The organism is Thalassomonas sp. M1454 (assembly GCF_007097525.1).
Classification (GTDB): domain Bacteria; phylum Pseudomonadota; class Gammaproteobacteria; order Enterobacterales; family Alteromonadaceae; genus Thalassotalea_A.
On the sequence record NZ_VKDD01000002.1, the window covers coordinates 1038087 to 1268772 of the forward strand.

At 37.5% G+C, this 230686-nt stretch carries 195 protein-coding genes, 4 tRNA genes, 1 other RNA gene and 1 pseudogene (2 of these 201 only partly in view); 50 read left to right on the forward strand and 151 right to left on the reverse strand.

The annotated features are described in order from the left end of the window. From FNN08_RS06635 to FNN08_RS06645, 3 genes are all read right to left on the reverse strand, one after another. Positions 1–640, reverse strand: the start of a protein-coding gene (locus FNN08_RS06635) for a UvrD-helicase domain-containing protein (RefSeq protein ID WP_143583926.1). The gene continues 2342 nt to the left of window position 1, outside the view; 640 of the gene's 2982 nt are visible here — the first part of the coding sequence; its start codon is at positions 638–640; the stop codon falls past the left edge of the window. Between the two features lie 108 nt (positions 641–748). Further along, positions 749–1387: a hypothetical protein gene (locus FNN08_RS06640; protein WP_143583927.1), complete on the reverse strand. Its 639-nt coding sequence runs from the start codon at positions 1385–1387 to the stop codon at positions 749–751. 8 nt (positions 1388–1395) lie between these two features. Then, positions 1396–2178, reverse strand: coding sequence for a hypothetical protein (locus FNN08_RS06645; RefSeq protein ID WP_143583928.1), 783 nt, complete (start codon positions 2176–2178; stop codon positions 1396–1398). 843 nt (positions 2179–3021) lie between these two features. Between FNN08_RS06645 and FNN08_RS06650 the strand changes: the two genes are divergently transcribed. From FNN08_RS06650 to FNN08_RS06670, 5 genes are read left to right on the forward strand one after another with little or no spacing between them, the layout of a single operon-like run. Continuing rightward, positions 3022–3585 carry a hypothetical protein gene (locus FNN08_RS06650; RefSeq protein WP_143583929.1) on the forward strand — a complete coding sequence of 188 codons (564 nt, stop codon included), beginning with the start codon at positions 3022–3024 and terminating at the stop codon, positions 3583–3585. Between the two features lie 14 nt (positions 3586–3599). After that, the gene (locus FNN08_RS06655; RefSeq protein WP_143583930.1) at positions 3600–5708 is read left to right on the forward strand and encodes a hypothetical protein; all 2109 of its coding nucleotides are present in this window, start codon (positions 3600–3602) and stop codon (positions 5706–5708) included. Then, positions 5677–5928 (forward strand): hypothetical protein, encoded by a 252-nt coding sequence (locus FNN08_RS06660; RefSeq protein ID WP_143583931.1) that lies wholly within the window; start codon positions 5677–5679, stop codon positions 5926–5928. The genes FNN08_RS06655 and FNN08_RS06660 overlap by 32 nt, the downstream gene beginning before the upstream one ends. A 3-nt stretch (positions 5929–5931) precedes the next feature. Beyond that, positions 5932–8916, forward strand: coding sequence for a tyrosine-type recombinase/integrase (locus FNN08_RS06665; RefSeq protein ID WP_143583932.1), 2985 nt, complete (start codon positions 5932–5934; stop codon positions 8914–8916). Further along, on the forward strand, positions 8906–10192 hold the full coding sequence (locus tag FNN08_RS06670) for a hypothetical protein (RefSeq protein ID WP_143583933.1): 1287 nt from the start codon (positions 8906–8908) through the stop codon (positions 10190–10192). Before FNN08_RS06665 ends, FNN08_RS06670 begins: the two co-directional genes overlap by 11 nt. Positions 10193–10430: 238 nt before the next feature. Here FNN08_RS06670 and FNN08_RS06675 read toward each other — a convergent pair whose 3' ends face one another. Next, positions 10431–12575, reverse strand: coding sequence for an NERD domain-containing protein (locus FNN08_RS06675; RefSeq protein ID WP_185962575.1), 2145 nt, complete (start codon positions 12573–12575; stop codon positions 10431–10433). Positions 12576–12826: 251 nt separating this feature from the next. Here FNN08_RS06675 and FNN08_RS06680 point away from each other — a divergent pair, with 251 nt between their 5' ends. Beyond that, positions 12827–13105, forward strand: coding sequence for a hypothetical protein (locus FNN08_RS06680; protein ID WP_143583935.1), 279 nt, complete (start codon positions 12827–12829; stop codon positions 13103–13105). Between the two features lie 267 nt (positions 13106–13372). Here the strand turns inward: FNN08_RS06680 and FNN08_RS06685 are convergent, their stop codons facing one another. Continuing rightward, positions 13373–13573 (reverse strand): hypothetical protein, encoded by a 201-nt coding sequence (locus FNN08_RS06685; protein WP_143583936.1) that lies wholly within the window; start codon positions 13571–13573, stop codon positions 13373–13375. A gap of 1027 nt (positions 13574–14600) precedes the next feature. Here FNN08_RS06685 and FNN08_RS06690 point away from each other — a divergent pair. The 3 genes from FNN08_RS06690 to FNN08_RS06700 are packed head-to-tail and all read left to right on the forward strand — an operon-like array spanning position 14601 to position 16584. Then, complete coding sequence (locus FNN08_RS06690) at positions 14601–15836, forward strand: site-specific integrase (protein WP_143583937.1); 1236 nt, start codon at positions 14601–14603, stop codon at positions 15834–15836. 3 nt (positions 15837–15839) lie between these two features. Then, complete coding sequence (locus tag FNN08_RS06695) at positions 15840–16148, forward strand: hypothetical protein (protein ID WP_143583938.1); 309 nt, start codon at positions 15840–15842, stop codon at positions 16146–16148. Positions 16149–16152: 4 nt separating this feature from the next. Then, complete coding sequence (locus tag FNN08_RS06700) at positions 16153–16584, forward strand: hypothetical protein (RefSeq protein ID WP_143583939.1); 432 nt, start codon at positions 16153–16155, stop codon at positions 16582–16584. Between the two features lie 298 nt (positions 16585–16882). Here FNN08_RS06700 and FNN08_RS06705 read toward each other — a convergent pair. The 52 genes and pseudogenes from FNN08_RS06705 to FNN08_RS06955 all read right to left on the reverse strand — a co-directional run. Further along, positions 16883–17011: pseudogene (locus FNN08_RS06705) on the reverse strand (transposase); the annotation flags it as partial. A 176-nt stretch (positions 17012–17187) separates the two neighbouring features. Then, positions 17188–17484, reverse strand: coding sequence for an IS66 family insertion sequence element accessory protein TnpA (gene tnpA / locus FNN08_RS06710; protein WP_143583941.1), 297 nt, complete (start codon positions 17482–17484; stop codon positions 17188–17190). Between the two features lie 146 nt (positions 17485–17630). Continuing rightward, complete coding sequence (gene rfbB / locus FNN08_RS06715; RefSeq protein ID WP_143583942.1) at positions 17631–18743, reverse strand: dTDP-glucose 4,6-dehydratase; 1113 nt, start codon at positions 18741–18743, stop codon at positions 17631–17633. A 15-nt stretch (positions 18744–18758) separates the two neighbouring features. Next, positions 18759–19628, reverse strand: a complete 870-nt coding sequence (gene rfbD / locus FNN08_RS06720) for a dTDP-4-dehydrorhamnose reductase (RefSeq protein WP_143583943.1) — start codon at positions 19626–19628, stop codon at positions 18759–18761. Positions 19629–19637: 9 nt separating this feature from the next. Then, on the reverse strand, positions 19638–20186 hold the full coding sequence (gene rfbC / locus FNN08_RS06725) for a dTDP-4-dehydrorhamnose 3,5-epimerase (RefSeq protein WP_143583944.1): 549 nt from the start codon (positions 20184–20186) through the stop codon (positions 19638–19640). 13 nt (positions 20187–20199) lie between these two features. Further along, positions 20200–21075, reverse strand: a complete 876-nt coding sequence (rfbA, locus tag FNN08_RS06730) for a glucose-1-phosphate thymidylyltransferase RfbA (protein WP_143583945.1) — start codon at positions 21073–21075, stop codon at positions 20200–20202. A 101-nt stretch (positions 21076–21176) separates the two neighbouring features. Then, the gene (locus tag FNN08_RS06735) at positions 21177–22238 is read right to left on the reverse strand and encodes an MraY family glycosyltransferase (RefSeq protein WP_143583946.1); all 1062 of its coding nucleotides are present in this window, start codon (positions 22236–22238) and stop codon (positions 21177–21179) included. Beyond that, positions 22225–23151, reverse strand: coding sequence for a glycosyltransferase (locus FNN08_RS06740; RefSeq protein WP_143583947.1), 927 nt, complete (start codon positions 23149–23151; stop codon positions 22225–22227). The genes FNN08_RS06735 and FNN08_RS06740 overlap by 14 nt, the downstream gene beginning before the upstream one ends. Positions 23152–23278: 127 nt before the next feature. Continuing rightward, entirely contained in the window at positions 23279–24202 is a 924-nt protein-coding gene (locus FNN08_RS06745) for an SIS domain-containing protein (RefSeq protein ID WP_143583948.1), read from the reverse strand. Beyond that, on the reverse strand, positions 24195–24536 hold the full coding sequence (locus FNN08_RS16630) for a hypothetical protein (RefSeq protein WP_143583949.1): 342 nt from the start codon (positions 24534–24536) through the stop codon (positions 24195–24197). The genes FNN08_RS06745 and FNN08_RS16630 overlap by 8 nt, the downstream gene beginning before the upstream one ends. A gap of 802 nt (positions 24537–25338) precedes the next feature. Then, a complete protein-coding gene (locus FNN08_RS06755) occupies positions 25339–26283 on the reverse strand; it encodes a glycosyltransferase family 4 protein (protein ID WP_143583950.1) in 945 nt (314 codons plus the stop codon). Then, positions 26261–27025, reverse strand: a complete 765-nt coding sequence (locus FNN08_RS06760) for a 6-hydroxymethylpterin diphosphokinase MptE-like protein (protein ID WP_185962577.1) — start codon at positions 27023–27025, stop codon at positions 26261–26263. Before FNN08_RS06760 ends, FNN08_RS06755 begins: the two co-directional genes overlap by 23 nt. Beyond that, a complete protein-coding gene (locus FNN08_RS06765) occupies positions 27006–28046 on the reverse strand; it encodes a glycosyltransferase (RefSeq protein ID WP_143583952.1) in 1041 nt (346 codons plus the stop codon). Before FNN08_RS06765 ends, FNN08_RS06760 begins: the two co-directional genes overlap by 20 nt. Beyond that, the gene (locus tag FNN08_RS06770) at positions 28043–28678 is read right to left on the reverse strand and encodes a cytidylyltransferase domain-containing protein (protein ID WP_143583953.1); all 636 of its coding nucleotides are present in this window, start codon (positions 28676–28678) and stop codon (positions 28043–28045) included. The genes FNN08_RS06765 and FNN08_RS06770 overlap by 4 nt, the downstream gene beginning before the upstream one ends. 69 nt (positions 28679–28747) lie before the next feature. Continuing rightward, a complete protein-coding gene (kdsA, locus tag FNN08_RS06775; RefSeq protein WP_143583954.1) occupies positions 28748–29542 on the reverse strand; it encodes a 3-deoxy-8-phosphooctulonate synthase in 795 nt (264 codons plus the stop codon). Positions 29543–29693: 151 nt separating this feature from the next. Continuing rightward, positions 29694–30359, reverse strand: coding sequence for a sulfotransferase family 2 domain-containing protein (locus FNN08_RS06780; RefSeq protein WP_185962578.1), 666 nt, complete (start codon positions 30357–30359; stop codon positions 29694–29696). Positions 30360–30385: 26 nt separating this feature from the next. Beyond that, the gene (locus FNN08_RS06785; protein WP_143583956.1) at positions 30386–31663 is read right to left on the reverse strand and encodes a polysaccharide biosynthesis C-terminal domain-containing protein; all 1278 of its coding nucleotides are present in this window, start codon (positions 31661–31663) and stop codon (positions 30386–30388) included. A 488-nt stretch (positions 31664–32151) separates the two neighbouring features. Beyond that, the gene (locus FNN08_RS06790; RefSeq protein ID WP_143583957.1) at positions 32152–34416 is read right to left on the reverse strand and encodes a polysaccharide biosynthesis tyrosine autokinase; all 2265 of its coding nucleotides are present in this window, start codon (positions 34414–34416) and stop codon (positions 32152–32154) included. Positions 34417–34549: 133 nt separating this feature from the next. Continuing rightward, positions 34550–35677: a polysaccharide export protein gene (locus tag FNN08_RS06795; RefSeq protein ID WP_185962579.1), complete on the reverse strand. Its 1128-nt coding sequence runs from the start codon at positions 35675–35677 to the stop codon at positions 34550–34552. Positions 35678–35754: 77 nt separating this feature from the next. Continuing rightward, positions 35755–36186, reverse strand: coding sequence for a low molecular weight protein-tyrosine-phosphatase (locus tag FNN08_RS06800; protein WP_143583959.1), 432 nt, complete (start codon positions 36184–36186; stop codon positions 35755–35757). 340 nt (positions 36187–36526) lie between these two features. Further along, positions 36527–37060: a transcription/translation regulatory transformer protein RfaH gene (gene rfaH, locus FNN08_RS06805; RefSeq protein ID WP_143583960.1), complete on the reverse strand. Its 534-nt coding sequence runs from the start codon at positions 37058–37060 to the stop codon at positions 36527–36529. 473 nt (positions 37061–37533) lie between these two features. Then, positions 37534–38739 carry a nucleotidyltransferase family protein gene (locus tag FNN08_RS06810; RefSeq protein ID WP_143583961.1) on the reverse strand — a complete coding sequence of 402 codons (1206 nt, stop codon included), beginning with the start codon at positions 38737–38739 and terminating at the stop codon, positions 37534–37536. Between the two features lie 142 nt (positions 38740–38881). After that, positions 38882–40075 carry a hypothetical protein gene (locus tag FNN08_RS06815; RefSeq protein ID WP_143583962.1) on the reverse strand — a complete coding sequence of 398 codons (1194 nt, stop codon included), beginning with the start codon at positions 40073–40075 and terminating at the stop codon, positions 38882–38884. A gap of 159 nt (positions 40076–40234) precedes the next feature. After that, positions 40235–40426: a hypothetical protein gene (locus FNN08_RS06820; protein WP_143583963.1), complete on the reverse strand. Its 192-nt coding sequence runs from the start codon at positions 40424–40426 to the stop codon at positions 40235–40237. Positions 40427–40439: 13 nt separating this feature from the next. Further along, positions 40440–40946: a hypothetical protein gene (locus tag FNN08_RS06825; RefSeq protein WP_143583964.1), complete on the reverse strand. Its 507-nt coding sequence runs from the start codon at positions 40944–40946 to the stop codon at positions 40440–40442. Positions 40947–40964: 18 nt separating this feature from the next. Then, entirely contained in the window at positions 40965–41960 is a 996-nt protein-coding gene (locus FNN08_RS06830; RefSeq protein ID WP_143583965.1) for a hypothetical protein, read from the reverse strand. Positions 41961–41970: 10 nt separating this feature from the next. Further along, the gene (locus FNN08_RS06835) at positions 41971–43377 is read right to left on the reverse strand and encodes a hypothetical protein (protein ID WP_143583966.1); all 1407 of its coding nucleotides are present in this window, start codon (positions 43375–43377) and stop codon (positions 41971–41973) included. 289 nt (positions 43378–43666) lie between these two features. Next, positions 43667–44179 carry a hypothetical protein gene (locus tag FNN08_RS06840; RefSeq protein WP_143583967.1) on the reverse strand — a complete coding sequence of 171 codons (513 nt, stop codon included), beginning with the start codon at positions 44177–44179 and terminating at the stop codon, positions 43667–43669. Between the two features lie 343 nt (positions 44180–44522). Continuing rightward, on the reverse strand, positions 44523–45674 hold the full coding sequence (locus FNN08_RS06845; protein ID WP_143583968.1) for a hypothetical protein: 1152 nt from the start codon (positions 45672–45674) through the stop codon (positions 44523–44525). Positions 45675–45686: 12 nt separating this feature from the next. Beyond that, positions 45687–50990 (reverse strand): sulfatase-like hydrolase/transferase, encoded by a 5304-nt coding sequence (locus FNN08_RS06850; protein ID WP_185962580.1) that lies wholly within the window; start codon positions 50988–50990, stop codon positions 45687–45689. Positions 50991–51121: 131 nt separating this feature from the next. Then, positions 51122–51796, reverse strand: a complete 675-nt coding sequence (locus FNN08_RS06855; RefSeq protein ID WP_143583970.1) for a T6SS phospholipase effector Tle1-like catalytic domain-containing protein — start codon at positions 51794–51796, stop codon at positions 51122–51124. A 132-nt stretch (positions 51797–51928) separates the two neighbouring features. Then, entirely contained in the window at positions 51929–52564 is a 636-nt protein-coding gene (locus FNN08_RS06860) for an acetyltransferase (RefSeq protein WP_185962582.1), read from the reverse strand. A gap of 151 nt (positions 52565–52715) precedes the next feature. Further along, positions 52716–53351, reverse strand: coding sequence for a hypothetical protein (locus FNN08_RS06865; protein WP_143583972.1), 636 nt, complete (start codon positions 53349–53351; stop codon positions 52716–52718). A gap of 76 nt (positions 53352–53427) precedes the next feature. Then, on the reverse strand, positions 53428–55626 hold the full coding sequence (locus FNN08_RS06870) for a GumC family protein (RefSeq protein ID WP_143583973.1): 2199 nt from the start codon (positions 55624–55626) through the stop codon (positions 53428–53430). A gap of 8 nt (positions 55627–55634) precedes the next feature. Next, positions 55635–56132 (reverse strand): polysaccharide biosynthesis/export family protein, encoded by a 498-nt coding sequence (locus FNN08_RS06875; protein WP_143584642.1) that lies wholly within the window; start codon positions 56130–56132, stop codon positions 55635–55637. Between the two features lie 83 nt (positions 56133–56215). Next, positions 56216–57451 carry an outer membrane beta-barrel protein gene (locus FNN08_RS06880; RefSeq protein ID WP_143583974.1) on the reverse strand — a complete coding sequence of 412 codons (1236 nt, stop codon included), beginning with the start codon at positions 57449–57451 and terminating at the stop codon, positions 56216–56218. A 284-nt stretch (positions 57452–57735) separates the two neighbouring features. Further along, on the reverse strand, positions 57736–59160 hold the full coding sequence (locus FNN08_RS06885) for an O-antigen ligase family protein (RefSeq protein ID WP_143583975.1): 1425 nt from the start codon (positions 59158–59160) through the stop codon (positions 57736–57738). A gap of 44 nt (positions 59161–59204) precedes the next feature. Then, a complete protein-coding gene (locus FNN08_RS06890) occupies positions 59205–59828 on the reverse strand; it encodes a hypothetical protein (RefSeq protein ID WP_143583976.1) in 624 nt (207 codons plus the stop codon). Positions 59829–59909: 81 nt separating this feature from the next. Next, positions 59910–60146, reverse strand: coding sequence for a hypothetical protein (locus FNN08_RS06895; protein ID WP_143583977.1), 237 nt, complete (start codon positions 60144–60146; stop codon positions 59910–59912). Positions 60147–60362: 216 nt separating this feature from the next. Further along, positions 60363–60536: a hypothetical protein gene (locus FNN08_RS16320; RefSeq protein ID WP_185962583.1), complete on the reverse strand. Its 174-nt coding sequence runs from the start codon at positions 60534–60536 to the stop codon at positions 60363–60365. 11 nt (positions 60537–60547) lie between these two features. Beyond that, positions 60548–65329 carry an RHS repeat domain-containing protein gene (locus FNN08_RS06900; RefSeq protein ID WP_143583978.1) on the reverse strand — a complete coding sequence of 1594 codons (4782 nt, stop codon included), beginning with the start codon at positions 65327–65329 and terminating at the stop codon, positions 60548–60550. A 263-nt stretch (positions 65330–65592) separates the two neighbouring features. Beyond that, a complete protein-coding gene (locus FNN08_RS06905; protein ID WP_143583979.1) occupies positions 65593–67662 on the reverse strand; it encodes a M13 family metallopeptidase in 2070 nt (689 codons plus the stop codon). A 231-nt stretch (positions 67663–67893) separates the two neighbouring features. Continuing rightward, complete coding sequence (cysC, locus tag FNN08_RS06910; RefSeq protein WP_143583980.1) at positions 67894–68499, reverse strand: adenylyl-sulfate kinase; 606 nt, start codon at positions 68497–68499, stop codon at positions 67894–67896. An 81-nt stretch (positions 68500–68580) separates the two neighbouring features. Next, positions 68581–70311, reverse strand: coding sequence for an SLC13 family permease (locus tag FNN08_RS06915; RefSeq protein WP_143583981.1), 1731 nt, complete (start codon positions 70309–70311; stop codon positions 68581–68583). 227 nt (positions 70312–70538) lie between these two features. Continuing rightward, entirely contained in the window at positions 70539–71948 is a 1410-nt protein-coding gene (gene cysN / locus FNN08_RS06920) for a sulfate adenylyltransferase subunit CysN (protein ID WP_143583982.1), read from the reverse strand. Between the two features lie 69 nt (positions 71949–72017). Continuing rightward, positions 72018–72917 (reverse strand): sulfate adenylyltransferase subunit CysD, encoded by a 900-nt coding sequence (cysD, locus tag FNN08_RS06925; RefSeq protein WP_143583983.1) that lies wholly within the window; start codon positions 72915–72917, stop codon positions 72018–72020. A gap of 367 nt (positions 72918–73284) precedes the next feature. Then, a complete protein-coding gene (locus FNN08_RS06930; RefSeq protein WP_143583984.1) occupies positions 73285–74550 on the reverse strand; it encodes a tetratricopeptide repeat protein in 1266 nt (421 codons plus the stop codon). After that, positions 74550–75176, reverse strand: coding sequence for an energy transducer TonB (locus FNN08_RS06935; protein WP_143583985.1), 627 nt, complete (start codon positions 75174–75176; stop codon positions 74550–74552). Before FNN08_RS06935 ends, FNN08_RS06930 begins: the two co-directional genes overlap by 1 nt. Positions 75177–75178: 2 nt before the next feature. After that, on the reverse strand, positions 75179–75583 hold the full coding sequence (locus tag FNN08_RS06940) for an ExbD/TolR family protein (RefSeq protein WP_143583986.1): 405 nt from the start codon (positions 75581–75583) through the stop codon (positions 75179–75181). A 12-nt stretch (positions 75584–75595) separates the two neighbouring features. Further along, a complete protein-coding gene (locus FNN08_RS06945; protein WP_143583987.1) occupies positions 75596–76120 on the reverse strand; it encodes a MotA/TolQ/ExbB proton channel family protein in 525 nt (174 codons plus the stop codon). Continuing rightward, complete coding sequence (locus FNN08_RS06950) at positions 76120–77475, reverse strand: MotA/TolQ/ExbB proton channel family protein (RefSeq protein ID WP_143583988.1); 1356 nt, start codon at positions 77473–77475, stop codon at positions 76120–76122. Before FNN08_RS06950 ends, FNN08_RS06945 begins: the two co-directional genes overlap by 1 nt. Next, complete coding sequence (locus FNN08_RS06955) at positions 77475–78248, reverse strand: DUF3450 domain-containing protein (protein WP_185962605.1); 774 nt, start codon at positions 78246–78248, stop codon at positions 77475–77477. Before FNN08_RS06955 ends, FNN08_RS06950 begins: the two co-directional genes overlap by 1 nt. A gap of 504 nt (positions 78249–78752) precedes the next feature. Here FNN08_RS06955 and FNN08_RS06960 point away from each other — a divergent pair. Next, entirely contained in the window at positions 78753–80594 is a 1842-nt protein-coding gene (locus tag FNN08_RS06960) for a tetratricopeptide repeat protein (protein ID WP_143583990.1), read from the forward strand. 160 nt (positions 80595–80754) lie between these two features. Next, the gene (locus tag FNN08_RS06965) at positions 80755–81006 is read left to right on the forward strand and encodes a hypothetical protein (protein ID WP_143583991.1); all 252 of its coding nucleotides are present in this window, start codon (positions 80755–80757) and stop codon (positions 81004–81006) included. Between the two features lie 66 nt (positions 81007–81072). On the opposite strand, the gene FNN08_RS06970 is transcribed toward FNN08_RS06965, so the two are convergent. Together FNN08_RS06970 and FNN08_RS06975 are read right to left on the reverse strand one after the other, a co-directional pair. Next, a complete protein-coding gene (locus FNN08_RS06970; protein ID WP_143583992.1) occupies positions 81073–82743 on the reverse strand; it encodes a tetratricopeptide repeat-containing sulfotransferase family protein in 1671 nt (556 codons plus the stop codon). 248 nt (positions 82744–82991) lie between these two features. Beyond that, the gene (locus FNN08_RS06975) at positions 82992–85877 is read right to left on the reverse strand and encodes a TonB-dependent receptor domain-containing protein (protein WP_143583993.1); all 2886 of its coding nucleotides are present in this window, start codon (positions 85875–85877) and stop codon (positions 82992–82994) included. Positions 85878–86415: 538 nt separating this feature from the next. On the opposite strand from FNN08_RS06975, the gene FNN08_RS06980 reads away from it, so the two are divergent. Both FNN08_RS06980 and priC read left to right on the forward strand, forming a co-directional pair. Further along, the gene (locus FNN08_RS06980; RefSeq protein WP_143583994.1) at positions 86416–87192 is read left to right on the forward strand and encodes a TSUP family transporter; all 777 of its coding nucleotides are present in this window, start codon (positions 86416–86418) and stop codon (positions 87190–87192) included. A gap of 108 nt (positions 87193–87300) precedes the next feature. After that, on the forward strand, positions 87301–87930 hold the full coding sequence (priC, locus tag FNN08_RS06985) for a primosomal replication protein PriC (protein ID WP_143583995.1): 630 nt from the start codon (positions 87301–87303) through the stop codon (positions 87928–87930). A 111-nt stretch (positions 87931–88041) separates the two neighbouring features. Here priC and ffs read toward each other — a convergent pair. The 12 genes from ffs to pspA all read right to left on the reverse strand — a co-directional run bounded on the left by ffs (position 88042) and on the right by pspA (position 97693). Beyond that, positions 88042–88139: signal recognition particle sRNA small type (gene ffs / locus FNN08_RS06990), an RNA gene on the reverse strand. Between the two features lie 123 nt (positions 88140–88262). Further along, complete coding sequence (locus tag FNN08_RS06995) at positions 88263–88853, reverse strand: lysophospholipid acyltransferase family protein (RefSeq protein WP_260679280.1); 591 nt, start codon at positions 88851–88853, stop codon at positions 88263–88265. A gap of 23 nt (positions 88854–88876) precedes the next feature. Then, the gene (locus FNN08_RS07000) at positions 88877–89740 is read right to left on the reverse strand and encodes a DUF3014 domain-containing protein (RefSeq protein WP_143583997.1); all 864 of its coding nucleotides are present in this window, start codon (positions 89738–89740) and stop codon (positions 88877–88879) included. A gap of 94 nt (positions 89741–89834) precedes the next feature. After that, positions 89835–90473, reverse strand: a complete 639-nt coding sequence (maiA, locus tag FNN08_RS07005) for a maleylacetoacetate isomerase (protein WP_143584646.1) — start codon at positions 90471–90473, stop codon at positions 89835–89837. Between the two features lie 45 nt (positions 90474–90518). Beyond that, positions 90519–92069 (reverse strand): transcriptional regulator TyrR, encoded by a 1551-nt coding sequence (gene tyrR / locus FNN08_RS07010; protein WP_143583998.1) that lies wholly within the window; start codon positions 92067–92069, stop codon positions 90519–90521. A 129-nt stretch (positions 92070–92198) separates the two neighbouring features. Further along, the gene (locus tag FNN08_RS07015) at positions 92199–92537 is read right to left on the reverse strand and encodes a 4a-hydroxytetrahydrobiopterin dehydratase (RefSeq protein WP_143583999.1); all 339 of its coding nucleotides are present in this window, start codon (positions 92535–92537) and stop codon (positions 92199–92201) included. A gap of 17 nt (positions 92538–92554) precedes the next feature. Next, complete coding sequence (gene phhA / locus FNN08_RS07020; protein WP_143584000.1) at positions 92555–93349, reverse strand: phenylalanine 4-monooxygenase; 795 nt, start codon at positions 93347–93349, stop codon at positions 92555–92557. Between the two features lie 237 nt (positions 93350–93586). Continuing rightward, complete coding sequence (locus tag FNN08_RS07025) at positions 93587–94645, reverse strand: YcjF family protein (protein WP_143584001.1); 1059 nt, start codon at positions 94643–94645, stop codon at positions 93587–93589. After that, positions 94642–96039, reverse strand: a complete 1398-nt coding sequence (locus tag FNN08_RS07030; protein ID WP_260679281.1) for a YcjX family protein — start codon at positions 96037–96039, stop codon at positions 94642–94644. The genes FNN08_RS07025 and FNN08_RS07030 overlap by 4 nt, the downstream gene beginning before the upstream one ends. Before the next feature lie 264 nt (positions 96040–96303). Then, a complete protein-coding gene (pspC, locus tag FNN08_RS07035) occupies positions 96304–96735 on the reverse strand; it encodes an envelope stress response membrane protein PspC (protein WP_143584003.1) in 432 nt (143 codons plus the stop codon). Continuing rightward, complete coding sequence (gene pspB / locus FNN08_RS07040; RefSeq protein ID WP_143584004.1) at positions 96732–96962, reverse strand: envelope stress response membrane protein PspB; 231 nt, start codon at positions 96960–96962, stop codon at positions 96732–96734. The genes pspC and pspB overlap by 4 nt, the downstream gene beginning before the upstream one ends. 38 nt (positions 96963–97000) lie before the next feature. Beyond that, a complete protein-coding gene (gene pspA / locus FNN08_RS07045; RefSeq protein WP_143584005.1) occupies positions 97001–97693 on the reverse strand; it encodes a phage shock protein PspA in 693 nt (230 codons plus the stop codon). Between the two features lie 193 nt (positions 97694–97886). Between pspA and pspF the strand changes: the two genes are divergently transcribed. The 6 genes from pspF to FNN08_RS07075 are packed head-to-tail and all read left to right on the forward strand — an operon-like array spanning position 97887 to position 104285. Continuing rightward, positions 97887–98972, forward strand: a complete 1086-nt coding sequence (gene pspF, locus FNN08_RS07050) for a phage shock protein operon transcriptional activator (protein WP_143584006.1) — start codon at positions 97887–97889, stop codon at positions 98970–98972. Then, a complete protein-coding gene (locus FNN08_RS07055) occupies positions 98962–100602 on the forward strand; it encodes an ABC transporter substrate-binding protein (protein WP_143584007.1) in 1641 nt (546 codons plus the stop codon). Before pspF ends, FNN08_RS07055 begins: the two co-directional genes overlap by 11 nt. Further along, the gene (locus FNN08_RS07060; protein ID WP_143584008.1) at positions 100603–101631 is read left to right on the forward strand and encodes an ABC transporter permease; all 1029 of its coding nucleotides are present in this window, start codon (positions 100603–100605) and stop codon (positions 101629–101631) included. It begins immediately after the preceding gene. Continuing rightward, entirely contained in the window at positions 101621–102511 is an 891-nt protein-coding gene (locus FNN08_RS07065; protein WP_143584009.1) for an ABC transporter permease subunit, read from the forward strand. The genes FNN08_RS07060 and FNN08_RS07065 overlap by 11 nt, the downstream gene beginning before the upstream one ends. Continuing rightward, positions 102511–103500: an oligopeptide/dipeptide ABC transporter ATP-binding protein gene (locus FNN08_RS07070; protein ID WP_143584010.1), complete on the forward strand. Its 990-nt coding sequence runs from the start codon at positions 102511–102513 to the stop codon at positions 103498–103500. The genes FNN08_RS07065 and FNN08_RS07070 overlap by 1 nt, the downstream gene beginning before the upstream one ends. A 2-nt stretch (positions 103501–103502) precedes the next feature. Then, positions 103503–104285: an ATP-binding cassette domain-containing protein gene (locus FNN08_RS07075; RefSeq protein ID WP_143584011.1), complete on the forward strand. Its 783-nt coding sequence runs from the start codon at positions 103503–103505 to the stop codon at positions 104283–104285. A 110-nt stretch (positions 104286–104395) separates the two neighbouring features. Here FNN08_RS07075 and FNN08_RS07080 read toward each other — a convergent pair whose 3' ends face one another. From FNN08_RS07080 to lon, 3 genes are all read right to left on the reverse strand, one after another. Beyond that, positions 104396–106285, reverse strand: a complete 1890-nt coding sequence (locus tag FNN08_RS07080; RefSeq protein ID WP_143584012.1) for a SurA N-terminal domain-containing protein — start codon at positions 106283–106285, stop codon at positions 104396–104398. Positions 106286–106612: 327 nt separating this feature from the next. Next, on the reverse strand, positions 106613–106885 hold the full coding sequence (hupB, locus tag FNN08_RS07085; protein WP_143584013.1) for a nucleoid-associated protein HU-beta: 273 nt from the start codon (positions 106883–106885) through the stop codon (positions 106613–106615). A 335-nt stretch (positions 106886–107220) separates the two neighbouring features. Next, a complete protein-coding gene (gene lon, locus FNN08_RS07090) occupies positions 107221–109569 on the reverse strand; it encodes an endopeptidase La (RefSeq protein ID WP_143584014.1) in 2349 nt (782 codons plus the stop codon). Between the two features lie 229 nt (positions 109570–109798). On the opposite strand from lon, the gene FNN08_RS16490 reads away from it, so the two are divergent. Beyond that, entirely contained in the window at positions 109799–109933 is a 135-nt protein-coding gene (locus FNN08_RS16490; protein ID WP_260679282.1) for a hypothetical protein, read from the forward strand. A 16-nt stretch (positions 109934–109949) separates the two neighbouring features. Here FNN08_RS16490 and clpX read toward each other — a convergent pair whose 3' ends face one another. The 7 genes from clpX to FNN08_RS07125 form a co-directional block, all read right to left on the reverse strand. Further along, positions 109950–111227, reverse strand: coding sequence for an ATP-dependent protease ATP-binding subunit ClpX (gene clpX, locus FNN08_RS07095; protein ID WP_143584015.1), 1278 nt, complete (start codon positions 111225–111227; stop codon positions 109950–109952). A 147-nt stretch (positions 111228–111374) separates the two neighbouring features. Continuing rightward, a complete protein-coding gene (gene clpP / locus FNN08_RS07100; protein ID WP_143584016.1) occupies positions 111375–111998 on the reverse strand; it encodes an ATP-dependent Clp endopeptidase proteolytic subunit ClpP in 624 nt (207 codons plus the stop codon). A 149-nt stretch (positions 111999–112147) separates the two neighbouring features. After that, complete coding sequence (tig, locus tag FNN08_RS07105; RefSeq protein ID WP_143584017.1) at positions 112148–113452, reverse strand: trigger factor; 1305 nt, start codon at positions 113450–113452, stop codon at positions 112148–112150. A 577-nt stretch (positions 113453–114029) separates the two neighbouring features. Continuing rightward, positions 114030–114106, reverse strand: a tRNA-Pro gene (locus FNN08_RS07110). 33 nt (positions 114107–114139) lie between these two features. Next, positions 114140–114215 (reverse strand) — tRNA-His (locus tag FNN08_RS07115). Between the two features lie 30 nt (positions 114216–114245). After that, positions 114246–114322 (reverse strand) — tRNA-Arg (locus tag FNN08_RS07120). Between the two features lie 99 nt (positions 114323–114421). Beyond that, positions 114422–114498 (reverse strand) — tRNA-Pro (locus FNN08_RS07125). Between the two features lie 284 nt (positions 114499–114782). Between FNN08_RS07125 and folD the strand changes: the two genes are divergently transcribed. Then, on the forward strand, positions 114783–115640 hold the full coding sequence (folD, locus tag FNN08_RS07130) for a bifunctional methylenetetrahydrofolate dehydrogenase/methenyltetrahydrofolate cyclohydrolase FolD (protein WP_143584018.1): 858 nt from the start codon (positions 114783–114785) through the stop codon (positions 115638–115640). A 139-nt stretch (positions 115641–115779) separates the two neighbouring features. Here folD and cysS read toward each other — a convergent pair whose 3' ends face one another. Beyond that, positions 115780–117156, reverse strand: coding sequence for a cysteine--tRNA ligase (gene cysS / locus FNN08_RS07135; RefSeq protein ID WP_143584019.1), 1377 nt, complete (start codon positions 117154–117156; stop codon positions 115780–115782). Between the two features lie 239 nt (positions 117157–117395). Here cysS and FNN08_RS07140 point away from each other — a divergent pair, with 239 nt between their 5' ends. Together FNN08_RS07140 and FNN08_RS07145 are read left to right on the forward strand one after the other, a co-directional pair. Beyond that, complete coding sequence (locus FNN08_RS07140; RefSeq protein ID WP_143584020.1) at positions 117396–117896, forward strand: peptidylprolyl isomerase; 501 nt, start codon at positions 117396–117398, stop codon at positions 117894–117896. Next, entirely contained in the window at positions 117897–118628 is a 732-nt protein-coding gene (locus tag FNN08_RS07145; protein ID WP_143584021.1) for a UDP-2,3-diacylglucosamine diphosphatase, read from the forward strand. It begins immediately after the preceding gene. 135 nt (positions 118629–118763) lie between these two features. Here FNN08_RS07145 and FNN08_RS07150 read toward each other — a convergent pair whose 3' ends face one another. Next, on the reverse strand, positions 118764–120626 hold the full coding sequence (locus FNN08_RS07150; RefSeq protein WP_143584022.1) for a DUF885 domain-containing protein: 1863 nt from the start codon (positions 120624–120626) through the stop codon (positions 118764–118766). Between the two features lie 364 nt (positions 120627–120990). Between FNN08_RS07150 and FNN08_RS07155 the strand changes: the two genes are divergently transcribed. Continuing rightward, positions 120991–121233, forward strand: coding sequence for a DUF904 domain-containing protein (locus tag FNN08_RS07155; RefSeq protein ID WP_143584023.1), 243 nt, complete (start codon positions 120991–120993; stop codon positions 121231–121233). Then, positions 121233–121511, forward strand: a complete 279-nt coding sequence (locus tag FNN08_RS07160) for a cell division protein ZapA (RefSeq protein ID WP_143584024.1) — start codon at positions 121233–121235, stop codon at positions 121509–121511. Before FNN08_RS07155 ends, FNN08_RS07160 begins: the two co-directional genes overlap by 1 nt. 92 nt (positions 121512–121603) lie before the next feature. Here the strand turns inward: FNN08_RS07160 and miaE are convergent, their stop codons facing one another. Beyond that, positions 121604–122371 carry a tRNA isopentenyl-2-thiomethyl-A-37 hydroxylase MiaE gene (gene miaE / locus FNN08_RS07165; protein WP_143584025.1) on the reverse strand — a complete coding sequence of 256 codons (768 nt, stop codon included), beginning with the start codon at positions 122369–122371 and terminating at the stop codon, positions 121604–121606. A gap of 427 nt (positions 122372–122798) precedes the next feature. Between miaE and FNN08_RS07170 the strand changes: the two genes are divergently transcribed. The 4 genes from FNN08_RS07170 (at position 122799) to FNN08_RS07185 (ending at position 126164) form a co-directional block, all read left to right on the forward strand. Then, entirely contained in the window at positions 122799–123458 is a 660-nt protein-coding gene (locus FNN08_RS07170; protein ID WP_143584026.1) for a TetR/AcrR family transcriptional regulator, read from the forward strand. Positions 123459–123550: 92 nt separating this feature from the next. Continuing rightward, positions 123551–124918 (forward strand): aldehyde dehydrogenase family protein, encoded by a 1368-nt coding sequence (locus FNN08_RS07175; protein WP_143584027.1) that lies wholly within the window; start codon positions 123551–123553, stop codon positions 124916–124918. Positions 124919–125014: 96 nt separating this feature from the next. Then, positions 125015–125290 carry a hypothetical protein gene (locus FNN08_RS07180; RefSeq protein ID WP_143584028.1) on the forward strand — a complete coding sequence of 92 codons (276 nt, stop codon included), beginning with the start codon at positions 125015–125017 and terminating at the stop codon, positions 125288–125290. Positions 125291–125564: 274 nt separating this feature from the next. Further along, positions 125565–126164, forward strand: coding sequence for a Yip1 family protein (locus FNN08_RS07185; protein ID WP_143584029.1), 600 nt, complete (start codon positions 125565–125567; stop codon positions 126162–126164). Between the two features lie 591 nt (positions 126165–126755). Here FNN08_RS07185 and purF read toward each other — a convergent pair. From purF to fabB, 10 genes are all read right to left on the reverse strand, one after another. Further along, positions 126756–128273: an amidophosphoribosyltransferase gene (purF, locus tag FNN08_RS07190; protein WP_143584030.1), complete on the reverse strand. Its 1518-nt coding sequence runs from the start codon at positions 128271–128273 to the stop codon at positions 126756–126758. 25 nt (positions 128274–128298) lie between these two features. Beyond that, complete coding sequence (locus FNN08_RS07195) at positions 128299–128781, reverse strand: CvpA family protein (RefSeq protein ID WP_143584031.1); 483 nt, start codon at positions 128779–128781, stop codon at positions 128299–128301. Positions 128782–128916: 135 nt separating this feature from the next. Then, positions 128917–129549: an SPOR domain-containing protein gene (locus FNN08_RS07200; protein WP_143584032.1), complete on the reverse strand. Its 633-nt coding sequence runs from the start codon at positions 129547–129549 to the stop codon at positions 128917–128919. A gap of 9 nt (positions 129550–129558) precedes the next feature. Beyond that, the gene (gene folC / locus FNN08_RS07205; RefSeq protein WP_143584033.1) at positions 129559–130818 is read right to left on the reverse strand and encodes a bifunctional tetrahydrofolate synthase/dihydrofolate synthase; all 1260 of its coding nucleotides are present in this window, start codon (positions 130816–130818) and stop codon (positions 129559–129561) included. 37 nt (positions 130819–130855) lie between these two features. Further along, positions 130856–131719, reverse strand: a complete 864-nt coding sequence (gene accD / locus FNN08_RS07210) for an acetyl-CoA carboxylase, carboxyltransferase subunit beta (RefSeq protein WP_143584034.1) — start codon at positions 131717–131719, stop codon at positions 130856–130858. Between the two features lie 282 nt (positions 131720–132001). After that, positions 132002–132781, reverse strand: a complete 780-nt coding sequence (gene truA, locus FNN08_RS07215) for a tRNA pseudouridine(38-40) synthase TruA (RefSeq protein WP_143584649.1) — start codon at positions 132779–132781, stop codon at positions 132002–132004. 189 nt (positions 132782–132970) lie between these two features. Next, positions 132971–134977, reverse strand: a complete 2007-nt coding sequence (locus FNN08_RS07220) for a FimV/HubP family polar landmark protein (RefSeq protein ID WP_143584035.1) — start codon at positions 134975–134977, stop codon at positions 132971–132973. 257 nt (positions 134978–135234) lie between these two features. Continuing rightward, complete coding sequence (locus FNN08_RS07225; protein ID WP_143584036.1) at positions 135235–136251, reverse strand: aspartate-semialdehyde dehydrogenase; 1017 nt, start codon at positions 136249–136251, stop codon at positions 135235–135237. Positions 136252–136263: 12 nt separating this feature from the next. Then, on the reverse strand, positions 136264–137385 hold the full coding sequence (locus FNN08_RS07230; protein ID WP_143584037.1) for a 4-phosphoerythronate dehydrogenase: 1122 nt from the start codon (positions 137383–137385) through the stop codon (positions 136264–136266). Positions 137386–137542: 157 nt separating this feature from the next. Continuing rightward, positions 137543–138754: a beta-ketoacyl-ACP synthase I gene (fabB, locus tag FNN08_RS07235; protein ID WP_143584038.1), complete on the reverse strand. Its 1212-nt coding sequence runs from the start codon at positions 138752–138754 to the stop codon at positions 137543–137545. Between the two features lie 174 nt (positions 138755–138928). On the opposite strand from fabB, the gene mnmC reads away from it, so the two are divergent. Then, entirely contained in the window at positions 138929–140998 is a 2070-nt protein-coding gene (mnmC, locus tag FNN08_RS07240) for a bifunctional tRNA (5-methylaminomethyl-2-thiouridine)(34)-methyltransferase MnmD/FAD-dependent 5-carboxymethylaminomethyl-2-thiouridine(34) oxidoreductase MnmC (protein WP_143584039.1), read from the forward strand. Positions 140999–141001: 3 nt separating this feature from the next. Here the strand turns inward: mnmC and FNN08_RS07245 are convergent, their stop codons facing one another. The 3 genes from FNN08_RS07245 to FNN08_RS07255 are packed head-to-tail and all read right to left on the reverse strand — an operon-like array spanning position 141002 to position 143032. Next, positions 141002–141274, reverse strand: coding sequence for a YfcL family protein (locus tag FNN08_RS07245; protein ID WP_143584040.1), 273 nt, complete (start codon positions 141272–141274; stop codon positions 141002–141004). 26 nt (positions 141275–141300) lie between these two features. Next, positions 141301–142434: an ATP-NAD kinase family protein gene (locus FNN08_RS07250; RefSeq protein ID WP_143584041.1), complete on the reverse strand. Its 1134-nt coding sequence runs from the start codon at positions 142432–142434 to the stop codon at positions 141301–141303. After that, entirely contained in the window at positions 142421–143032 is a 612-nt protein-coding gene (locus tag FNN08_RS07255) for an elongation factor P hydroxylase (protein ID WP_143584042.1), read from the reverse strand. The genes FNN08_RS07250 and FNN08_RS07255 overlap by 14 nt, the downstream gene beginning before the upstream one ends. A gap of 122 nt (positions 143033–143154) precedes the next feature. Between FNN08_RS07255 and FNN08_RS07260 the strand changes: the two genes are divergently transcribed. Further along, a complete protein-coding gene (locus tag FNN08_RS07260; RefSeq protein WP_143584043.1) occupies positions 143155–143619 on the forward strand; it encodes an Lrp/AsnC family transcriptional regulator in 465 nt (154 codons plus the stop codon). A gap of 74 nt (positions 143620–143693) precedes the next feature. Here FNN08_RS07260 and FNN08_RS07265 read toward each other — a convergent pair whose 3' ends face one another. The 5 genes from FNN08_RS07265 to FNN08_RS07285 all read right to left on the reverse strand — a co-directional run bounded on the left by FNN08_RS07265 (position 143694) and on the right by FNN08_RS07285 (position 154492). Beyond that, positions 143694–144422 (reverse strand): tetratricopeptide repeat protein, encoded by a 729-nt coding sequence (locus FNN08_RS07265; protein ID WP_143584044.1) that lies wholly within the window; start codon positions 144420–144422, stop codon positions 143694–143696. A gap of 248 nt (positions 144423–144670) precedes the next feature. Next, on the reverse strand, positions 144671–145810 hold the full coding sequence (gene dnaJ / locus FNN08_RS07270; protein ID WP_143584045.1) for a molecular chaperone DnaJ: 1140 nt from the start codon (positions 145808–145810) through the stop codon (positions 144671–144673). A 138-nt stretch (positions 145811–145948) separates the two neighbouring features. Further along, positions 145949–147874: a molecular chaperone DnaK gene (gene dnaK / locus FNN08_RS07275; RefSeq protein ID WP_143584046.1), complete on the reverse strand. Its 1926-nt coding sequence runs from the start codon at positions 147872–147874 to the stop codon at positions 145949–145951. Between the two features lie 203 nt (positions 147875–148077). Beyond that, a complete protein-coding gene (locus FNN08_RS07280; protein ID WP_143584047.1) occupies positions 148078–149133 on the reverse strand; it encodes a two-component system response regulator in 1056 nt (351 codons plus the stop codon). Positions 149134–149419: 286 nt separating this feature from the next. Next, entirely contained in the window at positions 149420–154492 is a 5073-nt protein-coding gene (locus FNN08_RS07285) for a response regulator (RefSeq protein WP_143584048.1), read from the reverse strand. Positions 154493–154576: 84 nt separating this feature from the next. Between FNN08_RS07285 and FNN08_RS07290 the strand changes: the two genes are divergently transcribed. Further along, complete coding sequence (locus FNN08_RS07290; RefSeq protein ID WP_143584049.1) at positions 154577–155476, forward strand: response regulator; 900 nt, start codon at positions 154577–154579, stop codon at positions 155474–155476. Between the two features lie 124 nt (positions 155477–155600). Here FNN08_RS07290 and grpE read toward each other — a convergent pair whose 3' ends face one another. Beyond that, the gene (grpE, locus tag FNN08_RS07295) at positions 155601–156233 is read right to left on the reverse strand and encodes a nucleotide exchange factor GrpE (protein WP_143584050.1); all 633 of its coding nucleotides are present in this window, start codon (positions 156231–156233) and stop codon (positions 155601–155603) included. 154 nt (positions 156234–156387) lie between these two features. Here grpE and nadK point away from each other — a divergent pair, with 154 nt between their 5' ends. The 3 genes from nadK (at position 156388) to FNN08_RS07310 (ending at position 159572) form a co-directional block, all read left to right on the forward strand. Beyond that, positions 156388–157266: an NAD(+) kinase gene (nadK, locus tag FNN08_RS07300; RefSeq protein WP_409574597.1), complete on the forward strand. Its 879-nt coding sequence runs from the start codon at positions 156388–156390 to the stop codon at positions 157264–157266. A 183-nt stretch (positions 157267–157449) separates the two neighbouring features. Then, positions 157450–159114 carry a DNA repair protein RecN gene (gene recN / locus FNN08_RS07305; protein ID WP_143584052.1) on the forward strand — a complete coding sequence of 555 codons (1665 nt, stop codon included), beginning with the start codon at positions 157450–157452 and terminating at the stop codon, positions 159112–159114. Between the two features lie 116 nt (positions 159115–159230). Then, entirely contained in the window at positions 159231–159572 is a 342-nt protein-coding gene (locus FNN08_RS07310; RefSeq protein WP_143584053.1) for an outer membrane protein assembly factor BamE, read from the forward strand. Between the two features lie 79 nt (positions 159573–159651). Here the strand turns inward: FNN08_RS07310 and FNN08_RS07315 are convergent, their stop codons facing one another. The 14 genes from FNN08_RS07315 to FNN08_RS07380 all read right to left on the reverse strand — a co-directional run bounded on the left by FNN08_RS07315 (position 159652) and on the right by FNN08_RS07380 (position 175560). Next, complete coding sequence (locus FNN08_RS07315; protein ID WP_143584054.1) at positions 159652–160593, reverse strand: hypothetical protein; 942 nt, start codon at positions 160591–160593, stop codon at positions 159652–159654. Between the two features lies 1 nt (position 160594). After that, positions 160595–161302, reverse strand: a complete 708-nt coding sequence (locus FNN08_RS07320; protein WP_143584055.1) for a hypothetical protein — start codon at positions 161300–161302, stop codon at positions 160595–160597. Further along, positions 161295–161843, reverse strand: a complete 549-nt coding sequence (locus FNN08_RS07325; protein ID WP_143584056.1) for an RNA polymerase sigma factor — start codon at positions 161841–161843, stop codon at positions 161295–161297. The genes FNN08_RS07320 and FNN08_RS07325 overlap by 8 nt, the downstream gene beginning before the upstream one ends. Positions 161844–161951: 108 nt before the next feature. After that, positions 161952–162869 (reverse strand): hydrogen peroxide-inducible genes activator, encoded by a 918-nt coding sequence (locus FNN08_RS07330; RefSeq protein ID WP_143584057.1) that lies wholly within the window; start codon positions 162867–162869, stop codon positions 161952–161954. Positions 162870–163014: 145 nt separating this feature from the next. Further along, positions 163015–163260: a DUF1161 domain-containing protein gene (locus FNN08_RS07335; protein ID WP_143584058.1), complete on the reverse strand. Its 246-nt coding sequence runs from the start codon at positions 163258–163260 to the stop codon at positions 163015–163017. Between the two features lie 566 nt (positions 163261–163826). Further along, a complete protein-coding gene (locus FNN08_RS07340) occupies positions 163827–164420 on the reverse strand; it encodes a hypothetical protein (protein ID WP_143584059.1) in 594 nt (197 codons plus the stop codon). An 82-nt stretch (positions 164421–164502) separates the two neighbouring features. Further along, a complete protein-coding gene (locus FNN08_RS07345) occupies positions 164503–166932 on the reverse strand; it encodes an exonuclease domain-containing protein (RefSeq protein WP_143584060.1) in 2430 nt (809 codons plus the stop codon). A 248-nt stretch (positions 166933–167180) separates the two neighbouring features. Then, the gene (locus FNN08_RS07350; RefSeq protein WP_143584061.1) at positions 167181–168446 is read right to left on the reverse strand and encodes an inorganic phosphate transporter; all 1266 of its coding nucleotides are present in this window, start codon (positions 168444–168446) and stop codon (positions 167181–167183) included. 10 nt (positions 168447–168456) lie between these two features. Next, positions 168457–169134 (reverse strand): TIGR00153 family protein, encoded by a 678-nt coding sequence (locus tag FNN08_RS07355; protein WP_143584062.1) that lies wholly within the window; start codon positions 169132–169134, stop codon positions 168457–168459. A gap of 186 nt (positions 169135–169320) precedes the next feature. After that, on the reverse strand, positions 169321–170037 hold the full coding sequence (phoU, locus tag FNN08_RS07360; protein ID WP_143584063.1) for a phosphate signaling complex protein PhoU: 717 nt from the start codon (positions 170035–170037) through the stop codon (positions 169321–169323). A 14-nt stretch (positions 170038–170051) separates the two neighbouring features. Next, complete coding sequence (pstB, locus tag FNN08_RS07365) at positions 170052–170876, reverse strand: phosphate ABC transporter ATP-binding protein PstB (RefSeq protein ID WP_143584064.1); 825 nt, start codon at positions 170874–170876, stop codon at positions 170052–170054. Between the two features lie 55 nt (positions 170877–170931). Continuing rightward, a complete protein-coding gene (gene pstA, locus FNN08_RS07370) occupies positions 170932–172575 on the reverse strand; it encodes a phosphate ABC transporter permease PstA (protein WP_143584066.1) in 1644 nt (547 codons plus the stop codon). Between the two features lie 10 nt (positions 172576–172585). Beyond that, entirely contained in the window at positions 172586–174814 is a 2229-nt protein-coding gene (locus FNN08_RS07375) for an ABC transporter permease subunit (RefSeq protein WP_185962585.1), read from the reverse strand. An 83-nt stretch (positions 174815–174897) separates the two neighbouring features. Continuing rightward, positions 174898–175560, reverse strand: coding sequence for a cupin domain-containing protein (locus FNN08_RS07380; protein WP_143584070.1), 663 nt, complete (start codon positions 175558–175560; stop codon positions 174898–174900). 228 nt (positions 175561–175788) lie between these two features. On the opposite strand from FNN08_RS07380, the gene FNN08_RS07385 reads away from it, so the two are divergent. Next, on the forward strand, positions 175789–177942 hold the full coding sequence (locus tag FNN08_RS07385) for a M3 family metallopeptidase (protein ID WP_143584072.1): 2154 nt from the start codon (positions 175789–175791) through the stop codon (positions 177940–177942). A gap of 109 nt (positions 177943–178051) precedes the next feature. Here FNN08_RS07385 and FNN08_RS07390 read toward each other — a convergent pair whose 3' ends face one another. Further along, positions 178052–180325 (reverse strand): hypothetical protein, encoded by a 2274-nt coding sequence (locus FNN08_RS07390; RefSeq protein WP_143584074.1) that lies wholly within the window; start codon positions 180323–180325, stop codon positions 178052–178054. Between the two features lie 268 nt (positions 180326–180593). Continuing rightward, a complete protein-coding gene (locus FNN08_RS07395) occupies positions 180594–183407 on the reverse strand; it encodes an ATP-binding protein (RefSeq protein ID WP_143584076.1) in 2814 nt (937 codons plus the stop codon). 225 nt (positions 183408–183632) lie between these two features. Between FNN08_RS07395 and ettA the strand changes: the two genes are divergently transcribed. From ettA to arsJ, 5 genes are all read left to right on the forward strand, one after another. Further along, complete coding sequence (ettA, locus tag FNN08_RS07400) at positions 183633–185309, forward strand: energy-dependent translational throttle protein EttA (RefSeq protein ID WP_143584078.1); 1677 nt, start codon at positions 183633–183635, stop codon at positions 185307–185309. 543 nt (positions 185310–185852) lie between these two features. Further along, positions 185853–187886, forward strand: coding sequence for a M13 family metallopeptidase (locus FNN08_RS07405; protein ID WP_143584080.1), 2034 nt, complete (start codon positions 185853–185855; stop codon positions 187884–187886). Positions 187887–188050: 164 nt separating this feature from the next. Further along, a complete protein-coding gene (locus FNN08_RS07410; RefSeq protein ID WP_143584082.1) occupies positions 188051–188398 on the forward strand; it encodes a metalloregulator ArsR/SmtB family transcription factor in 348 nt (115 codons plus the stop codon). Between the two features lie 23 nt (positions 188399–188421). Then, positions 188422–189432: an ArsJ-associated glyceraldehyde-3-phosphate dehydrogenase gene (locus FNN08_RS07415; RefSeq protein ID WP_143584084.1), complete on the forward strand. Its 1011-nt coding sequence runs from the start codon at positions 188422–188424 to the stop codon at positions 189430–189432. A gap of 27 nt (positions 189433–189459) precedes the next feature. After that, positions 189460–190671, forward strand: a complete 1212-nt coding sequence (arsJ, locus tag FNN08_RS07420) for an organoarsenical effux MFS transporter ArsJ (RefSeq protein ID WP_143584086.1) — start codon at positions 189460–189462, stop codon at positions 190669–190671. A 23-nt stretch (positions 190672–190694) separates the two neighbouring features. On the opposite strand, the gene FNN08_RS07425 is transcribed toward arsJ, so the two are convergent. The 5 genes from FNN08_RS07425 to rdgC all read right to left on the reverse strand — a co-directional run bounded on the left by FNN08_RS07425 (position 190695) and on the right by rdgC (position 194632). After that, positions 190695–191066: a ribosome recycling factor family protein gene (locus tag FNN08_RS07425; RefSeq protein ID WP_185962586.1), complete on the reverse strand. Its 372-nt coding sequence runs from the start codon at positions 191064–191066 to the stop codon at positions 190695–190697. A gap of 103 nt (positions 191067–191169) precedes the next feature. Next, the gene (locus tag FNN08_RS07430; protein WP_143584090.1) at positions 191170–191751 is read right to left on the reverse strand and encodes a TMEM165/GDT1 family protein; all 582 of its coding nucleotides are present in this window, start codon (positions 191749–191751) and stop codon (positions 191170–191172) included. Between the two features lie 60 nt (positions 191752–191811). Then, positions 191812–192066 (reverse strand): YfhL family 4Fe-4S dicluster ferredoxin, encoded by a 255-nt coding sequence (locus FNN08_RS07435; RefSeq protein ID WP_143584092.1) that lies wholly within the window; start codon positions 192064–192066, stop codon positions 191812–191814. A gap of 31 nt (positions 192067–192097) precedes the next feature. Further along, positions 192098–193501 (reverse strand): tRNA 5-hydroxyuridine modification protein YegQ, encoded by a 1404-nt coding sequence (yegQ, locus tag FNN08_RS07440; RefSeq protein ID WP_143584094.1) that lies wholly within the window; start codon positions 193499–193501, stop codon positions 192098–192100. Between the two features lie 213 nt (positions 193502–193714). Beyond that, on the reverse strand, positions 193715–194632 hold the full coding sequence (gene rdgC, locus FNN08_RS07445; protein ID WP_143584096.1) for a recombination-associated protein RdgC: 918 nt from the start codon (positions 194630–194632) through the stop codon (positions 193715–193717). A 72-nt stretch (positions 194633–194704) separates the two neighbouring features. On the opposite strand from rdgC, the gene FNN08_RS07450 reads away from it, so the two are divergent. Next, the gene (locus tag FNN08_RS07450; protein ID WP_143584098.1) at positions 194705–195034 is read left to right on the forward strand and encodes a phage holin family protein; all 330 of its coding nucleotides are present in this window, start codon (positions 194705–194707) and stop codon (positions 195032–195034) included. Positions 195035–195040: 6 nt separating this feature from the next. On the opposite strand, the gene phoR is transcribed toward FNN08_RS07450, so the two are convergent. The 3 genes from phoR to FNN08_RS07465 form a co-directional block, all read right to left on the reverse strand. Then, positions 195041–196348 carry a phosphate regulon sensor histidine kinase PhoR gene (gene phoR / locus FNN08_RS07455; protein ID WP_143584100.1) on the reverse strand — a complete coding sequence of 436 codons (1308 nt, stop codon included), beginning with the start codon at positions 196346–196348 and terminating at the stop codon, positions 195041–195043. A 48-nt stretch (positions 196349–196396) separates the two neighbouring features. Then, positions 196397–197089: a phosphate regulon transcriptional regulator PhoB gene (gene phoB, locus FNN08_RS07460; RefSeq protein ID WP_143584102.1), complete on the reverse strand. Its 693-nt coding sequence runs from the start codon at positions 197087–197089 to the stop codon at positions 196397–196399. 179 nt (positions 197090–197268) lie between these two features. Next, entirely contained in the window at positions 197269–198204 is a 936-nt protein-coding gene (locus FNN08_RS07465) for a porin (RefSeq protein WP_143584104.1), read from the reverse strand. 379 nt (positions 198205–198583) lie between these two features. Between FNN08_RS07465 and FNN08_RS07470 the strand changes: the two genes are divergently transcribed. Further along, on the forward strand, positions 198584–199555 hold the full coding sequence (locus FNN08_RS07470; RefSeq protein ID WP_143584105.1) for a PstS family phosphate ABC transporter substrate-binding protein: 972 nt from the start codon (positions 198584–198586) through the stop codon (positions 199553–199555). A gap of 78 nt (positions 199556–199633) precedes the next feature. On the opposite strand, the gene FNN08_RS07475 is transcribed toward FNN08_RS07470, so the two are convergent. Further along, a complete protein-coding gene (locus FNN08_RS07475; protein WP_143584107.1) occupies positions 199634–200131 on the reverse strand; it encodes a glycine cleavage system protein R in 498 nt (165 codons plus the stop codon). A gap of 187 nt (positions 200132–200318) precedes the next feature. Between FNN08_RS07475 and FNN08_RS07480 the strand changes: the two genes are divergently transcribed. Next, positions 200319–201983 (forward strand): dipeptidyl-peptidase 3 family protein, encoded by a 1665-nt coding sequence (locus tag FNN08_RS07480; RefSeq protein WP_143584109.1) that lies wholly within the window; start codon positions 200319–200321, stop codon positions 201981–201983. Between the two features lie 75 nt (positions 201984–202058). Here the strand turns inward: FNN08_RS07480 and FNN08_RS07485 are convergent, their stop codons facing one another. Next, positions 202059–203096 (reverse strand): DUF4382 domain-containing protein, encoded by a 1038-nt coding sequence (locus FNN08_RS07485; RefSeq protein WP_143584111.1) that lies wholly within the window; start codon positions 203094–203096, stop codon positions 202059–202061. Positions 203097–203240: 144 nt separating this feature from the next. Further along, entirely contained in the window at positions 203241–204704 is a 1464-nt protein-coding gene (thiI, locus tag FNN08_RS07490) for a tRNA uracil 4-sulfurtransferase ThiI (RefSeq protein WP_143584113.1), read from the reverse strand. A gap of 219 nt (positions 204705–204923) precedes the next feature. On the opposite strand from thiI, the gene xseB reads away from it, so the two are divergent. From xseB to FNN08_RS07510, 4 genes are all read left to right on the forward strand, one after another. Continuing rightward, positions 204924–205166: an exodeoxyribonuclease VII small subunit gene (xseB, locus tag FNN08_RS07495; protein WP_143584115.1), complete on the forward strand. Its 243-nt coding sequence runs from the start codon at positions 204924–204926 to the stop codon at positions 205164–205166. Between the two features lies 1 nt (position 205167). Then, positions 205168–206058, forward strand: a complete 891-nt coding sequence (gene ispA / locus FNN08_RS07500; RefSeq protein WP_260679285.1) for a (2E,6E)-farnesyl diphosphate synthase — start codon at positions 205168–205170, stop codon at positions 206056–206058. A gap of 15 nt (positions 206059–206073) precedes the next feature. Beyond that, positions 206074–207936: a 1-deoxy-D-xylulose-5-phosphate synthase gene (dxs, locus tag FNN08_RS07505; RefSeq protein WP_143584117.1), complete on the forward strand. Its 1863-nt coding sequence runs from the start codon at positions 206074–206076 to the stop codon at positions 207934–207936. A gap of 104 nt (positions 207937–208040) precedes the next feature. Further along, positions 208041–208973 (forward strand): DUF808 domain-containing protein, encoded by a 933-nt coding sequence (locus tag FNN08_RS07510; RefSeq protein ID WP_143584119.1) that lies wholly within the window; start codon positions 208041–208043, stop codon positions 208971–208973. Positions 208974–209064: 91 nt separating this feature from the next. On the opposite strand, the gene ribB is transcribed toward FNN08_RS07510, so the two are convergent. The 15 genes from ribB to trmJ form a co-directional block, all read right to left on the reverse strand. Continuing rightward, the gene (gene ribB, locus FNN08_RS07515) at positions 209065–210174 is read right to left on the reverse strand and encodes a 3,4-dihydroxy-2-butanone-4-phosphate synthase (protein WP_143584121.1); all 1110 of its coding nucleotides are present in this window, start codon (positions 210172–210174) and stop codon (positions 209065–209067) included. A 7-nt stretch (positions 210175–210181) separates the two neighbouring features. Continuing rightward, the gene (locus FNN08_RS07520; protein ID WP_143584123.1) at positions 210182–210847 is read right to left on the reverse strand and encodes a riboflavin synthase; all 666 of its coding nucleotides are present in this window, start codon (positions 210845–210847) and stop codon (positions 210182–210184) included. Between the two features lie 29 nt (positions 210848–210876). After that, complete coding sequence (gene ribD, locus FNN08_RS07525; protein WP_260679286.1) at positions 210877–211998, reverse strand: bifunctional diaminohydroxyphosphoribosylaminopyrimidine deaminase/5-amino-6-(5-phosphoribosylamino)uracil reductase RibD; 1122 nt, start codon at positions 211996–211998, stop codon at positions 210877–210879. 35 nt (positions 211999–212033) lie between these two features. Further along, entirely contained in the window at positions 212034–212483 is a 450-nt protein-coding gene (nrdR, locus tag FNN08_RS07530) for a transcriptional regulator NrdR (protein ID WP_143584125.1), read from the reverse strand. Positions 212484–212607: 124 nt separating this feature from the next. Then, positions 212608–213864: a serine hydroxymethyltransferase gene (gene glyA / locus FNN08_RS07535; RefSeq protein ID WP_143584126.1), complete on the reverse strand. Its 1257-nt coding sequence runs from the start codon at positions 213862–213864 to the stop codon at positions 212608–212610. Between the two features lie 213 nt (positions 213865–214077). Then, on the reverse strand, positions 214078–214350 hold the full coding sequence (locus FNN08_RS07540) for a hypothetical protein (protein ID WP_143584128.1): 273 nt from the start codon (positions 214348–214350) through the stop codon (positions 214078–214080). Between the two features lie 108 nt (positions 214351–214458). After that, a complete protein-coding gene (fdx, locus tag FNN08_RS07545; RefSeq protein WP_143584130.1) occupies positions 214459–214797 on the reverse strand; it encodes an ISC system 2Fe-2S type ferredoxin in 339 nt (112 codons plus the stop codon). Between the two features lie 2 nt (positions 214798–214799). Then, positions 214800–216665, reverse strand: a complete 1866-nt coding sequence (gene hscA / locus FNN08_RS07550) for a Fe-S protein assembly chaperone HscA (RefSeq protein WP_143584132.1) — start codon at positions 216663–216665, stop codon at positions 214800–214802. 52 nt (positions 216666–216717) lie between these two features. After that, entirely contained in the window at positions 216718–217245 is a 528-nt protein-coding gene (hscB, locus tag FNN08_RS07555; protein WP_143584134.1) for a co-chaperone HscB, read from the reverse strand. Between the two features lie 32 nt (positions 217246–217277). Continuing rightward, positions 217278–217601 carry an iron-sulfur cluster assembly protein IscA gene (gene iscA, locus FNN08_RS07560; RefSeq protein WP_143584136.1) on the reverse strand — a complete coding sequence of 108 codons (324 nt, stop codon included), beginning with the start codon at positions 217599–217601 and terminating at the stop codon, positions 217278–217280. 13 nt (positions 217602–217614) lie between these two features. Next, entirely contained in the window at positions 217615–217998 is a 384-nt protein-coding gene (gene iscU, locus FNN08_RS07565) for a Fe-S cluster assembly scaffold IscU (RefSeq protein WP_143584138.1), read from the reverse strand. A 27-nt stretch (positions 217999–218025) separates the two neighbouring features. Then, the gene (locus FNN08_RS07570; protein WP_143584140.1) at positions 218026–219240 is read right to left on the reverse strand and encodes an IscS subfamily cysteine desulfurase; all 1215 of its coding nucleotides are present in this window, start codon (positions 219238–219240) and stop codon (positions 218026–218028) included. 33 nt (positions 219241–219273) lie between these two features. Continuing rightward, the gene (gene iscR / locus FNN08_RS07575) at positions 219274–219780 is read right to left on the reverse strand and encodes a Fe-S cluster assembly transcriptional regulator IscR (RefSeq protein WP_143584142.1); all 507 of its coding nucleotides are present in this window, start codon (positions 219778–219780) and stop codon (positions 219274–219276) included. A 179-nt stretch (positions 219781–219959) separates the two neighbouring features. Further along, positions 219960–220766 (reverse strand): serine O-acetyltransferase, encoded by an 807-nt coding sequence (cysE, locus tag FNN08_RS07580; protein WP_143584144.1) that lies wholly within the window; start codon positions 220764–220766, stop codon positions 219960–219962. A 51-nt stretch (positions 220767–220817) separates the two neighbouring features. Beyond that, positions 220818–221594 (reverse strand): tRNA (cytosine(32)/uridine(32)-2'-O)-methyltransferase TrmJ, encoded by a 777-nt coding sequence (trmJ, locus tag FNN08_RS07585; protein ID WP_143584146.1) that lies wholly within the window; start codon positions 221592–221594, stop codon positions 220818–220820. Positions 221595–221961: 367 nt separating this feature from the next. Between trmJ and suhB the strand changes: the two genes are divergently transcribed. Continuing rightward, the gene (gene suhB / locus FNN08_RS07590; RefSeq protein WP_143584148.1) at positions 221962–222765 is read left to right on the forward strand and encodes an inositol-1-monophosphatase; all 804 of its coding nucleotides are present in this window, start codon (positions 221962–221964) and stop codon (positions 222763–222765) included. A 76-nt stretch (positions 222766–222841) separates the two neighbouring features. On the opposite strand, the gene FNN08_RS07595 is transcribed toward suhB, so the two are convergent. Further along, the gene (locus FNN08_RS07595; protein WP_260679297.1) at positions 222842–224179 is read right to left on the reverse strand and encodes a M28 family metallopeptidase; all 1338 of its coding nucleotides are present in this window, start codon (positions 224177–224179) and stop codon (positions 222842–222844) included. Between the two features lie 279 nt (positions 224180–224458). On the opposite strand from FNN08_RS07595, the gene cobA reads away from it, so the two are divergent. Further along, positions 224459–225313 carry a uroporphyrinogen-III C-methyltransferase gene (gene cobA / locus FNN08_RS07600; protein WP_143584151.1) on the forward strand — a complete coding sequence of 285 codons (855 nt, stop codon included), beginning with the start codon at positions 224459–224461 and terminating at the stop codon, positions 225311–225313. Between the two features lie 142 nt (positions 225314–225455). Here cobA and secF read toward each other — a convergent pair whose 3' ends face one another. The 5 genes from secF to queA form a co-directional block, all read right to left on the reverse strand. Beyond that, positions 225456–226403 (reverse strand): protein translocase subunit SecF, encoded by a 948-nt coding sequence (gene secF, locus FNN08_RS07605; protein ID WP_143584153.1) that lies wholly within the window; start codon positions 226401–226403, stop codon positions 225456–225458. 14 nt (positions 226404–226417) lie between these two features. Next, positions 226418–228268, reverse strand: a complete 1851-nt coding sequence (secD, locus tag FNN08_RS07610) for a protein translocase subunit SecD (protein ID WP_143584155.1) — start codon at positions 228266–228268, stop codon at positions 226418–226420. 10 nt (positions 228269–228278) lie between these two features. After that, positions 228279–228611 (reverse strand): preprotein translocase subunit YajC, encoded by a 333-nt coding sequence (yajC, locus tag FNN08_RS07615; protein ID WP_143584157.1) that lies wholly within the window; start codon positions 228609–228611, stop codon positions 228279–228281. A gap of 56 nt (positions 228612–228667) precedes the next feature. After that, positions 228668–229801 (reverse strand): tRNA guanosine(34) transglycosylase Tgt, encoded by a 1134-nt coding sequence (tgt, locus tag FNN08_RS07620; RefSeq protein WP_143584158.1) that lies wholly within the window; start codon positions 229799–229801, stop codon positions 228668–228670. Between the two features lie 81 nt (positions 229802–229882). Then, on the reverse strand, positions 229883–230686 hold the 3' portion of the coding sequence (gene queA / locus FNN08_RS07625) for a tRNA preQ1(34) S-adenosylmethionine ribosyltransferase-isomerase QueA (protein ID WP_143584159.1). The gene runs 246 nt beyond the window's last position; the window shows 804 of its 1050 coding nt (coding positions 247–1050); its start codon lies beyond the right edge, outside the window; it ends in the stop codon at positions 229883–229885.

Sequence of the window (230686 nt, forward strand, 5' to 3'; positions counted from 1 at the left end):
AAAGGATTTCACTTGCTTTTACTTTGCAATGCTTAATTAAGAAATACGTTCTATTTACCAGTGTTGCTGTTTTGCCACTGCCCGCACGAGCAATAACTTGCACATGTGTATTTACTGAACCTATGGCTAGCGCTTGCTCATCATCAATTTTTAAACTTGCTTGACCATTTACTGTTGAAGGGCTGTTATCATTAATCCATTTCTGAACAAATGATATTTTCTTTTGATTAAATGCTTCTAATGAAAGGTATTCTTTAGCCGTTTTATGATAATACTCATCAACATCTAAATAGGATGTATTAAATAAAGAGGATAATTTTTTTATTATGCTTTTACGAATCTCTTGCGCTTTAGCCCGTTCTTCTTTTGCGCGCAGCTTTTCTGCTGTTTTTCTATTGTTCTCTGCTATTTCAGCAGCGCTAATACTTCGTACTGTTGAGTCACGTTTTTTGTTTTTATGCTGAGCTCTGTTTTTGTTTTGCTGGAATTTTGATTTTAAATTTTGTGCGCTGACATATTCGCTACCGTTGCTAAACCTTACATCAACTAAACCATTACCTAGAGTACGAATAACTGTACCTTCACCATGCTTAAAATGCACAACCTTACTGCCAGAAGGAAAACTATTTTTTTTATTCATAATGATTTTACAGTTCCAAAAAAACTACCATTTAAGTGTAACCTTTAATGCAAATATTGCTCTTAAGTACAAAAATAGCCTGCACGATAATGAAAGAATTAAGTGTGATTAAACCTCAAATAATTTTCTTTGTTTCAATGATGTAATCACTCTTTGCACAATAGCATTTAGGTTATTTGGTTTTTCAATTCTAATAGTATAAACATTTTGTTCATCTTCTAATTTATCAGCTAACCCAGTTAAGTCATGGCCGGCATAACCTGTGATCACGATAAGTACATCTACATGTTGATACTTTTCTTTAAATACACTATACGGAGGGCATCCTGAATTTTTTTCACCATCTGTTTGCGGGTGTTTAATCTTAGCGCCTGATGACACTTCCTTAAATTTATCTTTAATTTTCTGAATATCTGTTTTGTGCCCCCCTACAATGCCTATTTTTCTATTTTCCAAAAGCCTTTTGTTCTCACTTTTTTCAGTATAAGTGTACAACTCTGAAGCAAGTGTCTCTGTTCCAACTTCACAACTACTTAGACTTTTCCTTACTATCTTTAGCTCTTCTTCTAACTCACCAATTTTCAAAGCAACTTCATTTGGTAATTCATTGCTTTCAATTTCCATCAAAGTATCAATAGCCTCAACAATTGTTGTTTCTTCTTCCTTAGCTGACGTAAAAAAGCCCATATCATTTAACTTATTCTTAAGTGACTCTAATCGTTCAGCTTTATCAAAGTAACTGTCCATTTGTCACCTCACATTCTTTTTTCAATCAATTTTAATAATTTACCTGATAGATGTTTTCTTTTATGGTAATTTTGAGTCATTAGCCTCAACACCCAAAACAAAAGAGTTAACGTAAAGAATATAAAAACACCAACATAAGTAGCTGTTTTATATGATATATGGCGAGAGGATAAAGCTTTCCCTTCAGCCAACTTTTTATAGAAAAGTTTCATATCTTCAGTAAATGAAATAAACGCTCCTCGGTACAAATGAACAAAACCAATAGTTTTTTGTGCGGATTCATTTATCGATGCATCCATTGAGTATGCATGCTCAAAAAACACCGGAGATTTAATTAAGGAGTCTTCATAAATAGGTATAGACAAACTTGGCACTTCAGCCTCTTGAAGATATGTACATCGTTTAGGGGCTGCACTATCAGCATTATCAGCCATTTCACTTTGCTTTTGGCACTGTTCATCATCACAAGAAGTAATTCTTATTCTAAACAAACAATAGTTTGAATTAACAATATCAGCTGCTTTAGGTTGATTTGCCTTTTGGATAACTTCTTTTACGCTACCATTTATTACATTGGCCAAAATATTCATATCAACAGTTTGAACACGGTAGATAGCTGTCCAATAGGATTCATAGGCACCTTTAAGACTGTAAGACAAAACGAAAAAAGAAATGGTTGAAGATATGACAAAAATTAGAGGGATAAAAAACCTTTTAGGTAAAACAAAAAACTTCATAACATACTGAATATTAACCTTAATAAAATATGGAGCAACATTACCTATAAACATTATTTAAATCAACATGAAATTGAACGTTAATGAGAATCAAATTTTTTGGTTCCAAAAAGAACTGGACGTCAAGATGCTATATAATATGTAGGTTTTATAAATGACAAATAAACTCCTTATATAAGGCTCTAAATATTGTTATCAATTGTTCGCGCCTTAAACATCGATAGTTCGTGAATAAAAATAACTGTACATCCATACACAACTGCACATCAATTTATATTTAATTCAATGTATCTAAATGCCAAAAACAGTTGTTTGTGTCATGAAAAAAACACCTCAGCAGACATTTATGCACTTCATAAATCACCAAAGAATCTAATACACCTCTTTAAAATCAAACTTATTCCATTAAGCTATATCATATAACACATAAATCCGACGATATTCATTAAAAATACACATATACATATAATTTGTTTTTTTAATCCACCGATAAATCATTACTCCCAATTTCAAGCTTATCCGCTCATCGATTTTAAAACGTATATTATTGCCTAGGTTTACAGTTAAAAAATAAATTTTTTTGAGTGAAGGAAGCTGATTTTTGATTATCTTTTTTCAAAAATATTCATCGCTAAAATTAGGAAACAACAAACATAGATAAATCTAAAAATACGATCTTTGCTTTTACAAAACTTTAGTAAAAAAACTCTGTAAAACTAAAATTTATTTAGTCACCCACCTCCCTCATAAACTAATTTAATTCATCATAAAACAGCACAAAGATCATCGATAAGTTTCCATAGATTTTTCTATCAAAAAAAATATTTTTTATTTTTGCCATTTTTTAAAATTAATACACATAAGTACATTAAGACACAAATAAAAAGGGTGAACTTGATGTCAACAAAGCAAGCAAAAGCTGTATTACAAAAGAAAAACAAAGCGCTGAAATGCAGCGACTTAAAAATACTTGGGCCTACGCAGTCCTTGGACGTGATCGTTAAAAAATATGAAATGATCGATAAAGTTGCACCATCTATATTCCAAAAACTTAAAAGCGCTATATTTCAAGCCCTACCAATTTTGAACTCTAAAGATAATTATTATCCTTATGAGCACCTTGGCTTTTTTAAATACTTAATTAGTGCCTACCCAGATTTAGCGGTGCCAAAATCGAAGATTAAAACGGCACAATCTATTGAGAAAATAGAACACCTGATCGCTCAAATGTCATTAGTTGAAAAGTTAAACTATAACGAGAACGAAACTATTGATGATTCAATCGAACTTATTAAATCAATGACAGGTGTTAATTTACAACTAACCCAACGCCAATTAGCTGAAATTGAAGGTTGCTCACCGTCAAAGTATTCAAAAGCGAAAGCGAGAAGTAATAGCAAAAACAAACAAGCTAAAAATAAAAGCAGCGTAACACCAAAACAGTTTGTATTAACTGAATAGTTGAAGGTTTTCTTATGAACTATCCATTAAATACAACCTCACCTATCGAACCACCAAAGGGTGGAATTTATGCTGATTTATCGCAAAATGAAGCGAGTGCCATTTGGGCGGCATTTCATTTGCCAGAACATCTTGAATATACCCAAGACGTTCATGAAATTTTGTCTCAGTTTCATCAGTGCTGTTGCCATTTAGCGAACGCTTCGAATAAAGATTTAGAACAACAAAAGGTATTGACTAATGCCATAGAGAAGCTTGCACAATATAAAAGCGATGAACATTCACCTCAAAGCGAAGTAACTCGCAAAGATCTATATAACGACCTTACGCATTATCCGCTAATAACAACGCTAATACTGATTGCACGCAACTCGCATAACGAGAAAGCCATTATTACTTGGTTATTGCTTACTGCACGTATCTATTTAAACGCCCCAACTAACCTTTACCAGTCTCTTTTAGAGTTAGATAAATCTCGACTAGACATAACAGATGACATTATTGAACAAGTAGAGATTAGTTATTTTTATCAATTTACTAATAACGAATTAGCCGACTACCTTACAACCTTACCTGAGAGCAATCATTTCAGCTCAATAGCAAAGCTTTTACGCCAGCAGAATATGCAAAGAAGTACGCGTATTTTTGCTCAAGGCACATTATTTAATGTCTCTGAGCATGAATCTGATTTAGAGGTTATAAATGAATGCGTTATCGTGGCTGATGAAGAGATACAACACGCCCATTTACTTGAGTGTATTGAAAAACCGAATCTAACAAGAAAACAACGAAAAAGCCTATATCAAAGACGCAAAGGTGGCAAAGCCAATGCGGTTGCTCGCGCAAATCAGAAATTAGCCTTTAGTCAGCAATCTATTACGCCATTGCAATTTGGTAATATTGCCAAAACGTTTACCCCAGAGGTATTCGATACAGTTATTGAAAAACTTGATTGTAAACTGATTGCGTTTTACATCATTTTTTATTTAGAAGTATTCTTTAATAAAACCTACGCTGCCCTAAAAAAAATCAGTGTATTTAACGACAACTCGAGATTAAGTAGAAAAACAAATACGGATGATTGTGAGGCTCTTGGCAACTCAGAAGTAGGCATCTATTATCAGTTATCTCATGGCGAAAGCTGTGAGGTTAATGCTGTACTGCCTAAATCGCTAGTAAAATCTCGGCAATATCAAGACACTGACGATACACAATTTTACCGAAAGAGTAATTGTTCAACCTCGCTCAGTATTGCCTTACCCTTCCCTATACCAACCTTATTTAACTGGTATTTACGCACCGGTAAGGCAAACAAACGCGGGAATGATATTTCGTTAGAAACGTTTCTTAAAGTCGAGACCGTTGAATATAAGCAATGGTTAAAAAGCCGAAAAGATAACTACAGTGAAAATTGCTCTCATCATTTAACTCCCTCGAGTATACGCAGTGCTTTCCATCATTTTCAATATGGTAATGAGCCAGATATTTACAGCCAAATTTGCCGCTCTACGCCGAGTACACAAGGCCATTATTCAAATTTAGGCATTGAAAAAACGGAAGATGTGATCACAAAAGCTTGGTTCGCATTTTTAGGTTCTGCAGATATTCCGTTACCGCATATTGCAACGAATGAAATAAATACTACCTCACTATTTAGCAATGACAATTTGTTGGGAACGTTTGGTTGTGATTACGTACTTGATGAATATGTGCTCGATAAAATCGTTGCTTACTTTGAAGAAGTATTTACTGAGGCTTCAAATCAAAGCCCGTCTCAATTAAAACAAGAGGCAATAAAAACCAGTCAAGATTTTGCCGTTTATTTAGGATTTCGAGTTGCTTACATCGCACTGTTAAGGCCTGAAAAAAAACCATTTCCTTCCTTCGACAATGTCTCGTTAGTAGATTGTTTGATTGCATTAAGTGATAAAAATTCCCATCAGAATAATGCCAAAAGATTAGCATTCCTTGATGAAAAGTTATGCCAAATCTGGTCTCGCTGGCGAATCTTTTATCGACCATCACCAAGTGTTCAGCAATATGCCATTGCCTACCTAAACGATAAAAATCAATGGTGCGAGGTGCAACGCGATGAACTCGAACAGTTACTGCTGCAATACTGAAGATACAGCAAATACCCAATGCTTAGATAACCGCAATATAAATCTTCAAATGAACCATCATAATTTTGGACAAACGCCATTAAGGCCTTATGCGCTGCATAGCATCAACCAATTAAATCCTCACCAACAAAAAGCTTTAGAACACATTGCTCATCAATTCAAATTAGCCGATGACGCGTTTGAAAAAGCGATCACAAAAATACTGAGTATCAGGGGTTAATTTATGACGACTACAAACGAAAATAACACTCATGATAAAGATATCAATACAGTTGAAGCAGTCCGTCTCAACAGTAAGTCATTAAAAACAAGGCTACAGCAGGCTTTACAAGACGAGACACCGGAGATTCGAAATCATTTCCAACACCTTTGGCAACATAAAAAGCTATCAAACTTTATACGCAGATGCTGTGAAGAAAAGCATATAAAAGACGATGAGTTAAATACGTTAAGCAAAAAATTTACTTATAAAGCAACCGAATTAGATGAACTTGAATGCATTAAAATCATTGTTTCTGAACTATGGCGCTGGGCAAGCGTTGCTTACCCAGATCTAAAACTACCTAATGTCACGATACCACTGCCAAAAGAAAAGGCATTAATCAACGATAACACCATACCTATTGGCCTAGTGGGAAGTCTACTCACGTGTATCTATGAAAACCCTATCAATCCTATCGAAAGTGAAAATGATGGCAAGTTAGCATGTGTAGGTCGTTGGCTTTTAATGACCGCGCATGAGTGCAATATTACAAACCTAACGCAATTAGATGAGCTACTTAGCTATACCTCAAACGACTGGCTGTTTATTGAAGGTGGTAATTTAATCACTGTATATCTAGAAAAATCTCAAAAACAAATTTTTCTTTCACCGCTCTCTGTACTTTATTACCAATACCTTTCAAAGCACGACACTTTTGATTGGGTTCAAGGTAAACCAATCAAAGCTCAAAAAGCCGTAAGTTCGTACCTGCAATACCAAAATAAATATCTTCCAGAAAAGCTAATTACGATGCCGCTCAAGCGCATCATCAAAGATATTTGCTTGTTTAATTTCCCAATTGGTTTAGCTCACGTTCAGGGTGTTGAGGCCCCGCTTGACCAGGCTCGATTAGTGAACCTATTTTCTTCCAAGACACAGGAAATCGAAAGTACCAACAAAAAGCGTAGACAGAAAACTAAGCAAGATATTCCGGAAGACATTTTGGCAAACCATCATGGTATTGAGGACGGGTTGGTAAAAACCAAATTACTTGGGTTACTATCAAATTTTGAAATAACTTGCCCTACCCAAAAACGAAATACAAAGGCGTATACAACCTGCCTAACTGACATGAAAGTGCTCGAAAGTGACAATGTATCACTTGGTTATTATTTGGCTATTCACTGGATAAATCACCTATTTGAAATAGGAACCGAATGGAAAGGTAATTTAGCAGCAGGTACGTTAAAGAATTATTTTTCAGATGCCACAAACTTTGCCAAGCTTGCTTTTGGCAAACGCAATATCGCTAATGATGACAGTGAATTTTTAACCGAGCAATGTCAAAAGGCGCTCGATTCTTTTAATCATGATCAACAATTAACTCTTTTACGCTTTTTAACCTATCTAAAAAGATTTCCAGCAATACCATTAATCGATTTAGAAGATTTACAGCTTTTAACAGTTGGAGGCTCTATTCGCACCAACTATTTGCCGCCTAGCGAATTTGATGCGATTTGCGAAAAATATGCAAGCGATGGTAATTACTTTAAACAGCAAACCGTACTAATTGCTCAACTTTGTTATTACGGCACGCTGCGTGAAGATGAAGCGGTCAGCCTATGCGTAAACGATATCGATATTGATTCAAACTTGCTTTACATCTCCAATGCCAAACGACGTAAATCAACTCAAAGCGTTCGAGACTATCCACTAAGCGCATTACCAGAGAAGGTGCTTGCAAAACTTATCAAGCAAGTAGACGAGAGAAAGTCTCAACAGAGTAAATCCTATCAGAATCAATCATTATTTGAATCTTGGTTATTTCACTCATTAGAAGACGATTTCATTTCATTTTTACGGGAAGAAACTAGCGACGATAGCTGGGTCACACATTTATTAAGACACTGTGGATGCAACAACTTACTCATAGAATTTTATTTATCTGGCGCTCAAGCCGATACCTTGGCATTACAAGCGTTAAAGCCAATATTAAACCACGAAATATTTTCCGCAAAACACCTAGAAAGATTTAGCAGAGATTTTTCAACGCTTGGCCGGCCTATCAATCCGCAATTTCCTGTGATGGAACAATTAGCCTTACTTGTTGGCCACGCTAGCCCTGCTACAACCTATACAACTTACTTGCACTTGGTAAGTTTGTTGCTGTCCAAAACGGCCAAAGCGTGTCGTTGCATTAATGCTACAGAGTTTTTCACCTGGCTACGAGAAGACTCTAGCTATGCCTATACCTTAAATAAAACGCATCAATTTTTAATTAAGGAAGTTAACCGTGAAGCGACATTAAATAACCATAATTTGGCTGCTTACTTAATAAACAGAGAAAAACGCACTAATCCAAATTTTTATCCCGCCAAGAAAGTAAGCCAACAGGCTGATATTAAAAAAGACGCTACCTTAACGTTTAGTCAGTTTGTACACCAAATATCTGTTATCCAAAATGGTAAAAGTAGCAGTTTAATGCATAAGTCGTTTAAAGATTTTTTACCTGAGGTTAGTAAGCTACCAACCATTCCTGACTTTGAAAACTCAAAACGTAACGCCTGGCTTCGCTTTAACCTGCATGTTGATAAGAACTTTGATTCATGGACAGCAACTGACTTTAACGCCATCGCATTCTTCGCGCAAAAACTCTCAATCAATGGACACATCGAGAGTTTACGAGAGTTGGCAAAATACATTAACGCCATCGAAACACTAAACCTGCCAAACGTTAAAAAGTTACGAGCAGAAGGCTTAATAAGAAAAAGCCAAGACCAACAAAAATGGATTAATAAAATTTCTAAAGCCAACTGGTCTGTGGTTCAAAAAGAAAGCGCTGGCAAATACCGAATACTTGTAAAGCCTTATCAATATTTCTGGGCACTATGGGACGACTTAAGTTGGCTCATCGAGCTCATTTTTGCGTTTAAACACTATAAGCAACGCGGCAAAACTTTAACTAAATCAACAAAAACTAAAGAGATAAAAATCAATGAACTTTGAAATCAAACAATATGTATTACAGTCTTTAACTAAATTAATGCACTTGCTAAGCAGTACATTACCGAACTTCGCTGACCTTCGCTTTCATTGCAAAATTGATGTAAAAGAGCAGCGATTCACAGCGACCACAGCAATCACTAATAGTGCAATGATACAAACGCAAATTGAAGCACCTATAGCCAAAGTTGAAAACGCACAGCCAAATCAAATAACAGATTTTTGTATTGACGGCGAGTTCTTGGTCGGCGTCATTAAAAACAATATCGACCAACTAAAAGAAAGCAGCAACGTCAATAACGTTGTTGTTCGACCTGAATATATGCTTAAATTTTCTCTTGGCTCTAATACTGATAATGGCCAAACATTGTCATTAGCTGCAACCGTTGAACTATCCGATCAAAAAACAATTACTGAGCCAAGTGAATTTACTCATGTTTCATCGATACTTCCGAACGCTAATCCAGAATTATATAACTTCCCAGTACCTTGCGATTTCCCTTGGGAAATAAATGTAAACGATTTAAAAGACACTTTAACCACGCTATTAAAGATAATAGATCTTAACGATAAAGGGAGCATTCAGGGGAATCAGTATGGCTTTTATCTACATTTAATGTCAGATGGCACCATTGCTGGACTGGCGTACATTAGTACAGCAGTAGCAGTTATTAAACATACCAATAGCAAGACTATCGAAGCCTCATTTTTTACAAAAATAGCATCAAAAACCTGTCATGCCTTGATTAAGGCGCTAACTTTCGATAATGAAAATGTGCACCTAGCCACGCTAAATAACCAAATTTACCTCAAGCAAGGTAAGGCTATATACAAACTAGGTACTATCGAACCTAATATCAATATTGCAACATTATACCGCCGTATAGATTCGGTAAAAGTTGCCCCTAGAAGCCTAGATACTTTAGAGCTACAAAAAACGTTAAAGAACTCGATAAACCCTAAGCACAATACAGCGGTAAAATTTGAAAAGGATGAACAATCAAATAAAACCAAACTAACCTTTCACTATACTGGCGCTCTGGATAACAATAAACCATTTAGTGAAGGAGAGTTATTAGCTGACACGCCATTTGATCATAATAAAATTTATCACTATAACTTGCGATTATTATCTATCGTGACAGAAAGTCTTGGAAATTTTGATAATAAAAATACTCAACCACTTTGGGAGGTAGGCAAAACTAATGAACTTATATTATCGCATGAAAATGATTCTATAACTGAATTTTACATGTTAAGCCATATTGAAATTATATGAGGTAAACCGTAGAGGTAATTGCTCCTAAAAGGTGAATTACCTTGAGTAAACTAATATTGGCTTATAGAATTTAAAAATTAACAAAGCACCTTAAAGTAAATATTATTTTACCTTAAAGTGCTCGTTAATTGTTGCTAATGGTATTTAACAGCAACTTGTTAAATGCCAACCTTCTGTGGGTTCTTTCACATTTATGACGAGTGATTTAACCAACAAGTTATTGTAATGCAATAAAAAATCATGAAAAAACTATTTCATTTTCAAGTATTTCAATTAACCTTTCTAATGAGAACCCACCGTTATACAAGCTGTATTCATCAATGCCCTGCTCAGGTATATCTTCTTCTCGCACGACTTTGTCAGCATCATCCCAAAGAGCAATTAGGATCTCTTCCAGAGAAACCTTTAAATAACCATCAAAGGTTTGATGATCGGCTACCATCGACGTATCGACTATCAAGCCAGTGACATTCACATCACCAAGTTGAGGCAAACCTAATTGCCTTCTAAACTCATTATCAGTACTCAACAACCTTTGTATTGCTGAAGTTTTCGCCTCAATTTGAGTGCCTGCTTTTCGAAGGCTTTTCGTTTTATGTAGCCAATGCTCTTGCCTACCGCCACGTATATAAGATGACTTTATCTCTATAACCAATACACAGCCCCCAAGCGCACAAATCAAGTCAATTTCACCTGCATCTTGGCCATCATACTTAGCAGGGTGAAAGCCAGATAATGTATGTACTCCTAACTCATTAAATGCTTTAGCTAAGTTATGCTCAATACGTTGGGTTTCAGACTTTACGTTCGCTCTTTTAGCGCCCACACGGCGTAAGTTATTTACCGCTGCAACCAAGTTATTTTGAAATGCGGTGATCCACGGCATCTGCAGCACCAAATTATTAAGTTGTAACATTGGTTGCTCATTAAACGTCGGCATTCCCCCATTAGGCTTAAGTTGTAATTGCTTTGCAGTTTCCATTAAATCATGACTCCAAAACTCAACAATCGCTTTTGCCGCGGCTCTATTCCCTTTAGGGTATTTGCTATTTACGGTCCAATTGATAATGCGATTAACCTTATCTTTTTTCTTAGCAAAAGTAAGCGGAAACCTATTTTCGCCAAGGTTAAGTAAACCATTAACAATAAAGTCCGCTAGCGCTGCAGACGAGTTGCCATATTGTTCAACAAGTGAAAGGTACTCATCCACAAAATGGTTTTGGTAAAAAGCACTCGTTAAATTCATCGACAGTAATGCTTCAAACACATTCACGCTAACTCTTTCACTTACCGCTATAGTATCTTTAATGCCATATACTTGATTTAATTGTAATTCGGCGGCAAAAGACAGAAATATAGCGAGTTGATTTGCCTCATGGTTTTCAGCACTGCCGATAAGTTCATTTGCATAACGCGACTGTGAAAATACATCGAGTGCGCGAAGTTGCCAATATGTGTTCAATTTTAACTGTTTATCTTCGATTCGAGCATCAAGTGTATTGTTACTTTTCCCGTCACCAATAAGATACGCACGGCCATCTCGACATTCGAAAAAGGCATCATCACAGTAACAAAATTCATCAACAATCGATCGCTTAAAATTAATCAGAGCCGATTGTGCTAAATAGGCGTTAACAAAACCTTGATAACGAGCATTTGTTACAGCTGATGGTTGCCCTATCAAATCAGACATGAAAATATTTTTGGCAAATTTAACTATATCTAATTCGGTTAAATTAAGGCGTTGCTTAGTATTAAGCAGTAAATTTTGTTTGAGTAATTCATTAATTACTAACCAACTATGCAAAAGGATATGTTGTTTATCGATAGATGACGGCAATATATACTCAAAGATGTAACGCGCACCAAACATTAAGACTTCAATACACGACAACGCCTTTAAATTAACATTGTATTGTTGTGCATCATCAAACAGATCAAGATATTCACGATTTATCGCTAAATACACCTCAAAAAAAGAATCATTTGTATTATCTTGTGCGATTTCATTAAACCAATGCCCAAAATGTTCTGAGTGTTTTTTAGTAATACAACCAGAATACTTAAGTGCGGTTTTTAATGAGGTGAGTGATGACGAAGTAACAGTACTAACTAATGTTTCATTAACTGACATATTACACTGAAAGCAGCGCGATAATGCTAAAACAAATGAAGAGTGTTCGATAATTAAAGTAGGTAAACTCTGTAAAAATGGGCTTTTCCAAAAGTCCTGGCAACGTTCGATAAAACTGTGTTTACCACCTTTGAATTTTCCATCAAGAAAACGTTCGATAACCAACAGCGCTGCTTTATCGTCATCCTCACCACCTACTGTACATAGGCTTTCATATAAACTCTGGTAATAAGGTAATTCTTGTTGCATTGCCCACATCCTTGTTGCATTAAATTCACTCCACAACATTACCCAAGTTAAAACTTCAAAGCTAGTGTAAAAACCAAAACCCAGTAAAAACAGTAGCTAGGCATAGCAAATGTTTGCCGCAAACTATTTTCAAACGAAATTTAAATAAATACACATAGATACAGTAATCAAAGAATTAATATCGATTCTTTTGATTTTAATCGACAGGAAATAATCCTGAACAATAACTTTGACTGTAATAGGAATAAACTATGAAAATTTTAAATGACTTTGATTTGCGTGTGCTAGAAACAGCTAAAACTTGGTATCTAGAGGGTACTGTTTATGATCCAGACGATAAAAAATGGCCTAAACACCCTTCCTTTGTATATCGTGTACGTGGTGAGTGGACATCCTGGGTTGATGAACTAGACCCTGAGCATATCGAATTAGAAAGCGATGAATATTTTAAATATGTTTATCAAGACTTAATTGAGGAGAAAGCTTGGAAAATTTACAATGTTTTGATTTGCATTGATGAAAATGCATAAATCATCAAATAAACTAAACCACTAAAAACAAGGCTACTTCATCATCAATTTGAAGTGGCCTTATATTTTGGGGTAATAAACTTACTTAAGAAGTTGACTTCGTATCCATCGAAACTTGTTCAGCTTTTGATGAAAGGACATGAATAAAAACGTAATAGCGTATTAAAAGTACAAGCCTAGGGTTTATTTTTATTGGAATTTATCCACTGAGAGTATGAATATGACAATAATTTTAAACCATCATACTCATACTAAACTAAGCACACTTTAGCTCCCCTCGTCAGGCCCATCACTCTCTGGAGGTTGCTTAATAGCTTCTTCCCAGGATTTCTTAATTAACTGGTCCATATCTTTGGTGACTTCAAGCTCAGATGCATTTTCCATATTGATTAATCCTTGGCTTATCGAGCTTTCTTCAATAGAGCTAAATAGTGTACGGAATCCTTCCATGCGAATAAATGCCTGCATATAATACCAACCTGCTTAGTCTTAATAGAGTCTAAAGCATTTGCCTTCCTCCACTTGGTCATTACATTCATTTAACAAAAATAAACACTCAAATGTCAGAAACAAAAAAGCTCGCTTGGAAGGCGAGCTTTGATGGTTTTCTATCTGTTTGAGTACACAAACCTTTAGACTCTTTAACTGTATGCCAAGAACTCGCTTTTATAAACCAGCAAAAGAACTCTTATTAACGCTTAAAAGATAAAAACCTGTGCTTAAAGCCAACGTATTTTCCCCGTGAATTACTAATATTTGCCGTAAAAAAACATTTCTCAAAAAATTTTTTCAAATTATTTTAATTTTTTTTGCGTAAAAAATTTAATTAATGCACATATATTAAGGTTAAGCTTTTTTTCTGTTGTTTTACTCAAACATAAATTCACATCGTTTTAATCAAATATTGTTATACCCAAACATCAAAAAGAGCGAATCCTATTAAATGATTCTGCAGTAAAATCACTTCAATTACACAAATAAAAGTCATAACCAATTGAGTCATAAAGTAATTTTATAAATACAAATTTATCTACCCTATTCCACGCAAATTTATGATGTTTGAGTCAAACAACCCAGTGTTTTACATGAACAATTCTTTGTTTCACCCAAACAAATTAATCACAATAAAAACAATAGGTTAAACAAACAAAAAGTTAAAAAAAGTACTTGACCAACGGCACTGCAATGGGCAATGTATAGGTGTTCACTTATTAACCAATTTAATTTTATTAAGCGATATACAGATAAGTTACGTAGTTACAAAAAGATGTTTTAGTAATGCTAAGCACTAAGCCAAATACGTACTTATAAGATGTTTGAATTAAGTTTAATGAAAGTTTATTAGTTAACAGGTAACAAAGAATTGCAGTTGAGCTGGGGAAGCTACCAACGACCCCAGCTCGTATCGACTGCTAACCCTTAAAGCACAGCAGCCGACGCTTAAAGTATACCTTGCTTTTGTCGGCCAAAGATAGACTCATTTAGGAGAATTATCATGGTCACTATCCGATTTTTAGATCACGGTTATATACAGTACGACATATCTTTACTTGGTAAACGCTTTAGAGAATCTTCAGGTTTACCTGAAACACCAGCGAACATTAAAAAAGTAAAAGCCAAAATAAAAACCATGAATGCTCAAATTGCGTTAGGCAAATTCGAGTATCGCGAGTTCTTCCCAGACAGTAAAAAATGCGCTAAGTTTGAGCAACTCAAACGTGAGAAGCATGCGAGTTCATGTTTACCATTTTTTGATAATTACGCCAAAGCATGGTTTGACCGTATGTCACATCAATGGAAGAACACATACCAAGAATCAGTTGAAGGTATTTTACGTTTATACCTACTACCATTTTTTGGCAATATTCTATTATCAGATATCACACTTGGCTTAGTACAAGAGTTTCGTACTAAGCTCTGTGAGTTAACTAACCCTGATGGCTCAAAACGTTTAACCAATAAACGCATCAACATTATTTGCGTACCGTTAATTTCAATTTTATATGCGGCAAGTGAAGAGTTTGATATGCCCTATCCGCTTGAACGCTTAAAGCCATTAAAAGAAGAGAAGTCTGATCCAAAACCATTAAACCAAGAAGAAGTATTTCGTTTTTTAGAAGTGGTACCAGATGAGTGGAGAGATTATTACATTGTGCGCTTTTACACAGGTATGCGCTCTTGTGAGGTACATGGCTTATTGCGTGAATGCGTCGATTTTGAACATGGCCGCATTATGATACGCCATAACTGGGTTAGAAAAGAGCTTACCGACGTTAAAACACCTAAGTCGCGCCGTGATATTAAAATGACGCCAACGGTACGTGCAGCGTTGGAGAGAGCCGTAAAGGCGATGCCAGAAGATGTTGACTTTGTTTTTACAAACGATAAAGGTAAGCCACTGTTAACGCACCAGGTAAGCAAAAAGATCTGGTACCCAACACTTAAAAAGGCTGGCCTTGAGCCTCGTCGACCATACCAAACTCGACATACTGCAGCAGTATTACATTTAGCGGCCCATGAAAACCCGTTATTTGTATCACGCTTACTTGGCCATTCAGGTACACGCATGCTTTACGACGTATATGCACCATTTATACATAATGCTTTAGATAACGATGGCAGTGCATTTGAAGCCATGATGCAAGCTCGTATGTCAAACAATGCAAGTAACCATAACAATACGCCAGCAGACGTATCAATTACTCAACCATCAAATAGCAATGAGGTATAAAACATGAACACATTACAAACTCAATATACATACTACTGCATTTATACAATTGCGCTTATTACTTTCTACCATCGACAAGATCAGGAATTGCTATCAAGAGTCACATTACAGCTTTGCCGTATTATGGTTATTTATAATGACCAAGCAATAGACTTAGAAAAGCTTTTAAAGCAATACAATGAATTACTACGCCTTTGTTATCTATTAGAAGAAATACACAAAGCACAAAAAGGTGGTTCGCACGTAACCATTCAATTAACCACAGTATTGAAAGCCATAAGCCAACATCAATCAACTCAATTAGGAGCATAACCTCATGGAAAATTTACACGTCCGTTTAAATGACACCAAAGACGTTATTACCAACATGAGTGATAGCGACAAACTTAAAACTCTAAATACCTGCATTGAAATATTTACTCTGTGGGATATAAGCAAGTTAGATCAAAGTATTTTACTCAGCTCCTTTAATACAAACCGCACGACATATTGGAAGTTAAACTGGATTGAAAGCCAAGATGACAATGCCGTATTACGTGCGCATTACATTATAAAAATCTATATTTTATTAAAGCTACTGTATCCAGAAAAACACCAACAATTAACCTGGTTGAAAACAGTTCAAAAAGAGCTTAATCACTTCTCGCCATCGCTATTAATGATGCAAGAAAACAATGCCTATTTTCTGTTGATTTTAGAAACGCTTAATCAACAATTAAAGCAACGTGTTAATGAGTTAACGCATTAATAGGTAGAAAAGCCCACTCATTAAACATGAGTGGGCTTTTAGTTTTTCTTAATAACTCTTTAAAATACTTGAATAAAATCATATAGTCCTTATTTAGTAGTTATTAATAAATGCAATAAATTATGGAGAAACAATGAAAACAAGGATAATACACCTTCAATTCGCATTTTTTTTAAAAGATATTGTTAGTAGGCCAGATCATGAATTCGGTAATTTAAACTCAAATTTAATGAATATCTTTGATGGAATGCCTCAAATACTTCCTATTCCTGTCTTTACTTTCTTAGCCAAATTATTTGATCCAGTTATGGATACTTTTTGTGGTAACACCTAGACGCTCGGCAACTTCTTTTGGCTTATAACCTCGATCTGTTACTTGTCTAACTGCTTCTATTTTGAATTCGTTTGGATAGCTTTTTGCTGCCATAATTTCCACCTGTAAATTTTCGTTCATTATAACTAAATTAGGTGTCTAGAAAACTGGGGACTTATCATCACGATTAAATTCACCTTCTACAATAGCGGTAAGGCCGTTAATTGATTTGCGAAAATCGACAAAGTCCCTATGCAGAAAAATATCAGATGGTTCAACAAACATTTTCATTAAGCAAACTCGCGCAGTAATTGGCTTAAATAGGTTGCAGATGTAGTGGCGGGCAAACTAACGTTTGCTTTGCCAACGGTTAACGTGATGCCAGGTTGCTCTTCAACAATTTCTACTTGCTGTGTGATTTTGGCGCGAACAAAGCTACAGGCAGATAAGCCAAGCTTCTTTCTCACCGCATAAAAGCTGGTCATTGATAATTGATGTTGGCGACAATAATCAATAATAGTTAAACCGCTTGATTGCTGCTCTTGGATGATGGTTTGCCATTGTTCTGGGGTGCGCATAACTTTCATAGTTATCTCCTTAAATTAATTTGGAGATAACATAGCTGAGATCAAAGGCTAGAGGCAGGTGTCGTTTGCTAGACGCTTACGAAAATTCAAATAAATTTCAATCATAAAAACGATAAACCCGCTTAATTAAGCGGGTTTATTATTTACTAAGAGTATTGTTTTTCTACCCAATCCTGATAAGAACCATCCATCACAGCCTGCCACCAGGACTCATTATTCAAATACCAAGCCACGGTTTTAGAAATACCTGTTTCAAATGACTCTTTAGGCTCATAGCCTAATTCATCGCGAGTTTTCGTTGCGTCAATTGCATAGCGACGGTCATGTCCAGGTCTGTCCTTCACGTAAGTGATCAAAGATTCAGTATCACTATTAATTGCTGCAAGTGCCTCAGGGAAGCGCGCAGATAATTCAGTTGAATTAGCAAACTCGTTTTCAACCAACTTACATACTTCTTTTACAATATTAATATTGGCCCATTCGTTATTACCGCCAATATTATAGTTTTCCCCTACTCTGCCTTTATTTAATACAAGGTCAATACCATAAGCATGGTCTTCAACATATAACCAATCTCTTATTTGCATACCGTTACCATATATAGGTAATGACTTATTATGCAAAATATTGGTAATAACTAATGGAATTAATTTTTCTGGGAAATGGTAAGGGCCGTAGTTGTTCGAACAATTGCTTGTGGTTACATTTAAACCGTATGTATGATGATATGCTCTCACTAAATGATCACTAGCGGCCTTACTGGCTGAATATGGTGAATTAGGCGCATAAGCAGTATCTTCTTTAAAAGCAGGATCTGTTGGTGATAATGTACCGTATACTTCATCAGTAGAAACATGATGAAAACGATGTTCAATTATATCGTCGCCGCGCTCTTTGGGTTCATCAATCCAACATTTTTTCACGGCCTTTATTAAAGAGTACGTACCTAATATGTTGGTTTCAATAAACGCGTCTGGTCCTGTAATAGATCTATCAACATGAGACTCTGCAGCAAAATGAACAACAGTATCAATGCCATGCTCTTGAATTAGCTTCTCAACTAACTCCTGATCACATATATCACCTTGAACAAACACAAAATTAGAGTTACCTTGTACAGGCTCTAGGTTTGCCAAATTACCTGCATAGGTTAATGCATCTAATACGATAACCTTATCGCTATCATATTTGTTCAACCAATAATGAACAAAATTAGCACCAATAAAACCGGCACCACCTGTAACTAATATATTTTTCATAATCTTACTTAATAATTATTTAGATTGCTTCGCTAGCTTATCAAGCATGCGACTTAATTGTTTACGCCAATGTACAAGAGGTAAATCTGTAAATACCTCTTTGGTTAATGTTTTATCTAACACACTATAACTAGGTCGTTTGGCTGGTGTTGGATAATCTTCTGTTCGAATAGCATTAATAGGAATAGCATTATCTAGCAATCCTTTTTCAATACCTAATTCTTGAATGGAAATTGCAAAGTCATACCAGCTAGCAATACCATCATCAGTCCAGTGATAAATACCCGACAACTTATTTTGCAAAGCAAATACACAAGCTTTTGCTAAATCACCAGCATATGTTGGACTACCGATTTGGTCACCAACCACTCCAAGTGCGGGCTTTTCAGCCATCAATCGCAGCATAGTTTTGACGAAGTTATTACCATGCGATGAATAAACCCATGAAGTACGAATAACACAACCATTATCATTTAATATACCAAAAAGTTCACTTTCACCTTCAGCTTTTGAAGCGCCATACACTCCAATAGGTGAAACGGCATCATCAACTAAATACGGATAACCTTTGTCACCATCAAAAACAAAATCAGTCGAAATATGAACCAGTGGAATACTTAGTGATTTACAAGCTAATGCAATATTTTTAACACCTGCAGAATTAACCTTAAAGACTTCCTCGCTTTCAGATTCCGCTAAATCAACGGCAGTATAAGCTGAAGCATTGATAACACCATCAGCAGTGCCAAACGCATCAAGCAGACCATCAATATCAAAAATATCAACGTTATCACGACCTAAGCAATTAATCTGGACATCAGAACAGTTAAGCTGAGACAATTCCCAAGCAACCTGCCCCGACTTACCTATAACAACAATATTCATCAAAATTACTTACTCAAAATATGGTGCATCGGCAAAAAGTAAACCATTCTTATCTTTATCTGATAACAAAGGAGCTTTACCATCAACCAATGGCCACTCGATACCAATAGCAGGATCATCCCAAGACAGAGATATTTCATGCTCAGGGGCATAATAATCCGTGCATTTATAAACAAATTCGGCCGATTCACTCATCACATAAAAACCGTGTGCAAATCCTTCAGGAACCCATAACTGGCGTTTATTTTCTGCCGACAATTCTACACCAACAGATTGACCAAAAGTTGGAGAGCTTTTTCTCATATCAACAGCAACATCAAAAACTTTACCAGATGTTACACGTACAAGCTTGCCCTGCGTATTTTCAGTTTGATAATGCAAACCACGTAAAATACCATGCCCTGATTTACTGTGGTTATCCTGAACAAATACACGTTCACAACATTCAGATAAAAACTCATCAACACGAAATGTTTCCATAAAGAAACCACGGTCATCACCAAACACTTGTGGCTCAAGTATCACGACATCAGGAATAGCCGTTTTAATATATTTCATTTATAAAAGCTCATTAAAAGATTTTCTCTTCAATAATATTAAGGAGATATTCGCCATAACCACTTTTACGAAGAGGCTCTGCGATCGCTCGTAGTTCATCAGCCGAAATCCAACCATTACGAAATGCAATTTCTTCAGGGCAGTTAACTTTTAAGCCTTGGCGTTTTTCAACAGTAGCGATAAATTGAGCTGCTGCAAGTAAATCATCATGAGTACCTGTATCTAACCAAGCAGTACCACGCCCCATTATTTCAACATTTAACTCACCAATTTGAAGGTACTGATCGATAACTTCGGTAATTTCCAACTCACCACGAGGGGATGGTTTTACATTTTTTGCAAACTCAACAACGCGTGAGTCAAAGAAATACAATCCTGGAACTGCATAGCTTGATTTAGGTTCAGCAGGTTTTTCTTCAATTGAAATGGCTTTACCAGCATCATCAAATTCTACAACACCGTATGATGTTGGATTAGCAACGTGATAACCAAAGACTGTCCCGCCAACCGAACGAGAACTAGCATTCAATAACGATTTACTCAAATCATGCCCATAAAACATGTTATCACCAAGTACTAGAGCAGCACCTGATCCAGCTAAAAACTCTTCAGCTATTATAAACGCTTGAGCTAATCCATCAGGACTCGGTTGTACCTGATAAGAAAGAGAAACACCAAACTGAGTACCATCACCCAGCAACCGCTCAAAACGATGAATTTCATCTGGAGTGGAAATCACCAATATTTCACGAATGCCAGCTTGCATTAAAGTTGCAAGTGGATAGTAAATCATTGGTTTGTCGTATACTGGCATAAGCTGTTTACTGACAACTTTGGTTAGCGGGTAAAGACGAGTGCCACTGCCGCCAGCTAAAATAATTCCTTTCATGTTTATTCTAATAACCTTATCGTTGTATATTGGGTTCTAATTTTATTATGAACAGCTTAATTTAATAAATAGAGCATAAAGTCAGCTAATTTAAACTAACTCTATTTAATTTCTTTAGCGCCAGCGTTAAACTTTAATGCAAGCCAAACTAAAGGGAAATAAGCAATACACACACCTAAAACACCATTTAATGATTCAGAAATAATGAGGTATGCTATTGGTGCGAGCCATAAAGTATTAATAACCAGTACCGATAATGTAACTTTTAAATGGCTTTTATATTTACGGGAAGCAAATTGATAAGCATGACTGCGATGCGCTTCATGAATTTTCTCTCCACATATTAAACGATGAATCAGCGTAAAAGTTGCATCAACTATAAATACGCCAAGTAATGTTAACCATACCCAAAGCATACTTTTTTCAACATGCGCGCTTGCAAGCATAAGCGACGCTAGTATAAAACCTAAAAATCCACTCCCTGCATCTCCCATAAAAATTTTAGCTGGAGGGAAGTTTAAAACTAAAAAACCACAAACAGATGCACTTAATAACCAAAGCAATGGAACTAGAGAAGAATCAGGAGAACTTATACTTAAAAATAACCCTGCAAATAAAGTTGCAGTAATAGCTTCAACGCTTGCTATACCATCAATGCCATCCATAAAATTAAATAAATTTAAGATCCAGATAATTGCTACTACTGAAAGAAAATAACCAAAATAATGAAGTTCTATTTCAAAGTTCCAAAGATCTATCGTGGGTAGCCCCCCTATAGCAAATACGACCCCGAAAGAGGCTAATGCATGAATTAAAAGTCTCCATTTTGCATCAATGTGGCTATGGTCATCGGCAAAACCTATAATTGCGACAAGTAAACCAGATACAAAAATCGAGCTGCCGACCATAAAATCGACTCTATTAAATATTATATATACGAGCAAGATAATCAAAAAAGATACTACTATTGAAATCCCTCCACCTCTAGGAGTTGGAGTTGAATGAGAACTTCGGTCATTTGGAATGTCTATAACGTTTTTTAACAAAGCATATCTTCGTAATAGCTTTGTTAAAATCAAGGAAGCTAAAAATACACACACATAAGAAAGAATTTCAATGTGAACATCACTTAATTCTAAGCTAAATAGTTCAACTATCTTCATAAGAATGACCGCCTTTTACAAAAAAGATTAAACACATGCATAAAAAGAGAAATTGATGGAACGGTTTACGCCTGCAAGATTTCGCATAGAAAGCAAGTTTAAAAAATGAAAACCGGCTATTATTTTTAATTAATTTAATCGGAGGTAAGTTATGTTGCCTAAGGAAATCAGCTTGAATTATTAGATTTTTAAACGCATCTCCCTTCGTAACCACTTTTAATCTTTGATAAAATGATTTCCAACCAGAGTTAGCACCAACTTCATTATTACCATGTTGCCTATAAAGCATGCTTGATCTACCATCAATAGCCCACTTGAATTTATTAAATCTCGCAAAAGAATAAAAAAACCAATCATGCATCCATAGTATGCCAACTTTGTCTTTTTTAATTATCAGTTCATCTTGAATTGCGATAGCAAGCTTTTTGGTAAAAATAAATGTACAGCCCGGACCAGGCGACTCAAACAAATAATCAAATTCCTTCTGTGGTTGATTTTTTCTCAACAGAGTTTTTCTTCCATTTTCCCAAAACGCGGTAACACTACTAGAATAGCCATCTGCATTTTCATATCTCAAATAGTTTATACCATCTATCAATTTTGAAGTATTCCATATGTCATCCTGGTCAGCTAATGCAACAAAATCATATTTAGAAAAGTCCACACTTTGCATCATATAAAAAAAGTTCGCCCCCGCCGAACCAAACCTTTGTCCATATGGCAAAATATTTATGGAATTATCTGATGCAAATTTTTCAAGTTTATTGAGACTGTTATCAGAGCTTAAGTCCAAGTTAACGACTAATGTGAGCTCTACTCGCTCTTGTGCATAAATAGTTTTAATTTGTTCTTCGATGTATTTCTCACCATTATAAGCGGCAAGCAAAACTACTATTGTGGGATTATTTTTCATATTTAAAGATCATATAGTTAACAATTAGGTTGCTTAGGATGTACGAGGAAATATTCAATGAAATGGTTTAGGTCAAAATAGCAGTTTAGATATTTTAACCTATCTATAAAATACGTTGTGTAACGTGCTATTTTGCAATTACCCCTGTAAATTCACCGTTTTCAGTAACAATAAGCATATTGATATTTAATTTTTCCATTTTATCGTAAGCTTCATAAGCCATATCATTAATATCTATTGTGATCGGTGAGTGTGTGTACAAATTTTTAGTAAATGTCGCATCAAGCTTTGGGTTTCTTATTAGTTCTCGCCTTATATCACCATCAGTTATGATACCTAATGTTTTACTTCCATCTTTTACAACACAAAAGTTATAACTAAATTTAGTTATTTCCTTAATTATATCGAGTAGAGTTGAGCCAACGCTAACTAGCGGCACACTGGTTCCTTTGATGTAAATATCTTCTACTGTTGACAATAATCTTTTACCAAGACTTCCACCAGGATGATATTTAGCAAAATCTATTTCGGAAAAAGATTTTCTTCGCATACATTTAATGGCAAGCAAATCCCCAATAACAAGCATTGTAGTAGATGATGTTGTAGGGGCTAACTCTAAAGGGCAAGCCTCTTTCACTCTACCGTAAGATAAACAAAAATCTACATTTCGACCGATGTAACTTTCTTTTCGTCCCGTAATTCCTATTGTTTTTAAACTATACTTCTTTAAAAGTTTAAAGATCATTTCAAACTCATGTGATTCCCCCGAGTTTGATAGTAATATAATTACATCTTCCGCTTGAACCATCCCCAAATCACCATGTGCAGCTTCTGTTGGATGGATAAAAAAAGAAGGTAAGCCAACACTGGAAAAAGTAGCTGTTAATTTTTTACCTATTAAGCCAGACTTACCAAGCCCCATAAAGATAATTTTTCCAGAACAGTTAGCAATTACATCGCAAACACATTCAAGCACCTCTTTATCAATATTCTCATAGCCAGCTTCAACACCTCTGAGAATAGTTTTTACTACATCTAAATCGTTAGTCATAAATTTTCCTATGCTTATGCATAATAATTAAAAACATTAATAAATATCCGAACGTAAAAGAAAATCCATTATTTAATATAAGCCAACAAAAAATAATGAAAAACAGAACTTTCGAATAATATGAAGCCCTTATGATTTGTTTGCGATAAAAGAAGAGGAATAAACTCAAAAAAACAACACCAACACCACCATAACGGGCAAAGAAATCAACTAATTCAGAATGATGACCTATTCCACTTTCATAAATCAAACTGAAATCCCCCTTAAAATCGATATAATCACCACCTACACCAAAAATAGGATTACTTAAGAATGTTTCTAGACTTAATAACATAAAGTCGAGCCTTGCAACTTCAATAGATAAAGAGCCTGACGTAAGTAACAAATTTATTGCTACCAATCTGTCAGCGACATAGATTGGAAATAAGTTATATAAGTCACTAGTACTAGAAAATACAAACAAAAATGCGATTAGAGTTATGGGAACCAAAACAAACAATGCAAAAACTCGATATACTTTAAAACACACCAAGAAGTTGAAAAAAAGAAATAAGAGCATTATTGTAACTTTAGTTGAGAGAAATACGTAAATGAATAGACTAATAAAAAGTATTATTTTTAAATATTTGTTTTCATCCGATAAAAAACAAATCGAGAGACCTGTAATAGTGAAAAACGCTACATAAACTGTATTTCCGATATTCGTATAATTACTATCTTGCTCTACATAATTCATGTGAAAAATTAATAATGGATCATTTAACAATGCTACAATCTGGTAAATCACGCAAATAATTAAACAGCCAGTAACCGTCCTTAATAATATCCGGTATTGATTATGAGATAAATCAACAGAATAGATTATTATAATATGAAAGAAAAAACCTACGATATCAAAGATTCTTCCGAATGCAGATTGGCTAATATCTAAGGAAAATAAGAGAAATAAATATAAAATCCACAGAACAAATGTAAGAGTAACTAGTAATAGTTGCCTATCATAAGAACAAACAGTCAAGTAAAGCGAAAATATTACTATAAATAACGATAGGATAAAAAGCCTACTAGTTATTGTAGATAATACGGGAAATATTATTACTATGCTGTAGATAACAAGGAATATAAAAAAAATTTTATTAAATAGTGGCTTGAACATTTTCTAATTTGTTATTTAACTTCATTATTAATTCTTCCATATTCGAATAAATATGTTCATCTGTTGCCAATTCTTGAGAGTAATCTGCTTTTCTAACAAAAAACTCCTTTTTAAAATATTGACACTCAAGTAGTCCTAAATTTAAAGATTCATGTCTTGATGGTATAATGCAACAACGAGCACTGTTTAAATATGACAGATAATCTAAATGCGAAAGTTGATTTAAGCAGCAAAAATTAAATGAGCCAAAACTATTAATTTTTTCTATAAATGCTTCTTCAAAAGTACCAATAAAGTAAATATTAAGAACCTTACCTTTTACATTAAGTTTTGCCATTTTTTCTAATAGAGGTTTAACTTCTTTATGTTTCTCGCTTCCCCCGATGATTAGAATATCAATTCCTTCGACACTACATAATGATTGTCCCACTTTACCTTCTAAAAATTCAAAATATAAATCTTTAGATAACACATTGATATTTCCTTTATAGAGTTTTTTCAATCTTCTCCTCATAAACTTTGTTTGTACATAAACCTCTTTAATATTGAAATATTTTAAGGCAAAACGAACATAAAAATATTTAAAATAAAATTTAAAAGGAATCACTTCACGACACTTAAACAACTCTTGTAGGGAGTATAAATAAAAAACATTGTGGAGTAGTAAAATGTTATGTTTATTTAATGATGGGACTGGCACATTGTTCAATGATACCCAGCTAATATCTTTTTTTATAAATGCAAATTTTGCAAATTGGAAATAATTTTTAAATTTAGAATAATCTCCGTCAATCAAATTTTCATTATTAGTACTTGTATATGACCTAGATATCTTAATTTGGTGATAATCTAAAAATAATTTACTATAGATAATGGTGCCTAAACTAGCTATAAAGCTCATATCACAAGCATATTTTGTTGCCATTAATATCATCCTTAAACTCTAAAAATGTAAGCGCACTGGATTTCGAAGCATTATAAATATTCAAGTGAGTTGAACAAGACTCTTGAAAGTTTTTGATTGAAAATATGATTCTCTCACCTGCTGAAGCATAAGTTTTGTCAACTTTATTAATATTTATTATATTCCTACTCTCAACGTTATGTGAATAGTTAGCGTCTACTCCTAGTAAAATAACATTTTTATACCCCATAAATTCTGCTAATTCCAAAGCAGTATAAACAACAGTATAGCCATCGTATATATACTTATTTTGAGCATGACTTTTCTTATATGTATAAGGTTTATATTGTTCAGTGAATGCATGAGTTAAGAAGTGATGGTTAAATAAATATTTGTAATTTTTTAAATTCTTATTTTTAATTGCTAAATAAGAACTAATAATTACTGATGACTTCAGTTTTGCAATGTAATGTGATATTTTCTCGGAAACCTCAAGATCTTGTACTAAATAAAAATCAGTTGTGGGCCAGCCTTTTTCAACAACCAATTTAGCATATCCATTAACTGATAAGGTATCCACACTATCAATTATGTTTTTATTAAGGCTATTTAAGCTTGGCCCGGTACCTAAAATCAACAAAGTATCTGATTTTTTTTCACTTTTAATTTCGTTAATATTTATATCATAGAATATATTAGGAGTTCCCAATTCAATTAATTTATTATACGTAACTCTTTTAACATTATTTATAAATTTTCTCAAAATTTTGTTCTTCAATATCATAATTTAATCTTCTTAAGTGTTTTATATTTCTTTCTGATGCTACTCCTCTTGAGTCATTACTTAACTCAGCGAAAAGTTTTTCTCGATCATGAATTGAAATTTCATCATTGTCTTCCAATATAATAATTCCTGGTAATAATTTTATTTCATCAGGAAAGGCTTCACTTATAATAATTTTGCACCCCGAAGCAAATGCTTCAACGATGATAATCCCCAACCCTTCAAAGAGTGACGGGGCAACCAGTATATCTATATCTTTTAATTTATTTACTATATTTGCCTGTGGAGGAGCTAGTTTAACTTTTTTAACTAAGTCATTTTCATCAATAAAATTAACTAACTTTTTTAAATATGATCCGGACCCGATCATTATGAGTTTATGCGTATCGATAAAGTATTTCTCAAATATTTTCACTGCTTTTATTGGCTGCTTTTGCTTTTCTAATCTGCCAATAAAACCAACCTGATTCCCATATTCATTTTTTGAAGTTCGATATTCCTCGATAGCGAAAGCATTTTTAACAACAGAAAATTTAGATTTTCCAAACAACCACTTACCTGCTTCTAGGGAACAGGCAAGGTTTAAGGACTTAACTCTTTTTATCAGCACTTTAGAAAAAAAATTGTTGAACTTAACTATTCGAGTTTCAAACTTTTTATCGAAGAAATTGTGAGAATGAATGACTATTTTTGTATTAACCCAATTACATTTAATTAGTAACACCGCAACCCAAGTCAATTCATTTAGGTGTATATGGATATAATCAAAACGATCAGATTTTATGGCTTTTAATAAGTATAAATACTTTTTAAATTTACCGTCTGATTTATTTAATAAAACCTTAATATTTATTCTTTCAAATTCAGATATTTGATCCGTGCTAATTGACGATAATGTAGTGACAGTATGGCTATATTCCGAGCCTTCAATATGCCTTAATATAAAACTCTCTACTCCACCGTAATATATACCAGGTATTATATGAAGAATTTTTTTCATTTAAAAATTGCTCTAGCAAAATCTAGATCACAAGGCTCATCGATGTCTACAGCTTCAATATAATCTACTTGAATCATTTTAGGTTTTTTTCCTATACGAACGCCCTTATTAAGCATTAACTCTTTTTTAAATATATAAAAGCCACTAGTTTCGAAATAAACAGGCTCTATATCCTGAGTTCTAACGACATTATCTAAAGAGTAATTTAATGGTTGCCCTTTATACCAAGCAAAGGTTTTGACTCTCTCCGCAGTAAATGACGAGTCATACCCTTCATTTACAACACTAGAAATTCCATTCTCAAATGTTTCACGCTTTAAAAATGGTGAAGTAACATGAGCTAATATGTATATGTCAGCATCAACTTTTTCTATAAATGACTTATATATATCCACGCCCAAGATCAAATTTCCATCTAACTCTACATCTCTTTCTAAAAATTTTATTTCTTCATTGAGACCATTAATATATGATTTATCTGAAGAATATATGTAAATCTCATCTAAATTATTTACTTCGATTAAAGTATCAGTTAAGTGTTGAACTAAAGACTTATTACCTATTAGTTGATTATTTTTATCTTTAATTCTTTGGCTATTATTTCTTAATGGTATAAAGGCGACAACTTTCACTTTATTTCTCTCAATTAGTTTTAGTGATGCTCACTAAGCATTTTACTTAGTAGCTATTATTAATTTACTTTAAAATTTTGACTCAATAAATGGTTTCTTATTTACCACGTCATCAATCAAAATAAGCGTTTCTAATAACTCTTGCATATGTTTCAAAGGAACCATATTGGGTCCATCACTTAGTGCTTTTTCAGGATTAAGGTGAGTTTCCATAAAGACACCGTCTACTCCCGCTGCAACCGCTGCTCTTGCCAAGACCGGAACCATTTCTCTTTCTCCCCCTGAAGACGCTCCCTTTCCTCCCGGCTGCTGAACTGAATGAGTTGCATCAAATATAATTTTACAACCTGTTTTTTTCATAACCGATAGCCCTCGCATATCGGATACAAGAGTATTATAGCCAAATGAAGTACCTCGATCACATAACCAAATATCAGAGTTCCCTACTTCATGACACTTCTTTACCACTTGCTCCATATCCCAAGGAGCCTGAAACTGTCCCTTTTTAATGTTTACAGTAATTCCTGCACTGGCGACTTTCTGAATGAAATTAGTTTGACGCACTAAAAATGCTGGCGTTTGAATAACATCAACAACCGAGGCCACTTCATCAATCGGGGTATCTTCATGAACATCTGTTAGGACTTTTAAACCAAAATCATTTTTAACACGCTCTAAAATTCGAAGCCCTTCTTCAAATCCAGGGCCTCTGAAGCTAGTTGATGAGCTTCGATTTGCTTTGTCAAAACTAGCTTTGAAAAAATATTCAATGCCTAAATTGGATGTAATTTCTTTCATTTTTGAAGCTATATCAACGATCATCTGTTCTGACTCTATGACGCATGGTCCAGCAATTAAAAACATTTATTTATTCCTTTGAGATTCTTAATATTTAATGGGGTAACAGTATTGTGAGAAAATTAAGAGGGCAAATTTCATGAACTCTTTGAAACTTTTATAGACTGAATCTTAATAAAATCCTACTAATTTAAGTTATCGTAATAATTATTGTTAATTATAATTGTGAAGAATAATCAAAATAGCGAAAATCTTCTTCATAAAGGTTGTACAAAAAAGTCTTTGAATCATAACTTAAAGTATCATTATACCCTTTAGTTACATTTTGTTTTTTAAGCTCTAAATTATTAAGTGAGAATATATTTTTTAAGAAGTTAAAAGATGTCTCCATATCCTCCTGTTTACCTATATGGTCAATTGACGTCGCTCTTATATTCCCCTTTAAAAAATAAGTTTGGGGCATAAAGTGAACGTAATTCATCACATTAACCATTAACTCCGGATTTTTCTTCAGCTCCGATATAAAATCATTTACGTCTCGATGTTTTGTTAGTTCTTCTTTCAACACAATAATGTCAACTTGTGAATTACCTCCAGCTTTTAAGTAATTAAATGCGCTTACAAAACGATCGTAAGGATTCCTTACAATAGTAAATTTATAATATTCGTCAAATTTTGTCCTATTTGCTTTGTAATACAACTCGAGTGGCTTGTGACCTAAACCAAAATCCAAATTAAACAATGATTTTAAAATACCATTCCCACCTGTTTTAGGGATATGGATATAAATAAACTTATATTTATTTTCTAAATGACTATACACTCGAACTTTATTTAACCGATTAAATATGAATTCAAAAATAAAATCTTTAATTTTTCTCATTTCACTAATTATTCCTTTCTTAAAGTCTACTTTTCGCAAGAAAACCTTAACCATGTTTTAAGTTGGGTAGTCTTATAAACATCAATTGCCATTAATATATTCCACAGGATCATACTAACGGTAACAGCTACTGCAGCTCCAACTTCATGGTATGAGGGAACTAAAATGATTAAAAGTAGAATGTTAAAAATAAAAGTTATTATCAACGTTCTTAATGTTTTCTTCTCATTACCAGTCATATTTAGTACTAAGCCTACAGAGCCCATCAAAACATTTGCTATTTGACCAATACATAAAATGGATAATATTTTAACTGCAGGTAAATATTCTATACCAAACAATGGGACAATAACCCACTCCCCGCAAAACATTAGAATAAATGTAATTGGTAACGAACAAGTACAACTCAACTTTACGCTTTTATTTAGAAGTAATTGGGCAGATAGTAAATCGTCACTTTTATACATCCTTGCAATCTCAGGGCCCGTAACTGCGTTGACAGCTACAAGACCTAGTGATACTAGGCCAACCCCCTGCAACGCAACTTTAAAATAAGCAACCGATTCGATATTTCCAAGAATACCAAGAATTACACTAGCTATTTCACCGTTAAATCCACTTACGATTGTTAGAATAGCAAAGGGTATTATAGAACGCCTCCACTTAGAAGGATAATACTGTTTATTTATATGATTTGTATTTACTAATATCGTTTTTTTTACAAGCAACAAGCTAATTAAAAAAGCAATAATTGTTGTAAATATTTGTATCTCTATTATTAAATAAGAAGTAAAATTTTCGTCCCATAAGAGCAAACTTACATAACAAACTAAAGCAATAAATGGTGCTAATAGCTTATCAGGAACCTGTGCTAAAACCGGCTTACGAAAAGCATTCAAAATTGAGTTTTGTCTTATTAATAACCCCTTAAGAGGAATCAATACCATAGCAATGCTAAGTAAGTACGCTATATCAACTTCAAACCATTTTATTCTTATAGTAATCACTAGGAATATGACAATAATTACAGACAAAATCATAATATGAAAGATTGACCATGTAAGTAACCCCTTAATTTCGCCTATATTTTTTGACAATTGAGCATATGCAATCTCGCGCATTAAAAGTTGCGGTATTCCAGCTGTAATAGGGATAACTAATAGAACAATTAGTGACAATACAAAACTATAAAGTCCATATTCACTAGGTCCTAATATGCGGGCTAAAATTATACCCGAAAATATAGTTAAGCCTGTACTTGCGAGTTGTACTCCAACAACACCAAAAAATTTATTTAGAAGCATTTGGGATTCATTCTATTATTGTACCTTTACAAATAAATATCTTAACTCCAATTTTAACTAACTAAAATTTTCTATACATAGCTTAAAAACTTATACGGAATATCAAGATAATAGTTAAAGGAAAATTACATTATTTGTTATTATTTTCACTCTTCAGCCAATTTGTTTTTAGGAACTTCAAGTTACTTTCGACTAGAATAGACTACATATTATTATGTATATCTATTCTTTGAGACACCTACTTTTAGATTATTTCAACCTTATCGTTGTCTTTACTAACATTGTTCATAACAAAGGCGATCTTAATTTAACTAGTTAATTCGTTGAGTTTATTCAACACCTAAACTCAGATAACTTTACTTACTGGGGCGAAAGTTGTCGTCAGACAGACCAGTTGAAATTGTATTAAATTCGAGCTAAGATTTATTTAGTTGTTACTTAACAATCACTTACAACAACTCAACTCCAATTACAATCAATAGGATTGTCTATTTACTCTTATACTCATAGTTGTAGTAGCCATAGTCACCATAGTAGCTGCTAGCTTTCTTCTCTACCGCATTAAATATGATGCCTTTAACATCTATACCGTTTAGCTCGAAACGATTAACCGCTGCGGCTACTTCTTTCAGGCTTGATTGATTAAACCTTGCTAGCATTAAGCTTGTCCCTGCATGATGCCCTATTATTGAGGCGTCTGTTACAGCAAGGATTGGCGGCGTATCAATTATAACTAAATCGTATTGCTTTGAAGCTTGTTCAATTAACTTAGTATAGTACTGGCCCATTAATAACTCTGATGGGTTTGGCGGTACTTCGCCGCGAGTAATTAGGCTTAAGTTTTCTATATCCGTTGCTTTGACTACGTCTTGTAATTGGGCTTTACCAGATAAAAGCTCAGATAAACCGTTACCCCAACTTAAGTTGAATAGCTTTTGCATGTAGCCTTTGCGCATATCGGCGTCAATCAGTAGAACTTTTTGTCCAGCTTGTGCTAGTACTGTTGCTAAATTTGATGAGATAAACGATTTACCTACACCAGGGCTTGCGCCAGAGATCATTACTACGTTGTTTTTAGCTTCAAGCATAGCAAAGTGTAAGCTTGTGCGCAGTGAACGTACCGCTTCTACGGCAAGATCGGTCGGGTTTTCTTTAGCCACTAAAATTTCTTGAATTTTAGATTTCTTGCGCCCTACTTTGCTGCTGATCTTTTCTTTGAGTTTTTTCTTATCTAAGAACTTACTTTGCGCATCACTTACCGGGATAGTCGCATAAACCGTTAAGCCAATATCTTCGAAATCTTGTGGGTTAGTAACGCCGCGATGGAAAGCGGCTTTAATTAGTACAAAGGCAACAGAGAACATACCGCCAAGTAATGTCGCTAATACAACAATAAGTGCTTTTTTAGGTTTAACTGGTTTACGGCCAACAACTGCTTCATCAACAATATGGATGTTACCTACCGTACCTGCTTTAGCTACTCGCAGCTCTTGATTCTTATTAAGCATGTAAAGGTAGATCTGCTGATTTACTTCAACATCTCGGGCTAAACGTAACACTTGTTGCTGGGTTTCTGGTAAACCTTGTACCGACTGTGTTAATTCTTCTTTTTGCTCAAGTAACTCTTGTTTCTTTTTATTAAGAGAAATATAACTTGGGTGCTCTTTAGTGAAGCGTTGTGAAATTTCAGCTTCTTTAAACGATAACTCATGGATACGAGTATCTAACTCGACTACTTGGTCTAAAAATGACTGGGTTTCAATGGATAAATCAACCGATTTGTTCTCTAAACGATAGTCATTAAGTTTCGCTTCGGCTTGTTCTAACTCATCTTTATAAACAGGTAATTCAGATTTGATGTAGTCGATTGAGTTTTGAATTTCTGCCGACATGCGTTGTACGTTTTGCAGTAAAAACCCTTGGGTTATGGCATGTAGCACATCTTCAACGTGTTGTTTCTTTGTACCTTCGTAAGTCGCCGTTAAAATACCGGTATCTTTACCTTGCCCTGCAACCGATAATGTTTTTTGTAACGCGCCGATAATATCTTCACGATATAAACGCTTAACATAAAAGCCAGTGCCAACATCTGATTTAAGATCGGTAACTAATAGCTCGATTGAACCAGATTTAGTTGTTGCTAACTCGTTTACTTTACCGGTGAGTATTTGCTCTTCGCCAAGAGTTAAGGTGTAAGCGCCATTACCTAGGTTAGTTAACTCGAACGTTTCATCTAAATAGCTTGAAGTGACATTAAAGGTAGTCACTTTAATTTGCTCTCCGCCCCAAGCGTAAGAGTCATCAAACAAGTTAGCTGCCATTGGCTGGTTAAACACTTGTCCTTCAACGTTACTACCGTAACGTCTCGCAAAAAACTTACCTAGACTGCCCTTATACTTTGGCGATGTAACAATTTCTAAATTTAATTCATCAACAGCGTAACTTAATACTCGGCGAGATTTAAGCAAGGCCATTTCGGTTTCAGGATCGTGCTCACCACCTAGCATTTCTTCAAGGTCGGCAACACCTGGTAAACCACTGGTTTTTTCTTCAATTTGAATTAACGCATCGGCTTTATACACAGGTGTAGCCATAAGTGCGTAGACAATACCAATAAAGGTAAAGGCAGCAGTAACAAAAATAATTAACCATTTTGAGTCGAGTAATAATCCAAACAAGCGAGCTAAATCGATTTCATCGCTTGAATTATTATTGTCGACTTTTATTTTTTGCGTATTTTTTGTTTCAGTCATGGTTTAAAAGAGTTGAGAATTAGAAATTAAGGACAATAGCCTCATTTGTTGTTGCTAATTCTGTTGTACTCATATCCTTTTTCAATATTCTTGGCTTAATAAAAGCATGAAATTAGCTTTCATTATAAATTAATTACTTATCGTCAAAGTCGTTATAAGTATCACTCATATAACGAATACTGGTAAATGTTGGTAATAACTGCATTATTACACGATTCCAACGTGCTATTGGTGCTGATGTTACGTAAACAATATCTAATGGTTTTAACTCGAACTGTGTGCTTAATAAAAGCATTGCGCCATTTGACGCATCTAATTGGTATACATCTACGAGCTTGTCTTCTTCAGTACTTGCTCTAAGTACAAATAAGCCACTTACATCACCGGTTGTTTCGCTCATACCGCCGGTGTTATTTAATGCTTCAGCTAAGGTTAAACCAGCTCGTGTTAATACTTGCGTTTGCGGTTGTTTAACATCGCCCATAACAAATACTTTTAAGGCATCGTTACGTGGTACGTGGATAATGTCGTTGTGCTGGATTAACCGGTTTTGGCTCATATCACCTTTTTGATAAAGGGCGTATAAATCAAGCGTTTCTTCTTTTGTTTGATTATTCTCGTTGCGAGTTAACGTAACCGAGCGCCAATCCGCTAACGGGCTTAAACCACCTGTAACGTTTAAGGCATCAAGCAGAGTCATTGGTACATTGGTAATAGGAAGTACTGCAGGTTGTTTTACTTCACCCGTAACAAAGGTGCGCTTAGAGCGAAACGCTGCAACAGCAACGTCTATTTGTGGGTTTTCAATATAACGGGCTAAGCGTTTTGTGATTAGCTCTCTTACTTCGGTAACCTTTAAGCCAGCTACTTTTACTTTACCTATGTAAGGGTAAAACAAAGTACCGTCTGAGTGTACAACGTTACCACTTTCGCCTGCGCTTCTAAATTGACCGGCAGGAATGGTAAGTTCAGGATGATCCCAAACAGTTATACTTAACACATCACCTTTACCAATAACGTAGTTATAGTCTTGAACTTGTTGCTCTAATTTAAGGTTAACGCTTGCTGTTGGTTCAGCTTGTTTTAGCTCGGCAAGTACTTTTGGTGTGATGTACTTGGCATTAACTTGCTCACTTATATCAAACGCTTCTTCGTTTTCAGCAAGCTCTACGTCATCTAAATGCCCGCCAGGTACTACTGTACAGGCTGTCGCAACAGTTGATAAAAGAGCGATTGTTAATAATTTCAGTTTAGTATTCATTATATTTTCACATCGTACCCTTGAACTGGGTACACCCTAAATTCCCTGCGTTTTAATTGTCTTTTAATGGCGCTTTGTTATTTCAGTTTTTGTGCCCAAGCTTGACAATTTTTTTCGATTAATTGGTATGCATGTTCAAATGCTTCATTGCTTCTTTTGTATGGGTCTGGAATTTCTTGTTCGTTGTTCCATTTTCCTAACAGCATTATTTTTCCTGATGCTGCTGGGTATTTTTTCATTAACACCTGCTGGTGTTTCTTTTCCATTACCAATATAAGCTCAGCATTTTGAATGATATCATCATTTACTTGGCGTGCTTTGTGGTTATCACTGTTATAGCCATTAACCTTTAACAACTCTGCAGCATTCGTTTCAATTTCATGATCAACTAATGCACCTATGCCAGCGCTTGTTATGCCTTTGCTCGGTAACAGTTGCTGTAATATTCTTTCAGCACTTGGGCTGCGGCATATGTTGCCGATGCAAACGGTTAAAATGTTATTAAACATAATATTTGCTAAATCCTGCTTATGAATAATAGTTAATATACAAGCTATGTTTGCTTTTTCATACCCTTTTAGGCACGCTTCCGCCCATTGGTTTGGCTCCAAAAGGCATTTTTTATTCGAATTTTTTGTGATAGCTAAAATTAAGATCCTGAATCAAGTTCAGGATGACGATAAATATCGTGTTTTTAAGCTATTGGATCCCCGCCTTCGCGAGGAAGACGAAAGATTTATTTCTTTCGCTTTTACTTAACGCTTTATACTTTGTCATTGTGGCGTAGGCCGCAATCTTTCCACTTTAAGAGCCTGAATCGAGTTCAGGATGACGATAAATACCGTGTTACTAGCTTACTTTTTCTATTACTTGGTTTTCTATTTTTATTTCGTTTTCTTGACCAAGCATTTTTACCATTAAAATGCTGCGTTCTAAACCGTCTTTGCTTTTATAAATTGCTTCTAAGCCTTTAAATGGGCCTTCGGTTATTTCTACTTTTTCACCACTATTAAACTTGATTAAGTCATCCAAGGTCTTACTTTCTGCTTCGCCTTGAGTGTCTTGTTTTATTTTTTCTATTAGTTGCTCGCTAATTGTCGCTTGGGTTGCACCAAAACGTACAAAGGCACCAACGCCACGAGTAGAGCGTACAGCATTAAAATTTGCTTGTTCTTTATCGAGACGAATAAATAAGTAATTGGGGAATAGTGGTTCTAGAGATACAACTTTAATTCCTTGTCTTTTTTTTACCTTAGCTATTTTAGGTAAAAATACGTCATGTCCTTGACTTGTTAAGTTATCAAACGCTCTTTGTTCTTCGCGTGGTTTACTGGTTAATACATACCAGTGCTGCGATGATTGATACTCTTGTGCGTTTAACATACATCTTCCTTGTTTATAGATAAATAGTATCCATGTACTTATCTATGTTCGCCCTTTGCGGTGTAAAAAATGATTTAGTTGCTTAATCTTTGTAAAAAATTTTGCAATTTATTATAAATTGTTCAATTAACCATCAAGTTGAACATTTGTACTTAATAGCTAACTTGCTAATTCATTTATACTTTTCGCTAAAACAGCTCAAAAACCGTACAAAACCTAGTTTTTAATGCGGATTGATTATAAGGAAGTTAAGTTTTAAATGCTATAGCTATTAGCTCGTTTTTGTAATTTAGTTATACCGTATGAATGATTATTAAACGATAAGAGTTCAGAGGTTATTTTTAATCAATGCGGGGTTGCTAGGTATCCTTGGTGCGAAATTTTTCGCACGTTAAATGATTCGAATACGTCCGAAAATATCGTGGGTTCCGCCGGAGATAACGTCCGAATAAATTCGGACCTGCGTTAGGTTATTAAAATTTATTTAAAAAACGTTTTAAATACGTTGGGCTTAAAGCCATAAGAAGGTGACGTTTAAGGTGTTTTAAGCGCCCTACTGTTACCGGGAATGAGCCATCACTACCATAGGCAACCTTAATGGATTCACTGTTATAACCTTTTAGTACCGCAAGTAAATGTGAAAACCTCGTTTTAGTGCCTTGGCGTTGTTCAAATTGCGCTAGGCTGTCGATAAAGTGTTGTTGTGCTTGCTTATTACTGGCTACTTGTAGTGTTGTATCAAAGCCTGTAATACGTAACATGGCATACAATAATGCGTATAGGGGAGCTTGTTTATTACAACGGATAAAATGCTGCTCTACTACGCGCCAGTCAATCTTTACTAAATAAAAGTTGGCTATTCTATCTAGGTTTATTAACTGGCGTAGATCAAAGTGTTTATCTTCATAACCTGAATGAGAGATTTCAGAATGGGCTATTGATAGTACTGCTTGGTGGTTTGGACAAAGCTGTTGAACCGATAAACCCTCAGTTAATTCTAACTCTATAGCTTGCTGCCAAACTTCTTCGGTAGCAAGTACATCGCTTACTGATTTTTTTAATACCCAGCGATGTAACTCTACACAACAAGCGCCGCCTTCTCGGTATAAGGCTGGTGCATGATGGTGTTCTTTAGCATGCACTGCATGTTTGTCTTGGTCGGTGTTGTAGCCTGCGGCTTTTAATACATCATTGGCTGCTTCATGCTGCTCTTCAGGTATGAGTAAGTCTATGTCGGTCATAAAGCGCGAGCTAATAGGCTGGGCAACGCCACTAAATAAGTTGGCTCCACCTTTAAGCATCACAACTTTGATGTTGGCGCTATTTAATAGTGTGCAGGCATAAATCGCTTCATCAATAATACTTTGGGCACGCTCAAAGTAAAACGTTTCAAGCTCAAGCAAATAAGCTTGTAACTCGTTATCAAGTTCATTCCAAATCTTGCTGTGTTTTAAGCTGTGAGTTAAGGCGCCAACTAGCCAGTATTTATTAGCGAGAGTAAGCAGAGGTAAACGCATGTCTTCATCAAGTAAGCGTGATAGCTGCGCTTTTGTGTGAGTGTTTGGCCTAGTTAACCACATACCTAAATCGTAAAAGGTTTGTTTGTATATTTTGATTTCGGGTAGCTCTACCGTTTCTACTTGTTGGTTTTGTAGTTCGGTTTGTTGGGATTCGCTCATAACCACTCTTCTTATTATATGCTCGGCTCAGGGCCTAAATAACTTAATAGCAAATCCATGCTTTTACTTATAAAACTATGGGTAAGTAGATTAACTCTACAAAAGACTTTACCAGTATGATTTATAATGCCACACAAAAAAATTAATTAACAAGCTCATTTATTATTTTTTGTGCTTGTGCACTACTTGCGTAAGTAATTTGATAAGCGCTTATACTTTGGCAAAAATCTATTAACTGCTCTACTCGCTGCTCGGTTAGCTCTACCCCTAATTGATAGCCGCCATTGGTCACTAACTCTATTGTTTCAATAATTGATAGGGCCTTAATTTGTGGCTCGCAACCAGCTTGGTAATTTGGGCTTATAAGCAGTGTTTTAATACTTTTTTGCACATCAACTAGCTCAGCAGTTTTGTTGTGAGCAATTTGCTCTGGCCAAATATATTTTAATATACGACCATCAACCCGGTGCCACTCTGGTTGAGTTGTTATTTCAGGGTAAAGCTTGGCAATATGTTGCCAACTTCCTGATTTAATCGCCATTGGTAACTCTAGTGTGTTTAGGGTGTGATCATCGTTTATAGCAATAATTTCATCAGAGAACACTTGATAGCCCTGCTTAGATAGCTCGGCAGTTAACGTAGACTTTCCTGCCCCTGATATACCAGGTAGTAACACTCTGTGTGGGTTATCTGCATTAATACTTTCAAGCGCTGCGCCATGAAAACCAAAGGTGTAAGGGCTTTGTTGATACGAAAGTATTTGCAAGCGGTCAATTAACACCGGCATTACTTGCTCTTGGGTTAAGTTTTCTTCAACAGCTTGGTCGTTTGAATACAAAGTATAAATTTCATTTGGGTGCTCTATTTCAAATAAAAAATCTACTTCGGTTATATCCCCTGCTTCATTGTTTAAAGTTATAGGCGCTAACAAGGTTTTTAAATGCGATAACAACTCATGGTCTTGGCTTGTAATAGCAAAGGTTGAGTTTGCAACTTTCAAAGTAAAGTCGCCCGGTTTTACTTGCTGCTTAAAGTGGCTGTTAAATTCTGGATATAAACCGTCTGCATAGGTGCGATCGATTTGATCGTTCACCATCAATGCTTTAACTTGTTGCATGCTTGGCGCAATTTGTTCGGCTGATAACGGGCTGTGTTGTTGCAGTTCGCTAATGGTTTGTTGCTCGTTAATTCCATCATCAAGTGCAAACAATAAAGCTAAACTTAACGGTTCAAGTCGATATAAGCTTTTGTGCCCTTGGTGATAAACAATTCCTTGAGTATCACTTAACCAAATAGATAAATGTTCGATATTTAAATTAACTTTTTCGAGCTGCATGATGTTTTGTACTTCTGTAAGAATGCTTAGCTAAACAGTTGTTGTAGAGTAACAATAATAGGGGTTTGTTTAAATAAATTTGTCACTTTGTTGTGTGTAATAAAAAAGGAGCGACTTGCTCCTTTTTTATTAATTGTTTAAGCGGTTTGTTTAAACCGATTAAATTACATCAAAGCCATCGTCGGTACCTTCTCCAGAAGCCATCGCTTTTGAAGAGTACGTTGACATTAATGTAGTAACTGCAATTGGCGTTACAGCGGCTAATTTACCAAATTTAGAAATAAACTGGCGACGGTTGTTTTGAACTTCGTCCTTTTGTTCAATTTTGTTTTTTGTATTTTTATTAGTCATTTTATTATCCAACTTATTGTTCGCTGTTAGAATCAGATACTACATTTTCAATTGCCGACAAATCAGCTGTTGCAAGCATAGATAATTCACTCTCAGAATCATCTATTACTGCTTGAACTCTATAACTATGTATATCACCGCTTAGATTTTCATGGTTAAACTCACTTAATGTAGTGTAGTAAACCATTCCATTTGCAATAGAAACATCTTCACCCTCATTGTGATAAATTTGATAACTAGTAGCATTAGGAACAACATCCCAATCAAGGCTAATGGCATCTGGCGTAGCAGTAATTTTTATACCTTTAGGGGCTACAATATCAGTTTCAGAAACAGGGGACTCTTTTGGAGTTTCAGCTGCAGGCTCTTGTGTGGTTGGAGCTTCAATTACGGGGCTTTCTTCCACTATAGGAGCTTCCACGACTGGAGTTTCTTCTACTTCAGGTGTTTTACTTGATTCTCCACCACAAGCTGTTAAGCCAAATGCACTTAGAAGTACGATATAATTTAATTTATTCATTGTTAATCCTTCGTCATTTTAGTTTTGGCCAAAAGAACTTGTGCCCAAAAAGCCTAACTTACGGCCTTTAGTATCAAAATAAGAGGCTTCATTATTAGTAACTATTTCTAGATTACCTCCAAATAGTGTTGCGACATTTAGATAAAGCCTACGGTTACTCTCTCTTGTAGAGCGGAAAAACACTCTGAGTACCAACTGATTATCTCCTTGCTGGTTAAAACTACCTGAGGATATATAAGGTCGAGATTTTAAAGGGTCAGGATCCTCTGAGTCAAATACTGTAAAACTCAACTTTTGATGAATTGCCTGAAAGCCATTAAAATGGTACTTAGATAGGCCTTCATTTGTAACTTCAGATTCCGTAAGTGTTACGGCATCACTATTAATATTAGCTATAACAGTTCCTTTTGTACCATTAACACTGTCACCACATATACTTCCCACATCGTCACAATCTAGCAACACAGCGTTAAGTCTAACAGCCTCATATGTAGCCACATAAACATCAAAAGTATATTCAGTTGATTCTTCTAGCTTTGTTAGATCGCTATCTGTGGGACTCGATATAACAACTTTTTCAATAACAGGTTTAATTCTTCTACTTGCTTCATACTCAGCAGATTCATCAAAATAATTTGACATAAATATAGGTGTCGAATCTACCTTAGCGGCGTTAATTTCATAAAGAAAGGAGCGCTTACCAGTAACCGATTCCGAAGGCGTAAAATCAGCTGTTATAGAGCACTCACCAGCATCTGTAGCTACAACACCATTTGAACAGTCATTAGACGTAATATCAAAGCCATCTGTAGATTTATCAGGGGCTGATGGCAAATTTAATATATCACCAGCTTCAAACTTAATTGTAATGGTTTGAGCTGCTGTTGTTATACCATTAGCAGTTTTTTCAAATACCATAAACTGGCGTTCAGCTGTTACTTCAGCTGTTGCAGGTAACACATATGACGTTGCAATTAAGGCAGCGCTCAAATAAAAAGTTTTAATAAGTTTCATTTTTACTACCTTATTGAGAAATAACAATTTTACGACCAAGAGAGTCTATTCCACCTTCATGGAGATTAGCTCCCATAAAAAGAACAGAAACAGCTCTATTTCCAATTTTTTCATCAACACCCTCACGATAAAATAGGCGCCCAACTAAGCTAGTACCAGATTCATTGTATGCAGGGATTTCAAATGTTTCTGAAAAATTGTGTCTCATAGAGGCAATTTTAGAACTACTAGGTATGCTATAGGAAGGGGCTCCCGATGTAGCATTAAAAGTATCTTTACCAGTATAATTTGCACTTCCATTTATAGCTGTTGGGATTAATGGTGTAGATTTTAACGGTGTGCCATTACCACAACTTTCATCGCTAATTTGGGCTGGTGTACAATCATAAATAGCTAGCCATACACTATAATCGGTGTTGTAGCTCTCAAGATCGAAACTAAAAGTGTAGTTACCAGCTTCAGCATCTAAATCCTGAGTTCGATCTATTTCAACATCATTAAATTTAATTGAACTACTAAAAGCAACAGGAGGAGCTCTTCGTTTAGCTTGCTCTTCTATTGACTCGTACTGGTATACATAAGCTACAGAATCAACACCATCAGCCTTTACTTTTACCAATGCAGCTTTATCAGCATCACCACTACTATCTAACACAATTGTAATTTCACAATTATCTCCAGGAGCTAAATAAACGGGACAATCATTAGTAATTGTTGGTGCAGCAGTAAAAGTTGTCGTTGTACTGTCGTACTTAACATATCCAGTACTATGGGTGTTTGTTAGAGTAAAAACTTGCTTTGTTGCACCATCAGCATTTGGAACCCCCTTAGAATGCATTTTAACATGGCTTGGGGTAAGCAAAGCAGTGCCTTGAGGTACCGTATATTCAATGTCTATACGCATATGCTGGTTAGCTGCTACTTGAGTTGCATTATATGTATAAAGTTGAGCACCACTACCCAAAGTACCTGCAACAACAACTAAGTCTGAGTTTGCATCAAGAATACTTTCCGCAACCATAGATGTTACATCAATAGTAAAATTTTGAACTTCGCCACCTTCTGTATCCTTTAGTTGGCTACCTGAACCAATAAGAGTTACAGCAGGGAAGGCTGTGAATGTAGTTATAGCATCAATTTCAGCCTGTGTTTTTAAATCCGTTTTACCAACGGCAGGTTCAGTCCCTGAGCCAAATATACTTTTAGTTGTGCCACGTAATGTCGCAGAAGTAATAGTTGCGTCTGAAGGAATACCATGACTTGCAATATCAAATTTAACAATCCCTTTCTCTGTCCCCGCAACCTGAATAAATGTTCCGCCATTTCGAAGCGTATTATCACTTTTAATCGATTTAGCAAAATTAGCCACGGCTGTTACTTCAACGGCCATGGCGTTAAAAGCTATACTAAAGCTCATCGCCAAACCGCACACTACCTTTATAAATAGCTTACTTGTTATACAACTAATTTTCATAGAAGATCTCTTTCACATTAAATTATTAACGGATATATCCATATATAATTTCGTTCTTCTATGAACTTATAAAATATTTTTTTGTAGCGAATTTACAGCCCTTACAGAGACTCTCCCTACGCTACAAAGCTTTTACAAAAATATTACACCATTGATACTAACAACTAAGATATCGATGTCAACAAAAATGATTACGTTGTCACGAATTTTTAAAAGATAAAACCTTAAGCACTTATAGGCTGTTATCAATCACTTTAGTATTAAACAGCTTTACTGTAATTGTTGACGACATTCCACTACGTTGGTTACCTGCAACACTTTGAATTCGATATGAATACTCTGATTGATTTAAATTACTGTGTTTAAAGTTATTGGTTGTTGTGTTTATTACTTCATCTGCTGCAGATGATTCGCTGGTACTTGAAATATATACGTTATAGCTTTGTGCGTTTTCTACTTTTGGCCAGCTTATTAAAACCATATCGTTTTTTTGATAGGTTTTAAACTTACTTGGACTAGCTAGGGCAACAGAAGAAAGATCTTGCTCTGGCACAGTGGTGGCGGGCTCATTTATCTCAGGGGTTTCCTTTGTGTTATCTAGATTTTCATCTGTTACGGATTTTGCTGGCGTTGGTTCAGGTGCTTCTGATTTAGGGGGTTCATTTAGGCCCTGCTCTTGTGTTTTGCTTCCGCCACATGCAGTTAAAATAAGCGATGCGAATATTAGTATTATATGTTTTTTCATAATGTTATCTTTTTGTTTAAACGACCTTTGTCATTTATGTTTTATGGATTCCCGACTACTCGGGAACGACGATAAAAATCATAGTCGACGAAAGAGCTATGGATTCCCGTCTTCACGGGAACGACGATAAAAATCATAGTCGACGAAAGAGCTATGGATTCCCGCCTGCGCGGGAACGACGATACTAGACGAAAGAGCCATGGATTCCCGACTACTCGGGAACGACGAATGTGGGGCGTGTTCACTAATGTGGCCACTCTCATCTAATATGGCCGCGCTCATCTAATACGGGCCATGTTCGTCGAGTGTTGGCGTGTTCGTCGATAAAAGCTCTTTAGCCTATTTACTCGTTTACCGTTACGTTGAACGAGAGGCGTCTGCCGTCATTTTTAAAGAATCCAGCTTCAGCTTGATTTAAAAAATCTATTTTTCCTGACAAAATATTACTTATACCTGAGGTTAAACCTAGCTCTACTGAGCTTTGCTCTTGTGAATAAAATCGGATTACGAATGTGTTATTAATTTCACTTGCAGTGCCTTGGGCAATGATAAAGTTAGTTGCAAACTGCTGGTAAGTAGCAACCTTGCCAGAGTAGCTGAAAGTTTCCAGGCTTAGTTGTTCTTTCTCATTGCCTGTGAGTATTGGTGCGTCGATAAATTGGGCGTTATAGGCTTTTACAAAACTGCCATTAACAATGCCGTCGTTGGTAGTATCTTGATAAACTTTATTAATAGCATTGCTTGTAGGTTGTACACATGGCTCTGCATCTGGGTCGAAACTATCTGATGTACCTGAGCTAGTTTCGCTACAAGCACTCTCTTCGCTATTTTGTAATTCAGATATCACTGCGGCGCAGTCTTCATCAAAAGTGTCGTATATGTCATCATTAGCGCTCGATTTAGTGCACTCAACAATATACGGCTTGCTTAAAATTTTATCGTAACTCATCACCAGCCAGGTTAGTTGATATGGCGTGTCTTCGCTTAGTTCATTTGTATCAACGAGTACGGGGTTGTTAGGGTCGCTTATATCCCTTACTTGCACATTAGCTACTATAGGGGCTAAGCGTCTGCGGCTTTCTTGCTCTACCGGCTGTTTAAAGAAGTTACTTACATAAAGAGGCGTTTGATTGCCATCATTTGGGTTAGTGATTGTTAGCAGCGCTGCTTGCTTGCCAACTATGCTCGCAGAAAAACTTACGCTTAAAAAACAAGGACTGTTTTGCAGCTCAACATTTTCACAGTTGCTAGTGTCAACACTATAATCACCTGCGCCAAATTGTTGTAAGTTAAAATCCTGTGCAGTTAAGGTTAGTGATCCAGAGCTAGTTAACAAAGCTTGTAGCTCTTGAGTCTCACCTATGTTGCTTGGTGCAAACAATAAGCTGCTTTCATCTAAACTCAGCTCAGCATTGGCCGTTAACGAGATACAACAAACACTTAGTAATGCAAACGCTTTTGATGACTGGAGTAACATATGTTTAAAATAATTCATCTCTATTCCTTACTATTGACTTAGGATGATCTTGCGACCTAAGTCACCAGCCATATTTAATTGTTGGCCACCTGGAATGACAACTGACACATATCTATTACCGGCTTTGTTATCCATTTGTGTTTTATAATACAAACGCAGCACTATGCTATTGCCAGGGGTATATTCTGGTAAGGTAAAGTACGCTTGATAACGGTAATTCTGAGAGCTTTCATCTTTAAAGCTTAATGAGCCTGTTGATTGTTCTGTTGGCGTTGCGACAACAGATGCAAGCTTACCTGTGGTGTTGGTAGCACAATCGTTATTAACATCTGCACATTCAAAAACAACGGCAGCTGCAACATAGGCAGTTGGATCATAACCATCTAACCAGAAATCAAGTAAATAGCTTTGCTGGGCTTGCATAGGTGTTTCGACAGGTAACTGAGTTGCCGTATTAGTAATAGTAAAATTATTTAATACTGGCGCTATACGTTTAACCGCTTCTTCACGTGCTGATATATGTTGTGAAATAAATACCGGGTAATTCGCTAACATGCTCGCATCGGTGTTAAAAACTAGTATCCCTGTCGATGGTGAACTCATTGTTGCCTTAACAACAACACTACAGCTCTCGCCATCAGCTAAAGTGATAACTGTATTACAATCTAACCCCGTATTTGGCGCGAGTAAGTCAAAACCAGTAATGGTTAGGTTGGTAAAATTAACCTCTGCACCTGATTTATTAGTAAAACTTACCTGCTGGGTTTGCCCGTTTTCACCTTGCTTGCCATTAACAAATACATGTGTAGGGCTAACCTCTATTTGTGGGTACTGGTAACTTACACTAGTTTCGCTCACTTCATTCAAGCTAGGATTATAAGTACTGTTATTTAAGCTAACAGCATCAACCTGAACACTTACATTAATATTTTGTGAGTAGCTAGGGCTAGTAAAGCTAATTTGACCATTCTCATCGGTTATGCCTTGCATGCTTTCTCGGTAGTTACCTTTGAAGGTAACACTTACCATGGCATTGCTAATTGCTAAACCAAAATCATCAACCACGGTTACTACCGCTGTCGCACTTACTTGATTATTGGCATCAAGTGATGTAGTTAGCTCTACATTTTTAACATAATGATTTGGAGCTTGAGGTGTTTCTGGGTTTGTTGTTATTAACAAATACGGGGCAAAGCCGCCTTCTTTTGAGTGAAGCTGTTTATAGTCATTTGATTGTTCATCTAAAGCAATAGAAAATGTACCTTCACTATTGATATAGCTAGTTACATCAACGCTAAACCATTCGCCGTCAATCGCTGTGGCCGTTGCAATTAATTCTCCAACTGCCGGCTTAGTTTGCCAAAATAACGTTGTTTGATCCCAGTTATTATTAGTTTGGTGCACATTTATGTTGCCGCTAATATTATTGGAGTGTAAAAATAATCGCGTTGAGGTTATAGCGCCATTAAGTACTGGCACGTTAAATTTCAAATACGGAATGCGACTTTGATTAACTGTTGTGCCAAACTCTTGGCGTAAATGTAACGTTTTCTCTGCTGAGTGATCAGTAACTACCGCATCAGCTTCTTTAACATAGGTATCTTCAGCAACGGTAACGCTAAACTCATTAGCAATATATTTTGCTCCTTTGGCGTAGCTAACATTTACATCAAAAATGAGTTGCTGCGCAGGGCCATAACCGTCAGATACTTCAACAACAAAGCTGTTTAGTCCTAAGTTATTTAAACGCGCCGTACCTTGGTAACTGCCATCAGCGAAAATAGTTAACCAGCTTGGGCCTGATACTTTATTAAATGTTAAAGTATCATTTTCAATATCAGTCACTTGCCCTGTTAAGTCCCCTACTACATCACTATTGGCATTAACGTTTATCGCATATGGGCTTTGGATAGTAAGAGGTGTATTAGTTACTGAGTCAATCACCAACTCAGGAGAAAAACCGGCTTCTTTGGTTAATATTCTTCTAAATGCGGTATTACTTTCATCGGTACTTAAAACAAAGCTAATAAAACGCTTACCTTTAAGTTTTTCTGAGTTGAGAACACCTGTAACATCATATTCAAACCATGCGCCGACATCTGGGGTTACAGTGCCAACTTGAGTTGAGGCTATTGGCCTTGTGTTCCAGCTAGTTACGTACTCATCCCAATTATTTTCTGCAAGGTGTGCCGTAACAGCATAACTAACATTGTCAGATTTAACTCGTAATTTGGCTTGACCAATTTGCCCTCGAAGTGCCGATATATCAAATTTTATGTGTGGCTGATATTGTGTTCCTACACCACCACGTATGGGTATAGTGAGTGCCGCTCCATCACCTTTCCCGGATGGGCTAGCTTCACTAGTTTGATGATCATCATTGGCGAAAAGTGTGGCAGGAAATTCACTGATAACTTCTTGCTGTGCAGGTGCTGTAGCACCAATAGTGGTGATACTATGCGCAGGCAGGTGTAATATTTCAGGCAACTCACCACTAAAGCCACCGGCAACTAGTTCTTCACTGGTTACAAAGGCTTGCGGAGTTGATGAAAATTGCTCTACATGATCTATGCTTGGGGTTATATTAGCGGTACTTATTGAATAAGCTACCGATGAAGTGTTAACGATAATATAACGTGTCTCGTTAGCATTGCTTCCTTGCCAGCCATAAACAGCATCATAACTACCACCACCTGCATTTACCTGTGGGCTTTCATTAATTTCTAATGGCGCAATATGGCTCATATTATTTAAAGATTGGCCAAAAGCAGCCATTACATGACCACTTGCAGATAAGTCATACTTTTGGGCACTTAAATCACCTTGACCATGATCTATTTCTAGTCCATTGAAGATGGTTGAGTTGTTAATGCCCGCTTCTTTTGCGCCGGTGATCAAGTTGTGCATTAAGATCATTTCAACTCGGCCATCGTTTAAGTAACTTTGAATTTGATTGGCGTTAAACAAAGCATGTGCCCAAGTATTTCGAGTAGGGCCAACTGAGTCACCAAAGTTAAATTCAGTGATCCAGATAACTTCATCTTCAGGCAAGTTATTATTGTCTACATCACTTTGCCAACTAACAAACGGTTGCGCTAGCATGGAATCTACGTTTGCAGCATTATTAAAGTTAGTCCACTGAGTTTGTTGCTCTGTTGTGGTTCCCCAATAGTTATCACCACTTTCACTTGAGTCTGTTGTAATACCACTGCGTGGATAGGAATGAATTATACTGGCGTCAAAATCAGTACAGGTACTTAATATCTCTTCATGCCAGTTAATGTCTCGGGCCCATGGGCTCATGGTGCTATTTAAAGCGAACTTGGCATCAGGATAAATAGCTCTTATTTGCTCAATCCAAGCGCAAGCTTTAGTACCGTATTCGGCACCAGTTGGAAATTCAGCTGTGTACTCAGGAAATCCTCCTGCACCTAAATAAAACTCGTTACCCATTTCAATATATTCAACAGGTAAACCCAGTGATTTTGCTTGTGCTAAACCATCAAGCGTATGTTGAAGATCTTTGGTTAAGATATTAACCACATAGATTGGCATAAAGCCTTGTTGATCATAGCCTACTTTGAAGTTTTCAAGTTTGTAGTCACCAGTAGAGTCTTCTTGAATTTTATTACCAAATTCGTCTAATACATATTCCCCTTGCTCATTTTTTTCATAGCTAAATTGTACGCCTTTGGTCCAATCAAAGTGATTTGCTATGGTGCCACCTGGGTAGCGCATAACATTGGCATGTGTTTTGGCAAAGAGCTCGTTAACTTCAGGCTTATTCCAAGGATTAAACTTTAAATGGGTCATCATATTGCCATTAAAGCCAAATAGATATGGGCTAACTTCTCTCGCTTGCCCTATGTTTGCACTAAGTATTTTGGCATCACCATTTGTTACGCCAATATAGTTTAAGCCTTGATTATTTTGTCTAAGTAAATTTTGATAAGAGGTTAGTGCGTTGCTATTTATTGAATCAAAGGTGTTTTCGGTTTCAACTAGGTCGTTAGTAATGGCGTATAGTTCACTATAATCTAAAGTGCCATTATTCGTATGCCACCACTCGTTATAACGGTGGGTGTCGGTACGCATAGAGTAGCCCATTGCACTATTACGTTTATACTGGCTAATAGCTACATCACGTACTTTAAGGTTTTGCTGTTTGATCACAGAAAGCTGACTCACACCATCAAGATCTGATGGTTGATTTAAGCCGGCAATGTCTAAAATGGTAGGGTATATGTCGGTTAGCTCAAATAATGCATCTGTGGCAATTGCGGCTTGGCCAGGTACTTTAATTATTACCGGTACGCGGTTAGCTTGCTCTAAAACAGTGTGTTTACCCCACTCTCCTTGCTCGCCTAAACTAAAGCCATGATCGCCCCAAAAAACAATCACTGTATTGTCACTCAAACCAAGCTGTTCTAACTTTGCTATTAAAAGCCCAACTTGAGCATCGACAAAGCTAGTGGTTGCGTAATAGCCATGAATTAAGTCTTTTTGCTGGGCAACACTTATGTTGCCATGCTCATATTTAGTTCCGCCAACACATGGATCTTCCTCGGTTTTTTCTCCTGGCGTTAGGCAATAAGAATTTACTAGCTCATTACTTGTATGTGACACATAAGTAGGGTCTGAGTTTAACGGTAATGTATTAAAGGCAGCTACATTAAAGTAGTCAACATTATATTGGTCAAAATACGATTTAGGGGCATAAAAAGGTAAGTGTGGGCGTTTAAAACCTACGCCTAAGAAAAATGGTTGCTCTGTATTTGCTAAATTTTCTAATTGTGTAAGTGCTGCTGCAGCTATTTTTCCATCAACAAATTCTTCGTCGTTAGCATCAATGGCTTTAACGGCTACATTGCCATTGTTAGTTTTACTATCTATTGAGCCAGATATATTGCTATAGGGTTGTGACCAAGACACGGCATCATGACTTGCATCAACATTCCTTGAATCAAAAATTTTGCCATAAGCGGAAGTATGGTAACCGTTTTGTTTTAGTTTTTGCGGTAGAGTGACAACATTTGGATTAACATCACGAATTTTATCGCTTAAATTCATGATGCCATTAGTTTCTGGGCGCTGACCTGTTAATAAGCTCATACGAGATGGGCCACATACAGGCCATTGACTGTAGGCGCGATTAAACTGTGCCCCACTGTTTGCTAATGCATCAATATTAGGAGTAATGGCATCCTGTATTCCAAACGCACCTGATAGTGGTTTTAAATCATCCACGGCTATAAATAATATATTTGGTGGTTGTTTAGCACTTGCAGAATTAATAGAAAGTAGTAATACAAATATTGTTAAAAGTATGCGCATTTTTGACATCGTTATCATTTGTTTAACTTTAGTTAAACAGAATTATCTACAACTGTCTATATAAACTACTATGTTTTAGGTTGGTGGTAACTTAAAAAATTGTGGTTTTATTGAAACTAATAACGAGTATTTTAGGTAACAATCTCTGGCCAACAGCCGTGCTTTTTATAGTAGTTTTCAAGGCATGGATTTGTGTAGTTACTTTCTTGGTAACGCTGTTTTACCGACTGATGTATATAGGTAGGGTTAATCATAGGATCGGGTATGCTGCGAACATGTTTACCGAGTAATTTATATTTACCTTTATATTCATTATGCTGGCTGGCTAATGGGTTTATGCTTGGCGCTGTAAAATAAGACTCAAATGCTAAGCCAGACTTTTGTGCTTCGTTCATTAACCAGTGTTTAGGGATATCGGCTAAACAGGTAGTGTCTTTGTCAGGTGCATAACTACCGCCAATATCTGAATGGTTACCAGCAAACCACACTTGCTTCATATCAACGCTAGGTTTGTGCTCCCAGATAGTTGGTTCAAAATCATTTCTTATTTCATCAAGTGCTAGTGCATGCCTAGCTTTGATTATATTGCTGCCAATTTTTCTATCGTAAAACAAATGGTTGTCTTTGATTAAACCAAATATGGTGAACGGTAACCCCATTGCACCTACTGTATCCCAAACACCGATAAAGTTAATTTTAATCTGAGCAGCAATAGCGAATTGCAATACGTTGGTTGGGTATTGTTTTTTATTGAGTTGCTCTGGACGATTCCAGGTTCCATCTGCGCAGATTATTATTCTTTTCATCATCTTCCTTGGTAGTTTTATTATTTAAAGGTAATAGATGATTGAATTGTGTCAAGGTGGATTCCCGCCTACGCGGGAACGACGAATGTGGTGTAAAACGACGATTAATAAATGGTCGAAGAATAATTGATATTATTTACGGCGAACGATGTGGGCTGGACAGCCTACTACGGTAACCTCTGCAGGTATGTCGTTAAGTACTACTGCGCCAGCGCCAACAATTACGGTGTGCGATATTTTAATATGGTGCGTAAGTGTTGAACCTATACCAACCCAGCTAAATTCCCCTATTCTTACTTCTGCAGCAATGTTAACGCCAGGAGATACGTGTACGTATGGGTCGATAACACAGCCGTGATCGATTGTTGCACCGGTATTGATAATACAGCCTTCTCCTACTTTAACGCCGTAGTTAATGGTTGAGTTGGCAACAATTAACACTGCGTCGTTAATTTCTGCGTATTCACTGATGATGGCGTAAGGAGATATTAGTGCAGTGGTTCTAAAGCCAAGAGATTTGAACTCACTAAGCTTTTGCTTTCTGATCTTGTTATGACTAAGGGCAACAAAGATTGCATCGTAACTTGAACCATGGGCTTTTAGGTCATCTTCATTACCTACAACATCCCAATGACCACATTGTTTTACTTGTGGGTATTGGTTGTCGAAAAAGAATACTTGGTAGCCATTTTGCTCGGCTATTTCTGCGGCAACTTTACCGTGGTCGTCAATGCCTAAAATGGCGATGGTATTTGGATGAGTAAGCACGTGTGATCCTTGAAAATTATTGTTTTTGATAGCGATGCATTATTTATACTGGGTTAAGGGTTAATGAGTCAAGGGTTAATAGATTAGGTTTGAATAAATCGCGGTTCCCGTCGGGGGTAACGTCCGAATAAATTCGGACCTGCGGGGTATATCAGTTATTTTTTATATGATAATCGGCGGTTTTATTTAAAGGAGCAAAGTAAGCGTTTAGCTCAGCGTTATTACTTTGTTTTATTGCTATTGCCAGTTGCGACCAAACCAAGTGAACTTCTGGCGTATTTTTGCCAAAGGCATGGGCGTTTTTAAGGTAGTGTTTGAGTTCGTCATCAAATTCGTTCAATTGCCATTTAATCAAAGCGAGTGCCGCCCAAGTTGCAGGCCAAGAGGGTCTTAGCTTGGTTGATTTTAGGTATAATTGTTTGGCTTTATTTAATGATTTAACGTATTCCAGCTCAAGTTTATGATGCGCGCCCCACTCGATTATTTGGGCTTTTTTTTCTAAGTATTGTGGGTTGTTATGCAGGTTTATGGCTGTGCTTATTGTTTCTAATGCGTTTTGATACAGTGCTTGCTGTTGAATGCGATAAGATCCTGAATCTAGTTCAGGATGACGTAAGTCAATTGTATCGTCATCTGGACGTAGTGCAGGATCTTGTTCATTTCGTTGTTGTGAAATAAGTACGGAATGATAATTAGTTAAATCAATTAACTGGGAGTGAAGTTGCTCTGCACGCTTAAATGTTAGGTTGGCTATGCCCCACTTGCTAGCAATAAAGATTAATAGCAATAAGCAACCTATTAAGGCAGCTTTTATAATTATTGGTAGATACCCTTTATTAGCCTTTAACATACGTTTGAGTTATTTATGAGTTATAACCATATTGATCGTAATAACCTGAAAACTCTTCGTAGTCCATGGCTTTTTGTAAATCAACTTGGTTAAGCACTACCCCGCCTAAACGAATATTTGATTGCTGTAAGCGTTTCAAACTCGCCTTTATTTGGCTTTCTTTAGTACTTGATGCTCGCACAACATAAACTAAAGTATCAGCTTGTTTAGCAACTATCATAGCGTCGCTTACCGCTAATATTGGCGGCGTATCGATAAGAATTTTTTGGTAACGAGTTTTAAGTTCGTTAATTAAGGTTTTAAATTGATTTGAGGCCAGTAACTCTTGTGGATTCGGCGGCAGAGTACCGGCTGTGATCACGTCGACATTACCTTGTTCGTCGTGTTTAATACAGTCATCTAAGCTAACGTTTCCAGCAATATAGTCAGATAAACCGGGGCCTGATAATTTAAAGTTTTTAGCAACTTTTGGCTTGCGTAAATCGGTGTCGATAATAATGGTTTTTTCTAACTGCGCCGAGGTAAAAGCTAAGTTACTGGTTACTAATGTTTTACCTTCACTTGGTATGGTTGAAGTAACCGCTATAACCTGAACTTTTTTATCTAAATTAAGAAGTTGCAAGCTAGTTCGAAGTGTTCTTATCGCTTCGGAGAAAGCATGATCGTTACCATTAAAATAGTAATAATGATCTAGGTTTTCAATTAACTTCTTCTGCTCGCTTTTTGACTCAATATGACTACCGACTAAAGGCACGATACCTAGTAAATTGCTGTGTAGTTTTGACTCGATATCTTCAACACTGCGGATGGTGCTGTTAAATGCTTCAAGTAATAATGTTGCGCCAACACCCACCATAACACTTAACATAAATGCTAATACGACGATTAATTTTTTGTTTGGCTTGCTTGGGCCATACGGTACTGTTGCAGGGTCAACAACGCGCCCTACTGAAGTTTCAAAACCTTGTAGTTCAGCTGTTTCTTTTAAGCGTTTAAAGAATGCTTGGTATAAGTTAGAGTTGGTTTCAACGTCTTGTTTTAATTCTCGGCGCGTGCTGTCGACACGAGTTAGTTTTTGGTATTTATTTTTAGCTTGTTCAACTGCATCCTGAGCTCGTTTAGTGGCACGCTGAGCTTTGCGATAATCACTGCCTATAGTTGCAATTAAACGCTGTACCTGCTCATTGATATTGGCTAATACTTTATTTTGCTCGGCATTAGCGGCGATCATTTTAGGGTGTTTTGGTCCGTAGGTAACACTTAGCTCAAGTATTTTCTTTTCTACTTCTCGTTTTTTTTGTTGGCTTACTTTTAAATTCGGGTGGTCTTGCACTTCAGGTAAGTTTGCCAGTACTGCTAAATCGCCTTTATTTTCATTAAGCAATTGGTAGACTTGTTCGATTTCTTTTTCATGCTTTTGCGCTGTTAATACATTTTTAGAGCGCTCTTCTATCTCTTTTGCCGCCAAGCTTTTTATGCCGCCTAAGTCGACTAACGAGTTGTCTTCTTCAAAGTCTTGTAGTCTATTCTCTGCCGCCGTTAACTTTTCTTTTAAGCCTGAAAGTGAGCGGTTTAACCATACTGCAGATTTCTCTACACGCTGTAGGTTAACTTCCATATGATTATTGATATAGGCTTGTGCAACACCATTAGCAGCAAGGGCTGCAAACTCGGGATCATGTGATTGAAAAGAAATAACCACTAGCTCGGTTTTTGAAATAGGTGAAGCTGAAATCCCACCAAGAATATAACCAACGATTGAGTCAAATTTTTGCTGCTGTTGTTGCTCTTTTGATAGTTCTACACGAGGCTTGGGCGGATTAAGTAATTCTTTAAATTTTTGCCAGCCGCTTTTAGGTTTAGGTGGCTGATTAAATAGTGGGTGCTCAACTAAATTAAGATCGGTTACGACTTTTTCAGCAATCGGCGTCGATGTAATAATTTCAAGCTGGGTGTAGTAATACTCTTGACGAGAGTCTGCTTCGTTATAAATGTCGTTAAGCTCAACAACTTTAGATTGTTCTTGCTCAATTAACAATGTGCTGCTGGCAACGTAAATAGGCGTGCGCGATTGTGCGAAAATAATCGCAAATAAGGTAACCACAACAGAAAGTGCAATGATGCGCCACTTACTACGGTAAATGATTTGCCATAGGTGTTTTAAGTCTATTTCATCGTTATGCATGTTTTGATTAGGAAACTGCTCGCTCATATTACTTCCTAAAAGAAACTCTGTTTAATATTGATCACGTCACCCGGGCCAACTTTGTCATTTAAGTTAACTGGCACAAGGGTATGAGTGCTGTCATTACTGCGAATGATATAGATTTTATCGGTAGATGCACGTTCGGTTAAACCGCCAGCTAATGTAATAGCTTTTGCCACCGTTAAGCCAGGTTGGTATGGATATGCACCATCTTTTTTAACTTCGCCATCAATAAAAAATGGACGATACTTAACAATGGCAACTGAAACATTTGGGTTAACTAAATAGTCACCTTTTAAACCATCATGAATAGCTCTTTCTAGCTCGACCACGGTTAAACCTCGAACAGTCAACTCTCCCAAAAATGGGTAGGTTATTTTGCCAGTATCAGATAATAGGGTTTGCTTGCCTAGTTCAGGCTCACCAAAAACTGAAATGCTGATGGTATCGCCAGCGTCTAAACGATATTCGTCACTGGCTAAAGCTTGCAAGCTTGCGGTAAGTACAATCATGGCAAAAAATAATTTGATTGTATTAATACTGCGAGAGAATAGCTTAGCGAGAAGTTTTACAGAGAAAGTCATAAAGTTCCAATTTAAAAGGATGCAGTAATACCAACTTCAATTGTATTACCTTGATATTCGAGCACGTTAAAATTACTTTCACGTTTTGAATGAATATACGATGCCGACAAATCAATATTACGATGCATCTTATAATAGAGGCTAGCACTATAGCTAGTATTATCGTCTTCACGCGATGAATCACCGTAAATATCATCACTAAACTGCACAGTTATCTTACTGGCAAGTCGGTCTAACCATTGGTGGTGCCATGCAAGGTTGTAGTTGGTATTTTCAATATAACTACCTTGGCCTTTGGTTTCGGATACTGCGCGAGCTGTTGAAAAGTCAAAGTTTGAGTAAGTAAGAGGTGTCCACAAAACACCTACTTGCCAGCGAAAGCCTGATGTGTCATCCCATTCTTTACTGTTAAATTCTTTTTCTGAGTAACCAATACGGGCATAACCGGTTGTTATGGCACTGCCCTGCCACTCAAAGCCTAAAAAGGCACTTGCGTTGTCACTATCAAGTTCAGCTTCGTTTACTCGTGCATTTTCATAGTCAACTTCACCAATAGAAAGGCTAAATGTAAACTTAGTGAACGCCCCAGTTTTATAATTAAACGTGCTACCTATGTTGTTAGATTCATATTCTCGATTAGCGGTAACATCAATATTCTTAGCATTTAATGGGATATTTAAATCTTCACGATATAGGCTATCCCAGTTAATTTTTGAAAACTTATAGGTGAAATCAATATTGGCTTGAGAGGACGTTGCGCCATAACTATACAAGCCTTTTAGGTTGTATGTTTCATAACCAGTTGGCTCTTTTAAAATATCAGCAAAGCCAATTGAATAATCTTTACCACGCTCTTCATAGTCACGGTTATAACTGACATCAAAATTAACTCGATGCCTAGTTTGTAAATCTAAAGCGGCTATAGCACTTAACTTGTGGGCGGTATAATTGTCTTCACTGCTTTGTAGGTAGGTAAAATTGTTAATTTGGTAATTTACTCGATAGGCATTTAAACCACGAGCTTGAGATAATTCGAACTGAGGGGAAATACTAGAGATCCATGAGTCTTGTTTGTTATTGTCGTTGTGTAAGAAGTTGTCTTGGTAACTAAGTTTGGCATTTACTTGCGGCGTAAATTTAAAATCACCTAGGTCAAAGCTTTGTGGTTCAATAGCATAGCTAGGCGCTATTGCAATTGCTTGCAATAGGCACAAAAATAATACTGTTGAACGACCAGAGAACTTCATTAACGCTCTAAACCCTGAATTTATTATTATAATTAATTATTATTTTTATTATCTAACCTTAAGTTAGTTATTAAATCACTTGCTATAAATACCAAGTCGTTTTATCCATTTGACTTGTTAATAGCAATTTAAATAATTAGCGCAATGGCTATAACATCCAGTGTTATTTTTATACCCAATCTAGCATCTAAGCTTCGATAATATCATAGATATTAGACATTAGACCACCCTTAAGACATGTTAATTACATGTAAAATGCAACAGCTTACTTATTGATATCGTGGTCAAAATTTATTTACGGTTTTTGATGAATGCAAACCATAGTTTGCTATCCACGCTAAGGCTAAGATCACATGAAAATAAGCAGCGTTTGCTGGAGCTTGTAAATTAAAATCTACCGATATATGTATCAGCATTCCTATAATAGCCATAGCGGCGCCAAAACCTAGCCCTCTTAAAAATCGGCTATTACGTTGCCGCATCGCATTAATTGCAATAATGAGTGAATATAAGACTAAAACCCCTAACCATATCAAGCTTGGTATACCGTATTCACTGGCAAACTGCACATATTCGTTATGAGCATGGTCGTAAAAGCTTTTAATATCATTACCTTGCACAATGGGGAATGTTGAATAAAAACTCCCGCCTCCTGTCCCTGTTAAAGGAAAGGCTCGAATAAGATCTAAGGAGTACTCATTTACATCAACCCGCTGCTCGGTTTGTATCGTGGTTTGCTCTAAACGCTGTTTAACTTTATCTAAACCAAAATAAGCGCCTAAAATAAAGGTATCGATAACTAATAAACTCACAATTAAAACCATTAAGCTTTTACTTTTGCTTTTCATCAACCATAAAGCCAATATACCGGTGAGGGTTAACGCAACAAAAAATGCAGTATTTCCCATCCTTGAACGAGATAAGACAATAGCGATAACCATGATTGCTAACGCAATGCGCAAAGCTCCTTTTCCTGACATTAAGGCTTGTAAAAATTGAATAACTTTATTACTTCGGTTTTTTAATTTGTGCTTATCTAGGGTTGCAACTAAATAACCAATACCTACCGATAAGGTTAGAATTAAGAAGTTGGCAAAATGGTTTTTATAAACGAAGCTGCCACTAGCAATACTAGTGTTCTTTATATTTAAAAATGGGCTAACCGGTAAATTAGACAACGCTAGTGTAGCGCCATAAAACGCTTGCCAAGTTCCAGCAAAAATAAGGCATAACATTAGGGCTCGTAAGCGTTTAAAGTCGTTAACAAGCACTAACGTTGCAAGCATAATGCAAAAATAACTCAAGGCTTTCACTGTTGCGATTTTTGCTTGCTGAGGGTCTAGAGCTAAGGCATACCAACCATCGTTTGTTAACAAGGAACTCTTTATTATAAGTGCTGTATTTGGGCTAATAGCATTTATTAAATTTAGTGGTAATGGAATTAGTTGTAGCGCTTGATAGAGTATAAATATTGCTAGCGCTGATATTAGAAACTTGAATGGTTTTAACTGTTGCTGCAGTTGTTCTACAGAGTGACTCAACAGTATTCCTAGAATCAGAATAAAACTCACAATTTCCATAACAGACCATGCCCAAGGCCTATTAGAGCCTAATGGGATAGGTAATAAAAATAGTAAAGCAAGTAATAACCAAAACATACTTTGCTTAATTTTATTTAAAGTTAAATGTGAAATATCGTTGAAGAACATGGCTTACTCTAACAAATGATAAAAAGGCCCTTTAAGGGCCTTTATTAATTAGCTGATGCTGATGTTGTAGTTGCAGCACCAGGCCCGCCATTACCATTACCGCCACCTAAGGTTCCCGGAGGAATTGGCGGTGCTAAATTTAATGCTTTGCGTTTTAAGGTTACCTGCTGCTCGGTGGTTAATGCAGCTACTTGTGGTTGAACGGTTGTTTGAGCTGGCAATTCACTTAATTCGTTCGATTGTGCAGCACTGGCAACTACAGTTTGAGTACCTAAACTTTTTGCAGGTTCGCCCTGTTGTTGAATGCGTTTTTCTAAAGTTTGTTTAGCTTCAGCATTTAATTGTGCCGTTAATTTAGCTTGTCTTTCTCTTTCTGCTTGTTTCTTTTGCTTTTTTAAGCGGTCTTTATCTTCTTTGGTTTCAACTAATAAAATATCGGTATCTGTTTGGTAGTTTGTCGTTTCTTGTTCAGCACTGTCGGTAAAAACCTGTTGCTCAGCATCGACTTCATCGTTATCAAGAGTTAAAGAGTTTTCATCACTTACGGGTTGTTGTGATTCATAGTCAGCAATAATCGCCATTTGTGAGCCATTATTAACACTCGAAATTGCTACTACCGACGAGACAAAAAATAACGACAGCAGTAATACGGTTGTTTTGCGTTTCATATATTCTTTCAACTTTTTAAAATTTACATTAATCATTTGCAAGTAACTCCTGCACTAATTATGTTTTGATAGATTTATAGATCAAAAACCGCTATTTGCATTTAGCCTGTCACATACTTTTTTGTCTTGACTCTTTTTACATGCGTTAGAGTTTACGGCATGTGAAGTATTAGGTGTCATTAGAGCTGTCAGAGCCACGGGAGTTACTACAGCTAACTTACCAAACCTTCTTATAAAGTCGCGACGAGTGTTCTCTGGCGACATCTCTGATTCAACATTATTAACGGGAGTAATTTGACTAGAATTCTTATCAGTCATAACGGCATTACCTATGATTTTTTGTTCGTTTATAGCGCTTATAACTTTGATAATAACCGTTATTGGTTAATTTTTGTAGTACTTTGTTAACTATGTAAACCTCATATTATGTACGGTGCAAGATTGTCATGACAGAACGTCAAAAAAGAATGATGAGTAATACAATAAAAAAACCTCGTCAAACGAGGTTTTAGATTCGAATTTCATTATATTTACTTAATCTTTTGAGCCTTTTGATAACCTCTTTATAAAAGAAACTAGTAAGCCAACAAGAACTAAAATAATAATAAGTCCATTTAGCCATTCAGGCATAATAGAAACTAGCTCCGGAGCTGAAAATTTCAAAAGTACAAATAATACTAAAATGCAAAAAATAACGATTACCTTCATAACTTCTCCTTTTAATTAAAGCTATCACTGCATATTTTAAGGCATTGACCTGTGGTTGCGAGACCAAGAAACTTCCCAGCGACACCAGCCTTGTCTAAAACCTTATTTATTTTAATGTTCGCATTAACACCTTCACAAGCTTTCTCGCTGTAATTATCTGCTTTTGCTTTCAAGAATTTATCAAGCGACTTTCCTTCCACTTGTCCCATTCCAAGGCAAATAGCATAACATGCTTGTTTATCAGTTCTATTCGGGTTTGGTAATACACCTGCCGCACATTCTGCTGTAATACATTTTCCTTCAATATCGTCCGTACCTATCCAGCAATTTCCATTAGACAACCCCAAGTCTTTAGCTTCTTGAATAGAGCATTTTCGCAAACCTAGAGGATCAATAAAAATAATAGGGTTGCCTCCAACATAGGCAAAGGTATTTAAGCCGCCGTTCAGTCCTATTGGGTCGCTTTGGATGTAGCGGCCTGTTTGAGGATCGTAATCACGGTAGTAATTGTAGTGTAGTCCACTTTCTTGATCATAGTATTGTCCAGGGAAGCGTTTGTTGTAGATGAATTGTTTTCCATCTAAGTTTACATCCTCGTTTGCTTCGCCATTACCAAAGGCATCTGATTGCCATTGCCAAAGTGTTTGTTGGCTCTGGTTGCTTATTGTTCTTGGTGTGTTTAGATGATCTGTGTGTACGTAATACACTTGGCTAGTGTTGATTTCATGTTTAATTACGGCGATTGGCATGTTGTTTAAATAGATGTGTTCGGTAACTGGGTTGCCGGTATTATCTAGCTCGCTAATTAATTGCCCTGCCGTGTTATATACAAAGTATTGGCTAACATTTGTGGTTAGGTCAGTTTTACTTACTCTTTGCCCTAAACCGTTGTATTGGTAGCTTGCAACGTTTGCTATGCCCTCTAGTTGATTGTATGGACTGTATTGTAGTGTTTGTCCATTTCTGGTTAAGGTGTTGCCATTAGCGTCAATGTTAATCGGGGTGCTATTTATCGCTAATATGGCGTTACCTGTAGGTGATATTTGGTAATTTGTATTATCAGTATTGGTTGTTAACGATGTACGGTTACCGTTTTTATCATATAGGTAGTTATGAAGCTCTGCATTGCTAAGATTGTTGCTAGTTAGTAAGCGATTTAATGCATCAAAACTATAGGTTATTTGTTGCTCGATTTGTTGTTTAGTAAGCATGTTCCCTACGCCATCTAATGTGTAGTTTTGCTTGATTGGGCCGTTTTCTACTGCGGTTATGCGCCCAGCTAAGTCGTAACTTTTATTTAAGGTAAGGCCATTGCCAAATTTAAGGCTAGTAAGGTTGCCGCTAAATGTATGCTGGGCAGAGTTAATCAAGTTTTGACTAACGCCGTTAATGTTTGCATTAATGCTTGCGATATTTCCGGCTGAGTCATAAAGATAGTTAAGCTCTACGCCACTTGGATAGATTATTTGCTTAACTCGCCCGGCTAAGTCGTAGTTGTAGAGTATATCGCTTTCTATTGTGCCCTCTTCTAAGCTAATCGTTTGCTTTTGATTACTGACTTGCTCAAAGCCGTTGTATTGGAAGTTAAGTGTAGTATTGTCTTTTTCAATGGCGCATATTTTGCCCTCGCCACTATTACAGTTTTGATAATTGTTGGTTATGTTATAAGCGCTATTTTCGCTGTTATTAATCACTTGAACTGCGCGGTTATAGCCATCAAATTGATAAGTAAATACTTGGCCTTTGGCATCAATAGTTTGTACTTTATTACCGGCTTTATCGTATTTATGGCTCCAGTTTCCTCTATCTGGGCTGCTTTCATATAATTTATTGCCAAAGTCATCATAACTGTAGGTAGTTACATTGTCATTTGCATCGGTAATTGATACTGGGTTGTTATGTACATCGTAGCTTATTTGATATTGAGTATTTGCTGTTTGAGGGTCTGAGCCTTGTACATCTTGCATCACGCTAACTAAACGCTTTAAGGTGTCGTAAGTATAGTTTTTTTGTACTTGATTGGCGTTGGTTTGCTGGGTTATTAAACCATGCTGGTTATAAATAGAGTCGAGTCTGGTATTTTCACTTATTACACTTGCAGGGTTATTATGATCATCAAATAGCTGTACGATTTGGCGCTGTAGCTCGCCATTAGCATCAAAGACACTTTGACTAATAATATTATCGCTGTGATCCCTCGTAAACTCTATATACTGACCTAAGGAGTTATTTACCTTGGTAAGTCGATTAGATTGGTCATATTCAAAATATATTATTGACTCATCATCTGTTTCTGCAGCAAGCGTAATTGAAGAAATATTATTATTAAAATCATAGGTATAACTTTGCTCCACAGCTGTTCCATCAGATGATTGACGCACAATTCTATAGAAATTTAAGGTTATATCGCTGTACTTTAAGATTTGCGTACCATTGGATAAAAGATATTGATTAGCGAAACCATTTTGTAAGTAGTAAATATTATCTTTAATAACTTTCCCATCAGGTCCAATAATGGTTTTTAATTTCCCTGAACTAGAGTAATTACTTAATTCGTGATAAACAAAGCTGTAGCTATCGTTAATGTCGTCACGTGGCCCATCAATCATAGATACTTGACCTAGTACACCGTTATACTCAAAGTTCGTAGTTCTTGATATTGCTGTACCATCAGGCTCATAGCCTTGTTCCGTTACGCTGGTTAAATGAGCGAAGTCGTCATAACTAAATTGAGTTACTTTGGTTTGTCCACTAACCGATGGTTGTTCAATTGTGCTTATCTTATTAGTAAACTGTTGATCATAAGTGTAATTGGTGCGTCGTTCTTTTGCGGTGCCATAAGCTTCAATTATATAACCTGGTTGACCATGCTCGTTATAGTTACCGTAACGGGTGGTTACACCATTGATGGTTTTTGACATTAAGTTGTTTGTGTCTGGGTTAAAACTGAAGTTACGGTTAGTATCTTCTCCTGTTGCACAAGCGGGACCATCAGCATTAGCTATTAAGCCAAGTCCAAGTTGACCAACCGCTAAGTACTCTGATGTTGTACCATTTGGGTTAGTGACGGTCCTACTACCATCGTTTCGATATTCAACAGTATATTTATTACTACCATCACCTAACGAGCTTGATATAGCTTGACCTTTGTCGTTATATTCCCAAATGGCAATTCTTTCTTTGTCTTTATTACTAAAGCCAGTTAATAACGTGCCGTCAATTTCATCCTCATAATGATAATAAAAATCTCTTCCCTCTAATTCATCAGCACTGGTTAACATACCGTTGCTACTACTATGGTAGTCGTAGTATCTTCTACCTACCCTATCAATTTTTCCATCTTTATAAATAAAGCTTAACGTATACCCTGTTGGGCTAATTACCTCAGATATGGTTTCATCTTCACGATAACTAACAGTGTATGCATTACCATCAATTAGAGTTATTTTTTGTAATTTACCATTGGAGTTATACTCTTCAACTTCACCTTTATCATTAGTGTAATGCCAGGTTTTGCCAGAGAGTATTAACTTAGTTTTAGTGTCTTGATAAACAGGCAACCAAGTTTTTTTGTTTTTATAAAATTTAACAATTTCACCATTATCTCGATGTAAGTCAGCTATGGTTACAGAGGATCCATTAACAATACCTGAGCGTGTTGAAACAAAACGCGAATAAGAGTAGCTCCATTTAGGTCCCATATCTAACTCAACATTGCTGGTACTGTTGTAATAACGCACAAACTCTATGCCAAATTCACTATCATTTGCGAGATCTACTGCCTCTTCATATTTATTACCCGTTATGATGTTAATCGGGTTACCAACAAGGGCTTCACATTGTCTAGGTTTACCTTGGTTTCGACCTACATCTAACACTTCGGTGGTAAAGTCATCTTCTTTATCAGGGTCTCTACCTTCTTTAACGGTTACTGTAAATTCAACCGGAGATTCTGGTGCCCAATAGCTTGTAGCTTGGATAATATAAACGCCAGGTTTATTGCCTGACTCCCAATACAACTTCGCTAACCCCTCATGGTTAGTGTAGGCATTTAAAGTACCTCTTTTGGTGTAGTTAGGTTCTGATTCATAAACATAATTTAAACCGCCACTGGCTTTGCCTTTAGGACGCTGAATTACTTCATAGCTGATTTCCTTGCTTGGCGTGCCAGAGACATTATCGTAGTCAATCAGTTTGATTTCTAATGGCGTTCTTGAATTGTCATTTTCATAAACCGTTAAGTTTCCACCATTAGTAATTTCCATTTCACGGCCTTTGACTTCAAAGGTTTCTTTGGAGAGTAATGTTTCAAACCCGCCAGTTACCTCAACCGTTTCAACAGTCCAGATACCGATTTCATTTGCTACATAATGTGCGTTTTCTATAGACCAGCCAGAGGTCATGCAACTTGGTTGCATAACAACGGTCCAACAGCTACCACTCCAACTGACTTCTGACTCATCTACCATAATGTTTTCAGGGTTATAGAAACGAATAAAAATATCATCCCCTGGAGTATTTCCTTTATTAACGATATCAATCTCTCTTGATACGTAAGAGTTTATTCGTGCAGGGGTTACTTGGTTTATTGAGTAACTAGGTAGTTTTGACCAATCAAGGCCTGAATAGTTAGCGCCTATTTCATTTTCATAACCGGTAAATGGGCCCGCTACTTGATGAAAAGGTTGGACGGCGAATGTTATTGTAGAGAAACAATAGAGACTCGATAATAACAAGCAGTTAATGACGTTTTTGAATTTTGGATAGAAAAATCCAATAGTAAATGAATACATAAATCTCCTCCTTGAGATGTTTAGTATGTAAATTATTAAGTGTTTGTGTTTTAAATTTGATTAAAACATTCAGTATCCTTACTGAATCACTTAATAGACTTTATAAGGTTAGTTAAAAGCCGAAAAATTGCAAAAATTATTTTGGGGAGACAGAAACTAGAATGATGTTGCACTGGAAAATGGGTAATAAAAAAGAGAACCGAAGTTCTCTTTTTGGGTTAACTCTTAACAGAGTTAATTATGGTGATTAGCTAAGCTAATTATTACCAAATTTTTACGCGTTTCTCTGGAGCAATGTACATAGCATCGCCTTCTTTAACACCGTAAGCTTCTACGAATTCGGTCATGTTTGATAATGAACCTAATGCGCGGAAGTGGCCTGGTGAATGAGAGTCAGTTGCTACGCGTTCACGCATTGCTTTTTCAGTACGTTTGCTACGCCAAATTTGTGCGTAACCCATAAAGAAACGTTGGTCGCCAGTTAAACCGTCAATTACCGGAGCTTCTTCACCGTTAAGCGAGTTTTTGTAAGCGCGGTAAGCAATGGTTAAACCTGATAAGTCACCAATGTTTTCACCAAGTGTTAATTCACCGTTTACGTGTAAATCTTCAAATGGGTAGTAACCGTTATATTGTTCAACTAATTGTGCAGAGCGTTTCTTAAATTCAGCAAGATCTTGCTCTGTCCACCAGTTTTTAAGGTTACCATCAGCGTCGTATCGACTACCTTGGTCGTCAAAACCATGGCCCATTTCGTGGCCAATAACCGCGCCAATACCACCGTAGTTAACCGCATCATCCGCAGCTAAGTTAAAGAATGGAGGTTGCAATATAGCAGCTGGGAATACAATTTCGTTTGCTGTTGGGCTGTAGTAAGCATTAACCGTTTGTGGCGTCATATGCCATTCCCAATCATGGATTGGACCGCCAAGCTTCTCAAGTTGCTTCTGATGCGCTACTTTGTCAGCACTTTGTACACTCGCGATAAGTTCGCCTTCTGTAATAGTGATATCAGAGTAATCTTCCCACTTGTCCGGGTAACCGATTTTAGGAGTAAAGGCGGCAAGTTTAACGCGTGCAGCTTTTTTAGTGTCCGCAGTCATCCAGTCTAAAGAGTCGATTGATTCACCATAAGCAACACGTAAATTTTCAACTAACGCTGACATACGAGACTTAGCTTCAGGCTTAAAGTGACGATCTACATACACTTTGGCAACTATCTCACCAAGATTTGAGTTAACAAGTCCAACACCGCGTTTCCAACGAGGTTTTTGCTCATTTTGACCATTTAGCTTACGGCTATAAAAATCAAAACGCTCATCAGATAATGCTTCAGTTAAGCCCATAGCATTAGCACTAATAGCTTTCCAAGTGATGTATGTTTTCCAATCTTCGATTGAAACAGATGCTAATAAGCTACCAAAACCTTTCACAAAGTCAGGTTGGTTGATAATAATATCTTTTTCGCTATCCGCGCCAATTGTTTGTAACCAACCAGACCAATCGATGTCGCTAGTTAATTCATTTAAGTCGCTAACTGAAAATTTGTTGTAACGTTTTTCGCTGTCGCGTATTTGAACTCGAGTCCAGTGCAACTTAGCAATAGATGTTTCTAATGCAACAATGCTTTGAGCCGCTTGTTCAGCATTTTCTTGACCGGCTAAGGTAAACATGTTGTTGATGTGCTGTTCGTACTGGCTACGCATTTCAACAAAACGCTCGCCTTCATTAAAGTAGTAATCACGATCTGGAAGACCTAAGCCTGAGTGCCAAATGTGCGCAGCATAACGGCTTGAATCTTTAGCATCGATTGATACATAAAAAGCTAGTGGAGAATCTAAGCCTAAAATTTGACCTTTAGCTAAAAATTTAACAACATCACTTTTTGTTTTTAATGTTGCTACTTCAGATAAAATTGGCTCAATTGGCTTAATACCTAATGCATTTAACTGCTCTACGTTCATGTATGAACGGAATAAGTCAGCTACTTTTTGCTCATTAGAACCAGCAGCTAAATTGTCTTGCTTGGCTAATTCTTCAATAATTGCCTTTACATCATCATCTGATTTATCGCGTAAGTCATAAAATGAACCTATCGCAGTTTTATCACTTGGGATTGGGTTTGAGTCTAACCAACCACCATTTACATATAAGTAAAAGTCATCTTGAGGACGAATTGACGTGTTCATATTGGCAGCATCTAAACCAGACACTAATGCTGTTTTTTGGCTTACCGTTGCAGGAACTTCTGCGGTTTTAGTGCTTGGCGTGTCGTTACAACCAGCAAGTAATAATAATGACGAGCATACTGCGCCCGTAAGAACTGCTTTCATGATGTTATCCCATGTATATATGTAATTTAACGTAATTAAATGTAATTTAATTTTCTGGCAACAGATACTACGAGTTATTAACTAGAATTTCTAGTTATAAGGGGAAATATTCATTAATTGTTACAAATAGAGCGAGGAATTAGGAGCTAGCAGTGAATATCAAGGTGTCAGACACCTTGATATTGATTTAGAGTCCTTGGATGAGGTTCAAGGTGTCTGACACCTTGATATTTATTTTATGTAGCCGTGTTGTTTTAAGTGATTAACGATTTGCATGGCGCATTGTTCAATGCTTTGCTCGGCTGTTTTTACGTGTATTTCTGGGTTAGTCGGTATGTCGTAGCCAGAGCTTATGCCGGTGAAGTCTTTGATTTCCCCTGCTCTTGCCATTTTGTATAGGCCTTTCGGGTCACGTTGTTCACAAATTTCGATTGGGGTATCGATAAATACTTCGATAAATTCGCCCTGCTCTAGCATGTCTCTTGCCATGTCGCGATCAGACTGGAAAGGTGAAATAAATGCCGTAGAAACGATTAAGCCTGAATCAACGAATAACTTAGCTACTTGGCTAATTCGTCTGATGTTTTCCACTCGGTCTTCATCAGAAAAGCCAAGGTCGCCATTTAAGCCGTGGCGAACATTATCGCCATCTAATAAGTAGGTATGACATTGTTGCTGAAACAGTATGTCATCAACAGCATTGGCCACTGTCGACTTACCAGAGCCACTTAAACCTGTGTACCATAACAAACAAGGCTTTTGCCCTTTTAATTGAGCTCGGTCTTTTTTACTTACTTCTTGGCTATGCCATACGGTGTTTTCTGTTTTCATTGTCATGCGATTTATTGTCCGTGTTTAGCTGTTATTTATTGTTTAACTGATGTCTAAGTAATGTCTAACTAATGTCTAACTATAAAATTAAAATGGGAAGATCAAAGGGATCATGTAAAGTACTACAACTGAGTAAGTCAGTGATACTGGCACTCCTACTTTGATAAAATCTTTCAGGCGGTAGTTACCAGCGTTAAAGACCATAACGTTGGTTTGATAACCATATGGGCTAATAAAACTACCACTAGCACCAAAAGCAACAGCCATAACAAATGGCAATGGGTTAACCCCTAAGCCTATCGCTATATTATAGGCTATAGGGAAGATTAGTGCGGCTGCAGCGTTGTTGGTTATTACTTCCGTCATTATTAAAGTAATAACAAAAACGGCAATAAACGCAGCCATGGTCGATTTATCTTCTAAGTAACTTTGCACAAAATCTGCCAATAAGAAAGATACTTGAGTGTTTTCAAGAGCTGTAGCCAGAGTTAAGGCACTTACTACAATTAACCAAATTTCCAGCGGAAAACGTCGCTTAATTTCATTTATCGATAAACAATTAAATGCAAATAATGCCGCCATATAGAAGATCAAACATTTAAGTAGTGGGATTTCAAAAAATACAGAACCACTTATTGCGCCTAAAAAACCAAATAAAGTAAATTTATCACGCCAACCAGAGAGCATATTCTCTGGCTCTACCCCGGTTAAGATAAAGAAGTTTTTACTTAAGTTAGTACGAGTGATGAAGTCTTTACCAACGGCGAGTACTAAAAAATCACCAGAGTGAATAATCAGCTCCCCTAGTTTACCAGAAAGCGTTGAACCTTCGCGGCGAATAGCTACAACAGCAGCGTCAAATCGTGCCCTAAAGCCTGCTTGCTTAAGAGTTAAGCCGATAATTGCAGAGCCAGGTTTAATTAGGACTTCGGTTAAGTTATCGCGCAATAAACCGTCTTGCTCGGCAAATAGTTTTAAGCCATCAAATTGTTGGAGTACAAATACTTTTGAGATGTCACCAGTAAAAATTAACTTATCGCCAGGTTGTATAAATTCTTCCGGAGTAACAGGTGAAATCAAATGCCCTTGGCGAATTATTTCAACTAAGAATAACGAGTCCATACTCCGCAGACCATTTTCTTCAATTGAACTGCCAATTAACTTAGAATTTTCAGTTACTTCTGCTTCAACAAAGTAATGTTTATCGTCTTTTGGATCTGGGGCTGTTTTGGGTAAAACACTTATGCGTATAAATAGAACTAATAAACAGGCAAACATCGCTGCTAAGCCAATTAAGGTAAAATCAAAAAATTTTAAACTTTCAACCCCGCGCTCTATAAGCATTGAGTTAACGATCAAGTTGGTTGACGTACCAACTAAAGTTAATGTTCCGCCTAAAATCGCCGCATAGGATAAAGGTAATAATAAGCGACCAGGGTTGATAAATTTATTATTTTTAATCGGTGAGATAAGCGTTGCCACTACCGCCGTGTTATTTAGTATGGCGGAGGCGAAAGCTGTGGTAAGCAGTGTTTTTAATAAAGAGCGCTTTACCCCTTTATTGATCAATTTATTCGCCAAAATGCGTAAAAAACTGGTGCGCTCAAACGCAAAGGAGCAACTGATCAATAAAATTAAAGTAAGTAAGCCTGGGTTGATGGCATTATGGAATATTTGTTCGGTGCTAACAAAAGATAAGGTTAAACACGCCATTGTGGCTGCCGCAAATACCCGCTCAGGGACATTTTGATATTTAACTAAGCCAATAAACGTTGCAAAAAAGATTGCAAGCATAGCCCATTGTTCAATCGTGAGCATTAAAACCCTTAATTAGCTACTTGGTTAAACCAACAACAAAAAGTTTAATCAGTAGTTTTATAATTATTTTTTCAGTACTAAAAGCAATAAATTAACTATCTATTACTTAACTAGGTTTAGCAAGTTTAATAGCAAGCCCATTAATTTCATACATGTTAATGGACTTGATTTAATAATAAAAAAGCCGGAATAAATACCGGCTATTTATTAAAATTAGCAAGCAAGAATTAGATTGCTTTACAGTTCCACTCAGGGAAATTTTTACGAATAAAAGCGTTAAGCTCAATTTCAGTTGCGCTATACGTTCTTTGCTCTACTTCGCTATCATCATCGAGTTGAGCATTAGTGATCATACCCGCACCAACCGTTATGTTAGTTAATCGATCGATAATTACGAATGAACCTGTACCTTCAACTGTTGCATAGTCATCAATAACAACTGGGCTTGTTGTATGAATATTACATGAAGCAATTTCGTTTAGCTTCATTTCATCTTCTTCAACATGCTCAAGCGTATTAACATCGATACGGTGGTTGATTTTATCAATACGGCCGTAAGTGTTTTTGGTACCAATCTTTAATTCGTACTCTTTACCCGGTTGTAGAGCGGCTTCACTCATCCATACAATCGTTGCTTCAAACTTATCGCTAACCGTTGCTAGCTTGTTTGATTTTACAATTACATCACCACGTGAAACGTCAATTTCATCATTAAGAGTAATTGTTATCGCTTGACCAACAAAAGCAGATTCTAACTCACCATCTGCAGTAACAATTGATTTAACAGACGATGTTTTACCCGATGGTAAAGCAGTGATCACATCACCAATGTTTATCACACCACCTGCAACTGTGCCACAAAAACCACGGAAATCTAAATTAGGACGAGTAACGTATTGCACTGGGAAGCGGAAATCTTCTAAGTTGTTATCTTCGTCAATTTTAACCGTGTCTAATAAGCCCATTAACGTTGCACCTGGGTACCAATCCATTGCTTCAGAGCGATTTACTACGTTATCACCATTCAGCGCTGAAATAGGTACAAAGCGTACATCAGGGATGTTTAAGTCAGAGGCAAAATCACGGTATTCTTCTTTAATTTTACGGTATTCATTTTGGTCGAAATTCACCAAATCCATTTTGTTTACCGCAACAATAATGTGCTTAATACCAAGTAATGCCGCAATATAGCTGTGACGTTTAGTTTGCGTTTGTACGCCATAACGAGCGTCGATCATTACAATAGCTAAATCACAGTTTGATGCACCCGTTGCCATGTTACGTGTGTATTGCTCATGGCCAGGGCAATCAGCAATAATAAACTTACGTTTTTCAGTGGCAAAGTAGCGATAAGCAACGTCGATAGTAATGCCCTGCTCACGCTCTGATTGTAAGCCATCAACTAGCAGCGCTAAATCGAATTCGCCATCGGTAGTATTAAATTTCTTTGAATCGCTTTTAATCGCCGCCATGTGATCTTCAAAAATTAATTTTGAATCGTGTAATAAGCGGCCGATTAATGTTGATTTACCGTCATCAACGTTACCACAGGTTAAAAAGCGCAGCATATCTTTGTGCTCATGCACTTTTAAATAGGCTTCGATATCGGTTTCTAATAATGTTTGTTCAGTACTCATGTCTATACTCATGTTTTAATTCGAATTTGGATGTTAATTTTGTTATTTCTTTAGCCATTAATTTAGTGCTTAGAAATAACCTTCCATTTTCTTCTTCTCCATTGAGCCAGACGAGTCATGGTCAATCATACGACCTTGTCGCTCGGAGGTTTTAGTTAATAACATTTCTTGAATAACTTCAGGTAAAGTAGTTGCTTGAGATTCAACCGCGCCAGTAAGAGGATAATCACCTAAGGTTCTAAATCGAACCATTTTCATCATCGGCTTTTCACCTTCTTTTAATGGCATACGGTCATCATCTACCATAATTAAGGTGCCATCGCGCTCAACCACAGGACGCTCAGCCGAAAGGTATAGAGGAACAATCTCGATATTTTCTAAATGGATGTATTGCCAAATATCAAGCTCTGTCCAGTTTGAAAGAGGGAAAACTCGAATACTTTCGCCTTTATTTACTTTACCGTTGTATGTATTCCATAACTCTGGACGTTGCGACTTAGGATCCCAACGATGGTTTTTATCACGGAAAGAATAGACACGCTCTTTTGCTCGGGATTTTTCTTCATCACGGCGCGCACCACCAAAAGCGGCATCAAATTGGTATTTATCAAGTGCTTGTTTTAAGCCTTGAGTTTTCATTACGTCGGTGAATTTTGAACTACCGTGATCGAATGGGTTCATACCGGCAGCACGGCCTTCTTCGTTGGTATGAACAATTAAGTCCATACCATATTTTTTAGCAGCTACATCGCGAAAGGCAATCATTTCTTTAAACTTCCATGTTGTGTCTACATGCATTAAAGGAAATGGCGGTTTAGCCGGGAAAAATGCTTTCATCGTAAGGTGTAGCATTACTGCTGAGTCTTTACCTACAGAGTAAAGCATAACTGGATTATCAAACTCCGCAGCAACTTCGCGAATAATATGAATAGATTCAGCTTCTAACTGTTTTAAGTGTGTTAAATTCATTGAATAACCGTTTATTAGAGTTAATGAAATTATCGAAATGGTAAGTTGATTATTCTTACACATTTGTACGCATAATTCTATTATAGTTAAAACAATTTAATGTGCTAATTATCTATAAAATATAACTAAATTAATATCAAGCCTCTTAGGCTTAGGACTAGATTAGGGATTAAAACCTAAAATCTAAGACAATCTTCTACCTTTCTAGTTTCTACCTTTCTAGTTTCTACCTTTCTAGTTTCTACCTTTCTAGTTTCTACCTTTCTAGTTCTCTAGTTCTCTAGTTCTCTAGTTCTCTAACTAAAGTTTACAGACATAAAAAAACCAGCCGTTTGGCTGGTTTTTTAGATAGTAAGTAAAGCTAAGCTTAAAGCTTTCTCTTACGCTCTGCTGTATCAGCAATGTAAGATGCCCAAGCGCGTGCTGCCTTCTTAGTTTTAGGATCAGCTTGTGCTTGCTTAATTGCCACTGTCGCTTGTTTGTATTTCTCTTGGTAGAAGTAGGCTTCAGCAAGAGTCATGTAAACACGACCAGGGTTTTCAATACCTAAGTCAATTGCTTTTTGCAATGCAACTGTTGCAGCATCGTACTGTTCGTCTTGCTGTAAAAGCATACCTTGACGACGATAGTGCTTAGGGTTGTTTGATAACTTCGCTGTTTCACCAAAATATTTAGCGGCTTTTTTAACTTCTTGCGAAGCGTGGAAAGCGTTTGCCATTGTATAAAGGTTAGTGTCTGTACGAGCAATTAAACCGTTATCTATGTACTTTTCCAGTAACATCGCTGATTTATATGGTACATCGTTAGTAGCATATAAGTTAGCTAAGGTTTTGATCTCAGTTTCTTTAACTAAGTAACCTTGCTTGTAAGCTAAGTCTAATGTGTAAAGTGCTTTCTTGTAATCTTCTACTAACATGTAGAACATACCAAGTTGAGTCCACCATTGCTTATTCTCAGGGAATAATACAAGAACTTCCTCTAACACTTTAACCGCATTTTTATACTGTTTACGTTCATAGTAAGACGTTAATTTAAGTATGTATGGATTTTGGTTCGGCTTATCTGCATAAAGACTAATCGCCTTATCTGCAGGAGAAATCATTTTATCCAGTTGCTTTAACTCGTAATGAGCTTGAGCAATTTTTACATACGTATTTGCGTCTTCTTCGCCTGTAGCTTTCATCCAAGCAGCGTAGTTCTTAAGAGCATTTTCGTATTGTTTTTCTTGCATCTGTAAATCTGCAAGAAGCTTAATCGAATCTGTGTGCTCTTTTTCGTTAAGAACTTCGTCTTTAGTTGCCTTTTCAAGGAAACCAATTGCTTTTTTCGAATCAGGGCCGCCTTTAGTTGCGTACATGTTCGCTAAAAAGCGATCAACGTATGCACGGTCATAGGCTTTACTTGTTTCGATTTCATTCAAGATAGCAATAGCGTCATCGATACGGTCTTCAGAGTAGGCTTCAAATGCTTTTTGCACTTTTTTACCTACTGCTGGGCCAACGATTTTAGTACGTTTTTTCTTCTTTTGTTCTTTCTTAGGAGCATCGGCTGCAAAAGCAGTTGATGTCACTGGCAACGTTGCCGTTGCCACGAAAGCTACCATGATTGAAGAACTAATTAATTTTTTTAACATTACTGAGCTCCTCCATCTTGGTTCATCTTAAAGTCTAGTTGTACTGTTAAGCCTGTTTGTACGATAGCTTTACCATCAACAACTTTTGGCTTGTATTTCCATTTACGAAGCGCGCGTTTGGCTTCTTTATCGAAAATACGTTTAGGTTTAGCGTTAATAACTTTAACGTCTTCAACCCCACCAATTGCGTTGATTGAGAAGCTAAGCTGTACCCAGCCTTCTTTACCATCACGTGCTGCTTGTATTGGGTACTTAGGTTCGATACGAACGATAGGCGTTGCCTCACCGTCTTTACCAAATCCTGCACCGGGTGCATCCATACCTGCTGACGCGCCTGAAATTTCTACACCTGGAACGTTGAATGTCATACCTGCGTTGTCATTACTCATTTCCGGCTCCGGAGCTTGTGGCTTCGGTGGTGTTTTAGGCGGCGGCGGTGGTGGTGGTGGCACACGTTTGCGTTCTTGAACATTTGATTTTGGCGGTGTTGAAACGATATCAATGATGATTTGCTCATCAGCATTATCGTTACGCTTTGCACCACCTGAAATCAAGAATGCCATAAAGACAAACAAACCAAATGTTACAGCAACGCCCAATAGTATTGATACTAAAAAGCGAACCATAATTAATTACCCGACGCTGCAGCAATAGAAATCTTATCGATTCCTGCATCCTTAATTGCATCCATAACTTTAACAACTACGCCGTGTTTAGCGCCTTTGTCAGCTTGGATAATTACGATGTCAGTTGGTTGTTCAGCTAAAAGCTTCTCAAGGTTAGCAGAAACACGTTCAACGTCTACTGCACGCTTGTCCATCCAAATTTCACCGCTTTCACGAATAGCAATAAAGATATTTGCTGACGGTTTTTTACTAGCATTAGCCGCTTTAGGCTTTTGCACATCGATACCAGCTTCTTTTACGAATGAAGTGGTAACAATAAAGAAGATAAGCATGATAAACACGATATCAAGCATCGGTGTCATATCAATTACTGCTTCTTCGTCTTCACGTTTTATTTTACGAGCCATTAGAAAATCTCTCTAGTGATGAGGTAAGCTATCAACTAGCTTAGCCTTTGCCATTTTAACTTTTGCGTCCAATCTAGAGCTAAAAAATACTCCAGATAGTGCTGCAACCATACCTGCCATTGTAGGAATTGTTGCCATCGAGATACCCGCTGCCATAAGGCGTGGGTTACCTGTACCTTGTACAGCCATAATTTCGAATACTGCGATCATACCGGTTACAGTACCTAAAAGGCCGATAAGTGGACACATAGCTACCAATGTTTTAATTGTTAACATGCGCGAGTCTAATATCTCTGTCGCTTCAGAAATCCATGTATCTCTAATTCTGTGTGCATACCAAGAAGTTGTATCTTCTCGAGCGTCCCATTTAGCAATAACATCTCGCTTAACTTTTGGGTAAACCGCTGATAAGAACCAAAACTTCTCAATCATTAGTATCCACATTAAAAAGAGAGCCAAGGCGACGAAGTATAATACGCCACCGCCCGTGGCAATAAATTCCCTGACAGATTCCCAAAGCTCTATCAGGTAAATCATTACTGTTTCTCCTGCTCAGCGATTGAAGCAACAATGCCAGCGCTTTGCTCATCTAAGATGTGGAAGATTGACTTACCACGGCTAGCCACAATTGAGTGAACTAGGATTAGAGGTAATGCAGCAATTAGACCTTGAGCTGTTGTTACAAGTGCCATTGATATATCGCCGGCCATAATTTTAGGGTCACCAGTACCGTATAGAGTGATTGATTGGAACGTACCGATCATACCAACAACTGTACCTAATAGACCTAATAGCGGAGCGATAGCAGCTAAAATTTTAATTACGTTAATACCACGTTCAATTTTCGGCGTTTCACGTAAGATTGCTTCGTCAAGTTTAAGTTCAAGAGTTTCTGCATCAACAGTTTTGTTTTCTTGGTAAACTTGTAATAAACGACCTAGAGGGTTGTTTGCACTTGGGTTAGCAGTGTTCTTAAGTTGAGCTTTAATTTTGCCACCAACTAAGAATAAGAATACTAAACGCTCTACCGCAATTAATAGACCAAAGATAAGAACACCAGCGATTACATAACCAACTGTACCACCTTGGTGGAAACGCTCTTCTAAAGTAGCTTTTTGCGTTTCTAAGTTAAGAATAGAGCCTTTTGAAGGATCTAGGTATAGAGGTGCATAGCCACTTGTTAATGATAAGAATGAAGATACTTCACCTACGATAGCACCGTCTGGTTGCTTACCTAGAGGTTGGATTTGACCAGCATCATCATTGTAGTTTAAGTAACCTTGCTCAGAGATAAGGTTAAATGAACCAATACGAGTAACAGACTGAGAAGACTTAGAACCGTCTAATTGAGTAACTTCAGCTTCAAATGTAGCGATTTTACCTGATTCAGTCATTTCAGTTTGCATTGCAAACCAAAGTTCTTCTAACTCGTTTAATGCTGGAATTTCTTTAGCATTAGCAAGTTTATCAAGCGTTTCATGACGACCTGGGTATTGAGCACTAACGATTGACGTTGCGATTGCACCGTAAGCGTTACCAGATGCACGACGAACAACACCAAACATCTCACCTAAGTCACCAGAAGCAGCTTGTAGCTCAGCTTCTTTAACAGTAAGCATTTTTTCGTTGTCAGCAAATTGCTTAGTTAAACGCTTGTTACGAGCTTGTTCAGCTTTTAATTCTGCGTTTGCTTTGTTAACAAGAGCTTGCTTGTCAGCTTTAGCTGATAAGAATTCTTGTTCACGTTTTTTGTCTAACTTAGCAACTGATACACGATCAGCTTTAATTTGCTTAAGTAAGTCATCTAATTGGTTTGCCGCAGCGTTTGTAGAAATACCCGCTGTTAAAGCAAATGTTGCAGCAATAGCTACAGATTTAATAAATTTATTCATTATTCACCAGCCCCCGCAGCATATACAGGTAACTTAATTAAATCAGGAGCAGTTTGTTTACGTGCCATACGTACTGCTTTTGTTGTAGGGCTTAGGTATTCGTCACCTAAAGCTAACCAAGAGCGAGAATCGTTATCCCAAATCCAGGCATTTTTTAAATCAAGAGATTGTGCAACTAATACTGTACGACCCATGTGTACGAAATCTACAGTAATCTTTTGGCCTTCAAACTCAAGTTCACCTTGGTAAGCACCAAACATAGAACCGTAACCAGTTTCAATGTCGTATGCTTCAAGTACTAAACGGAATTGCTCAGCTACTGAGATACCTTGGCGAGACATTACGTCTTTAAGACGGTCGATACGCTCTGTACGGTCAGCTAAGTTTACTGGGATGTCAGCAGCGATAAACTCTTCTAAAGAAGCAATCATTTTATACATTAAAGGTACAACACCTTTTTTAGTATTTTCGATTGTACCAATTTGACGCTGTAGAGAATCAATACCAGCTTGTTGATCGTTAACTAAACGTTGAACATGATCGTTGTAAACTTTCAAGTTTTCAGTTTCATCAACAACTTGGCGGTACTCAGCTAATAATTCCTGAGATTGCTCATAGATGTTATTGATCTTTTCTTGAGATTTAGAAGAAGCTTTCATAATAGTAGCTTCACCTTTGTGAAGGTCGTTAAGGCTTGTAGCTGAAGCAATATTGCTTCCTGCTAAAGCTAACGTGCCGATAATCGTCGTTGCGATAAGGCTTTTTTTGCTTATTTTGGACATAGTTCCCAACCAATTGCTATTTTAACTTTTACCGAGACATTTATTCTCGGTCCTGCATTTTGCTTTTCTATACAACAAAAAACAATGCTTTAAGTTGTTATTGATAAAAACACAATTTTGTTAACTCTTGAGTTACACTTTTAGCTCAAAAAATTATCAAAACTGTCATTTTATTCTGTTTTTCATAAAAAGACAGCTCCATATAAGACAATAGCTACAAGCTAAAGTCAAACGATTTACTGTATTTAATGAACTAAAAGGCGAAAAAACACCGTTTCGGGGTGAAATTTAACCAGTTAACGCAAAACTACAACTAGGTTGTAATCGAGTTACATTTTTCAACATTATCTATAAATAAGTCAAACATAAAATGTTATCTGTTTTGTAACATAGCTAAAATTAAAATTTACTATTCGTGGCTATAAAACTCTGGTAATCACTCCTAGGTCAAGTTACCTTTATCAATATAGTGTTATCTAATAGAAAATAGCTCAGATGGTCTCTCCAAACAAAAACCTTAGAAATCCAGTAAACACGCAAGCTAATCAAGTTATCCAAAAAATTGTACAACTCATTAATGCAAGACATATGGAACAAGCACTAAAGCTATTAACGCCATTACTTGCAACTAACAAGAAAAATTCTCAGCTTTGGCATTTAAAATCGGTGATCCATCACGCTAAAGGAGAGCTATCTCTTTGTGAGCAAGCTATTAATAAATCTTTAGCTATTAATCCTAACTTCTTACCCTCTTTAGTTAACTTAGCCAAGCTAAAAAAACAACAAGGCAAAGTTGAAGATGCCATAGGGTGTTATTTAAAGATTATTGCTTTATCTCCAAAAGATATAAATGCGTTATTTCATATTGGCGTTTTATACAACCAAACTAAACGCTATACACAGGCGCAAAAGCAATTAACTCAAGCTTTGCAACTCGCACCTGCTGACAACAACATTTGTATTGCTTTGGGTCAGTCACTAATGCATCAAGACCTATTGATAGAAGCGAGTAAGTGTTTTAAAGATGTTTTAAGCAGGCAAGAAACTAATATAGCGGCGTTAAACAATTTAGCTTTAATCCAAAAGCAGCAATGCTTATTTTCAAAAGCCATAAATACTTTACTAACAGCGTTAAAATATCAGCCTCAGCAAATTGAGGTGATGAAGAATTTAGCTAGCTGTTATACCTTAAATGGTGAAGTAATGAAGTCTAAGCAACTTTACCAGTCAGTTTTAGAACAAAACCCTGAAGACATTGAAGCTCATCACTGGTTAAACACTATGTTGTGGGAGCATGACGATAATGACTTCCTCAAATCTTATCAGTTAGCTTTAAAGAGCAATCAAAACAATCTAGATTTACAATTTGCACTAGCAAAGAAAATGCAATTATCTGAAGATATTAATGGTGCCACCCAGCAGTTAAAAGATATATTATTTAAAAATAAAAAGCATGGGCCTAGCTTATTAGAGCTGGGCACAATTTTACGTGAACAAGGGCTATTTGAAGAGTCATATAAACATATTGAGCAAGCCCATAAGATAAATCAAAGCAATGAGGTGGTTAAACAAGAATTAGCGAAAAGCTTAATGGGGATAGGTGAACCTAAAAAAGCCCTTTCTATACTAAACAAGTTGCTTTTAAAAAATCCTCACCAGCAAGGTTGGTGGGCATATAAAACCATTGCATTAAAATTATTGAATTCACCTGAATATCATTATTTATGCAATTATGAACAGTTTATTTTAAAGGCGAGTATTGAAGTTCCGCAAGGCTATGCAAACTTAAACGAGTTCAACTGCGATTTGGTTAATGAACTTAAAAAAATCCATTACGCTAAATCTCATCCGCTAGAGCAAACGCTAAAAAATGGCAGTCAAACAAGTGAAAAGTTATTCGATTACCATCTTCCTTTGATAAAAACTCTCACAGCAAGCCTAAAACAGCAAACCAGTGAGTTTTTACAACAATTACCACAAGATGATAAGCACCCTCTTCTTTCTAGAAATACGGGGCGTTTTGTGGAAACTGATTCTTGGTCGGTTATTTTAAACTCATCTGGATTTCATCAAGATCATTACCACCCTGCGGGCTGGTTTAGCAGTTGCTATTATGCACAGGTACCTGACATGGTTGAAACAAGTGAACTGCAACAAGGATGGATCAAATTTGGTCAACCAGGATTTAATTTGCCACAAACTATAGAACCTGCTTGTATTATTAAACCTGAGACCGGGTTACTGGTACAATTCCCTTCTTATTTTTGGCACGGTACCAATGCATTCGTGAGCGAAGAAAAGCGAATTACAACTCCGTACGACATACTACCAGTTTAACTATTTTAAGCTTTAGAACCACAAGCAAGTAGTTATTTTTTGGACAACTATTCAATTAGGAAAATTTTGTTACAACTAAGCAAAATTATTACTAGCATTTGCCCTATTTGACTATTAGTATGGCTTGCAATAATTAGGAATAAACACTTTAAGGAATATTATGAAACTTAGCTCTATTTTACTTGCAACCTCTACAGTAATCTTACTATCGGCTTGTGCTGGTAAGCCACCAGGCGGTGAAGGTCAAACGGCAAGTAACGGCACCAAAAAAATATGTAAATATGAAAAAACTACTGGTTCAAACATCGGTAGAAAAGTATGTCGTACACCTGAACAAATAGAAGCAGAAAAACGTCAGGCTGACGAGTTAATGCGCACAACACAACGAAGTGGTCCAAAATCTGGTCAATAATTAGCTCATCTAATTTTAACCGTAAAAAAACTAGGCTATGCCTAGTTTTATTTACAAATTTAAATTTTATTTTAAATAGTTTTTATAATTAAGCCATCGCCCTGAACTTTTCTGAAAAATAGGTTGGCGTACTTTCCAAACACTGGCGGTTTTAACTTTGTTATTTAAATGATTAAAATTCATACATCCGTCTTCCCAACCTAACCCGATAAAGCTAAGTAACGACTGAATGTTTTGCTCTGGATTTACAACAAGGTTGTCATAATCAATGCTGTATATTGTATCGGGAAATAGTGATTTAAAGTGATTTACCAACCTTTGCTGCTGCTGATAATAATGCATTATATTAGATAACTTAGTTGCGTAATTTAAACTATCAGCTAAGCGCAAAAAATAAACAGACAAACAATTATCCATTTCTTGCCTTTGAGTATGAATAATTTTTGCATTAGGAAATAAGGTTTTGATCAGCCCTAAATACAGGAAGTTATCAGGACGCTTATCTGTAACTAAGTCATATCCAGGAAATGTAGTTGATAACAATGTGAGATAGTCTTGTGCATATTGTTTAAACCTTGCTATTTCAATATCAGAACATTGGCTTGGATAGTGCAGTAACTTTGTATTAACTAGGTCTGGAAAGTAAGTAATTTCACCTCCTGCAGTGATTTTGCTGTGAGATGCTAATATTTGCTCAACAAGCGTTGAACCTGAGCGAAACATACCACAAATAAAAATAGGCTCGGCGGTTGAAATTGGTTCTAATTGTTCAAACCACTGTTTACTAAATAGACTAATATTTTCATTTATATGCGCTTCTAATGCTTGTGGTTGATAAGGCGCTAGCAAGCTTGTGTTATGCTCATTAGCCTTTGCGTAATAATAACTAGCTTGTTTATAGTCTTGGCAATCATCAAATGCCTTACCTAGTGCATAATTTAAATTAATTTTATCTTCTAGAGCTAAGTTAGCATGCGATAAAGCGCTTAATATTTGCTTAAAAACTGGATCATTTACGTCAGTAAAGTTATATAAGTCAGCAATACGAGCCAGAGCATTGTAATTGTGTGGTTCATATTGCAGTGTTTGCCGGTAAAGCTCCATTGCCTTGGTTTTATTCCCCTCTTCTTCATAGAGAGTGGCTAAATTGTATAATGCAGGCGTAAATCGGCTATTTAATTGCAAAGCCTTATGCAGTGCTTGTTTAGCTTGCTCTTCTTGCCTGAGCTTTTCTGAGTAAATTACCGCTAAATTTAAATACACCTCTTCAGCTTGATTAATATTATGCCTTATAGCCAACTCAAATTGAGCGATAGCATCCACATAGTTACCAGCTTGCTTATAGTAATAACCGAGATTGAAGTAATGGTCACTTGCTATGCTCTGTTTAGCTTCAATATGAGCATCAATAAACTTTAGATAATTTTCACAAAGTAAAGGCCAATCTTTAAGGTGTGAAGCAACTTGAATGATTTGCTGTAACAGTTGGCTATTTGTAGGCTGTAAAGTCATTAACAGGCTTAAATAGCTTAGTGCCGGTTTATATTGCTGCATTTGCAGGTTTATCTGACTTAATGCACTAACAATATGTAGGCGCTGCTGAAGATTTACAGATGGCTCTGAGGCTGAATTTAGCGTTTCTTCGGCAAGCTTAAAAAGTTCATTGGCTTTTACCAAGTTCCCTTGTTGATGCTCACGCTGAGCTGTTTGTATTTGTTGTTGAATTTTATCTTTCATTTATATTTTATTTATCTTTTAAAACTCTTTTATTATTGGTCGCTAAAAACTAAACCATAAAGCGAAATCATCATAACGCGAAAACATTAAACATAGAACGTTTTAGCGCATTTAATAGGCTTTAAATAAGCATTATTACTGATTTCAAGTTATTACATATCAGTTTTGACACCCGCACAATAAAATTCAGACAATAAAAAAGCGATGCTAATGCATCGCTTTTATTTAGGTTATTACGTTTCTAAAAATTAGAAAGTAATTGTAGTACCTACGTAGAAGTTAGTACCGATGTACTGATACAAAGTAGTATCTGTGTTTGAATCATCGTAATCTGAGTAGTACGGTGGCTCTTCATCAGTAATGTTATCTACACCACCACGAACAACTACGTGCTCATTGATGTGGTAAGAAGCTGAAATGTTATGAGACATAAATGAATCAGCAGTTGTGTCGAAGTAATCCGCTGGATCAGCAGTTGGATCTAATGCTGTTGATTCAGTTTCTAACTCATCAATCCACATTAAGTTGTAAGCAACAGTCCAGCTATCACCGCTTGCACGTAAGCTAAAGTTTTGCTTTAACTCTGGGATAGAGCCTGAGCTTGAAGAAGCTACGCCAACGTAATCGATTTTCTCTTCACCTGCGAACGCTTGAGTTTCCCAGCTATCGATGAAAGACGCTTCCCAATCAGCAGACCAATCTAAACCAAATGCATCAAAGTTGTATTGAATGTTTGCATCAATACCTGATAATGCCCAGATAGAAAGGTTAGCATCAGTTGCTTCGATACCATCGAAATCACCAACAGCATTACGATTTACTTTAGCGTTAGTACAGAATGCGTTAGCACCACCAACACCACCATCAGCACCAGCTGAGTAACACTCATCAAGAACAGTACCTACACCAACAGCACTGATTACGTTTTCGATTTCAATATCGTAGTAATCAACAGTAAAGCTTAAACCATCTAGAGGTTCAACAACTAAACCAACAGTAAATGTATCAGCAGTTTCTGGACCTAACTCAGGGTTACCACCAGTTACAGCACGAGTTTGACCGTTACCTTGTTCCCAAGTACCGTCACCTGGGATAAAACCATTAGCCACATCGTTTTGACACGCTGTTGCGTATTGTGGATCTTGACCTGCACCACCTACACCTTCACAAGGATCAGAGTAGTTAGTGTATGAATCAGAACGACCACCGAATAACTCACCAACAGAAGGGGCACGGAAAGCTGTTGAAACAACTGAGCGAAGCATGATTGCGTCGTTCATTCTCCAAGTTAAACCTACTTTGTAAGTTTCATCTGAACCGAATGAATCATACTCGAAGAAACGCATTGCCGCTTCAACGTCAACAGCCTTAGCAAATGGTAAGTCTGATAATACTGGGATTACAAGCTCAATGTAAGCTTCGTCAACTTTGTACTTACCTGAAGTAGGTAATACAGCGTTACCAGAACCGATACCAGAAGATGAGAATGCATCAGGTTGGTTAAATGCAGACTCTTCACGATGCTCCATACCAAATGCGAAACCAACAGTACCAGCAGGAAGGTCGAATAAGTCACCAGAGATGCTCGCACCTAAGTGGTGCATTTCAGTACCTGATGTACCTTGGTCAGTATAACGTAAGTATTCAGCATCAGCTTCAGAGATAGCACCTAGACCCATGTAGTTAATACATGGTTGAGTTGCATCATTACCATCAACAGTGTAGTTATCAGGAGTACCAGTAACCGTTACGCCTTCACAGTTTTCGTTAACTGATTTGATTGCGTTTTCCATGTTGATGTAGTTTTTAGACTTATCAATCGCAGAGTTACGACCGTAAGTGTAGAAAGCATTCCATGAATAATCACCGATCATACCTTCAAAACCAGTAGTCATTTGAACTGAGTTTACTTCTTGTTCAAAGATACGTGGACCAACTTCTTGCATACGACGAAGTGGGTATTGAGTTACGTCAGCACCTGGAGTTGCGATACCAGGGTATAAAGACATAAATGGGTAGATACCTGGATCTTGACTCATTGTCCAGTTACGACCGTTTGCACCGTACGCGTAGTAAATTGGCTGTGGAGCCATTTGCTGTACTGATGAACGGTTAGTGTAATATGCTTCTGCGAAGAAGTTTAAGTCGTCAGATAACTCATAGTTACCTAAAACAGATACGTTATAACGAGTCGCAGGTGTAAATAAGTAAGAAGATGCTGAGTAGTTGTAACGGTCATTGTTATCACCAGAGTTTACCCAATCATGGTAACCTTCTGGACTCATAGTACCGTTTCCGCCTGGTTCGAATTGAACACGACGTTCATTTTCACCAGCTGCATCATATACGTATGAGTTCATACCTAGAGAGAAAGATGAACCACCACAGTACTGGTATGGCTTGCCATTTTCGTCAGTAGCTTCCCAAATAGGACATTCTGAGTAAGAACGGTCAGCTTGACGAACTTCACCACGGTCATAGAAACCAAGGTTAACTACAACGTTACCTTTGTCGCTTGTAATACCGAAAGTAGTACTTAAGCTAGCTTCATCGCCGTCACCTTCAGAAGTTTCTGAGTAACTTGCGTCAAATTCGATACCTTCGAAATCGTCACGCATGATGATGTTAACAACACCAGCAATTGCGTCTGAACCGTAAACCGCAGAAGCACCATCTTTAAGAACTTCGATACGTTTTACTGCTGACATAGGGATAGTGTTTAAATCAACACGAGCACTTGCACCAGTACCAGAAGCAACCATACGGCGACCATTAACTAATACTAGAGTACGGTTAGAACCTAAACCACGAAGGTTAACTGTTGCGTTACCGTTACCACCGTTGTTTACAGCAGCTGTTAAACCACCAGACTGAGCTGTCATATTTTGAAGAGCGTCAGCAACGTTTGAGATACCTTGGATTTTCATATCTTCGTTAGTGATAACACTAACTGGAGATGCACTTTCCATATCAGCACGTTTAATACGTGAACCTGTTACTTCAATTCGTTCTACTTCTTCTTCAGCCGTAGCTTCTTCTGCTGCAAATGCATTCGCAGAAATACCAGTTGTAGCCGTTGCACCAAAAACTAATGCAAGACGAACTGATTTAGCAAGTTTATTATTGCTATACATGTTTACTCCCTGGACCACTATAAAGTGATTCTATTGTTAATATTGTCGAAGCTATGTTGCTTCTTTATTTTTTTAATTAGGTCATTAGACCTGATCTGTCGACAACGATAATAAAACGATTTTCTTTAACAGGTCAACTACATAAATAACATTAAGTTAATATTTTTCACCATTAGACTACACTTGGTTACATTTTACCCAGCCATATTGAATAAAAACCCACCAAAAACCAATTAAAATTCATCCAAAAGCATTAAAAAAACAGCCTTATGCAAAAACAATATAAACCATAACCCAAGATAAAAAGCTGATATTAAAGAATTTTATTAACACAACAAAACAAACAAGAGACAGCATCCGTCAACTTTATGTTACAAGCAAAAAATTCCTATTAACAAAAATGAAAACTTTCTTTGTTTAGAACCTAAAAATACTCATGCCAAATTTTTAATATTAGAAATATCTAGCTTTTTTTGAGGCTTTACGTCACTCTACTCATGTTTAATTGAATCCAAATTGGCTTTAAGTACTTATATTCATGTTTGAATTATTTTCAGATCCTCACCTATTAATCACTCTATCTTTAGTTGGCTTTTTAGCTGGCTTTATTGATGCGATAGCTGGTGGTGGTGGTTTATTGACAGTTCCTGTTTTACTCACCTCAGGTTTGCCTCCGCATATCGCTTTAGGGACAAATAAACTGTCTGCCTGTTTTGGTTCATTAACGGCTTCAATAACTTTTTATCGAAAAAAACTATTTAATCCTATTTTTTGGTTCCTAACCGCCATTGCCACTGCAGTTGGCGCACTCACAGGAACAATAATCGTAAATATTGTCAGTGCAGATGCGCTAAATAAATTTTTACCACTCATTATATTGTTATGTGCTGTGTATACTTTATTCTCAAAAAATAGCGTTAGTGACTCAACTGCCCTACCTAAACCAGGATTACTGTTAAGGTTAAAACAATCGGTGCAAGGCTTTGTTTTAGGCTTTTATGATGGCTTTGCAGGGCCTGGGACAGGTACTTTCTGGACGGTTTCTTCGTTAAGTTTATATAAAATGAACATCCTACTTAGCTCAGGTTTAGCAAGAAGTATGAACTTTATTAGTAACTCTGTTTCATTGCTGGTATTTATCGTAGTTGGACAAGTTGATTTTACCCTGGGTCTTGCTATGGGGCTTTTCATGGTTCTTGGCTCTTGGATAGGAGCGCATTCAGCGATTAAGTATGGCAGTAAATTTATTCGCCCAATTTTTATCAGTGTTGTGGTGATCATGGCAATGAAACTTGCCTATAATGCTTGGTTTTAATTTATATATTAAAATAGCTATAGCACGAACACCTTTCTTATACTTCAGTTATGCCTTTGTGGTAAAGTTTAAATACTACCTTTATAAGTAATAAAATTAGAAACAATAATGAACATCAATGCATTAAACCGATTAGAGTCACTATTGGAGCAGCTAGCAGTAGATGCGAAAAGAGTAGATGCAGAAAACAAGCAGCAAAAATCCCATTACTACCTACAAGATAAACCTGTTTTTGATGAAAAGCTTTTTCCTATTGTTAGCGCCAATTTTATTGCTTACGTAAAATATGCTCAGGAGCGAGTGCAGCATTTAAAAAAATTACTCGCAAGCAATCATAATGAATTTAGCGATGCTCTGATGACGCAGCTTGAAGAGCAAATCCTATCTTTGATCACTGCGTTAAAGTCAAACTCATCTCGCCACCACGACAGCGAATATCAACTAAATAGACGTAAACGTTTAAGTGCACAAAAACAGGCCAAGGTTTATCAAAAAGCTGTTAAAAGTATTACTATGCCCAGTCACCAGCTCCATGCAAAACTTGCTGAAACTCATGGTTTTGAACGTCGTTTAGAAGAAATGCTACGCATAAAACAAGAACAACTTCAAAGTAGTAAAAATCAAGATACTAATGTACTACAAATGGAAGTACTTACCCTGCATCAACGTTTAGGCCGCTGCCGTAAAGCAATTTCAGATATTGAAAAGCAAATAGAGATGAGTGAAAAAATGAGGTAAAGAGTGGAACTAGGTTATAGGAACGAGGAACGATAGTTTCTAGTTTCTAGTTTCTAGTTTCTGGTATGGTGAAACGGATAAAACATACAAGAGGAAGTGTTTGGGTGGCCCCTCTCTCAGCCAACATCCCGGCACATGAGTCGTCTGCTGCGGTTGCTTCCTTCCGGACCTGGCCGAGTTCACAGAGTATCATTGCGAGAGGACCAAGAGAGGTACCATAACGGCTGTATGTTTACAGCGGATTGGATTATGGCGAATTGTGTTGATGGTTGCAACCCTAAAGCGCAATATTTTACTCAGAAATATTAAAATAATTGCTCAAACTAAAGTTCTTAGAAATTTTGCGGTTTTTTCGCACAATGCGGGCTAAACAAACTTTGGATATCTGCCAATTCTTTATCAATATCTGTGCTGACCATACGTTTTGTAAAAAACATCACTTGTTTGTGTTTAAAGTCTAGTTGCACAGGTACAACAGGAATATTTGCTTGCTGTGCTATTTGCAAGAATCCGGTTTTCCACTTAGTTACCTTTGAACGAGTTCCTTCCGGCGCTATGCCTAAGATAAGTTGCGATTGATTATTAAATTCATTAACAATTTGACCAACAACGCCATGGGCATTACTTCTATCGACAGCTATACCGCCAACAGACTTTAACCAAAGGCTAAACGGCCATATAAAAATGGAGCTTTTACCTAAAAAACTTACCTTTAAATTAAATGAGAATTTAACCAAAATACCAAGAATAAAATCCCAATTAGAAGTATGCGGGGCAACGGCCATAATTACCTTTGCCTCATTGGGCAGTTCACCAACAACTTTCCAACCACTCAATTTTAAGATTTTCTGTGCCAACCAAGCACTTAATTTGCTGTTTGTTCTTGGCAGTTTATCCGGTATTTCGGTTATTGGTTGCATCATCAGATATATTCACTCAGCATATTCTAAAGTTGCAATTGATTATTTAGTTCAAGGGCAATGGCTTTCAGCTGCAATAGGTTCTCTTTACCTAAACGCAATAAAAACTTATCTGCCGCGGGTAACTGTTCAAGCTCTTGTTGTTGGTATTGATAAACAACACTTGGCCTTACTAATAGCTCGTCTGTATTGTTTATTTGCAGGTCGAGTATTCTATTAAGCGCTTGTTGTAATACTTGATCAAAAGTCTTATCACCATAACCTAACTCAGCATAAGCCTGGGCAAATAAAGGTTTATTTTCATTAAAATAGTTTGCTAACTGTTTAGGCTCAAACGAATGTAATAACTCAATATACTGTTTATAGCGAAGTTCATTTTCGCCAGCAATAACATAAGTATCCTCAGTTAAGCTTTGTTTATTTGTGGCAAACTGCTCAGGTAATGGCTGCAAAGGTAAATGTGAATAAGCGATTTCCCCTTGAGCAAAATTATCAGTAAAGACTACAAGCCTTCTTACTAAGTCATCCGTTACCAATAACGTTAACAATTCTTTGCGCCAAGACATCAATGCAATGCCAGCACTCATATACTCATCACTTTGATCAAGATCAGGTAGAACAATAGGCTCTTTTACTTCAACAGGCTCGCTTACAACCGGCTCAACCACCTCTTCGACAACTTCAACAACCTCTTCTGTTGGCTCAACATAAACAGGCTCTTCTACAACAATAGGCTCAGGCGCTGGAGTTTTTTCCGGCTGGTCATTTTTGATAAAAAACAAATAGATAAATGTAGCAACGACAAGGACAACAATGATTGCAAAAACAATCGAATTACTGCTTCTAGGGGCAGATGTCTCATTATTTATTTCAGCTTGATTTTCAGCCACAGTTACCTCGGAAAAATTTCTTTATTAGTTTGTATAGCATAGTTAATATGCCGTAGTTTTGATAGTAAGCTTATAAGTGGTTACCAGCCAAATTTTAAACCGCATCCGGTTGGTTTTCAGGTAGGGCCTTAATAAATGCGGGTAATTTATTACAATTAGCAACGATGCGATTAATATTTGGGTAAGCCGACATATCAATATTAAAACGCTTGGCATTATAAACTTGTGGCACCAAACACAAATCAGCAACGGTTATCACATCTTTAAAACAATACTTGCCTGATGTTTGAGCTAGTTTGGTTTCTAAAGCCTTAAAGCCTATGCCCATCCAGTAATTCATCCAAGCAGATCTTTGTTCATCATTAGCTTGCAATTCACTGCTAATATATTGCTGCACCCTAAGGTTATTTAACGGGTGTATTTCACAAGCAATATCTAACACCAAAGCTTTGACTGTTGCTTTATCTTTTAACTGGCTAGGATATAAGTTTACCTGCGGGTAGAGCTCGTCTAAATAATCAATAATTGCTAAGGATTGATTTAAGGTAAAGTCGCCATCAACTAATGTTGGTACTAAATGAGCGGGATTTAATGCCTCATAACTTTTACTATGTTGCTCTCCGCCATTGTTAACTAAATGCACAAATTTTTGTTGGAACTCTACTTGTTTTAACTGCAGTGCAATTCGAACTCGATATGCCGCAGACGAACGCCAGTAACCATATAGTGTGATCATAATAACTCTTATTGCTTAATTAATAATTTAGTCATTGCCGGGCTAAATTTTCACTGTTTTCTTGTTGATATTATACTCGCGCAATTTGTTGGCAATTGCGGTATGGCTTAAGCCTAACTTTTTAGCTAATTGTCTAGTACTTGGATATGCAGGGTATAATTTGCGTAATAAATCAGCCTCAAAACCTTTTACCGCTTCATCTAATGTACCGGTAAAGTCTTGCTCTAAATAACCATGATCTTTGGTGTAATTAGGTAACTGTAAATGAGCAATGCTAATAACATTACCATCAAGTAAAGAAACAGCTTGCAGCAATACATTTTCAAGTTGACGAACATTGCCTGGCCATGGGTAATGCTCGACAAAGTCAGCACAGTTTTTATCAAAGGTAACGTTGCTTCTGTGGTTAACTAAGGCAGCTTTATAGATAAAGCTTTCAGCAAGAGGCAAGATATCTTGGCGACGATCGCGCAGCGGTGGAATATTTAAACCTAAAACATTTAATCGATAGTACAAATCTTCTCTGAACTGCCCTGCCTCAACTAATGACAATAAGTCTTTGTTAGTCGAGCTAATAAAACGAATATTGACTTTAATTTCATGTTCATCATCAACACGTCGGAAACTGCCATCTTCTAACACTCGAATTAATTTTGACTGTAACTTACTCGACATTTCAGCAACTTCATCAAGAAAAATTGTACCGCCATCGGCCAACTCAAGTATGCCTTTTTTTGCTTTATCTGCAGCTATACTACGGCCAAACAATTCTGTTTCACAAGCGTCATCAGGTAGAGAGGCACAATTAAGTACAATAAATGGTGACTCTCCTCGTTCGCTGGCATTATGACAAGAGCGAGCGAGTAGCTCTTTACCTGTGCCGGTTTCACCAGTAATTAGGATTGAAGAGTCTAAATTAGCCATCCGCCTAGCTTCACGTAAAATTTTGCGCATTACCGGCGAGTTAGCTTGTACTCCTTTAAAGTCATTATCTTTAGGGTGACGAAAAGCGTTAATTTGCTGGCCAAGGCGTAGCTCAGATTTAAGCATAATTAATACCCCAGCAATGACTTTTTGCTCATTTTCACCGGGTACATAGACAGGTAAAATATCGGCAACGTAGTCATCATCTAGAAATTTAAGCTTGCGAGTTTGGGCTAAAATTTCTTCGTTGCCCATATAGCGAGAAAAATTAAAACCTTTGAGCCATTGGCTGATCGGCTCACCAATGATATCACTCGCTGTTAAGCCAATTTTTTGTTGAGCAACATCATTAAAGCCATACACATTAGCTTTTGCATCAATCGATATTAGTGGGTCTGGTAAAGTGCGAACAATAGTTTCTAAAACATTGCGCTCACGCTCCGATGGCATATAGGCTGTAGTTTTTACATCCAAAACACCGTCTAGTAGACGTAATTGCGGCATAAATGTTTGTAACTGGGTAAACTCTAAATCTGGAATGTGGACATAAATCTGTCCGGTTTGGGTGATTGCATCAATGCCTTTAAGGTTTATCTCTTGCTCAACAAAGATAGCCAACACTTCTTTTGCGATACCAACTCGATCTTCACAGGTAATTTCTAAGCGCATGCAATGTTCTCGATTTCAACATAAATTTCGTAAACTTAATTTTACAACAAAAAAGACTCCTAATACCAATAGATATTAGAAGTCTTTTAATTTTTTTAACAAAAAGTTAATTTTTGCTCGTTTATATGCTTACAACAAGGTGTCTGTTTTAGCTGCACAAATAAAGTCATTTTGATGCAAACCACCAATAGCATGAGTCCACCAAGTTACTGTAACCTTGCCCCATTCAGTGGTTATTGCCGGATGGTGAAACTCAGCTTCAGCAAGCTCAGCCACTTTATTGGTAAACTCTAATGCTAGCTTGAAGTTTTTAAATTTAAACTCACGCTCCAGCATCATTACTCCGTCCCTAACTTGTGCTACCCAGTCAGGTATTTGTGAAATTAGCTCGGCAAGCTCTTGCTCACTTACTTTTGGTGCATCACCGCTACAGGCTATGCACTTTTGATTTTCGAGTGTCGTTGTCATGGTATGTAATTCTCTTTTTAAGCTATATTTTTTTCAGCAAACAATGGCGCGTGTAATCCTAAGACCTTTGCTTGTTCGACTAAATTCATTAGATCAAGTTCACGGATGTCATCGAGTTGTTTCATACTTTCGATCATAAAGTATATTGGCTGCATAATATCGATTCGATAAGGTGTTCTTAACACATCAACAACATCTAACATTTTACGTTGCGCTTTGGCATCAAACATTGCATATAAGGTTTCACCTGGTGAGGACAAAATACCGCCACCATAAATTTTCAAACCTTGCTCAGTTTGCATTAGGCCAAATTCGATAGTAAACCAATACAATCTTGCTAAATATACCCTATCCTCTTTACTCGCTTTTAAACCGAGCTCGCCATAAGCTTGGGTAAAATCAGCAAATGCAGGATTAGTTAATAATGGACAGTGGCCAAAAATTTCATGAAAAATATCTGGCTCTTGCAAATAATCTAATTCGCTTTCATCTCTGATGAAGGTAGCCACAGGGAATTTTCTTTGTGACAATAATTTAAAGAACTCTGCAAAGCCAATTAACGCCGGCACTTGCTGACATTGCCAACCAGTAGCCTGCATAAGAACCTTGCTTACATCTGCTAACTGCGGAATATGATCCTTTGGTAAATTAAGTAGCTCTAAGCCTAAAACAAACTCATCACAGGCTTTGTCTTTAATACAGGCTATTTGCCGAGAATAAAGCTGTTGCCATAGTTGATTTTCTTGCTCGCTCCAGAAAATGTGGCCATTTTCATCTGCAGCTTTTGATACATATTTGGTAGCCTTTGCCATAGCTAAGTCTACTCCCGTTTATTTATCTATACCTTCATATTATGAAATGCGAACAATAATTCATACCAAACAAGTTTGATTGATTTTTGTGCAAAACCAAGAGTTGTAAGGAAAATGTTACAACGAGATTAAAAGAGAAAAAAATAGCGAATAAAAACAGGGGAAAAATAAAAAGTGAATTAGCCCCGCTCAATGTGGGGCTAATAGCAATTTGATTAATTAAATGATGAAGCGATATTATTTACTGACTTTATCTGCCAATAAGGCTTTAACTTGGCTAATAACTTCTTGTCGAACTTGCGTAATGCCAGGCGCGGTTTCAGTAAATGGAATTGGACGACATAATTTTAATGTTTTAATACCTAACCTTGCGGTAAGCATACCGGCACCTAAACCTTGCGCCATACGAGTAGATAAACGACCAAGAGTTTCGATACCAAGCATCTCAACACCAACATCGGCGATGATTTCACTCGCTCCAGCATAAACCATATTAGTAAAGACTTGTTTAATCAGCTTAATACGACTCCAGTAACCTAAACGCATGCCATACAAGCCGGCAATCTTGTCAATCATACGTAAATTGCGCCACATTAATACCAACATATCGATAATTGCGACCGGGCTCACCGCAACCAATACCACAGCCTCGGTTGAAAACTTGGCGATTTGCGCCAGCGCTTGTTCATCAACTTTACTCAGTACTAAACGTGAGTAAAGTGTCATTATTTCTTGCTCGGTTAGCTCATCGGTTAAAGATTCAAGCCAAATCGCTTGTTGCTCAGTAATAGCATCTGATGGTAAACGCGATGATACTTTTTGACAAAAACAGGTACTGTCAAAATTTGTTTCATTAGCCAGTAGCAAATTGGCTTTTTGCTGGGTTTTATTTTGTCTTTTAAACTGAGCAAGTCCGCGTAATTCTTTAAAGAGTGCTAATGAGGCTATCGATGCAATTGAGCCGAACAGTAATGCATAAACACTGGTAATGATTGGTGATGTAGTAAAACCTTGGATGAAAAAATCAAACAACTCATAAATAACGACACCAGTAAAAGATATAGCGGTTAAGCGCAACAACCAATTAGGTTTAGTCTGCGGTGTTGGGTTAATGTCGTCATCGAAAGCTTCATCAATTGGCTGCCAAGCTGCCTCAGGTAATATAACTTGATTAGGCGATGCTAAGTCATCTTCATTTAAACTATTACTAGCAAATGCTTGTTCTGTTTTAAGAGCCTCGCTTTCAGCAAATAAAATTTGCTGTTGGTATGTTTCTTTTTCATCATTTTGGCTCATTTCATTTTATCTCCAAGTAAGAACTGCAGCACTTGATCCATACGGATATTAGCCAGAGCTTGATGCTGAGAAATTGCAGTGTATGGTTTAAAAGCAATGTAATTAAATCCGCCTTCTTGCCAAAACTCGTTTTTAGGTAATTTTGCCGGTACAGCACCGGGGTAAAGGGTAATTAATTTTTGGTTATCTAAGCGCTTACCGCGCAGAACATTAATAATTTTTCCTTGATATTCACTTTGCCCTTGCTCGGTTGTTTTAATCGCAGCAATCGCTAAAGTTTTCATTTTAATGGCATCAAAACTTAACGATTTTTTCGCCTTAAATACTAACTGTTCAATTAAGCTGGTTAAGTTGCCATGTTGCTCAGCGGTAACGTGATCGGCCTTAGTCGCAGCAAAAAGCAGTTTATCTATTTTAGGGGAAAACAGGCGAGTAATAAGATTTGATTTACCATAAGCAAAGCTTTCCATGATCAAACTAATCGCTTGTTGTAAATCGTTAAAGGCTTCGCTGCCATTATTAAGAGGTGTTAAACAATCGGCTAAAACAATTTGTCGGTCGAACTTAACAAAGTGCTGTTTGTAAAACTGCCTAACAATGCGCTCGCGATATTCTAAATATCTTGCCCTTAACATGCCGATAAACGTATCTTGGCCGGCACTGTTATATTCATCAGCTTCAATATTGGCAAAAAATGGATAAGGGATAAACTGTAAAATTGGCGCGCCAGCGTGCTCTCCAGGAAGAATAAAGCGCCCCGGTTGGATCACTGATAAACCTTGCTCGTAGCGAAAGGCTAAGAGTAAATCGGTATATTGTTGCGCTAGCTCTGCTAATTCAGTTTCATGTACTGGCCCAAATGGGTCAATAGCTTCGACTTTTGCTAAAAACTCAGCAGATAATTCACTACGCGGAGCCTGTTTTAATAACTCCCCCATTTGCTCAGACCATTGCTCAAAGGTTTGATTAAGCATAGGTAAATCAAGCAGCCACTCGCCAGGGTAATCAGTAATATCAATGTACAGAGTCGCCATTTCGCCAGCGTATTTAAGTAACGAATTTTTAGGATAATAACGCACCGCTAAACGTAATTCGCTGATACTTTTAGTAGGCTGGGGCCACTCGGGTTCAGTTTTAGATAACTGCTCAATCGCATCATCGTAATCAAAGCGGCTTATGTGTAAATTATTTTGCGGCACTCGTTTAGCCGCAATGTAACGACCTTGATGTACTGGATCAAAAAAGTTTAATGGCTTGCCACTGCCTTCATTAATTAATTGGTTTACCAGTGAAGTAATAAATGCGGTTTTACCACTTTGACTCAATCCTGTTACGGCAAGGTTGATGTGCTGATCTAAACTGCGATTAAGAATTTCTTTAGCTGAGTTTTTCACTCGCTTTTTCAAGCTTCTGAGTTTTTTGGAATTAATCAACGACATGATAAATAGTGACTACCTTAAGGTTCTAGCGAATCTAATACATTTAACAAAATATAATGTAAAACATAATGTTATAAGTTTCTACAATTAAAGCCAGGCAAATAAAGTTTATAAATAGAATTAACCATCTAGGCTTTATTGGCGGTTCAAATAAAAATAAGCCAGAGAAAATTACTTTTCTCTGGCTATATTGTTTTATTTAGTGGCGATGGAGAAAGCTTATAGTTTATTTATTTCTCTAGAAACCGTGAACTCTGGCGATGTTACATAACGCTCCATCGTTCTTAGCTCGTGCTCTAGTGATTTAAATTTAAGACTAATATCACGAATCGCTTGTTTTGGTGGCTCGCCTGATTGCCAAATTTTAGCTTTGACTTTAATCGACTCACTAAACACTTCTTCTTCGTGAATTTTATCTTTCACATTTTTTGCCACTTGGCTTGGCGAAAACTTACTTGGCTTTTTATCTAAGATAAACCAACCGGCAATGTATAATATTACAAACCAGCCCATACCAAGTAACACACCAGAAACAACCAAGATGCGAACTAACCATGTTTCCCAACCAAAGTAGTTTGCTAAGCCAGCACAGACCCCAGCGATTTTACCTTTTGCGGGATCACGAAATAATTCACCTCTTGATTTACTCATGACTTAGATCTCCAGTCTGGCGTTTCAGCATCTAAAATAGCTTCTAGCGTTTGAATTCGCTCTGACATTTTATCTGCACTTGCTGATAACTCTGATAATTGTTGGTACTCTTCCGCCGATAAACCTTGGCTAATTTGCCTTTTTGAGCGGTAATGTAGTATTAACCAAATTGGCGCAACAATAACCATAAATATAATAATTGGGGCCATTAAAATATCTGGATCCATGTTTTCTCTCCTTAAACTTCAAGTTAATTTGGTTAATATTATTTTTTAGCTTTAGCTGCTGGTTTAGCTTTTGTCGCTTTACCCATCTTAGCTTTAAGTGCGGCTAATTCACTATCAATATTATCATCTGCTTCTAATTCGTCAATTTCATCAGCTAACGACTTCTTACCTAGATCGTAAGACTCAACTTGTGACTCTAAATCATCAATTTTACGCTCGTAGCGGTCAAATCGTGATAGTGCATCGTCAACTTTTGAGCTATCAAGCTTACTCTTAACTTTCAGACGAGAGCTCGCTGTCTTACCACGAAGTACAATAGCTTTTTGACGAGCTTTAGCATCTGCTAGTTTCTCTTGTAACTGCGAGATTTCATCTTGTAGCTTAGCGATGTGGTCATCAAAGTGTAATAACTCTTCGCTTAGTGAATTTGCTGCTTCTTCACACTTAGCTTTTTCAACTAAAGCACCGCGAGCTAGATCGTCACGACCTTTACTTAAAGCAAGCTCTGCTTTTTGTTGCCAAGTATCAACATCATTATTTAAGCGTGTTACCTGACGAGTTAAGTCTTTCTTATCTGCTAAGGTTTTAGCCGATGTAGAGCGAACTTCAACTAAGGTGTCTTCCATTTCTTGTATGATAAGACGTACCATTTTTTCTGGATCTTCAGCCTTATCTAATATGCTGTTAATATTTGAATTAATGATATCTGTAAATCGTGAAAAAATACCCATAATAACTTCCTCGGTGTTGATAATTAAAATTTTTGAACTGTTGTCTTACATTCACTTTTAATGCCAAGTTTTAAAAAATACATTAAACCATTGTTTTAATTAAATAAAATTATTTACTAAAAAACACTGTTCAGTTTAAGGTTAATGAAATACACTATTAAGTAGTGAAAAAAACCAATAATTAGGACCGTGAATGTCCCGCTTCAAACAACAAGATAATTTAATAGGTCAATCGAATAGTTTTCTAGAAGTGTTAGAACACATTTCACAGGTTGCCCCACTTGCAAAACCCGTGCTAATCATTGGTGAACGTGGTACCGGTAAAGAGTTAGTTGCCGCACGATTACATTACTTATCAAAGCGTTGGGATCAAACCTACATCAAGCTCAATTGTGCCGCATTAAACGAAAACCTGCTCGACAGTGAATTATTTGGCCATGAAGGCGGCGCCTTTACCGGTGCAAGTAAACGCCATGAAGGCCGTTTTGAACGCGCGAGTGGCGGCTCATTATTTTTAGATGAAATCGCCAATACCTCAGGTTTAATTCAAGAAAAGTTACTTCGAGTTGTTGAATACGGCGAGTTTGAACGAGTCGGTGGCTCTAAGACAGTTAAATCAGATGTACGTTTAATAGCCGCAACGAATGAAGACTTACCGGCCCTTGCTGATAAAGGTGAGTTTAGAGCCGATTTACTCGACCGCTTAGCCTTTGATGTTATTACCTTACCTCCTCTTCGTGAGCGAGTTGAAGATATCATGATGCTAGCCGAGCACTTTGCTATCAATATGGCCCGCGAGTTAGAGTTTGAGCTGTTTAGTGGCTTTACCGAAAAAGTAAAAAAATCACTGCTTGCTTATCATTGGCCAGGGAATATTCGCGAATTAAAAAATGTAGTCGAGCGCAGTGTTTATCGACATAACAATGCACATTTAGCAGTGAGTGAATTAGTTATAGACCCATTTGAGTCGCCATTTAGACCAAATAAACGAGTTAAAACAGCTGACCGACAAGTACAAAGTGATAATAGTAATGAATTGTCAACACCAGAAAAAGAAGTGGCAGTACAAACAAGTTTAGCCGCGCCAAGTATCGAATACCCGGTTTCGTTAAAAACCTTATCGCAAGATCACGAAGTAAAAATCATTAAAGATGCACTCGCATTTTGCCAATTTAATCAAAAGAAAACGGCAGAAGCATTGAAATTAACCTATCATCAGTTAAGAGGCTATTTAAAGAAATACAACCTGCTGGAAAGTAGTGACACTGATGACGTTTAATCTAAGGTTAATAACAAAAATAATACCGTTAGGTTTACTATTTACAGCTTTGTCTGGCTGTAACCCTAGCACTGATGATTCAGTATTATCTGAAGGTATTGTATATTGTTCAGAAGGTGCGCCAAGCTCGTTTAACCCGCAGCTAATCACCGACGGTACCACTATCGATGCCACATCGAAGCAGCTCTACAACCGACTTATCGATTTTAATAATACCAACCTGCAACGTATTCCTGCATTAGCAAAATCTTGGCACGTTACTCGTAATGGGAAATTAATTACTTTTTATTTAAGACGAGATGTGAGTTTTCACCGAACGGACTATTTTAGTCCAACGCGCACGATGAATGCTGATGATGTTATTTTTAGCTTCAACCGCATATTAGACCCAAATAATCCTTTCTATCAATCAGTTGCAGGCAAGTTCCCTTTCTTTCAAAGTGTAAACTTTCATGATTTAGTTGACAGTATTGAGAAAATTGATGATTACACCGTAAGGTTTAAATTAAACCGTGCTGACAGTACGTTTTTGTCTAATTTAGCCACACCCTTTGCCGTAATTTTATCAGAAGAATACGCGCAGCAATTAGTAGCTGAAAATGATCCTCAAACTTTAGGAAAACTCGATAGTTTACCTGTTGGCACCGGGCCATTTAAGTTTAAGCAGTACCGTAATAACTCATTTATTCGCTATGCGAAACATGACAATTACTGGCGCCAAGACGTTGAAATAGAAAAGTTAATTTATAATATCACGCCAAGTAATACCGGTCGTTTAACTAAACTGTTAACCCATGAGTGTGATGTTATATCGTTTCCTATTGCTGCTGATGAAATTAAGTCGCGTCCCGATCTGGCGCTAGAGGAGGTAACATCGTTCAATGTCGCTTTTTTTGCTTTTAATGCACAAAAACCGCCATTTGATAACCCTACGGTGCGCAAAGCTATTGCTCATGCGGTAGATAAAAAATCAATCATGAAAGCCGTTTATGCTGATCACGCTGAAATTGCTCAGTCACTTTTGCCACAAGCATCTTGGGCGTTTACAGATGAAGTAACCACATTTGAGTATTCAGTCGAAAAAGCTAAACAATTACTGGCTAATGCTGGGCTTAGTGCAGGTTTTAGTTTTGATCTTTGGGCTATGCCATTACAGCGCGATTACAACCCAAATGCGTTAAAAATGGCAAAACTAATTAAAGCAGATCTTGCTGCTATCGGCGTCGAAGTGAACATTATCACTTGGGAGTGGAGTACATTTTTGCGCAAGTTAGCCAGAGGCGAACATCAGTCAGTATTAATTGGCTGGACAGCAGATCACCCAGATCCTGATAACTTTTTCTCACCTTTATTATCATGCTCCGCCATGGAAACTGGCCGTAATAGAGCTTTTTGGTGCCATGATGAATTTGATCAATTACTGGCAAAAGCCTTAGCCAGTAATGATATTGATGAACGAAAAAGTTTATACCTGCAAGCGCAAAATATTTTAGTCGAACAAATGCCACTATTGCCAATCGCCCACTCAAAACGAGCGCAAGCAAAAGTAGTTGGTGTTAGCGGAGATATATTAGCGCCTTTTGGTGGTATTAGTTTTGAAAACATTAATAAAACTAATGGGGAAAATTAGATGTTAAATTTTACCCTAAGACGCTTAAATTTATTATTTTTTACCCTTTTGATGCTAACCATAGTGTCTTTTAGCTTAAGTTATTTATTTCCTGGAGAAGTAATAACTAACCTTAGTGGACAAAAAACACCTAATGCAGAGCAGCTACAGCAATTAAATGAGCTATATCAGATGGATAGTTCGATAATTCATCAGTACTTTGCCTACCTTGGGCAACTATTTAATGGCAATTTTGGTATTTCGATGTCGAGCCAAGTCCCCGTTAGCACTGAGTTATTAACCTACTTACCTTCAACCATTGAGCTTTGCATTAGCGCTTTATTTATTGCCATGATTATTGGCATACCACTTGGTTTTGTCGCAGCAATTTGGCATAACAAGCCGGCCGATAAAGTAATCTTAGCTTTTGCGATGATCGGTTACTCTATTCCTGCATTTTGGTTAGCGTTAATTTTAATTTTAATTTTTTCGATCACCCTGTCATGGCTTCCTTCGTCGGGACAATTAAACTTATTATTTGAAATTGAGCATGTAACTGGCTTTAAATTTATCGACATTCTACTCAGCGATAACGTCAATAAAATGAGTGCGATTAATGATGCAATACGACACATCATTTTGCCAGCCATGACAGTAGCCGTAGCGCCAATGACCTTATTTATTCGTTTAGCTCGTACTTCAATGCTTGATGTTTTAGACTCAAACTATATAAAAGCTGCCAAAGCCAAAGGCTTAAGCCAAGCGGCGATTATTTACCATCACGGAATACGTAACTCTCTGGTGACCATTGTGCGTCAGATGGGATTATATTTTGCTAATTTAGTGACTATCGCTATGATTGTTGAAGTAATATTTGATTGGCAAGGTGCTGGCAGTTGGTTAATCGATAGTATTTTTCAGCGAGACTATACTGCTATTCAAGGTGGTTTAATTGCACTGGCGATTTTTACTTTTGTAATAAATATTTTTGCTGATTTTATTTACGCGGCGCTTAATCCGCTTGAAAGGAATAGAAAACATGGCGCGTGAGCATACTTATTTAGAAGAAGAATTTCCTTCGCCTATATTGCAGCTATGGCATACGTTTAAAAAAACGCCGGTGGCGATAATAGGTTTAAGTTGTTACTTATTCTTAGTATTTTTAGCTGTTTTTGGCCAATTTATTACTCCTCACTCTGCTGTGGAGATAGGCGATTCATTACTCATTCCTCCGGCGTGGAGTGATGAAGGCAATTTAAGTTATTTATTAGGTACTGATGATCTTGGCCGTGATATGCTTTCACGTTTGATCCATGGTACCTCCCTCACCTTTGGATTAAGCTTTTTGGTCGTTATTATTGCATTAGTCATAGGTGTGGTAATTGGCTCCATTTCTGCTCTTAGCCGAGGGGTTAAAGCCAGTTTCCTTACCCACTTTTTAGATGTTATTTTATCGATCCCATCGTTATTACTCGCCATTATCATTGTTGCCATCTTAGGCCCAGGTCTAGAAAATATCTTATGGGCATTGGCATTAGTTTCTATACCGCAATTTGTGCATGTTACTCGTATAGCGATTAAAGAAGAGCAGAAAAAAGGTTACGTGCTAATTCCAATTTTAGATGGTGCTAGTGAGTTAAGAGTTTTAATTACTTCAATTTACCCAAACATCATCGATAAAATCATCATTCAAGCAACTTTAGCCCAATCGGCGGCAATTTTAGATATCGCAGCCCTTGGTTTCTTAGGCTTAGGCGCACCTATCCCAATGCCGGAATGGGGCTCAATGTTAGCAACTTCATTAGATTTATTTTATATCGCGCCATGGACTAGTTATTTCCCTGGGTTAGCCATTCTATTTTCGGTTATTGTCACCAACTTAGTTGGTGAAGGCTTACGTCATTCATTGAAAACACAAAAAGAAAGCTAATGAATTTACTTGATATTAAAAATTTGAGCATTGAGCTAACCAGTACAGGTGAGAATATTCTTGCTGTTGATCGCGTGTCATTAGCTATTAAAGAAGGTGAATTTCGTGGTTTAGTAGGTGAATCAGGTTCAGGTAAATCAATTTTAGCACAGGCAATTATTGGCGTACTTGATGATAAATGGACCGTTCATGCCGACAGATTTCACTGGCAAGGTATTGATTTATTACGCTTATCAATTGAAGAGCGTAAGCAAATTATTACCCGTGATGTAGCGATGATCTTTCAAGAGCCAATGAGCTGTTTAGATCCTACCAACAATATTGGCGATCAAATTGAAGAAGCTCTTGATCAAAGCCAGTTTAGCGGTAATTTTTGGCAACGACGAAAACAACGCAAAACAGCTGCGATTAAGTTATTACATAAAGTTGGCATTAAGCAGCACGAAAAAATAGTTAAAAGCTACCCTCATCAGTTAACTACAGCATTTTGCCAACGGGTAATGATTGCTATCGCTTTAGCCAAACGCCCTAAATTACTCATAGCAGATGAGCCAACAGCATCAATGGAAGCAACCAACCAAGCGCAAATATTTCGCTTGTTAGCTAGCTTAAATCAATTAAAAAACATGTCTATTTTATTGATTTCACATGAGCTAGAAAAAATTAGTCACTGGACTGAAAACTTAACGGTAATGTATTCAGGGCAATTTGTTGAAGCCGGCTCTACCGAGCAAATATTTAACACCCCTTTTCATCCTTATACTAAAGCGTTAATGGATAGCACCCCGCGTGCAGATAGAGTTATCGGCAAGAAAGAAAAATTGGCCACTCTACCTGGCACAATCCCTGTACTGCAGCATTTACCTATAGGTTGTCGTTTAGGCCCTCGTTGTCCTAATGCACAGAAAAAATGTGTTATAGCGCCACAAATTGAGTCATTTCATGGCCATCAAGTAAGTTGCCACTTCTCACATCGTAAGGATTACTAATTATGGGTAGCCTAATAGAAGTTAATAACCTAAGTAAAACCTACAAAATAAAATCGAGTTGGTTTAATAAGAAAAAAGTGGAGGTGCTACAGCCTTTATCTTTTAAACTCGATGCAAGGGAAACTTTAGGCGTTATTGGTGAAGTTGGCTCTGGTAAATCAACACTTGCTAAGTTGCTTGTTGGCGCGGCTCGCCCAACTAATGGTGAAATACTATTAAATGGTCAGTTACTACAAACAGGAAACTTTAAGCAACGCTGCCAACACGTACGGATGATTTTCCAAGATGCAGCAAATACGCTTAATCCAAGCTTAACCATTCGTCAGCAATTAGAAGAGCCATTAAAATTAAACACGCGCATGGACTTAGACGAACGTAATCAAGCAATACGGGCGACATTACAAAAAGTAGGCTTACTTCCCGATCATATGCATTTTTACCCTCATATGTTCTCTGGAGGGCAAAAACAGCGTATATCTCTAGCCAGAGCCATCATATTGCAACCACAGCTAGTTATCTTAGATGAGGCCCTTGCAGCGCTTGATTTATCAATCCGCGCACAAATGATTAATCTGTTATTAGATTTACAAGAGCAAATGGGCTTGTCTTACTTATTAATTTCTCACGATATTGGCGAAGTTGAACATTTTTGTGACAAGTTAATGGTATTACGTGACGGTAAAGTTGTTGAATATGGCACCACCCAAGAAGTCATTGCCAATCCAAAAGATAAGTACACTAAAAAGCTTATCCTTTCACAAAAAAAACGTTCAAGCTTTAGCTAACCCCCAACAAACATTTATCAAGGTGTCTGACACCTTGATTACTTTTTAGTTAAAAATCATCCATAAAAAAAGCTGCCGAAGCAGCTTTTTTAAGCGTTAATTATTCTCAATTAAAACTGAGGAGAATTACTTGGTAAGTTACGAGTGATTTCGGCTTGCGCTTTTAAATCTTCAATGTAACCTTCAAACGTTGCTTGTGATGCACTCATCACTTGCTGTTCACCTAAGTTAGCGTCAGTTTCAGCAGCAACACCAGCCGTAACTTTAGTTACTTGTACAACACTGTAATCGCCATTGTTTAATGCAGCTACACCTGCAGAAACCACACCTTCAGTTGGGTGAGCTAATAAAAATGCTTGCTTAGTTACGTTACCATCAATTGTGCCACCTACGCGAGGTACATCTGCAACGGCAACAAACTGTGTAGCACTAACATCTTCACCAGCAACTAATTTAGCTAATAAGCTGTCTGCTGCTTGTTTCGCTTGCTCTGCCGCTTTAGTGCTTACTAATTGAGTCTTAATCATCTCACTAACTTGCGTTAATGGCTGAGTTGCCGAAGGCTTGTGCTCTAATACTCGTACAACCATTGCTGATTCATCAGTTGCTACTTCAATCACTTCTGAGTTTAGGTTATCAAGTAACACGTCATCAGAAAATGCTGCGCTAATAACTTCAGCGTTAAATGGTGCCATAGCAGCGCCTCTTGTTAACCAAGGGCTTTGTTTAATTTCTGCATTAACAACACTTGCTGCTTCATCTAATGAATCAGGCGATTCAAAAGCAACTTCTGCTAACTCACCTTGTAATGCATAGAAAGTTTCAAGCGCTTGTTCTTGCTTAAGTAACTCAGTAATTTCAGCTTTAACTTCAGCAAATTCCTGAGTTGTTACAGCTTCTAAATCAGTAAGTTTAATGATGTGGAAACCAAAGTCAGTTTTTACAACTGAGCTTAAATTATTGTCTAATGTTAAAGCAAATACAGCTTCATCAAAGTTAGGATCCATGCTGCCTTTTTCAAACCAGTCTAAGTCACCACCGTTATCACCACTAAATGTGTCAGCCGAGTGTTGCTTAGCAAGTGCAGCGAAGTCTTCACCTGCTTGAATTTTAGCTAGAATATCTTCAGCTTGTTGCTTAGCTGCAGCTTCATCGTCAGCAAATTCGATTAAGATATGCGATGCACGACGACGTTCAACAGTTGAGTACGAATCAATGTTGTCTTGGTAGTAATCATTTACTGCATTTTCAGCAAGAGTTACATCAGCTTTAAGGGCGTTAATATCTAAGTGCACATATTCAAGCTTAATTTGCTCAGGCGTTGCAAAACGAGCAAGGTTAGCTTGGTAGTACTCATTAACTTCATCTTCTGAAACATCAACACTAGCTTTAAATTGTTCAGCTGAGATAGTTGCATAGTTAATATCACGAGTTTGGTTAGCTAATTTAACCGCAATATCTTGCTGGTAAGGTAAGCTAAACTCTGACGCCATAATGCTGTTGATTAATTGACGACGAGTCATGTCTACACGTAAATAGTCTCTAAACGCAGTAGCTTGGTAGAAACCAGCTTGATTGATCACCATTAAGTAACGGTTGTTATCGAATTTACCGTCAATTTGGAACTCAGGCGTTGTTAAAATTGCTTGTTTGATTTGCTCATCACTTACACGGATGTTTAATTTTGCCGCGTGTTGGTCAAGTAACAATTCATTGATTTGTTGCTCTAAAACATTAGTGCGTAAATTTTGCATGTACAGCTCATTACCAGCTAACTGGTCAAACATTTCACCGTACTGTTGTTGCATGCGGTTACGTTGATTTTGATACGCATTATCAAACTGTTGTTGACTGATTTTGTCACCGTTAACAATAGCAACTGATGTATCAACGTTATTGTTATAAGTACCTACACCAGCAAATACAAATGTGGCAATAACTAGGCCTAAAATTACTTTAGCAGTAATACCACTAGAGCCTTCTCTGATTCTTTCTAACATGTATGTCTCTTTATTTTTGGACTTATACCGAGTAATTAACGACTTGGTATTATGCCACTTATAGAATGGGCATTAAATTTTGGATTACGCGATTGTAGCAAACACTTTGCTCAGCTTGAAGTGTAATAATTAAAAAGATTCGGTTATTTTTCAATAAAATTTGGCTGATGTTAGTAATTACTAAAATAGTTAAGCTAAAAATGCTCGCTTTAACTAAAAACCATAGCTTTTTTCATGGGCCCTAAAGGTAAGTTTTAAGGTTGTTTTAGTATTTTTAGGCAAAAAAAAAGCTGACCTAAGCCAGCTTATTTTTAACTAAAACGAATCTTAGTTGACTGCATCTTTAAGCGCTTTACCGGCTTTAAATGCAGGAACTTTAGCTGCTGCAATCTCAATAGTTGCACCAGTTTGAGGATTACGACCTGTACGAGCTGCACGGTCACGTACAGAGAAAGTACCAAAACCAACTAAAGCAACTTGCTCACCTGACTTTAATTCTTCAGTAACTGCGTCAGTAAAAGAATCTAATGCACGACCTGCAGCCGCTTTAGAGATATCAGCACCAGCTGCGATTTTTTCGATAAGTTGAGACTTATTCACAATGTTTCCCCTTGGATTGTTATTATTTGAAGCGTTAATCTATGCTGCTCTGTTATTGTCAGACCACAAAAATTCAACCAACTTCAATCATGCTAAATAAGAAAAATAATCTTATTTTGGTAATTATAAAATTCGCTAATCCCTTGCTTTAACTAAGCTATAAGGGAGTTTAGCTTGGTTTCGATTCTCAGACTATCACAGTATTTGCGTTTGAAAAGAGTTAATTTCGATTTTTTAGTAACTTTTTTGTTTTTTTAACAAAAAATGAGCAAAACTGCTCATTTTTTGTTAACTCTGCACTACTATCATTAAGATAGAGTACGCAAGGCAAGCCCTTATTTAACCACAGAAAACTTATCTGGTGATTCCGCTAAAGCAATGTTAAGTACTTCATCAATCCATTTCACCGGATGGATACTAAGGTCAGCTTTAACATTTTCAGGGATATCTTTTAGGTCGCGTTCGTTGTCATGAGGAATTACTACCGTTTTAATACCACCACGATGTGCCGCAAGTAATTTCTCTTTTAAACCACCAATAGCTAATACTTCACCACGTAAAGTAATTTCACCTGTCATCGCCACATCGGCTTTAACAGGGTTACCGGTTAAACTAGACACTAATGCTGTACACATACCAATACCGGCACTAGGACCATCTTTTGGTGTAGCCCCTTCAGGAACGTGCACATGAATATCACGTTTTTCATTAAAGTCTTCATTAATACGTAATGTTTCAGTGCGGCTGCGCACAACGGTTAAGGCTGCTTGAATTGACTCTTGCATAACCTCACCTAATGAACCGGTAAATTGTAACTTACCTTTACCTGGCACCGACGCTGCTTCAATCGTTAGCAACTCACCACCTACTTCAGTCCACGCTAAGCCTGTTACTTGACCAATGCGGTTTTCGTCTTCGGCTTTACCATAATCAAAGCGTTGCACACCTAAGAACTCTTCAAGGTTATCCTGACTAATGACAACTTGTTTAAGCTCTTTAGTTAGAAGAATTTTCTTCACTGCTTTACGACATAATTTAGAAATTTCTCGCTCTAAACTACGCACCCCAGCTTCACGAGTGTAATAGCGGATAATGCCAATAATTGCACTATCTTCAATGCTGATCTCTTTCTCTTTTAAGCCATTACGTTTAATTTGCTTAGTAAGTAAGTGATTGCGAGCAATGTTAAGCTTTTCATCTTCGGTGTAACCCGATAAGCGAATAACTTCCATACGATCAAGTAAAGGACCTGGGATATTCATGCTATTTGAAGTAGCAACAAACATAACATCAGATAGGTCGTAGTCGACTTCTAAGTAATGGTCGTTAAATGAAGTGTTTTGCTCAGGGTCAAGTACTTCAAGTAATGCCGATGCAGGGTCGCCACGCATATCAGATGCCATTTTATCGATTTCATCTAACAAAAACAGTGGATTTTTAACTTCCGCTTTCGCCATTTTCTGAATCAACTTACCCGGCATTGAGCCAATATAAGTACGACGATGACCGCGAATTTCAGCTTCATCTCTTACGCCGCCAAGCGCCATACGCACGTATTTACGACCGGTAGATTTAGCAATAGATTGTCCAAGTGAAGTTTTACCGACACCAGGAGGACCTACTAAACACAAGATTGGACCTTTTAATTGCGTTACTCGCTGTTGTACTGCTAGATACTCAAGAATACGCTCTTTAACTTCTTCTAAGCCGTAATGATCTTTATTTAATACTTCTTCAGCAAGCGCTAAGTTGCGTTTTAACTTACTGCGCTTCTTCCATGGCACTGAAATCATCCAATCAATATAACTGCGTACAACAGTAGCTTCGGCCGACATTGGCGACATCATTTTAAGCTTTTGCAATTCGGCTAAAGTTTTATCTTTAGCTTCTGTTGGCATTTGCGCGTCTTCAATTTTTTTCAATAATTGTTCAGCTTCATCTGGCACATCGTCCATATCGCCGAGCTCTTTTTGAATGGCTTTCATTTGCTCATTCAAATAATACTCGCGCTGGCTCTTTTCCATTTGTTTTTTAACACGGCCACGGATCTTTTTCTCAACCTGCAATAAGTCAATCTCACCTTCCATCAACGCCATTAGATATTCTAAACGTTGATTTACATCGGCAATCTCTAATACGTGTTGCTTGTCTTGCAGTTTAAGCGGCATGTGTGCAGCCATTGTATCGGCAAGTTGCTCAGCATTATCGATTGCCGAGACTGAAGTGAGCACTTCTGGTGGAATTTTTTTGTTTAACTTAACGTAGCCTTCAAATTGAGACAGTGCAGAGCGTACCAAAACTTCATTGTTTTCATTATCAAGGTTGGTTGCTTCAAGTATGTCTAGATCAGCAATGAAGTATTCTTCAGTTTCAGTAAATTGCTTAATCGTGGCGCGTTGAGAGCCTTCAACGAGTACTTTAACGGTACCATCTGGTAGTTTTAGCATTTGCAAAATAGTTGCCACTGTACCTACTTGATATAAATCTTCAGCAAGCGGGTCATCGACACTTGCGTCTTTTTGTGCAACTAAAAATACTTTTTTATCATTGTCCATCGCTCTATCTAGACAGCGAATTGATTTTTCGCGGCCTACAAATAAAGGGATCACCATTTGTGGATAAACTACAACATCGCGTAAAGCTAATACCGGTGTTTCTATATGTCCTGAATTCTCTATGGTCATGAAAAAGTCTCTTGGAAAGTGATGAACATCATCAAATAATTCTAATTATTATTGATGGCTTTATAATTAGTATATGGGGATAGCTAGAAAGGTTTCAATACGTAAATGAAATTTAAACACATTCAGTTAACTTTTGTGCTATTTCATTGAGTTTTCGCAGTTTAATTTGATAAGCCAGATGCATTTATCTAGCAAAGCATGCAAATGAGAAGTGCTAAGTGCATAACAAATGACCTTTGTACTTTTAGCGGTTACTTATACCAATCCCATTAAAAATGAGCAGTTAATTAATGGACTTGGTATTACTGTATTCTACAGCTTGATCGAAAAAGGCCCTGACGGGCCTTTTCATTTGCTAATTTAACACCGATTAAATCGTTTTATTCGCCATTAGCTTGTTGATCTTGTGATTCAAAAATAACTAGTGGTTTTGACTCACCTTTAATTACAGCTTCATCAACCACTACTTTACTAGCATCATTTAATGACGGTAGTTCATACATGGTATCAAGTAACACACCTTCAACAATTGAACGTAAACCACGAGCACCGGTTTTACGAACCATAGCTTTGTTAGCTATTGCTTTTAATGCGTCTTCTCGGAATTCAAGTTCAACACCTTCCATATCAAACAAAGCGGTAAATTGCTTAGTTAACGCATTTTTAGGCTCTTGTAAGATTTGGATTAACGCATCTTCGTCAAGTTCAGTAAGCGTAGCAACTACAGGTAAACGGCCGATAAACTCAGGGATTAAACCATATTTGATTAAATCTTCTGGTTCAACTTCTTGGAAGTTTTGGGTAAGGGTTTTCTCTTCATCAACGCCTTTCACGGTTGCGCCAAAACCAATACCACTGTTTTTAGTTGTACGTTGCTCAATAACTTTATCAAGACCAGCAAAAGCACCACCACAGATAAATAAGATTTTAGAAGTATCTACTTGTAAAAACTCTTGCTGTGGATGCTTACGACCACCTTGTGGAGGCACAGCAGCAATAGTACCTTCAACAAGTTTTAATAATGCTTGCTGAACACCTTCACCAGATACATCACGGGTAATCGATGGATTATCAGATTTACGTGAAATTTTGTCGATTTCATCAATGTAAACAATACCACGTTGAGCTTTCTCTACGTCGTAGTCACACTTTTGCAGTAATTTTTGAATGATGTTTTCAACGTCTTCACCAACATAACCTGCTTCGGTTAATGTTGTTGCATCAGCCATGGTATAAGGTACGTCAAGCATACGAGCTAAGGTTTCAGCAAGCAAGGTTTTACCAGAGCCTGTTGGACCAATAAGTAATATGTTCGATTTACCTAATTCAACGCCGTTGTGCTTGTCGCCATTGCGTAATCGTTTATAGTGATTATATACAGCAACTGATAAAACTTTTTTCGCATGCGACTGACCTATAACGTAGTCGTCTAGGTTAGCGCGAATTTCAGCAGGTGTAGGTAACTCTTCACTTTCTGTTTTCGGAGAAATATCTTTTATTTCTTCACGAATAATATCATTACAAAGCTCAACACATTCATCACAGACAAACACAGATGGTCCGGCGATGAGTTTACGAACTTCGTGCTGGCTTTTACCACAGAACGAACAATACAATAACTTTTCGTTATCACCGCTACCTTTAATTTCATCGGTCATACGGTTTTTCCTCAATTTATTTCTAGTGATCCTAAGATCTTTGCTGTAACACCAATGGCATTACTCTAAGTATTTCACAAATTACGCAAATCACAACTTAGCAAGCTAAATTGCGATTTACATGACTCAAGTATTTAGCTGTGAAAACTAATCTTTTCTTTGAGTTAATATGGCGTCAACTAATCCATAATCAACCGCTTCTTGTGCACTTAAGAAGTTATCGCGGTCGGTATCATTAGTTACTTTTTCTAAATCTTGACCTGTATGATCAGCCATTAAACGATTTAGCTTGTCTTTAATAGACAGGATTTCTTTGGCATGTATTTCAAAATCAGATGCTTGACCTTGGAAACCACCAAGTGGTTGATGGATCATTACACGTGCATTTGGTAAACAAAAACGCTTGCCCTTTTCACCAGCACTTAATAAAAATGCGCCCATACTAGCCGCTTGGCCCATACATACGGTACTTACATTTGGTTTAATAAACTGCATTGTATCGTAAATTGCCATACCCGCAGTTACGCTGCCGCCTGGCGAGTTAATGTAGATAAAGATGTCTTTATCTGGGCTTTCAGACTCAAGAAACAATAATTGTGCAACAATTAGATTAGCCATGTGCTCTTCTACTTGCCCACATAAGAAAATTACTCGCTCTTTTAATAAACGAGAATAGATATCAAACGAACGCTCACCCTTAGCCGTTTGTTCAACAACCATAGGCACTAACGCATTTTCAATTGGAGATGAGTTATTATTAGAATTAAACAAAGAATGTATCCTTAAAAAATAAAAATGGCTTATATGTATTCATATAAGCCATTTAAGCTATTGCGCAAGACAATGTCAATCAATATACAGCTCTAAAGTAGAAAAACTCTAGATTGCTATTAATTTAAGCAATACCAAGAGGTATCAGATTAACCTTGTGGGTTCATGATGTCTTTAAACGCAGTTTTCTTTTCAGAAACTGTAGCTTTTTCTAAAACAAGCTCAACAGCTTGCTCTTCTAATGCAACGTGTTGCATTTGTTGTAACATTTCTTTGTTGTTCATGTAGTAATCAACAACTTCAGATGGGTCTTCATAAGCAGAAGCAGCAGACTCAATTAAAGATTTAACTTTTTCGTCATCTACTTTTAAGTCGTTAGACTTAATTACTTCACCTAATAATAAACCAACTTTAACACGACGTTGAGCTTGTTCTTCGAACATCTCAGCCGGTAATTGTGGCATATTCTTTGGATCCATTTGACCACCAAAACGTTGCATAGCTTGTTGACGTAATACATCAACTTCTTGAGCAACTAACGCTTTAGGAGCTTCAATTTCGTTTGCAAAAACTAAACCGTCAAGAACTTGCTCTTTAACTTTAGCTTTAACAGCTTGAGTTAATTCACGTTCCATATTCTTTTGTACTTCAGCGCGAAGGGCTTCAACACCACCTTCTTCTACACCGAATAATACTGCGAATTCGTCGTTAATTTCTGGAAGTACTGGACCTTCAGTTTTGTGAACTTTGATATCGAACTCAGCTTCTTTACCTTTAAGGTTTTCTGCATGGTAATCTTCAGGGAAAGTAACAGAGATAGTTTTCTCTTCGCCAACTTTCATGCCTGTGATTTCAGTTTCAAAACCAGGGATCATACGACCAGCGCCTAGTTCAAGTTCGAAACCTTCAGCTTTACCACCTTCAAACTCTTCACCGTCAACACGACCGTTAAAGTCTAAAGTTAGCTTGTCGCCTTTTTTAGTTTTACGCTTGTTTTCTTTCCAAGTTTTATGTTGGTTTTGTAAAGTAACAAACATCTCATCAAGATCTTTCTCAGTTACTTCAACAGCTGGCTTTTCAACTTTAATCGCATCAAGACCAGATAATTCAACTTCTGGGTAAATTTCAAACGTTGCATCAAACTCTAATGCTTTACCTTCTTCGTTGCTTTTAGCAACGAATGCTGGACGACCTGCTGGGTTTAATTTCTCAGCCATGATCGCTTCAACAAAGTGACGCTGCATTAATTCAGCAGCAACTTCTTGACGTACGCCAGCACCAAATTTTTTCTGGATAACAGAAGCTGGAACTTTACCTGGACGGAAGCCGTTGATCTTCTGTGTTTTTGCTACGTGACGAAGACGGTTTTTAACTTCTAAATCTACTGTTTCGGCAGGAACAGAAATTGTTACTTTACGTTCTAAGCCTTGAGTAGTCTCAACTGAAACTTGCATTTAATTACCTCAAATTCTGACGTTTTTACGCCTATTAATGCATCTATAATTGTTAATAATAAACAGCATGTTTATTACCAGTACAGCCCCATAAGTCATTATGAACCTGACTCGAAAAACAGTTTGATAACTTATATTTTAAGTTACTAATTATCTCTCGATAAAAAAGATGTTCTGTAATCTATAAAAATAGATTTGATTAAAATGTGACGCGGAATTATAGCGGTGCAAACCGCATGTGTAAACAGTTTGCTCGTAAGTAATAACAATCGTTACCAGCTTTGAACAATTTTCTAGCGAAATACTAAGCTAGAAACGCTACACACCCTATTGTAATAGCTCATTTGTTCTTATTTACTAACAACAACTTAGACTATCAATATCACATGACTATGTTGCTATATATGGTCGCCAACTTGAAAAACAATGGTAAAAAGTAAAAATATTTATATTTTGTAACAGGGAGAATAAAACTAGAAAACTAGAGCAATTATGAATAATAGTATTTTTTACAACCTAGAATAGTTGATGTTTAACATTTAATTGAGAGATTAAAGAAAGTGGAGTTTTTGAAAAGTGGTCGGTGATGCAAGATTCGAACTTGCGACCCCTTGGACCCAAACCAAGTGCGCTACCAAGCTGCGCTAATCACCGATATAGATTTCTATTTCTTCAAGGAAGAAGAAATGGGGTGGCTAATGGGACTTGAACCCACGACAACCGGAATCACAATCCGGGGCTCTACCAACTGAGCTATAGCCACCACTGAGTACTTCTTTGCCAATGTAGGAAATGGCACGCCCTAAAGGATTCGAACCTTTGACCCACGCCTTAGAAGGGCGTTGCTCTATCCAGCTGAGCTAAGGGCGCAAAATCACCTTTATCAGGCAACTTTAACTTGAGTCTATCTTAAAGTTAAAGTTTTGATAAGTATTTTAAAAAATAAAATACTATCCTACTAAAGAAAAGTGGTCGGTGATGCAAGATTCGAACTTGCGACCCCTTGGACCCAAACCAAGTGCGCTACCAAGCTGCGCTAATCACCGACATATTTCCTTGCAGACACATTGCTGTGTCAACGGAGCGCATATTACCTATGTGAAACTTAGTCGTCAAACCTTTTTTTAGAATATTTTACCAACCGCTTATTTTTACAGCATTTTGACTAAAATACGTCTTAAAGCAGGTAAATATTACGATAAAAGTTACTTTTGAGATCATTTATGCAACAAGCTTTAAATAAAATAACTTAGATATTCAAACAAAGCTTTTATCATTTGCACATTATATGCGAAAATACGCCGGTAATTTTAGCTACTATATAAGAACTATGACTGCACAACTTATCGATGGCAAAGCAATTGCCCAACAAATTCGTCTTTCTGTAAAAGAAAAAGTCCAACAACGTATTAGCGAAGGCAAGCGAGCTCCTGGTTTAGCAGTAGTTCTTGTTGGTAGCGATCCTGCCTCTCAGGTGTATGTTGGTAGTAAACGTAAAGCATGTGAAGAAGTTGGCTTTGTTTCTAAGTCTTTTGACATGCCAGCAACAACCACTGAAGATGAATTATTATCTCTTATCGATCAATTAAATAATGATGACGAAATCGACGGTATTTTAGTACAGCTGCCATTACCTGAAGGTTTAAATGCTAACTTAATTATTGAGCACATCAATCCAAAGAAAGACGTTGATGGTTTCCATCCTGCTAACGTTGGTAAATTAGCTTTACGCCAACCAGGCCTTCGTCCTTGTACTCCTAAAGGCATAATGACCTTAATTGAATCAACTGGAGTTAAACCTCATGGTTTAGAAGCCGTTGTAGTTGGAGCATCAAATATCGTTGGTCGCCCAATGACACTTGAACTTTTACTTGCCGGTTGTACAACAACGACAACACACCGCTTTACTAAAAACTTAGAAGCTCGAATTCGTCAAGCCGATTTAGTTGTTGTGGCTGTTGGTAAACCAGAGTTTATTCCGGGTGATTGGATCAAAGAAGGTGCTATAGTGATCGATGTGGGCATTAACCGCTTAGATTCAGGCAAACTTGTTGGTGATGTTGAGTTTAATGTTGCTAAAGAAAAAGCAGCGTTTATCACTCCAGTACCAGGTGGTGTTGGCCCAATGACAGTAGCAAGCTTAATTGAAAATACTTTAATTGCTTGTGAAGAGTTTCATACGAACTAGGAACTTTTAAAGTTTAAGTTGTCTAGTCCTGAAGGCAAAAAGGCAATACATAATGTATTGCCTTTTTTAATGGGTACTTTTAGTTAAAAAAAACTAAATTAAAGCAAGAGGGTTTCAAGTTGATCTGACCCCCTTGATTTTATGCTTTGCGCCAGGTGGTTTTGCCTGCACTGTCTTCTAACACAACGTTCATCGCTTTAAGCTTATCACGAGCATCATCGGCCATTGCCCAGTCTTTGTTCGCACGAGCTGTATTGCGTTGTTCTATTAGTTGCTCAATTAACTCAGCATCATCATCGCTACCGGCTTTAAAGAACTCTTCAGGATCAGTTTGCGCAATACCAATAACAGCACCTAATGTTTTTAAGATATAAGCTAACTGCCCTGCTTGTTCAATATCGGTTGCTTTTAAACGATTTACTTCTTTTGATAATTCAAATATAACCGGTAAAGCTTCTGGCGTATTAAAGTCATCGTTCATTGCTTTTTCAAAGCGTTGTACGTATTCATTGCCGCTCAGTTCAACTTCAATAGGAGCAACATCGCGTAGTGAAGTATAAATACGTTCAATCGATGAACGCGCTTGATCAAGGTTTTCCTGCGAGTAGTTTAACTGGCTACGGTAATGACTTGAAACAAGGAAATAACGTACCGATTCTGCATCGTAGGTTTCCAGAACACTACGCAAGGTAAAGAAGTTGTTTAATGATTTAGACATCTTCTCTTTGTTAATTTGTACCATGCCGCCGTGCATCCAGTAATTAACATACTGAGTTTTTGAGGCACAACAAGATTGTGCTATTTCATTTTCATGATGAGGGAACTGTAAATCACTACCACCACCATGAATATCAAAATGATCACCTAAGTGTTTAGAGTTCATTGCTGAACATTCGATATGCCAGCCAGGTCTGCCCTCGCCCCATGGTGATGACCAAGAAGGTTCACCTGGTTTAGCCGTTTTCCACAGTACAAAATCCATTGAACTGCGTTTAGCTTCATCAACATCGACACGAGATCCAGCTTGCAACATATCAAGGTTTTGCATGCTTAATTTACCGTAATCTTCATAAGAAGGTACGTCAAACATCACATCGCCATTACTTGCTACATACGCGTGGCCATTAGCGATAATTTTTTCGATCATTTCGATAATTTCAGGCATGTGCGTAGATACACGAGGGTCGATATCAGGGCGTTCAATATTTAACGCATCTAAATCGGCATACATTTCGGCGATCATACGTTCAGTTAACTGTTCAAACGACTCATTGTTCTCGCTCGCACGCTTAATGATTTTATCATCAACATCAGTGATATTGCGTACATGAGTTAACTCATAACCTAAATGACGAATATAGCGAGAGATAACATCGAACGCTACGTAAGTACGAGCATGACCAATATGACATAAATCATAGGTAGTGATACCGCAAACATACATGCCAACTTTACCTGGGTTAATTGGTTTAAACTCTTCCTTTTGACGGGTTAAGGTATTGTATATTTGTAACATTCGTACTCTCGTTTTAATAATTTTATCGGGATTAAATTTTTCGCAATTGTACCCGAACTAATTGCTATAAACTAGAAATGAGCAATAAAATGAGGAATTATTTAGTTATTTTTACGCAAATGTAACCGATAAACACCATAGTTTAACTTTTCATCTCGTTTTTACCCTTTACAGATATTCTCACTGCGTTACAATTCATGGCATAAATGCCCTTGAGCAAATAACCTAGGAAATAAAAAATGATCACATTTAAAACAAACTTAGGCGATATTAAAATTGAATTAGATTTTGATAACGCACCAGTTACTGCAGCAAACTTTAAAAGCTACTGTGAAGATGGCTACTATGTAGACACTATTTTTCACCGTGTAATCAAAGGCTTTATGGCTCAAGGTGGCGGTTTTGAAAAAATGGGCAACAACATGGTTGAGAAAGCGACTCGTGCATCAATCAAAAATGAAGCAAATAACGGTTTAAGTAACGCTCGTGGTACTTTAGCTATGGCTCGTACTCAAGATCCTCACTCTGCTTCTGCGCAATTCTTTATTAACCTTGTTGATAACACGTTTTTAGACTTCACCAGCGAATCTGTGCAAGGTTGGGGTTACTGTGTATTTGGTAAAGTTGTTGAAGGCATGGATGTTGTTGATAAAATGACTCTTGTGGCAACTGGCCGTAACGGTCATCACGACGATGTACCTCTAGAAGATATTACCGTTGAGTCTGTTGAGGTAGCTTAATTGCTTACCTATTTTATTGCAGATTTACATTTAACTCAGGAGCGATCTGATATTACAGATTGTTTCCTGAGTTTTTTGCGTAATGAGGCACCAAAATCAGAAAAGCTTTATATTCTTGGCGACTTTTTCGAGTACTGGATTGGCGATGATGATGATAATCCATTTATCATTAATATTGCCGATGAATTAAAGCAGCTGGCAGATACCGGCACTGAGATATTCTTTATCGTTGGTAACCGTGACTTCCTGCTTGGCAAAAAGTACGCTAAAAAAGCAGGTATGACGTTATTGCCTGATAGCCAATTAATTGATTTATACGGTACGCCAACGTTAATAATGCACGGCGACACCTTATGTACAAAAGATATTGAGTATCAGAAATTCCGTAAAAAATCTCGTAGTTGGTGGTGGCAATTTATCATTAAAAGCCTACCTTTAAAGACGCGAAGAAAAATGGCCAGTAATTATCGCAAAAAAGCTGAAGCTCGAGGTCCAAGTCAAGACCAAGAAATAATGGATGTAACGCCATCGGAAGTTGTGAAAGAGCTTGAACAAGCAAATTCGCAGTTAATGATCCATGGTCACACTCATAGACCGGCAGTACATCAATTAGAGGCCAATGGCAAACCTGCTACTCGTATTGTACTTGGTGATTGGTATGAACAAGGGGCTTGGTTAAAAGTAACTCCTGAGGGGTTTGAGCTGCTAAATGCTCACTTTGACACTAAATAAGCTAAAGCATAGTTTGTAGGCTCAGTTCAAAAATTACCAAGTGCCGTTTAACAAACCTGTTTAGTGAAAATAAAAAAGCAACTTAACGTTGCTTTTTTTATCCGTGAATTGCCAAATCAAGATATTTAAATTGACTTATTTTTGGCTTGCAATCCAAGTATTAACACGACGTTCTAAAATAGCTAAAGGCATAGCCCCACCACCTAAGATAGTGTCATGAAATCCTCTTATATCAAACTTATCACCGAGTTCATTCTGTGCATTACTGCGCAACTCAAGTATTTTCAACATACCAATTTTATAAGCTGTTGCTTGCCCTGGCATCACCAAATAACGCCTTACTTCAGATACAACGGCTTCTTCAGCGATAGGCGTTTTTTCTTTAAAGTACGCTATTGCTTGCTCTTCAGTCCAACCCTTTGAGTGTAAGCCCGTATCAACAACTAAACGAACAGCTCGCCAAATTTCAGTGATCAAACGGCCAAAATCTGAATAGTCACTTGTATATGCCCCCATCTCTTTAGCAAGTAGTTCAGAGTACAAGCCCCAACCTTCCGAGTAAGCGGTAAAGTTGGCTTGTGTTCTAAATTGCGGAACAGACGTTAACTCTTGTGCAATTGAGACCTGCATATGATGTCCTGGGTTGCCTTCATGATAAGCAATGGCCTCCATTTCATTTTTTGGCATAGATCTCATATCAGATAAATGTGCGTAATAAACGCCTGGTCTTGAACCATCTGGTGTGCCGGGGTGGTAATGTTGTGCAGCGCCGTCTTGCTCGCGAAATGCTTCTACACGCTTAACCACTAAATCGGCTTTGGGTAAAATGCCAAAATACTTAGGCAATTGTTCATTAATAAATGCTAAGTAGGCATCTGTATCGGTTATATAACCTTGGCGACCTTCATCTGTATTAGGGTAATAGAATTGATCGTCGTCTTTAATAAATTTAAAGAACTCTTTTAATGTGCCTTTAAAACCAACCTTAGATTTAATTGCTTCCATTTCACTCGTTAAACGGGCAACTTCATCTAAGCCAATTTGATGTATTTGTTCGGCAGTTAAATCGGTTGTGGTCGATGCTCGTAAGCGATAGTTATAATAATCGGTGCCATTAGGTTGTGCTCCAACACCCTTGGCTATTTCATCAGTATTACTAATATCACTTTCAAACCAAGCAATTAAAGCCTGATAAGTAGGATAGAAGCTATTTAGCAATGCTTGTTTACTTTCTGCTAATAATAAGTCGGCTTTGCTTTGGTCAATTGTACCTGCCGCTACTAACGCAGCCACTTTACGTTTTGCATCTGACCATAAAGCAGAATCTTGTTCGGCCTCAGTAAACGGCTTGCCAGTAATTAAATTAGAGGCTTGCTCTATAACCCCTTCATAAGCAAAACGAGGAGCACGAATACCTTTTTTAGACTGTAATTGGGTACGAGTAAGCAGCGTAGCTATGGCATCGGATATACCGCCAATTCGCTTATTGTAGGCGATCATGTCAGATTCAGTATCTACCTTATGAAAATTAATAAGGAACTGTGCCATAAATGACTGAATTCCCTGCATTTGAGTAAATATGTAGCCATTATCTTTAAATGGCTGCCCAGCAACTGACTGCTCATATTGATATACCCAAATATCGTAAGATATCTTCGCTTCATCAGTTAATTTCTCATAATCGAAGTTTGCTTTTAACTCAGCAACCACTTGCCCTGCTATCTCAAATTGGCGTTGTTCTTCTTCAGCTGACACATCATCAATTTTATCATACTGCTCTTTTCTACCAAGAAAAGTTAAATACATTGGACTTAGCTGCAATTGTTTTTCGTATTGCTGAGCGAACCACTGATTTAAACGCTCTGATTCAGATTGCTGTGAATTTGACTGTTGATTATTCACTTGTGCAGTTGCAACACTGTCGGCAGTAGCATTATTTTCAGAGCTGCAAGCGCTCAACAAGCCGACAACGAGCAAGCTAGGTAGGTAGGTCTTCATTTTGTATCCCTGTTTAGTATGTTTATTTAATATTATTTTAATAATTAATAACTTATAAAGTTTTAACAAGCTAACTTCATTAAGCATAAAGAATAGTTAGCAAAATCAGGTTTGGTCAAATAATAGATACAGTATTGATATTTTGAAGAGTCTATTTTGTAATGATTTAATTGCACAGTAGCTTAAATATTTTAAGTAAAAATAAAAATTCCTGCTCAGATTTAAAGCATAAAAAGTTATAAATCAACCAGTTATTCGTGCTATGAGTAAAAAAGTATTACAAATTGTGCTACCTATAGTCCTGAGATAAATAAGCGATTAGAATGATTTTTTTTATAAATATAATCATCCAAAGGACTCTCCAATGTTAGATACTGCATTAGCAAAATTAACAGAACTTACCGAACAACTTGTTGAAAAAAACTCACTAATCCAAGCCGAAAACATGAAGCTAAAAACTCAATACGAAGAGCTTGAAAGTTCAACAGCTAATCTAAAAGAAGATAATGAATCTCTGCAACTTGAAGCGCTTGAACAAGAAGAGAAGCAAGCAGATGTATTAAACAAAGTTAACGCTTTACTTAATCGATTACAGCCGGCTGAATAATGCAGACATCAGTGGAGATAGTACTCCTCGATAAACGTTTCTCGGTAAACTGTGACGCGGATCAAAAAGATGGTTTGTTGCAATCTGCGCTTTTCTTGAATAAGCAATTGCAGCAAATACAAGAAAAGTCGGTTAATGGTAGCTTAATGAATAATGTATTAAAGCTAGCCTTAAACTTAAGTTATGAGTTAACAACATCACAAAAAATTCAGCAACGAGCTGAATTTAATATTAACTTAATAAACGCTAACTTAGAGCAAGCCATCGACATTCAATAATGTTTAGGCTTATAAGTATTAAGCAATATGCAAACCGATAAAAACCGCCAATTAGCAAAGCTAAATTGGCGGTTTTGCTTTTAAAAGAATAATTAGGCTTGCTTTATTGGCGTGCCAGAATGGAATTTAAAATCTTCATCATCTGATAATATAAGCTTAGCTTCGACTTCACCAAAGTACTTAACCCTTTCACTTATATCACCGCCAGCGATTTCAGTTGCTAAAGTTAGGTAATCTTCATAATGTCTTGCTTCGCTACGCAGTAATGAAATATAAAATTTATTTAATTCATCATCTAAATGCGGCGCTAACTTAGCAAAACGTTCACAAGATCTCGCTTCGATATAAGCACCAATAATAAGCTTATCGATAAGGGCATTAGGCTCGAATGTTTTCACATGTTTAAGCATACCTTTAGCGTAACGCCCAGCAGTAATATTGCTGTAAGGAATATTACGGTTAGTCATGATTTCAAGTACTTGATTAAAGTGATGTAATTCTTCTTTAATTAACAACACCATTTTATCAATTAAATCTTGGCCATACTTAGAATCACTTTTAGGCACGATAGCCTTAGTTAAATTATTGGCTTTAAGTAAGTCTTGTAAACTACCTTGCTTTTTATAAACAAACTCTTCAAATGGTTTAAATAAAGCAAGCAATGCATCACTACTCTCTTTATCTACGGCGTATTTGCGGATCAAAAACATACCACTCTGCGCGGCTTTGAGTTCGCATAACAAATGATCGGTAAGAATTAATTGTAAATTCTCTGGCTTTTTGGCTTCATCAATCCAAGCATCAGGTGTTTGGCATTGCAGGAAGTTAAGAATAGGCGTTAATAATGTTGAATATGGCACGAAAATAACCTGAAACTGTAATTTGCGAGAATTTTACACGGTTATTATTTATTTATCGAGCCAATAAAAAGCCTAGTTAAAACTATCTTGATGTAAAACAACTTTAGCTTAGTCACATACACTAAATAGTTAACAAAGTAACAAGCTAAAATTTTTGTGAGAAATGAGTTAATAAAAAAAAGATTGCACCATTGTACAATATGAGGCATTGTATTTTCATCAGTATATGTCATTAGATTATAACTTAAAATCAATATCTTAATACTTTCTGAAATATCTTATTCAGTTATCTATAGTGTAACTTTTAGCTTACGCTATTAGACTTTAGTGGCATTTGAAATGGGTTGCACTTTGCTGTTATTACAATTAAGTTATAGCCCTTAACGTAATATTATTAACTTATATCCAACAAATTTACAGGTAGTGTATGTCAGCAACTAATGTTAATCGTCGTGCTAAAGGTGAGCAAACCCGTAATAAGATTCTCGAAGCAGCTATTGAAGTTATTGCTAAATTAGGCGTTAAAGGCACCACACATAGAGCTGTGGCATTACAAGCAGACACACAACTTTCTTTAACTACTTATTATTTTAAGGATATTAAAGAACTAGTAAGAGAAGCTATCAGCCTAAGTTCTTCACGCTTTTTAGCGGGTAGTACCAATGCATGGAACGCCGCTTTCCAACTATTAGATTCTTATAATGCAACTGAGCTTCGTAAAGCCTCTGTAAAAGAAGATATTTGTGCACAATTGAGTCGAGTTTCGGCTAAACATTTGTATAACAACATAATTCATAATTCTACCTTGCTTGCCGTTGAGCAAGTATTTTTAACTGAAACTCTTTACTCTAACGAAATTAAAGAGCTAGCAGAAAAGCATATTTCCGGGATAGTAACGCCGTTTACTAAGTTAGCAAGATACTTTAATAAGATAGATCCTGAAGTTGACGCCGAGCTAGGTATGATCGCCTTAACAAGAATAGAATATAAATATTTATCCGTACCTAAAGATGAAGTTGATATTGATGACATTGAACGCTTGGTAAAACGTCAATTAGGTTATATGATGGGCTTAAAACGACAATAGTAGTAATTTACAAAAATTACTCTAAGCAGACAGTGGCGTTAATAACGCTAAGTATAACGACTGTCTGCTGGAATAAAACTTAGGGACCCGCTTTGAATTTTCAATCTATATTAGACAAGCAAAAACAATATTTTGACAGCAATATCACCCGCGACTTAACTTGGCGTATTCAACAATTAAAGCAAATTAAAAAGCTTGTTATCGAAAATGAACAAGCACTTTTAGACGCACTTCAACAAGACCTTGGTAAACCAGCACTTGAAGCATGGATCACAGAGTTATCTTATATAACGGGTGATGTTGACCATGTGCTCAAACACATTAAAAAATGGGCCAAGCCAGTAAAAGTTTCAACGCCACTTGTGGTTATGCCTGGAAAATCATTTATTAAGCCAGAGCCACAAGGCAGCGTATTAATTATGAGTGCTTGGAATTATCCTGTGCAGTTAGCGTTTGCGCCACTGATCGCGGTGATATCAGCGGGTAATTGTGCTGTGATCAAACCTTCGGAAGTCTCTCCGGCAGTATCAAATATTATAGCTAAGTTAGTACCACAATATTTAGACAATAATGCATTTAGTGTCGTTGAAGGTGCTGTTGCTGAAACCACTGCCCTGCTTGAGCTACCTTTCAACCATATTATGTACACAGGTAATGGTATGGTTGGCAAAATAGTTATGACTGCAGCAGCTAAGCATTTAACACCGGTAACCCTAGAATTAGGTGGTAAGAGCCCTGTATTTGTTGACCATTCGTGTAACCTTGAAATTAGCGCACAAAGACTCGCTTGGGGTAAATGGATCAATGCTGGCCAAACTTGTATTGCACCAGATTATATTTTGACAACCAAAGATATGGTTGAACCATTAGTAAAAGCATTAAAAGCGCAAATTAAAGCAATGTTTGGCGACGATCCAAAACAAAGTAGTAGTTACGGTCGTATTGTTAATCAACGTCATACCGAACGATTATCTCAGTATTTAGATAGCGGTGAGATCGTGCACGGCGGCAGCTTTGATATTGAAAATAAATATTTTGAACCAACCATTATTGTTAATCCAGAGCTAGACAGTAAGGTAATGACTGATGAAATTTTCGGTGCAATCTTCCCTATTATTACCGTTGATAACTATCAAAGTGCTAAACAACTGATTATAAGCAGAGAAAAGCCTTTAGCCGCATACATCTTTACTAAAGACAAAGCTCAACAGCAAGACTGGGTCAATACCATTAGCTCAGGTAGCCAGTGCATTAATGATGTGATCATGTTTAATGGTGTACCGGATCTTCCATTTGGCGGGACCGGACCTAGTGGCATGGGCCAATATAGTGGTAAGTCAGGTTTTGACAATTTTAGTAATAGCAAAGCTGTACTTAAGCGCCCATTCTTAAAAGATTTACCTGTTCGCTTCGCTCCTTACACAAACTTTAAGTTTAATTTACTAAGAAAAATTAGATAATTAGACAAAGTGGTATAATATTAAGACCCAAAGGCTGTCATTTGACGGCCTTTTTCATTTAGCAAATAGAATTAAACAAGATAACAAGATAACAACATGACTTCAGATATTAATAAATTATTAAAAAGCCACCAAAAGCTGATTCACAGTGAAATGCAAAAAGTAGATTCTCATATACAACGTGAACAAGATGAGTGGATTATCAATACCATAATGATTGACGGTATCGATGTACCATTTAAATATAAACGCAAAAAGCTTTATCAATCTTTAGCAGGTCAAAGAGTAAACATGACCTATTATAGTGATGTTGAAACTGTCGCAGGTTTTGAAATTCAGGTTATGCGAGTGGTAAGAATTAAAGTGAGTTAACGGTATTTTGTACTTGCTAGCGCCAAAGTTAATATAAAACTATAACACCCTCCCTCACAAATAACTGCTTATTTTTTGTTCTAACTCAAAAAAAACACATTTTTTTGTTTATTTTACAAGCAACTCTTGACGAATTGTTAAACATATTACATAACTAGTATAGGCAGTTCATAAAAATAATAAAAAATCACAATATAAACTGTTTATTAATCGAACAATATTAGACTTTAGAACTAAATTGTTTAACGTGGGGACAGCGAAGAGGAAGTTTATAATGATACTAAATCACATCTGGGGTCTATACACTCACCCAAAAGAAGAGTGGACCGAAATTGATACTCGCCATGAAAGTATGATGTATGGTCTAACACACGTACTTCTAGTCGCTCTTATTCCAGCTATTTGCGGATATTATGCAGCGGCGCATATTGGTTGGAGCATTGGTGCTGGCGATCCTATCACCATCACACAATCAAGCGCAGTATTACTTGCCGTTAGTATGTACGGAGCAATTATTGCCGGAGTATTTGCTTTAGCTTATATGATGCAATGGATGGCTACTACATTTGACTCTAATCCAACATTAACCCAATGTTTAGAATTAGCCGCTTATGCTGCAACGCCAGTACTTATGGTCGGAGTTACCGCTCTTTACCCTGTACTTTGGTTTGTTGCTTTATCAGGTATGGTTGCCGTTGCGTACTCTGTATACCTTCTTTATTCAGGTATTCCTATTATGATGCACATTCCTGAAGAAAAAGGCTTTGTTTACTCAAGCTCTGTTGTAACTGTAGGCTTAGTGCTATTAGTTACTATTCTAGCTGCTACAGCGATGTTCTGGACCTTAGGTTTTGGTCCTGAGTTCATGGGCTAGTATTTACATTACTATTAACTGAGGCGCTTAACAGCGCCTTTTTTGTTTCTTTGCTCGAAGTGTTTTTTAATTTTTTCTTTTTATCGTCTCCGACTTAGCATCCTGCTGATTTTTGCTTTCGTCCATGAAAGCAACTGACTTTTGTAAAGACACAAAAGTAAGCAAAAGCTCTTCTTGCCCACTAACTTCTTTTACCTTTGTAAAACACCTTCTCTAAAAGCTTTCAACCGGCTGGAGGTAACATCCATGTAAAGCGCCAGCCTCATAAAATCATCCATGATTTTATGTTGAAATGAGAATGTGTTTTGCAAAGGAAGTTAGGAGGGCAGATCTGATCGTTATATTTACTTCGTAAACATTTTTAATCTAACGTTAATCACACTTCTTGGAACCAGTATTGCTGTTGTATATACAAAGTTTACTTATGCCAAAATCAGCAGGATGCTAAGTCGAAGACGATAACGATAACGATAACGATAACGATAACGATAACGATGAAAATAAAGATTAAGTTGAATTGTGACTCAAGTAAAACAAAAAAGGCGCCGTAGGCGCCTTTAAAAAGAAGTTAGAGAACTAATCCCCTATTTCCTACTCTGCACCTTCATTATGAAGGTCGATAATAGAGTCAGCTTCTTTGTCAGTATTTTCTTTCGTCGTATTATTACGAACTGCATCAAGTTGCGTTAAGTAATCGTGATCGATGTCATTAGTGATGTAACTACCACTAAATACCGAAGTTTCAAACGCTTTAATGTCTTTATTAGAATGCCCAACAGCTGAGATCAGGTCTTCTAAGTCTTGGAAAATCAGCTTATCGGCACCGATTAATTCACAAATGTCTTCTAGTTCACGACCATGAGCAACAAGTTCATTTGCACTTGGCATATCAATACCATATACGTTAGGGAAACGTACTTCTGGAGCGGCTGAAGCAAAGTAAACTTTTTTAGCGCCAGCGTTTCTTGCCATAGTGATGATTTGCTCTGAAGTAGTACCACGAACAATTGAATCATCTACTAATAAAACATTTTTACCTTTAAATTCGGTATTGATCGCGTTTAATTTTTGACGAACAGATTTTTTACGTTGTGCTTGGCCAGGCATAATAAAGGTACGGCCAACATAACGGTTTTTCACAAAACCTTGACGGTATGGAATATCTAGCTCTTGTGCTATTTGCAGAGCAATATCACAAGATGTTTCAGGAATTGGGATAACAACATCAATATCAAGATCTTCCCAATCACGTGCTATTTTCTTACCTAAAGCAACACCCATTTCAACACGAGAGCCGTAAACAGACATCTTATCCATTGTCGAATCTGGACGAGCGAAGTAAACAAACTCAAAAATACATGGGTTGTAAGTTGGGTTTTGCGCACATTGTTTACTGAATAATTGACCATCTTCAGAGATAAAGATAGCTTCACCAGGTGCTACATCACGAATAAATTCAAAATCACATGCATCTAAAGCAACTGATTCTGACGCAACCATGTATTCTGTACCTTGCTCAGTTTCTCTTTTACCAAAAACTAAAGGACGAATACCGTAAGGGTCACGGAATGCAACTAAACCTTTACCAATAATTAAAGCGACCGCGGCATAAGCACCACGAGCAATGGTATGAACATTAGCAACTGCATTAAAAATATCTTCAGGTAATAAATCAAGTTTGTCAGTTTGTTGCAGTTCATGAGCAAAAATGTTTAATAACAATTCAGAATCAGATGATGTATTTACATGGCGACGAGCCGTGTTATAAATCCACTGTGTTAATTCTTCGGCATTAGTTAAATTACCGTTATGTGCTAATGAAATACCATAAGGCGAGTTAGCGTAAAAAGGTTGTGCTTCAGAAGAGCTAGAAGTACCCGCGGTAGGGTAACGAACATGGCCAATACCAATATCGCCAGTTAAACGCAGCATGTGGCGAGTGTGGAATACATCCTTCACTAAGCCATTTGCTTTACGCATTCTAAATTTGTTATCGCTTATGGTTACTATGCCAGCGGCATCCTGACCACGATGTTGAATTACAGTTAAACCATCATATAAAGCTTGGCTTACCGGTGATGTACCTACGATGCCAACAATACCACACATGAAATTTCTCTCCGCAAGAGCTGAATTAAGATAAAAAGCTGGATGAGGTTTTTATGTATTCAAAAAACCATTCTATTACTACCCTGAACTCAGGGATAAGTACTGCCTGTTGCCACCAAGTACTTGATGGTGCGGGGGTAAATGCATCCATAAAAAATAGAATAGCACTTACTACCAATGCCCCTCGTAAAGCGCCAAACGCCAAACCAAGTACTCTGTCAGTTCCAGACAATCCAGTTTTAGTTACTAGTTGGCCGATTAAATAATTAATAATCGCGCCGAGTATTAACGTTATAATAAATAAAATAGCGATCGATGCTGCATTTCTTAGCATAGGATCACTAATATTGGTTAGGTAAGTAGCTAGTTCCTGATAAAAACCACTAGCGACAAAAAAAGCACAAACCCAAACAATTAAGGAAACAGCTTCTTTTACAAAACCGCGAATTAAACTGATCAGTGTTGATACGCCTATTATTATTAAGATGGCATAATCTATCCAAATCATTGTTACTCTATCCCTTTTATTTATGCGGCGAATTCTATCAGCATCGCCGTTTTATTTATACTAAAAAAAATTTAAAAATAATTAAATTTACATTATTTTATTATGAAATATGTAATGATTAAATTACATGAAAAATTAATCTACAGGTTGGTATACAGCGACCCTTCCTTGCACACCTGTTAAACTTTTAAGTTTAGGTAGCTTTGCTTCTAATGATGCTTTGCTTATTTCAGGTCCGATAAACACTTTCGTTAATTCACCAGCCGCTGTTTTTATTGGCTTACTATAAACTGTGTAACCTGATTTTTTTAATTTAATAATTAACTGTTCAACATTTTTTTTATGTTTAAAGCTACCAAGTTGGATGACATAAGCTTTGGATTTATCGACGGTTTTAGCAACTGCTTTTATTGGTGTTGATTTTACCACCTTAGCTTTAGGTTTACTCTCTTGTGCTGCAGCAGTGATCATACTGCTGTTAGATCTTGGCACAGCTAACTCGTCAGGTAATTCTTTTTCTGTTTGCAGTAATTGCTGATCAGCAGCGGTATCTTTAGATAAAGGTTGCTTGGCTGTTAAGTCTGCTATTTTTTGCTCGGGAAAGTCTTGCTTAGTCGCAATAGGTACAGATTTAGGCGTGGCAGGTATTGACTCAAACTGAGCTTGGTAAGCTTGTTTTTCACCGTCAAATACATCAGGTAAAAATATTACCGCTGCGGCGGCTACTATTATGGTACCAACTAATCGGTTTTGAAACGGGGTCGACAAAACGGCTCCTTAGAATAATGATTGTTTGATTTTTGCTACGGTAAAAAATGAGCCAAAAACTAAAATCATGTCGTTATTATTAGCATTATCTAAAGCCATTCTATAGGCATCAGTAATATTGTCAAAGCTATTACAGTCTTTGCCTAAATCTTTTAGCGCTTTGCTCATTATTTGGCCACTTGCTCCGCGAGGAACATCAAGTGAGCCAACATACCAATGATCAACGCATGTAAGCATGGTCTGTAATGTTGATTTGATATCTTTATCTGCCAACATCGCCGTTACCGCAAAAACTCTTTGCACGTTTTGTTTTTGTACAAACTTTGCTAAATAACGCGCGGCATGTGGATTATGAGCCACATCAACAACAATTAGAGGCTGCTCGCTAATAATTTCGGTGCGCCCTTCTACTTTAATATTTAAGATCCAATCACTTACTTTGCTATGTTCAAGTTCAAAACCTAATACGGTCAAAGTTGTAAGCGCTGTAGCGACATTGTCTTGTGGAATAAATGGTAAAGGTAAGGCTTTTAACTGTTGTAGCTTATATTGCCAGGTCCAGTGGTTATCAATGTTATTGGTGATAAAAAAATCTTGCTCGCGCACTACGCTAATCGCTTTTTGCTTTTCACAAAACTCGAGTACATCAGTGGGCATTGCTGGCTCACCGATAATTACAGGTTTATTAGCTCGTACAATACCGGCTTTTTCTTTACCAATACTGCTGCGATCATTTCCTAAGAATGCTTGATGGTCTAAATCAATACTAGTGATCACAGCTACATCACTATCAATAATATTTGTCGCATCTAAGCGCCCGCCTAAACCGACTTCTAAAATGACAAACTCTGGTGCTATTTGCTGACAAATAATTAAAGCTGCCAGGGTGGTAAACTCATAATATGTTAATGAGATTTCAGCGCGAGCTTGCTCTATTTTATTAAATGCATCGATAAGCGGTTCATCGGTAATTAATTTAGCATTAATGCGTAAACGCTCATTAAACTTTTCGATATGAGGAGATGAATAAACAGCAACACTATGGCCTTGAGCTAGTAATGCATGCTCAATAAAAGCACAGGTTGTGCCCTTACCATTTGTGCCGGCGACGGTGATCACTTTGCTTTTATCTAACGATATTGCTAAACGACTAGCGACCTTTGAAATACGCTCGAGTCCCATATCAATTTCTTTGCTATGGATAGACTCTAAATAAAAAAGCCACTCATTAAGGCTAGTAAGCTTTGAGTGGCTATTTGAAATTGTCATAAACTTTATTTACCAGTTTATTTAAAATAATTATCTATTAAATGCTTGGCTCTGGGTGCTTCATGTATTTAGCAATCATGCGCGCTAAAGTTGAACGCATTTGGCGACGGTCAACGATCATATCAATTGCACCATGCTCAAGTAAGAACTCAGAGCGTTGGAAACCTTCTGGTAATTTTTCACGAACGGTTTGCTCAATTACACGTGGGCCTGCAAAACCAATTAAGGCTTTTGGCTCACCAACATTGATATCACCTAACATAGCTAAAGAGGCTGAAACACCGCCCATAGTAGGGTCAGTTAAAACCGAGATGAAAGGTAAACCTTTTTCACTCATTTTAGCAAGTGCAGCACTGGTTTTAGCCATTTGCATTAACGACATTAATGCCTCTTGCATACGTGCACCACCACTTGCCGAGAAACAAACTAACGGTAAGTCGTGCTTTAAACACTCTTCTGCGGCTTTAACAAAACGAGCACCAACAACAGATGCCATTGAGCCACCTAAGAATGAGAATTCAAAAGCCACAGCTACAACAGGCATACCGGCTAACTCACCACGTAGCGCTACTAAAGCATCTTTCTCGCCAGTTGCTTTTTGAGCAGCAGCAATACGATCTTTATAGCGTTTTGAGTCTTTAAATTTTAAAACATCTTTCGGCTCAAGTTCTCCGCCAATTTCTTGCTTTTCGCCTTGATCTAAGAATGTTTCTATACGCTTACGTGCTGGTAAACGCATATGATGGTCACACTTAGGACATACGCCTAATTGACGCTCTAATTCAGCTGTGTATAGTACTGCATTACAAGAAGTACATTTGCTCCAAAGACCTTCAGGGATATTACGCTTGCTCGAAGATGAAGTCTTCGGTTTTGGTAGAATTTTTTCAATCCAACTCATGGGTGAGTACACCTATTATTTATTCAATGAATTTAGCCGTTTAAAACCACTAAATATAAAATTATTAAACTCTGATTTAGTCACAATGCTAAGCTTGCTTAATCAGGTCATTGCTTGTTTTATAATGACCGCTAATTTAAACATATTTTTAACTAAGACACGTAGTAAAAACTGGTCTGTTTTGTTTGATTTTAGCTTATTTTAGGCTAACTATACCAATTACTATAGCCAATTGGCTACAAATCAGTTTTAACCGTCTAATTTTTAAGCACATAAATGTACTTATAAAAACAAACCGCCCTCATTATTTTTAGGTAAGCCAAAATGCTCTGGGTAATCCACATCAATAAAATATAAACCTGCTGATGGCGCAGTAATACCGGCTTTACAACGGTTTTTCATGGCAAGAACTTCACCTACCCAATCGACACTTTCAAGTTTACGCCCTACTCGCATTAAAGTACCTGCGATATTGCGTACCATATGCTGTAAAAAGGCATTGGCTTTAATATCAATAATGACATAATCGCCTTTGCGCGAAACGTTACAAAAATGAATGGTTCTTATTGGCGAATTGGCTTGGCAATGCACCGTACGCAGTGAGGTAAAATCATGCTCGCCAACTAACTGTTGAGCGGCCTGATGCATTAAATCAGCATCTAAAGGAAAGTGGCAATGACTTAAGCCTTTATTCATTATGGCAGGACGTAATGGCTTGTTGTAAATAATATAACGGTATTGTCTGGCCGTAGCGCTAAAGCGCGCATGAAAGTCTTCACTTACAGAGCGACTCCACTTTACTGCAATATCTTTAGGTAAGTTAGTATTCATCCCTAACTCCCATGCAGCCTGACCGCGATCTACGGGTGAATCAAAGTGGATCACTTGATTAAAGCCATGCACACCAGTATCTGTTCGACCCGCACAAACAACTTCGGTTGGTTGATTAACAATTTTTGATAAGGCTTTTTCTACTTCTTGTTGTACGCTATTAACGTGGTTCTGGCGCTGCCAGCCACAATAATTAGTACCATCGTATTCAATGCCTAATGCAAATCTCATCATAACCTTGTTTCATCTCAATAGTTGCAGTAATAATCTGTTAATGGCGCGCATTATCTTATATTTGCTTGCGACTTACAAACCTGAATGTTTTATAGCAACGCCATTAGGTGTTATCACTTGGCAGGCAAAAAAATACCGGCTTGTGGCCGGTATTTAATAACTTGTGCTAGCTAGTTAAGCATAACGCTAATCGTGCAATGAATATAGCAAGGTTTGCGCTTGTTGTTGCTGTGATGAACTACCAAGTTTCATTACTGTTTTTAAAATAACAGCGGCATTATCTAAATCACCAATTTCAATATAAACCTGGGCTAAATCAAGTTTGGCATTAACACCATTTTTATCGTCATCAACATCAACGTGTTTTACATCTTGAGCAAATTCTGGAAACTCATCAAGTCCAACATCGATTTTGTCACCATCGTAAACTTCTTCTTCGACAACCGCTTCAACTTCTTCACTTTCTTCTATCAGTTGCTCAATGGCGATATAATCTTGTTCTGCTTGCGAGCTCTGCTTATTAGGTTTTACCTCTGTAGCAGGTTGCATTTTTACTACATTACTTGCCGGTGTGATAACTACGTCATTAGTTTGGGCAGATATTTCTTCAAGTAACTTATCAAACTCTACATCATCAAAATCATTGATTTCGTTAACTTTAGCTGGCTTAGGCTCTGTTGATTCAGGTTTGCTATTACCTGTAATGCTTGAGCGCAATTGTGCCGGCTTGGTATCTTCATCAAGCATACCGTTAATGATTTCATCTATATCTAAATCATTATCATTTGGTAATTCGACTTCATTAATACTTGGCTGTTTTTTTTGCGGCGTATCATTTACTAAGCTATTAAGTAGGTCTTCATCGGTAAGTAATTGTTCATCATTACCTTGCTCACTGGCTAAATCTATTTTTGAAAATGCTGTTTCAACATGTTCATTTTCTGGTTTTGTTTTAACGTCTTCAACTTTTTCAGCAGATGATTCAGGTTCAGTATTCTTGCTGGTAAAGATGCTACTTTCATTTTGAACTGCGAATAAACTTAAGTCAGCATCGCTTTTGTCAAAGCTGTCTTGCTCTTTAGCGCTTTCAGTGGTTTTACTTACAACATTGCTTTCTTTCTCAGTCGCTGCTGTAGTTTTACTTACTTCAGTTTTTGGCTTAGCCGAGTTTTCGCCCGCTAGTGCTTGTTGGTTATTACTCGCAAGTTGCTCACTGCTACGTCGACGAGAAACCAATACAAATAAAATAATCACTAAAATGGCCAATACGCCAGTAGTTGACCAATATGATATAGGGTTGTTAAGTAAGCCTTCACGTTGTTTAGCTAAGGCTTGCTGTTGAGCTAAAAGCCTTTGTTCACGTTTTTTTGATTCCGCAAGTAAACGTTTTTGTTCAGCAATTAATGCATCCATTTCACTTTGCTTTTCAGATGCTTTGGCAACCTCATATTGTAAATAAGATAGTTGGTCATCTACCGCGGTTAAGCTTTCTTTTAATTCTTTGTTTTCTTGAACAATATTAAGCTCTGACTCAGGTGTTGCGCTTTCATTAGTTGCAGCGACTGTAATTGGCTCAACAGCAACGCTTTCGATAGTGGTACTTGCAGCTTCATTGCTAACTTGTTCTGTAAGTTCTACAGGTGTGCTTGCCACTGCTTCAGGGCTATCTACACTTGTTACTACGTCGTTATTTGCGGGTTCAGTTTTAACTGCAGCGCTACTGTTATTTGTACTAGTAACAGTTTTAGATTCTACTTTGCCATTAGCAAGATCATTGGCGGCAATTTCGGTCGATGTTTTATTTTGCTCTCCGTAAGAGTAAGGCGCTATGGTTCTGATCTCTTCAAGAGTAGGAATACGTAAATATTGCCCTTCAACTAAGGTATTTATGTCGTTGCGCAAGAAAGCATTAGGGTTGGAGGCAAATAAGGCCATCATAACTTGGAAATTAGTTACGGTTTCATCTGGGCGGTGAGCCACCGCTATCTTCCAAAGGGTATCGCTTTTTAAAATCGGTCCATAACTGTTTTTGTTATCATCAACAAAAACTGCTGAGTTATTTTGTGGATTTGAATTATCTAGCGTAGAGGTTTGTGCTTGCGCATAAAGCGGGGAGCTTAATAAAACAGTACTACTAACGAGTAGACTGGCACAAGTACTTATTATTTTTATAGACGTCTTGTTAGATGCCATGAATCAATTCCTTTATTTGTAAGCATGGGCTGTACAACGTTAGATAAACGATCCGCCTGCAACACCCTAAATGATGACCACATCAGGTAAATCGTTTGTTAATTTTTATTTTAACTATGATATACCCGCAAGCACTAAAGATGCAAGCTTGCGCTCTATTTGTAGATACTAAAAAACCAGAGATTAAACCAATACTATCAAAATATAGAGCTAGGTTTAATTTCTGGCTTTAAAATTACAGCTGTATTGCTTAGCTATTAAAAGTAATCTTTAACTAATAACTCGGCAATTTGTACACTGTTCGTTGCTGCGCCTTTACGTACGTTATCAGCAACAATCCACATGTTAATGCCATTAACATGAGAAATATCTTCGCGAATACGGCCAATAAACACTTCATCTTTACCGCTAGCATCGCTTACTTGTGTAGGGAAATCTTCATCGTTGTTGGCAACAACTACACCTGGTGCATTAGCAAGAATTTCTTTTACTTGCTCAGCTGATGTTTGTTGAGTAGTTTCAATGTGCAGCGCTTCACCATGGCCATAAAAAGCAGGTACACGAACTGCAGTAGGATTAACTAAAACAGATTCATCACCTAAAATCTTTTTAGTTTCCCATACCATTTTCATTTCTTCTTTGGTGTAACCATTTTCCATAAACACATCGATTTGTGGAATTGAGTTAAACGCGATTTGACGTGAGAACGCTTCTACTTTAACCGGTTTACCTGACAGTAAATCAGCACATTGCTTTGCTAACTCTTCAATTGCTTCTTTACCCGCGCCAGAAACTGATTGATATGTGCTCACGTTGATACGTTCAATACCTACAGCATCATAAATTGGTTTTAATGCAACCATCATCTGAATTGTTGAACAATTCGGGTTGGCAATAATATTGCGGTTACGAAAATCAGCTAATGCTTGCGGGTTAACTTCTGGTACAACTAATGGGATTTCTGGATCGTAGCGGTACTCTGAAGTGTTATCAATAACCACACAACCAGCTTCAGCTGCAATTGGAGCAAATTTAGCTGAAGTTGCACCACCGGCTGAAAAGAAAGCAATTTGGGCTTGTGAGAAATCAAATGTATCAGCATCAATTACTTCAATGCTTTTACCGTCAAATTCAATTACTTCACCAGCACTGCGGCTACTCGCTAATGGGTAAAGGTTATTTACAGGGAACTTTCGCTCTTCTAAAATTTCCATCATGTGCTTGCCAACAAGGCCGGTTGCACCTAATACTACTACATCAAATTTTTGTGCCATGATCTCACTCATTTACTTTGTCAGGTTGAATCCAAGATTTTTTATTATTGCTAAACAGTTTTTTTGCTCAGAGCCTAATACTAGCGCACTAAACTCCCTTCTAACAGGGTAATTTTTACGTAAATAGTCAAAACCGTGTTTACTAAGTTGCTCGCGAAATATTTTATCGTCGCGGCGCACATCATACACTTGAAAAACGCGTGCTCTAATATGCTCAACTCGCTGGTTACTTTGCTCAGTTATTTCACTAAAATCAGCTTGTGGTAAAAACTGAGCAAGCTGATGTTTAGCCGGTGTTTTAACTAATTTAGATAATGCCAAATAAAGCATTTCTGTGCCACGTGCTTTTCCTTCTAAGCTATAACCAGCAATATGGGCGGAGGTTATTTGGCAATATGGGATAAGCTCGAGTAAAACATTTGGTTCATTTTCCCAAACATCAAGGACTAAATGCGGCCCCTGCTTAGCTTGCTTTAAGCTAAGTAGTGCTTGATTATCAACTACTTCACCGCGACATGCGTTAATTAATATTTGCTCTGTTGCTAATGCCTGTAAACGCTCTTCATTAAGTAAGTGAAAAGTAGGATATTCACCAGTTTTAGTTAATGGCACATGTAAAGACACGATATCGCAAGCGAGTACTTGCTCTAACGAGCTAAATTTTCGGCTATCGCCGGCACTCTCAAGGAAAGGGTCATGCATTAAGTAAGAAATATTAAGCGCATCAAGTTTTTCAGCTAAACGCGTCCCAGTATTACCACCACCAACGATACCAACAGTTTTATCAAAATAATTAAATGATAGGCGCTCTGACATCACCATAATGGCACTTAAAACATATTCACCAACCGATACAGCATTACAACCTGGTGCGTTGGTAAATTCGATATTACGACTGGCTAAGTAATCTTTGTCAATATGGTCAAAGCCGATTGTTGCTGTGCCCACAAACTTAATACGTGTATTTTGACTTAATAGTTGCTCATTTACTTTGGTTATTGAACGTACTAATAAAACATCGGCATCTTTAACTTGCTCTGGTGTTAAGTCACGTCCTGAGAAAGCAGTGAGATTGCCAAAATCGCCAAAGAACTCTTTTGCGTATGGGATGTTTTCATCGTAAAAAATATTCATCTTTATACCAATAACGTCCGAATAAATTCGGACCTGCCGATTTCGTTGGTGCGAAATTTTTCGCACGTTAATCATCGGAATTTTCGCACGTTAATCGTCGAAAATAACGAAAAAGGGCCGGGATAAACCCAGCCCCCTATACGTAATAAATTAAATATTATTTATATTTAGCCATTACTAATGTTGCGTTTGTACCACCAAAACCGAAGCTGTTAGACATAGCTAAGTTAATTTCAGCATCAATTTTCTCAGTAATGATGTTTAAACCTTGAGCTTTCTCATCTAATTCATCAACGTTAATCGAAGGAGCAACAAAGTTATTTTCCATCATTAACATAGTGTAAATTGCTTCGTGTACACCAGCTGCACCTAGTGCATGGCCTGACATAGCTTTAGTTGCAGAGATCATTGGTGAATCGTGACCAAATACTTCTTGGATAGCACCAAGTTCTTTAACATCACCAACAGGAGTTGAAGTACCGTGAGTGTTTAAGTAATCAACTTTACCTTCAACACCATGCATAGCTTGTTGCATACAACGAACCGCACCTTCACCACTTGGAGCAACCATATCGTAGCCATCTGAAGTTGCGCCGTAACCAACGATTTCAGCATAAATGTGTGCGCCACGAGCAAGAGCATGTTCTAGTTCTTCAACTACAACCATACCGCCACCACCAGAGATAACAAAACCGTCACGGTTTGCATCGTATGTGCGTGAAGCAAGTTCAGGAGTGTCATTATATTTAGTTGATAATGCGCCCATACCGTCAAACATCATAGCTAATGAGTAATCTACTTCTTCACCGCCGCCAGCAAAAACGATATCTTGCTTGCCTAATTGAATTAATTCAGCAGCGTGACCAATACAGTGAGCAGAAGTTGCACAAGCTGAACTGATTGAATAGTTAACACCTAAAATTTTAAATGGTGTTGCTAAACATGCAGAACAAGTACTAGACATAGTCTTAGGTACCGCATAAGGACCTACACGGCGAATACCTTTATTACGTAAAGTATCTGATGAACTGATAACGTTCATTGATGATGCGCCGCCAGAACCAGCAACTAAACCAGTACGTACGTTTGACACTTGCTCATCTGTTAATTTTGCATCAGCAATAGCTTCTTCCATCGCGATATAAGCATAACCTGCCGCATCGCCCATAAAACGCATAACTTTACGATCAATGTGCTCGCTTGGGGTAATGTTTGGTTGACCCCAAACATGGCTTTTTAAGCCATTTTCTTCAAAACTTTCAGAGCGAGTAATGCCTGAACGACCATTTTGTAAAGCATCTAGTACTTCATTTGCATTGTTACCAATAGAAGAAACAATACCTAGACCTGTAATAACTACACGTTTCATATTTTTATAACCATCATTAAAGTTTGTTTAATTGCGCGTATCATACTACGTTTTAGACCAAATCTGGTCTGTCCAGTGTACACTTGTACGCTGTTTTATAAAAACAGTGACTAGCTTCCTACGCTTTATGGGGGTAAAATTTACTATAACTACCATAACAAATCCAGAGTTAGCTTGAGTAAACAATTGATAAATACAGCGAAAATAGACTTTCAAGCCGATGGTTCGCCAAGATCAGCAGAATTTAATGATATTTATTTCGATCCAAGTACCAGTTGCTCACAAAGCGAACAAGTGTTCATCAATGGAAATAATATTGAAAAGCGTTGGCAACAAATTGCAGAGCAAAATAAAGACTCGAAAAACCCAGTGAAAGAGTTTGTTATTGCTGAAACTGGTTTTGGTACTGGATTAAATTTTTTACTTACCCTGCAAAAATTTATTGAATTTAAAAAACAGAGTCAGTCTAACTTAACTCTTAGCTTTATTAGTTGTGAAAAATACCCGCTTAGCCATGAAGATTTAAAACGTTCTCTGGCTTTATGGCCGCAGTTAGCAGATTTATCAGCCCAGATGTTAACTCAGTATAGTTATCAAGAAAACAGCTGCAAAATGACTTTCGCGAAAGGCGATGTATCACTAACGGTCTATCTATCTGATGCTGCGACTGCTTACTCTGCAATTAACTGTGACAATGAGGGCTGTATTGATGCTTGGTATCTTGACGGCTTTGCGCCACAAAAAAATCCTAGCATGTGGAGCAATGAGTTATTTAAGCAAATTGCTCGCCTCGCTAAAAAGCGCTCAACCTTAGCAACATTTACTGTCGCCAAATTAGTTAGAGAAGGTTTAGCGAATGTTGGTTATAAGCTGCAAAAACAAAAAGCTCAATCAATCGATGCAAACAGTGACAATAATCCTCAAACTAATGAATCAGCTAAAAGTGAAACTCTCGCAGCTGTATTCTTAGGCTTACGTCAAGGCAAAACCCTTAATGGCTTTAAGCGTCGAAATGTTATAAAAACTGAGCGCCCTAAACATGTCACCATCATTGGTGGTGGCTTAGCATCTGCTTGTAGCGCATTAGCATTAGCTAAAAAAGGCATTCGCGTTAATTTATATTGTAAGGACAGGTCGATTGCCAATGGAGCATCAAGTAACGCAGTCGGTGCAATATTTCCATTAATTCATCAGCAACAAGACACTATTAGTTTATTTTATCAACAAGGCTTTGAGCATGCGCTTAAACTCTATAAGCAATTGCTAGATGATGGCTATAAATTTAGTCATGGTTTTGATGGCTTGATAGAAGTGGCTTATAAACAGCCTTTAGCTAAACGAGTTGAGTTTTTTAAACAAAACTCCCCTTGGCCTGCTTCACTTATTCATGGCGTATCAGCACAAGAAGTTGATGAGATTGCCAATATTGCTGTTGGCCACCCAGGTCTACATATGCCTAAAGCTGGTTGGGTGTCTCCTCCTGAGCTTGTTAACGCGGTGATGCAAGCAGCAATTGACACCGGCTTTTGTAAAGTAAAAACCAACCGTCATATCACTGATATTAAACAACTTGAAAATGGCCACTGGCTACTCACTAGCAATAAAGGCCAAAAAACGGCAAAGCATGTCGTTGTTTGTGCAGGCGCTGATAGTTTAAATATTGAGGTACTCAAAGACTTACCTCTAAGCCAAGTGCGCGGCCAAGTATCGCAAATGCAAACCAATGAAAAAGTTGCGAACTTAAAAGCTGTGCTTTGCCATAAAGGTTATTTAACCCCGCAAAGTAATGGCATTCATTGTATTGGCGCTACCTTTGATAAAGGTGACAGTGATATTGCAAGCAGAAGCGAGGATGATGAGTATAACCTTACAATGCTAGAGCGTTGTTTAGGTGATATATCTAACTGGACAATTAAAGATGTAAAAGGCAGTAAAGCAAGGCTGCGTTGCTGCACACCAGATCATATGCCAATTGTCGGCCAATTACCCAATGTAGAATTACATAAAGAGTATTATCAGCACTTAAGTAAAGATAAGAATTGGCACTTTGAACAACCTGCACCTATCTACCCTGGGCTATTTGTACTTACCGGGCTTGGCGCTCGCGGACTTTGCACAGCGCCGTTACTTGCTGATATTTTGGTAAGTGAGTTGTGTGATGAAGTTTATCCGGTTGATGATGAGATGCTATTCAATCTTGCCGCCAACCGTTTTGTTATTCGCGATTTGATAAAAAGGAAGTAAGAGCTAGAAGCTAGTTTTTAAGCTGCTCCAAAAATTATCGACAATCACTTTATCACGTGGCGTTAACTCGCTGCGTGCTGCGTCAAGTTGCGATGTAACAAGATCATATAGCTCATTAGTCAGTGCTTGCTGTTCATCACCAAATTCAACCGCAGCAACAACTAAGAAACCGCGAACATAGCTACTGGCAAACAGTAAATCGTCGTCATCATGATCAATTAAACTGTCAAAGTATTGGCAAAGATCGGCGACGGTTTTAACATTTTCTAAATTCATTTTATTCTCTATTTAATAATTTTCGATCACAAACCTGGGCTTGCCACAGGATAAAGTACTTGATCGTGAAATCCTGTAACCACAGGAATAAAACCCGATAACTGAGTATCGAGTTCAACATCACCAGTATCAACAATAAGCGGTCTTTGCGCTAATGCTTGCAACTTAGTTTTAGTGGCGATAACAATAATATTATCAAGGCCAATGGCCCTTATAACTCTTGGGCTTAGTTGCTGGTTACCTCGGCCAAATATATGCCCTTGGCCACCAATTACCGTGATCACAAGTTTAACTCCATGCTCACTAGCTTTGATAGCTTCATATAGCTGACTTTCAATAACATCACTTTTAATGAGTTCTTGTTGTTGAATTAAATCGACACCTAATAAAGTATTATCTAGGGCGATTTCATCCATTACCGCAGCAACAGTTGAGCCAGAGCCCATAACAAAAAGCTCTTCATCCATAAGCTCAACCACATGAGCAGCAATATCCATTAATACTAACTCATCGGTTTCTTTACCACCTGATTTAACCGCTTGGATGTATTGCAGCTGACTCGGAATTTGCATCTCGCCATACCGTCTTGCTTTAACCACACCGGTGCGAAAAGCAACCTCATCAATATCCATGACATCGGCTTCGGTAAGTGACACTAACTCGTTATTAACCATTTGCTCAACCACTCGGCCTGCAGCCGTTGGCGTAAGAGCATACACACCAGAGTGAATTTTGCAGCCCGCTGGTATGCCTAATACCGGAAAGTAACCATCAATTTGATGACAAACATTACGAGCGGTACCGTCGCCACCAGCAAATAACAACAAATCAACACCAAAGTCTTGGATCACCTTAGTAGCATTTTCACTATCTGTTGCCGATGTCGCTTCATCTTGATAGTGATAGAGCACTTCAACGTTAAAACCAAGTTGTTTAGCTATGTTTTCGCCCATATCATTAGCGGCAGTATAGATAACTATTTTGTCTTTATATGGCAGTAATACTTCTAGCGCTAATTTCGCTCGTAAGTTAGCTTTTGGCTCGGCACCAAGCGCTAAGGCTTGGCTTGGCGTATCAACGCCGTCGCTGCCTTTTAAGGCTACACTACCACCGAGTCCAGCAATGGGATTAACAAAAAAACCCAGTTTAAATTGTTTCATTAACTACTTCTTCAAGTCTATGTTGTCTAATAGTGGCATCAATCATTGTCGATGCCATTGCTGAGTAATCTTCCACATTAAAGCTATCGGCTGCTAGTACAAATCCAGGTTGGTAAAACGCTATTAACGCATCGATAAATTGCTGTGCTCTTTTAGGAAAACCTTGCTCTAAATAATTTAACGCTTGTTGCTGCACTTTCTTTTGGAAACCATACCTGTCTACCTCACAGCCGTTTAAATTATCTGCAGATACATTGAATTTAAACTTGCTGGCCAAACAAAATGCCCATTCAATTGCTTGTGGCTTAATTTCAACGGCTTCAAATTGTGCTTGGCGTTTTTCATCTCTGCCATCAGGTTCATACCAATAACCAAAGTCTTCTAATAAGCGTCTTTCTTTACCGGCGATACACCAATGCGAAATTTCATGTAAAGCACTTGCATAAAAGCCATGCGCAAAAATAATGCGGTGCTGTTTATGTTGCTCATTAGCAGGTAAATAAATAGGCTCATCATCGCCTTTTACTAATAGAGTATTTTCACTCTCGGCAAACTGCTCGGCGAAAATATGTATGAGATCTTGATATTTATGCGACATTAAATGGCTGTAATTAACGAAAGTTTCTAATAGCGCTATTTTAACCGAATTTTATAGCAAGTCTAATAACTTTCTAATAAACTAAATTCATCTAATCGCGATAAAAACAACGAACAATTACCATGAAAAAACTTGATGATATCGATTTACAAATATTGACCTTGCTTTTTAATGATGCGGATATCACTAATAAAGAGTTAGCCAGTAAAATTGGCACTGCCCCGTCAACATGTTTAGAGCGCGTAAAACGTTTAAAAAGTACCGGGGTAATTAAAGGCTCATTCATTGACGTCAACTACAATACCATAGGTGGTAATATTCAAGCGATGGCGGCAATTCAATTGCAGCCGTATTCTGAGCAAATCGTTAATAACTTACGTGATGAGTTGTTAGTGCTTCCAGAAATTATCAGTATGTTTCATATGGGCGGCGCTTTTGATTTCTATATTCATATGTCAGTTAAAGATACCGAGCACTTGCGCCGCTTCGTATTTGAAGCTATCACTTCAAGAGATGAAGTAACTAATGTTGAAACCTCACTAGTGTTTGAGCACAGCCGCAGCCCGGCAATCCCAACGTTCAACTAAATCAAGAGGGTCAATATCAAGGTGTCAGAGTCGTTGAACGAGTTCAACGACTCTGACACCTTGATATTTATTTGTTAGCCGTCGAAGGTGAAAGGTTTGTAGTTATCTACATCTGGGGCAATCTTTAAATACAACGCATCGGCTTTATCGCGGCAACGTTTGATTTGATCACGAGAAAGTTGCTTAGAGTCCATGTTCATACTGGTTTCAGCATCTTTATGGCCGTTAAATGCGGCTACGCGATTCCAAATATACGACTCTTCAATATTTTTGGTCACGCCTTTGCCCTCATAATAAAGTAGTGCCAGGTTAAATTGCGCAAACGCATAATTTTGCATCGCTGCATCTCGATACCAGACTGCAGCTTTACCATAATTTAACGGTACAATAACCCCTTCTTGGTACATCACTGCTAAGTTAAACTGAGCAGCTGCCAAGCCTTTTTCAGCCGAGCGCCTTGTATATTCAAAGCCTTGCTGATTGTTTTTTACCGTACCTCGGCCATCAAAATACATTTGTGCTAAGGCAAATTGTGCCTCTGCAATACCTCGACCAGCGGCTCTGTGATATAGCTCAAATGCTTTTAATTCATTTTTGGCAATACCTTGGCCATTTTCATAAAGCCCTGCTTGTTGAAATAATGCCGGCGGATAGCCTAGTTCAACTAAAGGCTTTAACTCTTCGATTGCACCAATAAAATCACCACGATTGATCATTTCGACCGCATCGTTATATTCTGCTTGCGCAGGTAAGCTAGTAAAAATTGAGAAGAGCAAAACAAATAATAATCTATTTGAAGTCATCGCACTTATCCTTATAAAGTTTAATTATATTAAGTATATACAATTTTAAATGAGTTTGTGAAAGTGAATGAGGCACGGATATAAAATGCTTTCCCCCTAATACTACCGAAACAAAACCGTCCTTGGCGTTTCGGCATACCTTCGTCCCTGAAGGCAACCGATACTTCGCTCCCGGCGGTATCGGATTACTACCATCCTTAGTAGCAAAAAAGGCTGCGAAGCAGCCTTTATTATATTGAAAACTTAATTTATTTTAAGTTATCGAAGAAAGTTTTTACACCATCAAAAAAGCCTTGCTCTTTTGGTCGGTTATGGCCAGCAGCTTTGCCCTCGCCCATACTTTCTTGCAATTTAGTCAGTAGCTCTTTTTGCTCGCTGTTTAAATTAACTGGCGTTTCAATCACGACTTTACACATTAAATCACCGGTCATTGAACTGCGTACCGACTTAACCCCTTTACCACGTAATCGGAACATCTTACCGGTTTGCGTTTCACTTGGGATTTTCAGCTTAACTTTGCCTTCAAGTGTTGGTACTTCGATTTCACCCCCAAGCGCTGCGCTAGTGAAACTAATTGGTACTTCACAGTATAAGTTGTTTTCGTCACGCACAAATATCTTATGGTCGCGTACGTTTACTTGTACATATAAATCACCTGCTGGTGCGCCCATTTCTCCGGCTTCACCTTCACCCGATAAACGAATTCTGTCACCAGTATCCACACCTGCTGGTATTTTAGCTGATAAAGTCTTGGTCTTTTCAACACGACCTTGACCACGACACTTGGTACATGGGTCTTTAATTACTTTACCGCGACCAGAACATGTTGGACAAGTTTGCTGTACTGCAAATAAACCTTGGCGCATTTGTACTTGGCCATGACCATGACAAGTTGAACAAGTTGACGCCGATGAGCCTTTTTTAGCACCACTGCCATCACAAGGTTCACAGTTAACATACGTTGGAACTTTTAGCTCAACCGTTTTACCTTTAACCGCTTCTTCAAGAGTTAGGTCTAAGTTATAGCGTAAATCAGAACCTCTACGGTTATGCGATTGACCACCACGACTTCTGCCGCCGCCGAAAATATCACTAAAGATATCGTCAAAGCCACCACCGCCAAAGCCGCCACCGAAACCGCCGCCACCACCGTGACCGCCTTGTTCAAAGGCTGCATGGCCATATTGATCGTAAGCAGCACGCTTTTGATCATCATTTAAAACTTCGTAAGCTTCTTTAACTTCTTTAAATTGCTCTTCTTTATCCTTATCGCCTTTAGTGCGATCCGGATGGAATTTCATAGCAAGACGTTTGTAAGCTTTTTTAATTTCACGTTCTGTGGCACCTGAACTTAGCCCTAGAACTTCATAATAATCACGTTTTGACATAATAGTTTTTACTTCAATTTATCTTTATATCAGGTTCGTCAATGAACTTGATATTATTCATTAAACAATAAAGCGCCACATGAGAAATCCCTGTAGCGCTTTAAGCGTTTTAATAATACTTACTTATAAAAGTAGTGATTATTTTTTGTCGTCTTTTACTTCTTCAAACTCAGCATCTACAACATCTTCAGCAGGTTGAGCTTGTTCTTGAGCTTGACCTTCTGGAGCAGCACCGCCTTGAGCTTGTGCTTTTGCTTGCGCAATTTCCATTAACTTAGCAGATGCTTCCATTAACGCTTGAGTCTTAGCATCAATCGCTTCTTTGTCATCGCCTTTAATCGCTTCTTCAAGCTCAGTTAATGCTGCTTCGATTTTCTCTTTATCTTCGCTTGGTAAGTCATCACCAGCTTCAGTAATTTGTGTACGTGTAGCATGTACCATACCGTCAGCTTGGTTACGAGCAGTAACTAGCTCTTCAAATTTAGCATCGGCATCAGCATTTGCTTCTGCGTCGCGTACCATTTGATCTACTTCATCATCAGATAAACCAGAAGATGCTTTGATTGTGATCTTTTGCTCTTTACCAGTGTTCTTATCTTTAGCAGTTACGTGCAAGATACCATCAGCATCGATATCGAAAGTAACTTCGATTTGTGGCGTACCACGAGGTGCTGCGTCGATACCTTCTAGGTTAAATTGACCTAGAGACTTGTTTAAAGAGGCTTGCTTACGCTCACCTTGAACAACATGTACAGTTACTGCAGATTGGTTATCTTCAGCTGTTGAGAACGTTTGTGACTGTTTCGTTGGGATAGTTGTGTTTTTGTCGATAACTTTAGTCATCACACCACCCATAGTCTCAATACCTAGAGATAAAGGAGTAACGTCTAGTAGTAAAACGTCAGTCACATCACCAGATAAAACACCACCTTGAACCGCTGCACCACTTGCTACTGCTTCGTCAGGGTTAACGTCTTTACGAGGCTCTTTACCGAAGAAATCAGAAACCGCTTTTTGTACTAATGGCATACGTGTTTGACCACCAACCATGATTACATCAGTAATTTCGCTTGTTGATAAACCGGCATCCGCAAGAGCTGTTTTAAGTGGCTCAAGTGTTGCTTTAACCATGTCTTCAACTAATGATTCTAATTTTGCACGAGTAACTTTAACGTTCATGTGCTTAGGACCTGAAGCGTCAGCTGTGATGTAAGGTAAGTTAACATCAGTTTGTTGTGCAGATGATAATTCACACTTAGCTTTTTCAGCCGCTTCTTTTAAACGCTGCATTGCAAGTGGATCTGTTGTTAAATCCATGCCTGCGTCTTTCTTAAATTCATCTACTAGGTAGTTGATTAAACGGTTATCGAAATCTTCACCACCTAAGTGCGTGTCACCGTTAGTCGCTAATACTTCAAATGTGTGCTCGCCTTCAACTTCATCAATTTCGATGATAGAGATATCGAATGTACCACCACCTAAGTCATATACAGCAACAACACGGTCGCCTTCTTGCTTATCCATACCGTAAGCAAGGGCTGCAGCAGTTGGCTCGTTGATAATACGTTTAACATCAAGACCAGCAATACGACCAGCATCTTTAGTTGCTTGACGTTGTGAGTCATTGAAGTATGCAGGAACAGTAATAACTGCTTCAGTCACTTCTTCACCAAGGTAGTCTTCCGCAGTTTTTTTCATTTTTGCTAAAACTTCAGCAGAAACTTGTGGTGGAGCAACGTTTTTGTCGTTTGCTGTAACCCAAGCGTCACCGTTGTCAGCTTTAACAATACCAAATGGCATGATGCTGATGTCACGTTGAACTTCTTTGTCTTCAAAACGACGACCAATTAAGCGCTTGATAGCGAATAATGTATTTTTAGGGTTAGTTACTGATTGACGCTTAGCTGGTTGACCAACTAACGTTTCGCCTTCTGCTGTGTAAGCAATGATTGAAGGAGTTGTGCGATCGCCTTCAGCGTTCTCAATTACACGTACACTGTCGCCATCTAAAACAGCAACACAAGAGTTTGTTGTCCCAAGGTCAATACCGATTATTCTGCCCATTTTTAGGATCTCCGTAATAAAACATTTAAAACATAATTTTGATACCTTTCTTAGTGGGGGAGCAAATATTGCTTTTCAATAGAAAAACAGAAAAAAAAGTAAAAAAATATGAAAAAAAGCAAAAAAACCTCTAAATAGAGGCTTTTTAACTTAGTTTTTACCGTTTGGGCTTTGGCGATTAGCCATTTAAGACTTGAAAATAACTACTTATGACGATTGCCAAAGGTAAGTTCTTCTTGTTGATCGCCATAATCTTGCATTACTTGCCTAATTTTTGTTAAACAATTTTTAAACGCTGGGACTAGCTCTGGATCAAAATGCTTACCTGACTGTTGCTCGATATATTCCATAGCTTCTTCTGCCGACCATGACTTTTTATATGGTCGCTCAGATGTTAAGGCATCATAGACATCAGCAAGTGCAACAATACGAGCAGACAATGGAATTTCTTCACCTTTAAGTTGATGTGGATAACCAGTGCCATCAAACTTCTCATGATGATATAAACAGATTTCTACCGCCATAGAGAGTAATGGCGATTGATGAGTGCCTAAAATTTCTGCGCCATATTCAACATGGCGCTGCATTTCGATCCACTCATGCTCATTTAATTTGCCAGGTTTGAGTAAGATGCTATCAGCAATACCTATTTTGCCAATATCATGCATAGGTGCGGCGTTAAATACTAAATCCACCCATTCATCGTTGGCATTAATCTCTTCTGCCAAGAACTTAGCATACCAACTCATGCGTATAACATGCATGCCGGTTTCATTATCTTTAAATTCAGCAGCACGGCCTAATCGTTTGATGATTTCGGCTCGAGTAATTTCAAGTTGCTCAGTGCGAGCGGATACCTGGCGTTCTAATTCTCTTTGTTGATCGTATAAGGCTAATTGTGTTTTAACTCGAGCTTGTACAATTGGCACACTTACCGGCTTAGTTATGTAATCAACAGCGCCAAGTTCAAAGCCGATTTTTTCATCTTGAATTTCAGTTTTTGCGGTGACAAAAATAACTGGGATATTGGAGGTGACAGGATTACTTTTTAATTTACGACAAACTTCATGGCCATCCATTTCAGGCATCATTACATCAAGTAATATTAAATCCGGCTTTTGTTTAGCATTAGCAATTTTAAGCGCAATTTCACCATTCAATGCAGCTTTAACCTTATATAAAGGCCTTAAGATGCCATTAAGAACATCAATGTTATCGGCATTGTCGTCTACAACTAGAATTGTCGCTTGTTCGGTCATTTAAATATTTTCTCTATTTATAAATGTTGCAGTAACTGTGCATTTGCAATTACAAGAGTTATCAGCACTCAAACAATTGGCGTCTACAACTAGAATTGTCGCTTGTTCGGTCATTAAATTTTTTCTCTATTTATAAATGTTGCAGTAACTGTGCATTTGCAATTACATGTGTTATCAGCACTCAAACAATTGGCGTCTACAACTAGAATTGTCGCTTGTTCGGTCATTAAATATTTTCTCTATTTATGAGAGCATTTACTACTAAGGTGTTGACTTGTTTATTCATTTATTTATCCAACTCATTCTCAACAATAAACTGCTTAAGTAAGTTATCTGCTTGATCAAAGTCATAACTTTCAATAGCCCGTAGTATCTTGTTGAACTCATCTTGGGCTTTTGGTTCATTAATTAATGAAACTAATTGCTCTGCTAATTCAAGTGCATCGGTTTCAAAATCAGCAACCATAGTATGCAATTTTATAATTTTAGACTGTAAGTCTTTTAAGCTAATTTGTTCGGTTTCATTACTTATTGTAGACGGCTTATCTGTTTTTGGCTGATTTTCGAAAAAAGCCACTAATTCAGTAATAACATCTTGTAATTTCTTACAACACAATTGAAATTCAGTAGATATTATTTCTGTGGCAAGATTATTAATACATGCTTGCTCTAATACGCCGGCTTGTTGCTGTAATACCTTGGCTCCAATATTTCCCGACGTCCCTTTTAGTGTATGAGCAATTAAAATTGCCTCATCCATTTTATGTTCAGACCAAGCTTCGCTGAAGTTGACATAAAATTCACTTTGGTTAGAAATAAATTTTTTCAACAGACGTGCATATAACTCTGAATTACCATTACTTACTGCAAGCCCGGCACTAATATTAATATAGCTAAAGCTTGCTAGAGCAATATCGACAGCAGGTTTGGGTTTATCTATGCTAGCAATAGTATTGGCGACGACTTGTTGCTGGCTCGCAGTTAAGCCCGAAGCTGTTATCCACTTATCCATAGTGCTAAACATGTCGGTGACATTAATAGGCTTGGCAATATGATCATTCATCCCTGCAGCAAGTACTTTTTCTTTATCTCCCGCCATTGCATTTGCTGTCATCGCAATAATCGGTAAATTAGGGTGTTCTTGGCGAATGGCACCCGTTGCGGTGTAACCATCCATGATAGGCATTTGTAAATCCATCAGCACGCCATCATATTCATTTAAATTAACCATATCAACGGCTTGCTGACCGTTTTCGGCTAAATCAACAATAATATCAGATTGTCTTAGTAACTCTAAAGCAAGTTCTTGGTTTAGTTCATTATCTTCTACCAGCAAGACTTTTGCACCGGCCAGAGCTTGTTGATGCTCGCGCAAGGCGTCCGTTTTCTTAACTTTACGAGTGGTGGCTACATAAGACTCTCCAAGTAAAATCATCATTTCATCAAATACTGAAGAGGCCGTTACTGGCTTGGCTAAGAAACTATCAACGCTATTTTGATCGCTAGCTTCTACATGGCGCTTTATTTCCTCTCGGCCATGAGCTGTAACCATAATAAAATGCTTAGTATTGGTTGAAACCAAGTTTTTAAGTTTATTTATAGTTTGTAAGCCATCAAGCCCAGGCATTTTCCAATCAATCATGACAAAATCAAATTCTGTCGCGCTATCTTGTACCAATGAAATCGCTTCTAAGCCGCTGGTTGCGGTAGTAACTTTACATTGAAACGAGGTCATAATATTCGCTAAAACATCAAGAGCCATAGGGTTATCATCTACGAGTAAAACGCTTTTATCTGCCAGCAATTGTATTTGCTGCTCGCTAAACTTATGCTCAAGTTCGCCTTCAGGTAACTCAAGATTTACATCAAAATAAAAACAACTTCCCTTACCTACTTCACTTTCAAGCCAAATACTCCCACCCATTAAACCAACAAGGTTTTTACAAATAGTTAAGCCTAATCCTGTACCACCATATTTTCGCGTGGTTGAAGAGTCTGCCTGTGAGAATGATTTAAATAATTTTTGCTGCTGCTCTGGGCTCATACCTATGCCCGAATCTTGCACAGCAAAGCGCAATTTAATATTTTCACCAGCCATTTCAACTAGCTTAATCGAGATAACAATTTGGCCTTGTTCAGTAAACTTAGTTGCATTATTAGCAAGGTTAATTAGTATTTGACTCAGACGTAATGGGTCACCTTTAACAAAAACAGGCACATCGGAGTTAATGTTATATAACAGCTCAAGACCTTTCTCGTGTGTTTGTATGCCTATGATGTGGGACAGGTCATTCATTACATCTTCGATATGAAAATCAATGTTTTCTAGGTCGAGTTTACCGGCCTCAATTTTAGAAAAATCTAAAATATCGTTTATAATGCCAAGTAGAGACTCTGCTGCCCGATTCACTTTTTGAATATAGTTTCGAGGTTTAGTCTCTAAATTAGACTCTAACGCTAAATGCGACATACCAATTATGGCATTCATTGGTGTGCGAATTTCATGACTCATGTTAGCTAAGAAGTCCGATTTAGCTCGACTGGCTTCATCGGCTAAAACTTTGGCATCAAACAAGGCTTTTTTCGCAGAGTTTTCTTGAGTTACATCACGAAGAGATACAATAAGAAGTTGTTCATCGCCAAGTATAATTGGCGTATAAACTGACTCTACTTCGATGGTTTTACCGCTTTTAGTTAAAATATCTAATGGAATATCGGCATTACCACTATGGTGAATAACAGGGTCAAGCCAATACTCTTTGGTAAAAGTGATATGCTCATCACGGCGGTGATGTGGCACAATAGAAATTAAAGGCTGGCCAATAAGCTCTTGCTTAGTCCAACCAAGCATCTTCACTGTAGTGTCATTGATTTTTTCAATAATATCTTGTTGATTAACAACTAACATCGAAATAGGTGCCGATCCTAAGATACGCTCTATGCGCTCTTTTTCTAGAAGGCGTTCAGAGATATCTTGAAAGGCAATAACGGCCGCTAACGAATTGGAGCTATTTTTATTTTCGATAATAGGCGCAACGCTATATTCAACCATAACGTGTGAGCCATCTTTACGAGTAAAACTTGCCGAGTCAATGCGTGATACAACTTGCTTATCAATAGCCTCAAAAATTGGGTTTCTTTCCCGTGGTGCTATATTGTCTTGTTTTTCATGAAGATAAAACAAATCAAAGAAACACTTACCTATAGCTTCCGATTCGTTAAAACCAAGTATTTCACTTGCTGACTCATTAAAAAACACGCAACGGCCAGATTCATCAATACCGAAAATACCATCAGCAACAGAGCTTAAGACCGAGCTACTCTTGTTCTCTAATATTTGCAGCTCTTGCGTGCGCTCATTCACAATAACTTCTAATTCTTCTTTTGAGCGATTGTTAATTTCATTAGCACGGCGCGAAATAACAAACATAAATAATGATAATGAGATAATAATCAAACTAATAAAAGATAAAATTAAGATAAATAAATCTCTTAGCTCTAAATAGTTTTTATATACTTCTTTTTGATCTATCTCTGCCACTACTGAAAAGTTTAAATCTGCCATCCACAGCGCAGAGCCAATAACCTTCTCACCACGATAGTCATAATAACCAATTAAATTATCACGATTTAACTTAAAACGAGCACTATCGACAATATGACTATTATCAACATCAGGTAATTGCACATTTAGTATTGCGGGCTTACTTATGTCTAATTTACCACTATTGTAAAGTTGCTTAACGAGTTGCCCTTCTGCAACCATATAACCATTACTGTCAATAGCATAAGTTTCTAAGGTCTTACCAAATCCTGATTCTTTGAATATCTTGGAAAAACTGCCATCTAGATTAAATTGCATGGTAAACACGGCAATGACATTATCGTTATCATCAATAATGGGGCTAGCAATATAAATAGCAATTTCATCACTATTAATATCATCTGGAGTATTAAAAATATCATTTTTTATGGCGGGGATAAATTCAGTATTTCCAGCCACCACACTGTCAAATAATTCACCGCGTTGATTAGCTATTTCAGATTGGCTAGAAATTAACTCTTGGACTGGGCTGTAGATAACCTCACCGTTTAAGTCAATAATACTAATCGAGCGATTATTGATAAATACCGATGGACGGTATTTAAAAAACTCTATCATGTTATCAGTGGCGGCTTGACCGTGTTTATTGGCTTTTAGCTCTTGCGTTAGAGAAACAAAATAAGGCAGCTCACTAATTCTATCGACTAAATCCGCTCTCGATTTATACCAACCATCCAAATTGGCTGAGATGCCAGCGAGAGAAACATCAAGTTTTTCACTTGCTTCGTTTAATGCATCCTTTTTAAATTCGGCTAAATATAAACTCATGCCAGCATTGATAATGACAATCAATAAAACAATGGACAATATATAAATACTTTTAAAGCGCGAAGTACCAAATTTCATTGCGATTTGATCCGTATATTTTTGCGAAAAAAAGTACACAAAAATTAAGACGAAAATACTAATAACTATGGTGCTATAAAGGGTGGTATTAGTTTGTGCTTTGATAACTTCTTTTTTATTTTGAAATGTCTCCGACCACTGCAGCTGAAACTTACTAAATGAATTTTTTCCAACTTGGTCGATACCCCAATTGATTATTTCAACTAATTCTGGTTTATCTTTATTGACACAAAAACCTAAATCGAATGATTCAAAGCCTTCTAAAGATATAGGCCTTAACCCTTTAATATTAAAAGTTTTTTCAGAATAAACCAAAGTATATAAATAGGTGATAAAAGCATCGAGTTTACCTTCTTCAACAAGTCTTAAGCCTTGCTCGGTGCTTTCTGTTTGAATAACATTGTCTTTACCAACTAATTGCTGAGCATAATCAAGTGTTACATAGCCTTTAGTTATGCCTACTTTATGGCTTTTATTAATATCGGCAATGGAAGATATATTAGAATTTCGATTAACCGCAGCAACCGAGGTAAAGGTTAAAATAGGCTTGGTAAAAAGTACATCTTTAGCTCGCTCTGCAGAGCTCGCACAAATAGATAACAGATCGATTTGCCCCTGTTTAACTTTTTCATACTCACTGGCAAAATCTGTGCTTGAAGCTACTTCTAACGTTAAAGGTAAAACTGCATTTAATGCTTGTCTAGATAAGTGGCCAATACCAGATGGCATATTTTGTTCATCGATATAATCAAATGGCGGAAATTGCGAGTCGATACCAACGGTAACGATTGGATTTTGATTAGCCCATTGTACTAAGTCAGGGGGAAGTTCATCAGAAGAAGCACAGGAGCTCACAACAATGAAAAAGCTAACGAAAAATTTTAATACACTATTTTTTAAGTAATTCATTAATAAATAATTATTTTTTATCCGGTCTATCAACTAGTATATAAAATGAATTAGATTTTGCGACTTATTTTTATGGTAAATTAGATGCCTAACTCCCCTTTACAAATACTAAATGAAAAATCGGTTTTACTTGTTAATTTTGAGCACAAGGATGCTACTTTACTATTACAGCATTTACAGACATTCAACTTTAATGAAAACCACGCGAAAAGCTTAGCTCAGGGCATTAATTTTTTACAAGCAAAGCAATATGATCTAGTTATCTGTTTTGGCCAGAGTAACTCAGAGCCATATATTTTGGATCTATTAAAAAAAATTAGAGGTTCGGCAAGTACTATTAAACTTCCGGTAGTGATAATTTCAGAAAATGTGACACCTAATACGATTAATAAATTTGTTGCTCTTGGGGTGTCCGATTACATAGTTACTCCCATCATTCAATCTCATTTAGCTAAGCGTTTACAACATGCGATTGAGTTTCCCATTCGAAGTAATTCACACGCTTTAGCTGGCGGCGAACTCCATAAAGTGTGGGATATTAATACCAATATTGAAGAAATAAGTTTATTAGTCGTAGATGACGTGGCCACCAATATAGAGGTGATTGTTGGAGCATTAAAAACCAACTATAAAATTAAAGCCGCTAATAATGCGACTTCGGCAATGTCAGTTTGTATCAGTAATTCACCTCCCGATATTGTATTACTTGATATTATGATGCCAAATATTGATGGCCTAACTTTTTGCAAGCAGCTAAAATCAAATCCAATCACCCAAGATATTAGAGTCATATTTACTACCGCATTAGGTGATGTTGATGATGTGGTCAGAGGCCTTGAATTAGGAGCCGTTGATTATTTAACTAAACCAATTATTCCGGCAATTTTAAATGCTAGGGTAAAAGTACATGCGCAAATTATTATTCAGCATAGGTTATTGCAGCAACAAATTGACTCACTTATTTCATTGTCAAACAAGCTATAATATCAAATCAATTAATTAACTTATGCATTTTAAGTGGTTAAAATGAAAACTACTGCGTTATAAAATTTAGGCATAAAAAAAGCAGGCTTTTGCCTGCTCCTTAAGTATTTTTGTTAGCAACAAATTACGCTTTAGCTTTTGATACCATAACCATAGCAGGTCGTACTAAGCGACCATTTAATTCGTAACCTTTTTGCATAACAGCAATAACGGTATTTGGTTCAACACCTTCAACTTCTTGCATTGACATTGCTTGGTGTAATTCAGGGTTGAAAGGTTGATCTTGAGGATCTACCGCTTTAACACCAAACTTCTCTAAGCCAGAAAGTAAGCCTTGTAGAGTTAAATTAACCCCTTCAAACGTAGCTTTTTGCTCTTCAGATTCGCTATCAATTGTCGCTAAGCCACGCTCTAAGTTGTCAACAACATTTAGCATTTCACCAGCAAATTTTTCTAAAGCAAATTTTTTCGCTTTATCTACATCTTGCGCTGCGCGGCGACGCATATTATCAACTTCAGCTTTAGCGCGAATAACCGAATCTTTTTGGTTAGCAACAGTAGCTTGAGATTCAGCTAAAGCTTGCTCTAACTCAATAATTTTTTGTTCTTCGGCAGAAAGAACTTCAACTTCTTCAGTTTGCTCTGCAACTTGTTCAACATCACCTTCAGCTGTTACTTCAACTTCGGCAGTGTTTACTTCAACTTCATTTACTTCTTGTTCAGCATCTTTGCTGTTATTTGTCGACTCAGTAGTCATTGATAACTCCAATATATAACTCAATGTTGGTAATTATGGGGCCTGAATTAAAGGATTCAAGCACTATTTATAAATATTAACTATTATATTCTTTACAATGGCTAAAATAATGGTAAAACTGCCCTATAAATAATTATTATTTCGCGAATTTATTATGCAAATGTATAAAACTATTGGCCTTATCGGTAAACCTGATCATGAAGGTGCGTTAGCAACCATTGCCGCACTGCATCATTATTTAGAAAATAATAATTACCGCGTGATGATTGAAAAGTCTGTAGCCGAAAAGCTTAATAAAGATGACCAATACTCATTTGTTATCACTGATATAGGTGAGCAAGCCGATCTTGCAATTGTTGTTGGTGGTGATGGCTATATGCTAGGCGCCGCTCGCGTGCTCTCTTGTTATGATATCGGCGTTATCGGCATAAACCGTGGTAACTTGGGCTTTTTAACCGACTTATCACCTGACAATTTAATTGAACCTTTAGAAGCAATTCTTGATGGCCGCTCCAAGACCGAGCAACGTTTTCTTATTCATACTGAAGTATATCGCCATGGTCAGCTAAAAAGCTCTAACAGCGCGATGAACGAAGCGGTACTGCATCCAGGAAAAGTGGCAAGTATGATGGAGTTTGCGGTGTACATTGATGGAGTATTTATGTTTTCGCAGCGCTCCGATGGCTTAATTGTTTCAACCCCTACTGGCTCAACCGCTTACTCTATGTCTGCTGGCGGCCCAATATTAACGCCAACATTAAATGCGCTCACTTTAGTGCCTATGTTTCCGCACACTCTTAGCAGTCGCCCTATCGTGGTTGATGGTGACAGTGAAATAAAAATAGTTACGGCAATGGACAATCATGAAGAATTGCAAGTAAGTTGTGATGGCCATGTGATCCTTGCGGTGATGCCTGGTGATGAAATTGTTATTAAGAAAAGTAAATTCACTTTACGTTTAATCCATCCAAACGATCACGACTATTTTAATGTGCTTAGAACTAAGCTTAGTTGGGGCAATAAAGTATACTAGCTCAAAGCTAAACTCCGCACTTGCCCACAAATGTTAAAATAAATTTGCATTGTTAAAATAACACTGGTAACTTTACTGTATAAATTACCAGTGATTATTTTTACAGTGAATTTTGTGTGCCATTGTTTACCGACAAACCAAGATGAATCAAAAAAATAGTCACTTAACCTAAGTGAGTTATTTATGTTGTTAAACCTATCAATTAAGAATTTTGCTATTGTCAGTTTTGTCGAAATCGATTGGCAACAAGGCATGACCACTATCACAGGTGAAACTGGCGCAGGTAAGTCAATAGCAATTGATGCGTTAGGCTTGTGTTTAGGCGAAAGAGCAACCACTAATACGGTGCGTCCAGGCAGTCAAAAAGCAGAGCTTAGTGCACATTTTGACATCGCAAATAATGACAAAGCAATTGCTTGGTTAGCCGCGCATGATTTAACTCAAGACGGTGAGTGCTTAATAAGAAGAGTTATTACCGCCGAAGGTCGCTCTAAAGCCTATATAAATGGCTCGGCAGTGCCACTTGCGCAATTAAAGGCTCTAGGTCAATTTTTAATTAATATTCATGGCCAGCACGATCATCAACTACTAATAAAAAGTCACGAGCAGCGTAAGTTACTCGATGGCTATGCAGGTCATCAAAACTTACTAGAGAAACTAAAGTCTCAACAAAAGCAATGGCAACAATTACAACTTGAATTTAAACTGTTAGAGCAAAATCATCAGCAAAGACAGGCGCAGCAACAATTATTGCAATACCAAGTAAAAGAGCTTGATGAGTTTAATTTACAAGAGCAAGAGTTCCCTCAGCTAGAAAATGACTACAAGCGTCACAGTAATTCTCAGCAACTACTTACTTTATCAGAGCAATGTGTAAAGCAACTTGATAACAGCGAGCAATTCTCCATGCTGTCATTATTGCAAAAATGCAGCGACGATATAACTGAACTTGCTGAGTTAGATAGCAATGCAAGTGAGCTTGCTCAGCTTGTTAATGAAGCAAGAATTCAATTAGAAGAAGCAAGTAACGATTTAATTCATTATCAGCAAAGTATAGATATAGACCCACAAGCATACGCATTAATTGAAGAGCGTTACTCAACCGCCCTGCAACTAGCAAGAAAACATCAGGTAGCACCGGAAAATTTAGTAAGCTTCCATGCTAACTTAAGTCAGCAACTGACTACCCTGCAACAAGATGATGACCGCCTGCTAAATATGGCAAACGAGCTTGAGCAATGCCAGAGTAAGTATTTAGACATTGCCAAAAAACTAAGTAAGAGCCGAGCTAAAGCAGCAAAATCGTTACAGCAAAGAATAACAACCAGCATTCAACAACTGAATATGCCAGATGCCTGTTTTGAACTTAGCATTTGCCCTAAGCAGCAAACAACACCTTCTGAGTTTGGTATTGATGAAATTGAATTTTTAGTTAGCATGAACCCGGGCCAACCGTTAGAAGCTTTACATAAAGTTGCTTCAGGTGGGGAACTTTCACGAATAAGTTTAGCCATACAAGTAATACTAGCTGAACGCGTAGTTACCCCAACATTAATATTTGATGAGGTTGATGTTGGTATTAGCGGCCCAACAGCAGCAATGGTAGGTCAACAGTTACAATTACTTGGTGAAAATACACAAGTGATCTGTGTAACTCATCTACCACAAGTTGCAAGTAAGGGACATCAACAGCTATTTGTAACTAAGCTCACTGACGGTAAACACACACAAACGAGTGTATCTATGCTGTCAAAGGAATCTAGAGAGCGAGAAATAGCTCGTTTACTAGCAGGTGATAGCATAACCGAAAGTAGTCTAGCGAACGCAAGAGATATGTTAGCTAGCTAATATTTAAGAAAACAGCTGCTTGTATACTCGTTTTTAACAAATTAATGAATAAAAGGCTTTTATCTCGTTAAAGCCTTAGTTATTATCCTTGCTCAGGATGTAAAGGAAGAATTTTAATGTTATCTCGCGCAATTGTTTTATGCTTGGCTTTATCTTTAGTTTCAAGCTGTATTTACCGAATTGATGTACCTCAAGGTAATTACCTTGAACAAAAAGAAATAGACAAACTACAAGTAGGTATGAGTAAAGAGCAAGTGAAGTTTGTTCTTGGTAACCCTGTTATTGTTGACAGTTTCAATAAAAATACTTGGTATTATGTATATGACTTTTTATCTGGAAAAGATGAAAAATTTAATAAGCAAAAGAAACTTACCATCACTTTTGTTAATGAGAAATTAGCAACGGCAGAAGGTGATTTTGAATTACCTGAAAGTTTCTATGTACCAATTGACGGTTAACTTTCAGCTTATTAATATTTCATAGCTAAACTCATAAAAAAACCGGCTTGCGCCGGTTTTTTTTATGAAATAAAAAGTATTAAAATTGGTATTGATTCGCTTTCGATAGTAATTGTTTAGGACTTATCTTCTCAATAACACAGCTTTTAATATCCGCTTTTTTAAACGAAATAACTTTATCTTTTACTCGTTTATTCACCGTATCCCCCGCTCCCTTAATCACAATATTGATAAATTCATTATCTGGAACAGCCTTTAAGCCTGCGCCATAACTACACATAACATCAACAACAGATACCTGCAGTTGCTGGTAAAACTTTTGCTTCGCTTTTAAAGCTTGCTGTTGTGATTCGTTAATTTTAGCCTGGTACTCTTTATTGGCTTTATCTAATTTAGCCATAGCTTTATCTAATGCGGCTTGACGCTTATCTAGCTCAGCAAGTTCTTTACTATTCTCAGCAGCCTCATTTTCATCAAGGTGCAATTTTTGATAATTTAAATCCCTTCTTTCTCGTTCAATATCTCTTAATTGATAAGTAATTTCACGCTCTTGTTCGCGTAATTGTCTTTGTTGCTCAGATGACATACGCATTTGTTCATGGGCAATCTCCATTGAATGCTGAGCTTCTTCCATTGCAGATTCAATAATTATTTCATAGTTTTCACCAAATAATTCACTCTCCTCTACACCTGCAGGTGGTAGCACAGCCCTTGGAGCTCTAGGAGCCCTTGGCGCCATTACAGGGGATACATCAGAAAAGTATTTAATCAAGAAGGTATTACCTTTTGATACTTTTAAATTAAATACTGCACCTTGACCTTGTAAATAATAACTTTCAATTGCACCTAAACTTGGCGTATTTGCATCGGTTTTATTACTAACACTGTTTTTTATAATATCGCCCATAATAGCCATTTGCTGATGCAAGTCATCATAATTGCTAGTGGTTGTGGCTTGAACCGAATAACTTGTACTGAAAAGAAGCGCTAAAGGCAATATAGCTTGGCTGATAACTTTCATGTTATTTATCCTCTGGTTGAGATTCATTAAAACTGGTATTTTGCAATTTCATATTTGGATAAGCAGGCCTAGAGGCTTTTGATGCCAACGCTTGGTTTTCCATTGCATATTTTAGTTGTTCAAAACGTAGTTTTTGATCGACTACGTCTTCTGTTCTTTGCTCATTCACATACTTAATAAAACTAGATATATCTTCTTGGCGCTCTTGGCGGGTGGCAGATAGTAAATAAGTTGCAAGCTGTAAATTATTATTTTGCTGATCGTCTTTTAAATCACTGGCGTAATTGGCCATCACCAACTGCTGTTCACTAGCAAACTCTTTTAGCCTTTGTGAGATCAAGTTATCAATTTCGGCTGTATTTTGTTGATTTTTAGATGGACCAAAGTTAACCAACAAGCCATCATCTTGTTGAATGACTTCCACTTTAAAGATCACTAATGCAATTGCAAAAATTGAAAAAGCAAAAGATAACGCTGATAAACCTTGCCACTGCCACCAAGACTTTTTATCTGCAAAGACTTGCCCCCTATCCCAATTAGGTACAGGTTGTTGCTCATAGCAATGCACTTGTTGTTCAATAAATCGCGCCGCAGCTAAGCGCTGTTTAAGCTCAATGTCATTCTCAATAGACTGTTCAAAATGCTGACTTTCTTTTGCGCTTAACTGACCGTCTAGCCACTGTTGGAATTTATGCTCTTGTTCAGACATAATCCACCTCCAAATTAACCTTTAACTTATCTAAGGCACTGTATAAACGAGATTTAACGGTATTACTGGATACACCGAGTTGCTGTGATATTTCTTCAAAAGTAAAATGCTGAAAAAATTTCAATTCAATTACCGTCCTTTGATTTACTGGCAGCAATTTCATCGCAGTTATTAATGCTAATGACTGCTGGCTTTGCTCAAAACTATACTCAGGACAACTTACTTCTATATCGGCAGCCATCTCAGGTTCATCATCAAATGATTGAGTAGGTCTCTTACGACGGTAATATTCAATACAGCGATAATGAGCTATGCGAAATAGCCAACTTTTAAATTTACTATCGCCTCGAAACGAAGATAGGTTTCTAAACACAGCCACAAACACATCTTGCATTAAGTCAAGCGCGTCATCAGGGTTTGAGACCATTCTTAGGGCGTAGTTATAGATAGACGTTTCATAACGTTTTACCAATGAGATCCAAGCTGATTTCTTTCCCGCCAGAGCTTGTTTTACTAATGTGTCATCACTACGTTCGAACACGAACTCTCCCTATTTGAGGCTTTATTTTTTATCTTATTTATTGCTTATATTTGATAGTCGTACTAACCACCAAAAAAGTTTTAATTATTTTTAAAATAATTAAAACTTTTAGCTTTTAGTTGCTAATAACGGAGAAACTAAGTTTGCTAAAGAGCGAAAAGTTTCGCTGCGAGGAGATGCTTTACGAGCAAGCATGGCAATTTCACGACTTGGCTGGCCTTTTATTTGAGCAACACTTAAATAGGCATGCCCTGCTACACCTTTATTAATCGCCATTTCGGGTAAGAAAGTAATACCTTTATGATGTATGGTCATCTGTAGTAACGTGGCAAGTGAGGTAGCGGAAAAGTGGTTTATTTTAGTTTTATCAACTAACTGACAAGCAGATAAGGCGTGATCTGTTAAACAATGCTCTTCTGATAATAAAAATACGCTTTCATCAGGTAGTTTTTGATAGTTACCTTGTTTAGCTGTTGCTTCGACTAGTTCTTTATCGCCTGCTAAATAAAACTCATCTCGCCCCAGCGTTGTTACATTGAAGTTTTTTAAAAATTTATCTTCAATTGGCATTGCTAAGATTGCAATATCAATATCGCCATTAGTTAACTGCTCAAGCAAATGCTCTGTCGTATCTTCTTTGATAAATATTTCAAGATCTGGCAACTGCGCGCTAGCAACATCAATCATATCCGTTAATAAAAATGGTGCTATAGTCGGTATACAACCAAGATAGACATTACCTTTATTAATTACCCCTTGAGATTTAGAGAAGTTAACTAAGTCATTAGCTTGGTGAATTAACGCCTTAGCCATTTCAACTACCGCTTTACCGTGACTGGTAAATACAAAACTCTTATGATCTCGTTCAATTAACTGACAATCAAATAACTGCTCTAGCTTTATAATGGCACTACTTAAGGTTGATTGGCTGACAAAGCATGATTCTGCCGCTTTATGAAAATGCTGATACTCATCAAGAGCAATTAAATATTGTAAATGTTTTAAATTTGGTAAATGAATATTCATCGTTTATATCAATTAATAACTAACGTTTTAATTAATTTAATTTAAAATTAGCCAGAAAGCTAATTTATAGCTGAATATTTCTAGGAATTAAAAAACAAAAAACCGGCAAGTGCCGGTTATTTTAGTTAAGCGTTAATTGTAAGAATTAAGCTTTGTAGTTGTTTTTGTACATGATTTTATGAGAGCCAGCTTCACAGCTACCAACTACCTTAAAACCTTTGTGGTCATTAACTTCATCTTTTTCAACAATGATAAGGTCGAAATCTTCAACACCATTGTTTTCGATTTTAGTTTCAATTTCGTCATGAAGTTCATCACAGTCTTTTACTTCAGCTTGTGCTGATACTGAGAATAATAAGGCACTAGTAACTAATAAAATTGCTTTTTTCATGGATAATTCCTGCTGTTGTTTAAGTAGGATTATAATATCGAATAGGTCTGTATATTACTGAAAGCATTTGTTAGTAATTTGTAGTAAAACTGTTAACCATAAAAACAAAAAAGCCAGCAAGAATGTGGGCTGATAACAAATTCGGGATCTATACGATCCCGTCTTTTATTTTTGCCTAATACTAACCTACTGTATTTATTGGATTTTTAACTTTAGATGGCGTACGATACACGTAGGAAAAGTCAATTAAATCATGTGCTTGTGCTGATTTTTGATAGGTTAAACAAGCGAATAATGCCTGCAAAGAAGCTTTTTTCTGTTTTAAGCCTAAATTATCGATTTTTGGCTCTTCAAATGCGTTTTTCTGACTAATTTAGGTTAGGGGTTAACAAATTCGGGATCTATTTATTGATGGCGGTGACAGCTTAGCTCCACGAGTAGCGATAGCAAAAAAGAGAATCGTCATATCCCCGAGGCGGTAGGGATCTCATTAATTCAATAAGTAGCTTCGACCGGAAGCTATGTGCCATTAGCAGAAGTAGGATTTACCCCCTAACTCATTAAATTTAAAGCGACCTGCATTTCAAATTGTCTAAATTCATTTTGGTTAGCATCGCTTCAACTTCTGAATACATATTAAGATTTTCAACACGCTCAACTGGTAGTGCATACAAGTTATGTTGATTCATTAGGTTTAAAACTGGTTCTAATTTCTCTAAGTCTTGGTAATCTAGAATAATTGTCCAATTGTCTTCGAACATTAAATGCAATGCTATTGACTCAAAAATTACATTTGGCTCGTAGATGTCATCATACTGCTTACACAAAAATTGACCAATCGGCGTTTCACCAACGTAATCCCTGAACTGTATGCTAGATTTAGTGTGCTTGCCTGCATACTTGAAGTAAATAGGTCTTTCTAGTTCAACAATATCTAGCAAAAACTGATAAATTTGATTAGTCCAAGTAAGCTTTTGCTTATCAGTTGCATTCTCAACAATTGAAAATGAATTGGTTTTGTAAAGCCAATGGTCAAATACAGAAATAGCCAACCATTGGCACTCTTCTGAAGAGCGGTCATCTGTGTATTTTAAAAGGTAAGAATATTGCTTTGCTAAAGTTTTGTTTTTAATTTTGGGTAGATTAAGAAATTTTCGCACTTCACTTTCCGTGTGTATTTTAATTCAAGCTTAACGGCTGCTGCTCGCTCTAAGTAGACATTACCTGCCTCGCGGAGCCTGGTCAAGTAAGCATGTTAAAGTTCAGTATGTCCTCAATGCTAAAATGACACTTAGCCAAACCTAATTTTTGCGCTGGAGTAGTAGGCTTTACGCCCCTGACTTTTGCATTCTTAAGCGTTTTTTCATCCGTCAGGACATAATTGTTATACACTCTTAAGATCTCAATAAGCATCGTCATCCACTTCGGATTATACGCCGCATAGCCATTCCAACGGCGACTGTTAGTGGCCGAGGTAATCGGTCGCTCAGTCATATTCAGTCTTCGTCGAAGCATCTGGAAGTAGTTGTCTACTCCATGAGTTGACGCTTGTGTTAAGGCTATGGCCTCCATGTCCTTCATACTCTCGCCGTATGCTACCAATGGCTTGACTTGGAATGTCTGTTTCTTTTTCGGAAAAGGGTGAACCAACCATTCAGACTTACCATCCCCCATAGCAAGGTTTCGTTGATGAATCTTAGCAGCCCAATATTGCTGAGCAAGTTTAGTCATATTAGCCTTATCGAGCTTCGCTGTTTTCAACACGTCAGTGTCTAAGCCAGCCCTTCGAAATTGCTGCTCAGCCCAGGCTCTCTTATCTTGCATCTGACTGGCGTTGTTACGTTCGGCCTTTATCAATACAGGGTAGAGCTGGTTTGATTCTATGATTTCTCTCATTACCAGGCAAATACCTAACTCGAACCCCTCATCGTCATCGGCAAATAGAAAGGTTCTGTTGGCGTGTTTGATAATTTCACGCATCTGGTTCAAATGCGCCATCAGAGAATAAGTTTGCTGCACTAACAGGTGCTTAGCGGGTACTTGGAGAGCAAGAGTGTCACCGACATCATCCCCCTCCATATCTTTATCATTAAAGATATATTGAGAGTATCTCCGCTTATAGTCAGGCTTGTCTAGATCGTTACTCCACCGCGCTTCACTGTTGATTTGTTGCCAGTTTGATATGAAATCAAAATTAATGGTACTTCCAAAGACAAAACGGGTTTCATTGCACACTGTCGACGTGTTAACAATTTTAGTAGGTCGTTTGTCATGCTTATCGTTCCAGTTAACCAAGACATGCTGCCTATCCATACTCAAGTGTAAATTTTTGCCTCTCAGAGCATCGATATTCTGTCGCATTTGGAACTGGTCAAACTGAATGCACTGACGGTAGAAGAACTCAATCCGTCGATATATGGTGGTTGCAGGAATAGATAGCGTTTCTTGAATCCTGTTTATAATCCCCTTATTAACCAGTTCGCCAAACAATGCCACATTAATGTCCGCATTGCCTTGTCCCATACTAGGGGTCAGCGGCACGTTAAATCTTGTTTTACAAGCTTTACATTGCATTCGCTGAGAGGCTTCATTCTCACACCCCTTAACGGTCGAATGATTTAAGCCAATTTTCTTGTAGCCTTTGGGGTTAGTTAGAATGCCTATTTTACTATTCTCACACGCTGGCTTTAATTTCTTTATTGATACCGTCTTACCCTTGCGATTAACTTTTTTGTTCACATATCGACGCCCATCAGGGACTCCATTCTCTTCATCTGGGGACAAGCCAGTATTAGGGCAAGCAGGTTCTTGCAAAGAGTATTCTTGCTGATTTCTTAAGGCTTCCATAGCAAAAGAGCGGTTATTTATCATGCGGGTACTGGTGCCGCACAACTTACAGGTTAACACTTTGCCTATACTGGTTGTTGTCAACTTATAGTCGTTGCCCAGTCCGCGCTTAGGCTTACCACTATTATCTAATTTAGGGTTCATTGCAGGCACACCGTAGTTTTGACACTGTGGGTTCTTGCAGTGGTTAAGTTGAATACTTTCACCCGTAACAGGGTGCTTAAATGCTCTAGGAAGCGGTCGAGGCTCCGGTGGGGTGTGTGGCTGTCGCTGAGGCGTTCTATTCAGGGGTTTAACTTTGTCCTTGTGTACGGCAAGGAATAGCTCGGCAGCTAGCATTGCGTCTACCAAAGCCCCATGCACCTTCCTGACTGATATATCAATTCCGTAACGAGAACAGGCGCTATCAAGCTTTAACCATTTGTGATAGTTAAGTGCTGATTTTACATCTTTCATCAAACATGAAACTTTGTAGTCTCGAATGAACACTACGTCATGTTCGGTCTTATCAATTTCGGCTTGAAGGAACTTAAAATCAAACGGCGCATTATATGAAACTAACTCAGCCCCTTTGATAAATGCCAGGAACTCCTCAGAGATATCCACAAATAAAGGCTTGTCGAGCAGGAATTCATTGCTGATTTGGTGAACCCTGAAAGCGTCGGGGTTGTTTTTCTTACCTTCAGGGTTTAGGTAGTAACGGAAACTGTTACCAGTAAGCTCACCGTCAACGATTTCTATTGCAGCAAGTTCAATGACACGATGACCACCTTTGTACGGATCAAGCCCAGTAGTTTCAGTATCTATGACAACAATTTTCGACATTCTAGCTCCTTAGTTACCCTAAGAAGATTAATGAAAAATCTTTAATTGTCAAAAACATTTTAATGCATTGATTTTAATGTAAAAAATGTACTAATAGTACGTTTTTGGTTGATGTGGCTGAAATTATATCGCCAGTTTTACTGGGCTACAGCTTGATTAGCAAAGAAAAACGGGATCAAATAGATCCCGAATTTGTTATCAGCCCAGCAAGAATGCTGGCTTTTTTAATTATGTACGAGGATTATTGATTAAGAGAATGCGCCCTTTATCATCCAGAAGAACATAATTGATAAAGCGGCACCTACAGGAAGCGTAACTACCCAAGACACTACGATATTACGCACAACACCTAAGTTGATTGCGGCAATACCACGAGCCATACCTACACCTAGAACAGCACCAACAAGTGTTTGTGTTGTTGAAATAGGTAAACCAGTACCAGAAGCTACTACAACAGTACAAGCGGCTGCAAGTTCAGCAGCAAAGCCTCTACTTGGCGTTAAGTGAGTAATACCTTTACCAATTGTCGCGATAACTTTATGGCCAAAAATAGCAAGACCAGCAACAATACCAATACCGCCAAGAGGTAATATCCACCAAGCAAGAGCTGCTTTAGCAGAGATTTCACCATCATTACCAACAATAGACACAACAGCTGCTAATGGACCGATGGCATTAGCTACATCGTTTGAACCATGAGCAAAAGCCATACAACAAGCGGTAATAACCATTAATACTGCAAATACTTTTTCAACGTTAATGTAGTTAGCACGCTGGTTTTTACTTTCTTTAAAGTTCAAGCGAGCGATAAAGATTTTACCAATGATAGCAACTATGATGGCAACCCCAATAGCCCAAATAAAGCCTTCGGTTGAACCTAAGTTCAAGCCAATGTGTTTAAGACCTTTTTTAATGGTTACTAGTGACAGTACAAAACCGGCTAAAAACATGTACAAAGGTACCCATTTTTTAGCTTGTTGCAGTGGGTTTTCAGTATCAAAAATAAGTTTTTGGGCACTATTAAAGATAATAAAAGCAAAGACACCGGAGATGAGTGGCGTTATCACCCAACTACCAACAATACCGCCTACAGAGCCCCAAGAGACTGTTTCTACACCAACACCAACTGCCGAGAAACCAATGATAGCACCAACGATAGAGTGAGTAGTTGAAACGGGCCAGCCCATCCAAGATGCGATAAGTAACCAAGTACCAGCGGCAAATAATGCGGCGATCATACCGTAAACTAATAGTTCAGGCGTATCTATATAAAAACTAGAATCAATGATGCCTTTACGGATAGTAGAAGTAACTTCACCACCAGCTAAGTATGCACCAGCAAATTCAAATATCATCGCAATAATAATTGCTTGTTTGATGGTTAATGCTTTTGAACCAACAGATGTCCCCATAGCATTAGCAACATCGTTCGCACCAATACCCCAAGCCATAAAGAAGCCAACAACTGCGGCCATAAGAACCAAAATGGTCCCATAATTTTGTAAAATTTCCATTATGAAACCCTTACCTTGCTAACATTATTTCTAGACGAGCACCTACGCGCTCAGCTATATCGGCTAAATCACCAACCCATTCGATAATTTGATATAAGAACATTACATCAATTGGGTTAAGTGTTTTTTCTAGATCCATTAGCGATTGGCGTAAAACGATTTGCATACCATCGGTATCATCTTCGATTTTTGCCAGTTGATTAATCATTTTATCAACTTGTTTTACTTCGCGTCCGCGAAAGCCTGTTTCTAATAAGTCATCTAACTCATTAATTGCATCGGCAGACTTTACGATTGCGTCAATACAACGAGTTACTAAGTCATTAAATAAAGGTGAAATCTCTGCAGGTATTGTTAATTTACGACCTAACATGCGTCCAGCAATATCTTTTGATTTGTTGGCTATTTTATCTTGTTGACTCACTAATTCTAAAACATCAGTACGTTGCACAGGCATAAATATTCCACCTGGTAGCTCCATACGAATTTGACGTTTCATTTTATCTGCTTCACGTTCAATGCTTGAGATATTTTTGCGAATTTGTTCCGCTTTATCCCAATCATTTTCTGTTGCAGCAGCAAAGAAAGAAGGAAGAAGTTGTGCACATTCACTTACTTTACGAATATGTACTTCTAATGGTTTTAATGGTGATTTAGCAAACACACCAAGAATTGTATTTCCACTCATATATTTTTCCTACAGCCCAAATTAGCTGCTTATTAAGTTCTCGGCAAATATACCTTATTTACCAAGTAATCAAAAGTTTAAGTAATCAAAAATGGAGTATTTTAGTTAACATAACTGAATATGATTAAAAAAAATACAAGTTATTAATTTTGTATTCACTTAAGCGATAAAGTTTAGTCGGTGATTTTACATTTCACCAAGAAAATCACGAGCCACATCTTGTTCAGAAATATGGCGAATAACTTTGCCTTTAACAAAGTAAATAACGTATTCACAAATATTTTGGCAGCGATCACCAATGCGCTCTAATGCTCGAGCTGACCATATCACCGACATAATTGATGGTATTGAACGTGGGTCTTCCATCATATAAGTCATTAATTGACGCATTAACGCTTCGTATTCACGATCGATTCGGTTGTCACTTTGATGAACTTTTAAAGCTGCATCAAAGTCCATGCGAGTAAATGCATCTAACGTCGCTTGCAAAGTACTTAAAACTAAGCTGCCAAGATTATCTAAATTTAATAAAAAGTCTTTTTGCTTAGGGCTAAATTGCTCTAAGGTTACTTTCGATATTTTTTCAGCTTCATCGGCAATGCGCTCTAAATCAGCGATTGTTTTTATTATTGCCATAACTAAGCGTAAATCGCTTGCTGCCGGTTGACGTTTAGCAATAATACGTGTGCACTCTTCATCAATATCCACTTCCATACGATTAATTTTATAATCACTTGAAAGGACTTTTTGAGCCAACTCTTCGTTATTTTCACTTACCGATGCTAATGCATCTTTAAGTTGCTGCTCAACCAAGCCGCCCATTTGCATAACGTGATTACGCACGGCATCTAGCTCTGCGTTAAATCGGCCTGAAATATGTCTGCCTGTGTCAAAAGTTTCCATTAGTATTTCCTTTATTAACCGTAACGGCCAGTTATGTAATCTTCAGTTTTCTTTTTCTGTGGCGTAGTAAATAAGGTATTGGTATCACTGTACTCAATTAAATCACCCATATACATAAATGCTGTTTGATCAGAAACACGCGCTGCTTGTTGCATGTTATGAGTAACAATTACTACGGTGTATTTCTGCTTTAATTCAGTAATGAGTTCTTCAATAACTAAAGTAGAAATAGGATCTAGTGCCGACGTTGGCTCATCAAGTAGTAAAACTTCTGGCTCAATTGCAATGGCACGAGCGATAACTAAACGTTGTTGTTGACCACCAGATAAACCAAGAGCACTGTCATGGATCCTGTCTTTTACTTCATCCCAAAGTGCTGCTGCACGTAATGCTTTTTCACATGCTTCGTCTAATACTCGGCGATTTTTTTGGCCGATTAAACGTAAGCCATAAACGACATTTTCATAAATAGATTTAGGAAAAGGATTAGGACGTTGAAATACCATACCTACTTTACGACGAAGCTGGGCTACATCAACGTGCTTGCCATAGATGTTTTCACCATGAAGGTTTATTTCACCGGTAATTTTACAAATATCAACCAAATCGTTCATTCGATTGATGCTTCGTAATAACGTTGATTTACCACAACCACTTGGACCGATGAATGCGGTTACCTGGCCTTTTGGGATCTTCATCGATATATTTTGTAAGGCTTGTTTATCGCCATAAAACAAATTTAAGTCTTTTATTTCTAACGCTACCTGATCATCAGTTAGGTTATGAATATCAACAGCCTTATTTTGCATGGTTGTCGTTTCTGGTTTTACATTAATCATAGTATTCACTACTCATATTAAATTTAATCTGTACCTGACTTATCAAGTAAGTCAATTAATGCTCAAGTGAGCGATATTTTTCTCTCAGTCGGTTTCGAATAGAAACAGCGGTCATATTTAAAGCAACAATAATGGTTACTAATAATAACGCAGTTGCATAAACCAAAGGTCTTGCCGCTTCAACATTAGGACTTTGAAAACCAACATCGTAAATATGAAAGCCTAAATGCATAAACTTGCGCTCTAAGTGTAAGAATGGAAAGTTACCATCAAGTGGTAAAGTTGGCGCCATTTTAACTACGCCAACAAGCATGAGTGGTGCTACTTCACCTGCTGCGCGAGCAATTGCTAAGATAATTCCGGTCATAATCGCTGGGCTAGCAATTGGTAAAATAATACGCCATAAGGTTTCAGCTTTAGTTGCACCTAAAGCAAGTGAGCCATGGCGCATGCTAGCAGGAATACGGGCTAAGCCTTCTTCTGTTGACACGATCACCACAGGCAGCGTTAATATGGCTAAAGTGAGTGCTGACCATAAGACACCTGGTGAGCCAAAGGTCGGGCTAGGTAATGATTCAGGATAAAAGATTTGATCAAGAGAGCCACCAACCATATAAACAAAAAAGCCTAAGCCAAACACCCCATATACAATGGAAGGTACGCCAGCTAAATTAATTACCGCGATACGAAGTAATTTGGTAAAAGCATTATTACCTGCATATTCATGTAAGTAGATAGCGGCCACTACGCCAAGAGGAGCAACAATCACTGTCATCAGTAGTACCATTAATACGGTACCAAAAATTGCCGGAAACACACCACCTTCGGTATTTGCTTCGCGCGGTTCGGCAAATATAAAGTTACCTATTTGGGCAAAGAACATTCCTATTTTTTCAAGCATATTTAGCTGATTGTTAAAACTAATATGGATAACCTGCTCAAGGTTAATTTCAACTTTTTCTCCGCCCATAGAGCGAACCACAATTTTATCGCGTTGAACTTCATCTCTGAGCTTGTTTAACTTGCTTTCTAAAGTTAAATACTCATCTTTTAATTGTTTAGTTTGCGCGGCAAATTTAGCTGTTAATTGCGGTGTTAATTCACCATCGATTTCAGCTTTACGAGATTTTAGACGAATACGTTCTAAATCGTAATTAATCGCGCCTATGTCGGTTTTTTGTAATTCGAAAATTTCATCTTGCAAGTCATCAACTCGGTCCATAAATCGATTAAGTTGCGATAATTCAACGACTTTACCATCCATGTAAACCTGCTCGATAAAGCCATAAAAATTACCATTGGTGCGACGTTCAATAACCACCAAGTCTTTAGGCTGAGATTGTTGCTGAATAAGCGGCGCTGCAATCCAACGAAAATCCAGATTAACTAGCTCTCGGTTACCGGTTTTAATTAAATAACGTTCAACAAATTCAGCGCCTTTAACATCAATTCCGGTATGGATTAGTTGTTCGGCAGGAATACTTTCAACATCATAAATTTCACCAATAACCGTACTTGGCGTGCCTTCAACATCTAACATTTCAAATTGATGTAATTGTGAAGGCCAAAAGTAAGATAGACCATTACTTGCTATCAGTAATAATAAGCCGACAACAGAAATCAAACTTAGGGTAACACCGCCTGCACTTAACCAAACCCATGGCGAGCCAGACTTGAACCATTTATTTAAATTATTCATTACTAGATTCCTACAGCGAACTGTATTTTTCACGTAAACGCTGACGTACAAACTCAGCTAACGTGTTAAAGATAAAAGTAAATACAAACAACACAAAGGCTGCTAAAAATAGAATACGATAATGCGAACTACCCACTTCCGACTCTGGCATCTCTACCGCAATATTGGCTGACAATGTACGCATACCTTGGAAAATGCTCCAATCAATTACCGGCGTATTACCAGTAGCCATAAGCACTATCATGGTTTCACCAACAGCTCGGCCTAAGCCCATCATTACTGCGGAGAATATACCAGGGCTTGCCGTTAACAACACAACTTTAACTAAGGTTTGCCACTGCGTAGCTCCTAAAGCTAAAGAGCCAGAGGTTAAATGTTTCGGTACGCTAAAAATGGCATCTTCGGTCATTGAGAATATCGTTGGCACAACCGCAAAGCCCATGGCAATACCAACAACTAAAGCATTACGTTGGTCGAAATTAATGCCTAAATCATTGGTGATATATTGACGCATATCACCACCAAATAGTGCATCTTCAATTACTGGTGAGCATTCAAATGATAACCAACCGGCAAATAATAAAAATGGCAATAAAATAAGTGGAGCGAAGCTTTCTGGTAAAATCAGTTTTAGCGATTTAGGCGTTTTAAACCATGCAAATGCAGTTAGCACAGTTGCAAGTGGTAGCACAATGAGCAGTAAAAATACGGCTGGCAAATAGGCTTCAATTAATGGTGCTAACCAAAGACCAGCTAAAAAACCTAAAATAACGGTAGGCAAAGCTTCCATTAACTCAATCGTTGGTTTAACTGTTTTTCGTAAACCTGGCGGCATAAAGTATGCAGTATAAATAGCGGCAGAAATTGCAATAGGCACAGCAAATAGCATGGCATACATTGCAGCTTTTAACGTACCAAAAGAAATAGGCATTAAAGAAAATTTAGCTTCAAAGTCATCACTGCCTGACGTTGATTGCCAAATGTAGTCAGGCTCAGGATAACCTTCGTACCAAACTTCTTGCCAAATAGCTGACCATGTAACTTCCGGGTGTTCATTTTCAACATCAAAAGCGTCTAAAGTACTTGATGATGTTATTAACCCATTAGCTCTTGGGGCAATAGCAAAGGGTTGTTGATCAGAGTTTAATAATTTTCCTTGCCAAAGCTTAGCTTCACTTGTGGTGTAATAAACACCTACTTCACCCGTTGGCGTAACCGCATAAAAACTCTTACGGTATGTTTCAGGATAAATCTTGCTAACAGGCTCATCGGTACTGGCTTTAAAACTGCGAATTTGCTGATATTTTCTAGCATTTTCACTAGCAACTTCAAACCACTGTAAAACTTCACCGTCACTCGTACCAAACAAAATAGAGCTGCTACCAGATAGTAGAGCCATAGAGGTGATATTAGCAGAGGTGTCGTATACAGGATTAAACTCAGTAATAACGGGTACATCCCAGTCATCACCTAAGTCATAGAGTGTTACGTTATTATTTTTAACAACCACAGAAATGAGTAAATCAGGAGTAATGGCTAAATGAGATATGGCACTAAATTCTTCGGCAATAATTTGATATTCGGCGCTAAATTCTGAGTCATAATTAAAGTCATCTTCAGCAATTAATGAGGTTTTTATAAAACGTTTATCTTTGGTTAGAGCAACAAAAATGGCACGTTCTTCATTCATTGTGAAGCTAAAGCTATCGATTTCACTTTCTTGCTCATCAATAAATATAGCCTCGTCACCTAATGGATAAAATATTGTTGGTGTAACCGTGCGCTCATCTGCGACAAAGTTTACTTTAAAACTAGGTTGAATCACTCGAGCAGAGCCATTGTTTAGTAGAATAATGTATTGATTGATGTTGGTTGCCAATACTTCTTGTATTACTTCTCCTTCTGCAAGTAATGACTGGCTTAGAAGTAATTCATTAGCTTGGTGCTTATCATCGCTATTGGTTTGATAAAAATTGATGTTACCGTTTTGATTAATATGAAAAGCTATGTGCTTTTGCTCATCAATACCTACAGCTAATGTTTTACTACTTGCTGCAACAGGTATACTTGCTACAGGCTCAATAGTCGCGGATTCAAATACCGGTTTAATAACATAAACTAAGTACAAGAAGATCAAAACTAAGGTAAACAAAACGCTTACCCCGCCAGCTGAAATTAACCAACGAGCTAGTGTGTTTTTTACTTGCCTTGCCTCAAAAGATTTAGCAGAAACTGTCACTTTAATACTCTCAAAGTAAATATAATTATTCGACGATGGGAAGTATAAGACACTAATGTGACAGTTTTGTTACAGCTGAAAAATTATTTCATATAACCCGTTTTAACCAAAATAATGCAGCCCTCTTCACTAAAGGGATTATGCTTTGAATAATTAGGAGAACGAAGCCATGTACCTTTAGGATATGTCCCATATTCATCTGCAAATACTCCATCGAGAACAAATATTTCCTCGCCGCCAGCATGAACATGCGGTTGAAAATGAGTACCCGGTTGCCAACGAACTAACGCGGTATGCTCCGTGCCAAAGGAATGTAATGGCATTACCGATAAGCCATCGACCAATCCTGGTAACCACTGCTGCTGGCAAGTTTCAATTTTAACAAACTTATCATCGCCCGTTTGAAACTGATTAAGCTTAACAAAAAGCTCACAGCCTTCAGGGCTTTTAGGGGAGTGGCTTGAGCCGGGAGGATTACGAAAATATGTGCCTTTAGGAAATTTACCATGTTCATCTTCAAACACACCTTCAAGAACAAAAATCTCTTCACCACCGGGATGGCTGTGTGCAGAAAAACTTGTATCCGATTCATATTTAACCACACTTGTTGTTAAACCAGATTCGGCAGATTCTCGTTCAAGTTTCTTACGATAAACACCTTTACTTGGTGATTCCTGCCAAGTTAATTCACTAGTATTAATCGCAAGCTTAACTGAGCGATCTAGATTTAGCTGCTCATTATGCATATACAATCCTATTGATAAATTAATCGAACTTAACACCAGTATGAAGTAATTAAACCGATAGGTGTAATGATTTTGCAACAGTTCGGTATTATTTAGTTACATTTTTAGTAGTATTGATATAACGAAAAGTTTTACAACGCCATAAGTTTGTTATAAAACAGATGCCACAAAAATTTTTATAAAAAATTAATTTAGTATATCAAATACATCATCGGGAATAATATATCTATGAAAACCAGAATTATTACACCAATAGCACTGGCTGTAACGCTAGCGCTAACAGGTTGTCAGTCAGGTAACGACCAACAAGAAACAGCTAAAGCTGAACAAGTTGTTACTGCCAATCCTTTCTTCAAAGCATGGGATACTCCATTTGGCATGCCCGCTTTTGATAAAATCAAAGTTGAGCATTACCTGCCAGCACTTGAAAAAGGCATAGCTGATTTAAAAGCTGAAATAGAAGTTGTTAAAAACAATCCCGAAGCGCCAACTTTTGAAAATACCATTGAAGCAATGGAAAAGTCTGGTGATTTATTAGATAACGTTACTAGTGTGTTTTATGGTCTGATCGGCTCTATGTCAACACCTGAAATGCAAGACATTTCTAAGAAGATTTCTCCACAACTTTCAGCCCTTGGTGATGACATAAACTTAAATGCAAAACTTTTTGCTCGCGTAAAAGCAGTTTACGATCAAAAAGATTCATTAACATTAAACACTGAACAAAAAACATTACTAGATAAAACTTACCGTGGTTTTGTTCGTGGCGGTGCTAATTTAAATGATGAGCAAAAAGCAACACTTCGTGACTTAAATGAACAGCTATCTAAACTAAGCATTCAATTTGGTGAGAACCTATTAAATGAAACAAATGGTTTTGAATTAGTAATCGACAATGAAGCAGAGTTAGACGGTTTACCTGCTGCAATTATTGCTGCAGCATCTGCTACTGCAACAGAACGTGGTCATGAAGGCAAATGGGTATTCACCACTCATCGTCCAAGCTTCTATCCATTTTTAACTTACTCTACTAACCGTAAGTTACGTGAACAATTATTCTACGCTTATACACACCGTGGCGATAACGATAACGCTAACGATAACAAAGCAATCGCATCAAAAATGGCTTCTCTACGTTTCCAACGTGCGCAAGTAATGGGTTATAAAACGCATGCAGATTACGTACTTGAAACCAACATGGCGAAAAACCCTGAAAATGTTTACGGTTTACTAGATAAAGTATGGCCTGCTTCATTAAAGCGTGCCAAAGAAGAAGTTGCAGATATGCAAGCATTTGCTAACTCGCAAGGTGCCGATTACAAGCTTGAAGCTTGGGATTGGTGGTATTTCTCTGAAAAAGTTAAAAAGATGAAATACGACTTAGACGAAGAAGCAACTAAGCCATACTTTGAATTAAACAATACCATGCAAGGCGTGTTTTACACTGCTGAGCAATTATGGGGTGTTAAGTTTACTAAACGTGATGACTTACCAAAATATCACCCAGACGTAACAACTTATGAAGTTACTGATCGTGACGGTAGTGTTATTGGTGTTTACATGACTGATTTCTACGTTCGTTCATCAAAACGTGGTGGCGCTTGGATGAGCTCATTCCGTAAGCAATACAAAATGTATGGTGAAAACGTACAACCACTTATCTATAACGTATTAAACTACCCTGCACCTGTTAATGGTGAACCAGTATTATTAACGTTTGATCAAGCATCAACATTATTCCATGAATTTGGTCATGCAATTCAAGGCCTTCTATCTGATGGTTACTACCGTTCATTAACGGGTACATCTTTACCTCGTGATTACGTTGAATACCCATCACAAGTAATGGAAAACTGGATGACCGAACCACAAGTACTAGCAAACTTTGCTAAGCACTATAAAACTGGTGAAGTTATCCCAATGGAAATGGTAGAAAAAATCCAAGCTTCAGGTAAGTTTAACCAAGGTTTTGCAACTACTGAGTACATGGCAGCAGCTTTACTTGATTTAAAATGGCACACACTACAAACAGCTGAATTACAAGATGCAGATAAGTTTGAAGCAGAAACTCTACAAGAGTTAGGCTTAATCAGTGAGATTGCTCCTCGTTACCGTTCAACTTACTTCTCGCACATCTTTGCCGGAGGTTACTCTTCAGGTTACTACGGCTACATTTGGTCTAATATCTTTGATGCAGATACTTGGGAAGTATTTAAAGAAAAAGGTATCTTCAACCAAGAAGCCGCTACTGGTTACCGTGAAAACGTTCTAGAGACTGGTGGAACAGAAGACCCTATGGAAATGTATAAGCGTTTCCGTGGTAAAGAGCCAAACCCACAGTACTTACTTGAACGTCGTGGATTAGTTCCAACAAGCAAGTAATTAAGTTTTTACAGCTTATATAGAATAATAAAGCCAACTTACTTTGTAAGTTGGCTTTGTTTTATTTAAGCTAAATAATCAAAATACAATCAATCAGTTACTCGTTAAATTAATCTTGAATTACAACTTCAGCCATAGTAATGACCCCGGAAGGGGTTTTAACAATTACCTTGAGCACTGCAGAATCAGAAACTCCATCACCTTTAATGACCACTGAACATGGTTCAAAACCATAAGTACTGCTATTTAAAACTTTACATGAATTAGGACCAACAATTTCCCCATTGCCAGTTTCAAACGTAATAGTAGTCCCCGCTGGCATACGTCCATTATGGATGTCTGCTACACGGGCAATCACTGTTTTGGCACCAGTAGAAATATCAACCGGCATATAGTAATTATTTACATCATCGGCATTTAAATCAGCTTCTATTAAGCTTATATAGGCATGAGAACCAGCCTGTAAAATAGTAATATTTTTCCAAATAGGTAACAATTGCTTTGTGCAACCATTGCCTTCTTCCTGACAAAGTACGCTATTTAATACTCCATTTCCTAAACCTTGATATACGCCATCATTGTTGAAATCGACAAACTCCTCATTATCCCCCCCAAGTTGAAGGCAATTAGCTCCACAGGCATCAATAGCCTCTTGAGCACCGGCGGATAATTCACCATTAGCATAACGTCCCGCAAAGATATTATCTTCGTTATCATCTCTAAACGCTTCTGATGCCAAATCAGTATATGCTTCACCTACATCATAAACACCATTACCATTTGTATCAGCAAAGCTTTCTTCACCAATTAAATGGGCAAGAATGCTGATACGATTTCCATATACTTGCCCTAAACCAAGTGGACAAGGGTAAGCAATATCTGGTTCATTAAATCCCGTATCCAAACCTATGCTCGTTAAGCATGGGGTTCCACCTCCTAACCAACGAGTAGCAGTGTTTTCATCTCTAAACGTTGGTACTGGAACTCTTGGATTAGAGCTAGTCCAAACAACAGAGCATTGACCATTTACAGTAGTACAAGAAGGTTCAATTTGGCCAAATTCTGTAGTAAATGCAATGGCAGTCCCATTAGGCACTGGATTATTAAAATGATCAGCTACATAGGCATTAACCAAAACTTCAACTCCATCAATCTCCCAAGCTTCTGGGTTATAATTAGAGACCGATAAACTAAAACTATTATAATCGGCTACACCCGAAGAAATAGTAAGTAAATCAGATATAGTCGATATACTTGTATTATCAGTAAGAGTAGCGACTACCCGCAAAGTACTTGCAACACTACCCGATTGCACAATAACATCGACAAAACCATTTACATCAGATTGACCACTATTATTAAGCAGGGTTAAGTTACCAACATTGGTTGAAAGTGAAAAATCAACTTGTTCAAAAGCTGCTGGCTCACCACTAATATCAAATACTTGGAAAGTAAGAGTGGCAGTTTCACTTCGAGTGAAATCGGAATTACTCGTCGGACTTATTATAGTTGAGCCACTGCCACCCGTACCTTTGAGAGCCAAAAAGTTATTTGAAAGCGCTATAAAATTAATGCTACCAACAGCAGCATCTTGTACATCAAGAGTTGTACTTTGCTGTAATAAGTTGCCAGCTATAGTCGTTGTTGCTGTAATAGTATCTACTTGGCCACAGGCAATATCTTTATAAGTCGCTTGAGCAATGCCATTTATTGTCGTTACTGATGTGTCAATCGTTGCAAGACCAGCATCAACACAACCGGAAGTAAAAAATACGGTTACTGGTGATGTAAAAATATTTTGTTCAGTATCATCAAATAATTTAGCACTAACAGTACTTGACCCTTTCGCGCCAATGCTAGCGGGTAGTAATGTGAGTGGTTGCATTACAACTTGAGTGAGGCTTTCGCTTACGGAAAAATTGATACTAGCAGTTAAACCCTCTACAGCTACAGTCAGTGTATCAGCTCCTACTTGATTTCCTGCGGTTAAAACCACACTTGCCACACCATTTTCATTAGTTATTGCTGTAGCAATAACAGGGTCAATAGTAGCTAATCCATACGTCAATGAATATTTAACAAGTACCCCTGATTGGGCTTGCTCACCAATGGATAAAATAACATTAACCTGTACTGAACTTTCAGCCATTAAATTAGGGACAACATCACTACTAGCACCACCAAAGTTGACAGATAAAATGTATCCGTTGTCTGTATTAACAATAGCTGTGCTGGAATCATCTGAATTAGGCGTTGTATCTGATGTTTTGGTTCCGTTTAGATAAGCATTGATATTTTCAGGCGAAGGTTCATCACCTTCACATCCAATCAAGATAGCGCATACAAAAAAAATGTAGGTAATTACTTGTACAGTATATTTCATAGTGTTAATCCTTCATCCACTCTGTAACTACAACCCTTTGTTACAGATGTTACTTTATAAGATCTTAATATTAGTAGGTAAACTCAATATTGCACAAAAAACGAACAACCAATGAGTTTTTTATTGATTATCTCTTTGTATCGAAAATAACTTTTGATAAAGATTGCATGAAATATGCTATGTAGGTTTAGTGTTTTAACTAATTAAATGATGTATCAATTTAGAAAAGCATCTGTTTCGAATGAATATCATGCTGACGAATAAAATATTAAACAACCACTGCAGTTATTTCGGCTATAAACTTTTCTGAGGCATTATCAAATGATGTATAGCTTTTTGATTTTAACAAAGATTCAAGCTCTATCGCTCGCTTAGAAAGCTCGGCAAAACCAAACATACCTGCAGCCCCTGCTATTTTATGTACCTCAATCTCAAGGTTTTGATAATCAAGTTCATTAATATAAGTTTCTAACTTAACTTTATCTTGGGTTAAATTACTTTTAAATGTGGTAATTAAATCAGAGAAGTCAACTTGGCCTTCATTGTTTTTTGCTTTGGCTAATTGTTCCGACTCTATTACTTCAAAATGCTGTTTTAACATCGTAATAAAGTTAGCTCTATTTATAGGTTTTTGTAGATACCCCGCAAATCCCTGGGCTAAATAACTTTTTACTTCATGCGCCATAGCATTAGCCGTGAGGGCATAAGTTGGTTGATTACAGCCCTGCTCTCTCAACATGGCAAGCGTTTCTACACCGCCTATTTCTGGCATTTGTATATCTAATAAAATTACTTGTGGCTGCTCTTTAACGGCAAGGCTAACAGCATCTTTAGCGTTATTGCTAGCAATAACATTTAAACCAAGTTTTTGTAAAAGGTGTTTAATTAACCTTAAAATATCGCTGTGATCATCAACAATTAATATCTTGCCTGTAAAGGTTAAATTATCAGTGTTAAATGTATCAGGGCACTCATCAGCATCAACCGATGAAAGTTGGTTAAGACTTTTTAAAGGTAAAATAAAAGAAAAAGTGCTGCCCTCTCCTAACGAGCTTTCAACTTCAATGTCTGCTTTCATTAAGTCAGCAATATTTGATGATAAAAATAAACCTAAGCCGGTCCCGCCAAATCGACGATTTACACTACTATCAGCTTGGGTAAAGCAATCAAATACTTGCTTTACCTGCTTTGTATTCATGCCAATACCAGTATCTTTTACCGAGAATACTAAATTATCATCTCGCTTAGATATGGTTAAAGTAACATCTCCTTGCTCGGTAAACTTTATTGCATTAGAACAAAAATTAATTAGTACTTGGGTTAAACGTAAGCTGTCAGCGTAAAAATAAAATGGCGAATCGAGCTGGTTTTGAATAGTAAATTTTAAGCCTTTTTGTTTCGCTCTGTAGTTAAACATATTAACCAGCTCATCAGTTATAGTGCCTAACTTAACCATCTCTGGATTTAACTCTAATTTGCCCGCTTCTATCTTGCTTAAATCTAGGATGTCATTAACTAGCTGCAATAAATGTTGGCTGTTTTTATGAATTATTTTAACTTCTTCACTTAAATTATCCGCCTCTACCTCACCAAGCACAATCGCTTCAGATTGCCCGAGTATTGAGGTTAACGGTGTACGGATTTCATGACTCATATTAGCTAAAAATTGGCTTTTAACTTTACTGGCTATTTTCAGTTGCTGAGCGACAATTTCAAGTTCTTTGGTTCTATCTTTAACTTTTGACTCTAGCTGCTCATGATATAGGCGAGCTTTATTACGACGATAAAAAAGGAATATTATGACTAAAGTAAAAATAGTAATAACGACAATGAAATTTTGTTGTGTTTTTTCCTCTTCAGCCTGTAAAGCAAGGAGTTCAGTTTGCTGCTTTAATTGCGAAATCTTTTGGTTTAATTGCTGCGACTCTAGCTTTAAAAACGCTTCCGATAAGTTTTTACCTTCTAGCACGTTTTGTTCGTTTTGATATTTGTATAACGTGGCAAATGCTTGTTTGGTATTAAGTTTGGAGGTTTCAATTAGGGTATGAACAATCAAGTTTTGGTGCAAAATTTTATCGTGATTTAAACTTTTTCCAATCAGATCAGATTCAGTTATTGCTATAGACGCCAACTCAATCTCACCTAACTGAAAATGCGCTTTTGCTAATTGCGCCAAACCGTAGGCTTTTAAATCTTCAAAACCTTCGGCATCACTAAGTTCAATTGAACGCATTGCATAACGTTTAGCTAAAGCAGGCTTAGATAATTCATTATTTAATGAAGCTAAACTATTTAATTCGATTGCAGCATCAGAATCATGCCCGTGCTCAGTAAAGTAATCTAAAGCCTTTAGTGTGTATTGTTCACTGAGTTTATATTCACCAATATTTTTATACGCCAAGCCAAGGTGGTTATGAGCCTGCGCAAGACCATAATAATTTTTTAGTTTCGTTCTAACTAAAACCACTTCCTCTAATATTTCAATTGATTTTCTGTAACCTTTTAATGATAAGTATAAGCCTGCAATATTAAAGCGGATATCAATTTGATCTTCTTCACTGCCGTGTTCATGGTAAATTTTTGATGCTTTTTCATAAACCTCTAGCGTAAATAGAGGCTTGCCCATACTGTCATAAACTAAACCAATATTATTGTATAAATGCGCTTGTTTAATAGGGATATCAACATCGACATAATAGTTTAATGAAAACTGATAGGCATCTAATGCTTGTTGATGCTCGCCTTTAAAATAACTATATATACCAATAAGCTTGCTAATTTCTGCAGCAGACTTTTTAAAATCATGGGTAATAGAGATTTCTTTAGCTTGCTTCAGAGTGGCTATTGCATCTTTTAACGAACTTTCATCTGCAAACAGGCTAGCAATAGCCTGTAATAATTGAACTTGTTCACGAGCAGTAAGTTTTTGCTCAGTTAAATAAGTTTGTAAGTTGGCAATACCTTGTTGTTTATCAGATAGGTTTTTGGCTTGTGATATGACGGATTCAACGGAGCTTGCACTAGCTAAACTAAAATTAGCAAAGGATAATGTTAAACATAAAATAGCTAAGCAGAATCGCATATTCTAGAGGTATCCTTATATTAACTATTTTTTATTTAATTAGTTTTATTAAACAATAATTTATCAAAATTAACAATAATATTTTAAGAGTAACAGTTACAAATAAATTAATATTCAATAATTATTTGTGGATCAGGGAAAATACTTAAATCCGTTTGCTTAATAGTGTATTTTTAACCTAAAATATTAGGCAATTATAAAGCTAACCAGAAAGGTTTCATACATATGGCATTGCCAGATAAATTTATCTATTCAATGAACCGCGTATCTAAAGTGGTTCCTCCAAAACGTACAATTTTAAAAGACATTTCAATTTCATTTTTTCCTGGCGCTAAAATTGGTGTTTTAGGTTTAAATGGCTCAGGTAAATCATCATTACTTCGCATTATGGCCGGTGTTGATACTGAGTTTGAAGGCGAAGCAAAGCTACTTTCGGGCACAAAAGTAGGTTACTTACCACAAGAGCCACAACTTGATGAAGAAGCAACGGTACGTGAATGTGTTGAGCAAGCGGTAAGTGAAGTTAAAAACGCGTTAGCCCGTCTTGACACTGTTTATATGGAGTACGCTGAAGAAGGTGCTGACTTTGATGCGCTTGCTAAAGAGCAAGGCGAGTTAGAAGCGATTATTGAAACTCAAGATGGCCATAACATTGATAATGTTTTAGAGCGTGCAGCTGATGCTCTACGATTACCTGCATGGGATCAAAAAGTTAAAGTGCTTTCTGGTGGTGAACGCCGTCGTGTAGCTTTATGTCGATTATTACTTGAAAAGCCAGACATGTTATTACTTGATGAACCAACTAACCATTTAGATGCAGAATCTGTTGCTTGGTTAGAGCGCTTCTTACATGACTACCCTGGCACTGTTGTGGCAATTACCCATGATAGATACTTCCTTGATAATGTTGCCGGCTGGATCTTAGAGCTAGACCGTGGTGAAGGTATTCCTTATGAAGGTAACTATACTTCTTGGCTTGAGCAAAAAGATGCTCGTTTAGAACAAGAGAAACGTCAAGAAAACGCATTAGCTAAAACCATTAAGCAAGAGCTTGACTGGGTTCGTTCTAACCCGAAAGGTCGCCAAGCGAAATCTAAAGCTCGTATGGCCAGATTTGAAGAGTTATCAAGCAATGAAAATCAAAAGCGTAACGAAACTAACGAGCTATATATCCCACCTGGGCCTCGTTTAGGTGACAAGGTAATTGATGTTGAAAATATTACCAAGGCTTATGGTGAACGCGTATTAATTGATGATTTAAGCTTTTCAATTCCAAAAGGCGCTATCGTTGGTATCATCGGTGCGAACGGCGCAGGTAAATCAACATTATTTAAAATGCTATCAGGGGCTGAATCACCAGATTCAGGTACTGTAACTATTGGTGATACCGTGCAACTTGCCAGCGTTGACCAGTTCCGTGACGATATGGATGACAACGCAACAGTTTATCAAGAAATCTCAGAAGGTGCCGATATTATTGCCATTGGTAATTATGAAATTCCAAGCCGTGCTTATGTAAGCCGCTTTAATTTTAAAGGTACAGACCAGCAAAAAATTATCGGCCAGTTATCCGGTGGTGAACGTAACCGAGTACATTTAGCTAAACTAGTTAAAACTGGTGGTAACGTAATTCTTCTCGATGAGCCTACCAATGACTTGGATATTGAAACATTACGTGCACTGGAAGAAGCAATTTTAGAATTCCCTGGTTGTGCCATGGTTATTTCACATGACCGTTGGTTCTTAGACCGTATTGCTACTCACATCATTGATTATCGTGATGAAGGGCAAGTAAACTTCTTTGAAGGTAACTTTACTGAATACGAAGAATGGCTGAAGAAAACCTTAGGGCCGCAGGCCACTGAGCCGCATCGCATTAAGTACAAGCGTATTACGGCTTAGAGCTAGAGACTAGGTATTAGAGATTAAAAACGCCATTGTTTTCAACAATGGCGTTTTATTTTGCTTAAAATAAAACTATTTTATTTTAGTCATTAGAAAATTGACGCTTCAATGTGTTCAGTTAGTCAGCATGAATGATTGCAATGTGGGGCACAGGTCTAAAAATCAGATAATTAAACTATTAAAGATCAAAGCATGAGTCCTCGTGCGAATTGTTTACCGAAACCTATTACAGCCAGCCCGATGATCACTAGTAGGATACCTACACCTAATGTTTTAACGTCTTTCTTATCCATTGTTATTACCTACGCAAATTAAATCTATTTCTGAAGCAACTAAATCAATTAAAGTTTCATCAAAGCCTACTTTTGTCTAACCTTTCTATCATGCTGATTATTAATTACTTTTTAGCAAGTTTATAAATGATAAGTGGCAGCTTAAAAACTATCGTCTATATTGATTACGTACATAAAAATTATAATGCCAATTTTAAAAAATAAATACTTAATTAAAAGCTGGCTAGCAATTATTCAGGAAAACAAAATGAAAAAACTAATAATCCCCTGCTTAGTTATGTTTGGGCTAGCTGCCTGTACAAACTCTGCGGATGAAAATGAAAAATCGACTCTTGCATCTGGTGTATTTAAAGAAAATATGGATACAAGTATCAAACCAGGCGATGATTTTAATGCTTATGTAAACGGTAAATGGATGGCATCGGCGAAAATTCCAGATGATAAAGCAAGTATTGGTATAGGACAGGAGTTAAGTGACAAAGCTCAAGAAGATGTTAGATTAATTATTGATGAGTCTTCAAAAGGAGGGTTTGCTAAAGGCAGTGATGAACAAAAGGTTGGCGATTTATACAATTCTTATTTGAATATGGAGAAGCGTAACCAGCTTGGTATGAAACCTCTACAGCCTGTTTTTGCACAAATTGATGCAATTAACAATCATACTGATTTAGCGGTATATTTTGCTAGCTCAAATAAATTAGGCTACAACCAACCATTCTCTTTAGGTCAGTACGTGGATTTAAAGAATCCCAATACTTATATGATTTACACTTGGCAAGCGGGCCTTGGCTTACCCGATAAAGAATATTATTTTAAAGAAGGCGAAAAATCACAACAACTACGCGATAAATACCTTATTCATCTTGAAAAAATGCATGAATTAGCTGGCTTAGCTCAACCAAAGCAATCTGCTCAATTAATTTATAACCTCGAACTCTCTCTAGCTAAATCTCACTTAGCAAAAGAAAAAACACGAGATATGGTCGCGCTTTACAATAAAATTCCTTTAGCTGATTTAAATACCATTATGCCTGACTTTCCTTGGCAGGATTATTTAAATGAAACTGGTTTTGCTGGTATTGATGGATTAGTAATAACGCAAATAGATTATATGAAAGCATTAAATCATGTGATCAAGAGCACCAGCATTGATGATTGGAAAGTCTATTTAAAATGGCAAGCAGTTGCTACCAATGCAACCCGTTTAAATGCAGCCTTAGATCAACAAAATTTCGAGTTTAATGTAAAAACCTTATATGGGGCAAAAGAACAAAGACCTATGTGGCGCCGAGCCGTATCTGTAGTTAACCAAGACTTAGGGGAGGTGATAGGTAAGGTTTATGTTAAACGTCATTTTTCACCTGAAGCAAAAGCCAAAATGCTAGAAATGGTTGATTATTTACTTCTTGCTTACGAGCAAAGCATTAAAGAATTAGATTGGATGAGCGATGAAACTAAAGTACAAGCTCTGGATAAATTATCTAAATTTACCCCTAAAATTGGTTATCCAGATAAGTGGCGAGATTATTCACAACTAACTATAGATGCAGATGATTATTTTGGTAACAGACAGCGTTCAGCTTTGGTTCTTTACCAACAAGCCTTAGATAAACAAAATCAGCCAGTAGATAGAACAGAATGGGCGATGAATCCGCAAACGGTTAATGCTTATTACAACCCACCATTAAACGAAATAGTGTTTCCTGCCGCTATTTTACAACCACCATTTTTTGATCTAACGGTTGAAAACGCTACTAATTATGGTGGTATCGGTGCTGTGATCGGCCACGAAATAGGTCATGGTTTTGACGATGCAGGCTCAACATTTGATGGTGATGGCGTGTTAAGAGATTGGTGGACATCAAATGATAAATCTAAATTTAAAGAGCGTACCTCTGCTCTTATCGCGCAATATGACTCGTTTGAAGTGTTCCCTGATTTAAACGTTAACGGTACTTTTACTTTAGGTGAAAACATTGGCGATTTAGGCGGTTTAAGTATTGCAATGAAAGCCTATAAATTATCTCTTAAAGGCAAATCTGCACCTGTGTTAGATGGATTTACTGGCGAACAACGAGTACTTATAGGTTGGGCACAATCTTGGCGTAAAGTTCAGCGAGAAGAAGTTCTGCGTCAGCAAGTTGGTACTGATCCTCACTCCCCTGCTAAGTTTAGAGTCAATGGAACAGTGAGCAATGTACCTGAGTTTTACAATGCTTTTGCTGTTGACGCAAACGACGCGCTTTATTTAAGCGAAAAAGATCGCGTTAAAATTTGGTAGATACATCAAGGTAATAATATTAAGAAATGCCGTAATTTATTTACGGCTTTTTTTATTAATATTCATAGAGTTAACAAATAAAAGTAAAAACTTAACAAATCAGCCTAACAATATACGAAAAAGCATATATAATAAATTTCATATATATTTACTTATGGTGACAAATGGATCCTACGCAATTTTTTAAATGCCTTGCAGATGATACTCGTTTAAAGACCCTGATGTTAATTGAACTTGAATCTGAGCTTTGTGTTTGTGAATTAACAAGCGCACTAAGTGTTAGTCAGCCTAAGATATCTCGTCATTTAGCTCTGCTGAAAAAAGCAGGAGTGCTAACCGATCGAAAACACAGGCAATGGGTATATTACCAGATCAACCCTAACCTTCCCTCTTGGGCTAAGTCGATTATTACAACGAGCACCGATGAAAATAAAGAATTTTTAGAAAATAATATTAACTTATTACAGCAAATGGGTGAGCGACCTGAGCGCGTAAAAGCCTGCTGTAATTAAACTTAAAGAATAAAGGAAAGATAATGACTATTAAAATTGGCATAAACGGTTTTGGCCGTATGGGACGTTTATCAATGCGCGCAGCATTTGATTGGGATGATGTAGAAATTGTCCATATTAATGACCCTGCTGGCGACGCTGCTACACTTGCGCATTTAATGACTTTTGATTCAGTGCATGGTCGCTGGCATCACGAAGCTACAGCTCAAGGTTCAGACATGCTAATCAATGGCAAAGTGATCCCATGTACACAAAATATTAAAACCGAAGATACCGATTGGTCAAAGTGTGATGTGGTTATTGAAGCATCAGGTAAAATTAAAACCAAAGCTTTATTACAAGGCTATACAGAACAAGGCGTTAAGCGAGTAGTTGTTACAGCCCCGGTTAAAGAAGATGGTATTTTAAATGTGGTGTTAGGTGTAAATGAGCACTTATATAATAAAGACATTCACCCTATTGTTACTGCAGCCTCTTGTACTACCAACTGTTTAGCGCCTGTAGTTAAAGTTATTCATGAAAAGCTTGGCATAAAGCATGGCTCAATGACCACTATTCACGACATAACCAATACGCAAACTATTTTGGATGCGCCCCACAAAGATTTACGCAGAGCTCGAGCCTGTGGCATGAGTTTAATCCCAACAACTACTGGCTCAGCAACGGCTATTACTCATATTTTTCCAGAATTACAAGGTAAGTTAAATGGCCATGCTATTCGTATCCCCTTAGCTAACGCCTCATTAACTGATTGTGTGTTTGAAGTTGAACGTGCAACTAGCATAGAAGAAGTAAATGAGTTACTTAAAAGTGCTGCAGAGAATGAACTAGATGGCATTTTAGGTTTTGAAACTAGACCGCTTGTCTCTATCGATTATAAAACCGATCCACGCTCAAGCATTGTTGATGCCCTTTCAACTATGGTAGTTAATGACACCCAAGTAAAACTTTATGTGTGGTATGACAACGAATGGGGTTATGCAAACCGTACTGCAGAGCTTGCTCGTATGGTTGGCCGAGCTGATAAAGCTTAAAATATTTAAAACGAGTAAAAGTTAGTTATGTTAAGTCAGTTATCACCACAAATTAAACAATATTTAATTATCACTGGTAATTATTGGGCTTTTACCTTAACTGACGGCGCGCTGCGCATGTTGGTTGTGTTGTACTTTCACCAATTAGGGTACAGCCCGCTTAACATTGCTTTACTATTTTTGTTTTATGAAATATTTGGCGTAGTAACCAACTTAGTTGGTGGTTGGTTAGGCGCTCGACTTGGTTTAAATAAAACCATGAATATTGGTTTGGCCCTGCAAATCGTTGCTTTAATCATGCTTAGTGTATCAAGCCAATACCTGACAATAATGTATGTAATGGCTGCACAAGCTTTATCGGGCATAGCCAAAGATTTAAATAAAATGAGCGCTAAAAGCTCAATTAAATTACTGGTACCTGAAGATGCTCAAGGCAAACTATATCAATGGGTTGCTGTATTAACTGGCTCTAAAAATGCCCTAAAAGGGGTAGGATTCTTCTTAGGAGGTTTACTACTTACCTTACTAGAATTTAAAGGTGCTGTTTTAGCTATGGCCGCCATGCTAGCAGCGGTTTGGTTATTTAGCTTATACGCTCTTAAAGAAGATTTAGGTAAGGCGAAAAGTAAGCCTAAGTTTAATGAAATATTTTCAAAAAGTCCGGCGATTAATATCTTATCAGCAGCGCGTATGTTTTTATTTGCCTCTCGAGATGTTTGGTTTGTCGTTGCCCTGCCCGTATTTCTAGCCGCTAGCTTTAACTGGGATCACTGGTGGGTTGGTGGTTTTATGGCAATTTGGGTTATAGGCTACGGCTTTGTACAATCATTTGCACCCTACTTAACCGGAAAAAAGCAAGGTAAGGTGCCTTCGGGGAAATCCGCACTACTTTGGGCATGTTATTTAGCTATTATTCCAGCTCTAATAGCCCTTGCTGTCACTACAGGCTTTTATGTGAAAGAGTCATTAATTATAGGTCTATTAGCCTTTGGCGCTATATTTGCGGTCAATTCATCTTTACATAGCTACTTAATAGTTAATTACGCTAGAGGTGATGGTGTATCGCTTGATGTCGGCTTTTATTACATGGCAAATGCAATGGGAAGATTAATTGGTACTGTGTTATCTGGCTGGGTATTTCAACAATATGGTTTAGGGATGTGTTTATGGATCTCTGCATTTTTTATTGTAATAACTGCAATTATTTCAATAAAGCTTCCTGATACTGCGAATAATTAAACTAAGCTATAAACTATAGCCGGTTAGAAATCTTGAAACTCATAAGCGTCAATAGCTTTACGCGCTTCGGCAATGGTACAGTCAGCTAGTATCACTAACTCGTTCACTGTTATATCTGGGTTTCGCACCACAAAATTCATAATTTCAGCTTGGGTAAGATCGCCTCGTTGTTGTTCGAGCAATTTAACTATCCATTGCCACGTTGGCTCTTCGCTAGCCCTTACCAATTCGATGATCTTAGTCATTTGTTCGCGAGTAGCTGATAAACGCCAGTTACGTGAACGCCCTATTCTGCATAACTCACAACCACTTTCTCGCACTAAGCTTTTGAGCTCATAAGCTCGCAGTGCTTTGCGTAAAAATGATGGTAATAATATATGACGAACTGACGACAAAATAGACCTTAACTCACGAAAAATAAATCAATTAGATATTTTAACAATTATCAGCAAACAATAAAGCCCCTAGGCTAAGTAATTGCATATATTTTAAGCAAGATTAAATCATACGGATTAAGCTAATTAGCATGATCACTGCAAAGAGTATAAATAAGCTTCCGCTTAATTTATTAATTACATTAGGATTTAGCTTAGTTAGCCAACGCTGACCTATATATACGCCTAATGCAGTCGTTGCAATTAATGCTAAACTTGCGCCAGACCAAACTCCAAAAGGATTTTCTGTAGTACTTAACGTAGCAACTGCAAGTTGGGTTTTATCGCCAAATTCAGCAACGACAATAATCAATAGAGTACTAATAAATATACTTTTGCCAATGCTGCTATTGTCTTCATCATCGGTTTCAGGCTTTGCTAAGAGAGCTTGAATACCAAAGATAAAAAACACCCCACTAGCAATCGCAGTCATTATATGAGTTGGAATAAATTGGGTAAGGCTTGCTCCCAAAATAACAGCAGCCCCATTAAGTAAGACAAAGGCAGCAATAGCCCCGAAAAATACTTGTGATGCTTTATATCTTGAAGCTAAAGACATACAAACGATTTGGCTCTTATCGCCGATTTCGGCAAGAAAAACTAAGAGAAACGTAAATAAAGTTGAGGAGATAAGAGGTTCTGACATTGATAATCGAGTTTTTAAATTGTTTATTTATTTGTATCAAGGTGTCTGACACCTTGATATTTATTCTGGTACGCCGTGCATTTCAAAACACTTCACCAGCAAGTCTTCTTCTGACTCTACATGATTTGGGTCAGGTTTAATACAGTCTATAGGGCAAGCAATAACACATTGTGGCTTTTCATAATGACCAACACATTCTGTACATTTGTCAGGGTCGATTTCATAAATCTCCTCACCTAGGGTGATCGCTAGGTTTGGACATTCTGGATCGCACATGTCACAGTTGATGCAATTGTCTAATATGATTAATGCCATGGTTATTTTTGCCCTTGTACGTTATTAGCAACTAAGCGTTAGCTTGGTTTTGAGCAAATGGATGACGAGTATTCTCACCTTCATTTAAGTAACGCATGATAATACCGTATTCTAAATCGTACTCGGTATCGAGTTTGATTTGTACGATATGACCCGAGCCTTTAGCATCTGTAACTTCTTCACCTTTACGGTTTTGCATGTACTCAAGTACAAAGCTTACGTTACCTTGAGGCGTCATTAACTCAATTGAGTCGCCAGTTAAGAATTTATTCTTAACGTCAATTTCAATTAAACCATCTTCAGTTTTGCCTAGGACTTCACCAACAAATTGCTGGCTATCAGACTTAGAATAGCCGTATTCGTAGTTTTGTAAGTGGTCATGGCGGTGACGAGCTAAGAAGCCTTCGGTATAACCACGGCTTGCTAAGTGTTCAAGGTTGCCTTTTAATTCTTCGTTAAAGCTCTTACCTGCAAGTGCATCGTTCATGGCTTGCTTATATATTTGCGCAGTACGAGCACAGTAGTAGAAAGATTTAGTACGGCCTTCAATTTTTAATGAATGCACACCCATTTTAATTAAGCGCTCGACATGCTCAATAGCACGTAAATCTTTTGAGTTCATGATGTAAGTACCATGCTCATCTTCAAATGCAGGCATGTATTCACCTGGACGCCCTTGCTCTTGTAGTAAGAACACTTCATCAGTTGGTGGTTGTTCAACCTTAGCTTGTTCTGGGATCCAGATTTCAGGCTCTTCGCTGCCAACAATTGGTTGTTGTGGTGCTACTGCAATAATTTCACCGTGCTCATCTTCTTTAGCCTCATGAGCATTGTAAGACCAACGACAAGAGTTAGTACAAGTACCTTGGTTTGGATCGCGTTTATTAATGTAGCCAGATAGTAAACAACGGCCAGAATAAGCCATACAAAGTGCGCCATGAACGAAAACTTCAATTTCCATTTCTGGGACACGCATGCGAATTTCTTCGATTTCATCAAGAGATAATTCACGCGATAAAATTACGCGTTCAACACCTTGCTGGTGCCAAAACTTAACCGTAGCCCAGTTAACCGCATTAGCTTGTACTGATAAATGAATAGGCATATCAGGGTAAGCTTCGCGGATCATCATGATTAAACCTGGATCGCTCATAATAAGCGCATCAGGCTTCATCGCAATAACCGGCTCAATGTCTTTTAAGTAAGTTTTTAATTTAGAGTTGTGCGGAGAAATATTGCTTACCACGTAAAGCTTCTTACCTAAGGCATGAGCTTCGTTGATACCAATTTCTAAATTAGCAAGATTGAATTCATTATTACGTACACGCAGGCTATAACGAGGCTGGCCGGCATAAACGGCATCTGCACCGTATGCAAATGCATAACGCATGTTTTTAAGGCTGCCAGCTGGAGATAATAATTCTGGTGTATACATAAAATACCAATCCTGTTTAGGGAATTTTAAAAGTGCGGTATTTTAATGGCTAGGCGCTAAAGGTTCAATACACATACAGTTAACAACTGTTATAAAGTGTACAAAAGGAAGTGTTTTTTACGATTTATTGCTCAATATCAATAAAAACAAAGCGATGAAATTATAAAAAGACGCTTAGATTAAACAATTATTTAACCTAAGCGCTTATCGATTTTATTCTTCTAAGTATGAACGAGTCGTTAAACCAAACTGTTTTAACATGTCAGTGATAAAGCGATTCACCTCTGCCGTCATAAGCGTAATATCAGCATCGATTTTAACGATCATATCGTCATTAGGAATATCTTCGTTTTGCTCATACACGCTGTCATGGAACTTAACACGCTTAACACTTAAGTCGTCACATAACACGCATGATAAAGTCTGGTCCCAATCAAAAGCAATTTTAACAACTTGTTTTTCACCTAAGTGCGCTAAGATTTCGTCCGATAATAAATCTTGGTTTTTACAACGAAGTACCGCTGCATCATCACCCATGGCCTTTAATTCACCTTCGAAACCTATGGTGTAAGATTCAGGTAATGTTTGCTCTAACAACCAGCTGGTCATGATAGTTTCAGCGCCAGCATCTGGTACAAAACTAGTAACAGGTAAGCTACCTAAACATTTTCTTAATAACGCTAAGAAGTCTTCTGCTTTACCACGAGCACTAGTATTAACCACAATAATGTTTTCTTCTGGGCAAATATAAGCTTGAATATCACTGGTGCGAGTAAACGCTCGCGGTAATAATTCAAAGGTAATATCTTCTTTGAATTGTTCTTTTTCTTTCTTCGTTGCTTTACGGCTATGCTCGTGTTCAAGCTGAGAAATTTTCTCTTCAAGTTGCTCTTTAACAACAGATGCCGGTAATATTTTTTCTTCTTTACGAGCATTCATCACCATACAACCATTGGCTTGATGAACTAGTCGGTCGCCATGTTTGCCAAGTGCCGATGAGAAGCCAAAACGTGACATTTCTGTTTTGCCACATGGTGCAAATACGTGCTCTTGTAATGCTGTTTCTAACTCTTCTTCTGATGTAGTAAAAGGACGAGTAAAAGAGAAAATGTATAAATTTTTAAACCACATGGTGAATTTCCTTGCCCTACACATAAAAGTAGGTATGTTGATTGTTCAGAAAATAATTTTTATAGGACAGGCATGATAACGAAGTTAATACTATTAAGTATATCTATTTTTATAGTTTCTAAGTTAATTGATGGAATAAGATTAAAGGGCTTTATTGCCGCTATAGGTGTGGCAGTAGTTTACAGTATTGCCGACTTATTATTATGGTGGTTATTAGTCATTATCTCGATGCCATTAATTGTGATTACATTTGGTTTGTTTGTCTTTGTTTTAAATGCATTTTTATTATGGCTTACTGACCAATTACTCGAAGACTTTGAAATTAGAGACCTAAAAACCACATTTTTTGCCTCATTGATTATTTCATTAATCAATTTGATTTTAACGGTGATTTTTATTTAATTATGCCTATACAGGTCTTATTTTGTGGCTATCATCGCCAGCAAACTTAATCGAAAAAGTACTGCCTTGGCCATAAACACTTTCTATTAGTAACTCGGCTTTATGATGATTAGCTACGTGCTTAACAATCGCTAAGCCTAAGCCATTACCACCAGTATCGCGTGAGCGAGATTTATCCACCCGATAAAAGCGCTCACTAAGCCTATCAATATCTTCTTGTTGAATACCACAGCCGTTATCGCTAACGCTAAAGAGGCAAGAATCCCCCACTGCTTTCCAGCTGATTTTTATCACGCCATGCTTTGGCGTGTAATTCATCGCATTAACAATTAAGTTAGAACAAGCACTTTTTAGTTCAGAATCAATACCTAAAATACCAAGTGTAGGGTCAATGTCGGCTGTGATTTGGTGTTGCTTATCTTTGTTGAGCCATGAGGCATCTTCAATTAATTTATTAATTAATTGTGGCATATCTATTTTACTGCGAATGTCTGCATCTTCATTTACTTCAACTTTTGACAAGACTAAGAGTTGTTGCACTAAACGATCCATGCGAGTCACTTGCTCTTCTATCGCATTAAATGATTTCCCCCATTGCTCGTTTAAACTATCGTCGTCTTGGATCATCTCAACATAACCTCTGACAACAGTAAGTGGCGTTTTTAATTCGTGCGATACATTGGCAACAAAGTCTCGGCGCATCTGCTCCATTCTCTTAAGCTGACTAACATCACGAGCAAGTAATAAGTATTGGTCATCTCCATACACCATAAATCGTAACTCAAGTTGTTTTTGAGCGTTATTTGGCGCAACAATTGAACATGGCTCAGTAAAGTCTTGTATCTTAAGGTACTTAGTTAACTTAGGTGAACGAATTAGGTTATTAATGCGCTGGCCAGCATCATAAGGCCAACGAATACCAAGTAAGCGATTCGCTTTTTTATTTGACCAACGAATAGAGAAATCTAAACCTAATACAATTGCCGCATCGGGTAATGCCTCTGCGCCGTCTCTAAATTGTCTGATACGGTGATTTAATTCTTTTTGTTTTTTTCGGTAATTTTTAATACGACGATAGATGCCATCGTAAAGATGTCCCCAAATGCCAGATGATTCAGGTGGATGTAAGAGATTTTTTTGCCATAGCCATTGAATGATTTGGATTAAATGACGGTAATTCCAAATTAAAGAAGCGCCAGCGCCAAGTAATAAAAATAAAGTTATTTGATCAAACAAATAACCAAACAGGCCAATACCGACAAAAATTAAAAGCTGTTTAATAATAAATTGCTTTAAGGAAAAGCGATATATCATAAGGTTCCTGAACTATGCTAAATTTTTATTATTATCCGAGTAATAAAACTAACCTACTTTACTCGAAAATCGATAACCGGCCCCACGGACAGTTTGTACAAAATCTTCATGGCCTTTGCCCGTTATAGACTTACGTAAACGCCTAATATGAACATCTACAGTTCTATCTTCTACGTATACATTTGTACCCCAGACATTATCTAGTAATTGTTCTCGTGAGTACACTCTTTCAGGATGCGTCATAAAAAAATGTAGCATTTTAAATTCTGTCGGGCCCAAATCAATAGGTTCATCATCAATCGCAACACGATGAGATACAGGATCTAATGACAAGCCTTTAAAAGTTATCACTTCTTCGAGAGCTGTTGGAACCACTCGGCGTATGACCGCTTTAATACGAGCAATTAATTCTTTGGGTGAAAACGGCTTAGTAACATAATCATCTACCCCCACTTCAAAGCCTTTAACTTTGTCATCTTCGTCAGAGCGAGCGGTAAGCATGATTATTGGAATTTTACTGGTGTAGTCATTCTTTTTTATTTCACGAGCAATTTGGATACCGCTACCACCAGGTAACATCCAATCTAATAACACCAAGTCAGGCAAAGGGTCTTGTAGCAAGTTTTTAGCTTGCTCATAATCTTCAGCCTCAACAGCATTGAAACCATTTTGCTCTAATACAAAACAGATCATTTCTCTAATTGGCTTTTCATCTTCAACAACTAATATTTGTCGATTCATGATGGTCCCTAAAAATAAATAGAAGTAAACAATACTTAGTTTGCCTACTTAACATGACACTTTTATGACAGTTATCGTAAAGTTATCATTTTTTATAATTAAATACGATTTAATCAAGCGAGTAATTTAAGCAGACTCAAAAAAGCCGCAATTAAGCGGCTTTAGCAAGGTAAGATTGCTTAGAAAGTATAAGCTAAACCTACTGCAACGTATTCTTTGTCTTCTCTGGTATCCATATCAAAAGTATTGATATTAGAGTACAAACGCACGTTTTTAGCTAAGTTATAATCAACGCCAACACCAACGCCCATTTGCTCACCCACATCATCGTAATCAGCTGTTTGTACTTGCGCTCTAAATAGCCATTTATCCATTGAGTATGACGCACTTACTAAAGCACCATCCATTTCAACGCCAGTTGATATTTCTTCTTGAGTTTGTGCCATAACACCAAGTTTAATTTTACCAAGTTTCATACCAAAGGCAGCACGAACAATATCATGGTCATCAATTTCTTGATCAACTGCAACTGAGGCAAAGTACTTTGATTTCTTTAACTTTGCATCACCATAAAGAACGGCTGCTGAAATACCATCTTTGCTTTCACCGTCACCTTCAGCTTCATAAGTAAATAGTCCGTAAAACTGACCAAATTTTGGAGAGATATAAGTGATAGAATCCTTGGCGCGGTTTTCACCTTCCCATAACACTTTAATTTCGCCTTCATGATCATTAAATACATCTAAACGGTTAGCCATTTTTAACGCTGTATCATGAATACCTAAACGTACCTCACCAAACTTACCCGCTAAACCAAGATATTGATTTCTTGGCTTGGTCCAATTTGATTTGTCGTTACCATCACCATCCATATCAACGTAGTATTCTAGACGGTAAACAACTTTAAGAGAGTCAGTTGCTTGTAAATTACCGGCAACACCGATACGAGAGTCGTCATTACTTTTAATTTCTGTAAAGCTACCTTCGCCATTGCCATCATCAGAGAACTGTGCAGATAAGTTAGCTCGGCCATAAAAGTTAATTTCATCAGCCATTACTGGTGCAGTTAATGCCGCTGTTAGTGTTAACGCAATTGAAGTTTTAACTAAGTTCATAGTATTACCCTAAATATTTTTATAGTTTAAGTTTTAATTGCGCACAGTTTGCCACGGCAATATTACAGTTTTGTGACATTCATTAACTTTTTATAACAACTGAATTACAAGCACCAAAATCAACACTTAGCAGAAAAGTGTTTCGATATCTTGCTTCGATATAGTTAGATAGGTAGCAAGGAAAAAAATAGATAATGAAAATAGTTAAGTTTTCATATTTTATGGGTGAGTACAATGAGCTTAAAGCTAGCTACTTTTTTATTAACATTAATTATTTATATATTGTCATAAAATCGTCACATTAGTTTTTTAAGATACGTGCAGAAATTACAAAAACTTAAACTTTAATTAAATAGTAAAACACTCTCAGGAGAGAATGATGAAACTTAAAAACTTAATTACGACTGTAGGTATCGCTGTTGCAACTTTTACTAGCCAATCGGCTATGGCAATGGATGAAAACTTACCTAAATATACTAAGACCAGTGGCATTTCTGGCAACTTATCATCAGTAGGCTCAGACACCTTAGCCAATATGATGACTTTTTGGGCTGAAGAATTTAAACGTAATTACCCAAGTGTTAACATCCAAATTCAGGCTGCAGGCTCTTCAACAGCGCCACCATCGCTAACTGAAGCGACCTCAAACTTAGGGCCGATGAGCCGTAAAATGAAGTCAAAAGAAATTCAGGCATTTGAGAAAAAATTTGGCTATAAACCAACGCCAGTTCGTGTTGCTATTGATGCCCTCGCCGTTTTTGTGCACAAAGATAACCCTATTAAAGGCTTAAGTATTCAACAAGTTGATGCTATTTTCTCAAGCAATCGTAAATGTAAAGGTGCAGCCGATATTGATCGTTGGGGTGCATTAGGCTTAACAGGTGACTGGACAGGTAAAGATATACAGCTATATGGCCGTAACTCAGTATCTGGTACTTATGGTTATTTTAAAACCAAAGCGCTTTGTAAAGGCGACTTTAAAAATACAGTAAACGAGCAACCTGGCTCAGCATCTGTAGTGCAATCAGTATCAGCCTCTCTTAATGGCATAGGTTACTCAGGTATTGGCTATCAAACATCAGGTGTACGTGCCCTACCTTTAAGTAAAAAAGGCGATAACTATGTCGATGCAAACATGGCTAATGCAATCTCTGGTGACTACCCACTTTCACGCTATTTATATGTGTATGTTAATAAGCACCCAAGTAAGCCTCTAGCACCAAAAGAAGCTGAATTTTTAAAAATGGTGTTGTCTCAATCAGGGCAAAAAATTGTTGAGAAAGATGGTTATATACCACTGCCTAACTCAGTAGCGCAAAAAGAATTAAAGAAACTTGGTTTGATAAATTAACCACATTTCAAAAGACATTAAAAAGCCGCTTTCAATAATGAAAGCGGCTTTTTTGTATCGGTGAACTGAAGCTAGTAACTAGAGAATAATATCGACAATTAAATCATCTGCAATATTTTCAAGTGATGATACTAAAGCATCAATATGATCATCACCTTCAATAGCAATATTGGCCGTAGCTTTAAAAATAGTTTGCCCAGAGTGAGCAGCGCTGCCCTGGCTACTTACCAACTTAACTAAGTTACCACCTTCTTTATGAATAACCGCAGAAATCTCACCAACAATACCTTGACGATCATTAGCGGTTAAATCTAAACGGATCGTTTTATCTGTATGCTTAGTTGGCTCACTTACTTCACACTGAACATTTAAGCCGTCAATACTTTGCAATTGTGCAACTAATTGTTCAACTTGATCTTGCCCAACTAAAACTTCTAATATACCGGCAAAGTGTCCTGATAAGTGACGCATACTACTGGTTTGCCAATTACCATTATGCGCTTTTATGATACTAGCTAAATTATCAACAATACCCGTTCTATCTTTACCTAAAAACGAAATAACTACATGTCTCATATATCATCCTTTTGTTTCGATGCCTGTATTTGATTTAAATACATGTTCTTTAGTTAATTAATAACAGAGCCTATTAGATTGCGCAAAACCTTTTAACTGTTTTTTTAAATATATATTAATTGTAGCTAATCATTGCAGTGAACCCGATAATTTTTTAGTCTAGCTCATTAGCTAAAAAGGACAGATCATGAAACTTACAAAAATAGCTCAAAATATTTTATTAACCTCAAGCATACTCACCAGCGCATTACTTAGTGGCTGTTCAAACGACAAGCCAGCAACAGAGCAACTTACCTTATTAGATAGTGCAAAACCGCGTCTTAATATTTATAAAGAGGTAGAGCTTACTGCCGACTTATCTCACCTGAGCGAACAACAAAAACAGTTACTTTCAACTTTAATTGATGCCTCAGTAATTATGGACGATTTGTTTTGGCAACAAGCCGTTGGCCAATCTAAAAAAGATTACTTAGCAAAAATAAAAGACCCTAGTGCTCGCAAGTTTGTCGAGCTAAATTACGGTCCTTGGGATAGATTAGATAGTAATAAGCCATTTTTATCAGGAGTGAAAGCAAAACCTGCAGGAGCACAATATTATCCAGAAGACATGAGCAAAGCTGAATTTGAAAAAAATGAGTTTAATGGCAATAAATCTTTGTACTCATTAGTTCGTAGAAATGAGGCAAATGAGCTTTACTCCATTCCATATTCAGAAGCTTATAGCGAGCAAATTGAACGAGCAGCAGCCCTTTTAGAGAAGGCAGCAACATTTGCACAAGATAAAGAATTTGCTCAGTACTTAACTCTGCGCGCTCAAGCCTTAAGAAGTGATGATTATCAGGCGTCAGATTTTGCTTGGATGGACATGAAAAACAATCCGATTGATGTAGTCATTGGTCCGATTGAAACTTATGAAGACCAACTTTTTGGTTACCGTGCTGGATTCGAATCTTATGTGTTAGTTAAAGATCAAAGTTGGAGTGAGCGCTTAGCAAAGTACGCTCAATATTTACCTGAACTACAAAAGAATTTACCCGTATCTAAAAAATATAAAAAAGAAGTACCTGGCTCAGATGCAGATTTAAATGCCTATGACGTAATTTATTACGCTGGTCATTCAAATGCGGGATCTAAAACTATCGCCATCAATTTACCTAATGATGAGCAAGTACAGCTAGAAAAAGGTACTCGTCGTTTACAACTTAAAAATGCGATGCAAGCAAAGTTTGACGCTATTATGTTACCAATCGCTGAGCAGTTAGTTAGCCCAGAAGATAGAAAGCACGTAACTTTTACCGCATTTTTTGCGAATACTATGTTTCATGAAGTGGCGCACGGTTTAGGTATAAAAAATACCATCAATAATAAAGGTATGGTTCGCCAAGCGTTAAAAGAACATGCGTCTGCATTAGAAGAAGGTAAAGCGGATATTCTTGGCTTGTATATGGTACGTCAACTACTGAAAAAAGGCGCGATTAGTGATGGCGAATTAAAAGATTATTACACCACATTTATGGCAGGTATATTCCGCTCTGTTCGCTTTGGTGCTTCAAGCGCCCATGGTAAGGCAAATATGGTTCGTTTTAATTACTTTGCTGATAATGGCGCCTTTACTAAAGACGAAGATGGTTTATACAAAGTTGATATGGATAAAATGTCAAAAGCTATCGACTCTCTTTCAGAGTTAATATTAACTATTCAGGGTAACGGCGACTATGATGGCGTTGATAAATTAGTAAAAGAAATGGGCATTGTTAGAGAAGATTTGGCAGCTGACTTGTTAAAACTTGAGCAAGCTCAAATTCCAGTTGATATTGAGTTTAAACAAGGCAAGATAGTGTTAGATCTATAAATATAGGTTAGAGATTATAAAGGTCAGGTAGCCCTGACCTTTATATAACTATTTTACCAATGTAATAAAACTCTATTATTCTTTAGGAAAGTCAGCCATTACAGTTTCTCCGGTAACTACAATAACTTCCTGAATTTCAGTATCAGGATTGGCTATGACTAATTGATCATAAACAATCGCATCATCTTGATCGCTTGCTCCACATGCAAAAGCAACGGTATAAGTCGCTTCTTCGGTATTCTCTCCACCGTCAAAACTATCGCCATTAGGAACAAAACCAATTTCATAACTATAGCTTTGATCCTCGTTCATCATTACTGGGGTACTAGCAAATGGTAAAATTGCTGCATCGCTCGGTTTCGGGGCATCAACAGGGTATTCTTCATCATCTAAATCAACATTGTCAGTTAACATTCCTAATTCAGCATCAACATGGCTGCCTTTATATAGATAAATCATATTATTGATACTGTCACAACCAGGATTTGCCGCCATAAAAGCGTCCATATCTATATTGCCTGCAATGGTGCCACTACTTGCACTCGACACAATCCTTACACCGTGCGGCTTAATGATGAAACCATTTTTTGCAGGATCGTTGCCACGTTGCACTAACGATTTATCTAAATCAAACTCTACGGTATAAGCAGGACCATTTTCAGTTTCAGCGGCGCCTAAAACAACATCAAATTCACCTAGTCTTAAACGCGAGCTTGGCACTTTTATTGAATATTGTTGTGGGTCATCAATTAACAATACATAAGAGCCTGAATCTACAACAAGCAACTCAAGTGAGTGTGTACCTACAGGAATAACGACATCATCATCTTCACTAATAATAGTTAATTGTTCACTTCCTGGAAAATCCAGTAAATTAATTTTAACCGTTTCATTACCATCAAAACTATTGATAACGACATCATCTTGCCCTTCAATAATCACAGTAACAGCGTCTATTTCGATATTAACTTCATCGGCATCATCAACAACGGCATCGGACACGCCTAGTGAAAACGCCACATCAAGCTCAGGGGAACTATCATTATTGTCACTATCACAACTAAGCAGTAAAATACCTGCAATAGGAATAATAAATAATAATTTAATATTCATAGTTAAATCCTTAGTATGCATAACTCCGGGATCTTAAGCTTAGTCCAAAACCAATTTTTATATAAATATAGGGCAAAAAAAATCCTTAAATAAATTTAAGGATTTCATCATAAAGTTCTTTTGCTTAGGTAATAATCATCTATCTTACGGTCGATAAACCTTAACGTTCATAAAGCCATTATCGTGCAAATATAAAGCTTGTAACTTACTCATAACACCACGGTCACAATATAAAAGATAAGTTTTATCTTTAGCTAAATCACCAAATTGGGTAGCAAGTTTATAAAATGGAATGTGTTTTACTTCAACATTACCTAATTCAAGAGGATTAGCATCTTCTTCTTCTGGGCTGCGAATATCTAACACAACGTTATCGTGACCTGCACTATCAACAGTTTCAACAGAAGCTACCGCTTGGATCTCTTCTTCCGTTTCTTTACCTATATCTCGTATATCGATAATACGAGACTCTGCAACAACACTGTCTAGCACGCTCATATCAAACTTAGCTTCTTCTGCTTCAATTTTAGATAAAACAGCTTTTACTGTTGGGCTTTTAGAAATAACGCCGCAGTACTCTGGGATAGTTTTTGAAAAATCTTCAGTACCGATTGTGCGCGCAATATTGATAATATCTTGTTTATCGTAAGCAGCCAGAGGACGTAAAATTAGCGTATCCGTTACTCGGTCAATAACATTAAGGTTTGTTAATGTTTGGCTAGAAACCTGCCCTAATGCTTCACCGGTGATTAATGCTTGAATGCCCATTTTATCAGCAACTTGTGCTGCTGCTCGCATCATCATACGTTTAAGTACAACACCCATTTGACCGTTTTCAACATTATCAAGAATTTCAGCAACAACAGGTTCAAAATCAATGGTAATGAATTTTACTTTATGCGAGGCACCAAATTTATTCCAAAGGTAATAACTAATTTGTTTCACCCCTAACTCATGAGCAGAGCCGCCTAAGTTAAAGAAACAGTAGTGAGTACGTGCACCTTTTTTAATTAATTGGTAACTTGAAACAGCAGAATCAAAGCCACCTGACATTAAAGACAATACATCTTCTTGAGTCGCAATTGGGAAACCGCCAAGACCTTGATGGCGCTCGGTAACAATAAATAATTTATCTTGGTTAACTTCAATGCGTATAGTTACATCAGGCTTTTTCAATTGCACGCGAGCACTGTCAACATTTTGGTTAAGACCACCACCAACATACTGCTCAAGCTCTAACGAGCTAAAGTCATGTTCACCGGTGCGTTTGGCGCGTACACAGAAACTTTTATTTTCAATGGTTTTGGCATGCACTTCTAATGTTTGTTCAAAAACATTATGTAAGTCGGTAAATTCACGTTGCTGAACTTCTAAGAAAAAAGTAATACCTGGCACACATTTTAATGTGTCAATTAACGCGATGCGAATATCTTCATCGGTATTTTTGGTTGTTACTTCAATGCTATCCCAATTCACTTTGGTTTTAACCTGATCGTCAATACGGCGCAGGACATTACGAATATTAGAATCTAATATTTTAGTAAAACGTTTGCGAACGGGACGAGATTTGATAGCAATTTCAGACTGCAATTTTACGATAAATTTCATTAACTAAACCATTTAAATAAAAAACCGCCGCATTATACACTATGTACTACCTATAGTAACGTTTCACTTTGTAATAACAATTACATTAAATCTAAGCGCTATTTAATTACATAAAATAATACAATAAAATAGCGCTTAGATTGACCAAAAGGCCGCTCTAATGTAATGTTGCGGCTATAGATAAAATCCTCAATATATCTCACATGAAAGGTGAAAACTTTGGTAAAAAAAACCGAAAACATAAGCTTTGAGCAATCAATTAACGAACTTGAATCGATCGTTAACGATCTAGAACAAGGCGATTTAAGTTTAGAAGATTCAATGACTCTGTTTGAGCGTGGTTTAAACCTAAGTCAAGCCAGTCAAGAGAAGTTGAGTCAAGCAGAACAAAAAATTCAAATTCTTTTAAACAAAGATGGCGAAGAGCAATTACAAGACTTTGATGCGAGCCAGGCAGACTAACGTGATCCAACTTGAAAACTTAGCTAATTATCAAGCTCGTATTGATGGTTATTTAACAGAGCAATTACAAGCCATCGAGATTAACGATCAACGCTTATTTGATGCCATGAGTTATGGTTTACTTATTGGCGGTAAGCGTATGCGCCCATATTTAGCCTATGTAACAGGTGATATGTTAGATATTCCACCATCTGATATTGACCCGATTGCTGCGGCCATTGAGTGTATTCATGCATATTCATTATTACATGATGATTTACCCGCGATGGATGACGATGATTTACGCCGAGGCAAACCAACTTGTCATAAGAAGTTTGATGAAGCGACTGCTATATTAGCCGGCGATAGTTTACAAACTTTAGCCTTTGAAATTATCAGCAATCATGACTTTGTATCTATTGATGCTAAAGCGCAAATAAAATTAATTGCTCATTTAAGTAAAGCTGCTGGTTATCAAGGTATGTGCGGTGGCCAAGCTATGGACTTAGCGGCAACTGATAAGCAAGTTTCTATTGAACATCTACAAACGATTCATAAGTTAAAAACAGGGGCATTATTGCAAGCGGCAATTTTAATGCCTACACTTTGTCGTAATGATTTACCACTTGCTACGTATCAAGGTTTACAAGATTTTGCAGCCAAAATTGGCTTAGCTTATCAAGTACATGACGACATTATCGACATTACCAGCAGTGAAGAAACATTAGGAAAACCGGCAGGCTCTGATGTAGAGGCAGGTAAATCGACCTATCCTGCTCTACTTGGTTTAGAAGGTGCTATTGAAAAAGAGCAACAGTTATTTCAACAAGCTCTTCACGCATTAGCTAGTTTGCCTTACAATACACAAAATCTATCGAATTTTTCTACGTTTATTATTAAACGTGCTCATTAAGTTGCCTTATTTTATATGACTATCGATTTGTCTCAATACCCATTATTAGCAAACATCAACAAGCCTGAGCAATTGCGCGAACTTCCGCAAGAGCAACTTAAACAGGTAAGCGATGAGTTGCGTAGCTATTTACTTAATTCTGTAAGTAAAAGCAGTGGCCACTTTGCTTCCGGTTTAGGCGTTATTGAACTAACAGTCGCTCTGCACTATGTCTTTAATACCCCTGTAGATAATTTAATTTGGGATGTTGGCCACCAAGCTTACCCACATAAAATATTAACGGGTCGCCGCGAACAGTTACACACTATCCGTCAAAAAGATGGTTTGCACCCTTTTCCTTGGCGTGAAGAAAGCGAATACGATGTATTAAGCGTAGGCCATTCAAGTACTTCTATTTCTGCTGCTGTAGGTTTAGCCGTTGCAGCAGATAAAGAAGGCAAAAACCGCAAAACGGTTGCCGTAATTGGTGATGGCGCGATGACTGCCGGTATGGCTTTTGAAGCATTAAACCATGGCGGTGATATACATAAAGATATGCTTATTGTTTTAAACGATAACGACATGTCAATTTCGGAAAATGTTGGCGCGTTAAACACGCATCTAGCCAAACTACTTTCAGGTAGCCTTTATACTGGCTTGCGTGAGAAATCAAAAAGAATCTTAGGCTCTATACCGCCAATTAAAGAGCTTGCATCTAAAGCTGAAGAGCACTTAAAGGGTATGGTTGTACCATCTACATTCTTTGAAGAGCTAGGCTTTAATTATATCGGCCCAATTGATGGTCATGATGTTTCGTCCTTAGTTGATACAGTGCGTAATATGAGTACCCTTAAGGGCCCACAAATATTGCACGTAATTACCACTAAAGGTAAAGGTTACGAACAGGCAGAGCAAGATCCAATTAAATATCATGCGGTGCCTAAATTTGACCCAACGAGTGAAAGTTTACCTAAGAGTAAGCCTGGCTTACCAACATACTCTAAAATTTTTGGTGACTGGTTATGTGCAACAGCTGCCGTTGATGACAAGCTAATGGCCGTAACGCCGGCAATGCGTGAAGGCTCTGGCATGGTTGAATTTAGCCAGCGTTTCCCTAAGCAATATTTCGATGTGGCTATTGCTGAGCAACATGCTGTTACCTTTGCCGCAGGTTTAGCCATTGCTGGTCAAAATGCTGTTGTTGCGATTTACTCAAGCTTTTTACAACGTGCTTATGATCAGCTAATCCATGATGTTGCTATTCAAAACTTACCAGTATTATTTGCCATAGACAGAGCTGGTATTGTTGGCGCTGACGGTCCTACTCATCAAGGTTCATTTGATTTATCGTTTATGCGCTGTGTACCAAACTTAGTTATTATGGCGCCATCCGATGAAGCTGAATGTCAATTAATGCTAAACACAGGCCACAAGCATAATGGCCCAGCAGCTGTTCGTTACCCTCGAGGTACTGGCACAGGGGCTCAATTACCTTCTATTGATGAAACTATTGAGATTGGTAAAGGTTTAGTTAAAAGTCAGGGCGAGAATATTGCTATTTTGGCCTTTGGTACAATTCTACAAGAAGCTGAATTAGCCGCAAAAGCGCTCAACGCAACCGTAGTTGATATGCGTTTTGTTAAGCCAATTGATGAAGCTTTATTGCTTGAGCTAGGCAACTCTCATACATACTTTATTACCGTTGAAGATAATGCCATTGCTGGCGGTGCTGGCTCTGCTGTTAATGAATTTGTACAAGCGAATAAGTTAAACCTAAACACATTAAATATTGGTTTACCCGATAGTTTCATTAAGCATGGCACACAAGAAGAAATTCATGCAGAACTTGGTCTAGACAGCCAAGGTATTTTAAAACAAATAAATGCTTTTATGAGCTAAGCTCTTTAACTAATTGCAATTGTAATATTGAAAATAAGCCCTAATATTTAATATGTTAGGGCTTTTTTATACTCAGTTTAAATAAACACTTTTTAAGGATACACATGGCCGGTTCAAGCCTATTTGCGTTAATTGATAAAATTGCAGTTGCATTAGATGATGTAGCACTAATGACTAAAGTTGCCGCTAAAAAGACAGCAGGTGTTCTTGGTGATGACTTAGCGCTAAATGCTCAGCAAGTACAAGGTGTTAATGCTGATAGAGAACTTCCTGTTGTTTGGGCTGTAGCTAAAGGCTCCTTCATAAACAAGCTTATTCTTGTTCCTGCGGCGCTCCTTATTAGCGCCTTTATACCCTGGCTGATCACGCCTTTACTAATGTGCGGTGGCTTGTACTTATGCTTTGAAGGGGTAGAAAAAATAGCCCATAGTTTATTTACCTCCAAAATAGACAAAGAGGCTGAGCACAAACAAGATCTTGATGCCTTATTAGATCCTAACATTGATATGATGGCGTATGAGAAAGATAAAATAAAAGGTGCGATTAAAACTGACTTTATTTTATCTGCTGAGATAATTGTGATTGCCTTAGGTACGGTACAAGATAAAAGCATTATGGAGCAAACAAGCGTGGTTTCTCTTATTGCGTTAATAATGACAGTTGGTGTTTACGGACTTGTTGCCGGTATCGTTAAGCTTGATGATTTTGGTTTACACCTAATTAAGCAACCGATACAAAATGTGTGGAGTAAAGTTAAACACGGCTTTGGTAACTTCTTATTAAGCTTCGCGCCAAAGTTAATGAAAACATTAGCCATTGTTGGTACTGCAGCCATGTTCTTAGTTGGGGGCGGAATTATTGCTCACGGCTTACCTGCCCTACACCACCTAGTTACTGACATTGAAGCAAGTATAAGCTCAGAATTAATCACTTGGTTTGTAGCACCAACATTCAATGCCATTGTTGGTATCATTGCCGGTGCAATTGCTTTAACACTCGTTAGTGTTTCCTGTAAAATTTATAAGGGTTTGGCTTAAGCAATAACCTTTGTAGTAATAATTTCATTGAACATATAAAAAAGCCCTAATACTGGCAAGTATTAGGGCTTTGTTCGTAAATAATTACCGATTAATCAGCGATGTATTCAACAATCTCTAAACCAAAACCACCTAATGAATGGTATTTAGTTTGCGAGCTAAGTAAGCGCATTTTACACACACCTAAATTAGCAAGGATTTGCGAACCAACACCAACGTTTCGAGAGCCAACGTGTTTATTTACTTCGTTAACTTCAATACCTTGATCTTGTTGTGCATATTTTTCAACTTGCTTAATAAGTTGCTCTGGTGATTCGTGCTTACCAAGTAATACAAGTACGCCACCTTCTTTACCAATACGCTCAAGTGCATTGCCAATTGGCCAAGTGTTTTTGCTATCACGCGTTGAAAATAATAAATCGCGGAACGTATTTTCTAAATGCACACGTACTAAGGTAGGCTGTTCAGCTTTGATTTCACCCTTAGTTAGCGCAAAGTGCGTTTGGCCATCGATAGAGTCTGTAAAAGCAACTAAATCAAAGTCACCGTAAACGGTTGGCAGTTTACATTCGCTAACACGCTTAATCGTTGTTTCTGTGGCATTACGATATTCAATTAAATCGGCAATGGTACCCATTTTGATATCATGCTTTTTAGCGATAATTTCAAGATCGCCACGGCGTGCCATGGTGCCATCTTCATTTAATATTTCAACGATAACAGCAGCTGGCTCACAACCTGCCATACGGGCTAAATCAACACCAGCTTCAGTATGGCCAGCACGGTTAAGTACCCCGCCATCTTTGGCTATTAATGGAAAGATATGACCTGGTTGCACAATTGAGCGATGGTCGGCATTTTTATCACATGCCGCTAATACTGTAGTAGCACGATCGGCTGCAGAAATACCTGTAGTAACGCCACGTGCAGCTTCAATTGAAACCGTAAAGTTGGTGGTGAACTGGGCATCGTTTTTATCAACCATTAACGGTAGCTTTAACGTTGCACACTTGTCTTTTGACATTGGCATACAAATTAAGCCACGACCATGAGTCGCCATAAAGTTAATAGCTTCTGGCGTAACTTTTTCAGCCGCCATAATGAAGTCGCCTTCGTTTTCACGGTCTTCATCATCCATCAAGATAACCATTTTACCAAGAGCAATATCGTCAATGATCTCTTGTGGGGTATTTAAATTCATATTGTATCTAACCTTTTATAAAACCGCTTTGCATTAACAATTCTTTGCTAATACCAGAGCTTGAAGCTGTATCTTCTTGCCCTTTACAAAATAATAATCGTTCAATATAACGTGCTATTAAATCGACTTCTAAATTTACTACGTGCCCTGCTTGGTAACTACTGATTATAGTTTGCTCAGTAGTATGAGGTACAATTGTTAAACGAAAGCGCTCATTTTCAACAGAATTTACCGTTAAACTAACGCCATCAATTGTGATAGAGCCTTTCTCGCTAACATATTGCTTTAAATTTTGTGGTAATTCTACCCAATACTCAACCGAGTTACCAACAGTTGTAACATTTAAGATTTTAGCAATACCATCAACGTGGCCACTTACCATATGACCACCGAAGCGAGTAGTTGGTAACATAGCTTTTTCTAAATTAACTTTAGTACCAGGTGCGTAATGTGCAAAGCCTGTTCTTGTTAACGTTTCGCTCGAGACATCAGCACTGTAACTGCTGCTATCAAGCGCGACTACAGTTAAACAAATACCATTGGTTGCAATAGAATCACCAAGCTTTACATCGGTTAAATCAAGGTCACCACTGTCAACAACTACACGTGCGCCATCACTATTTACATTAATGGCTTTAATTTGCCCTAGGGCTTCTACAATACCGGTGAACATTACTTATGCCTTGTTTAAATGTTTATTTGCTAGTTTATTTTGGCAATAATTCGCAAATCATCGCCTACCATACGCACATCGTTAAACTCTAATGATATCGCATCACTAAGATGAGTAAGTTGTGGTAAATCAAATAGGCCACGAGCGTTATCACCCATAATTTTTGGTGCTTGATACAAGACTAGCTCATCCACTAAGTTTTCACTTAAAAAAGCCCCCGCTAAACGAGCACCACTTTCAAGCCAGATAGTGTTTAATCCTCGCTGTGCAAGCTTAATAAGTAAATCGTGTAAGTCTGCTTGTGCATTTTTAACTTTAACGATCATCTGCTCTACAAAATGAGGCCACTGTTGCTCAGTTTCAAGGTCTACACGCACTAAAATTATCGGCGAATTACTGGTAAATATTGCTAAGTCTGGAGTTAATCGATTTTTAGTATCGATAATAATACGTACCGGCTGTCTGACTTGCTCTTGCGTTAAACTTTCTTGTACATAACCTAACTCATCATAACGTACATTGAGCTTGGCATTATCGCTAATAACAGTATCCGCGCCTGAAATAATGGCACAACTTTCTGCGCGAAAACGCTGTACATCAGAGCGGGCATCAGCGCCAGTGATCCATTTACTTTCACCATTAGCCATAGCAGTACGCCCATCAAGTGAACTAGCTAGTTTACAACGCACTAAGGGCAAATTATTGGTCATTCTTTTAATAAAGCCTGGGTTTAAATTTTTAGCTGCATTTTCTAATACGCCAACAGTGGTTGCTATACCTGCTTGCTCAAGCATAGCGACGCCATTTCCTGACACTAATGGGTTTGGGTCTTGCATTGCAATAACGACACGGCTGACCTCGGCATTAATAAGGCCTTGTGCACATGGTGGTGTTCGGCCAAAATGACTACAAGGCTCAAGAGTAACATATGCTGTAGCGCCTTTTACATCTTCAGTCGCACTTGCAAGAGCATTTACTTCCGCATGCCCCTCTCCTGCTTTTTGATGCCAGCCTTCGCCAATAACCTTGCCATTTTTAACCAACACACAGCCTACATTAGGATTTGGCGATGTGGTGAACTTACCCTTTTTGGCAAGAGCAATGGCGCGTTGCATATAAGCTTCATCGAGTTGCACAGTTATATTTTCCATAGAATTACTATTTTAGTTGCTGACAAACTTATTGCTTAATCACCCAAACGAGCAATTTCTTCACCAAACTCGCGGATATCTTCAAATGAGCGATAAACAGAAGCAAAACGTACATAAGCGACTTTATCAAGCAGCTTAAGTTGCTCCATAATAATGTTCCCCAACATCTCGCTGGACACCTCACGCTCACCAGTTGCCCTAAGTTGCGACTTGAGTTTATTAATAGACAGTTCAGTTTGTTCTGTACTAACCGGCCTTTTTTCAAGTGAACGTAATAAGCCACTACGTAACTTGTCTTCATTAAACGGCTCACGAGATCCGTCACGTTTAATAATACGTGGCATTACAAGCTCGGCAGTTTCAAATGTTGTGTAACGCTCTCGACATTCTAAGCATTCACGTCTGCGGCGAACTTGATGGCCATCAGAGACTAATCTGGAGTCGATTACTTTGGTTTCAGTTGCGGAGCAAAAAGGACAATGCATATCATTCCTAGGACTTGATGTTATTAGTTTAATTGTAAAAAAAATGGCCGCATATAGCGACCATTTTATTAAACAAATAAGTATTTGTTAGCCATACCCTATTAATTGGTATGATTAAGCAATACTAAGCATAAACAGGGAAACGAGCACATAACTCTTTTACTTGTTGCTGTACGTTAGCAATAACATCTTCGTTGTTAATGTCATCTAAAATGTCACAGATCCAATCGGTTAACTGTGCTGTTTCAGCGGTACCAAAACCACGACGAGTAATTGCAGGAGTACCAAGACGCAGACCAGAAGTAACAAACGGAGAACGTGGATCGTTAGGTACAGAGTTTTTATTTACTGTGATGTGAGCACGGCCAAGCGCTGCATCAGCGTCTTTACCAGTGAGATCTTTATCAATAAGATCAAGAAGTAAAAGGTGATTTTCAGTGCCGTTAGAAACAACTTTATAACCACGATCTTGTAACACAGCAACCATAGCTTTTGCGTTATCTAGAACGTTTTGTTGATAAGCTTTAAACTCTGGAGATAAAGCTTCTTTAAATGCAACCGCTTTAGCAGCGATGATGTGCATTAATGGACCACCTTGGCCACCTGGGAAAACTGCGCTGTTTAATTTTTTATAAACATCTTCGTCATCACAACCAGAAATAATTAAACCGCCACGAGGGCCAGCTAATGTTTTGTGAGTCGTTGTAGTAACAACGTGTGCGTGAGGAACAGGGTTTGGATATAAACCAGCAGCGATAAGACCGGCAACGTGTGCCATATCAACGAAGAAGTATGCGCCTACTTTGTCTGCAATTTCACGCATTCTTGCCCAATCAACAACACCAGAAAACGCAGAGAAACCACCAATGATCATTTCAGGTTTATGTTCTAATGCTAAACGCTCAAGTTCTTCGTAATCGATATCACCAGTTTCTGGGTGTAAACCGTATTGAAATGCTTCGTAAGATTTACCAGAGAAGTTTACGTGAGAACCATGAGTTAAGTGACCACCGTGAGCTAAGCTCATACCTAGTACTTTTCCGCCAGGCTTAACTAAAGCTTGGAATACTGCAGCGTTAGCTTGTGAACCAGCATGTGGCTGAACGTTAGCGTATGTTGCACCAAATAATTCTTTTGCACGATCAATTGCTAATTGCTCAGCAACATCAACGTATTCACAACCACCGTAGTAACGCTTACCTGGGTAACCTTCAGCATACTTATTGGTTAATTGAGAACCTTGAGCTTCAAGAACGCGTGGGCTACAGTAATTTTCTGAAGCAATTAACTCGATGTGCTCTTCTTGACGAACAACTTCGCTGCTCATTGCTTGATACAATTCTGGATCAAAATCAGCAATATTCATATCACGTGTAAACATGGGTAATCCTCGATTAATGTTTTTGAGTACTTTAATCTGAAATGATTGAGTACTTCTAGAATTTTAATTGCCAGTATTTTGCCTTAACTAGATCTAGTTGTATATGGAAAATAAGGTAATATTTATACAAAATTACTATTTTATATATTTCAAAAATTGAGCACAAAAAAAGAGCTTGAAAAAGCTCTTTATTTTTATAAATTGCGGATGAATTTATGACACTAAGCCATTGCGCTTCAAGCCACGTCTAACATTTTTACATAGTTTGCCTAAACGAGAAATATCACCAAGTTTAGGAGTAATGTCATTATTTAAATGCATCTCCCACTCACAAAGTTCAGTATCTACTATTTCAAGTAGTTTTTTAGGACAACCGGTACAAGAGATACCACAGATATTTGCATCTGGCTCATTAAATGGAAAATCATTCCTAACATCATTGATGAGGTTACGCATTGCATTTACGGGATCTGGTTTTCGAATCATAGCTACCTCCGTTTTGCTTATTTTAGCATAACCTGCGGCTGCAAAACGTAAAAAAGGGTAATGACAAAAATATGTCATTACCCTTTTTAATATATTAAAACCTAACGGTTAGTGGTTTTCAGAAACCATATTCACAGTATATTTTGGAATTTCTACCACTAAGTCTTCATCGGCAACAATCGCTTGGCAACCTAAACGAGACTCAGGCTCTAAGCCCCAAGCTTTATCTAGCATATCATCTTCAAGTTCATCGCTTTCTTCTAAAGAGTCAAACCCTTCACGAATGATCATATGACATGTAGTACAAGCACAAACTTTTTCACACGCGTGCTCAACATCAATATCGTTTTTTAGTACTACGTCTAAAACACTTTCACCGACTTGTGCTTCTAATACAGCCCCTTCTGGGCATAACTCTTCGTTAGGAAGAACAATAATTTTTGGCATGATTAAACCTCATCTACCGAGTGACCGGCTAATGCTGTGCGAATGGATGAATCCATGCGGCGCTCAGCAAAAGTCGCTGTAATTTTATCAACCTGCTCAATTGCTTTTTCAATATCTGTAATTTGAGAAGTTTGACTCGTTGTTAATAAATTTTCTAAAGCGATGTTAATAGCGCTTAGCTCATCACTTGTTAATAATCTCGCACCATCTTGTGCTAAAGCAGCTGTTACGCCCTCATGAACACGAGCAGCTTCTACTTGTTGCTCTTTAAGCATACGCGCTGCCATATCTTCTTTGGCATTACTCATCGAATCTTTTAACATGGTAATGATGTCGTCTTCTTCTAAACCAAATGATGGTTTAACTTCAATTGAAGACTCAATACCGGTCGATTTTTCCATTGCTGTTACGCTAAGTAAACCATCAGCATCAACTTTAAATGTCACTCGAATATGAGCAGCACCAGCGGTCATTGGTGGGATCCCACGCAATTCAAATCGCGCTAATGAGCGACAATCTTCGACTAATTCACGCTCACCTTGTAATACATGAATTGCCATAGCCGTTTGACCATCTTTAAAAGTGGTAAATTCTTGTGCCTTTGCTACAGGTATTGTGGTATTGCGAGATATGACCTTTTCAACCAAGCCGCCCATAGTTTCTAAACCAAGCGATAATGGAATAACATCAAGTAATAACATTTCATTATCAGGCTTATTACCTGCTAACACGTCAGCTTGAATAGCAGCACCAATAGCAACTACTTTATCTGGGTCTATTGAGGTTAAAGCTTGTCGTTTAAAGAAGTTACTTACTTCACTACGAACAAGCGGTACTCGAGTTGAGCCACCAACCATAACCACTTCACATATTTCATCAACACTTACGCCTGCATCTTTAATAGAGCGGCGGCATGAACGTAACGTTTTAGCGACAAGTCCTTTAATTAAGCCATCAAACGTTGCACGACTGATCTCACCAGCAAAGTTTGAATCATCTTCTAACGTTAAGCTGATACTCACTTTATCGGCATTAGATAATTGCTCTTTAGCAAAACATGCTTGCTGCAGTACTTGGCGCTCCATTGAAGCACTTAATGGACGAGCAATATTTGCCTGAGCAAGAATATGATTAACTAAAGCAATATCAAAGTCATCACCGCCAAGGGCTGAGTCACCACCAGTGGCAAGTACTTCAAAGACGCCTTTGCTCAGACGTAATATTGAAATATCAAAAGTACCACCGCCTAAGTCATAAACAGCAATAACACCTTCTTGTTTAGAATCTAAACCATAAGCAACAGCGGCTGCGGTTGGTTCATTTAATAAACGCAGTACATTTACACCAGCAAGTTTTGCTGCATCTTTAGTACTTTGGCGTTGTGCATCATCAAAATATGCAGGAACAGTTATTACTACTCCTTCTAAATCACCACCAAGGGAAAGTTTTGCACGCTCTACTAATGTTGATAAAATTTCTGCGGAAACCTGTACCGGATTAATTTCACCTTGACGCGTCATAAGTGATGGATGATTTTCATCGCCACAAAACTCATATGGCAATGCCGGATATTTACTTTCAATATCTTGTAAGGAACGGCCAATTAAACGTTTTACTGACACTATAGTGTTTTGCGGGTCACTAATTGAATGCGCTTTGGCAGCATTACCAACGGCTATAGTGTTTTCTTGGTAGCTAACAATTGATGGCAGAATATCTTTGCCTTCATCATCGGTTAGTGTTTCTGCTAAGCCACTTTTAACGCTGGCAACGAGTGAGTTTGTCGTGCCTAAGTCAATGCCCGCAGCCAATCGATGTTGATGAGGAACGGTACTTAAACCTGGTTCTGCGATTTGTAATAAAGCCATGGGTTATAATCTTATTTCTTGCCAATAACTGTTTTATTAAACAGATATGGTATTAATCATCAAAAAGTGTATCTTCGATACGCTCTAATTCAATTTGTAACTTATTATAAAACTTAAGTTTTCTTAATAATTCTGACGCTGTAACATTATTGCTTTCGTTATCTTCATTTAACAACTCAGACACTTGTTGCCATAAATGTTGACTTTGCACATCTAAAGTTTCTTGAGCTGCAAAAATTGCCGCATCAACATCACTGGCATTTTCAATATCAGCAAGCATTTCGCGCAGTTCCATTTGCTCCATTAAAAAGCCAATATCTTGCACTGTTTCCTGTTCACTAGGCAGTTGTGTACCACGTAATTTTAGCAGGTATTCGCCGCGACTAATTGGTTGTTTTAATGTTTGGTATGCATCGTTAATTTCAGCGGATTTTTGCACTGCAATCAATTGTTCTTGACTAGAAGAGTGAGCAAAACGGTCCGGATGAACCGTTTTTTGTAATGCTTGATAAGTGGCCGACAATTCACTTAAGTCGAGGGAAAATTTAGCATCTAGGCCAAATAATTCATAATAATTCAAGGTCTTGTTCACTTACACTTATTAAATTACGGTTAAACGTTGAAGCTTTCACCACAACCACATTCGCCTTTAGCGTTAGGGTTTGTGAATTTAAAACCTTCGTTTAAACCTTCTTTGATAAAATCTAACTCAATGCCATCGAGGTGAACTAAACTTTTACCATCAATAATGATATTCACATCATCAATAGTAAACAGTTCATCGTCGTCATTAAGTTGGTCAACAAATTCCAGTACATAAGCTAAACCAGAACAACCGGTAGTTTTTACCCCTAAACGCAGGCCAATGCCTTTACCGCGGTTAGTTAAAAACGTACGAACGCGTTCTGTTGCTGCTGGAGTCATTGAAACTGCCATTAGAAACTCCGAATTAGTCTTGATGCTTAGCGCGGTAATCTTCAATTGCCGCTTTAATTGCATCTTCAGCTAAAATTGAACAATGAATTTTAACTGGAGGTAATGCTAACTCTTCAGAAATATCAGTGTTTTTAATAGCCGCAGCTTCGTCGATTGATTTACCTTTAACCCATTCAGTAACTAATGAGCTAGATGCGATTGCTGAACCACAACCGTAAGTTTTAAATTTAGCATCTTCAATAATGCCATCATCGTCAATTTTAAGCTGTAATTTCATTACGTCACCACATGCTGGTGCGCCAACCATTCCTGTTGCAACGCTAGGATCCGCTTTATCAAACGAACCTACGTTACGTGGATTTTCATAATGGTCGATTACTTTTTCGCTATAAGCCATATTATTCCCCTAAATCCTGTATAAAGCCTAGTGGCCTGCCCACTCGACTGTGTCTAAATCTATGCCGTCTTGGAACATTTCCCAAAGCGGTGACATATCACGTAAATGCCCAATTGCGCCGCGAATTAAGTTAATCGCGTAATCAATTTCTTCAGTCGTAGTAAAACGACCAAAGCTGAAACGAATTGAACTGTGTGCCATTTCATCATTTAAGCCTAATGCACGAAGTACATAAGACGGCTCTAAACTAGCAGATGTACATGCTGAGCCTGATGATACAGCTAAATCTTTAAGCGCCATAATTAACGACTCACCTTCAACAAAGTTGAAGCTTACGTTTAAATTACCTTGATAACGTTGATTCGCATCACCGTTAATAAATACTTGTTCCATGTCGCTTAAGCCATTCCATAAACGATCACGCATTGCAGTAACATGAGCTACATCTTGTGCCATTTCTTCTTTAGCAATACGACATGCTTCACCAAAACCAACGATTTGATGAGTTGCTAATGTACCACTTCTCATCCCACGCTCATGTCCGCCACCGTGCATTTGCGCTTCTAAACGAATGCGAGGTTTACGACGTACATATAATGCACCAATACCTTTAGGGCCATACATCTTATGAGCAGAGATAGAAAGTAAATCAACTTTTAATGCTTGCATGTCGATGTCAATTTTACCGGCAGATTGCGCGGCATCAACATGGAAAATAATTTTGCGAGAGCGACATAATTCACCAATGGCATTAATGTCTTGAATTACACCAATTTCATTGTTCACATGCATGATACTTACTAATACAGTATCTTCACGCATTGCAGCTTCTAACTTAGCAAGATCAATTAAACCATTTGTTTCAGGGTCTAAGTAAGTTACTTCAAAGCCTTGACGCTCTAATTCACGACAAGTATCTAGTACTGCTTTGTGCTCTGTTTTACAAGTAATGATGTGCTTGCCACGTTTGTGGTAAAAGTTAGCAGCACCTTTAATTGCTAAATTGTTTGATTCAGTGGCACCTGAAGTAAATACGATCTCACGAGGATCTGCATTTAATAAATCGGCGATTTGATTACGAGCGATATCTACCGCTTCTTCTGCTTGCCAGCCGAACTTGTGTGAGCGTGATGCTGGGTTACCGAAAAAACCATCGGTAGTCATATACTGCATCATTTTTTCTGCAACACGTTTATCTACTGGTGTTGTTGCTGAGTAATCAAAATAAATTGGTAACTTCATGGATTGTACTTCTCCAAATAAAACGAGGGTTAATTACCACTCATTAATAATATTTCGTGTTGATATTAATGTGCCTGAGCTTTTGTTTTGGTTATGAGATGCATATTCCAAATCCTGACGCTTAGACACTTGTTTCACATCACCTTTAGCTACGAGCTCTGCTAAGGAGATGTTACTTAAAAAATCGGTTATGCGATCGCTTAAATCGCTCCATAAATTATGGGTTAAACATTGGTTGCCAGATTGGCAATTTCCTTTACCACCACACTTAGTTGCATCGACACTTTCATCTACCGCGCAAATTACATCACTTACGGCGATTTCAGCTGAACATCGACCTAAACGATAACCGCCACCTGGTCCACGAACACTACTCACTAAACCATGTTTACGTAAACGAGAAAAAAGTTGCTCTAAATATGATAATGAAATTGCTTGGCGTTCAGAAATATCCGCTAATGGTACTGGGCCACTTTCAGCATGAATAGCGACATCTAGCATAGCGGTAACCGCGTAACGGCCTTTAGAAGTTAATTTCATTGGTTCACCCTAATTCTCATCAAATCATTGTTATTTTCACAAAATAATGGCGTTTATTGGCACTATTTTGTTGATTGTTTTTTTAATAATTTGATATTTGTGCGCGCATTTTACTTAACCTAGTAAAATAGTCAACTTAATACCCGAGTATTTTACTCGGGTATTACTTTTAAGGCAAGTTAAATTTTAGGATCAAAAGTTTCTTTTTCTAACTTTCGGCGCTCTGCAGCGGCTTTTTCGTATTCAACAAACTCTGTTACATGAACAGGAGGAACTGATTCTTCACAAACAGTACCACCAACTTTATTAACTGCTTTGGTAACTTCTTGTAGCTTACCATCAAGTAAATTCACATGGTCGAGTAATCGACCAATTGCTTTTGATACCGGATCAGGACTATCGGTGGATACAGCGTAAGCATCAAAACCAAACTCTTTGGCCATTTTGCTACGTTTCGCTTGCTCTTTATCTGCAGGATTACTAACAATACGCCCAGGAATGCCAATAACAGTAGCACCATCTGGCACATCTTTAATTACCACCGCGTTTGAACCAATACGAGCATTCTCACCGATCATTAACGGTCCAAGTACTTTTGCACCGGCACCAATAACAACATTATTACCTAAAGTCGGATGACGTTTACCTGCATTCCAACTTGTACCACCTAAAGTAACACCATGATAAACAGTACAATCATCACCAATTTCGGCGGTTTCACCAATAACGATGCCCATACCGTGGTCAATAAAGAAACGTCGACCAATCGTTGCGCCGGGATGAATCTCTACACCAGTTAACCAGCGGAAAAAGGTAGATACAAAACGTGCTAACCACTTAACTTTTCTTTGCCAAAGCCAATGGGAAATACAATGTCCCCAAATAGCATGAAGGCCAGGATAAGTAGTTAGTACCTCAAAAGTTGTTCTTGCCGCTGGATCTCGGTCAAATACACTTTTTATATCTTCTTTAATACGGTTAAACATCGGTTTCCCTATTTGTATTAATTCTTATAGAACAACCAATGTTGTTCTTTATTATTTACTATTTTTTACCGCTTTATCGATAGAGGCTAAAATACCACGTAGCATTTTTAGCTCTTTACCATCAGGTCGAGCGCGGTTAAATAAACGGCGTACCTTAGTCATTATAATGCCAGGATGTTTAGGTTGAATAAAACCAGTACCTTGCATTGCTGTTTCAAAATGATCGTAAAATCGTTCCGTTTCTTCAACTAATTGATATTTACTTTCGCCATCAGCAAGTTCATCTTCACAGGCTTCAGTTTTTTTATCCGTGTCTGCTTTGCTAAATTGTGCTTGCTCATCTTCAAGGAAATTCATACGAATTTCATAGCTTAACGTTTGTACTGCCATCGCTAAATTTAATGAGCTGTATTCAGGGTTAGCTGGTATCGCCACATGGTAATGACAAAGTTGTAATTCATCATTAGTTAAACCACTACTTTCACGGCCAAATACTAATGCTACAGGGTAATCTTTACCCTCTATAGTCATTTGCTTACCACAACCACGAGGATCAAGCATTGGCCAAGGTAATGTACGTGAACGAGCACTTGTGCCAACAACTAGACCGCAATCTTGAATTGCTTCTTTCATTGTTGATACAACTTTGGCATTGGCTAATACATCTGTTGCGCCAGCAGCTAATGCTTGCGCTTGGCCGTTTGGCATTTCTTTCGGGTCAACTAAAACCAGGTTTTTTAAGCCCATAGTTTTCATTGCGCGTGCTGCAGAGCCGATATTACGACAATCTGATGTATTAACTAAAACGATACGTACGTTATCTAACATGAGTGATTTCTTTGCTGTGTATAATAATGGCGCAATTTTAACACAGCATTTCAGCCTTTTGCGAGCACTATACCTATCTAATGATTAAAATTAACATAAAAAAATTACAAATTAGATCAATTTATCTTATCGGCTTAGTTTAAATTTTTATGACAAAGTTTTTTTGTGTATAAGCCGTTAATCTTTTGTTTATCTGAGATTTACATTGAATAAATAGTTTTTTGAACTATACATTACTAGCAATAATACAATTTTAGTTTGCTATCGCTTATTTAAGATATCTTTGATATACTTCGCGCCGCTAAATTGTCGTATCTGTCGGATGTGGCATTAAAATTGTTCTTTTTACAATCTGGGGAAACCATTTATGCATCCAATGCTAAATATTGCGATTCGTGCTGCGCGTGCTGCCGGTAACGTTGTTGCTCGCTCATTTGAAAATGTTGATAAAATTGAAGTTAATGCTAAAGGCACTAACGATTTTGTAACGAATGTAGATTTAAAATCTGAAGAGATCATTATTGAAACTCTTCGTAAATCATATCCTGATCACTCAATTGTGAGTGAAGAGTGTGGCCAATTACCAGGTAAAGATAGCGACTATCAATGGATTATTGATCCAATCGACGGTACTGCCAACTTCGTTAAAGGTATTCCTCATTTTGCAGTATCTATTGCCCTTAAAGTTAAAGGCAAATTAGACCAAGCTGTTATTTACGATCCTATTCGTGGTGAAATGTTCACAGCGAGTCGTGGTAAAGGCGCTCAATTCAATAGCGTTCGTATCCGTGTTAAAGCTCATAAAGAGTTATCAGGTACTGTTATTGGTACTGGCTTTCCTCAAAATGCTAAAGCAAGCTCTGAAGCTTACTTCTCAATTCTTTCTTCTGTTTTTGCAAAAGCAGCTGACGTTCGTCACGCCGGCTCACCAGCTCTTGACTTAGCTTATGTTGCAGCAGGACGCCTTGATGGTAACTTCCAAATGGGTTTAAAGCCTTGGAGCACAGCAGCAGGTGAACTACTTGTAATTGAGGCTGGTGGTTTAGTTACTGATTTTGTTGGCGATCATAACCATGCTAAAAGCGGTAATGTAGTAGCAGCAAGTCCTCGCCTACTTAAAGAAATGCTTACTGAGATGCGCCCACACTTAACTGCGGCAATGAAAAAGTAACACGACTTTTTAATGATTAAATAAAAATGCCTCACTAATTTTTAGTGAGGCATTTTTTTATCCTAGATTTAAAAATCTAGTAGTCACCAAACGAGCCAGCAGGACCCGGAAATACCACAGGAGATTCAAATCCATCTTTAGAGACGCTACTTACGCCGAAAAAATAATTATCAATAACGATATTTTCTAATACAAAGCTATCAACATCTCCCACGTATTGACTATGGCTCCATTGAGCATCAGTAGTTAAACGCCAATGCACTCGATATCCGGCTAAATTCTCAGCTTGCTTACCTTCTGGTTTGGTCCATGAAAGTGTAGTGGAAGCTTGCACTGCGCCTTTAATATCAACATTAGCAGGTGGTGCAGGAGCCCAAGCCAGTGATGCCATAGTTACCGCATTTAACGAAGTTAATTTCGCGGTAAAATCAAAATCTACACCACTTAAAACATCACCATATTCAATGCCCTCTTCAACTCTCAAGTCTTGATGTTGGCGTGTGTAGTCTTCATTGGTTTCCATTATACGCACTGCTGGAAAGCCGACTTGATTAAACGGACGATGGTGTCCACCTCGAGCAAAACGATCTAAGCGATACACCATCATAATATCTAAATTAGGAATGTATTTATCAGCGATAACATCAATATAACGAGCTAAATTGCGCGATGATGAGTCGACTTCACCACCACTAAAGCGCCTTATCTTGGCATCTTCTTTGGTTTCAACATAACGTATACCTTCAGAAAACACCCGTGCAGTTGTGTTATTAATTACGCCATTAATACCTGAAATATTACCAATCATATCGTTATTAATAACAGCCTCAACTCGCCAGTTATCTTTAAGAGCTTGTTCAGCCATTATTTTACCACCAAATAGCCCCTGCTCTTCACCTGAAAGCGCGGCATAGACCACAGTGCCATTAAATTTATACTTGCTTAACACCCTCGCTGCTTCAATCACACCAGCTACTCCAGTTGCATTATCATTAGCCCCCGGTGAATCACTAGTAGCATTAAGAGGGTCACTTACACGCGAGTCAATATCTCCACTCATAATTATGTAACGGTTATCATCAGTAGAGCCTCGTTGGATCGCGATAACATTCATTACTTCTGTCGGCTCAGGTATACGTTTTTCACCAGAGAAGGTTTGTGATTGGGTGATAACTTCAATACATCCGCCGCAGTCTTTAGCAATTTTCTCAAATTCAGCTTTAATCCAACGTCTTGCCGAACCTATACCTCGGGTATCAGACTCGGTTTGTGATAGCGTATGCCGCGTACCAAAACCAACAAGTGTGGTAATATCAGACTTTAATCGCTGCGCACTCACATCTTTTTGGATATCACGCAGCACAGGATGTTCGTTTGCCGGGACAACAAGGTTTTGTTGTGTAAGCCCGACCATTGGAAACGTTAGTAAAGGTACTATTAAATAAGTTAATTTAGTGGGTAAAATTTTACAGTTAAATTTCATAGACTTACTCTTATTTGTAATTATTAGACTATTGAGATTAATTAATAGCATACCAACTTCATTGATTATGTGCGTCACTTTTTAAAAGTTAAGTAATCGAATTCACCTTTTCTATATAGCCATAAAGTATATAAAATACAAAATCAATTCTTTAAAGTTATGTAACGATACCGTTATGATAAATTCATACAATTATTTAGATTATTCACTATGAGCATTTATAACAAACTCGCATCCAAATCAATATTGCAAGCAGGAGAAGTAGCCTTAATTGGCGCAGGGCCTGGCGATGCTGAATTACTCACCATTAAAGCTTTACGCTTAATTGAGCAAGCTGAGGTTGTTATATACGATCGCTTAGTTAGTAGTGAAATAATGCATCTTTTTAGTGACAGCTGTCGAAAAATATATGTTGGCAAAGCCTTACACAAGGATTGTATTAGTCAGGATAAGATAAACGACACTATTGTTGAATGGGCTCATAAAGGCAAAAAAGTCGTTCGTTTAAAAGGTGGAGATAGCTTTATCTTTGGACGCGGTAGTGAAGAAGTAAATTATTTACTGGCCCACAACATTGCTAGCCATGTTGTACCAGGGATCACAGCAGCATCGGGGGCAACTACTTATGCCGGTATCCCATTAACTCATCGAAATGTTGCCCATAGCTGTAGCTTTATTACAGGCCATTTTAGCCATGATGGTAAACTCGACTTACCATGGCAAAATTATGCTGATAAAACACAAACACTGGTGTTTTACATGGGTGTAAAAACGGTAGCAACAATTAGTGAACAACTAATTAATCACGGTAGAGAAAGCTCAACGCCTGTAGCGATTATTCATAAAGGCACGCAAATACAACAAAAAGTGTGGCGCACTACTCTAGCCAACTTACCGTCACTGGTTGCCGAAAATAACATTAAGCCACCAAGCCTTTTAGTTATTGGTGATGTGGTAAATGTATTAAATGAACACCAACAATTGCAGGATAATACCCAGCAAGCTTTTTTCGCCCCTGATGATGCACTACTCCCAACTATTGTTAATACTCGGGCTACAGGTTAAGACGCTTCACTACTTAACCTTTTTCTCTAACCAAGCAAGGTGTCAGAGTTGTTGCTTACTTCAACAACCCTGACACCTTGAAAGCAAAAAGCCTTACTATTTACATAGTAAGGCTTTTGAATATTTGAATCAGAATCGGATATTACATTCTGATTTCTTCTTGGTCCGCACCTTCAACTTCAATCACTTCAGGAATTAAGTCTTCTTTAGAAATACCTAATGCTAATGCTACAGTTGAAGCAACATAGATTGATGAGTAAGTACCAACAACAATACCAAATAGTAAAGCTGTAGCGAAACCATGGATTAATGCACCACCTTTAAAGAATAATGCTAGTAATACCAAGAATGTAGTTAATGATGTGATCATTGTACGGCTAAGCGTCTGTGTTAAAGAAATATTGATAATTTCTTCAGCTTCACCGCTGCGTATTTTACGGAAGTTCTCACGAATACGATCAGATACAACGATGGTATCGTTGAGCGAGTAACCTATTACCGCGAGTATCGCTGCTAATACCGTTAAATCAAATTCTAAACCTAATACCGAGAATAAACCTAACGTTAAGATAACATCATGTGCAAGTGCTGTTACTGAGCCTAATGCAAAACGCCATTCAAAACGAAAAGCTACATAGACTAAGATACAAATAAGTGCAGTTAACATAGCAAGGCCACCTTGCTCTGTTAATTCATCACCTACGTTAGCACCAACAAACTCGATACGGCGCATTTCTACGCTTTGTTCATTACCTGCTTGCAATAGACCTAAAATTTCATTGCCTAGCATTTCAGCTTTAACGTTATCACGTTGACCTAAACGAATAAGAACATCTTCAGGGCTACCAAACAACTGTACTACAGCATCTGGGTAACCACCTTGCTCTAATGATGCTCGCACATCATTTAAGTCTGCTGGTTGACTAAAACCAACTTCTAGTAACGTACCACCAGTAAAATCTAAACCGAAGTTTAATTTATTTGTACTGAGTGAAATAATAGAGGCAACAATTAAGATAATACTTAAGATAGAAGTTATCTTACGGTATTTCATAAAGGCCAGAGTTTCATTTAAATTTAATAATTTCATGTTCTTGTCCTGACCTAAATTGGTAGCTTATCGAGTTTCTTGCCACCCCAAATCGCATTAACTACCGCACGGGTACCAACGATTGAAGTAAACATAGATGTAATAATACCGATAGAAAGAGTTACCGCGAAACCTTTGATAGGGCCAGTACCTACAGCAAACAAGATTAATGCTGCAATTAAGGTAGTGATGTTGGCATCAAAGATAGTTGAGAAAGCGGCGTCATAACCTTGGTGGATCGATTGCTGTACACTTTTTCCTTCACGTAATTCTTCGCGAATACGCTCAAATATAAGTACGTTAGCATCAACCGCCATACCTACCGTAAGTACAATACCAGCCATACCAGGAAGGGTTAAAGTAGCACCTGGAATAAGTGACATAATACCAACGATTAATACTAAGTTTGCAGCTAGCGCCATATTGGCAACAACACCGAACTTACGGTAATAAACCATCATAAATAAAAGTACTAAAGCAAAACCCCAAAGGATTGCCTGCATACCTAATTCAACGTTTTCAGCACCAAGTGATGGACCAACTGTACGCTCTTCAACAATTGCAATAGGAGCAATTAAAGCACCAGCACGAAGTAATAAAGCTAAATGCTGAGATTCTGCTGGAGACTCTTGACCGGTAATAACAAATTTACTACCTAAACGCGCTTGGATAGTTGCAACACTAATAACTTCTTTCTGTTGAGTGAAGATCAAGCTGCCATCTGGGTTTTTCTCACCGGTTGCTTTACTTTCAATGAATACGGTCGCCATTGGCTTACCGATATTATCTTTAGTCGCATTTGAGAATAAGCTACCACCTTTGCTATCTAGGTCAATACTTACTTGTGGTCGACTAGTTTGCTGATCACGAGATGGCGCTGCGCCAACAATGTGCTCGCCACGTAGCATAATACGCTTTTTCAATAACTGCGGACGACCATCTTGATCATTAACTAAAAATGAACCTGGAGGTACACGGCCATTAATCGCATCAATCACATCATGTTGTTGATCAACCATATGAAATTGTAGCGTTGCTGTAGCACCAAGTATTTCTTTTGCTCGAGCGGTATCTTGTACACCCGGTAGTTCAACCACGATGTGCTTAGAACCTTGACGCTGTACCAATGGCTCAGCAACACCTAATTCGTTTACACGGTTACGAATAATGGTAATGTTTTGCTGAATAGCATACTCACGAGTTTCTTTTAACTTAGCATCAGACATAGTAGCCGTTAAAGATAATTTATCTTCATCATCAACAAACACTAAATCGGCATTGTTACGCTTTAGAAGTGCAGTACCGCTAGCTAGGTCTTCAGCATTACGGAAAATAACTTGTACGCCTTTATCTGATTCAGTAACACTACGATAGCGAATTTTTTCACCACGTAAATCAGTACGGAAACCACCAAGCATATTCTCTTGAGCTCGATTCATCGCAGTTTTCATGTCCACTTCCATTAAGAAATGTACACCACCACTTAAATCTAAACCTAACTTCATTGGTACGCCGCCGATACTAGATAACCAATCAGGAGTAGCAGGAGTTAAGTTTAAAGCAACAGAGTATTGGTCACCTAAGCTTTTTGATAAAGCTTGGTTAGCCGTTTGTTGATTTTTATAGTCTTTAAAACGCACTAACACTTGACCATTATCAAGAGCTGCACTTTGGTAAGCTATGTTTGCATTGTCCAAACTTGCTTTAACCTTGTCTAAAGTAGATAAATCAGCTTTAACACCTTTCGTTCCCGAAATTTGTACCGCTGGATCTTCACCATAATAATTAGGTAATGCGTATAAAGCACCAATGGCGACAATAAATGCCACCATCAATGATTTCCACAAAGGGTATTTGTTTAACACAATATTTTCCTTACAGAGACTTCATAGTCCCTTTTGGTAAAACTGCAGTAACTGCACCTTTTTGTACTGTTAATTCAGTACCTTCAGCAACACTTACTACGATAAAATCTTTCTCGTCAGATACTTTAGTAATTTTACCTACTACGCCACCTTGAGTTAATACTTCGTCGCCTTTTGATAAAGCAGACATTAAGTTTTTATGCTCTTTAACGCGCTTTGCTTGTGGACGATAAATCATAAAGTAAAATACTAAACCAAATACCGCTAACATAATTAACATTTCAAAACCGCCACCTTGTTGTGGTGCGTCTGCTGCGTATGCTTTACTAATTAAAAAATCCATAAAATCCTCTACTACTTAAATTATAATTACTGAAAATTGAAACAATGCGTTTATTGTTATTCTTGTGTTACTGATGAATTTAGTGGTGGAACTTCAAGACCACGAATGGCATAAAATTCTTGCACGAATTCATCTAATTTACCTTGCTCAATTGCATCACGCAATCCCTGCATCACTCTTTGGTAAAAATGTAGGTTATGTAATGTATTTAACTGCGAACCTAAAATCTCATTACACTTATCTAAATGATGTAAATAAGCTCTCGAATAGTTCTTACAAGTATAACAATCACAACCAGGGTCTAATGGCCCAGTATCGGTTTTATGACGAGCATTGCGTATTTTTACAATCCCGTCAGTAACAAATAAGTGACCATTGCGGGCATTACGTGTTGGCATAACACAATCAAACATATCAATACCACGACGTACGCCTTCAACTAAATCTTCTGGCTTACCTACTCCCATTAGATATCGGGGCTTATTTTCTGGTATCAAGTCTGTTGTGTGATCTAATACCTTGATCATTTCTTCTTTTGGCTCACCAACCGACAAACCACCGATTGCATAGCCGTCAAAATCAATATCAATTAGGCCGGCGGCAGAAACTTTACGTAAGTCTTCATACATGCCACCTTGCACTATACCAAATAATGCCGATGGGTTATCGCCATGCGCGGCCTTTGAACGTTTAGCCCAACGCAATGAAAGCTCCATTGATACTTTAGCTTCTTCATGTGTTGCTGGATACGGCGTACATTCGTCAAATATCATTACAATATCTGAACCTAAACTACGCTGAACTTCCATAGAGCGTTCAGGAGTAAGCATGATTTTTTCACCATTTACAGGAGAGCGAAATTCTACGCCCTTCTCTGTAATTTTACGCATTTTTCCTAAACTAAATACTTGGAAACCACCTGAGTCAGTTAAAATTGGTTTATCCCAGTTCATGAAACCATGTAAACCACCATGTTGCTCGATGATTTCAGTACCTGGGCGTAACATTAAGTGGAAGGTGTTACCTAGAATGATGTGTGCGCCGGTATCTTTAACTTCATCTGTTTTCATTCCTTTGACAGTACCGTAAGTACCTACAGGCATAAACGCAGGAGTTTCAACCACGCCTCTATCAAAAGTCAGACGACCTCGACGAGCTTTACCGTCTTTGTTGATTAAATCATATTTCATTTTGTTGTGTCCTTAACCAAACAGCGAAACAGGCTGTAGGCTTTGCTAATGTTTGAAGATATCTAAAAACTAGATATGTTTTTATTTCGTCGTTTGACGGGTTAAAAACATTGCATCTCCATAACTAAAAAAGCGATATTTATCTGCTATCGCTTGCTTATAAGCATGCATTATATGGTCATAACCAGAAAATGCGCTTACTAACATAAGTAATGTTGATTCTGACAGATGAAAGTTTGTTACTAACGCATCTATCAATTTAAATTCGTAACCAGGGGTGATAAAGATATCGGTATCACCATAAAATGCAGATAACTCTTTACCTTGCTCAGCTGATTTTTTAGCTGCACTCTCAAGTGAACGTACAGAAGTTGTGCCCACGGCTACTACTCTATGACCTGCAGCTTTGGTTGCTTTAATTTGCTCAACAACTTCATCACTAACTTCGACGTATTCAGAATGCATTACATGCTCTGATATTTGATCAACCTTTACTGGCTGAAATGTCCCCGCGCCAACATGCAAAGTAACAAACGCTAGGTTTACACCTTTGTCTTTAATTTTTTCTAATAATTGCGTTTCAAAATGCAAGCCTGCAGTAGGAGCTGCAACAGCTCCTGGCTTTTCATTATAGACGGTTTGATATCGCTCTCTATCAGAATTCTCATCAGGGCGATCTATGTAAGGAGGTAAAGGCATATGGCCAATTTCTTCTAAGACTTCTAAAACCGTTTGTTCACTGTGAAATTGCAATTCAAATAATGCACCATGGCGAGCAACCATAGTCGCATTTACTTTACCTTCGAGCTGAACTTCATTGCCAACTTTAAGTGCCTTACTCGCTTTAACATGAGCTAGTACTCGAGAGTCATCTATAACTCGCTC

Bases quoted from the DNA above. Each gene is read 5' to 3' on its own strand.
- pspA (WP_143584005.1), bottom strand. From the start codon at position 97,693: ATGGGTATTTTTTCACGATTTACAGATATCATTAATTCAAATATTAAC.
- rfbD (WP_143583943.1), bottom strand. From the start codon at position 19,628: ATGAATATTGTTGTTATAGGTAAGTCGGGGCAGGTTGCTTGGGAATTG.
- FNN08_RS07250 (WP_143584041.1), bottom strand. From the start codon at position 142,434: ATGAAACAATTTAAACTGGGTTTTTTTGTTAATCCCATTGCTGGACTC.
- FNN08_RS07570 (WP_143584140.1), bottom strand. From the start codon at position 219,240: ATGAAGTTACCAATTTATTTTGATTACTCAGCAACAACACCAGTAGAT.
- FNN08_RS07350 (WP_143584061.1), bottom strand. From the start codon at position 168,446: ATGGAAATTTTACAAAATTATGGGACCATTTTGGTTCTTATGGCCGCA.
- FNN08_RS06880 (WP_143583974.1), bottom strand. From the start codon at position 57,451: ATGAAGTTCTCTGGTCGTTCAACAGTATTATTTTTGTGCCTATTGCAA.
- FNN08_RS06645 (WP_143583928.1), bottom strand. From the start codon at position 2,178: ATGTTTATAGGTAATGTTGCTCCATATTTTATTAAGGTTAATATTCAG.
- FNN08_RS06870 (WP_143583973.1), bottom strand. From the start codon at position 55,626: ATGAGCGAGCAGTTTCCTAATCAAAACATGCATAACGATGAAATAGAC.
- folD (WP_143584018.1), top strand. From the start codon at position 114,783: ATGACTGCACAACTTATCGATGGCAAAGCAATTGCCCAACAAATTCGT.
- FNN08_RS07065 (WP_143584009.1), top strand. From the start codon at position 101,621: ATGGCGCGTGAGCATACTTATTTAGAAGAAGAATTTCCTTCGCCTATA.
- FNN08_RS07315 (WP_143584054.1), bottom strand. From the start codon at position 160,593: ATGAAAGTTATCAGCCAAGCTATATTGCCTTTAGCGCTTCTTTTCAGT.
- yajC (WP_143584157.1), bottom strand. From the start codon at position 228,611: ATGGATTTTTTAATTAGTAAAGCATACGCAGCAGACGCACCACAACAA.
- FNN08_RS16630 (WP_143583949.1), bottom strand. From the start codon at position 24,536: ATGTTATTAAGTCTAGAAACATTCTTAAGTAATCCTATTTTTGGTGTA.
- FNN08_RS06975 (WP_143583993.1), bottom strand. From the start codon at position 85,877: ATGTATAGCAATAATAAACTTGCTAAATCAGTTCGTCTTGCATTAGTT.
- FNN08_RS07470 (WP_143584105.1), top strand. From the start codon at position 198,584: ATGAAACTTAAAAACTTAATTACGACTGTAGGTATCGCTGTTGCAACT.
- FNN08_RS07540 (WP_143584128.1), bottom strand. From the start codon at position 214,350: ATGATTCGAAAACCAGATCCCGTAAATGCAATGCGTAACCTCATCAAT.
- thiI (WP_143584113.1), bottom strand. From the start codon at position 204,704: ATGAAATTTATCGTAAAATTGCAGTCTGAAATTGCTATCAAATCTCGT.
- ribB (WP_143584121.1), bottom strand. From the start codon at position 210,174: ATGAATTTAAATACCCCACAAGAGATCATTGACGATATTGCTCTTGGT.
- FNN08_RS07390 (WP_143584074.1), bottom strand. From the start codon at position 180,325: ATGAAATATACTGTACAAGTAATTACCTACATTTTTTTTGTATGCGCT.
- FNN08_RS06765 (WP_143583952.1), bottom strand. From the start codon at position 28,046: ATGAAAAAAATTCTTCATATAATACCTGGTATATATTACGGTGGAGTA.
- FNN08_RS07025 (WP_143584001.1), bottom strand. From the start codon at position 94,645: ATGAGCCAAAATGATGAAAAAGAAACATACCAACAGCAAATTTTATTT.
- pstB (WP_143584064.1), bottom strand. From the start codon at position 170,876: ATGATTAATGTAAAACCAGAAACGACAACCATGCAAAATAAGGCTGTT.
- lon (WP_143584014.1), bottom strand. From the start codon at position 109,569: ATGACCATAGAGAATTCAGGACATATAGAAACACCGGTATTAGCTTTA.
- FNN08_RS07595 (WP_260679297.1), bottom strand. From the start codon at position 224,179: ATGGTCGGGCTTACACAACAAAACCTTGTTGTCCCGGCAAACGAACAT.
- FNN08_RS06685 (WP_143583936.1), bottom strand. From the start codon at position 13,573: ATGCAGGCATTTATTCGCATGGAAGGATTCCGTACACTATTTAGCTCT.
- FNN08_RS07475 (WP_143584107.1), bottom strand. From the start codon at position 200,131: ATGAGACATGTAGTTATTTCGTTTTTAGGTAAAGATAGAACGGGTATT.
- FNN08_RS07070 (WP_143584010.1), top strand. From the start codon at position 102,511: ATGAATTTACTTGATATTAAAAATTTGAGCATTGAGCTAACCAGTACA.
- FNN08_RS07320 (WP_143584055.1), bottom strand. From the start codon at position 161,302: ATGTCTGAACAAGAGCATAAATTCCAACAGTGGCTAGACGGTCAGTTA.
- FNN08_RS06790 (WP_143583957.1), bottom strand. From the start codon at position 34,416: ATGACTGAAACAAAAAATACGCAAAAAATAAAAGTCGACAATAATAAT.
- secF (WP_143584153.1), bottom strand. From the start codon at position 226,403: ATGAAATTATTAAATTTAAATGAAACTCTGGCCTTTATGAAATACCGT.
- folC (WP_143584033.1), bottom strand. From the start codon at position 130,818: ATGACAATTTCAAATAGCCACTCAAAGCTTACTAGCCTTAATGAGTGG.
- rfbB (WP_143583942.1), bottom strand. From the start codon at position 18,743: ATGAAAAATATATTAGTTACAGGTGGTGCCGGTTTTATTGGTGCTAAT.
- FNN08_RS06940 (WP_143583986.1), bottom strand. From the start codon at position 75,583: ATGGCTCGTAAAATAAAACGTGAAGACGAAGAAGCAGTAATTGATATG.
- priC (WP_143583995.1), top strand. From the start codon at position 87,301: ATGAACATCAATGCATTAAACCGATTAGAGTCACTATTGGAGCAGCTA.
- FNN08_RS06660 (WP_143583931.1), top strand. From the start codon at position 5,677: ATGAACTCGAACAGTTACTGCTGCAATACTGAAGATACAGCAAATACC.
- rfbC (WP_143583944.1), bottom strand. From the start codon at position 20,186: ATGAAATATATTAAAACGGCTATTCCTGATGTCGTGATACTTGAGCCA.
- tgt (WP_143584158.1), bottom strand. From the start codon at position 229,801: ATGAAATATGATTTAATCAACAAAGACGGTAAAGCTCGTCGAGGTCGT.
- FNN08_RS07180 (WP_143584028.1), top strand. From the start codon at position 125,015: ATGACTTCAGATATTAATAAATTATTAAAAAGCCACCAAAAGCTGATT.
- ettA (WP_143584078.1), top strand. From the start codon at position 183,633: ATGGCATTGCCAGATAAATTTATCTATTCAATGAACCGCGTATCTAAA.
- FNN08_RS07405 (WP_143584080.1), top strand. From the start codon at position 185,853: ATGAAAAAACTAATAATCCCCTGCTTAGTTATGTTTGGGCTAGCTGCC.
- cobA (WP_143584151.1), top strand. From the start codon at position 224,459: ATGAGCATTTATAACAAACTCGCATCCAAATCAATATTGCAAGCAGGA.
- cysS (WP_143584019.1), bottom strand. From the start codon at position 117,156: ATGTTACAAATATACAATACCTTAACCCGTCAAAAGGAAGAGTTTAAA.
- FNN08_RS07410 (WP_143584082.1), top strand. From the start codon at position 188,051: ATGGATCCTACGCAATTTTTTAAATGCCTTGCAGATGATACTCGTTTA.
- pspF (WP_143584006.1), top strand. From the start codon at position 97,887: ATGTCCCGCTTCAAACAACAAGATAATTTAATAGGTCAATCGAATAGT.
- grpE (WP_143584050.1), bottom strand. From the start codon at position 156,233: ATGACTACTGAGTCGACAAATAACAGCAAAGATGCTGAACAAGAAGTA.
- FNN08_RS07480 (WP_143584109.1), top strand. From the start codon at position 200,319: ATGAAACTTACAAAAATAGCTCAAAATATTTTATTAACCTCAAGCATA.
- FNN08_RS06995 (WP_260679280.1), bottom strand. From the start codon at position 88,853: ATGATGCAACCAATAACCGAAATACCGGATAAACTGCCAAGAACAAAC.
- FNN08_RS07245 (WP_143584040.1), bottom strand. From the start codon at position 141,274: ATGAATTTAGAAAATGTTAAAACCGTCGCCGATCTTTGCCAATACTTT.
- FNN08_RS06695 (WP_143583938.1), top strand. From the start codon at position 15,840: ATGAACACATTACAAACTCAATATACATACTACTGCATTTATACAATT.
- arsJ (WP_143584086.1), top strand. From the start codon at position 189,460: ATGTTAAGTCAGTTATCACCACAAATTAAACAATATTTAATTATCACT.
- pspB (WP_143584004.1), bottom strand. From the start codon at position 96,962: ATGGATCCAGATATTTTAATGGCCCCAATTATTATATTTATGGTTATT.
- FNN08_RS06780 (WP_185962578.1), bottom strand. From the start codon at position 30,359: ATGAGAAAAATTAAAGATTTTATTTTTGAATTCATATTTAATCGGTTA.
- FNN08_RS07385 (WP_143584072.1), top strand. From the start codon at position 175,789: ATGAAAACCAGAATTATTACACCAATAGCACTGGCTGTAACGCTAGCG.
- tyrR (WP_143583998.1), bottom strand. From the start codon at position 92,069: ATGCGCTTAGAAATTACCTGTGAAGATCGAGTTGGTATCGCAAAAGAA.
- FNN08_RS06815 (WP_143583962.1), bottom strand. From the start codon at position 40,075: ATGCAGCTCGAAAAAGTTAATTTAAATATCGAACATTTATCTATTTGG.
- FNN08_RS07395 (WP_143584076.1), bottom strand. From the start codon at position 183,407: ATGCGATTCTGCTTAGCTATTTTATGTTTAACATTATCCTTTGCTAAT.
- FNN08_RS06675 (WP_185962575.1), bottom strand. From the start codon at position 12,575: ATGCAACAAGAATTACCTTATTACCAGAGTTTATATGAAAGCCTATGT.
- cysD (WP_143583983.1), bottom strand. From the start codon at position 72,917: ATGAATTTAACACACTTAAAACAGTTAGAAGCTGAATCTATTCATATT.
- FNN08_RS06745 (WP_143583948.1), bottom strand. From the start codon at position 24,202: ATGACTAACGATTTAGATGTAGTAAAAACTATTCTCAGAGGTGTTGAA.
- recN (WP_143584052.1), top strand. From the start codon at position 157,450: ATGTTGTTAAACCTATCAATTAAGAATTTTGCTATTGTCAGTTTTGTC.
- dnaJ (WP_143584045.1), bottom strand. From the start codon at position 145,810: ATGTCAAAACGTGATTATTATGAAGTTCTAGGGCTAAGTTCAGGTGCC.
- cysN (WP_143583982.1), bottom strand. From the start codon at position 71,948: ATGAGTACTGAACAAACATTATTAGAAACCGATATCGAAGCCTATTTA.
- FNN08_RS06875 (WP_143584642.1), bottom strand. From the start codon at position 56,132: ATGATTGTACTTACCGCAAGCTTGCAAGCTTTAGCCAGTGACGAATAT.
- FNN08_RS07520 (WP_143584123.1), bottom strand. From the start codon at position 210,847: ATGTTCACCGGTATTGTAGAAGCCCTAGGGCAAATTAAAGCCATTAAT.
- FNN08_RS06665 (WP_143583932.1), top strand. From the start codon at position 5,932: ATGACGACTACAAACGAAAATAACACTCATGATAAAGATATCAATACA.
- FNN08_RS07465 (WP_143584104.1), bottom strand. From the start codon at position 198,204: ATGAACTTAGTTAAAACTTCAATTGCGTTAACACTAACAGCGGCATTA.
- phoR (WP_143584100.1), bottom strand. From the start codon at position 196,348: ATGATATATCGCTTTTCCTTAAAGCAATTTATTATTAAACAGCTTTTA.
- FNN08_RS07450 (WP_143584098.1), top strand. From the start codon at position 194,705: ATGATAACGAAGTTAATACTATTAAGTATATCTATTTTTATAGTTTCT.
- FNN08_RS07260 (WP_143584043.1), top strand. From the start codon at position 143,155: ATGAAAAAACTTGATGATATCGATTTACAAATATTGACCTTGCTTTTT.
- FNN08_RS06890 (WP_143583976.1), bottom strand. From the start codon at position 59,828: ATGAAACGCAAAACAACCGTATTACTGCTGTCGTTATTTTTTGTCTCG.
- FNN08_RS07430 (WP_143584090.1), bottom strand. From the start codon at position 191,751: ATGTCAGAACCTCTTATCTCCTCAACTTTATTTACGTTTCTCTTAGTT.
- FNN08_RS06680 (WP_143583935.1), top strand. From the start codon at position 12,827: ATGAAAATTTTAAATGACTTTGATTTGCGTGTGCTAGAAACAGCTAAA.
- FNN08_RS06960 (WP_143583990.1), top strand. From the start codon at position 78,753: ATGGTCTCTCCAAACAAAAACCTTAGAAATCCAGTAAACACGCAAGCT.
- FNN08_RS06895 (WP_143583977.1), bottom strand. From the start codon at position 60,146: ATGACTGATAAGAATTCTAGTCAAATTACTCCCGTTAATAATGTTGAA.
- pstA (WP_143584066.1), bottom strand. From the start codon at position 172,575: ATGAATAATTTAAATAAATGGTTCAAGTCTGGCTCGCCATGGGTTTGG.
- FNN08_RS07355 (WP_143584062.1), bottom strand. From the start codon at position 169,134: ATGAGTGGAAATACAATTCTTGGTGTGTTTGCTAAATCACCATTAAAA.
- FNN08_RS07160 (WP_143584024.1), top strand. From the start codon at position 121,233: ATGCAGACATCAGTGGAGATAGTACTCCTCGATAAACGTTTCTCGGTA.
- FNN08_RS07345 (WP_143584060.1), bottom strand. From the start codon at position 166,932: ATGTCGAAAATTGTTGTCATAGATACTGAAACTACTGGGCTTGATCCG.
- trmJ (WP_143584146.1), bottom strand. From the start codon at position 221,594: ATGTTAGATAACGTACGTATCGTTTTAGTTAATACATCAGATTGTCGT.
- FNN08_RS06845 (WP_143583968.1), bottom strand. From the start codon at position 45,674: ATGAATTATTTTAAACATATGTTACTCCAGTCATCAAAAGCGTTTGCA.
- FNN08_RS06690 (WP_143583937.1), top strand. From the start codon at position 14,601: ATGGTCACTATCCGATTTTTAGATCACGGTTATATACAGTACGACATA.
- FNN08_RS07185 (WP_143584029.1), top strand. From the start codon at position 125,565: ATGATACTAAATCACATCTGGGGTCTATACACTCACCCAAAAGAAGAG.
- accD (WP_143584034.1), bottom strand. From the start codon at position 131,719: ATGAGTTGGATTGAAAAAATTCTACCAAAACCGAAGACTTCATCTTCG.
- FNN08_RS07510 (WP_143584119.1), top strand. From the start codon at position 208,041: ATGGCCGGTTCAAGCCTATTTGCGTTAATTGATAAAATTGCAGTTGCA.
- FNN08_RS07310 (WP_143584053.1), top strand. From the start codon at position 159,231: ATGTTATCTCGCGCAATTGTTTTATGCTTGGCTTTATCTTTAGTTTCA.
- FNN08_RS07280 (WP_143584047.1), bottom strand. From the start codon at position 149,133: ATGACCGAACAAGCGACAATTCTAGTTGTAGACGACAATGCCGATAAC.
- pspC (WP_143584003.1), bottom strand. From the start codon at position 96,735: ATGAGTAAATCAAGAGGTGAATTATTTCGTGATCCCGCAAAAGGTAAA.
- FNN08_RS07415 (WP_143584084.1), top strand. From the start codon at position 188,422: ATGACTATTAAAATTGGCATAAACGGTTTTGGCCGTATGGGACGTTTA.
- FNN08_RS06785 (WP_143583956.1), bottom strand. From the start codon at position 31,663: ATGCTTCTAAATAAATTTTTTGGTGTTGTTGGAGTACAACTCGCAAGT.
- FNN08_RS06740 (WP_143583947.1), bottom strand. From the start codon at position 23,151: ATGAAAAATAATCCCACAATAGTAGTTTTGCTTGCCGCTTATAATGGT.
- FNN08_RS16490 (WP_260679282.1), top strand. From the start codon at position 109,799: ATGACCTTTGTACTTTTAGCGGTTACTTATACCAATCCCATTAAAAAT.
- FNN08_RS06795 (WP_185962579.1), bottom strand. From the start codon at position 35,677: ATGAATACTAAACTGAAATTATTAACAATCGCTCTTTTATCAACTGTT.
- truA (WP_143584649.1), bottom strand. From the start codon at position 132,781: ATGAGATTTGCATTAGGCATTGAATACGATGGTACTAATTATTGTGGC.
- FNN08_RS07230 (WP_143584037.1), bottom strand. From the start codon at position 137,385: ATGAATATTTTTTACGATGAAAACATCCCATACGCAAAAGAGTTCTTT.
- FNN08_RS07080 (WP_143584012.1), bottom strand. From the start codon at position 106,285: ATGTTAGAAAGAATCAGAGAAGGCTCTAGTGGTATTACTGCTAAAGTA.
- tig (WP_143584017.1), bottom strand. From the start codon at position 113,452: ATGCAAGTTTCAGTTGAGACTACTCAAGGCTTAGAACGTAAAGTAACA.
- FNN08_RS07220 (WP_143584035.1), bottom strand. From the start codon at position 134,977: ATGGCATCTAACAAGACGTCTATAAAAATAATAAGTACTTGTGCCAGT.
- FNN08_RS07225 (WP_143584036.1), bottom strand. From the start codon at position 136,251: ATGGCACAAAAATTTGATGTAGTAGTATTAGGTGCAACCGGCCTTGTT.
- nrdR (WP_143584125.1), bottom strand. From the start codon at position 212,483: ATGCATTGTCCTTTTTGCTCCGCAACTGAAACCAAAGTAATCGACTCC.
- FNN08_RS06735 (WP_143583946.1), bottom strand. From the start codon at position 22,238: ATGAAGATAGTTGAACTATTTAGCTTAGAATTAAGTGATGTTCACATT.
- FNN08_RS07075 (WP_143584011.1), top strand. From the start codon at position 103,503: ATGGGTAGCCTAATAGAAGTTAATAACCTAAGTAAAACCTACAAAATA.
- FNN08_RS07335 (WP_143584058.1), bottom strand. From the start codon at position 163,260: ATGAAAAAAGCAATTTTATTAGTTACTAGTGCCTTATTATTCTCAGTA.
- suhB (WP_143584148.1), top strand. From the start codon at position 221,962: ATGCATCCAATGCTAAATATTGCGATTCGTGCTGCGCGTGCTGCCGGT.
- FNN08_RS07290 (WP_143584049.1), top strand. From the start codon at position 154,577: ATGCCTAACTCCCCTTTACAAATACTAAATGAAAAATCGGTTTTACTT.
- FNN08_RS06905 (WP_143583979.1), bottom strand. From the start codon at position 67,662: ATGAAAGCAGTTCTTACGGGCGCAGTATGCTCGTCATTATTATTACTT.
- clpX (WP_143584015.1), bottom strand. From the start codon at position 111,227: ATGACCGATGAAATTAAAGGTAGCGGTGATAACGAAAAGTTATTGTAT.
- cysC (WP_143583980.1), bottom strand. From the start codon at position 68,499: ATGACAATGAAAACAGAAAACACCGTATGGCATAGCCAAGAAGTAAGT.
- phoB (WP_143584102.1), bottom strand. From the start codon at position 197,089: ATGAATCGACAAATATTAGTTGTTGAAGATGAAAAGCCAATTAGAGAA.
- FNN08_RS07485 (WP_143584111.1), bottom strand. From the start codon at position 203,096: ATGAATATTAAATTATTATTTATTATTCCTATTGCAGGTATTTTACTG.
- FNN08_RS06835 (WP_143583966.1), bottom strand. From the start codon at position 43,377: ATGAGCTTTAGTATAGCTTTTAACGCCATGGCCGTTGAAGTAACAGCC.
- FNN08_RS06755 (WP_143583950.1), bottom strand. From the start codon at position 26,283: ATGGCAACAAAATATGCTTGTGATATGAGCTTTATAGCTAGTTTAGGC.
- FNN08_RS06980 (WP_143583994.1), top strand. From the start codon at position 86,416: ATGTTTGAATTATTTTCAGATCCTCACCTATTAATCACTCTATCTTTA.
- iscU (WP_143584138.1), bottom strand. From the start codon at position 217,998: ATGGCTTATAGCGAAAAAGTAATCGACCATTATGAAAATCCACGTAAC.
- FNN08_RS07195 (WP_143584031.1), bottom strand. From the start codon at position 128,781: ATGATTTGGATAGATTATGCCATCTTAATAATAATAGGCGTATCAACA.
- rfbA (WP_143583945.1), bottom strand. From the start codon at position 21,075: ATGAAAGGAATTATTTTAGCTGGCGGCAGTGGCACTCGTCTTTACCCG.
- FNN08_RS07285 (WP_143584048.1), bottom strand. From the start codon at position 154,492: ATGAATTACTTAAAAAATAGTGTATTAAAATTTTTCGTTAGCTTTTTC.
- tnpA (WP_143583941.1), bottom strand. From the start codon at position 17,484: ATGAAAGTTATGCGCACCCCAGAACAATGGCAAACCATCATCCAAGAG.
- FNN08_RS06930 (WP_143583984.1), bottom strand. From the start codon at position 74,550: ATGTTAAAAAAATTAATTAGTTCTTCAATCATGGTAGCTTTCGTGGCA.
- FNN08_RS06855 (WP_143583970.1), bottom strand. From the start codon at position 51,796: ATGAAAAGAATAATAATCTGCGCAGATGGAACCTGGAATCGTCCAGAG.
- FNN08_RS07255 (WP_143584042.1), bottom strand. From the start codon at position 143,032: ATGTCGCATAAATATCAAGATCTCATACATATTTTCGCCGAGCAGTTT.
- FNN08_RS06830 (WP_143583965.1), bottom strand. From the start codon at position 41,960: ATGAAACTTATTAAAACTTTTTATTTGAGCGCTGCCTTAATTGCAACG.
- purF (WP_143584030.1), bottom strand. From the start codon at position 128,273: ATGTGTGGTATTGTTGGCATCGTAGGTACATCACCGGTAAGCCAAGCT.
- FNN08_RS16320 (WP_185962583.1), bottom strand. From the start codon at position 60,536: ATGAAGGTAATCGTTATTTTTTGCATTTTAGTATTATTTGTACTTTTG.
- FNN08_RS07015 (WP_143583999.1), bottom strand. From the start codon at position 92,537: ATGACAACGACACTCGAAAATCAAAAGTGCATAGCCTGTAGCGGTGAT.
- hscA (WP_143584132.1), bottom strand. From the start codon at position 216,665: ATGGCTTTATTACAAATCGCAGAACCAGGTTTAAGTACCGTTCCTCAT.
- phoU (WP_143584063.1), bottom strand. From the start codon at position 170,037: ATGGAAACTTTTGACACAGGCAGACATATTTCAGGCCGATTTAACGCA.
- cysE (WP_143584144.1), bottom strand. From the start codon at position 220,766: ATGTTTAACCGTATTAAAGAAGATATAAAAAGTGTATTTGACCGAGAT.
- FNN08_RS06670 (WP_143583933.1), top strand. From the start codon at position 8,906: ATGAACTTTGAAATCAAACAATATGTATTACAGTCTTTAACTAAATTA.
- iscA (WP_143584136.1), bottom strand. From the start codon at position 217,601: ATGGCAGTTTCAATGACTCCAGCAGCAACAGAACGCGTTCGTACGTTT.
- FNN08_RS06970 (WP_143583992.1), bottom strand. From the start codon at position 82,743: ATGAAAGATAAAATTCAACAACAAATACAAACAGCTCAGCGTGAGCAT.
- FNN08_RS07060 (WP_143584008.1), top strand. From the start codon at position 100,603: ATGTTAAATTTTACCCTAAGACGCTTAAATTTATTATTTTTTACCCTT.
- iscR (WP_143584142.1), bottom strand. From the start codon at position 219,780: ATGAAATTAACTTCTAAAGGCCGTTACGCGGTTACCGCTATGCTAGAT.
- FNN08_RS06885 (WP_143583975.1), bottom strand. From the start codon at position 59,160: ATGTTCTTCAACGATATTTCACATTTAACTTTAAATAAAATTAAGCAA.
- FNN08_RS06945 (WP_143583987.1), bottom strand. From the start codon at position 76,120: ATGATTTACCTGATAGAGCTTTGGGAATCTGTCAGGGAATTTATTGCC.
- dxs (WP_143584117.1), top strand. From the start codon at position 206,074: ATGACTATCGATTTGTCTCAATACCCATTATTAGCAAACATCAACAAG.
- FNN08_RS07265 (WP_143584044.1), bottom strand. From the start codon at position 144,422: ATGACTTCAAATAGATTATTATTTGTTTTGCTCTTCTCAATTTTTACT.
- FNN08_RS07435 (WP_143584092.1), bottom strand. From the start codon at position 192,066: ATGGCATTAATCATATTAGACAATTGCATCAACTGTGACATGTGCGAT.
- FNN08_RS07170 (WP_143584026.1), top strand. From the start codon at position 122,799: ATGTCAGCAACTAATGTTAATCGTCGTGCTAAAGGTGAGCAAACCCGT.
- FNN08_RS07380 (WP_143584070.1), bottom strand. From the start codon at position 175,560: ATGCATAATGAGCAGCTAAATCTAGATCGCTCAGTTAAGCTTGCGATT.
- phhA (WP_143584000.1), bottom strand. From the start codon at position 93,349: ATGGCAAAGGCTACCAAATATGTATCAAAAGCTGCAGATGAAAATGGC.
- FNN08_RS06850 (WP_185962580.1), bottom strand. From the start codon at position 50,990: ATGCGCATACTTTTAACAATATTTGTATTACTACTTTCTATTAATTCT.
- rfaH (WP_143583960.1), bottom strand. From the start codon at position 37,060: ATGTTAAACGCACAAGAGTATCAATCATCGCAGCACTGGTATGTATTA.
- FNN08_RS06950 (WP_143583988.1), bottom strand. From the start codon at position 77,475: ATGAATAAATTTATTAAATCTGTAGCTATTGCTGCAACATTTGCTTTA.
- FNN08_RS06655 (WP_143583930.1), top strand. From the start codon at position 3,600: ATGAACTATCCATTAAATACAACCTCACCTATCGAACCACCAAAGGGT.
- ribD (WP_260679286.1), bottom strand. From the start codon at position 211,998: ATGGAAAATATAACTGTGCAACTCGATGAAGCTTATATGCAACGCGCC.
- FNN08_RS06965 (WP_143583991.1), top strand. From the start codon at position 80,755: ATGAAACTTAGCTCTATTTTACTTGCAACCTCTACAGTAATCTTACTA.
- FNN08_RS06640 (WP_143583927.1), bottom strand. From the start codon at position 1,387: ATGGACAGTTACTTTGATAAAGCTGAACGATTAGAGTCACTTAAGAAT.
- FNN08_RS06650 (WP_143583929.1), top strand. From the start codon at position 3,022: ATGTCAACAAAGCAAGCAAAAGCTGTATTACAAAAGAAAAACAAAGCG.
- yegQ (WP_143584094.1), bottom strand. From the start codon at position 193,501: ATGTATACACCAGAATTATTATCTCCAGCTGGCAGCCTTAAAAACATG.
- FNN08_RS06825 (WP_143583964.1), bottom strand. From the start codon at position 40,946: ATGAATAAATTAAATTATATCGTACTTCTAAGTGCATTTGGCTTAACA.
- FNN08_RS07150 (WP_143584022.1), bottom strand. From the start codon at position 120,626: ATGAAGACCTACCTACCTAGCTTGCTCGTTGTCGGCTTGTTGAGCGCT.
- rdgC (WP_143584096.1), bottom strand. From the start codon at position 194,632: ATGTGGTTTAAAAATTTATACATTTTCTCTTTTACTCGTCCTTTTACT.
- FNN08_RS06935 (WP_143583985.1), bottom strand. From the start codon at position 75,176: ATGGTTCGCTTTTTAGTATCAATACTATTGGGCGTTGCTGTAACATTT.
- FNN08_RS06820 (WP_143583963.1), bottom strand. From the start codon at position 40,426: ATGACTAATAAAAATACAAAAAACAAAATTGAACAAAAGGACGAAGTT.
- fabB (WP_143584038.1), bottom strand. From the start codon at position 138,754: ATGAAACGTGTAGTTATTACAGGTCTAGGTATTGTTTCTTCTATTGGT.
- kdsA (WP_143583954.1), bottom strand. From the start codon at position 29,542: ATGTTTTTAATTGCTGGACCATGCGTCATAGAGTCAGAACAGATGATC.
- FNN08_RS06915 (WP_143583981.1), bottom strand. From the start codon at position 70,311: ATGCTCACGATTGAACAATGGGCTATGCTTGCAATCTTTTTTGCAACG.
- FNN08_RS07140 (WP_143584020.1), top strand. From the start codon at position 117,396: ATGATCACATTTAAAACAAACTTAGGCGATATTAAAATTGAATTAGAT.
- FNN08_RS06900 (WP_143583978.1), bottom strand. From the start codon at position 65,329: ATGTATTCATTTACTATTGGATTTTTCTATCCAAAATTCAAAAACGTC.
- FNN08_RS07155 (WP_143584023.1), top strand. From the start codon at position 120,991: ATGTTAGATACTGCATTAGCAAAATTAACAGAACTTACCGAACAACTT.
- FNN08_RS06810 (WP_143583961.1), bottom strand. From the start codon at position 38,739: ATGAGCGAATCCCAACAAACCGAACTACAAAACCAACAAGTAGAAACG.
- glyA (WP_143584126.1), bottom strand. From the start codon at position 213,864: ATGTTTACACGTGATATGAATATTGCTGATTTTGATCCAGAATTGTAT.
- FNN08_RS07330 (WP_143584057.1), bottom strand. From the start codon at position 162,869: ATGAATATTCATTTACCAAATTTAAAACATTTACAATATTTAATTGCT.
- FNN08_RS07055 (WP_143584007.1), top strand. From the start codon at position 98,962: ATGACGTTTAATCTAAGGTTAATAACAAAAATAATACCGTTAGGTTTA.
- dnaK (WP_143584046.1), bottom strand. From the start codon at position 147,874: ATGGGCAGAATAATCGGTATTGACCTTGGGACAACAAACTCTTGTGTT.
- FNN08_RS06800 (WP_143583959.1), bottom strand. From the start codon at position 36,186: ATGTTTAATAACATTTTAACCGTTTGCATCGGCAACATATGCCGCAGC.
- nadK (WP_409574597.1), top strand. From the start codon at position 156,388: ATGCAAATGTATAAAACTATTGGCCTTATCGGTAAACCTGATCATGAA.
- fdx (WP_143584130.1), bottom strand. From the start codon at position 214,797: ATGCCAAAAATTATTGTTCTTCCTAACGAAGAGTTATGCCCAGAAGGG.
- FNN08_RS06700 (WP_143583939.1), top strand. From the start codon at position 16,153: ATGGAAAATTTACACGTCCGTTTAAATGACACCAAAGACGTTATTACC.
- FNN08_RS06840 (WP_143583967.1), bottom strand. From the start codon at position 44,179: ATGAAAAAACATATAATACTAATATTCGCATCGCTTATTTTAACTGCA.